The following is a 227,484-nucleotide window of genomic DNA, read 5'->3' on the forward strand; positions in this document are numbered from 1 at the left end:
CTGGCCACCAGGTGGACAATTGCGCTGACCTGCTGCGGGTCGAGGTAGCGGCCCGGATACAGGCTCAGGACGACCGAGGCGGTCGGCTTCTGCTGGTCGCGCACGAACACCGAAGCCTTGGGCAAGGCCAGGTGGACGCGGGCGGTCTGGACGGACGCCAGGGAGCCCACGGAGCGCGCCAGCTCGCCTTCCAGGGCGCGCTGGAAATTGACCTGTTCCAGGAACTGGGAAATGCCCAGCTTCTGGTTCTCCATCAGCTCGAAGCCGACGTTGCCGCCCTTGGGCAGGCCCTGCGCCGCCAGTTTCAGGCGGGCGTCATGCACCATGTTCTCGGGCACCAGGATGGCCGTGCCGCCATCGGAATACTTGTAGGGCACGTTCATCTGCTGCAGCGACGCCACGATGGCGCCGCCGTCGCGGTCATTGAAATTGGAGAAGAGGACGCGGTACTCGACCTTCTGGCTCCACAGCCAGATGCCGGCCATCACCGCCAGGGTGGCGGCGGCGGCGATGATGAGCAGGATGCGCTTGCCCTGCGGCGAGCGGGCGTAACCCATCATGCCGTTCTGGGCAGGCTGAGATCCGGGCATGGCCTCGTTAGTGCCGAGCTCGCCCGTATTGTTGGTGTCGCCGGTCATTGTGCCATCGGCTGCTACCGCCATGATTTCCCCTCTGGCGACCCCTTGATTGCCAGCTTGATAAAGACTTGGTCCACTGCTTACCTTTGTGAGGTTTTTTGCTCAGTGTGGATTGTCCGTTCGTGGCGGGAATTTGATCGCCCGAACAGAATGGCAAATTCCCCGCTTATCGGTTCGATTTGTCAATGCAATGATGTTAATGTGCTCGTGTACAAGGCCGCAGTGCGTGTCAGCATGTGGCAGGAATGCAAAAGATCAAACCAAGAGGTGGGAAATGGCGATCGAAAGTGTGATTGATACCAGCAAGATCGAAGCGATGGTGGCCCAGCTGAAAGCTGCCGCTGCACGCGCCCAGGGCGTGTCGGAACCGGCCCAGATCGGCCTGAAGGTCGAGAAGGCCGCGCCGCGCGTGGACTTTTCGGAGGTGCTCAAGGGCGCCATCGACCAGGTCAATGATTCGCAGCAGAAGGCTTCCAAGATGTCGCAGGCTTTCGCCATGGGCGATGATAATGTGAACTTGTCCGATGTGATGATTGCGTCGCAGAAGGCCAGCATTTCCTTCCAGACCAGCATTCAGGTGCGCAACAAGCTGGTGTCGGCTTACCGTGACATCATGACGATGCAGGTGTGAGATATCGGCTGTTTCCCGGCGTCTGCAGGGCAGGCGCCGGGTGGCAGGGCAAAAAAACACCCCAGCAGCCGGTGGTCCGGTTGCTGGGGTGTTTTTTTGCGATCTCCGGTCTTGGCGGGCTTACATCATCCCCGAGGCCTTGGCGTTCTGCTCGCGTTCCAGCTTGGTGATGAAGCGCTGGATCGCGGCCAGGACGGTGCGCGGGATATCGATGAACTGGCAGCCGAAACGGTTGACGATCTTGCCATTGGTCATCTTGAATTCCTTGCAGTCACGTACCTGCAGCTTGACTGAGACCAGGGTGTTGTCGCCCAGCTCCAGTTGGCAGTCTTCATAGATCACGCCGGGCGTGGTGGAGAGCAGCTTCTTTTCATCGGTGATGCCCACGCCGCCGGCGCTGATGTTGTTGAGCATCGTGACCACGGTGACAAACGAGCCATCCGACTGGGTGATGCGGAAAGTACAGCGCAGCGGCTTGGCAATGGGCGTGGGGATGCGGAAGAACTCGCGTCGCTGCAGGCGCACCAGGCTTTCCGGGATGTCGACCTGCAGCGCAGGGCGGCCCTGGTATTCGATCTGGCGCGCACCCTCGACGGCGAAGGTGATGCGGATGCTGTTGTAGATCGCCTCGAAGTCGATCTGCTTGCTGGAGACGATGCTCTCATTGAGCATCGCACTGGGCGCGGCGTCCAGGGTGATCGCATCTTCATCTGCATCGACCTCCAGGATGGAGGTGATCACTGACTCGGAGCCGCCCTTGATCATCAGGCTCAGCAGCTGATTCTTTTCCATCATGCTGGTGAGCAGGGAAATGATCTCCCTCCGGGAGCGGACCCGGTAAGGACTGTCGTCGTCGATCTCGTCTTGGTTGGCCATCTGTGCGTCGATACGTCTGAATTCAGCGAGTGGGATCGCTTTCCCCTGGGGAATTATTGGAATAATTTAGTCCCGTATCATACATCACCGATGAATTTAATTGCATATTTTCAATACGATATAGCCAGGCTAGCAACTCGGCGACGGTGCGGTACAGGGCAGGGGGGATCTGCTGGTCCAGTTCCACCTGCATCAGCAGGGAAACGAGTTCCTTGGATTCGTGAACATAGACGCCGCTTTCGCGGGCGCGCGCGATGATGGCCTCGGCCACCAGGCCGCGGCCCTTGGCCACGACCTGGGGTGCTGCCTGACTGGCGTTATAGGCCAGCGCGACGGCATTCTGCAGGGGAATGTTAGGTTTCTCCATGGCTTTGCTTGACGATCAGGGAATCCAGCGACGTTCCGGCCGCTGCCATGGCGTCGGCAAAGAGGCTGCTGTTGCCGCGCAGGGCGGCGGCGGTGCTTTCATTGTCGGCCTTGACCTGGACGTGGATCTGCTGGCCGATCAGGCGGATCGACGCCGACACACCGCCCAGGTGCGCGAAGTCGAAGCGCACCACGCTGTGCCAACTGGGCGGCGCTTCATCGTCCGCCTGCGCGTTGGACTCTTGCTGGCCATGTTCCTGGCTGATTTCCCAGTCCATCTTCTGGCCCGGCCACACTTCGCCGTGCCACAGCACGCGTTGCTGCTCCAGTGCATTGAGCTGGAGGTTGATGATCTGGCCAAGCTGGTTCTGGGCTGGATCGTTCTGGCTCAGCAGATTGATTTCGCCGCCATGTTTGGCCGCCACCTGGGCCTGGGGTTCGCGTAGCAATTCCTCGGCCGGACGCTGGCCGGCGGCCCAGGCCGAGACATGGGATTCGTAGAACACGCCGCTGTAGGCGATGGCGTCCTTGAGCGCCCCGGCCATCTGCTCCGGCGGCAGTCCGGCGCGAGGCAGCAGCGGAGCGGGGGCGCTGACGTGGTCGGCCATGTCGCCCTGCTGGGAGGCGTGCAAGAGGCTGTCGATGAGTCTGGCTGCGTTGCTCAGGGTCGTGGTGGTGCTGGCGGGCGCGCCGGTCTGTCCCGGGCGTGCGCCCTTGGCCTGGGCATCGGCGGCGATGTCCTCGTTCTGGGCGATCTGGCCGGCGCCGGCGTCATCCCGGGTGACGAATTGCAGGGACTTGAGGTCTTTCTGCATGGCGCGCCCGGCATTGCTGAGGGCCACCGAGGCGCTTTCTTCGTCGGGACGGATGCTGCCTTCGTTGACCGAGAAGGTCGGGCGAGGATCCTTGGACACCAGGGTCAGCACCAGCGCATCACCGACCTTGGCATTGTTGGGCAGCACCATGCGCGCTGCCGTATTGGCGATGCGCACCAGGAAGGTGCCGTCACTGAAGTTGGAGAGGATGCGCCCTGACATCTGCTGGCCCACTGCAATCTGGGCCAGGCGGCTGAAGGCTTCCTGCCGGGTGTCGGCGACCGAGACGACGGCCGTGGCGGGTTCCACGGCGTTGACGGGATGGACGGCGCTGGCGATGTCGGCCCGCGGCAACATGGTCAACTACCCATGCCGTAGGTATTGAGCAGCTTCTGTTCGGTCTGGTTGCTTTGGATGAGGGCAGACAGCTTGCGCAATCCCGGTTCGGTCAGGTTGCGGATGTCGCGGTCGTCTTCCAGGATCTTCTTGATGATGTCGACCTTGCGGCTGCGCAGCTCATCGGACAGCGAGATGCTCTCCTCGCAATTGCGCAGGTTGCTGATGTGCTTGCCGCACTGGGTCTCCAGCGTGGCCAACAGTTCCCAGTCGGCAGCGCGGGCGGCTGCCAGCATTTCATCAGTCAATCGGGAGATCGACTCGTAGATGGCGATGACCTCGTCACCATTCATGTCAGTCAAGCCTTTGCGAAGCTGGGTTGGGAAAATGCAGCGGTCGGGGCAGGAGCAGCCTGCATCGAGGCCGGCTGGCCATTGGGGCCGATCTGTTCCCAGGCCGAGCGGATGTCTTCGAGCAGGCTGTGCACTTCATCCAGGATGGCGGGATTGTTGGTGGCGTTGGCCTCGAACAGGCGGCGGCTCATGTACTCGTACAGCGAATCCAGGTTGAGCGCCAGTTCACCGCCGACTTCCTTGTTCAGGCTGGCGCGCAGGCCGTTGTCCACGATCAGGATGGCCTTGGTGATCGATTCACCCTTGTCCTTGATGTTGCCTTCGGCCATGTACTTCTTGCCCAGCGCGATAGCCACCAGGGCGCCATCGAACAGCATGGTGATGAGCTTGTGCGGGCTGGCGGCGAGGACGCCGGTTTCCACCCCGATATTGGCGTAGGCGTTGGCCCCGCGTTTCATGGTTCCGAACATGACTTTCTCCTATGTTCGCGGATTCAGCTCAACCGCTGCTCTTGGCCAGGTTGGCCAGTTGCTGGGTCAGGTAGCTCTGGGTCGACTGCATGCTGGAGAGCGTGAGATTGAGCTGGTTGAACTGGTTGGTGTAGGCATCTTTCAGGTTGGACAAGCGGCTCTGCACCGCCGTCTGGCGGTCCTGATTGATCTTCAGGCTGGCTTGCAGGCCGCTGGTCTTGGTGGCGATGATGCCGTTGTCGCTGAGCAGACTGGTCATCAAGGTCTGCAACTTGGTGACAATACCATTTTTGGACGAAGTGGTGTTGGTCGGATCAGGGTCTGTACCAGCGAACAGATTGGCGATGCCAGCGAAATTGTTGGTCGCGGCCGTCGACAATTTGGTCGAATCCAGCGCCAGCGTGCCGTCCTTCTGGAACGAAATGCCGATGTCGGACAGGGTGTTGATGCCATTGCCGCCATCCACCGTGCTGAACAGCGTATTGCGCAGCTGGCTCATGATGGTCTGCACCGAGGACTCGCTGGCCAGCGGCGCCGAGGTGTTGGCCTGGCCCAGGGTGGTCGAAGGCGTCTGCGCGGTCATGCCGGCCACTGCCTTGGCCAGCGTGTTGTAGGCTGTCACAAAGGAGTTGGCCGCAGTGGTGATGCCCGAGGTGTCGTTGCTGATGTTGAGGGTGAAGTTGTCTGCCGAGGTGGTGACCTTGGACAGGTTCAGCGTCACGCCCGAAATCACGTTCTCGACCTTGTTGGTCGGGCTGGTCACGTTCACGCCGTCGATGGACAGCTTGGCGTCCTGCGCCTTGAGCAACTGGCCCATGCCGCTCATGCTCAGGCCGGCATAGTCGCTGGTGCCGGTCAGCGAGACGGCTGCAGTGGCGCTGGACCCGGTTGGCGTGAGCACCAGGTGGTCGTTGCTGCCGTCATTGGTGATGGAGGCGGTGACACCGGCGTTGGCGTTGTTGATAGCCAGCTTCACCTGGGTCAGGTCGATATTGCCGCTGCCGTTGGCCACGGGAGCGATATTGAAGCTGCTGTCGCCCACCTTCAGGGTCAGGTTGCCGGCACTGTAGGTCTGGCCGCTGGCGACATTGGGCGAAGTCACCGTGCCGCTGGGGTCCGAGTTGAAGACGGCGAAGTTCTCGGTGCCGGTGATCTTGATGGTGTTGGTCGAACCACTGTTCTTGGCGGTGACGACCAGGTGGTCATTGGTGCCGTCGCTGACGATGGTGGCATTGACGCCGGCATCGCTGCTGTTGATGGCGTCACGCACGCCGGCCAGGGTGTTGGTGGTCGGCTTGATGATGGTGGTGCTGCCGCTGCCGGTCTTGATGGCCAGCAGGCCGTTGTCGAAGGTGCTGCCCGGGGCGATGCTGGCCGAGCTCAGCTTCTCGGCCTGCGCCAGCTGGGACACCGCAACGGCGTAGTTGCCCGAGGCCGCCTTGGTGGCGTCGCGCGGGGCCTGCGTCTGCGTCATGGTGCTGGGCGTGGAGCTGGACGGATCGTAGAAGAAGCCGGACAGGCTGTTGTTGGCCGTGACCTTGATGGTATTGGCGGTGCCGCCGGTATTGGATTCCAGCACCAGGTGGTCGCCCGCGCCATCGGTGACGATGGAAGCCGTCGCGCCGGTCTTGCCGGCGTTGATGGCGTCACGCACGCCGGCCAGGGTGGAATTGGCCTGCAGGGTGACGAAGACGGGGGAATTGGTGCCGATCTTGATGGCGATGGAGTCGCCCGCATTGAAGGTGGTGCCGCTGCTGATGCCGGCAGACTGGATCTTTTGCGCCAGGATCTTGGTGGAGTCATCGCCGTTGATGTCGGCCGAGAACGGATCGGTGGTCAGGTTGCTGCCGGTGCCGGCGTTGCTGACCGAGCTTTTCTGGGCGCTGAAGCTGGCGGAGGTCATCGCCTTGATGGCCGACTGATAGGTCGACATGGCGCTCTTCAAGCTGCCGTAGGCCGAGATCAGCGTGTTGTAGCTGCTGGCCTGGGTGGTCAGGGGAGTGAGTTGCGACTGGCTTTCGGCCGAAATCAGCTGGCTGACCAGGGTGGCGACGTCGAGTGGGCCTGCTGAAGTGGAAATGGTGCCGGTGGATGTAGCCATGCTTCAACTCCTCAATCTTTGCTGGGGCACAGCGCCATGCGGGCGGCGGCGCGGTCAAGAGGAGAGTGGCTCTCAAGTACGGCGTCGGTGCAGGAGGGACGCTGTGCGGATGTCTAGGTGAATCCGTTATGAACTGGGGTAGTCGAATCCATCATGCGCAATGATGGTCCATTGGCGCATGACGTCATTCGAGCCACTGCAGTTCGTAGCAGACTCGAGGTATAACTCAAGCCTTGTGGTTGATCAGCAAGCCTTGCATCTTGTCGATCGATTTTGCGATGGCAATCGCTTCTTCGCTGGGGATCTGACGGATCACCGTGTCGGTGGCGGTGTCCATGACCTTGACGATGGTCTTGCCAGTGTCTTCATCTTTCGAGAAGTTCAGTGCTGCGGCATTGCTGGCGGCGAAATCATTGAGCTTGCTGACGGCGTCGTTGACTTCGCTATCGGTAGCGCGACGGGCGTCCGGAGCGGCTACTGGTGCGACGGTCGATACCACGGGGTCAGGCTTGGCTGCGGTCTTCGGCAGTGCGTAAGCGGTGCCGGAGTCAGCCGCGGATGCGATATTGAGTGGGGCAATCGACATGGTGCTACTCCCTTCCTTAAAGGAACGTGCGGAGAATATGGACTATCCCCCGCACGTCATCCTACCTAGCTATCAGGCTTATTTCAACAGCGAGAGGACCTGCTGCGGAGCCGAGTTCGCCTGCGACAGCATCGCGTTACCAGCTTGTTGCAGGATCTGCGCACGGGTCAGGTTCGCGGTTTCCTGCGCGTAGTCGGTATCCATGATACGGCTGCGCGACGAGGTGATGTTCTCGCTCGACACTTGCAGGTTGCTGATGACGGCGCTGAAGCGGTTCTGCACGGCACCGAACTCTGCACGCTTGGACGAGATCAGGCTGATGGCCTTGTCCAGGTTCTGGATCGCCTTCTGTGCATCGCTTTGAGCCGACGGGGCGGCAACAGCTTGGTCCAGAGCCAGCTTGGCGCTGTCAACGGTAGCTTGCAGGGTCACAGCCGAGGAAGCCAGGGCCGACGAGGACAGCGAGGAACCGGTAGCGAACAGGTTGTCCAGGGCAGCCTTGGCCGAGGTGTAGGTCGCTTGCGCGGTGCTCACGCCGGAGGTGTTGCCCAGACCGATCAGGCCCTTGGCGCTGGTGCCGATGACGTTGGCCATCGTGCCGTTGTTCGACAGGTCATCCAGGGTGATGGTGATCTGGTCGTTCAGCTTGTTGTCCGACACGTTGGCGCCGACCTGGAAGGACAGGGTCAGGGAAGCCGACACGTTGGCCGAATCAGAGCCGGTGCCAGCCGAAGCGCCTTGGCCGGTACCGGTGAACAGGTTCTGGCCGTTGAAGCTGGTGCCGTTCAGGACGCGGAACACTTCCTGGGACAGCTGGGTGTATTCGTCGTTGAGGGTCTTGCGGTCTTGTGCGCTGTTGGTGCCGTTGGCAGCCTGGACAGCCAGTTCACGCATACGTTGCAGGTTGTCGCCGACGGTCGACAGAGCGCCTTCAGCGGTTTGCGCCATCGAGATACCGTCGTTGGCGTTACGTTGTGCAACTGCCAGACCCTTGACCTGGGAGTTCATGCGGTCGGCGATGGCCAGGCCGGCGGCGTCGTCCTTGGCGCTGTTGACGCGCAGACCGGAGGACAGACGTTGAATCGAGGTGTTCAGGGACGATTGCGACGCATTCAGGTTCCGTTGCGTATTGAGCGACGGGATGTTGGTATTGATGACTGATGCCATGTTAATTCTCCTAAGATTTGAGACCGATGATCCGAGTTTCAGTGCTTAACTTTGGTCTTCTACCCATGAGCCCCAGGCGTTTCAACCTCTGTTGATTGCTTTATCGGGCAGTCTTGGAAAAAGTTTAGGGTTTTACGCAAAAAAATCTTTTTCAAGACTTTCCGAACTAAAACTGCGTGCTTTGAAACTCCAAGCAAATCCTTTTTCGACGGCAATCTGAAAAACTTTAGGAAAATATCTGTTGTGGTAAAGAAATTTCTCAGAAACGACAAGGCCGCCCTAGTGGGCGGCCTTTTTTGTGGTGTCAATCTGATAATTGTTGGAGGGAAACCTTCATCTTCCGGCTTTCTTCTGCTGCAGCGCGACCAGTTCCTGGCCCACCTTGGTCAGTACGGACTCCCAGTCGCTCAGTGCCGGTTGACGGAACAGCCGCATGCCCGGGTACCAGGGCGAGTCCTCGCGGTCCTGCAGCCAGCGCCAGTCCGGCACATGGGGCAGCAGTACCCAGGTGGGGTGTCCCAGGGCGCCGGCGAGGTGGACCACCGAGGTGTCCACGCTGACCACCAGGTCCAGGTTGGCGATGGCCGCGGCCGTGTCCGCGAAGTCTTGGCAGTCATCGCCCAGGTTGAAGATCGGCAGGCCCGGGGGCAGGGCCTTGAAGGCATCCAGGGGCTTGCCTTTCTGCAACGAGTAGAACTCGATATTGGGCAGTTGGAACAGAGTGGCGAACTTGTCCATGGCAATGGAGCGGTGGCGGTCGTTGCCGTGTTCCGGGTTGCCACCCCAGACCACACCCACGCGCAGCTTCTCGGGGGACTGGCTCAACTGCCGGATCTTCTCGCCCCAGCTGCTCTTGAGGATGGGATCGGCTGACAGGTAGCCGCCGGGCACGCTGGGGATGTCGTCCACGGTATCGGTGCCCATGGCGTAGGGTAGGCTCATGAGCACGTAGGCGCAGTCGCAGGGCGGCAGCGGATCGCTTTCGCGGACCAGCGTCACCTCTGGGGAATAGGACTGGAACAGGCGGTACAGCGGATTCTTGACGTGCAGCGCCACGCGTGCGCCCTGGTCCAGCACCATGCGCACGTAGCGCAGGAACTGGATGCTGTCGCCGAAACCTTGTTCGTGCATCAGCAGGATGTACTTGCCCGCCAGGGAGGACTTGCCGTCCCACTTCGGGATCAAGTCGAACAATTTATGGATCAGGCGGTAGACGTGCGAGCGTTCGCGCGTCACCAGGCGGCTCTCATGGCACTCCCAGCCTTCCTTGAGGTGACCCTGCAGCAGCAGGCTCAGGGCGATATTGTGCCTGGCTGTGGGATAGTTGGGGCGCAGTTCCAGTGCCTTGCGGAAGTTGCCGATGGCGTCTTCGAGGTCACCGTGATCGTGCTGGATGGCGCCGATGTTGTTGTAGGTGAGGGCGTGTTTGGAATCCACCTCCAGCGCCTTGTTGAACATGCGCATGGCATCGTCAAAACGGTCACTGGTGGAGAAATAGCTCGATCCCAGCTTGACGTAGGCATTGGGATCCTTGGGGGCGATTTCGATGACGCGCAACAGGTGTTCGTGGGCCTCGTCGATCCGGTTCAGCTTCAGGTAGGAATCGGCAATCTTGTTGTGCGCATAGGTATCCTGCGGATCGAGCAGGATGGCCGTCTTGTGGGACTCGATGGCTTCCTTGTACATCTCCATGGCATGGAAGGCCTCGCCCAGGGCGGTATGGGACGGCGCGAAACTGATCTGCAGTTCCAGCGACTTCAGGATCACAGCCACGGCTTCGTTGTAGCGTTTGCATTCGATCAGGGCGCGGCCGAGGTGGGAGAGGGGGCCGGGCGCATTGGGTTCGCGCTTGACGGCGTCCTCGAAGTAGGCGACCGAGGCTTCCGGGTCGTTCTTCTCGTGCAGCGCATTGGCCAGGCCTATGCGCGAGGCGCGGTGGTCCCGGTCGATGCGGATGGCGTGTTCGTAGAGGGCGATGGCTTCGTCGATGCGATCCTGGCTCAGCACCGTGCCGGCCAGGTTGCTCATGTATTCGGCGTTTTCCGGATCGGCTTCGATGGCCTTGCGCAGATAGGCTTCGGCGTCGGCGAACTTGCCTTCGTGCATGGCCACCAGTCCGCGCGCATGATTGGCGAACACCAGCGTGGGATTGCGCGACAGGACCGCCATGCATAACGCCTTGGCTTCGTCGGTCTTGCGGCTATCCAGCAGGTCAAGCGCCTTGCGCACGTCGAGCAGGTCTTGCAGGGGATGCTTGGGCGGCGGGGTGGCCGGCTTGCCGTGCTTGTTGCTGTTCTTGCGCGTCGACATCGAAGGGGGTCCTTGTGGTTGGGTGCTGTAGTTGCACCGGATATAGCTTTCCAGCAGGGATGATATGCGCGCCGAAGTCCAGGCGAAGAGGAAAACAGAAAGCAAAAAACCTTCGTTTTAGACGAAGGTTTTGCATGAACGGGTGCTTCCGGGCCGCAGTGCAGAGCTTTCTGCGGCGCGGTGGCGGCCCCTGGCGCCTAGTTCCAGCTGCGCATGAGCCCTACGGCCAGGCCTTCCAGGGCGAACTGTTCTTCGTTGGGCTTGACGATGATGGGTTTGAAGTCGGGATTTTCGGGGAAGAGGGTGATCACCGAGCCGGTCTTCTGGTAGCGCTTGACCGTGACTTCGTCAGCCAGCCGGGCCACGACGATCTGGCCATTGCGGGCCTGGTCGGTCTTGCGCACGGCCAGCAGGTCGCCATCGAGGATGCCGGCGTCGCGCATGGACATGCCGCGTACCTTGAGCAGATAGTCCGGCTTGCCGGAGAACATGGCTGGGTCGACCTGGTAGGTCTTTTCCACGTGTTCCTGTGCCAGGATGGGGGAGCCTGCGGCCACGCGCCCGATCAGCGGCAGGCTCAGTTGCATCAGGGCCGGGTGGGGCAGCGCCATCTGGCGGCTGGCAGCCTGGCCGCCCGGTTCGCGCAGGCGGATGCCGCGCGAGGTGCCGGGCGAGATCTCGATGGCGCCCTTGCGCGCCAGGGCCTGCAGGTGCTCTTCGGCAGCATTGGCAGAGCGAAAGCCCAGCTCTGCGGCAATCTCGGCGCGCGTGGGAGGGAAGCCGGTGTTCTCGATGGCGTTCTTGATCAGGTTCAGGATTTGTTCCTGGCGCGCGGTCAGTTTGAGCATGGAAGGGCCTTTCTCTCGGGGAAGGCTGTGTGGATGAACAGTCTGTATTTTTATACAGGTGCAATCCTTGTGTCAACGGCAACATGCATTTCCAGCGGTCGAAAAAGCGGCTTTTGCGGTTTTTCTTCACTTATGTTCACTTATGGATAGATGGGCAGCTGGCCCTCTATATATAGAGGGGTTGAAAATGGTGAGGGGATCGCTCTCTTCCTGCGCCCAGCGCCTTCCTGCGTCTTCTTGTCCTTCAATGAAGGTGATTTGTCTCTGCCAGGCGTCGGTCGGACCTGCCGATGATTGCTGTTCTATCCAAAAGCTTGTATGATCTTGGGTTTTCCTCTTCCCACACCCGTCTTGACGCCGGGGTGGGCGTCTTCAATAAGTCCATAAGGAGTCTACATGCGTCATTATGAAATCGTATTTATCGTCCACCCGGACCAAAGCGAGCAAGTGCCGGCGATGATCGAGCGTTACAAGGGCATCGTCACCACCCGCGGCGGCAAGGTCCACCGTGTCGAAGATTGGGGTCGTCGTCAACTGGCCTACCAGATCCAGAAGCTGGCCAAGGCTCACTACGTCTGCCTGAACATCGAAGTCGACAGCGAAACGCTGGCTGAAATCGAAACCGGCTTCAAGTTCAACGACGCCGTCCTGCGCCACCTGACCGTCAAGATGAAGAAGGCCGAAACCGGTCCTTCCCCCATCCTGAAGGCAGTGCAGAAGGAAGACGCGGCCAAGAGCCGTACCGAAGCTCCGGCAGCTTAAGCGCTGCGAACATCGCGGAGAGTGAACCAGTTTCAAGTCATCGCCAGCCTGGCCGAACGTGATGTCCTACGTTATACGCCGGCCGGTATACCGATTGTCACTGCCAGGTTGCAGCATCAGTCGGAACAGGTGGAAGCTGGCATGAAGCGTCAGGTCGAATTCGAGATCGCGGCGCTGGCAGCGGGGGAAATCTCGGGTGCGCTCAACAGGGCGGCACTGGGTGAAATCTTCCGGTTCACCGGCTTTCTGGCCCGCAGGAATCGCAACAGCAAGAGCGTCGTGTTTCATATCGTTGATTTTGGCCCGGTCGCGCCGGATTGAGCGGCGCAAGGTAGCCAAACAGACCTTACCCAATTTTTAGATACAGGAGCCAACCATGGCATTCGGTAAAAAGTTCGATAAAAGCAAGCTGAAAAACAAGCGTCAACAGCAAAACCCGCTGTTCAAGCGCAAGAAATTCTGCCGTTTCACCGCCGCTGGCGTTGAACAGGTCGATTACAAGGACGTGGACACCCTGAAGGACTTCGTCCAGGAAAACGGCAAGATCATGCCGGCACGCCTGACCGGTACCAAGGCCCACTACCAGCGTCAAGTTGACACCGCCATCAAGCGCGCGCGTTACCTGGCCCTGCTGCCGTACACCGATCTGCACAACGCGTAATCTGCGCCGAGAAATAGGAGAAAAACATGCAAGTCATTCTGTTGGAAAAAATCGTGAATCTCGGCGGTCTGGGTGATGTCGTGCGCGTCAAGGACGGTTTCGCACGCAACTTCCTGATCCCGCAACGCAAGGCCCGCCGCGCTACCGATGCAGCCATCGCTGAATTCGAAGCCAAGCGCGCTGAACTGGAAAAGGCTGCTGCCGAGAAGCTGGCCGCTGCCCAAGCCCAAGGCGAAAAGCTGGCCGGCGCTACCGTTGAAGTTTCGCAGAAGGCCGGCGTTGACGGTCGTCTGTTCGGTTCGGTGACCAACTTCGACATCGCTGAAGCCCTGGGCAAGAAGGGCTTCGCCGTGGAAAAGGCGCAAGTGCGTCTGCCCAACGGCCCGCTGAAGATCGTTGGCGAACACCCCGTGTCGGTGGCTCTGCACACCGACGTGGTGGTCGATGTCACCATCGCAGTCAAGGGCGAGCAAGCGTAATACGCCTGTTTGCTGCAATTCGTTTTGCAATAGAAAAGCCGGGTTCGCCTGGCTTTTTTATTGTCAGTTTGATCAAGATATCCCGCTTCTGGCGGCCGCATTGGCCGGGGCGGCGGATGTCTTGATGTTGCATTCGTTCGCACGCAGCATCGGGGTGTGCAAAAACGTCCGCCCTGACCAACGGCTTCACATCAGCAGGTTATAATGCGCGCCATGAAAGAATCGTCCCGCGGCAATCCAGAATTTTTCCGTGGCCAGAAGGAGTCCTCCGATCCCCAGATCGACGCGCTCCGCGTGCCGCCACACTCCATCGAGGCCGAGCAGTCGGTGCTGGGCGGCCTGCTGCTGGATAACGCGGCCTGGGACCGCATCGCCGACTTCGTCAGCGCCGAGGACTTCTACCGCTACGATCACCGCATCATCTTCGAGCACATCGTCAAGCTCATCAACAGCACCAAGCCGGCTGACGTCATCACCGTCTACGAGGCCATGTCCACCAGCGGCAAGGCCGAAGAGGTGGGCGGCCTGGTGTACCTGAACGCGCTGGCGCAAAATACGCCTTCAGCGGCCAACATCCGCCGCTATGCCGAGATCGTCCGTGATCGCGGCATCCTGCGCAAGCTCATCACGGTGGCCGACGAAATCTCCGGCAATGCCTTCAATCCGCAGGGCAAGGATGTGAAGTCCATGCTGGATGAGGCCGAATCCAAGATCTTCGCCATTGCTGAAGAAGGTTCGCGCGGCTCGCAGGGCTTCATGGAAATCCAGCCGCTGTTGACGCAAGTGGTCGAGCGCATCGATGAGCTCTACAACCGCGACAGCTCCAGCGATATCACCGGTGTGCCCACCGGCTTCATGGACCTGGACAAGATGACTTCCGGCCTGCAGCCAGGCGACCTGATCATCGTGGCCGGTCGTCCCTCCATGGGCAAGACCGCGTTCTCGATCAACATTGGCGAACACGTCGCCATCGAATCGGGCCTGCCTGTAGCGGTGTTTTCGATGGAAATGGGCGGCGCCCAGCTGGCCATGCGTATGCTGGGCTCGGTCGGCCGCCTGGACCAGCACCGCCTGCGTACCGGTCGCCTGCTCGATGAGGACTGGCCGCGCCTGACGCACGCCATCCAGAAGATGAACGATGCCCAGTTCTACATCGACGAAACGCCGGCCCTGTCGCCCATCGAATTGCGCGCACGCTCGCGCCGCCTGGCCCGCCAATGCGGCAAGCTGGGCCTGATCATCATCGACTACCTGCAGCTGATGTCGGGCAACGGCGGCAGCTCTTCCGAAAACCGCGCCTCTGAAATCTCGGAAATCTCGCGGAGCTTGAAGGGCCTGGCCAAGGAGCTCAATTGCCCGGTCATTGCCCTGTCGCAGCTGAACCGCTCGCTGGAACAACGCCCCAACAAGCGCCCCGTGATGTCCGACTTGCGCGAATCGGGCGCCATCGAGCAGGATGCTGACGTTATTTTGTTCATCTACCGTGATGAAGTTTACAATCCTGACTCTCCCGACAAGGGGACGGCGGAAATCATCATCGGCAAGCAGCGTAATGGTCCGATTGGCAGCATTCGCCTCTCGTTTCTGGGGATGTATACCAAGTACGACAACTACATCGGTAATCTGGCGCAACCCTACGGCGGCGACTGATCGATTTCCGGCGGCGCGGCAGATGCGCGCCGTCGAACAAGGATCACGGGAGGCTTGTCGCCGCCCGTGTCATGCAAGACGGAGGGCTCCCGAGGCCCTCCGTGCAGTACCGGCAGGGCGGGGATTCCGGCTTTTAAGGGGCCATACCGCAGGCCGGTTCGAGACGGCGCCCGAGACGGGCGCTAACCATTGATGAGAGAGAAAAATGTTTGGACGATTGATGCCGACGGAAGGCAAATTCTTTGACCTTTTCAATCAGCATGCAGAGCTGGCGGTCAAGTGTGCGAAAGAGATGGTAGCGCTGATGACCAATTTCGATGACCTCGAAATCCGTGTGCATGCCATTGAAGCCGTCGAGAAAGAAGCCGACAAGGTCACGCACAATGCCATCGAACTGCTGCACAAGACCTTCATCACCCCGCTGGACCGCGACGACATCCACCAGTTGATCACCCGCATGGATGACATCCTGGACCTGCTCGAAGACGCCGCCCAGACCATCTCCCTCTACGACATCAAGGCCATCACCCCCGAAGCCAAGCGCCTGGCCGAGCTGTGCCTGTCCTGTGCGGAGAAGGTGCAATCGGCAGTGGGTCTGCTGTCGAACATGGACAATTCGCGCCAGATCCTGGCCATCTGCCAGGAGATCGACCGCCTGGAGTCCGACGCCGACCATGTCATGCGCGCGGCCATGTCCAAGCTGTTCCGCGATGAACCGGATGTGCGCACGCTCATCAAGCTCAAGGCCATCTACGAAATCCTGGAAACCGTCACCGACCGCTGCGAAGACGTAGCCAACATCATCGAAGGCATCATCGTCGAAAACGCCTGATCCCCCGGCGTAGCGGCGATTCCTCAGGGGGACGCCGCTGGCTTCACACAACGGTTTCCCCATGCAAACAATCCAAATCAGCTTACATATCCTCGCGTTGTTGATCGTCCTGGCGCTGCTGTTCGACTTCATGAACGGCTTCCACGACGCCGCCAATGCAATCGCCACCGTGGTCTCCACGGGCGTGCTGCGCCCGCAGACGGCCGTGGCCATGGCCGCCTTCTTCAACCTGGCCGCCGTGTTCGTCTTCCACCAGCTGCACGTGGCGGCCTCGGTCGGCAAGGGCACCATCGAGCCGGCCATCGTTGACCAGTACGTCATCTTCGGGGCCCTGATCGGCGCCATTTTCTGGAACCTGGTGACCTGGTACTACGGTATCCCGTCCTCGTCCTCGCACGCGCTCATCGGCGGCCTGGTCGGCTCGGCTGTGGCCAAGGCCGGCACTGGCGCGCTGATCTCGGCGGGCCTGTTGAAGACGATCCTCTTCATCGTGCTCTCGCCCTTGCTGGGCCTGGTGTTCGGCTCCTTGATGATGCTCGTGGTGTCATGGATATTCTTCCGCTCCACGCCGCGCAAGATCGATGGCTGGTTCCGCCGCCTGCAACTGCTGTCGGCCTCCATGTACAGCCTGGGTCACGGCGGCAATGACGCGCAGAAGACCATCGGCATCATCTGGATGCTGCTGATCGCCTCCGGCTATTCCTCGCCGGAAGCGCCGCCGATGTGGGTGATCATTTCCTGCTACTGCGCCATCAGCCTGGGCACGCTCTTTGGCGGCTGGCGCATCGTCAAGACCATGGGCCAGAAGATCACCAAGTTGAAGCCGGTCGGCGGATTCTGCGCCGAAACCGGTGGTGCGATCACCTTGTTCATCGCCACCGCCCTGGGTATCCCGGTCTCGACCACCCACACCATCACCGGCGCCATCGTCGGCGTGGGCGCGGCGCAGAAGATGTCGGCCGTACGCTGGGGCGTGGCCAGCAACATCGTCTGGGCCTGGATCTTCACCATCCCGGCCTCGGCCTTCGTGGCGGCGATCGCCTGGTGGATCGGCGTGCACGTGCTGTAAGCCAGCCGTTGCAGCCGCTGCGTGTGCAGCGGTCGCCCAAAAGCAAAAAGCCACGTTTTCACGTGGCTTTTTGCTTTGCTGCTCAAGAAAACTACATCTACGTCCTTACAGCACGTCGCTGGCGTGATCCGCCAGGCGCGAGCGTTCGCCGCGCGCCAGGGTGACATGCCCGCTGTGCGCCCAGCCCTTGAAGCGGTCGACCACATAGGTCAGGCCGCTGGAGCCTTCGGTCAGGTAGGGCGTGTCGATCTGGGCGATGTTGCCCAGACAGACGATCTTGGTGCCAGGACCGGCGCGCGTGACCAGGGTCTTCATCTGCTTGGGCGTCAAGTTCTGGGCCTCGTCGATGATCAAGAACTTGTTCACGAAGGTACGGCCACGCATGAAGTTGAGCGACTTGATCTTGATGCGCGAACGGATCAGGTCCTGGGTCGCTGCGCGGCCCCATTCCCCCGCATCACCATCGGACTTGTTGAGCACTTCGAGGTTGTCATCGAAGGCGCCCATCCAGGGGCCCATCTTCTCTTCTTCGGTACCCGGCAGGAAACCGATGTCTTCGCCGACCGGCACCGTCACGCGGGTGACGATGATTTCGTTGTAGAGCTTGGTTTCCAGTACCTGGGCCAGGCCCGAGGCCAGCGCCAGCAGGGTCTTGCCGGTACCGGCCTGGCCCAGCAGGGTGACGAAGTCGCACTCCGGGTTCATCAGCAGGTTCAGGGCGAAGTTCTGCTCGCGGTTGCGCGCGGTGATGCCCCAGACACTGTTCTTGGCATGGCCGAAGTCGCGCAGGGTCTGCAGTACGGCGGTCTTGCCATTGATCTGGGTGACCTGGCCGTAGAAGGCCGGCTCGCCATTCTTGGGCTCGATGAAGACGAACTGGTTGACCAGCAGCGAAGGCACGTAGGGGCCGGTGACACGGTAGTAGGTATAGCTGCTGCCGTGGCGGCTTTCTTGCCAGGACTCCATGCCCTTGCCATGCTTGTTCCAGAAGTCATCCGGCAGTTGCTGGATGCCCGAATACAGCAGGTCGGTATCTTCCAGCACATGGTCGTTGAAGTAGTCTTCGGCGGGCAGGCCGATGGCGCGCGCCTTCAGGCGCATGTTGATGTCCTTGGACACCAGCACCACCGGACGCTCCGGATACTGCTGGTCCAGCGCGCGCACTACACCCAGGATCTGGTTGTCGGCCTTGCCCTCGGGCAGGCCTTCGGGCAGGGCGGCGTTCTGCAGCTTGGTCTGGAAGTACAGGCGGCCCTTGGCGTCCTTGTTGCCCAGCTTGGCCAGGGGGATGCCCAGGTCGATCGAATCCTCGGCCACGTCCGACACCAGCGCATCCAGCGAGCGCGAGATCTGGCGGGCGTTGCGGGCCACTTCGGACATGCCCTTCTTGTGGTTGTCCAGCTCTTCCAGCGTGACCATGGGCAGATAGATGTCATGCTCCTCGAAGCGGAACAGCGAGGTCGGATCATGCATCAGCACGTTGGTATCCAGCACGAAGAGCTTGGATTTGCCCAGCTTGTCGGCCACCCGGCTGGTGGGGGACTTGGGGCGGATTTCAGCGCTCTTGGGCGCGGTCTTGGGTTTTTCGGCGACCGTGGTGGTCTTGCCGGTGATGCGGGCGCGCGGTGCGGCGGCCTTGGCTTCCACGGCGGGGGCAACGGCGGCTACGGGTGAGGCAACGGCAGGTGCAGGTGTTGTTTCTACGAGAGTAATGTTCGGTTTGACAGGCTTGCTGCGATCGGCCTTGGGATAGTCCTCGGGAGACAGCATCGAAGCTGGTTTGCTCGGCATTTTGGGCAGGGGCATCAGGACCTCGGAAGTGGATGAAGAAAACTCCGCTTTGTCAGAGCGAACAGGTGAAGCAGAACTGCATACAGCAAAGGGAAGCAGGACAAAGCTGCGGGGCCGCGAAGTCTAATGAAACCCTTGCCCGGCGGTTGAAGGGAGGCAAAGGCGAGGGCTTGATTAGAGGGAGTGGCAAATCGAAAAGTAAAAAAGCCGTTTCGGCAGGCCTTGGGCCTTAACCTGAAACGGCTCCCAGCAAACGTTTTTCTGTTTGAATTCAATGGCTTGTATCGTTTGACCGCATTTTTGTTGAACGCGTCGGAAACGCTTGCCAGACGAATCCTCCGCGGCCTGGCCCCGCAGCTTCGTGGGCCGTTGCGATGGCGCCTGGGGCGTTTCGCAATAGGGTGAGGGTCAGGCCAGAGTTTGGATGAAGGCCAGCACCTCGTCGACGTGTGCAGGAACCTTCACTCCACGCCATTCTTTCACCACTTTGCCTGCGCCGTCAATCACAAACGTGCTGCGCTCCACGCCGCGCACCTGCTTGCCATACATGTTTTTCATCTTCATGACATCGAACATGGTGCACAGGGTTTCGTCGGGGTCCGAGATCAGCTCGAAGGGCATGCCCAGCTTGGCCTTGAAGTTCTCATGCGATTTCAGGCTGTCGCGGCTGACGCCAAAGATTTCCGTATTGGCCGCCTGGAACTGCGCGTGCAGGTCGCGGAACTGCATGCCCTCGGTGGTACAGCCCGGGGTGTTGTCCTTGGGATAGAAATACAGCACCAGGTTCTTGCCCTGGTAGTCGGCCAGCTGGAAAGTCTTGCCGCTGGTCATGGCGGCCGAGAAGTCTGGAACGGTCTTGTTGAGGAGGGATGGTCGGTCTGTCAAAGTGGCGCCCCGGTAGGTGATGTCGTATTGGATGAAGTCAGGTGGCCTTACATGGCCTGCAGGATCATGTCGCCGGAACGGCCGGGCAATTCGCCCCAACTGATGGGCAGGATGGGCAGGACGTCGTTCTGGATGCTCTGGTAGTAGTCGCCCATGGAGACCAGTTCATAGCCCTGGGCGCGCCAGCCCGCCAGCAGCCGCTCGAAGATGGGGGCGAGTTTCTGCCCTTCAAGTTCGGCATGCAGGGTAAAGACGTGGTCACGCGGCGTCTTGGTCAACTCCAGCAGCAGCTCTGCGGCATTGCCTGCATCGATGAGCTTGCCGCGGATGGTTCGGCCCAGGATCTCGTCGAGCGTGGGCAAGGTGGTGGGCAACTGGACGCAGGACAGGGGCTTGCCGAACACCGAGAGTCGATGCGGACCGGCGTCCTGGTCGGCCAGGCTGCCGTCTTCGCGCAATTGCGAGCGGCCATCGGAGGAGTAGGCGATGCCGAACTGGTCCAGCTGCACGAAGGCATGGTCATTCATCTGCCAGCCGGCTGCGCCGTGGGTGCGCGGGGCATGACCGAAGATGTCGTGATAGCGGCCATAGGCCTGCTGCATGGTCTCGGTGGTCCATTGGGCGTCAGCGGTGCGCACATTGTCTTGCCAGACCCGGTGGTCCCAGGTGTGGATGCCGCATTCGAAGCCGGCTGCATGGGCCTGGCGCATGAAATCGGCGCAGGTCTTGCCGATGTCGGGGGCCGGCAGCAGGGTGCCGTACATCAGTGTCTTGATGCCATAGTGTTCCACCACCGAGGTGCGCGAGACCTTGCTGAAGAAACCGGGACGGAAGATCTGCTTCAGGGCCCAGCCGGTATGGTCGGGGCCGAGCGAGAACAGGAAGGTGGCGCCGGCGCCGTGGCGGCGCAGCTGGCTGATCAGGTTAGGGACGCCCACGCGGGTGCCGCGGTAGGTGTCAGCGTCGATCTTGAGTGTGAGTTTGGGCAATTCGCTGGGCCGGATGAGGATGAGGGTGAGGGCGGTGGTCCGTCCTGTTGTAGGCAGGCCCGGACAACGTCCAGCCCTGCCGATAAGTTGCGAGACTAGCATCCTGCGTCGGATAGAACAATATGCAGCAACGCAGCATACAGCGTCAAACAGACGCCAGCGGCCCATCTGTTGCTTGACGAAACGACAATGCTGCGAGCGCAGCAGCAGGGCGGCGGTGACTGCAACAGCGGGCGGCGGAAAAACAAAACCGCGCCGAAAGCGCGGTTTTGCTGGCCGTTGAAGGACGGAAATCAGTCCATCAGGGCGCGCGCTTCGGCCACCTGGCTGCGGTAGGCGTCGAAGATGTTGCGCAGGGTATCGGCCATGGTGGTCGTGGGCGCCCAGTTCAGTTCTTCGCAGGTGTTGGTGATCTTGGGCACGCGATTCTGTACGTCCTGGTAGCCCTTGCCGTAGTAGGCGGCCGAGGTGGTCTCGACCAGCTTGACCTGCTTGGCGGTCTCGGCGTACTCCGGATACTCGGCGGCCAGTTTCAGCATCATGTCGGCCAGTTCCTTGATGGAGTAGTTGTTGACCGGGTTGCCGATGTTGTAGATCTTGCCGGAGGCCACGCCGCCTTCGTTGGCGATGATCTTCATCAGCGCATCGATACCGTCATCGATGTAGGTGAAGGCGCGCTTCTGCAGGCCGCCGTCGACCAGGGAGATGTTCTCGCCACGGACGATGTGACCGAAGAACTGGGTCACCACGCGGGAAGAGCCTTCCTTGGGGGTGTGGATCGAGTCCAGGCCGGCGCCGATCCAGTTGAACGGACGGAACAGGGTGAAGTTCAGGCCGGCTTCCATGCCGTAGCCCCAGATCACGCGGTCCATCAGCTGCTTGGCGCAGGAGTAGATCCAGCGCGGCTTGTTGATGGGGCCGCAGATCAGTTCGGATTCTTCCGGATCGAATTCCTCGTCATGGCACATGCCATAGACTTCCGAGGTCGAGGGGAAGACCAGGTGCTTCTTGTACTTGGCGGCCGAACGCACGATCGGCAGGTTGGCTTCGAAGTCCAGCTCGAACACGCGCAGCGGCGCGTTCACGTAGGTCGACGGGGTGGCGATGGCGACCAGGGGCAGGATCACGTCGCACTTCTTGACGTGGTATTCCACCCATTCCTGGTTGATGGTGATGTCGCCCTCGAAGAAGTGCATGCGCGACTTGTAGGCCTCGTTTTCCAGAATGTCGGTGATACGGTCGGTCATCATGTCCATGCCGTAGACGTGCCAGTCCGTGGTTTCCAGGATGCGCTTGGACAGGTGATGGCCGATGAAGCCGTTGACGCCGAGAATGAGGACTTTTTTCATAGTAGTGAGAGCTAGTGGATGGCCGGACTTCAGGAGGCCATGTATTTCAGGTAATTGTTGAGTGAAGCATCCTGATCATTGATCTGGATGCCCAGGATCTGGAGGAAGTTGCCATCGCCACAACGTGCGTACAACTTGCCGCCTTCGAAGAACTTGTCTTGCATGCCATGGGCGCGCTGCAGGGCAGGGTGAGCCGATGGCGGAACCAGCCGGGTTCTCGTGACCGTAATTTTATCATCCGCGATTTCCTCGAAGGCGCCTGGATACGGCGGGGCCACCGCGCGCACCAGATTGTGGACCTCGCGGGCGGTCCGGCGCCAGTCGATGCGGCCGTCTTCGGGCTTGCGTCCGCCATAGTAGCTGCCCTTGGACAAGTCATTGGGCATGCTGGGCGTGCGGCCGGAAAGCATGGCCGGCAGCACGTTCCAGAGCGTCAGCTCAGCCGCCACCACAACCTTGCCGAAGACTTCATGGGCAGTGTCATCGGGCAGGATGGGCACCGAGGTCTGCGCCACGATGGCGCCGGCGTCCGGCTTGACGGTCATCTCGTGCAGGGTGGCGCCGGTTTCGGTTTCGCCGTGCAGCACCGCCCAGTTGATGGGAACGCGGCCGCGATACTTGGGCAGCAGCGAACCATGCATGTTGTAGGCGCCCCGCTTGGCCGCGGCCAGCACTTCGACGGGCAGCATATGGCGGTAGTAGAAGCTGAAGATGAAATCCGGCTGGGCCGCCTGCACCTGGGCCAGCAGCTGAGGCGACTTGGGGTCGGCAGGCGTGATGCAGGCAATGCCATGCTCGCGGCAGACCCCGGCCACGGAGCCGAACCAGATGTTCTCGGTGGCGCTGTCTTCATGCGTGACTACCAGGGAAACCTGCACGCCACGGGCGAGCAAGACCTTCAGGCAGCGCACACCCACATCATGGTAGGCGAATACGACGGCGTTCATGTGGATTGATTGTCTTCTGCAGAGGATTGTTCGAGGATGGCCTGCACCACGTAGCGCGGGCGTGCCCGCACCTGCATGTAGATGCGGCCGATGTATTCACCCAAGAGGCCGATGGAGAACAGGATCACCCCCATCAGGAAGAAGGTGATGGCGAAGAGGGTGAAGACACCGCCCACTTCGGCGCCGATCAGCAGGCGGCGCAGCACGATCAGGATGAACAGCGCCGCCGAGGCGAAGGACAGGCCGATGCCCAAGAGCGAGAAGAACTGCAGCGGCACCAGCGAGAAACCGGTCACCAGGTCGAAATTCAGGCGGATGAGGCTATAGAGCGAATACTTGGATTCGCCGGCCGAGCGCTCCTCGTGCTCGACCACGATCTCGGTTGGGTTGCGCGAGAAGGTGTAGGCCAATGCAGGCACGAAGGTATTGATTTCGCGGCATTTGTTGACCAGATCGATGACGTTGCGGCCATAGGCGCGCAGCATGTTGCCCTGGTCGGTCATCTTGATGCGGGTGATCTTTTCGCGCAGGCGATTCATGGCCTTGGAGGCATAGGTGCGCCAGGCCGAATCCTGGCGCTTGCGGCGGATCGAGCCGACGTAGTCGTAGCCCTCGCGCATCTTGGCCACCAGGTTGCCGATTTCTTCGGGCGGGTTCTGCAGGTCGGCGTCGAGGGTGACGACGATGTCGCCCCGGGTTGCCTCGAAGCCTGCCATGATGGCCATGTGCTGGCCGTAGTTGCCATTGAACAGGACCACCCGCGTCACGTCCGGACGCAGGCGATACTGCTCGGCCAGGATGCCGGCGGAGCGGTCGCGGCTGCCATCGTTGACGAAGATGACTTCATAGCTGTAGCCCAAGGCGTCCAGCGCCGGGTAGAGGCGCTCGAACAGTTTGGAGAGCCCCGATTCCTCGTTGTAAACCGGGATGACGACGGACAGTTCTGGTTTCATCAAATCTCTAGTGCTGGAAATGCTGGTACTGAAATAAATCAAAGGCCCGAGGCACCACGACGCAGGTCGGTCGCGGCGGTCAGGCCAGCTGGTCAGGCAAGGTGAGGCGGGTTGCGCAAATGCAATTTCGGGCGGCGGATGCGCGTTTTACCGATTGATGCCGAATTATGCCGAATTTCTTTGCAATTCGGCAAAAATCAGCCAAGCACGGATTTTACTGTCTCTACCGAACGGACAACGTCATCTTTACTCATTGTATTGAACATGGGCAGGGAGACGATGCGCTGGCCCACGCGCTCGGCCACCGGGAACATGCCTTCGCCGAAGCCGCGCTCGCGGTAGAGCTTGAGCAGGTGGATGGCCGGATAGTGGTAGCCGATGCCGATCTGCTTTTCCATCATCTTTTCCATGAAGGCCGCGCGGGTGATGCGCTCGGGCAGCACCAGCTGGAACATGTGCCAGTTGGAATTCTCGAAGTCGGCCACCGGCAGTTGGGCGCCATAACGGCTCTCGAAATCGCTGCCGAAGCAGGCAAAGTAGTGGCGCGCCAGTTCCTTGCGATGGGCGGTGATGGCGTCGATATGGGCAAACTGGCCCAGGCCGATGGCGGCCGCCACGTCGGTCATGTTGAACTTGCCGCCCAGCACGTCCACTTCGAGACCGTCGAAACCACTGCGGGTGACGCCTTGCAGACGGTATTTCTCGGCCAGGCGCGCTTCCTCGGCGTTGTTCAGGACCAGGAAGCCGCCTTCGGAACTGGTGATGTTCTTGTTGGCCTGCAGGCTGAAGGAAACGAAATCGCCAAAGGCGCCGATGCGCTTGCCGTTCCAGGTCGAGCCCAGCGCCTGGGCAGCGTCTTCCACCACGCGCAGCTTGTGCTTGGCGGCAATGGCGTAGAGGCGGTCCATATCCACGGGCAGACCCGACAGGTAGACCGGGATCACCGCCTTGGTGCGCGGGGTGATGGCGGCCTCCAGCTTGTCCAGGTCGATGTTGCGGGTGATCGGGTCGATGTCGGCAAAGACCGGCGTGGCGCCGGTTTCCAGGATCACGTTGGCGGTGGCCACCCAGGAGATCGGCGTCGTGATGACTTCGTCGCCCGGACCTACGCCAGCGATGCGCAGGGCGATCTCCATCGTGCAGGTGCCCGAATTGAAGGTGCGCACGATGCGCCCGCCCAGGTAGTCGGACAAGGCCTTTTCGAATGCCTGCACCTTGGGGCCGCTGGTGATCCAGCCCGAGCGCAGCACTTCGCCGACGGCGGCGATGGTGGGCTCATCGATGGTGGGTTTGGCAAAGGGGAGGAAAGGCAGGCTCATGTTGTATTCCGGTCAGACGATATTCGGGAAGGAGGCGGCAGCCGCAAGCGCGGCAGCCGCCCGGGCGCACCGGCAGGCCGGGCGCGGCAAGGCGCTATTGTAAATCAGCTTCGGGTCAGCAAGACCACGCCGACGATGATCACGCCGATGGCCAGGAGGCGCTGCAGCGAGACCGCTTCGCCCAGGAAGTACCAGGCGCCCACGGCGTTGATGATGTAGCCCAGCGAGAGCATGGGGTAGGCCACGGTCACGTCGACCCGCGACAGGCCGATGATCCAGACCACCACCGAGATCACGTAGCAGGACAGGCCGCCGATGATGGGCAGTTGCATGGCCAGTTTCAGCCCGGTCGAGAACCAGTTCTCGGCCGTCAGGTGGATCGCGCCCACGGCGTTGGTCCCGGCCTTGAGCAGCAACTGGGCCACGGCATTGAGGCAGATCCCGGCAAAGATGAAGCCAAAGGTGGTCAGGTTCATTTCGCCGCCTTCTTTTCTGCAGCGTCAGGCGCGGGGTCGTTGGCCACGATGACGCGGCGCGGGTCCTGGCCGATCAGACGCATGGGCAGCTTGCGCTCCAGCAGTTGCTGGTAGATGGTGGGGTTGATGATGGCGATATCCTTCTTGCCGGCGGCGTGGTCGGCCACCCATTGCGCCACGAAGGCATCCACCGTCGGCAGCCACAGCTGCGGCTCCTGCTTCAGGCCGAAGGCCATTTCATCGGCATGCTGCACCAGGGTCATGGTGCGGCGCAGGTAGAAGGGCAGCGACTGCTCATAGCGACCCACCAGGTAGATCGGGGTTTCAGGCTTGAGCTCGGCCTGCAGCGCCGGCACATAGTCCACGCCAGCCGAATAGCGGCCCTGTGGTTCGTGGCCCAGGATCAGCAGCTGGCCCGCCAGGAAGGCTGTGGCCGCCAGGGCGGTGACAGCGCCGTCCTTGTTCTGGCGCGCCAGACGGATGGCGGCGATGCCGCCGATGAAGAAGATCAGCGCGCCGGCATACAGGTAGGGCATGTGCGCCTGCACCAGCGGCAGCGAGTAGGCATCCTTGGCCAGTTCGGGAACGCGCGGAATGAAGGCCAGCGCCACCGCCGAGGGCAGCGCCACCAGCGAGCCGGCCCAGGCCAGGGCCTTGTGGTCGGCTTCTTCCAGGTAGCAGGCGATCAGCAGGGCCAGCGCCGGGAAGATCGGCAGCACGTAGGAGGGCAGCTTGGAGTCCGAGATGCTGAAGAACACGAAGATGAACACCGCCCACACCAGCAACAGCCGCTTGGGCTGGAAACGCCCGCCGTTCAGGCTGTTGTAGCCGGCGGTGTCGCGCTGTTCGCGGGTGCCTTTCCAGAGGCTCTGGAAGAACACGCCCAGCCAGGGAATGATGCCCAGCAGCAGGATGGGAATGAAGTAATACCACGGGCCGGTGCGGCTATGGATCTTGGTGGTAAAGCGCTGGAAATGCTCGTGGATGAAGAAGAACTGCGGGAATTCCGGGTTGCGCAGCGACACCGCCACGAACCAGGGCGTGCAGATCGCAAAGAACAGCAACAGGCCCTTGACCAGGTGCAGCCGCTTCCAGATCGCCCAGTCACGCGCAAAGAGGGTGTAGAGCACCAGCACCGCACCCGGCAGCACGATGCCGATCAGCCCCTTGGAGAGCACGGCCAGCGCCATGCCGGCCCAGCACAGCAGCATCCAGTTGCGCTGGCCCTCGCGGGAAGCGCCGTCGCGCTGCGCCATGAGCAGGGCGCACAGGGCGATGGTCATCATGCCTGACAGGCCCATGTCCAGCGTATTGATGTGGCCCATGCCGGCCCAGAAGAAGCTCGACGCCAGCACCAGCGCCGCATAGTAGCCCACGCGGGCGCTGAAGACGCGCTTGCCGGTGTAGGCCGCCAGGCCAATGCCCAGCAGGCCGCACAGGCCCGTCCACAGCCGCGCCTGCCATTCGCCCAGGCCGAACAGCTCGAAGGTGATGGCGTTCATCCAGGTCTGCAGCGGCGGCTTTTCGAAATACTTGATGCCGTTCAGGCGGGTGGTGATCCAGTCCTGCGTGGCCACCATTTCGCGCGCCATCTCGGCGTAGCGGCCTTCATCGGTGGGGACCAGGACGCGTGCGCCCAGCATCCAGAACCAGACCAGCAGGAAGAGAATGAGGAGCGTCCAGACGAACGCCTTGGATTTGTACAGTTCGCGCATTGACAGCGGTTCCTTGTGCGGGTTCTTCGGTTTTTTGTCGCTGCAAAGAGCGGATCAGGCCTGGGGCGGGATGATCAGGGCCAGCGCCACCTTGCGGCCTTCGGCCATGAGGATGTTGTAGGTCCGGCAGGCGGCCTGGTTGTCCATGCATTCCACGCCGATGCGGCGCGCGGTCAGCACCGTGGTCAGCTTGGGGTGGACGAAGCGCTGGCGTTCGCCGGTGCCCAGGATCACCACGTCGGGCAGGGTGGCGTCGATCTGCTCGAAGTGCGCTGCGGTGAGCGCCTCGAAGCTGTCCACCGGCCACGGTACCGGCTCGCTTTCGGGCAGCACCAGGAGGCTGTTGGTGAAGCGGATCGCATTGAGCTCGACCCCCTCTTCATCGTAGGCGGTGACGGTCTGGTATTGCTTGGTTTCGGTTGAATGGAGCTTCATCGCAGGATGGGCTGCAGCGCAGCCGTGGCCGGGTTACGTTGGAGGCGTGGCGAGGCGACGGCGCCGGGATGTCATTCCGACATGCATCGCAGCAACAGGGTCGTAAAGTGCAGCATTGTAGCCGTTTCCTACCCTGGCGCACGCCTATTTGATTGATAAAATGCTTAGCTTTGGGCAAAATGGCCGGTTCCCGGCTTGCCCTGCGGGCTGCGTCCGGGGCGGCTTTGCAGCGCTTGAGCCTGGTCTTGCTTGCGCCGCAGCACAACTGGTGCACCATCAGCGACCATGGCAATGCGTCGTGATGGAGGCGCCAGGCGTGAAAAGGTTCCTGGGGCTGGCCGACAATGGCGATCCGTCCGGGTCGTCTGACAATGAGTAGAAGTTGAGGAAGAGGAAGAGCTGTGCGACCGATTCAGAAATCCAAGAAACTGGCAGATGTGTGCTACGACATTCGGGGTCCCGTGCTGGAGAAGGCGCGCCAGATGGAGGAAGAGGGCCACAAGATCATCAAGCTCAACATCGGCAACCTGGCCGCCTTCGGCTTCGACGCGCCCGACGAGATCGTGCAGGACATGATCCGCAACATGGGCAACGCCTCCGGCTACACCGATTCCAAGGGCCTGTTCGCCCCGCGCAAGTCGGTCATGCATTACACCCAGCAGAAGAAGATCGAGGGTGTCACCATCGATGACATCTACCTGGGCAATGGCGCCTCCGAACTGATCGTCATGAGCGTGAATGCGCTGCTCAACACCGGTGACGAAGTGCTGGTCCCTTCGCCCGACTATCCGCTGTGGACCGCCGCCGTGAGCCTGTCCGGCGGCACCCCGGTGCATTATGTCTGCGACGAGCAGCAAGGCTGGCAGCCCGACATCGCCGACATCAAGAAGAAGATCACTCCCAACACCAAGGCCATCGTCGTCATCAACCCCAACAACCCCACCGGGGCGCTGTATTCGGTGGAGGTGTTGAAGGAAATCATCGAGCTGGCGCGCCAGCACCAGCTGATCATCCTGGCCGACGAGATCTACGACAAGGTGCTCTACGACGGCAACACCCACACCTCGCTGGCTTCGCTGGCCGACGATGTGCTGTTCATCACCTTCAACGGCCTGTCCAAGAACTATCGTTCCTGCGGCTACCGCGCCGGCTGGATGGTGGTCTCGGGCGAGAAGAAGCATGCCCGCGACTACATCGAGGGCCTCAACATGCTGGCCTCGATGCGCCTGTGCGCCAATGCACCCGGCCAGTTCGCCATCCAGACCGCGCTGGGCGGCTACCAGAGCATCAACGATCTGGTCGGCCCGCAAGGCCGCCTGACCAAGCAACGTGACCTGGCCCATCAGCTGCTGACCGATATTCCGGGCGTGAGCTGCGTCAAGCCCAAGTCGGCGCTGTACATGTTCCCGCGCCTGGATCCGGAGATCTATCCGATCAAGGACGACCAGGAATTCGCCTACGAGCTGCTGGCCGAGGAAAAGGTGCTGATCGTCCAGGGCACGGGCTTCAACTGCCCCACGCCGGACCACTTCCGTGTGGTGTTCCTGCCCAATACCGACGACCTGACCGAGTCCATGGGCCGCATCGCGCATTTCCTGGAAGGCTATCGCCGCCGCCACGGCACGGCCTGACCGCTTCAGCAGTCCCCGTCACGCCCGCGCGGGCAGGTGTGGCGGTCATTTTTCACCAACCACGAAGACAATATGAAATCCATCAAAGTAGGTTTGCTCGGCATCGGCACCGTGGGTTCCGGTACTTTCAATGTTCTCAAGCGCAACCAGGAAGAGATTGCGCGCCGTGCTGGCCGAGGCATTGAAATTACCATGGTGGCCGATCTCAACACCGAGCGCGCCACCGAACTGACCAATGGAGAAGTCAAGGTTGTCAACGACGCCAACCTGGTGGTGAGCAATCCCGACATCGACATCGTCATCGAGCTGATCGGCGGCTATGGCATCGCCAAGGACCTCGTCCTCAAGGCCATCGCCAACGGCAAGCACGTGGTCACGGCCAACAAGGCCCTGATCGCCACGCATGGCAACGAGATCTTCAAGGCGGCCCAGGAAAAGGGCGTCATGGTGGCCTTCGAGGCGGCCGTGGCCGGTGGCATCCCCATCATCAAGGCGCTGCGCGAAGGCCTGACCGCCAACCGCATCCAGTGGATCGCCGGCATCATCAACGGCACCACCAACTTCATCCTCTCCGAGATGCGCGACAAGGGCCTGGACTTCGACGTCGTGCTCAAGGAAGCGCAGCGCCTGGGCTACGCCGAAGCCGACCCGACCTTCGACATCGAAGGTGTGGACGCGGCCCACAAGCTGACCATCATGGCCTCGATCGCCTTCGGCATCCCGGTGCAGTTCGACAAGGCCCACGTGGAAGGCATCACCAAGCTGCAGGCCAGCGACATCACCTATGCCGAGCAGCTGGGCTACCGCATCAAGCTCTTGGGCATCACCCGCCAGACCGCCAAGGGCATCGAGTTGCGCGTGCATCCCACGCTGATCCCGGCTGCGCGCCTGATCGCCAATGTCGAAGGCGCGATGAACGCCGTGGTGGTGCGCGGCGACGCCGTCGGCGAGACCCTGTACTACGGCAAGGGCGCCGGTTCCGAGCCGACCGCCTCGGCAGTCATCGCCGACCTGGTCGATATCACCCGCCTGGCCACCGCCGATCCGGAACATCGCGTGCCTTACCTGGCCTTCCAGCCCAACGCCATGGCCGATACTCCGGTGCTGCCGATGTCGGAGGTCTCCACCAGCTACTACCTGCGCATGCGCGTGGCCGACCAGGCCGGCGTGCTGGCCGATGTCACCCGCATCCTGGCCGATTCGACCATCTCCATCGACGCCATGCTGCAGAAGGAGCCGGCCGAAGGTGAACAGCAGACCGACATCATCATGCTGACCCACCAGACCCAGGAAAAGAACATCGAGGCCGCCATCGCCAAGATCGAGGCGCTGACCACCGTGATGGGGACGGTCACCAAGATCCGCCTGGAAGAGCTGGCCTGATCGCAGTCCTGAGCCTTGCTGCAACGAAAAACGGAGCCCTCGGGCTCCGTTTTTTGTTCCTATGCGAACCTCGGGGCTGGCTTACTTCTTCAGCTCAAAGGTGCAGACCGCCTGCAACATGGCGTCGCCCACCGACATCGGCTTGGGTTTGATGAATTCCATGCCCTTGAGGGCGTCGGAGTGATCGCGCTTGTCGCCCTTGCCATCGTTCTCGGCGAAGATGATTTCGCGCACCAGCTTCATGGTCCCGGCCTTGCAGTTGTATTGATGCAGGTCCTTGTAGGACTTCAGGGTGGGGAAGCTCTTGTCGCCATTGTTGGGGCGCGCCTCCTTGAAGTTCCACAGCGACCAGGCTTCGCGCACGCCGCCGGATTCGACGATGGAATCGGTATCGATCAGCAGTTCAGCCTGGTCGGTGCCGCCCAGGGATTGCCAGTTCTCGGCGTGGGCCGGCAGGCTTGCCAGCACCGCGCCAAACAGGCCGGCCGTGGCCAGCAGGGTCTTGATCTTGATGTTCATGCCGTTTCCATCCTTGTTGAGTTTGAATAGCGTCTTTGAGGGAGCCTGCGTGCAAACATTCCCGGCCAGTAGAGAGACCGGGCGGCACAGCAAGAAGTGGCGCAGCATAGCCCGGCCATGGCCGTGTTTCAAGCCTGGTAACGTTTTATTTCAGCTTGATGATCCACGGCAAGTGGCTGCCGGGGCAGCGCCGGGGCGGTTTTTGCGGCAAATCCCCGGCTGCGCTTTTGTGCAGCGCCCTCAGGCCGTATAATCGTGGACTTTCTTCCCACTTCACGCTCCAGCCGCCTACGGCGCATCCAACCGACATGCAATACGTCTCCACCCGCGGTCACGCTGCAACACCTTCCTTCTCCGAAATCCTGCTGGGTGGCCTGGCCCCGGACGGTGGCCTGTACCTGCCGGCGCAGTACCCCCAGGTCAGCGGCGCCGAACTGGACCAGTGGCGCAAGCTGTCCTATGCCGACCTGGCCTTCGAGGTGCTGCGCAAGTTCGCCACCGACATCCCCGAGGCCGACCTCAAGGCGCTGGCGCACAAGACCTATACCGCCGACGTCTATCGCAATACCCGCGCCGGCGAACATGCGGCCGAGATCACGCCGCTGCGCACGCTGGAAGAGCAGGGTGGCAAGAAGCTGGTGCTGCAGAGCCTGTCCAACGGCCCCACGCTGGCCTTCAAGGACATGGCCATGCAACTGCTGGGCAACCTGTTCGAATACGCGCTGGCCAAGCAGGGCGCGGAATTGAATATCGTCGGCGCCACCTCCGGCGACACCGGCAGCGCCGCTGAATACGCCATGCGCGGCAAGAAGGGCATCCGCGTCTTCATGCTGTCGCCACACAAGAAGATGAGCGCCTTCCAGACCGCGCAGATGTTCAGCCTGCAAGACCCCAACATCTTCAACCTGGCCATCGAAGGCGTCTTCGATGACTGCCAGGACATCGTCAAGGCCATCTCCAACGACCTGGAGTACAAGGCCGCCAAGAAGATCGGCACCGTCAACTCGATCAATTGGGCGCGCGTGGTGGCCCAGGTGGTGTACTACTTCCGTGGCTACCTGGCCGCGACCACCAGCAATGAACAGAAGGTGTCCTTCACCGTCCCCTCGGGCAACTTCGGCAACATCTGCGCCGGCCACATCGCCCGCATGATGGGCCTGCCCATCGACAAGCTGGTGGTGGCCACCAACGAGAACGACGTGCTCGACGAATTCTTCCGCACCGGCATCTACCGCGTGCGCAAGTCGGCCGAGACCTACCACACCAGCAGCCCCAGCATGGACATCAGCAAGGCCTCCAACTTCGAGCGCTTCGTCTATGACCTGCTGGGCCGCGACAGCGCCCGCGTCAAGGACCTGTTCCACAAGGTCGAGACCGCAGGCGGCTTCGACCTGAGCGGCCAGGCCGGCAGCGACGGCAACGAATTCACCAGCGTGATCCAGTATGGCTTTGCCTCGGGCAGGTCCACCCACGCCGACCGCCTGGAGACCATCCGCTTCGCTGAAAAGACCTACGGCATCACGGTCGATACCCACACCGCCGACGGCATCAAGGTGGCGCGCGAGCATCTCACGCCGGGCGTGACCATGATCGTGCTGGAAACGGCCTTGCCGGCCAAGTTCAACGAAACCATCCGCGAAGCCCTGGGCCGCGATGCCGACCGTCCGGCCGGTTTCGAGAACATCGAGGCGCTGCCCCAGCGCTTCGAAGTGATGCCGGCCGATGCGGCGCGGGTGAAGGCCTACGTGGCGCAGCACACCGGCCTGTAAGCCGCCTGGCTGAGCGTTCAACGCCGCCCGCGCCACTGGCCCGGGCGGCGTTTTTCATGCGGCGCGCAAGGGCGTCGATTGCATTAGAATGTCGGGTCGCTGTATCGACCAGAAAACAACGCTGACCCGTTGCCCGATCTTCTTCGCAGGCCTGCCATGTCTTCCACGCCCAATTCTTCCACCCCCCCGTCTTCGGCCAAGCCGGCACGCGCGCCCATGCAAAGCGTCAGCCAGGCGCTGGAGACCCTGCTGTCTGCGGCCGTACCGGTCGCACAGCGCGAGATCATCGATACCCTGGACGCCTGCGAGCGCGTGCTCGCCGAGCCGGTGACGGCGTCCATCGACGTGCCGGGGATGGACAATTCGCAGATGGATGGCTATGCCGTGCGCGCCGCCGATTGCGCCTCGGGCCAAGCGCGCCTGCGCGTTTCCCAGCGCATCCCGGCCGGCCACGTCGGCCAGCCGCTGGAGCCCGGCACGGCGGCCCGCATCTTCACCGGCGCCATGATGCCGGCGGGCGCCGACGCCGTGGTCATGCAGGAAGCCTGCGAGGCCGATGGCGAGCATGTGGTGATCCGCCACGTGCCCGCAGCGGGCGAATGGGTGCGCACCATCGGCGAAGATATCCGCCAGGGCAGCACCATCCTCGCCGCTGGTACCCGCCTGCGCCCGCAGGAACTGGGGCTGGCTGCCTCCATCGGCCAGGCACAGTTGCAGGTGCTGCGTCGCGTGCGGGTGGCGGTCTTCTTCACCGGTGACGAGCTGACCATGCCGGGCCAGCCGTTGAAGCCGGGCGGCATCTACAATTCCAACCGCTTCCTGCTGCGTGGGCTGTTGCAGAAACTGGGTTGCCAGGTCAGTGACTTCGGCATCGTCCCGGACAGCCTGCAGGCCACCCGCGAGACCTTGCGCGAAGCCGCCCGCGAGCATGACCTCATCATCACCAGCGGTGGCGTCTCCGTGGGTGAGGAAGACCATGTAAAGCCGGCGGTAGAAGCCGAAGGCCGCATCAACATGTGGCAGATCGCCATGAAGCCCGGCAAGCCGCTGGCCTTTGGCCAGGTGCGGCGCGGGGAGGGCACCGGTGAAGCCTTCTTCATGGGCTTGCCGGGCAATCCGGTCTCGTCCTTCGTTACTTTCCTGCTGTTTGTGCGCCCCTTCCTGCTGCGCCTGCAAGGTTTGCCCCGCGAGGCCGTGCTGCCCCAGGCGGTCGCCCTGCGCGCCGATTTCGACTGGCCCCGCGCCGACCGCCGCCAGGAATTCCTGCGCGTGCGTCGCAATGCGCAAGGCGGACTGGACCTTTTCCCCAGCCAGGGTTCGGCTGTGCTGACCTCGACCGCCTGGGCCGACGGCCTGATCGACAATCCGCCTGGACAGACCATCGCCGCTGGCGACATGGTGCAGTTCCTGGCGTTCGATCATCTGCTGAACTGAACTCATCAAGGACATCCCATGAAAATCGAACTGCGTTTCTTCGCCAGCGTGCGCGAAGCCCTCAAGACCTCGCAAGAAGTGATCGAGCTGCCGGCCAGCGTGAAGACGGTGGGCGACGTGCGCGCCTTCCTGATGGGGCGGGGCGGCATCTGGGCCGAGGTGCTGGGGCCGGAAAAGAACCTGCGCATGGCCTACGACCACGAGATGACCGAGGCCGATACCGAAATCGCCGACGGTGGCGAAGTGGCCTTCTTCCCGCCCGTCACCGGTGGCTGAGATGAGCACCCGCCGCGATCCTGCCGCCGCTACGCTGGAGCATTACAGCAGCCATGCCGAAAGCTTTCGCGAGGGCACCTGGGATCATGACGTCAGTCAGAACATGGCGGCGCTGCTGGACGCCCTGAGCGCCAGGCCAGGTGCTGCCGGACAGGGACCGTTCACGATCCTCGACTTCGGCTGCGGTCCTGGACGCGACCTGATCGAATTCACCCGGCGCGGTCATGTGGCGGTGGGCCTGGACGGTACCGCCGAATTCGTCGAGATGGCGCGTGCGGCCAGCGGTTGCGAGGTCTTGCATCAGGATTTCCTGAAGCTGGAGCTGCCGCAGCAGCACTTCGACGGCATCTTCGCCAATGCCTCCTTGTTCCATGTGCCGTCAGCGGAGCTGCCGCGTGTACTGGGGCAATTGCGCGCCAGCCTCAAGCCCGGCGGCATCCTCTTCAGCTCCAATCCGCGGGGTGGCGATCTGGAGGGCTGGAGCGGTCCGCGCTATGGCGTCTGGCATAGCCTGGAAGGCTGGCGCGGTTACCTGGAGCCAGCAGGATTCATTGAATTGCGGCATTATTACCGCCCCGACGGGTTGCCGCGCGAGCAGCAGCCGTGGCTGGCCAGCGTCTGGCAAAAGACGGAAGACCCGCGCCAAGCGGGCTGAACCAAACATTCGGAAATCCGGATTCTTTGGGAGGAGACACGGCCTGCGCCAAACAGGCCGGCGGAGGGGGTGCACAAGACATCGTTCAATGAAGCGATGCGCATTCATCCACACCTGAAGAAGGAACCATCTTGATTTCGACTCATCTGGCCGCCTGGGCGGCCCAGGACACCCAGTTGCTGCTGGTGACGCTGACCGCACTGGTCACCATCGTGGTGCTGATCAGTTTCCTGTCCATCGCACCTTTCCTCTCCATCCTCATCGGCACCTTCGTGGCTGGCATCGGCGCCGGCCTGCCGCTGGAAGACATCGCCAAGGCCTTCAGCAAGGGCGCCGGCAGCCTGCTCGGCGAAGCCGGCATCATCATCGCCCTGGGCGCCATGCTGGGTGCGCTCATGGCCGAATCCGGCGCGGCCGACCGCATCGTCAACACCCTGCTGCGTTATGCGCGCGGCAGCTTCATCCCCTGGATGATGGCGCTGGTGGCGCTGGTGGTGGGTCTGCCGCTGTTCTTCGAGGTCGGGCTGGTGATGATGGCGCCGATCATCTTCGTCATGGCGCGCCGCTCGGAACTGCCCATCATGCGCGTGGCCATTCCGGCGCTGGCGGGCATGACGACCCTGCACGCATTGCTGCCGCCGCATCCGGGCCCGCTGATCGCCGTCTCGGCCTTGCATGCGGATCTGGGGACGACCATGCTGCTGGGCTTCATCGTGGCCATTCCTGCGGTGATCATCGCCGGTCCCCTGTATGGCAACTTCATCGCGCCGCGCCTGAATCTGGCCGAGCCAGACCAGATCGGCAAACTGTTCAGCGCACGTGAAGGGCAGTCGCAACCCAGCTTCCTGGTGGCGCTGGTGACCATCCTGCTGCCGGTGGTGCTGATGCTGGGCCGCACCGTGGCGCGCATCTGGGTCACGCCCAAGACCGAGCTCTTCGAGATGCTCAATTTCTTTGGCGAACCCATCATCGCGCTGACCGTGACGGTGCTCTTCGCCGTGGTCGTGCTGGGCTGGGGCCAGGGCAGCAGCCGCTTCGAGGTCGGCGCGACGCTGCGCCGCGCCTTGCCGCCGATCGCCGGCCTGCTGCTGACCATCGGCGCCGGTGGCGGCCTGAAGCAGACCCTGCTGTCAGCCGGCATCAGCGACACCATCACCAAGATCGCCGATGGCACCCACATGCCGCTGATCCTGCTGGCCTGGATCATCGCCGTGGCGCTGCGCCAGGCCACCGGTTCGGCCACCGTCGCCACCACGGCCACTGCGGGCATCGTCGCGCCCCTGGTGGCGGGTTTGTCGGCCACGCACAATTCCTTGATGGCGCTGGCCATCGGTGCGGGTTCGGTGTTCTTCTGCCACGTCAATGACGCCGGCTTCTGGATGGTCAAGGAATACTTCGGGCTGAACCTGAAGCAGACGCTGGCCACCTGGTCGGTCATCCAGACCCTGGTGTCGGTGATCGGCCTGGGCATGACGCTGGTGCTATGGGGGCTGCTGGTCTGATCCTGGCCTGCTCGCGGGCAGGCCTGCGCTGGTAGAATCGCAGCCTGCATTTCTTTTTCTGACCAGCCATGCCCGTCCGCGTCCAGACTGCCGATTTCGATCTTTCCACTGAAGTGGCGCAGTTGCGCCTGTCCAATCCGCGGGTCGGAGCGGTGGTCAGTTTCGTCGGGACCGTACGCGATCTCAACGAGGGGGCAGCGGTTTCCGAGATGGAGCTGGAACATTACCCGGCCATGACCGAACGCGCCCTGGAGCAGATCGTCGCGCAGGCCAAGGCGCGCTGGCCCATCTTCGATGCGCTGGTGATCCATCGCGTCGGCCCCTTGCTGCCGCGCGAGCAGATCGTGCTGGTGGCGGTGACCTCGCCCCATCGCGGCGAAGCCTTTGCGGCCTGCGAGTTCATCATGGATTACCTCAAGACCCAGGCGCCGTTCTGGAAGAAAGAGCAGACGCCGCAAGGCGAGCGCTGGGTCGACGCCCGCGAGAGCGACGACACTGCGCTGGCCAAGTGGTCACAATAAGGCGCGGCCGCCCGGGACGCTGATCGGGCGCACCGCCATCAACGGCACACAAGGGGAGCTCGTCTTGCCATTCACTTTCCGTTTTCCCCGCATCCCGGGTTTGCCCACCACGGCCACGGCGCCGTTCTGTCCTTCCGAAGTCGCCGGCACGGTCCAGGTGCCGCGTGGCGCGTCGGTCTGGCAGAAGCTGCGCATCTATGTCGGCCCGGGGCTGCTGGTCTCGATCGGTTACATGGACCCCGGCAACTGGGCCACCTCCATCCAGGCCGGCGCGCAGTTCGGTTACCAGTTGCTGTTCGTGGTGATGCTCTCCAGCCTGGCGGCCATCGTGCTGCAATGCCTATGCGCCCGGCTGGGCATCGCTACCGGCAAGGACCTGGCGGTGCATTCGCGCGAGCATTATCCGCCGGCGGTGGGCAAGGGCATGTGGGTGCTGGCCGAACTCTCTATCATCGCCTGCGACCTGGCTGAGGTGCTGGGCTGTGCGCTGGCCTTCAATCTGCTGCTGGGCGTGTCGTTGCCGGTGGGGGTGTTGCTGACTGCGCTCGATACCCTGATCGTGCTGGGTTTGAAGGGCAGGGGATTCCGCCAGGTCGAGGCCATCATACTGGGGCTGGTCATCACCATCGCCGCCTGTCTGCTGGCGCAACTGGCCTTCGTCAAGGCGGACTGGCACGAAGTGATGCAGGGCTTCGTTCCCTCCCTGCAGGCCATCTCCAGCCGTGAGCCGCTGTACCTGGCCATCGGCATCATCGGCGCCACCGTGATGCCGCACAACCTCTACCTGCATTCCTCCATCGTCCAGACCCGCAGCGTGCAGCGCGATCCGGCGTCGTTGCTGGAGGCAGTGCGCTATACGCGGGTCGATACCACGGTGTCGCTCTTGATCGCCATGGTCATCAACGCCACCATCCTGATCCTGGCCGCTGCGGCCTTCCACAAGAGCGGCAATACCCAGGTGGCCGAGCTGGATGAGGCCTACCACCTGCTGGACCCCATCACCGGCTCAGCCATGGCGGCCATCCTCTTTGGCGTGGGTCTGTTTGCGTCGGGGCAGAGTTCGACCTTCACCGGCACCATTGCCGGACAGGTCATCATGGAAGGCTTCCTCAAGCTGAAGATTCCCTGCTGGCAGCGTCGCGTCATCACGCGTGCACTCGCTTTGGTGCCGGCGCTGATCGGCGTGCTCACGCTGGGGCCGCACTCGGTGGGCAAGCTGCTGGTGGCCAGTCAGGTGGTCCTGTCGCTGCAATTGCCCTTTGCCATGTATCCGCTGATCCGTCTGACCAGCCGCCGCGATCTGATGGGCGATCTGGTCAATCGCTGGTGGGTCAGCGGCTTGGCGTGGGTGCTGTTCGCGGCCATTTCAGCGGCCAATGTGTGGCTGGTCTGGCAGGTGTTTGCAGACTAGCGCCTGCATTACTTTCACATCAAACTATCATTATTGATCTGGATTTTGCCGGTAATAATGATAGTATGGTGTGTATATGAAGACCTCCTGCACACTTGAAGTTCATATCGACGGTGCCTGGCGCCAGGCTGGCGGCTTGGCGCTGACCGCAGCTGTCGAGCAGGGCATGGCAGCATCGACTTTCTTCGCCTATGAAACCGTACATGCCATCGATTACCTGGGCCGGCGGGATGCTGCTGCCTTGTCGGTGAACCTGCCGGTGGCGCTGGACAACCTGAGCGAACCGCGCTGGCCGGCCTTCCTGATCGACCTCTTGCCTCAGGGGTATGGCCGCGCCGAGCTGTTGCGGCAGCTGGGTCTGGATGAACGGACCGAAGCCAGCGCCGATTGGCCGCTGCTGTGTGCCGGCGCGGGCAACCCCATCGGCAATATCCGCGTGCTGGAAGCCTGGGAATGGGTGCAGGCGCGCAGTGCGCCGCAGTTGCGTGGCTTCGCCATGGAAGAGATCGCTGCGCGTTCGGAAGACTTCAACGAATATCTGGCGCAGCACGGCCTGTTCCTGGCGGGGTCGTCGGGGGTACAGGGCGAGTGGCCCAAGATCCTGCTGACCCGCGCCCGTGACGGCTTGTTCTACCTGGACCACGCCTTGCCCGATGAACTGGCCGAACGCCATTACATCGTCAAGTTCGGGCGCGGGCCCGATCCCGACCTGGCCGACATTCTGCGCTTGGAGGCTCCCTACATGCAGATGGCTGCTCGTCTGGGCCTGCACGTCCACGCGCCGCTGGAACTGCACGGCAAGGCCTTGTTCATTCCCCGTTTTGACCGTGAAGTGCGGGGCACGCAGGTGCTACGCCATGCGCAGGAAAGCATCGCCTCCCTGTGCGGCGTCACCGGCTTTGCGGCCATGCCCACCCACAATGCCGTCTGTGCACGGCTAGGGGAGGTCGCCACCGATCCGGTGACGGAGATCATCGAATACCTGAAGCGCGACATCGCCAACATTGTCCTGCGCAACAAGGACAATCACGCCCGCAACACTGCGATCCGGCGCGATGCACAGGGGCGTGTCGGTCTGACGCCACTGTTCGACTTTGCGCCCATGTGGCTGCATCCGGACGGTATTGCACGCCGCATGCGCTGGGAGCGCGATGACGGCGGTTCCCCGCAATGGGCCAGCGCCATCGCGCAGGCATGCGAGGCAGCGCAGATCGACCCGGGACCGGTGAAGTCGGCCGTGCGCGAGATGGCATTGCCATTGGCCGATCTGTTGGACTATGGCCGCAGCCTGGGAATCGAATCCAACTTCCTTGACCCGTTGGCGGCCACCGTGGCGCAGGTACGGGCGCAGCTGGAGGCGCTCTGAATGGACAAGCGCTTCAAGCCCCTGAGCGCCATCGAGCAAATGGAAGAGCGGCGCGCGCTCTTCGATGAGCTGGCGGCCCATCCGACCTTGCCGGTCCCGGCCGTGGTCCGCAAGATCCGCACCACCTTGCGCCTGACCATCGCCGAATACGCCAAGCTGTGCGGCGTCTCGGCCCGCACGCTGCAAGACATCGAACGGGGTGAATCCAGCCCTACGCTGGCCACCGCCGACAAGCTGCTCAAGCCGGTGGGCATGAGCGTGGGCGCCGTGGTACGCAAGCGCCCATGAAAAAGGCGACCTGCTGCCAGGTCGCCTCATTTCTCCATCTCATCCTTCAGAGCATCAGTTCTTGGCCACCGCCGGCTGCTTGCCGCTACCCGGTTCCAACACCACCGTGCAAGTCAGCCCCGAGGCCAGCAGCACGTTCTCCGGCACCTTGTCGAGCTGGATGCGCACCGGGATGCGCTGGGCCAGGCGCACCCAGTTGAAGGTCGGGTTCACATCGGCAGTCAACTCGCGGCTTTGCGGATTGTCGCGGTCGTAGATGCCGCGGGCGATGCTGTCGACGTGGCCTTCCATGGAAGCGCCGTTGATCAGCTGGATCCTGGCCCGGTCGCCGATGGACAACAACGGCAGCTTGGTCTCTTCGAAGTAGGCATAGACCCAGAAGGAGTGGCTGTCGATCACCGCGATCTTGGCCGCGCCGGCTGCCGCATAGTCGCCACGGCGCACGTTCAGGTTGGTGATGTAGCCATCCACCGGCGAGAAGACCTTGGTGCGCTCCAGGTTCAGCCTGGCGGTATCGCGCTGCGACAGGGCGGCCTGGTATTGCGCCTGGGCGCCTTGCAGCTGGGCCTGGGCGGCTTCCAGTTGGGCTTGCGAGGCGGTGACCTGGCTGCCGGCGTCTTCACGGGCTTCGCGCGAGACCACCAGCGCATCGACATCAGCACGGCGGCGGGCCTGGGCGCGGCGCATGTTCAGGTCGGCGCGACGGGCTTCCACTTCAGCGCGGCGCACGTCCAGCTCGGCCTTGCGGGCGGTGACGGCGGCTTCTGCCTGCTGCAGCGCCAGCGTGTAGCGGGCCGGGTCGATTTCCATGAGCAGGTCGCCTTTCTTGACCAGCTGGTTGTCGCGCACCGGCAGGGCTACGACCTGGCCTGAGACGTCGGGAGCGATGTTGACCACTTCGGCACGTACGCGGCCGTCGCGGGTCCAGGGCGAATGCATGTAGTGCTGCCACAGGCTCCAGGCCAGCAGGATGGCCAGCAGGAAGATGGCCGTGGTGATGAGAACGCGGAAGATCGATTTGACCGACATGATGAACTACTCCTGAATGTTGCTTTATCTTTTCGTAAGGGATGGGTGCGCAAGGGCCCCGCAGGCTAGCGATACACCGCCAGGCCCAGCAAGGCCGCCAGGCAGACGAACAGGCTGACCCGGAACAGCGCCGGATGCCAGGTCAGCGCGTAGAAGCCCAGGCGCACCAGCACCCGGTCTGCCAGCATGGCCAGCACGGCAGCCACCACCGCCAGCAGCAGGACGGTCGGAATATAGGCGTCGAAGAAGGAAATCTCACGTGGCATGGCGCTCTCCCGTTGTGTTGTTGGTCGCCCCGGCGCGCATGGTGTGCAGCGGTGATTGTTCATCGAGCAGGGCGGTACGGATGAAATGCAGATAGCTCAAGGTGCGTTGCAGGCGATGGCGTTCGCTGCGTTCGCGGTAATGCGGGCCGATGGCGGTCTGGACCTCGGCGATGGTGGCGTCATTGGCCGCCAGGGCGCTGGCCAGGGTCGTTGCCGAGGGCTGCGCGAACAGCGCCGGGATGGCTTCGCGCAGGCGGTTCAGGGCGGCATAGGCGGAGGCCGGCAGCAGATCCGGTGCCTCGGTGCGGATGCCATGCAGCTCGTTGCGCAGCTCGATGATGGCGTGACCTACTTCCAGGGTGGCGAACATCCAGCCCAGCGCCTTCTGGCGCAGCAGCGGGCGGCTGGTGGTGAACATCGTGATCTGGTGCATCAGGTCGCGGGTGCCGCTCTCGAACTTCAGCGCGAGATGGGCCAGCTTGCCGAAACAGGCGTCGACCACCTGCTTGCGCAACTGCTTTTCCAGCACTCGCACGGTCCAGTCGGTGGTGGGCGGCAGCAGCACCATGAAGGCCACGGCGGTGACCAGCAGCGACACCACCAGGGCCACCGATTCGTTCAGATAGCCGGCTGCGTTGAAATGCGCAAAGTTGTCGGGCACCGCCAGGAAGGGGAAGAAGATACAGATCCCCAGGCCATAGCCGGCCCACTTGGGCTTGGTGGTCAGGTAGACCGCCAGCATCAGCACCGGCATGAGCGCGCTGGCCAGCATCCAGTAGCCATCCAGGCGCGGCAGGATGTGGAAGGTGTAGACGTAGCCGGCCACGGCGGCGAAGAGCACGCCGATGGCGACCGTGCGGGTGGCCTTGGCGGGATCGGGCGCGGCCGAGGTGATGGCGCAGAAGGCGGCGGCGTTGAGTACGGCCACGTCGCCGCTGGGCCAGCCGCTGGCGATCCAGAAGCCGGCCAGGCACAGCATCACGACGGCCGCGCGGGCGCCGGCGATGAGGGCGGTGGTCATGCTGGTCTTGGGCGCATAGGAATGCTCCCATTGCTCGCGCTCATGGTGGCGTTGGGTCATCGACGCATAGGTGAGGGTGTAGGCGTGCAGTTCCTCGATGACGCGATAGAGCAGTTCGGAGGCCGTATCGAAGTCCAGCATGGCGCTGTCGCTCTGGCATTGCCCGGCCAGCGTGCTGCGGGTGGCGCGCACACGGCGCGGCAGTTCGCGCTTGTAGGCGTCCAGCTTCAGGGCGGCGTCGGCGGCATCCAGTGCGCTCATGACCGGCTCGCCGCTGGCGCGGGTGAGCAGGGGTTGCACTTCGCGGAAGTAGGGCGAGATGGCGTCGATGACCACCTGTGCGCTGGCAGCCGGGTTGGCGTGCAGACGGTTCATCAGCTGGTGCAGCGCGTGCATGCGGGTGGACAGGGCCATGAACTCGCTGTTCATGCGGGTCAGCCGGCCGCTGCGCAGGCGCACTTCGGGGTCTTCGAAGATGGCCGCGCTGCGCATGGCTTCCAGGCCGATGATGTCGCCCACGAAGCGGGCATTGGTGGCTTCGAGCTGCTTGCGATCGGCGCTGCCGCCCAGGGTGGCGCTGATCAGGTCGACGAAGGCGGTGAAGCGGCCACGGATGATGCGCACCAATCCCGGGGCGCTGGCCTGCGGAAACACCAGCGCGCTGACCAGGCCGACGCAGACGATGCCGACCATGATCTCGGTGACCCGCGTCATCACCGAATCAAAGGTGATGGCCGGATGCAGCGCCGCCGGCAGGCCGATGAGCGCGACCGTATAGCCCGACAGCACGAAGCCATAGGAGCGGAAATTGCGGTTGTGCGCCGAGCCTACCGTACACAGTCCGATCCACAGGGCCGAGGCCAGCAGGAACAGCTCGGGCGTCTGCGCAAACAGGCCCACGAAGACCACGATGGCCATGGAGCCCACCAGGGTGCCGATGACGCGATAGAAGCTCTTGGCCAGGATCATGCCGCTTTGCGGCTGCATCACGATGAAGACCGTGATGAGCGCCGAGCGCGGCGATTCCAGGTCCAGGCCATAGCCGATGCCCAGCGCCAGCAGGCCGGCCAGGACCATCTTGAAGACATAGACCCAGGTCGGCGCATCGCTGCGCCACCAGTCGGCGGCGGCCTCGCGCAGCTTTGCCTTGAAGGGCAGGGCAGGGTTGCTCATCGTGCCGCCACCTTGGCCGGTGCGGCCTCCTCGATGCCGCCGCCCAGCGCGGTCTGCAGGGCCGCATAGGCCGCCAGCCGCTGCGCCTGCAACTGCTGCACGATCTGCTGCTGGCGCAGCCATTGGGTCTGCGCGTGCAGGACATTGAGATAGTCGGTCAGGCCGCGCTGGTAGGCGCGGGTGGCGATGTCGACGTTCTTTTGCGCGGCTTGCACCGACTGCTGCGCCTGCTCTTGCTGGCGCGCTACCGACTGCAGGGTCACGACCTGGTCCGAGATGCCCTTGAGGGCCTGCGAGAGCAGGGCGTTGTAGTGCTCCACTTCGATGTCATAACCGGCGCTGGCCGCCCCCAGTTGACCGCGCAGTCTCCCACCCTCGAAGATCGGCAGCGAGATCGCCGGGCCGTAGGTGGTCTGCAGGTTGGGTGCGGAGAGGAAGGAGAACAGGCCGCCGCCAGCGGCCGCCGGGCCGATGCCGGCCAGCAGGTTGATATTGGGATAGAAGGCCGCCTTGGCCACCGAGATCCCCTTGGCAGCCGCTTCCACGCGCCAGCGCGCGGCGCTGATGTCAGGACGGCGGCCCACCAGGTCGGCAGGCAGCGCGCTGGGCAGGCCCAGGCTGGTCTGCAGTTGCATGCCCGGTCGCGTGACGCCATCGGCCGCGCCAGGGCCGGCGCCCAGCAGCGCGGCCAGCTGGTTGCGGATGAGGGCGATGTTTTCGTGCAGGGCTTCGATCTGGCGGCGAGTCTCGGGCAAGGGGGATTCGGCCTGGGTAATTTCCAGTTGCGTGCCGAGGCCACCCTTGAAGCGGCGATGGGCCAGATCGAGGATCTTCTGTTCTTCCTTCAGCAGGGCTTCGGTGTTGTCCAGCAGGCCATATTGCAGCGCCAGTTGCACGTAGGTGCGCACCACATTGCCTTCCAGGTCCAGCTGGGCGGCGCGGGCGTCCGCGGCCACTGCGTGCATTTCGTCCTGGGCGCGCAGGGTGGCGTTCTTGTTGCGGTCCCACAGGTCGACGTTATAGGACAGCCCCAGCGTGGCGGTGTTGTTCCAGGTCAGCTTGTTGCGGAAGGCAGCGCCGTAATAGACGTTGTCGGACCAGTCCTTGCGGCCTACCGACACATCCAGCTGGGCGCTGGGCAATTCGCCGGCATGCGCCACCACGGCCATCGACTGCGCCTGGCGCACCCGGGCGGCGGCCACCGCCATGCTGGGGTTGCCGGCCACGGCGCGGGTCACCAGTTGATCCAGCTGCGCATCGCCATAGGCCTGCCACCAGGCGCGCTGTGGCCAGCCCGCTTCGCTGGCGGCCTGGCGGATGGCCTGTCCGGCATCCAGCACGGCCACGTCGCGGACCTGGGCTTGCGGCTGGATGCCGCCCTGGTCGGCGCAGCCGGCCATTGTCAGCGAGAGCGCAATGACGGTCAGGACGGGCAGCTTGGAGAATGCGATACGTGTCATGGAATTACCCGAAAATATGCAAATATCTGAAGATATGTATTCTATTTTGTAATTATTTTTGGAAAAATCTGCTATTTGGCAATTGTTTATCTCAGAAGTGGCAATAATGATTGCTCCGATCTGGGTAACAATGCTGTCATCCGGAGGTGCGCCCGGCATCGCTGCTGCAGCCGTCTACGCGCCGTACCCCCGTGTACCGTGAAGGAAAATGATGGATACCCTGCAAAACATGCGCGTCTTCGCGCGTGTGGTCGAGGCCGGCAGCTTTACGCAGGCGGCCCAGCAGATGGGCTTGACCACCGCGCATGTCTCGCGCGCCGTGGCTGATCTGGAGCGCCATCTGCGCACGCGTCTGATGAACCGTACCACGCGCCGCATCGCCTTGACCGAAGCGGGCGAACGTTATTTGCTGCGTTGCCAGCAGATCATGTCCTATGTCGATGAAGCCGAGGCCGAGGCCAGCGCCGCCTACGTCAAGCCCTCCGGGCGCCTGCGCATCCACGCCATGACCAGCTTTGGCCAGCGCTACGTGATCCCGTCGATCTCCGGCTACCACAAGCGCTATCCGGATGTGGCGGTCGAGCTGACCTTGGCCCAGCGCATTCCCGACATGCTGGAAGAAGGCTATGACGTCTCCCTGGTGCTGGCGCGCGAACTGCCGGATTCGGGCCTGATCTACCGCCAGCTCGGCTCTACCTTCAGCATGCTGTGCGCCTCGCCCGCCTATCTGGACAAATACGGTGCGCCCCAGCAGCCGGCCGACCTGCTCAACCATGCCTGCCTGCAACTGGTCAGCCCCATTTCGCCGCTGGATGAGTGGATACTGGAAGGGCCGGAAGGCGGGACGGTCGTCGCCGTCAAGAGCAATTTCCAGGTCAACGTGGCCGAGGCCATGCTCACCGCCATCCGCGAGGGCATGGGCATCGGCGTGCTGCCGATCTATTCGGCCGTGGACGCGCTGCGCGCCGGCACCATCGTACGCGTGCTGCCCCAGCATCGCCTGCAGAACATGGGCGTGTATGCACTGTATCCTTCCCGTCAGTACCTGGACGCCAAGATCAGCACCTGGGTAGACTGGATGCACGAAACGGTGGACCGGACCCTGCAGGAAGACCACCAGGCGCTGGAGCGCCTGGGCAGCCTGCGCGAGGAAATGCAGGGCCTGGCCACACGCAGCGGGCCGCAGGCCTGATCAATCAAGGGGGAATGTCATGGGATGGCTGGCAGTAGGGATGGGAGCGACCTTGGGCGCCTGGCTGCGCTGGCGCATCTCGGTGGTGTGGAACGTGTCGGGCCACTTCGTGCCGCTGGGCACGCTGGCGGCCAACTGGATCGGCGCCTACGTGATCGGTTTCCTGGTGGCGTATTTCGAGCAGCATCCGGGACTGCCGCCGGAGTGGCGGCTCTTTGCGGTGACCGGTTTCCTGGGCGGGCTGACCACCTTCTCCACCTTCTCGGCCGAAGCCATGATCCTGTTGCAGCGGGGCGATTACCTCTGGGCCATCGGCCACTCCGGCTTGCATCTGCTGGGCTCCATCGTGCTGTGTGTTGCCGGGTTTGCAAGCTATCGCGCCCTCGCTGGATGAGCACTCCGCGTGACCTGATGCAGATCAAAACAGACGGCACGATCATTGCTTGAAAATCGCAGGCGCAGGCCCAACTTTCATCTTATTGAAAAATTGGAGCGAACCATGCGTCTCGACAAACTCACCACCAAATTGCAGGAAGCGCTGGCCGATGCGCAATCCCAGGCCGTCGGCCACGACAATCAATACATCGAACCCGTCCACCTCATCCTGGCGCTGCTGAACCAGGAGGACGGCGGCGCTCGCTCGCTGCTGCAGCGCGCCGGCGTGAACGTCAATGGTCTGTCTGCCGCCTTGCAGGCGGCCGTCAAGCGCCTGCCGCAGGTCTCCGGCAATGGCGGCGAAGTGCAGGTCGGCCGCGAGCTGGTGGCCCTGCTGAACCTGGCCGACAAGGAAGCGCAAAAGCATGGCGACCAGTTCGTCGCCAGCGAAATGGTGCTGCTGGGCCTGGTGGACGACAAGTCCGACGCCGGCCGCGCCGCGCGCGAAAACGGTCTGACCCGCAAGTCGCTGGAAGCGGCCATCACCGCCGTGCGCGGTGGCGCGTCCGTGTCCTCGCAGCAAGATGAAGGCCAGCGCGAAGCCCTGAAGAAATACACCCTGGACCTGACCGAGCGTGCCCGCGCCGGCAAGCTCGACCCGGTGATCGGCCGCGACGATGAAATCCGCCGCGCCATCCAGGTGCTGCAACGGCGCAGCAAGAACAACCCGGTCCTGATCGGGGAGCCGGGCGTGGGCAAGACCGCCATCGTCGAAGGCCTGGCCCAGCGCATCGTCAATGGCGAAGTGCCGGACAGCCTCAAGTCCAAGCGCGTGCTGTCGCTGGACATGGCGGCCCTGCTGGCGGGCGCCAAGTATCGCGGCGAATTCGAGGAACGCCTGAAAGCGGTCTTGAAGGAAATCGCCCAGGACGAAGGCCAGACCATCGTCTTCATCGATGAGTTGCATACCATGGTCGGCGCCGGCAAGGCCGAGGGCGCCATGGACGCCGGCAACATGTTGAAGCCGGCCCTGGCGCGCGGCGAACTGCACTGCGTGGGCGCCACCACCCTGGATGAATACCGCCAGTACATCGAGAAAGATGCCGCGCTGGAACGCCGCTTCCAGAAGATCCTGGTGGATGAGCCCAGCGTGGAAGCCACCATCGCCATCCTGCGCGGTCTGCAGGAAAAGTACGAGGTGCACCACGGCGTGGACATCACCGACCCGGCCATCGTGGCTGCGGCCGAGCTGTCGCATCGCTATATCACCGACCGCTTCCTGCCGGACAAGGCCATCGACCTGATCGACGAAGCGGCTTCCAAGATCAAGATCGAAATCGATTCCAAGCCGGAAGTGATGGACAAGCTCGACCGTCGCCTGATCCAGTTGAAGATCGAGCGCGAAGCCGTCAAGCGCGAGAAGGACGAAGCCTCGCAGAAGCGCCTGCAGCTGATCGAGGAAGAAATCGAGAAGCTCGAGCGCGAATACGCCGACCTGGAAGAAATCTGGAAGGCCGAGAAGTCGAGCGCCCAGGGCGGCCAGCAATTGAAGGAAGAAATCGAGAAGGTGCGCCTGCAGATGGAAGAGGCCACCCGCAAGAGCGACTGGCAGAAGGTCTCGGAACTGAAGTACGGCAAGCTGGCCGAGCTGGAAGCCGCGCTGGAAGTGCAGAACAAGAAGGATGCGGCGGGCGTCAAGACCGAGAAGCCCAAGCTGGTGCGCACGCAGGTGGGCGCTGAGGAAATCGCCGAGATCGTCGCGCGCGCCACTGGCATTCCGGTCTCGCGGATGATGCAGGGCGAACGCGAAAAACTGCTGCACATGGAAGACGTGCTGCATGAACGCGTGGTCGGCCAGGACGAAGCCATCGTGGCCGTCTCCGACGCCATCCGCCGTTCCCGTGCCGGCCTGGGCGATCCCAGCAAGCCCTATGGTTCCTTCATGTTCCTGGGCCCCACCGGGGTGGGCAAGACCGAGCTGTGCAAGGCGCTGGCCTCCTATCTCTTCGATACCGAGGAAGCCATGATCCGCATCGACATGAGCGAATTCATGGAGAAGCATTCCGTGGCCCGCCTGATCGGCGCGCCGCCGGGCTATGTCGGCTATGAAGAGGGCGGTTACCTGACCGAAGCGGTGCGTCGCAAGCCCTACAGCGTGATCCTGCTCGACGAAATCGAGAAGGCCCACCCGGATGTCTTCAACGTGCTGCTGCAGGTGCTGGACGATGGCCGCATGACCGATGGCCAGGGCCGTACCGTGGACTTCAAGAACACCGTGATCGTGATGACTTCCAACCTGGGTTCGCACAAGATCCAGAGCATGGAAGACAGCGATCCGGCCCTGGTGAAGCTGGCCGTGATGGCCGAGGTGCGCACCCACTTCCGTCCGGAATTCATCAACCGGGTGGATGAGATCGTGGTCTTCCACGCGCTGGACGCCAAGAACATCGGCGCCATCGCCAAGATCCAGCTGCGCATCCTGGAGCAACGCCTGGCCAAGCTGGAGATCGGCCTGGAGATCAGCGAGGCCGGTTTGCAGAAGATCGCCGAGGCTGGTTTCGATCCGGTCTATGGCGCTCGTCCGCTCAAGCGCGCCATCCAGCAGGAGATCGAGAACCCGCTGTCCAAGCAGATCCTGGCAGGCAAGTTCGGTCCCAAGGATGTGGTGCGGGTGGACGTGGACCATGGCCAGTTGAGTTTCAGCAAGTAATTCAGCAGGTAGTTCTGCAGGTATTTCTGCAAATAAGCCCGTCCGGCCCGCCCCTTTGCTTCAGGGCAAGGCGGGCGGCGATCAAGGCAGCCGCATGAAGATGCGGCTGCCTTTTTCTTTGCAGGACGGCAAAAATCTCACTTTTGTAAACGACAAGTGAACAACTGTTCAGAAAACTTGTGCAACTGCTAATCAGCAGGGCTGGATTTGCATTCTTCACGCCCAGCGCGGCTCTTGAAGGGGCAAGTCGACGGATTTCTTTGGCAAAAGTGCAAAAAATCTATGCACAATGCAGGATTAATGTGATTTACTTTCTTCGGGGGACGCGCCAGATGAGCATGCCGGCGCGCCGTCAATCGAGGCCAAGGCGTGGGCAGCCATCGCCAGATAGTGACAATATTGCCTTCGAGCAAACAATACATGGTCTTAACGGGAATTCGCAGCGACATCGGTACTGATATCCAACGGGGGCGATTCTGAAGCAATCGTCCCTGCAGCGGCTATTCATCCTGCCTTTCGTTTTCCTGATGGTCTGCCTGGTGCTGACCATCGGGTGGTTCCTCTATCGCGCCGGTGACGACGCCACCGAGGTGCTGGCCCGCAATGCCCTCACCGAATTGATCGGCCGTGTCAGCCAGGCCATCGACCGTCAGACCATGGGAGCGCGCGAAAGCCTGAATGTGGTGGCGCCGCCGGCCGTGCGCACTGCCGCCCCGGGGCAACCTCCCGCCATGCTGCCTTTCCCGGTTCACAGCAAGGAGCTGGAAGAGCGGCTCTGGCTGGCCAACCTGATGTTCGAGGATCCCAGCTATGTCTATTTCGGCGGCGCCGATGGCAGCTTCCTGGGCATCAAGCAGGAGGAGGGTAGCCAGTTCACCTACAGCGTGCGCGAACCCGATGGCAAGAACTACGTGTACCAGCTGCGCGGTCCCGGTACGCCCATGGAACTGGTGGCGGCCCAGGAATATGAACCGCGCAAGCGCCCCTGGTATGTGCAGGCGGTGCAACGCGGGCGCGAGACCTGGTCTTCGGTATATGCCGACTACCGCCAGAAGCACCTGGGCATCAACCTTTCCAAGCCCATCTTCGACGCCGACGGCAAGCTGCTCGGCGTAGCCAACAGCAGTATCGGCCTGTTGCGTCTGACCACGCTGCTGCGCGCGCTGCCGCTGGGGGCGCATGGCGTGGCCTTTGTCACCGAACTCAACGGCGACATGATTGCCGATTCCGTCAATGAGCCCCTGCACCAGATCCGCGACCAGGACCCCGACCTGCGCCGCCTCAACGCCAGCCAGAGCAGTTCGCCCCTGGTGCGCCAGGCCTATGAGGAAGTGCGCCGCTATCTGGCCCGCCAGCCCGCCCAGTCCGGTAAGCTCATGCTGCTGAGTTCGCGCACCGAAGGCGGCAAGATCGAAGTGGCGTTCCGGCTGCACCATGACGCCGCCGGACTGGACTGGCTGGCCATCAGTGCGGCGCCGCGCTCGGACTTCCTCGGTTCGGTCACCAGCGGCGTCTACCAGACGCTGATGCTGGGTCTCATGGCGGTGTGCCTGACCTTTGTGATCGGCTTCCTGTTGCTGCGCTGGGTCTTGCGCGACATCCGCAGGCTGACCCAGGCGGCCAAGAGCATCGGCAATGGCAGTCCTTTCCCGGATCTCAATATCAATCGCAATGACGAGATCGGCCAGCTGGCGCAAAGCTTCGTGGAGATGGAGCGCAACCTGCGCACCGACCGCCTCACCAATGTGCTCAACCGCGATTCGCTGATTGCCCAGATTGATTTCCGCCGCAGCAACTGCGTCGATGGCAGTCCCTTGCATTTCGGCTTGCTGTTCATTGACCTGGACCGCTTCAAGGCGGTCAATGACGAATACGGCCATGACGAAGGCGACAAGGTGCTGGTGACCATCGCCCAGCGTCTGCAACATACCCTGCGCCATGATGATTCGGTCGCCCGCTTCGGCGGCGACGAGTTCGTGGTCTACCTGCACGGGGTGAGCGATATGGAAGTGGCCCGCAGCATTGCCGACAAGATCCGGCACGCCGTCAACAAGCCTATCCCCGGACGGGAGGGCCAGCAGTATGTGGTCGATGCCTCGGTCGGCGTCTCGCTCTATCCGGACGACGGCCTGGACGTGGAAACCTTGCTGCGTGTGGCCGATTCCCGTATGTTCGACCAGAAGCGCCTGCATCGCATCCTGTCGGTATAGGCTGTCCCTACCCAGACTACGGAGGAGTTCCCATGACTTTCGCCACCTGCGACCTGTGCGACGCCCATGAAGACAAGCTCGCCGCCGGCACATTGCACGTGTTGCCGCCGATCTTTGCCTCGTTCGGCCGCAAGCAGTCCTTCTGCGGCCCGGCCCGCACGCTCAAGGTGTTCGAGGACAATGTGCTGGTGCGCGCCACGCTGGAGACGCCGGGCCAGGGTCATGTACTGGTGGTCGACGGCGGCGGCAGCCTGCGCTGCGCCCTGGTGGGCGGCAACCTGGCGCAACTGGCGCAGGACAATGGCTGGGCCGGCATCCTGGTCAATGGCTGTGTGCGCGATGCGGCTGAACTCAATGCCTGCGAGGTCGGCATCCGCGCCCTGGCCACTCATCCCCAGCGTAGCTTCCGCAAGGGCGCCGGGGATGCGGATATCAAGGTGGGCATTGCCGGTGTGGCGGTCTATCCGGGCGACTGGATCTATGCCGATGTCGATGGCGTGCTAGTCTCGCGCAGCGCGCTCTGAGCCGCCGCTGTGTTCCCCTGGGGCCCGCCTTGCGCGGGCCTCAGTCTTTGCGGGTGCGCAGGATCTGGTCGATGGCCGCGGTCTGCACGACGATTTCCTTGAGATCCTGGTTCAGCAGGCTGGTGCGCCGGCGTAGGTTGTCCCAGCCGGACCAGGCGCTGGCTTCGGCCGGCACGGGTTCGGGCGGCAGCGGGCCGATCAGTTCGATCTTGCCTGACAGCGCCTTGTCTTGCGGCGCTTGCGGCGAGACCGTCACGGCGCCGCCGCGCTTTCTCGGCTGGGGCGCCAGCAGGCGCTGGGCTTCGGCCAGATGTTGGCTGGCTTCCAGGTAGGTTTCCTCGATCAGGCGGCTGACCTGGGCTTGCGGCAGGTTTTCCTGATGCCGGCGCAGCATCAGGCGCAGCGCCGCAATGTGGGCCGCCACCAGGTAATTCTGCACGATGAAGCGGTTCAGCTCGCGCACCGCGCGCTGCTTGGTAGCCGGTTCGTCCATCATCCGCACCAGCGCCGAGATGAGCGCCGCCAGGCTGTCCATGAAGCCCTTGCGGCAGACCCGATAGAAGAAGTCGTCCTGCACCTTGCCCTCGAGCATGTCGCGGCTGGCCGTCAGGTAGCGCTGGCTGGACTTGAGTACGTTGCGCAGCAGCTTGGGCAGGTCACGGTATTCCCAGGCCGGCAGCACATAGGAAAAGACCGTGGCGATGACCACGCCGATGATGGTGTCGATGAGGCGCTCGCCAATGACGCCCTGATGACCGGCAGGCACCAGCAGGTTCAGCAGCATCAGGATCTGCACCGAGGCGGCAATGGCGGTGTAGCGGTACTTGATGTAGGTGAAGGCGGGCGCGGCCACGCTGGCGGCGAACAGCACGGCCAGCTGGCCCAGCGGATTGTGGACGAAGCGCAGGATCAGCATGGTGATCAGGCAGCCGATGACGGTGCCGATGAGGCGGTCGGCCATGCGCTGCTTGGTGGCGCTGAAATTGGGCTTGAGGATGATGACGATGGTCAGCACGATCCAGTAGCCGTGCGACATGTAGGGCAACTGGTTGGCGATCCACAGGCCCGTGGTCACTGCCAGCGCCACCCGGATGGCGAAACGGAAGATCGGCGACTGCCAGCGCAGGTTCACCAGCAGCATGTTGAACTTGAACTTCTGTTGGGTCAGGAACGGAGTCATGTCCGAGCCCGGCAGGATGGGGATGGGATCGACCGGGTTCTGCGTGGCCTGGTGGACCTGGCTGATCAGTTCGATGATGTCGCGGATCTTGTTATAGGTCACCCGCAGGATGGTCAGTGCTTCTTCGGAGGCCTGGCGCGGGCCGGGCTGGGCCAGTTCGTGCATCTCGAACTGCACCGCGCGCAGCTCGGCCTTGTAGTTCACGGTGGGCTCGGAAGCCTTGTTGCGGGTGATGGCGTAGGCGATCGATTCGATATCCTGGGCGGCCTTGTTGGCCAGGTCGCGCAGGAACACCATCACATCGGCGTCGCCGAAGTGCTGGCGCAGGAAGGCGTAGTCGGCATGGGTGGAGAGTACCTGCTCGTAGAGCTCCAGCATGGACAGGTGCACCTGCACCAGCAGACCGTCCTGTTTGGTATAGAGATCACGCAGGATCAGGTCGCGCGAGGCCTGCTGCTTGTCGGCTACCACGATCTGCTGGCGCACCAGCTGGTTGAACTGGCCCGCCAGGTCATGCCTGACGTCATAGAACTCGGCCTTGATGCGCAGATAGCGCGCCAGTTCGAAGAGCGCCTCGGCCAGCACCTGCTGCTTGATGCGCCGGCGCAGGAACCACGACACCGCCATGGAATAGGCCAGGTAGCCCAGCCCGCCGCCCAGGAACAGGGCTGCGTGCAGGAAGGCGTCGGCAATGGGCACCTGGTTTTCCATGGACAGGGTCATCACCATGAGCGCGGCGAACTGCAGCGGCATGGTCTTCTTGCCATAGACCACCATCATGCTGGCAAAGAAGCTCACCACCACCATCATGGCGCTGACCAGCCAGGGGATGGGCGCGCACAGGCTGATGAGCAGCATGACCACGGTACAGAGCAAGACGCCCGCCAGCATCTCGTTGAACTTGTGGCGCAGCGGGCTGGGCAGGTCCATCAGGCTGGTGCAGAGTGCACCGAGGAACACCGTCATCGTGGTGGGCATGTCGGCCACGTTGAACACCAGCAGGGTCAGGCCGACCACCCCGATTGCGATCCGCACTCCTGTATAGAAATAATGACTGAAAAGGAAAGTGCGGATGTCCAGGGCGTAATGCATGAAGACGGTTCGGCGTTGGATCGCCGTTAAATGAGTTAGGCGCTTATTCTCTGCCTTCTTGTGTGTTTAAACAACCCGATGGCCGTCGCGCAGGCAGAGTGAGTATGAATGGCTGGCGTGCAAGAGGTTTCATCTGGGCTGATTTTTACGATACGAAATCTTCATTCCGCAATGTGAAAACGGCGAGTGCGCTGCATCAAAAACCTTTTTCATTCTCTGGATTTTTGTTTCGTATCGCAAAAACGAAGACGTAAGGTATTGATTTTATTCGTATAAAAATTTTACAGATATCTTATATAAGACATTGTTGCTCCGCTCCCGCAGGCCTACTATGAAGTCATGGAATCAACGATTTCATCCGGTTTCAAGCCACTTTCAAGCCACTTCATCATTGAGCAAAAAGGAGATCCACATGAGCACACGTGAACAGCAAATCCAGGCCCTGGAACGCGACTGGGCAGAGAACCCCCGCTGGAAGGGCATCAAGCGCAACTACAGCGCTGCCGACGTGGTCCGCCTGCGCGGCTCGCTGCAGATCGAGCACACCATCGCCAAGCGCGGCGCCGACAAGCTCTGGAACCTGGTCAACAACGAACCCTTCGTCAACGCTCTGGGCGCACTGACCGGCAACCAGGCCATGCAGCAGGTCAAGGCTGGCCTGAAGGCCATCTACCTGTCCGGCTGGCAAGTGGCGGGCGACGCCAACCTGGCCGGTGAAATGTATCCCGACCAGTCGCTGTACCCGGCCAACTCGGTGCCGATGGTGGTCAAGCGCATCAACAACACCTTCGCCCGCGCTGACCAGATCCAGTGGTCGGAAGGCAAGGATGACATCGACTTCTTCGCCCCTATCGTGGCCGATGCCGAAGCCGGTTTCGGCGGCGTGCTCAACGCCTTCGAACTGATGAAGTCGATGATCGAAGCCGGCGCCGCTGGCGTGCACTTCGAAGACCAGCTGGCGTCGGTGAAGAAGTGTGGCCACATGGGCGGCAAGGTGCTGGTGCCGACCCGCGAAGCCGTCGAGAAGCTCAACGCCGCCCGCCTGGCCGCTGACGTCATGGGCACCAAGACCCTGGTGATCGCCCGTACCGACGCCGAGGCCGCCGACCTGCTGACCTCCGACGTGGATGCCAACGACAAGCCCTTCCTGTCCGGCGAGCGCACTGTCGAAGGCTTCTTCAAGACCCATCCGGGCATCGACCAGGCGATTTCGCGTGGCCTGGCCTATGCCGAGTATGCGGACATGGTCTGGTGTGAAACCGGCAAGCCCGACCTGGCCTTCGCCAAGACCTTCGCCGAAGCCATCCATGCCAAGTTCCCGGGCAAGCTCTTGGCCTACAACTGCTCGCCGTCCTTCAACTGGAAGAAGAACCTGGACGACGCCACCATCGCCAAGTTCCAGCGTGAACTGGGCGCCATGGGCTACAAGTTCCAGTTCATCACGCTGGCTGGCTTCCATGCGCTGAACTATTCCATGTTCAACCTGGCCCACGGCTATGCCCGCAACCAGATGTCGGCCTTCGTGGAACTGCAGGAAGCCGAATTCGCCGCCGCCACCAAGGGCTTCACGGCGGTCAAGCACCAGCGCGAAGTGGGCACCGGCTATTTCGACGCCGTGACCCAGGCGATCCAGCAGGGCCAGTCCTCGACCACGGCGCTGCACGGTTCGACCGAGGATGAACAGTTCTTCGATGACAAGGCCAAGAAGGCGGCCTGATTGACCTAAGATGCGATGATCCGAGTCTTGAGTGAATGTGTGTGATGTACGCCGGCCCGCTTCCTTGCGCGGGCCGGCGGGGTGATCCCCGAACTTGATGCCGTACTCCACAAGAGTGCGGCATTTTTTTTCGTCGGTCGGCGTCAGGCATCAGCCCTGATGCAGGCGGCCGTCGCGCAGTTCGAAGACAGTCTGCCCGAGCGCTTCCACGTCGGCCGGGTCATGGGTGATGAGCAGCATGGGAACTTGCAGCTGGGCCTGCAGTTCGGCCAGTTCAGCGCGCATGCGTTCGCGCAAGCTCAGGTCCAGCGCCGAGAAGGGCTCATCGAGCAAGAGGATGTCAGGCTCGGCCACCAGCGCCCGCGCCAGCGCAACCCGCTGCCGCTGGCCGCCGGAAATCTGCGCTGGACGGCTATGGGCGATGTCGTCCAGCTCGAAGGCGCGCAGCCACTTTGCTACCGCCGGATGCTGCGCCGGCCGGCGCAGGTTGAAGCAGCCACGCGCCAGGCCAAAGGCGATATTCTGCGCCACCGACAGATGCGGGAAGAGGGCGTAGTCCTGGAACAGGTAGGCGACGTTGCGCCCCTGCACCGGCAGGTCGATGCCCTCGTTGCTGTTGAACAGGGTGCGGCCATTGAGCCTGATACGGCCGCTGTCGGGCCGCATCAACCCGGCGATGGCCTTGAGCGTGAGGCTCTTGCCCGCGCCCGAGGGGCCGTAGAGTACGATGCGCTGGCTCGCACTGACCAGGCTGAGGTCAAGCGCGAAGCGGCGATCACTGGCGTGCAGCTGTTTCTGGATCTGGAGGTCGAGGCTCACGGGCAGGTCAATGAGATAAACGATTTAGCGGAGTTGTTGCTGCGCCCGGTCCGGGGTCAGGCGTCCGGCCACCATCAGCAGCACGATACAGGTGATCGAGGTGATCACCACCAGCAGGGTGGCGGAGCCATCGTCACCTGCCTGCACCGCTTCATAGATGGCCACTGACAGGGTCTGCGTGCGTCCCGGCAGGTTGCCCGCCACCATCAGCGTCGCGCCGAACTCGCCCAGCGCACGGGCAAAGGCCAGCAGCACGCCCGCCATGATGCCGCGCATGGCCAGTGGCAGGCTGACGCGGAAGAAGACACCGGCCTCCGATACGCCCAGTACCCGCGCCGCATCTTCCATCTGGTGATCCACGCTCTCGAAGGCCGCCCGCGCCGACTTGAGCACCAGCGGAAAGGCCACCACGGTGGAGGCCAGCACCGCGCCTTGCCAGGTGAAGACCAGTTCGATACCCATGCGCTCCAGCCATGCGCCCAACGCACCGCGACGGCCGAACAGCACCAGCAGGTAATAGCCCAGCACGGTCGGCGGCAGCACCAGCGGCAAGGTCAGCACCGAATCGATGAAGTCACGCAGCGCCGAGCGCCAGCGTGATAGCCCATAGGCCGCCGCCACGCCCAGCACCAGGTTGAGCAGCGTGGCCAGGCCGGCGACCTTCAGTGATAGCAGCAGGGGAGTCCAGACGGGATGCATGCTTGAGCCCACGGGCGCGGTTCAGGGCTTGAGGAAGCCGTAGCGCGCCAGCACCGCCTGGCCGGTCGGCGAGAGCACGTAGGCCACGAATTGCGCGGCCAGGGCCGGCTGCCTGCTGCCCGCCGTGACGGCGATGGGGTAGGTGGCAGGCTGATCGGAGGGCAGGCGCAGGGCGACCTTGACCTTCTCCGGCATGATGGCCGCATCGGTGGCGAAGACGAAGCCGGCGTCGGCCTCACCGCGCGCCACATAGTCCAGGCTGGTGCGCACGTTCTCGGCCATGACGCCCTTGGCCTGCACCTGGGACCACAGGCCGGCCTGTTCCAGCGCCGTCCTGGTATAGCGTCCGAAGGGAACCGAGGCCGGATTGCCCAGCGCAATGCGCTTGTAGTCGGGCTGGGTCAGGTCGGCCAGCGATGTGGGCGCAAGGCGTGAGCCTTGCGTCACGATGAGCACGATCTGGTTGGCGGCGAAGTTCTTGCGGGTAGCCGGATCGACGGCTTTTTCGGCCACCGCCTTGTCCATGGCGGTCTGGTCGGCCGAGGCGAACACATCGGCCGGCGCGCCGCGCACGATCTGCCGCATCAGGATGTCGGAGGCGCCGAAGTTGCTCACCACCTTCACACCGGGATGCTGCTGTTCGAAGGACTGGGCCAGCTCCTTGAAGGCATTGGTGAGGCTAGCCGCTGCCGAGACCACCAGATCGGCGGCCTGGGCGGCGCCAGCGGCCAGCATCAGGGTAGCGGCGCAGGCTGCGCCAAGCGCGGTGTTGAGGCGGGATCTGGTTGACATCAGGCGTCCTGGACAGGAAAGGCCAAGCACGAACAGCGCGTGGCGGCGTGTAGTGGTGTGGTGGTGTGTGGCGAAATATACGCAAGGATATAACGAACGTCAATTCTTGGCGCCGCCCTGGCCGCTGCCGGGGCGCCCTTGTACAATCACGCGCATGAATGATTCCAAGACCTTACGCGTGCGTGTGATGCAGGGCGAGACCATCGCCTTCGGCCCCGGCAAGGCCGATCTCTTGCAGGCCATCGGCCGGACCGGATCGATTTCCGGCGCGGCGCGCGAGATGGAGATGTCGTATCGGCGCGCCTGGCTGCTGGTCGAGGAGATGAACCGCTGTTTCGCCAGCCCGCTGGTGACCACCGCCACCGGCGGCTCGCGCGGGGGCGGTGCGGCCGTCACGGCGCTGGGCCAGGAGGTGTTGACACGCTATCGGCGCATGCAGAAGAAGGCGGCCGCCAGCATCGCTGCCGACTTGCGGCACCTGCATACGCTGATGAACGCCCCCCAGCCGGACGACGGCGATGCGTGAGTTCTGGATCAAATACCGGCTGCGCCTGCTCAACGCCTGCCGCGTCTCGGAAAGTCATTCCATGCTGTTGTGGGGCGCGCTGGCCGGCTTTGTCGGCGCGCTGGCCACGATCGCCTTCCGCGAATGCATCGCGCTCTTGCAGATCTGGATGACGGGTCACGATGGCAGCTTCGTCGATATCGCCAAGGGCCTGCCGTGGTATACCCGCGTGCTCCTGCCGACCTGCGGCGGCGTGGTGGCGGGACTGTTCCTGGTCTGGGCCAAGCGCACCCCGGCCGGCAATGGCGGCGACTACATGGAAGCCGTGGCCATCGGCGATGGCGCCATTCCGGTGCGCAACACCCTCTTGCGCAGCATCTCTTCGCTGGCCTCGATTGCATCCGGCGGCTCCATCGGGCGCGAAGGTCCGATGGTGCAACTCTCCGCACTGTGCGCCTCGCTGGTGGGCAAGTTCTCGCACTTTCCTTCTTCCCGCTTGCGCCTCTTGGTGGCCTGCGGAGCCGCAGCCGGCATTACCTCGGCCTACAACGCGCCTATCGCCGGGGCCTTTTTCATCACCGAGATCGTGCTGGGTTCGCTGGTGATGGAAAGCTTCGGGCCGGTGGTGGTGGCTTCGGTGGTGGCCAATATCACCATGCGCGAGCTGCCGGGCTATCGCGCGGCCTATGAGATGCCGTATTTCCCCGAGATCGGTGGCTGGGAAGTGATGCTTTTCCTGGTGCTGGGGGTGCTGGCCGGTGTGCTGGCGCCGCAGTTTTTACGCGTGCTGGAACTGGGCAAGCACGGCTTCGGCAAGCTGCGCCTGCCGCTGCCGGTGCGCCTGGGTGTGGGCGGCCTGCTGGTCGGCCTGATCTCGGTGCAGGTCCCGGAGGTCTGGGGCAATGGCTACAGCCTGGTCAATTCGCTGCTGCATACCAGCTGGGTCTGGCAGGCGGTGCTGATGGTGCTGGTGGTGAAAGTGCTGGCGACCTCCATCACCGTAGGTTCCGGGGCGGTGGGCGGTATCTTCACTCCGACGCTGTTCGTCGGCGCGGCAGTGGGCTATCTGTTCGGGGACGCCGCCCAGGCCTTGCTGCCGGTGCACATCTCGCAACCCTTCGCCTATGCCATGGTGGGCATGGGCGCCTTCCTGGCGGCCGCCTCCTATGCGCCCTTGATGGCCATCCTGATGATCTTCGAGATGACCCTGAGCTACCAGGTGGTGTTGCCCCTGATGCTGTCCTGCGTGGTCGCCTATGTGGTGGCGCGCAGCGTGGACGGCCGCTCCATGTACGAGATCACCTTGAAGCGCCACCGCGACAACGAAGAGCGCCTGCGCTTGCGCGGCACCCACATGAGCGAGCTGATCCGGCCCGCCGAGACGGTCTTGCATGAAGAGGCCAGCCTGGAAGAGATCAGTGCGCTGTTCCTCAAGTATCCGGTCAAGTATGTCTACATCGTGGACGGGCGCCAGCGTTATCTGGGCGTGGTGGCGCTGCAGGACATCACTTCCTGGCTGCTGGACAAGAAGGAAGCAGCAGGGCGGGTGGCTCGCGATTTCCTGCGGCCGCATTTCCTGCACGAGGTGACGCCGGACATGTCGCTGGGCGAAGCGCTGCAATTGTTCCTCGACCATCAGGGTGAACGTCTGCCAGTGATTGCCAGTGCGGACGATCCTCAGCTGCTGGGAGTGGTGTTCAAGACCTCGCTGCTGGATGCCTACTTCCGCCTGGATCGCGCCGGGAACTGAAAGCCGAGCCGGGCGACATCGTCGGGCTCGCATCTGGGGATGAGTCATGATCACGATGCAAGCCGCGCCCATGGGGCACACAGCGCTGTATCTTTGTAACAATGGCGGATTAGTCCGACAACTGCTCACGTATCCTTGTTAGAATGTCACACGTCATGATCTCTTCGATGCTGAGCGTCTGCGCTGTTGTCGATTTGTCCAGTCATCCTATTTCCAACCCCATCCTAGAAGTGAATTTTCCATGCTGAGTTATCGCCACGCTTTTCATGCCGGCAATCATGCCGATGTCCTGAAGCATATGGTGATCATCCAGTTGATGCGCTATCTCGGGCAGAAAGACACTGCCTACATGGTCATCGACACCCATGCCGGCGCCGGCGTCTATGCGCTCGATGGGGACTACGCCAGCAAGAACGCCGAATACGACACCGGCATCGCCAAGCTGTGGGACCGCAAGGACCTGCCGCCGGCCCTGAAGGAATACGTGGACCTGGTCAGGTCGCTCAATCCCAGCGGCAAGATGCGTTATTACCCCGGCTCGCCCTACTGTGCCGAAAAGGTCATGCGCGAGCAGGATCGCCTGCGCCTGTTCGAATTGCATCCCACCGAAGTGAAGGTGCTGGAAGAAAACTTCCGCAAGCTCGAGGCCCACGCGGCGGCCCAGGGCCAGCGCCCGGCTGCGCGCGGCAAGCGCGTGATGGTCCATCGCGGCGATGGCTTCCAGGGGCTCAAGGCGCTGCTGCCGCCGCCGTCGCGGCGGGCGCTGGTGCTGATCGATCCGCCTTACGAAGACAAGCGCGACTATACCCATGTCGCACAGGTGCTGGCCGATGCGCTCACGCGCTTCCCGACCGGCATGTACGCAGTGTGGTATCCCGCCCTGCAACGCAATGAATCGCGCCAGTTGCCCGAGCGTCTCAAGCGCCTGGGCGCCAAGAGCTGGCTCAATGTCTCGCTGGCCATCCATGGCCCGGCGCCGGATGGGTTCGGACTGCACAATAGCGGCATGTTCATCCTCAATCCGCCGTGGACGCTGGAGCCGATGCTGCGCGAGCTGATGCCTTACCTGGTCGATGTGCTGGGGGTGGATGACAGCGCCGAATTCGTCCTGGAATCGGGTGAGACGTAATGGAAAATAACGCCTCCGTTGTGATTATTTGTGAATTTTTGAGTCCGGCCGCTGTCGTTTCCTGGCAAAGTCATGCCAAGTCGGCATACAATAGCGTGCTTTCCTTGAGGCAACATTTAACGCAACGCTTGAGGTAGCTAAAACAACAACTATGTCTGATCAGTCATCCGACCAATCCACCTCGACTCATCAAGCGCTCGATTTCTACCTGGCGCGCCAGCCCATTCTCAGCCGTGAGCAGCACCTGATCGGCTACGAACTGCTGTTTCGCAGCGCCGCGTTCGGGCCGGCCAATGTGAAGGATGACGTGACGGCTACGGCCGCCGTCATTGCCCACGCCTCGGAATTGGGCTTGTCCAATGTGATCGGCAATCTGCAGGGCTTCATCAATGTCGATGCGGCCGTGCTGATGAGCGATTTCATCTATTTCCTGCCCAACGACAAGGTGGTGCTGGAAATCCTGGAAACCGTCCGCGTCACCCCCGAGCTGGTGGTGCGCGTGCGCGAGCTGGTCAAGGCAGGCTACGTGTTCGCGCTGGATGATGTGGTGGCCGAGTCGCAGGAGATCGAAGAGCTGCTGCCGCTGGTGAAGATCATCAAGATCGACGTGATGGAAGTCGATCCCAGCAAGCTGCTCAAGCTGTCGGTGCATTTCAAGCGCGCACAGAAGGAATTGCTGGCCGAGAAGGTCGAGACCCTGCAACAGTTCAATGACTGCGTCACCTTCGGTTTCGACTATTTCCAGGGCTATTACTTCGCCAAACCGATGATCCTCCAGGGCAAGAAGCTGGAAGCGTCCAAGATGGTCATCATGCACCTGCTCACCCTGCTGGTGCGCAATGTGGACAACGGCGAGATCGTGCGCTTCATCAAGCGCGACGTGGCGCTGAGCCTGACCTTGCTGCGCCTGGTCAATACCCCGGTCTACGGTTTCCAGAAGTTCATCGATTCGCTGGGCCAGGCCCTGATCGTGCTGGGCCGGCGACAGTTGAAGCGCTGGCTGCAGATCCTGCTGTTTGCCAATACCGACAAGGAGCAGGCGCATACGATGTCGCCCTTGATGATCCTGGCGGCCACGCGCGGCAAGATGCTGGAGCTGATCACCACCAGGATCCGGCCGGGTCGCCGCAAGATGTCGGAGATGGCCTTCACGGTGGGCATCATGTCGCTGGTCGATGCGCTCTTCGGGATGAGCATGGAAACGGTGCTGCGCCAGATCACGGTGAGCACCGAGATCCGCGAGGCGCTGCTGCGCCGCACCGGCTTCTACGGCGTGGCCTTGCGGCTGGTCGAGTGTACCGAGCAGCGCGACCAGGACCAGGCCGAGATGCAGCGCCTGCTCGATGAACTGCAGCTATCGGCGGATGACTTCTTCGAAGCCGAGAAACATGCCTTCGAGTGGGGCAACAGCATCTCCAACAACAACATCGGCGCGCAGGCGAGCATGCACATGTCGCCCCCGCCCGAGGGCTTCATCGATGATGACGACGATGATTGAGAGTGAGAACCTCGTTCAGGTCGATTGCCCATGAAAAAAAGCTGCCTCCAAGGGCAGCTTTTTTTCATGGGCGTGCAGCATCCACTTCGTCAGCGCCTGCGCATGCGCGCGACCAGCCGCCGCACCAACCGCAGTATGCGCGCCAAGGGCGAGGAGGGCGTGGCCGCCAGGCGCAAACGCAGTCTCAGCATGCCTTCGCGCAGCGACTGCCGCAGCCGTTGCAACTGCCGCCAACCGGCGCTGGCATGCAGTTGGGCCAACAGCCGGGCTTTGATTTCCATCAGCTTGTCGTGATAGCGCTGGAACCAGGCCAGCGACAGCAGGCTGCGCCGGGTCAGCGCATAGATGCGCGCCACCAGTGCGGTGCCCAGCACCTTGGCGATGAGCACGATGCATAGCCCCAGCGTGGGATGGCCGTGGGTGATCGACAGCAGGGCCAGGATCTTCACCGGTAACAGCAGCAGGGTGGGGGCCAGGAAGATCAGCAGCGCCGCATAGGGCGAGAGCCGCTCCACCCAGCGTTGCAGACGCACCAGCAGGGGCCAGGCGGGAATGCGCGCCAGCACGGCCTGGCTGGCGTCCCAGAGCCATTCTTCCAGCATCAGCAGGAGCGCCGCCGTGTAGATCAGCGGCGCCAGCAGGCGGCGACGCCAATAGCGCGGACGGCGTGGGGCAGGAGAAGGTGAACTCATCCGGGCGTCACTGGGCGCGCTGACCGATCAGCGTGAGCCAGCGATCGCCCCATTTGACGTCACTCATGCAGGAAGCGTAAGCCGTGACCGTGCGCGCAGCGCGCTCCAGCAGCTGGATGTCGGCTTCGTGCTGGCGCGCCACGTGCGGGTCTTCCAGGAACAGCACGCGGCGGCACTGCTGTTCCAGGATCAGTTCGGCAATCTGCGCGTCGCCGCCCAAAGGGCCGGAGAGGAAGGGCTTGACCCAGTGGCGGCCAGCCTCGCCCTTGATCTTCATGGCCAACTGGTTGAGCAGGCCGCCAGTGGTGCCGGTGGCGCAGCGGAAGGCGAACTGGTCCAGCACGGCGAAGTGTTTTTCGGCCAGCTCCAGCATGCGTGACTTCATGGCGTCGTGGGCGATCAGGGCGATGCCTTCCTGGCCCAGCCGGAAACGGTCATCCAGCGATGCATCGGGCGCCGCGCCATTGGCCAGGGCTTCCAGTTCGAACCACTCCTGGGCGCCGGCCAGGGTCGACAGGAAGGGCTTGCCATGGATGACGCACTGGCGCTTGAGCGCCACTGCTTCCGGGAAGGTGGAAGAGGGATCGACCGGATCGATCAGGTAGATCACCGCATCCAGGGTCCGCTCGGGATCTTCGTCCACGGTGCGCGAGACCAGCTTCATCAGCCCGCCGTGCCGGCCATAGGGAAAGCGCACCAGATGCTCATAGCCCGGCAGCAGGTTCATCTGGCCGATGGCGTCGAGTGTACGGCCGACCACGATCAGTTCAGGTTGCAGGCTTTCGATGCGATGCCGCGAGCCGGTCAGCAGCTGGACCAGGGCGGAGTCGGGCGCGTCCTGGTGGGCGCGGTTGGCGATGAGACCGATGCGGTAGCGGGGAGCGATGGAAGACATGGGCGTGTCGTGGGTGCGTGGTGGTGATCAAGCCTGCGCGCAGGCGGGAAAGCAGATTATCGCCGAGTGCGCGGCAAAGGGCGAGCCTTGATCGCCAGCACAGCAGCGCCGCCATTAATCGCCGCAACTGTACCGTTGCAGCGCCCTGCATGCAGCTACAATAGGGCGACCACGCAACAGGCCGCACGGCGGCCAGCACACCGGACCGTATCCAGCATGAACAAGGCTTTTGTCAAAGAATCCGACGGCGACGATGACGATGAGGACATCGCGCTGCCCTCCGTCCCCGCCGGCAGCAAGAACTACATGACCCCGCAGGGCCACCAGCGCATCAAGGATGAACTCTTGCACCTGATCGATGAAGAGCGTCCGGAAGTGGTGCGGGTGGTGTCCTGGGCAGCCTCCAACGGCGATCGTTCCGAGAACGGCGACTATCTCTACGGCAAGAAGCGCCTGCGCGAGATCGACCGGCGTATCCGCTTCCTGACCAAGCGTCTGGACAATGCGGAGGTGGTCGATCCTTCGGTGCATCACGGCAGCGACCAGATCTTTTTCGGTGCGACCGTCACCTATGAGAACCAGCGCGGTGAAGCCCATACCGTGACCATCGTCGGCATCGATGAGCTCGACCCGCTCAAGGGCCGCATCAGCTGGATTTCACCGGTGGCGCGGGCGCTGACCAAGGCGCGCGAGGGCGACGAAGTCGTGCTGCAGACGCCGGCCGGGCTGGAACAGCTGACCATTCTTGAAGTGAGCTATCCAGCGCCGCAGTAGGCCTCTGCTTTTTTTACCCCGGCCGGCATGCATTTCGCATGCGGGCCTGTCATGGACGCCGGCGCCGTCAAGAGTGCTGCGTCCCGGTGCAAGACCGTATTCCCATCCTCCACGAGAAAGTCCCATGTCCATCGTTTTTGCCAGCCTGAACCATCCGCAGCGCGTTGTCCTGGCGGCCGAGGTGCATTCGCGCCCCTTCCTCCAGCTCACGCGCTCGGAGACGCTCACGCACCTGGCCGTCTACGTCCGCGAAGATGGCAACGGCAGCCGCCACGCCAGCGCCCAGCACGCCTTGCTGGACGACCTGTGCGCCCATTTCGGCGTGGTAGCGCCGGGTGGCGAGGCCAAGCACTTCTATCACGACTTCGGCCGCTTCCGGCTGAAGTGGGAGTGCCATACCGAGTTCGCCACCTACACCTTCGCCCAGGCGCATGAGGAAGCCATCTCGACCGACGATGCCTTTGCCCGCGCGCCGCTGGCGCATATTCCGCAGCAATGGCTGATCTCGCTCAAGGGCAAGCTGATGGTGGCCGCGCACGTGGTGGTGGAGCCCGGCGACGACGATCCAGCCGACACGGCGCGCCAGATGCAGCGCATCTTCGAAGGCAAGCTGATGAGTTCGAGCAAGGTCTTGCAGGGCGGCGAGATCTGGACTGATTTCAAGATCCAGTCGGACGGTTTCTCGCGCTTCATCGTGCGCGACATCGGCCTGCGTGAACTGCAGGGCGGCCGGCTGGCGCAGCGCATCCTGGAGATCGAGACCTACCGCATGATGGCGCTGCTGGGCCTGCCCCATGCCCAGCAATCCGGCCCGCTGCTCAATGAGATCGAAGGCGATCTGGCGGCGCTGACGGCGGCCATGGTGCAGTCCGAGCAATCCACCGGCGGCACCCCGGAAGAGCAGGCTGAAGACGAGCGGGTGCTGCGCAAGATCACCGGGCTGGCCGCCCGCATCGAGAAGCTGTCACTGGAGAACAGTTACCGGTTCTCGGCCTCGCAAGCCTATTTCCGCTTGGTGCAGGCGCGTATCGAGGAGTTGCGCGAGCAGCGCATCGAGGGTGTGCCGACCATCGGCGAGTTCATGGAACGCCGCCTGGCCCCAGCGATGAACACCTGCCAGGCCATCGCCCGGCGCCAGGAAGCACTGGCCGAACGCATCGCCCATACCAACGATCTGCTGCGCACCCGCATCGGCATCGTGCAGGAGCAGCAGAACCGCCAGATCCTGGAGTCGATGAACGCCCGCGCCGCCCAGCAGCTCAAGCTGCAGCAGGCAGTGGAGGGCTTGTCGGTGGCAGCCATCTCCTACTACGTGATCGGGTTGATCGGCTATGCCGGCAAGGCCGCCAAGGCGGCGGGCCTGCCCATCAATCCCGACCTGGCCACTGGCCTGGTGGTGCCGGTGGTGGCGGCCTGCGTCTGGCTGGGCCTGCGCCGCATGCACAAGGGGCTGGGCAACCACTGATCCGGCATCCGTCATCGTTAACGCACAACGGGGTGCGCCGCTCTTGCCGGCGCACCCCGTCATGGTTAAGGCTTGATGTCGAATGCTTGACGCCGCCGTGATCAGACGCTGGCGTTGATCTTGGCTTCGGCGCTGGCCACGGCCTGCTTGGCGGCTTCCTCGCCCATGGACACGCCTTCGGCCACCACCAGTTCGACATCGGTGATGCCGATGAAGCCCAGGGCGCTCTTGAGGTACTTGCCCTGGAAGTCCAGCGCTTCCATCGGGCCTTCGGAATACATGCCGCCGCGCGAGAGGATGATGACGGCCTTCTTGCCGGTCACCAGGCCGACGGGGCCGGTCTCGGTGTACTTGAAGGTGCGGCCGGCGCGGAAGACGTGATCGATCCAGGCCTTCAGAGTGGAGGGCGGCGCGAAGTTGTACATCGGCACGCCGATGACGATGGTGTCGGCGGCCAGCAGTTCGTCCACCAGGGCGTCGGATTGCTTGATCACTTCAGCCTGCTCAGCGCTGCGGGCGTCGGCCGGGGTGAAGTAGGCGCCCAGCATGGATTCGCTCAGGTGCGGCAGGGCGTTGGCGGCGAGGTCGCGATGCACCACCTTGCCACCCGGGTTCTTGGCTTGCCACTGGCTGACGAAGGAAGCGGTCAGCTGGCGCGAGATGGAACCGCCGCTGCGGGCGCTGGAGTCGATATGCAGGAGGGTGCTCATGGTGATCCTTTCAATTGTCCGAGGGGCAGCGTGCTCATTGGGCGTCAGCTTTGGGAGGTGAAATCTGAAGCGCTGAGAACGTCTGCATTGATACGAACAATACCTAGTTTTCATTTCTTCCAATAGATGCGAGAATCGCATTTCACCAGTCCATTTTTGGAAGTAATTAGAAAAATCGGAACAATCGGAAGAATCGACCCATGCTTGACCTCAACGATATCTGGCTTTTCGTTCATGTGGTGCGCGCCGGCAGCTTTGCCGCGGCGGGGCGCAGGCTGTCGATGCCGCCCAATACCATCAGCCGCCGCCTGCAATCGCTGGAGGCGGCCATGGGTGTGCGCCTGTTGCAGCGCTCCACGCGCCAGCTCAACATGACCGCCGCCGGGCGCGAATTCTTCGAGCGTTGCGCCCCGGGGCTGGAAGATATCGAACACGCCAGCGCCAGCCTCACCGAAAGCCAGGGCGAACCCGCCGGCAGTCTGCGGGTGGCCGCGCCGGTGGACTTTTTCGACAATTTCTCCATCGAGTGGATGCATGAATTCATGCATCTCTATCCCAAGGTGCAACTGGAGTTCGTGCTCAACGATGGCCGCGCCGACCTGATCGCCGAAGGTATCGATCTGGCGTTTCGCGGCGGTGTGCTGCCCGATTCCAGCCTGGTGGCCAGGAAGCTGGTGCAAAGCCACCTGGCCCTGATCGCCAGTCCGCGCTACCTGGAGCGCCAGGGAACCCCGCAGAGCCTGACCGACCTCACGGCCCATGCCTGCCTGGCCACCTCGCAGGCGCCCCAGCATACGGTGTGGAAGCTGGAAGGTCCGCACGGTCCGGAAAGCGTCAAGGTCACGCCGCGCCTGTGCGTCAATACTGCCCAGGGCCAGTTGCGGGCGGCCCGGGCCGGACTGGGGATTGCGCTGCTGCCGACCATGCTGGCCTCGGAAGACCTGCGCAATGGCACCCTGGTCAACATCCTGCCCGATTACCAGCGCGACACCATGGGCTTCTATGCGGTCTATGTGCACCGCCGCCAGCTGCCCAGCGCGGTGAGCGCCTTGATCGAATTCTTTGCCGACAAGCTGGAGCGGGGGATTGCAGACAAGGGGGCGCAGGCTTGCGAGAAGCATCTGGAGGGGGAATCCGGGCTGGTAGTATCGTCAAGCGAAAAAGCCTTCGCCTGAGTACTGATCCCGGCCGCCGTTGCACCGGCCGGCCCGTAGTTGGACAAACGCCCGCAATTGCGGGCGTTTGTCATTCCGGAAGGATCGGCCAGCTTCCCGCGATCAGCATTCAGCCGCGTTCACGCAGGATACGCGCCACGCTGTCGATACGCCGTATGCCCCGCATGGTGCGCGCCAGGTGGACCCGGTCTTCGACCTGGATGGTGAAGCGCAGGTACTTCATCGAGGCATTGCCGCCTTCGTCGTCCATGGCCACCGAGACGATGTTGGCGTCCGATTCGCCGATCTCGGCCGCAATGCGCGCCAGCGTACCGCGTTCATTGTGGATCAGGATGGTGATGCGGCAGTCGAAGCGGCGGTTCAGGTCCTGCCCCCAGACCAGTTCGATCCAGCGGTCGGGCTCCTTCTCGTGCAGGCGCTTGGCGGTGTCGCACTCCTGAGTGTGGACGATCAGGGTCTGGTCGGCCTTGAGATAGCCGGTCAGGCGGTCGCCAGGAATGGGCATGCAACAGGAGGACAACTGCGCCGACGCCCCTTCGCTGCCGGTGATGACCACCGGGTCGGGCTTGTTGGGCAGCATGTGGCCTTCCGGATCGAGCTGCGGCACGCTCACGCCGGTGTCCATCATGGTCATGATGTGGCGCGCCACCAGCGGGGCCATGCGGGTGCCGATGCCGATCTCGGCATACAGGTCATCCATGGTCTTGGCGCTGGATTCGTTGAGCAGGCGCTCGACGATATGGGACGGCAGTTCCGGTTCGATGCCCAGGGTATGCAGCGCATTGCCCAGGAGACGACGACCCACGGCCTGCGACTCGACCTGGTTGGCGGTGCGCAGGCGATGGCGGATCGCCGAGCGCGCCTTGCCGGTGCGCACATAGCCCAGCCAGTTGGGGCTGGGGCGCGAGGTCGGCGAGGTGATGATCTCGACGATGTCGCCGTTGTGCAGCTCGGCGCGCAGGGGGGCGGGCTCGTGGTTGATGATGGCCGAGGTGGTCTGGTCGCCGATGTCGGTGTGGATGCTGTAGGCGAAATCGAGCGCCGTCGCGCCACGGGGCAGGGCGATGATCTTGGACTTGGGCGTGAAGACGTAGACCGAGTCGGGGAACAGGTCGACCTTGACGTGCTCCAGGAACTCGGCCGAATCGCCGGTCTGTTTCTGGATGTCCAGAAGCGACTGCAGCCAGGCATGGGTACGCTGCTGCAGGTCGGTCAGGCTGCCTTCGTCATCCTTGTACAGCCAGTGTGCGGCCACGCCCGACTCGGCCACGCGATGCATTTCGCTGGTGCGGATCTGGAATTCCACCGGCGTGCCATAGGGGCCGATCAAGGTGGTGTGCAGCGACTGGTACCCATTGAGCTTGGGGATGGCGATGTAGTCCTTGAACTTGCCCGGCATGGGCTTGAACAGCGAATGCAGGGTGCCCAGCGCCACATAGCAGTTGGCGAAGCTGTCCACCACCACGCGGAAGCCATACACATCCAGCACCTGCGAGAAGCTCAGGTGCTTGTTGCGCATCTTGCGATAGATACCGTAGAGGGTCTTTTCGCGGCCATCGACCTGGGCCGGGATGCCGGCGGCGATCAAGGTGCTGGTGACCGATTCCATGATCTTGGTCACCACTTCGCGGCGGTTGCCGCGTGCCGCTTTCACGGCCTTGGAGAGGGTGCGGTGGCGCAGCGGATGCAGGTGCGCGAAGGACAGCTCCTGCAATTCGCGATAGATGTTGTTCAGGCCCAGGCGGTGCGCGATGGGCACATAGACTTCCATGGTCTCGCGCGAGATGCGGCGCTTCTTCTCGGGCGGCATGGAGCCCAGCGTGCGCATGTTGTGCAGGCGGTCGGCCAGCTTGACCAGGATCACCCGCACATCGCGGGCCATGGCCAGCAGCATCTTGCGGAAATTCTCTGCCTGCGCCTCGACCTGGCTCTGGAATTCGATCTTGTCCAGCTTGGACAGGCCATCCACCAGCGACGCCACGGAGGCGCCGAAGCGTTCGATCAGCTCTTCCTTCTTGACGCCCTGGTCTTCCATCACATCGTGCAGGAAGGCGGCCATCATGGCCTGGGCGTCCAGCTTCCACTCGGCGCAGATCTCGGCCACCGCCAGCGGGTGCGAGATGTAGGGTTCGCCGGACTTGCGCATCTGGCCCAGGTGCATCTCGTCGGCGAAGCGATAGGCTTCCTTGACCTTCTTCAGTTCGGAAGGGGTCAGATATTCTTCGAGCTTGGGGATCAGATGCGCGAAAGTCGCCACGCCGCTGTGGGCGGCCGGGGCGACTTCGGTGGGAGCTGCGGTGCGGCCGGAACCGGCGGCACGTTTGGGGCTAGGTGTGGCTGATAAGGTGGAGTCGGTAGTGGTCAGGCTCATACTTGTCCGTTATCAGCTTCATGGACGAGCCAGGATCAGGCCGGAACCTTCTTCAGCATTTCCACGCCGACCTTGCCAGCGGCGATTTCGCGCAGGGCGGTCACGGTGGGCTTGTCCTTGGCGTCGACCTTGGGAGTATGGCCTTGCAGCAGCTGGCGGGCGCGGTAGGTGGCCGACAGGGTCAACTGGAAACGGTTGGGGATCTGCTTGAGGCAATCTTCGATGGTGATGCGGGCCATGAGTAACTCCTGAATGACGGTCTTGCGTGTGGTTGGATCGGTCCGGCGCCCTGGCAGGCTCAGCTCGCGTGGATGCCCAACTGGGTGAACAGGTAGGCGTTGCGGGCGGCTTGTTGCGGGAATCGGCAGCGGGCTGCCTGGACAATGGCCGTCAGCTCCGATAAAGCGACGGCAAACTCTTGATTGATAATAACATATTCGAACTCCGGAGAGTGCGCGATTTCGCCGCCCGCGGCCAGGATGCGGCGGGTGATGACGTGCGGCTCGTCCTGGCCGCGCTTTTTCAGACGCTCTTCCAGGGCGGCAATGGAGGGCGGCAGGATGAAGATGCCGATGGCGTTGGGAAACTGCTTCTTGACCTGCTGCGCGCCTTGCCAGTCGATTTCCAGCAGCACATCGGTGCCGTTGGCGATCTGGTCGGCGATCATCAGACGCGACGTGCCGTAGTAGTTGCCATGGACTTCGGCCCATTCGAGGAATTCGCCTTCAGCCTGGCGCTTCAGGAAATCTTCCGGATCAGTGAAATAGTATTCACGGCCATGTTCTTCGCCCGGACGCGGTGCGCGGGTGGTGAAGGAGATCGACAGCTTGATGGCCGGCTCCTGCTTGAGCAGGGCGTTGACCAGGGTCGATTTGCCGGCGCCGGAGGGGGCGACCACCATGAAGAGGCTGCCGGAAGTGGGTTTTTGGACGGGCATGATGTCCTCGCTGAAAAATGTCTTTTGGCTAATGTTGTCGGGTAGTAAAGGGCGGTGCTTGCGCCGCCGGGAGTTCGCCCTTAGGTCACTCCAGATTCTGTACCTGCTCGCGCATCTGGTCGATCAGCAGTTTCAGTTCCATGGAAGCGTCGGCCAGCTCCTTGACGGCGGCCTTGGAGCCGACGGTATTGGCTTCGCGGTTGAGCTCTTGCATCATGAAATCCAGGCGCTTGCCGACCTGGCCACCCTTCTTGAGGATGTGGCGGGTCTCGGCCAGGTGCGCCGTCAGGCGCGCCAGTTCTTCGGCGATATCGATGCGGATGCCGTAGAGGGTGACTTCCTGGCGGATGCGCTCCAGCGATTCCTCGCGGGTAGCGACCGGCGCCGCGCCATTCTGCGTCTGCAGGGCCAGGCCCAGGGCTTCGGTCATGCGGTCGGTGGCCTTCTGCTGGAACTGCTCCACCAGTTGCGGCACCATCGGCGTGATGCGCGCGACAATCGCTTCCATCGCATCCACGCGCGCCAGGATCACGGCCTGCAAGGCCGCGCCTTCACGGGCGCGGGTGTCGACGAAGGCGTCCAGGGTCTGCTGCAGGGTGGCCAGGATGTCTGCCTGCAGGGTTTCCTGGCTGATCTCGGCTTCTTCCATCACGCCGGGCCAGCGCAGCAATTCGTTGACCGACAGCGGCGCCGCGTCGGGGAACTGGGCGCGCAACTGGTCCTGCAGGGTGGCCAGTTGCGCCACCACGTTGCTGTTGAGCGCCTGGCTGTTGGCGCTGGCGACCTTGCGGCCGAAGGACAGGCGGCATTCCACCTTGCCCCGGACCAGGCGCCCCATGATGGCTTCGCGCAGCAGCGGTTCGACCGCACGCAGGTCATCGTTGATGCGGAATTGCAGGTCCAGGAAGCGCGAGTTCACGCTCTTCATTTCCAGGGTGACCGTGCCGGCGCTGGTTTCACGGGTGGTGACGGCATAGCCGGTCATGCTGTAGATGGTCAAATCGAGGCTCCGTAGCGCGGGGCGGCATGCATGGCGCAACCGCGCTGTCAGGTTGGATGGGCTTGCGGGCGTGGCCGGGCAGGTCGGGATGAGGCATCACGCGGCGCGACGGCGGGCGGGTCATCCTTTACAATGCCGGACTTGAACGTTGCGGCGGCCGCCTGTGCGGTCTGGCCGGAACGAACGATGCCCGCTCGGAGCCCGCATTTTAAAGAAGATTGGCCGCCGCGCGCCATCAAAAGATCAAAAACGGCGGTTTTTCAACCTTATCGTTCATCCCGGCCGCCGTTTTCCAGCATTTTCGTACTCAATACAAGGATTCCCATGACAGCATCCCATCGCCCCAGCGGCCGCAGCCCCGAGCAATTGCGCGAGGTGCGCCTGACCCGTCAATACACCAAGCATGCCGAGGGTTCGGTGCTGGTCGAGTTCGGCGATACCCGGGTGCTCTGCACCGCCTCCATCGAGGAGAAGGTGCCCGGCTTCCTCAAGGGCAAAGGCCAGGGCTGGCTGACCGCCGAGTACGGCATGCTGCCGCGCTCCACCCACACCCGCATGGACCGCGAAGCCGCCAAGGGCAAGCAGTCCGGCCGCACCCAGGAAATCCAGCGCCTGATCGGCCGCGCCTTGCGCGCCGCCTTCGACCTGGAAGCCTTCGGCGAGCGCACGCTGCAGCTGGACTGCGACGTCCTGCAGGCCGATGGCGGCACCCGCACGGCGGCTATCACCGGCGCCATGGTGGCGGCGTATGACGCCTTCGCTGGCCTCAAGAGCCAGGGCTTGATCGAGGCTATTCCGGTCAAGCACTTCGTGGCGGCGATCTCGGTAGGCGTGTTCAAGGGCGTGCCGGTGCTGGACCTGGATTACCCGGAAGACTCGGACTGCGATACCGACATGAACGTGGTCATGACCGACGCCGGCCATTTCGTGGAAGTGCAGGGCACCGCTGAAGGCGCCGCGTTCGACCGCGCCACGCTCAATGCCCTGCTGGATCTGGCCCAGCAAGGTATCGCCACCCTCAACGGCTTGCAGAGGCAGGCATTGGGGCTGTAAAGGCGGGCAGGGTGTGCGTCGGCGCGCCGACGCGAATACCCTTACAATGCCGCTATCGAGGACGCCATGTTGCCACAGGACATGGCGTTTTTCATTGCGCCGCGGCGCTTTCGCCCAGGCGCAGCGCACCTGGCAACAAATGAGCAGACAAGCATGGATACCAAGCAAAAGATCGTGATGGCGTCGAACAACGCCGGCAAACTCAAGGAATTCGCCAGCCTGCTGGGCGGCATCGGGCTGGATGTGCGGCCACAGGGCGAGTTCGACGTGCCCGAGGCCGAAGAGCCATTCGCCACCTTCGTCGAGAATGCCCTGGCCAAGGCGCGTCACGCGGCACGCCTGACCGGCCTGCCAGCGCTGGCCGACGATTCCGGCGTCTGCGTCAATGCGCTGGGCGGCGCGCCTGGGGTGTATTCGGCGCGCTACGCTGGCGAGCCCAAGTCCGACGCCGCCAACAACGCCAAGCTGATCCGCGAACTCGCTGCCCATGCCGACAAGTCGGCCTATTACTACTGCGTGCTGGTCTATGTGCGTCACGCCGATGATCCGCAGCCGGTCATCGCCGACGGCGTCTGGAAGGGTGAGATCGTCGAGCAGGCGCGCGGCGAGGGCGGTTTTGGCTATGACCCGTATTTCCTGCTGCCCGCACTGGGCAAGACTGCCGCCGAACTGAGCGCGGCCGAGAAGAACGCCGTGTCGCATCGTGGCCAGGCCCTGCGCGCGCTGGTCGAGAAGCTGAAATGATCTCCATCAAACCGGTTCCCGTCACCGCTGTGGCCGGGCAGGGCGCTAGCGGGCCGGCCCAGGCGGCGCTGGCCTTTCTCAAGCCTGGCAGCCTGCAGTTGACGGCCTTGCCGCCCTTGTCGCTGTACGTGCATTTCCCCTGGTGCGTGCGCAAGTGTCCTTACTGCGATTTCAATTCGCACGAGGTCAAGGACGGGTTTCCCGAACAGGAATACCTGGACGCCTTGCGGCTGGACCTGGAACAGGCGCTGCCCCTGATCTGGGGCCGCAAGATCTATTCCATCTTCATCGGCGGCGGCACTCCCAGCCTGCTCTCGGCGGCAGGGCTGGATCGCCTGCTCTCGGACCTGCGCACGCTACTGCCGCTGGACGCCGACATCGAGATCACCATGGAGGCCAATCCCGGTACCTTCGAGGCCGACAAGTTCCGGTCCTACCGGGACAGCGGGATCAATCGCCTTTCCATCGGCATCCAGAGCTTCAACAGCGCCCACCTGCAGGCGCTGGGCCGTATCCATGATGGCGGCCAGGCGCACCAGGCGGTGGAGATCGCCCATGCCAATTTCGACAACTTCAACCTCGACCTGATGTACGCGCTGCCGCAGCAAACGCTGGAGCAAGCCCGCACCGACATCCAGACTGCCATCGACTTTGCGCCGCCGCACCTGTCGTTGTACCACCTGACGCTGGAGCCCAACACGCTCTTCGCCAAGTTCCCGCCAGCGGTGCCGGATGAGGATACCAGTGCCGACATGCAGGACATGATCGGCGAACTGACTACCCAGGCCGGCTACGGCAATTATGAAGTGTCTGCCTATGCCCAGCCGGGCCGGCGTGCGCGCCACAACCTGAACTACTGGCAGTTCGGCGATTACCTGGGCATCGGCGCGGGTGCGCATTCCAAGCTGTCTTTCCCGCACCGCATCGTGCGGCAGATGCGCTACAAGCACCCGCAGGCCTATCTGCAGCACATCAAGGCCGGCACTCACATTCAGGAAGAGGCCGAGATCGGTCGCGACGCCCTGGGCTTCGAATTCATGCTCAACGCCTTGCGTCTGACCGAAGGCTTCCCCCCCAATCTGTTTGCCGAGCGCACCGGCCTGGCGCTGAACCAGATCGGCAAGCAGCTCGACCTGGCCGAGCGCAAGGGCATGTTGTACCGCGATCATGCCCTGATCCGTCCGACCCCGCTGGGACGGCGCTTTCTCAATGACCTGCAGGAAATTTTCCTGTCGGGATAAAGCACTGTTGCAAGGCGGGCTTTATCAGGTATATTTAGCAAAAATTTAATTTTAATTAAGTATTCTGCTGGGAAACTTTTCTGGGGTTTTTCACCATGTCAGGGCGCCTCGGCAGGCTAACGCGGCGCGCCAAGCTAAAAATATGGCCTTACAGGACAAAAGCCTTCCCTTTCCACTCGTGTTCTTGCAGCCCGTTGCCGACGTGCATCACGTCTGGACCGCGCTGTCCCTGCATATTTCGCCAGCGGTGGAAGATGGCAGCGCCCTGTTGGCGAGACTGTTCAACGAATTCGAGCTGCATGACGCCCTCGGCGGCCTGAACTGCATCATCCCCGTGAGCGACCCGGCCAGCTTTGCGCCGGAATTCCGCGAGCAATTCCCGCAAGGCCAGCTGGCTCTGCGGGTGCCGGTGGAGCATTGTGTCGATCCGGCCCGCATCGATGCGCTGGACTGGCTTTACAGCCGCGGCTTCTCCATCCTCGCCGACGGTCTGCCTGCGCAGGGGGCGAGCGTCTTCCCCTTCGTCGAATCGATCGTCCTGGACGCCAGCATCGGCAAGCTGCCTGAGACTGCGCAGTGGCTGCATGGCCTGCGCGGCCCGCATCTGGCCGAGAACGTCGCCGATGCGGTGCAGTTCGATGCTTGCCGGGTGCAAGGCTTCCGTTGGTTCTCGGGCGACTATGCGCTGCATCCCGACAGCCGTCTGTCGCAGAAGAATTCGATCTCGCGGGCGCGGCTGCTCAAGCTGCTGGAGCTGGTGGCGCGCGACGCCGACGCCAATGAGCTGGAGTCGCTGCTCAAGCAGGATCCGGCCTTGTCCTACCAGCTGTTCAAGCTGGTCAGCTCGGCCGCCTTCGGCTTCTCGGCGCACATCACCAATTTCACCCAGGCCATCAACCTGCTGGGCCGCCGCCAGCTGCAGCGCTGGCTGCAACTGCTGCTGTATGCCCGTTTCCCCGGCGACGAGTCGGCCAATCCGCTGCTGCCCCGCGCCGCCGCGCGCGCGGCGATGATGGAGGCGATGGCGCAGTGTATCGACTGCACCCAGGAAGAGCTGGACCGCGCCTTCATCACCGGCATGTTCTCCCTGCTCGACATCCTGCTGGGAATGCCGCTCAACGACATCATCGAACCCCTCAAGCTGCCTGTCGACATCGTCAACGCCCTGGTGCGCCGCAGCGGCCGCCTGGGCAAGCTGCTCGACGTGGTCGAACGCTCCGAGGATGGCCGCATCCCCTTGCGCCATTCCGATCTGGATGCGGCCGGCCTGGATGCCGAGGTGTACTGCCGCTGTCTCATCCAGGCCTTCAACTGGGCCACACGCGTCAGCACCGAGGCGTGATCACGATGCTTTCCTCCGTTGGCACCGACGATCTGGCATGCTGCTCGGCATTGCTGGAGGCCATGCAGAACCTGCACGGCATGGCGCTGCATGCGGCGCTGGGAGGGATTGCATCGGGCTTGCTCAAGCGTCCGGGCGGGCGTTATGTGATCGGTGCGAGCGCACCGGTCGAAGGCGGCCTGTGCCAGCCGGTGCAATGCGAGGGCGCCTTGTTCGGTCACTTCGTCTTCCCGCCCTTGACCCGTCCGTATTCCGATCAGGAGCGCCAGCGCCTGGCCATGCTGGCCGCCTTCCTGGGGCGCTTGATGCAGGGGCGTGCCGACACCGAACAGCGCGTGCGCGCGCTGGACCAGATCGAAGCCAAGCTGGAACAGCAGGCCCAGATTCTGAACCAGATGCACGAGTCGGTGATCACGATGGATCCGGCCGGCTTCATCACCAGCTGGAACCGCGGCGCCGAGCAATTGTTCGGCTATTCGGCCATGGAAGCGATCGGCCGCAATGTCTTGTTCCTCTACGAGAACGAAGACGAGGAAGATTCGCTGCACGACCTGTTCCTGGAACACGGCGGACGCGAAATGGAAGTGCGCCGGCGCAAGAAGTCGGGCGAAGTCTTCTGGGCCAGCCTGTCCTTGTCGGTCATGCGCGACCAGAACGGTCATCCCATTGGCTTGATCGGCTATCTCAACGACATCACCGAGCGCAAGAATGCCGAGAAGCTGATCCATCACCTGGCCTACTACGATGCCTTGACCGGGCTGCCCAACCGCACCTTGCTCACCCGCACGGTAGATCAGGCGCTGGAGGAGGCGCGGCACGAGAACCTGCATGGCTGCGTGATGTTCATCGACCTCAACCGCTTCAAGCCCATCAACGATACCCTGGGTCACGTCGCCGGCGACATGCTGCTGGTGGAAGTGGCCATGCGCTTGCGCCGTGCCTTGCGCGAGCAGGATGTGGTCGCCCGCCTGGGCGCTGACGAGTTTGCCGTGGCGCTGTTCGGGATCGACAAGGATTCTCCGGCTTACGTCGCCCAGAAGCTGCTGGCCTTGTTCGACGATCCCTTCTTCATCGATGGCCACGAGCTGCGCGTAGGCGCCAGCATCGGCGTGAGCCTTTACCCGGAAAACGCCACCGATACCGAAACCCTGCTGCGGCTGGCCGATATCGCCATGTACCGCGCCAAGCAGGGCGGCGAGAACAATGAAGGCGGCTACGCCTGCTACAGCGAAGAGATGAACCGCAACACGCTGGACCTGTTGCGCATCGAAACCGGACTGCTGCACGCCTTCGAATACAACGAACTGCTGCTGTACTACCAGCCCAAGGTCGACATGCAGACCCTGGCCATCACCGGCGCCGAAGCGCTGGTGCGCTGGCAGCATCCGGAGCGCGGCTTGCTGTTGCCGGGCGAGTTCATTCCCATTGCGGAAGAGACCGGCCTGATCGTCCAGCTGAGCGACTGGGTGCTGGACGCAGTGTGCCGCCAGGCGCGGGCCTGGAAGGATGCGGGGCTGCCGCCTATCCGCATCGCCTTGAATGTCACCGCGCGTGAATTCACCCGCTCGCTGCCCGATCGCGTGGGCGCGGCGCTGGAGCGGCACATGCTCAGCGGTGAATGGCTGGAGCTGGAGATCACCGAGAGCATGCTCATGCACAGCACCGACCGGGTCATCTCCATCATGGAAAAGATCTGCGGCCTGGGCATCACCGTTTCCCTGGATGACTTCGGCACGGGCTATTCCAGCCTGTCTTACCTCAAGCGTTTCCCCATCAATACCCTCAAGATCGACCGATCCTTCACCATGGGCATTCCCGACGATACCAATGATTGCGCCATCGCCAGCGCCATCATCGGCATCGCCAAGCAGCTGCGCCACAAGGTCATCGCCGAGGGCGTGGAAGATGAAAAGCAGTTCAATTTCCTGCGCGAGGCCGGCTGCAACGAGCTGCAGGGCTATATCTTCTCCCGCCCGGTGCCGGCGCCGGACTTCCATGCCATGTTGCTGGAAGGGCGCAAGCTGGCGCTGGAGTCCGCGTCCGCCAGTCAGGCCTAGTCAGCTTGCTGACCTGATGCGCCAAGGGCGCATTTCGCATTCGCATTTCATGTTTCCCCATTGTCCATCGTCGTGGCCGGCCCTATGCTGGGAGGGGCGCGCAGACGTCCGACCCAGGTATTCGTCTCGAATACTGCCCAGCTTGGGCGACGCTTTTGGGCTTTCATCGGCACTCGGACCCGTAATGCGTCTAATGTTGAACGCTTTACCAACCATAGGAAGAGACCATGAAACACATCATTGCAATGGCCGCCCTGGTGGCTGCCACCTCAGCGTGGGCGGCGGACGAGCCTCCCATCAAGGTAGCCATCCATCTTGTGAATGCCCAGGGACTGGCCGCGCCTGCGGGCGAGGTGAGCATCCGGCAGACGCCGTATGGCTTGCTGTTCCAGCCGGCGCTGTCGGGGTTGCCGGCGGGTCTTCACGGATTCCACGTACATCAGAACCCGTCTTGCGAGCCGCTCAGCAAGGACGGCAAGATGGAACCGGCCATGGCAGCCGGCGGACATTGGGATCCGGACAAGACCGGCAAGCATGAGGGACCGTTCGGCCAGGGCCATCTGGGCGACTTGCCGGCAATCTATGTGGGCGCAGATGGTCGCGCCGACTACCCGGTGCTGGCGCCACGTATCAAGACGCTCGACGAAGTGCGGGGCCATACCTTGATGGTGCATTTCGGTGGTGACAATCACTCTGACCACCCGGTGACCCTGGGTGGCGGCGGGGCGCGCGTGGCGTGCGGCATCATTCAGTGATCAATGGGGCCGGGATGGCCCCTTTTCATGCAGAGGGTGGAGAGTATCCATGAACAAAGGTTTGCGCTTGTCGGAAAAGTGGTTTCGTTTTGGGTTGTGGCTGGTAGCGCTGGTGTTTGCCGGATTCCTGATCGGGCTGGGTGGGACCGTGGTGGACAATCTGCCGCGCGTCGAACGCACCCACCAGATCGACGAATTCATCGATGCTGAATCAGCAGCGCCGCTGCGGCAGGTGATCACGAAATCCAGCGCCGATCTGCGCGTCCTCGATGAGACCTACCGACAGGCCGAGCTCAGGCATGCCCAGGCCAGGGCCACCACCATGGCGGCGCAGCAGACCTTTTCCAACTGGCTGGCCGCCCGCGACGTGACGCGCCGGTCTGACCAGGATGCCGAGGTGATCCGTCGTACCGCCAAGCTGGACGAGCTCAAGGAGGATGAGCAAAAAGCGCTGCAGGAGCTGCAGCAGTTGCGGCAGCGGCGATTGTCGCTGGAGCAGGCGGAGCGGGGTGCGCAGCGGGAGCTGGATGGATTGCGCGAATCAGCGAGGCACAAGCTCGAACAGGTCGCGCGGCAGCAGGAGCTGCGGGTCTTCTTGTACCGCCTTGCCCTGACCTTGCCGCTATTGGGCGTGGCCGGATGGCTGTTTGTGCGCAAGCGCCAGAGCATGTACTGGCCTTTCGTCTGGGGATTCATCCTGTTTGCGCTGTTCGCCTTTTTCGTCGAGCTGGTGCCGTATCTGCCCAGTTATGGCGGTTTCGTGCGCTATCTGGTGGGCATCGTGGTGACCATCGTGGTGGGCCGCCAGGCGATCCTGGGACTGACCCGCTACCTCGAGCGGCAGAAGCAGGCTGAAGCATTGCCCGATGTCGAGCGCCGCAAGGAGCTGAGCTACGACATTGCGTTGACCCGGCTGGGCCGCAAGGTGTGTCCGGGATGTGAACGCGCCGTCAATCTCGACGATGCCGCTACCGATTATTGCCCGCATTGCGGCATCTGCCTGTACAACCGCTGTGAGGGCTGCAGCACACGCAAGAACGCTTTTTCGCGGTTTTGTTTTTCCTGTGGGCGGCAGGCTGCTGGGATAGCCTAGCGGGGGGCAGCTGCAAGGGCTGCTGCGGCTGAATTGTGATTGTGGCGAACGCGGCAGCCCAGGAAGGACGGCAACGTCGAGCAAGCAATAAAAAAGCCCCTGTAAAAACAGGGGCTTTCATATTTCTGGCGGAGACGGAGGGATTCGAACCCTCGATACAGGTTTAAGCCCGTATGCTTCCTTAGCAGGGAAGTGCCTTCGACCACTCGGCCACGTCTCCACACTGAAGGCTGTTATCGCATTGCTGCGTTGCCTCAGCGAAGACCGAGATAATATCGTCTCATTTGCATCCGGTCAACAGTCGTCTTGCAAATAAACACTGTTTTTTCACCGGTGCGGTCTTCGCCTTGAACGGTGCGTGATTTACTTGGCGCTGTCCAGGTCAAACGCCTTGTGCAGGGCGCGCACGGCCAGTTCCATGTACTTCTCGTCGATCAGCACCGAGATCTTGATTTCCGAGGTGGAGATCATCTGGATGTTGACGCCTTCTTCGGACAGGGTGCGGAACATCTGCGAGGCGATGCCCACGTGGCTGCGCATGCCTACGCCCACCACCGAGACCTTGGAGACCTTGGTGTCGCCGTTGATGGCGGCGGCGCCGATGTGCGCCTTGACGCTGTTGTTCAGCACTTCCACAGCCTTGGCGTATTCGCCGCGCGGCACCGTGAAGGTGAAGTCGGTCTTGCCTTCCACCGACTGGTTCTGGATGATCATGTCCACTTCGATGTTGGCGTCAGCCACCGGGCCCAGGATCTGGTAGGCGATGCCCGGACGGTCAGGCACGCCCAGCACGGTGATCTTGGCTTCGTCGCGGCTGAAGGCGATGCCGGTGATGGTTGCTTGTTCCATGTTCTTGTCTTCCTCAAACGAAATCAGGGTGCCGGAGGCGGCTTCTTCGGCCAGCGGCGTGAGCGGGTCGGTCAGCGAGGACAACACGCGGGTCGGCATCTTGTAGTTGCCGGCGAACTCGACCGAGCGGATCTGCAGGACCTTGGAGCCCAGGGAGGCCATTTCCAGCATCTCCTCGAAGGTCACGGTCTTGAGGCGACGGGCTTCGCTGACCACGCGCGGGTCGGTGGTGTAGACGCCATCGACGTCGGTGTAGATCAGGCATTCAGCGGCCTTGATGGCCGCTGCCACGGCCACGGCCGAGGTGTCGGAGCCGCCACGGCCCAGGGTGGTGATGTTGCCGTCGGCGTCCACGCCCTGGAAGCCGGTGATGATGACGATCTTGCCAGCGTTGAGATCCTTGCGGACCTTGGCGTCGTCGATGGAGCGGATGCGCGCCTTGGTGAAGGCCGAATCGGTCTTGATGGGGACTTGCCAGCCGGCGTAGGAGACGGCCTGCTTGCCCAGCGCCTGCAGGGCGATGGCCAACAGCGCTACCGAGACCTGTTCGCCCGTGGAAGCCAGCATGTCCAGTTCGCGGCCGTCAGGCTGGGCCATGATTTCCTTGGCCATGCCCAGCAGGCGGTTGGTTTCACCAGACATCGCCGAAGGCACGACGACGATCTGATGGCCTGCGTCGTGCCATTTGGCAACGCGCTTCGCGACATTCTGGATGCGCTCGATCGAGCCCATCGAGGTGCCGCCGTATTTGTGAACGTATAAAGCCATAGGGGATAAAAATAGGTGGCCCGACTTTGACAAGAAAACCCTTAGCTAGGCCGGAAGGAACAAACCCTTGACTTTACATGCGGTGCGCCAAAATCTCAAGGAAAAGCTGGGCAGGATGGGCGTTCGCGCGCGATTTTTGCATGTGGCGATGCAGCATTGCAGTGAGCGAAGGCGGCCAGGTTTGCGCGTTTTGCCGAACGGGCTAACGGACCATGCAAATTTGATGCAGGAAAGAACGCTCAGGCGGGAGGAAGATGCTGCGCGCGGAAGGAGGAAGAGGAGGGCGGGGCACCAGCTGTCATGCGCCGGCAATGAGAGAGGGCGACATGGCAGTTGGTGCTGCGGTACGGAGTGCTGCGGTACTGCGGTAAGGCATGGGCTTGCCGGGCTGGACGGTTCAGACGCGGTCAGCGGAACGCATCAGCTGTGCAAGCTAACGGACACGCTGCGATCAGGCGCCGCTATAGAGGTCTTGCTGGGCGGTGCTGCTGGCCTGGCGCAGTTGGTTCTGCACGTCCTGGCGGCTCAGGGTGGAGGGCGCCTGGTGAACGATCGGGTACTCATTGCGCACGGCGATTTCACCGTTGGCGCGGGCGCGGACCAGTTCGGCCTGCACGTCAGCACGGGTCTTGGTGGAGTGGAAGGCGGTTTCCGGCGGATACGGAGCCTCGGCCATGGCAGCGCCAGCGGCAGCCAGCAAGGAAGCGGCAACGACGATATTCTTGATGTTCATGATCTTGTCCTCTGTGTGGGGTGAGTAGGGAAAGCTCCGCAGACGCCCTTTGCGGGAGGGGTGCTCTCCTTATGGGAAAGCCCGCTACAGGCATCTGGCGGAACCGGCCAGTGCTTGTTGCAATGCGCTAACCGATGTCTGAAGTGTAAATATTGCCAACGCAAAGAAAAATAGGTCTAATCGGAATTGACTATTTCTCTTTCTGGAACAATCTGGGGCTTGAAAAATGGATAGGCTGCAATCAATGCGGGTGTTCGCCAAGGTCGTCGAGCAGGGCAGTTTCGTGCGTGCGGCCGAGCTTCTGGACATTTCCAATGCGGTGGCGACGCGCTTCATCGCCGACCTGGAGGCACATCTGGGAACGCGCCTGCTGAACCGCTCCACCCGTCGCCTGTCCCTGACGGAGGCCGGACAGGCATATCTGGAGCGGGTCCGGATGATCCTGGCCGAGGTCGACGATGCCGAGGCGCTGGTGTCTCTGGAGACCAAACGGCCCGCCGGCACCCTGGCCATCTATTGCAATGCCGGTTTTGGCCAGTCGCAGCTGGGCGAGATGCTGTCGGCCTACTCGCAGGCCTACCCCGAGGTGGCGCTGGATATCAGCCTGTCAGAGCGATCCATTGACCTGGTGGAAGAGGGCATCGATATCGGCTTCTTCAGCAGCATGCAGAAATTCGACGCCAGCATGATCGTGCGCCAGCTGGGGGTGGCGCGGGTCATCCTGTGCACCTCGCCGGCGTATATTGCGCGGCAGGGCGCGCCGGAGCAGCCAGAGGACTTGTCGCGCCACAACTGCCTCAATTTCTCGCACGAGTATCTGCGGCATCACTGGCACGTCAATACCAACGGCGGCGTGCTGGATGTGCCTATCGTCAGCAAGGTCGTCTCCAATAGCGGGGTGCTGTTGCGCGATCTGGCGCTGGCGGGGATGGGGATCGTGCTGCGGCCTTCGTATTCGCTGGGGGATGACCTGCGCAGCGGCCGGCTGGTCCAGGTCTTGCCAGGGTTTGACATGGGCCAGGTGATCATGTCCATGGTCTACCCGAGCCGGCGCCTGCTGTCGGCCAAGGTGCGCAGTTTTGCCGAATTCATCAGCGCGCGCTTTCCGCATCCGGAAAATGATCCCTGGCTGAGTTGAACTGGGCCGGGACGCGCATCGTTCAGCCGATCACATCGGCCAGCTTGTCCAGCAGGCTGCAATCCTGCTGCCAGCTACGGCGCTCGGCCGAGCTGATGGCTTCGCGCTGCAGCTCGGCGTCGCTCTTTTCCATCTGCGCCAGCAGCAGGCGCTCGGCCAGGCGGGTATCGGGTTCCATCGGCCCGAAGAAGGCCACGGTCGCGCCGCGTTCCATGAGCAGGGTGGGGAAGTTGTCGATGTCGAGCTCGCCGACCAGGTCGGCCTGGTCTTCGATATCGATCCAGACAAAATGATGCTGGGGATAGCGCTCGGCCCAGGCGCGGAAGGCCGCGTCATATTCGCGGCAGCTGCCGCACCAGTTGGCGCACAGGCAGGCAACGACCCAAGTGTCGTTGCGAAGCGCCTCGGCGAGTTGGCGGCGGTTGGTCTGGTCTAGGATCTGGTAAGACATGGCCCGCGTATTTTAACCGCTTCGGCAGCAGCCGGTTTGCGCTGGCGCACACTACGTCATCCTTCACGCAGGCAAGCCGAAGAATGCTGCGCGCACGGTAAAATAGCGGGATGACCACGATTCTTGCCATTGAAACTTCGACCGAGCTCGCCTCTGCAGCCTTGCTGTACCAGGGCAAGCTGCTGTCGCGGCAGTCGGCTGGCGCCCAGACGCACTCCGACGCCATTCTCCCCATGATCCAGCAACTGCTGGCCGAAGCCGGCCTGGCGCTGGCGCAATGCGATGCGCTGGCCTTTGGCGTCGGTCCGGGTTCCTTCACCGGCGTGCGCACGGCCTGCGGCGTGGTCCAGGGCCTGGCCTTCGGCGTCGACCGTCCGGTGGTGCCGGTGGTCACGCTGGAAGCGGCGGCCCAGGCCTGCCGCGTGCATGATGCGCAGGCCGCCGAGGTGCTGGCCATCCTCGACGCCCGCATGGGCGAGGTCTATTGGGCGCGCTACCGCGCCCGCAGCGGGGGCGGCTGGGATGTGCTGGCCGAGCCGGCCCTGTCGGCGGCCGCTGACGTGAATACGCAAGGACGTCCATATGCCTGTGGCAACGGGCTGTCGGCCTATGCCGAGCATTTCTCGCCGGACTTCTGCGGCCGCCAGTTTGCGGCCGCCTATGCCTCATGCATGCCGCATGCGCAGCACGTCGCCACGCTGGGGCAGCATCATTTCGACCAGGGACGCGGTGTGCCGGCGCAAGAGGCCCAGCCGTTCTACCTGCGCAACAAGGTGGCGCTGACCACGGCCGAGCGCGAGCTGCGCGATGCCGCCAAGGGAGTGGCATGAACAGCGTGGCCACCTTGCCCGTGGCTGTCGTGCATGAGAAATACGGCAGTCTGCAATTTGCGCCCATGAGTAGCGAGGATCTGGACGCAGTCGTCGAGATCGAGCAGGCCGTCTATTCGCATCCCTGGACGCGGGGCAATTTCCAGGATTCGCTGTACAGCGGTTACCAGGCACAGACCCTGCGTGATAGCGCGGGGCAATTGCTGGGCTATTTCCTGGTCATGCTGGCGGTAGAAGAGGCGCATCTGCTCAACATCAGCGTGGCCGCCGCGCATCAGCACCAGGGCCTGGGCCGCTTGCTGCTGGACCGGGCCACGGCCCTGGCGCGCCAGCATGGCATGCACATCATGCTGCTGGAGGTGCGTGAATCCAATCTCCATGCGGCCAAGGTCTACCGGCATTACGGATTTGCCGAGATTGGCCGACGCAAGAACTACTATCCGGCCGCCAACCAGTCCCGCGAAGGGGCCATCGTCATGAGCCTGCCGCTATGAGTGAACAAATGAATCAGGAAAACGGCTTCGGCTCCTCGCTGGCGCTGCTCGATGCCTTGGGCATCGGGCCGGTGTGGGTGCGGCGCGAGCTGGCCGTGGAAGAAGTCCAGGAACAGGCGCAGCAGCCAGCCAGCGCCACGCCGATAGCCGCCCCTGTCGAGGCCGTCGGGGCCGTCGAGCAGCCGTCCCGGGCGCCGGTGGAGCCCGCGCGCGAACCGACCCCCGTGGCCGAGCGGCCAGCGGTGCAAGCGCCGCCAGCTGGCGCCCCCAAGGCGCCTGCCGCACCGGTGCCGCGCAGCGCGCCGGTGCAAGAAGAGGGCGGACCGCCGGCCTGGCTGGACGAAATGGATTTTGCCGCCTCGCTGGAGCCCGTGCTGATCCCGGAGGGCGAAGACGACGAGCCGATGCCTGCAGTCGATCCCGTGATCGCCAGGATCAAGCAGATGGACTGGCCGCAACTGAAGGAACAGGTGGCGGACTGCCGCCGTTGCGGCCTGTGCCAGGGGCGCAAGAAGACGGTCTTCGGCGTCGGCGATGAAAAGGCCAAGTGGCTCTTCATCGGTGAAGGTCCGGGACGTAATGAGGATATCCAGGGCGAGCCCTTCGTCGGCCCGGCCGGCAAGCTGCTGGACAATATGCTGGTGTCCATGGGTGTCAAGCGCGGCGACAACGCCTATATCGCCAATATCGTCAAATGCCGTCCCACCGACGAGAACGGTCGCGACCGGCCGCCTTCGCCGCAGGAGGTGGCGTCCTGCCTGCCTTATCTGCAGCGCCAGATCGAGCTGATCCAGCCCACCGTGCTGGTCGCGCTGGGCAAGACGGCCGCCATCTCGCTGCTGGGTCTGGATCCGACCACCCCGGTGGCGCGCTTGCGCGGTACGGTTCATCGCTATCAGGAGTTGCCGCTGGTGGTGACCTATCACCCGGCCTATCTGCTGCGTTCGCTACAGGACAAGAGCAAGACCTGGGCCGACCTGTGCCTGGCCATGAGCACTTATCAGGCGCAGGCGCGCTAAGGTGATGGACGCTTTGACCGCTCGGGCGGCGACGAGCTTGTCCAGCCACCAGGTGCGCTTCCACCAGCGCTGGCCTGAACTGCGCGATCCGCATGTGCGTGCGTTGGCCTGGTTGCTCTATGCGCCCGACTTGCTAGCGCAGGACGCGCCTTGCTGGGAGTGTCGTATCGCCACGCTGGGACCGGTCGCGCCCGAGGTGGCGGGCTGGCTGCATGATCTGGAACATGATCCTGGCCTCAACGCCGCCTTGCACGCCCACCTGGCGCGCCAGCCTACTGCCCGCCTGGGGCGTTATGCCGAGCAATTGCTGACGTTCTATCTGCAGCAGCAGGATTGGCTGGTGGCCGCCAACCTGCAGGTGCGCCAGCAGGGGCCGACGCATGAAACGCTGGGCGAATTCGATTTCCTCGTCCGTCCGCCAGGCGACGACGAGTTGGGTCTGATCCACTGGGAATTCGCCACCAAGTTCTACCTGCTCGCACCCCAGTCGGCCGCTGATGCCAAGGCGAACGCCGGGGCCTTCGTCGGCCCCAACCTGGCCGATACCCTGGGCAAGAAGATGCGCAAGATCATGCAGCAGCAACTGATGCTGTCGGCGCATCCTGCTGCGGCGTCGGTGCTGCCGGCGCCCGTGGTGGCAGCGCGCGCGCTGGTCAAGGGCTGGCTGTTCTATCGCCATGGCGAGGCCGTCGAGCTGCCCGCGTCCCTGGGCGTGGCGGCGGATCATTGCCGTGGCTTCTGGTGCGATCTGCCGCGACTGGCGGCACAGCACCAGCCTGACGATCTCTACCTGATCCTGCCCCGGCTGGCCTGGCTGGCGCCAGCGCGTGCGCCGCTGGCGCAGGGATTGTCGCTGCCGGCGTTGCAGGCTGCCCTGGAAACGGCTTTCCTGGCCGACCAGAGTCCGGTGATGGTGGCGCAATGCCGCATCGCCAAGGGCGCAGAACCTGAGTTGCTGGAGCTTGCCCGCGGCTTTATCGTGCCGCCGGGCTGGGAGCAGCGTGCCGCCGATACGGCGCGGCACGCGCTGGTGCGAATCTGAAGCGCATCTGAATCAGATCCTGGGAGGCAGGAGCTTGAGGGCCGCGTTCAGTGGTGGCCGTGCTTGTCCTCGCCGATCAGCGCCAGCGAATCATGTTCGCGCTGGTTGGCGGCATGACGGCGCATGATCAGGTACATGATCCCGGCTACGAAGGAGCCGAAGATGATGATGACGGTGTTCACATCCAGGTTCATGCGCACCATGAAGGCATACAGCACCAGCATGGTCAGCACCGAGAGGTTTTCATTGAAGTTCTGCACGGCGATGGAGTGGCCCGCGCTCATGAGCACGTGGCCGCGATGCTGCAGCAGGGCGTTCATCGGCACCACGAAATAGCCAGACAGCGCACCCACAATCACCAGCAGCGGATAGGCCACCCAGACCGAGGTGGTGGTGGTCATCAGCATTACCACGATGCCCATGACGATGCCCAGCGGCATGACCGTCAAGGATTTCTTCAGCGGCACGAAGCGGGCGGCGGCCATCGCCCCCAGCGCTACGCCCACGGCGACGATGCCTTGCAGGATGGCCGCCTTGTCCAGCGGCATATGCAAGGACTTCTCGGCCCACTTCAGCACGATGAACTGCAGCGTCGCGCCCGCCCCCCAGAAGAGCGTGGTCACCGCCAGCGAGATCTGGCCCAGCTTGTCTTTCCAGAGGGTGGTGAAGCAACCGGCGAAGTCGACGATGAGGCGGATGGGGTTGCGTTCCTGGTGTTCGTAGCGGGCGCCGGTGTCGGGGATATTGAAGTTGAAGAGCGCGGCGATCACGTAAATCAGGGAGATGATGCAGAGTGCGGCTTCGGTGGGGGTGTCGATGGGCAGATCGACCAGCGGGAAATCGAAGGAGAGGATCACCGAGGAAATCTTGGGATTGACCAGCGCACCGCCCAGCACCGTTCCCATGATGATGGAGCCCACCGTCAGCCCCTCGATCCAGCCATTGGCCGCCACCAGTTTCTCCGGCGGCAGCAGTTCGGTGAGGATGCCGTACTTGGCCGGTGAATAGGCCGCCGCGCCGAAGCCGACCACCGCGTAGGCCAGCAGCGGGTGGACTGTGAAGAACATGAGGGAACAGCCGACGATCTTGATCATGTTGGTGATCAACATGACCTTGCCCTTGGGGAAAGCGTCAGCGAAGGCGCCCACGAAAGCCGCCAGGAGCACATAGGAAAGCACGAAGAACAGCTTCAGCAGCGGGGTCATCCACGCTGGCGAATGCATTTCGGCAAGTAGGGCGATGGCGGCGATCAGCAGCGCGTTATCGGCGAGCGACGAAAAGAACTGCGCCGCCATGATGGTATAGAAACCGCGATTCATCCCTGTCCAAGATGTATAACAAATGATGTCCGGCTAGCTTTATACCATGAAACCATGCGCACTCCGTCATAAGTCAAACCAGAAAGATGTTCGTCCGGTAAAATGCCCGCTTGTTCCCCGCTGGGCAAAAACTTCCGGGCGGACCGCGACAGCCAGGCCGGGCGGCATGACTGCTCAAGGTGCGCATTGCCTGCGTCTTGATTGTCATTTGCCCAACGCCGCCACAGGACATCATGCCAAGACCGATCGTCGCCTCCATCAGCATTTCCGCACTTCAACACAATCTCGCCGTCGCCCGCGCCCATGCCCCTGGCGCTCGCGTCTGGGGGGTACTCAAGGCCAATGGCTACGGGCACGGCCTGGAGCGCGCCATGCGCGGTTTCGCCGCCGCCGACGGCCTGGCCCTGATCGAGCCGGATTACGCGGTGCGCCTGCGCGAACTGGGCTGGACCAAGCCCATCCTGTTGCTGGAAGGCTTCTTCGACGCCGACGACCTGCCGGTGCTGGCGCAGCACGACATCCAGTTCGCGGTGCACTGCGAAGAGCAGATCGCGCAGCTGGAAGCCTTTACCGCTGCCGCCAGCCTGCACGCCCACCTGAAGATGAACAGCGGCATGAACCGCCTGGGTTTCAAGCCCGAGACCTACCGCGCCGCCTACGCGCGGCTGCAGAAGATTCCCAGCGTGGCCAGCATTACCCTCATGACCCATTTCGCCAATGCCGACGACGCCGGCAACCCGCTCTTGCCGCTGGCCGAGCAGGTGCGCCGCTTCCAGGCCGGTTCCGAAGGGCTGGACGGTCCTCGTAGCCTGTGCAACTCGGCGGCCGACCTGATGCATGCCGAACTGGCCAATGACTGGGTGCGCCCTGGCGTGATGCTCTATGGCGGCACGCCCGGTGGTGGCTCGGCCGCCGATTTCGGGCTGCGCGCGGCGATGACGCTGGAGAGCCGCATCATCGGCATACAGCAGGTCCCGGCGGGTGAGGCCATCGGCTATGGCAGCCGCTTCGTGGCCGACAAGCCCATGAAGATCGGCGTGGTGGCCTGCGGCTATGCCGACGGCTACCCGCGCCATGCGCCCAACGGCACGCCGGTATTGGTCGATGGCGTCAAGACTGGCACCGTGGGCCGGGTCTCCATGGACATGCTCACCGTGGACCTCACCCACATCCCCGACGCCGATGTGGGCAGCCAGGTCGAACTGTGGGGCAGCAAGCTGCCCATCGACGAGGTCGCCTATGCCGCCGGCACCATCGGCTATGAACTCATGTGCGCGCTGGCGCCCCGCGTGGCCGTGCGGGAAGTGGACTAGCGGCGCAAACAGGCAGGGTGCGGGTAGCACCGCAGCAGCATTGAACAAGCAAGACGACAAGGAAGCGCAAGGCAACGATGGCCAAGGTCAAGACCAATTACACCTGCACCGAATGCGGTGGCGTCAGCAACAAATGGGCCGGTCAGTGCCCGGCCTGCGGGCAGTGGAATACCCTGGTCGAGACCCTGGTGGAGCCGGCGGGCGGCAACCGTTATTCCAATTCGCCGCAAAGCCTGGCGCAGACTGCACCGGTGCTGAGCCTGGCCGACATCGAGGCCATCGATGTGCCGCGCTTTGGCACCGGCATCGAGGAATTCGACCGGGTACTGGGCGGCGGCCTGGTGCCGGGTGGTGTGGCGCTGATCGGGGGGGATCCCGGCATCGGCAAGTCGACCCTGCTGCTGCAGGCGCTGGCCAATATCTCCCGGCTCAAGAAGGTGCTCTACGTCAGCGGCGAAGAATCGGGCGCACAGATCGCCCTGCGCGCCAAACGGTTGGCGGTGGATGCGCGCGAGCTGCAGCTGCAGGCCGAGATCCAGCTGGAAAAGATCCTCGCCACCCTGGCCGAGCACAAGCCCGAAGTGGCCGTGATCGATTCCATCCAGACCCTCTATTCCGATGCGCTGACCTCGGCTCCCGGTTCGGTGGCCCAGGTGCGCGAATGCGCCGCCCAACTTACCCGCGTGGCCAAGACCTCGGGCATCACCATCATCATGGTCGGCCACGTCACCAAGGAAGGCGCGCTGGCCGGGCCGCGCGTGCTGGAGCATATCGTCGATACGGTGCTCTACTTCGAGGGCGATACCCATTCCAGCTTCCGCCTGGTGCGGGCCTTCAAGAACCGCTTTGGCGCGGTCAATGAGCTGGGCGTGTTTGCCATGACCGAGAAGGGCTTGAAGGGCGTTTCCAATCCCTCGGCCCTGTTCCTCTCGCAACACGAAAACCAGGTCCCTGGTTCCTGCGTGATGGTGACCCAGGAGGGGACCCGTCCGCTGCTGGTGGAAATCCAGGCGCTGGTGGACAGTTCGCACGTACCCAACGCCCGCCGCCTCTCGGTGGGGCTGGAGCAGAACCGCCTGGCCATGCTGCTGGCGGTGCTGCACCGGCATGCGGGAGTGGCCGCCTTCGATCAGGACGTCTTCATCAATGCGGTGGGCGGCGTCAAGATCACCGAACCGGCGGCTGACCTGGCGGTACTGCTGGCCATCAATTCTTCCATGCGCAACAAGCCCTTGCCGCGCGGCTTGGTGGTGTTCGGCGAAGTCGGCCTGGCCGGTGAGATTCGCCCCGCCCCCCGGGGGCAAGAGCGTTTGCGCGAAGCAGCCAAGCTGGGTTTCTCGATTGCCGTGATTCCCAAGGCCAATGCGCCCAAGCAGGCCATCGAAGGCTTGAAGGTGATCGCCGTGGAGCGTATCGACGACGCCTTGCAGAAAGCCCGCGAGATCGATGATCACGCCAGCTGAGGCCAGCGTGCCGGGCTATCCGGGAATGTTGTAGGTGACGATGACCTGGTTGATCTCGCCCTTGATGGGCGCTTCACCCACGGCGGCGCGGGCGCGCACCCGATAGTAGAGCTGGAAGGGCTTGCTGGCGTCGCGGCCATTGAAGAAGTCGGTGCTGCCGGTATTGGCGTCGGTGACATGCCAGCAGCTGCCCGCGTCCTGCCAGCACAGCAAGGCTTCGAAGCCAGGCGGCTTGTGCGACACCGTGTAGCGCCAGCTGACCTTGCTGATCGTCGACCCGGGCGGCACCGTGCCTACCACCCTGAATTGCGTCACGTAGTCGGCATTGCGGGCGCGGATATCCGGCCCGGCGGCCTCGGACGCGTAGGAGCCCACCGGTCCGTTGGTGGGCGTGGCCGCAGGGACGGCCGCCGGCGCTGCTGGCACGATGGGCGAGAGGATGACGATGGGCCGACGTCCTTCATTGCCTCCCTGGGGCAGGCTGAGGTTGCGGTCGGCATAGCTTTGCGCCGTGGCCAGGGCGGGCAGCAGGGTGGCGGCGCCCAGCAGGAGCAGCAGGATAGCCCGGTCAGGCATGGCGCCGATGTCCTTGCAGCGGCAGGGTGATCTGTACCAGCAGGCCACTGCGGGTCTCTTCATGTCCCTTCAGGAGCAGCTTGCCATTGTGCTTGAGCACGATGCGATTGACGATGGCCAATCCGAGGCCGGAGCCATTGGCCTGGCCGCGCGCCGTGTCCAGCCGGGTGAAGGGGCGCAGCAGCCGTTCGCATTCGTTGACGGGCACGCCGGGGCCGTGGTCCGCCACTTCCACCACCACCTGATGACCCTCGATGCGGCTGCGGATGTCGATCTCGGCGCAATCGGTGCCTTCGGTCTTGCCGTAGCGGCGGGCATTTTCCACCAGGTTGCTGAACACGCGGGCCAGTTCCGTGCCATTGCCGGCGACTTGCGTGTCGGGGGTGATCTGGGTATGGACCCGGATATCGGACAGGCGCGACGCATTGCCGGCCACATCCTGCAAGACGTCGGCCAGGTCGATGGTTTCCAGGCTGCTGGTATCGAAGGGTTTGGCGTAATCGAGGAACTGGCCGATGATGCTGTCCATCTGCGCCAGGTCCGAATGCATGCCATCACGCGCTTCGTCGGACAGGTTGGCCATCTCGACCTCCAGCTGCATGCGCGCCAGCGGCGTGCGCAGGTCGTGCGAGATGCCGGCCAGGATCAGGGCGCGGTCCGATTCGATACGGTTCAGGTCGGCCACCATCTGGTTGAAGCTGCGATTGGCTTCCTCGATCTCGGTGGGGCCCGATTCGGGCAGCGGCTCGGGCTGGCGGCCCTTGGCGATGGCGCGGGCGGCAGCCGTCAGGCGCGCCAGCGGCTGGTTGATCAGGGTGGAGATGAAGACTGCGCCGATCAGCGACAGGAACAGGGCAATCGAACCCCAGCCCAGCCATTGCAGGCTGGAGGTGCGGTCCAGGCGGCCCCGGTCCAGCATCAGCCAGTACTTGTCGTCATCGATGTTGAAACTGATCCAGAAGCCTTCGACGTCGTTGACGCTGGAGGCAAACAAGGTGTTCTCGTCCAGCGACTGGCGCACGTAATACTCCAGCTCCGGGACGATGGGAGAATCCTCCGGCGGCACGATGCGGTCGCTCTTTTCCAGCGGATAGATGCGGATACCTTCGTTGCTGGCCAGGTCGAACAGCAATTCGCGGCGCATCTCCGGGGCCGAGTGGGTCAGGGCGGCGCGGGTGATGGTGACCACCGAGACGATCTGCGCGGCCAACTGCTCCGCACGCGGGCCACGTTCGACCATGCGAAAGCTGGCCACCCAGGCCACCATGCTGGCGGTGATCAGGAAGGTCAGGAGGAAGAAGGTGCGCCAGAACAGGCCGTTGCTGAACCATCCTGATTGGGTACGGACTTTCATCGGCAAACGGCCTGCAGGTCAGGGGTGAAACGGACGATCAGCGCGGTTTCCCTTCGGGAATGAAGACATAGCCCAGGCCCCAGACGGTCTGGATGTACAGCGGATTGGCCGGATCGGGCTCGATCAGCTTGCGCAGGCGCGAGATCTGCACGTCCAGGCTGCGGTCGAAGACTTCATATTCGCGACCGCGCGCCATTTCCATCAGCTTTTCCCGCGACAGCGGTTGGCGGGCATTGCGGGCAAATACCTTGAGGACCGAGAATTCGCCGGTCGTCAGGGAAATGGTGTCGCCGTTCTTCTTCAGCGTGCGGGTGCCCAAGTCCAGGATGAAATCGCCGAACTCGAAGGTTTCCGGCGTTTCCGACGGCGCGCCCGGCAGTTCGTCCGGTCCCTTGCGGCGCAAGACCGCATTGATGCGGGCCACCAGTTCACGCGGATTGAAGGGTTTGGGCAGGTAATCGTCCGCGCCCATTTCCAGGCCGATGATGCGATCCACATCCTCGCCCTTGGCGGTGAGCATGATGATGGGCGTCTGGTCGCCCGCGCCCCGCAGGCGGCGGCAGATCGCCAGCCCGTCTTCGCCGGGCAGCATCAGGTCCAGCACCAGCAGGTCGTAGCGCTCGCGGATCCAGAGCTTGTTCATGGCCTGGGCGTTTTCCGCCGTGACCACGTTGAAACCCTGCTCGGTCAGATAGCGGCGCAGCAGGTCGCGCAGACGGATGTCGTCGTCCACCACCAACACTTTGAATTGATTGGCGGATGTTGTCGTATTACTATTGTTGCCGTTGGTCGTATTCATGTTGCCTATGGTAGCGTCTTGGCGATTTTGAGCAAGTCAGGCTTGTCCATCCATTACAAACTGTTACATCCCTTACCTTAATCATCTTATACCATCGCGGCCTGCGGCCTAAACTGGAATCACGTAGGGAAAGCGACGTCGGCATTGTCATTGTCTCGCTGCTGATGGCTTCATAGTCGCTTCCTGGTTCTGATTCTCTGTATCTGGAAAATACGCGTTATGAAGATTGCAGTCGTCAACAAGCTATGTCTGGCCGCGGTGGTGACGCTCGGCGTGGGAGCTGCCGCGATGGCGGGCCCACCCCAGGGTGGACGTCCGATGCCTGGCCAGCCGGGTGACTTCAGGCAGCACGCGGGCGACTTCAACCCGCAGGATCACCGCAACCAGATGGCCAGCGACCAGGAACAGCGCCGCAACGGTAAACTCAGCGCAGACGAGCGGCGCGAACTGCGCCGCCAGATCAACGAAGTCGGCCAGGACATCTATCGCGTCAAGCGCTGATCTGCATGGATGTCATCGGGCGGAAAAGATTCCGCTCCATCAAGCAGAAGCCCGGAAAACATGGTTCCGGGCTTTTTTTATGGGCGCGGACAAGCCGGCCCCAGGTCTCTCAGGTCCCAGGTCTATATCTGGTGAGCCTTGCCCAGCTTCTTCTCCAGGCGGTGTTGCAGGGCCTCGAAACACAGGCTCAGCATCCAGTAGATGGCCGCCGCCGCCACATACAAGGGGAGCGGACGGAAGGTCACGGCAATGACCTCCTTGGTCGCCAGCATCAGCTCGGTCACCGTGATGACCGACACCAGCGAGGTATCCTTGATCAGGCTGATGAGGGTATTGCTCATCGACGGCACGGCAATGCGCACGGCTTGTGGCACGATGATGTAGCGCAGCGTCTGGAAGTAGGTCAGCCCGACGCTGAAGGCCGCATTCCACTGACCGCGTGTGACGCCCAGGATGGCGCCGCGCAGGCTTTCCGACAGGTAGGCGCTGGCGTTCAGGCTCAGGGTCAGCACCCCGGCCGTGAGCGGGGAGAATTCGATGCCCATGCCCGGCAAGCCGTAATAGACCACGAAGATCTGCACCAGCAGCGGCGTGCCGCGCATCATGCTCACGTAGATGGCGGCGGGCCAGTGGATCGGCCGCCACGGCACGATGCGCGCCACTGCCAGCACGAATCCCAGCACCAGGCCACCCAGCATCGAGGCCAGCGCGAAGAGCAGGGTGTAGCCCACCCCCTTGGCCAGCGTCGGGGCGGCTTGCTGCAGCAGTTCGAGGATTTCCATAAGCATTCGATATAAAAAATTATCCCCGCAATGCGGGGATAGATCGTTCCGTCCGGCAATAGCCGGACGGCAAGGCGGGCCGTGAACGCGCCTTATTGTGCTTTCGGCGGCTGGCTCACGTCAATGCCGAACCACTTCTCGGAAGCGGCCTTGAAGCTGCCATCAGCCTTGATGTCGGCCAGGGCCTTGTTCAGGGCGGCCTTGAATTCCGGATTGCCCTTGCGGAAGGGGATGCCGATCTTGTCGACCGCGCCAATCGGGCTGCCCGCCTTCAGCGGCAGGTTGGTCGACTTCAGGATGTAGCCCACCAGCAGGCTGTCGTTCAAGGCGGCGTCGATACGGCCAGCCGCCAGGTCAGCCAGGTATTCGGGCGAGCCTGGATAGGTGCGCACGTCGATGCCCGGCACGGCCTTGGCCTTCTGTTCGAAGTTGGTGCCCTGACCCAGGCCGAGCTTCTTGCCCTTCAGGTCTTCCAGGCTCTTGAATTCGCGCTTTTCATCCTTGCGCACGATCAGCTGGGCGCTGGAGAGGGTGTACGGATCGGAGAAATCGAAGGCCTTCTGGCGCTCGTCGGTGATGCCGACCTGGTTGATGATGACGTCATACTTGCCCGCGCCCAGACCGGCCAGGATGCCGCTCCACTCGGTGGTGGTGAAGACTGGCTTCACGCCCAGCTTGGCGGCCAGCAGCTTGGCGACATCGACCTCGAAGCCGGTCAGTTCGCCGGTCTTGGGATCCTTGAAGTTGAACGGCGGGTAGTTGCCTTCCAGCGCCACCTTCAGCGTGCCGCTGCTCTTGACCGATTGCAGCAGGTCCGCTGCCGAGACGCTCAGGGAAGAGGCCAGCAGCGCCGCGCCCACACCGGCCAGCAGCCATTGCTTGATGTTCTTGTTCATATCTCGATGTCCTTATAAAAACTTTCGCCGCAAACATTGCAGCCAGGCCGCCATGATGCCTTCGTTTTGCCGAACTGCAAGGGCTGGCTTAATACTTTGATGTAGAAAGCTTATGCCAGCGCCGGTTCCCGTGTGCCTCAGGCCTGCAATTGCTCCAGCGCTTCCTGCTGTTCCAGCCATTCGTTTTCCAGCTGTTCGAGCTCCTTGCTGCAGTAGGCCTGGTCGGTGATGAGGGTCTTCAGTTCTTCCTTGTTGGCGGCGTCGTAGATGTCCGGGCTGGCCAGGCGGGCGTCGATCTCTGCCTTGCGGACGTTGAGCTTGGCGATCTGTTCATCGAGACGTTTGATGCGCGCCTCGATGGGCTTTTTCAGGGCCGACATCTTCTGGCGCTGTTCGGCCTCCAGGCGCTTCTGTTCCTTGCGGTCCACCAGCGCGGCGGGCGCGCTCTCCACCGGCTGGCTGGCCGTAGGCAGGGGCGCGGCGGCGGCGGCGTCATTGCGAGCGGCCAGCTTGGTCTTGAAGAGCCAGTCCTTGTAATCGTCCAGGTCGCCATCGAAGGGCTGCAGCTTGCCCTCGGCCACGATCAGGAACTGGTCGGTGGTGGCGCGCAGCAGGTGGCGATCGTGCGAGACCAGTACCAGCGTGCCCTCGAACTGCGCCAGCGCCATGGTCAGGGCTTCGCGGGTTTCCAGGTCGAGGTGGTTGGTCGGTTCGTCCAGCAGCAACAGGTTGGGGCGCTGCCAGACAATCAGGGCCAGCGCCAGGCGCGCCTTTTCCCCGCCCGAGAAGGGCGCGATGGAGGAGGTCGCCATGGTGCCGTTGAAGTTGAAGCTGCCCAGGAAATTGCGCAGCTCCTGCTCGCGCACATCCGGTGCCAGCCGGGTCAGGTGCCACAGCGGCGATTCGTCATGGCGCAGCATCTCCACCTGGTGCTGGGCGAAGTAGCCGATCACCAGTCCCTTGCCCAGGCGGGCAGTGCCGGAGAGTGGATCGATCTCGCCGGCCACGGTCTTGATGAGCGTCGATTTGCCCGCGCCGTTGACCCCCAACAGGCCAATGCGCTGGCCATTCTGCAGCGAGAAATCGATGCCATGCACGATGATCTTGTCTTCATCGGGCGCGCCGTTCTTGCCCTCGATGTGATAGCCGGCGTTGACCTTTTCCATCACCAGCAAGGGATTGGGGGCCGACAAGGGCTCGCGGAATTCGAACGAGAATTCCGCCGCCGCCCGCAGCGGCGCCAGCTCTTCCATCTTGGACAGGGCCTTCATGCGGCTCTGCGCCTGGCGCGCCTTGGTGGCCTTGGCCTTGAAGCGGTCGATGAAGGATTGCAGGTGCGCGCGTTGGCGCTGCTGCTTCTCGATCATGCCGGCCATCAGTTCCAGTTGAGCCGAACGCTGGCGCTCGAAGGCGCTGTAGTTGCCGGAATACCGCTTCAGTTTGCGATCGTCGATATGAACGATCACATTCACCACGCCATCCAGGAAATCGCGGTCGTGGGAAATGATGAGCAGGGTGCCCTCGTAGCGCTTCAACCAGTCTTCCAGCCAGATGATGGCGTCCAGGTCCAGGTGGTTGGTCGGTTCGTCCAGCAGCAGCAGGTCGGACGGGCACATCAGCGCCTGCGCCAGGTTCAGGCGCATGCGCCAGCCGCCGGAGAAGCTGGCCACGGGGCGTTCCATCTGTTCCAGCGAGAAACCCAGGCCCAGCAGCAATTGCTCGGCGCGCGAGCGCACGGTATAGGCATCGGCATCGGCCAGGGCGGTATGCAGTTCGGCGATATGATTGCCGTCGTGCTTGTCATCGGGCTGCGCTTCGGCGCGGGCCAGCTCGGCTTCCAGCTGGCGCAGATGGGCGTCGCCATCGATGGCGTACTCGATGGCGGGGCGATCCAGTGCCGGGGTTTCCTGCGCCACGTAGGCCATGCGCCAGCGCGCCGGGAAATCGATATTGCCTTGGTCGGCATGCAGCTCGCCACGCAGCATGGCAAACAGGCTGGACTTGCCAGCGCCATTGGCGCCGATCAGGCCGATCTTGTCGCCCGGGTTGAGCGTCAGGTCGACATTCTCCAGCAGCGGCTTGACGCCCCGCTGGAGGGAAACTTGCTGGAAACGGATCATCAGTGATTCACAATCGTTGGGACGCGGTGCAAGAGCGAGCGTTCAGGCTCAGGCCAGTTGCAGCTGTTCAGCCGTGACCAGGAAGACCATGTCGTCCCCGGCGCTGGTGGTCAGCCAGGTCAGTTCCAGTTCCGGGAAGGCGGCTTCGGCAAAGGCGCGCTCATTGCCGATCTCGACCACCAACACACCTTCGGGCGTGAGGCGCTCGGCAGCGCCAGCGACGATCTTGCGCACCAGGTCCATGCCATCCTCACCCCCGGCCAGCGCCAGTTGCGGCTCGCGCAGGTATTCCTGGGGCAGCTTGGCCATGGAGCCGGAATTCACATAGGGCGGATTGCTGATGATCAGATCGTACTTGCGCAGCGGCAGCTGCGTGTACAGGTCGGATTCGACCAGGTTGATGCGCTCTTGCAACTGGTATTCATCCACGTTCTTGCGGGCCACGGCCAGGGCGTCGGCGGAGATATCGACGGCGTCGATCTGCGCGTTCGGGAAGGCATCAGCCAGCAGGATGGGCAGGCAACCGGAGCCGGTGCAGAGATCCAGCGCATTCTCGATGGCTTCCGGGTCCTGGATCCACGGCGAGAAATGCTGCGGAATCAGTTCGGCGATGAAGGAACGCGGCACGATCACGCGCTCATCCACATAGAAGCGGTAAGCGCCCAGCCAGGCTTCATGGGTGATGTAGGCGGCCGGCACGCGGTCCTTGCTGCGGCGTTCGATGACGCGCATGACCGCGGCGATTTCGTCGGGCAAGAGGCGGGCGTCGAGGAAGGGATCGAGCTGGTCCAGCGGCAGCTTGAGCGTATGCAGGATCAGGTAGGCCGCTTCATCCAGCGCATTGCTGCTGCCGTGGCCGAAGAACAGTTGTTCGGTGTTGAAGCGGGTCACGGCGTAGCGCAGCAGATCGCGCACGGTGGAGAAATTGTTGGGAGTCATGAGGTTCTCTTCGATGCAATGCCGCCGGCTCAGGCCAGCAGGTTTTCCAGCGTCTTGCGGTAGATGTTCTTCAAGGGATCGATGTAGCGCACTTCGATGTGCTCATCGATCTTGTGGATGCTGTCATTGGGTGGGCCGAACTCGATCACCTGCGGGCAGATCTGGGCGATGAAGCGTCCATCGGAAGTGCCGCCGGTGGTGGACAGCTCGGTGTCCAGCCCGGTCTCGTCCTTGATCGCCTTGGACAGGGCATCCGACAGATCGCCGCGCGGGGTCAGGAAGGGCAGGCCGCCGACGGTCCACTTCAGGTCATATTCCAGGCCATGCTTGTCGAGGATGGCATGCACGCGCTGCTGCAGGCCCTCCACGGTACTGGCGGTGGAGAAACGGAAGTTGAAGTCGATCATCACCTCACCCGGGATCACGTTGGATGCACCCGTGCCGCCATGGATGTTGGAGATCTGCCAGGACGTCGGCAGGTAGTATTCATTGCCCGCATCCCACTGTTCGGCCACCAGTTCAGCCAGTGCCGGCGCCGCCTGGTGGATGGGGTTGCGCGCCAGTTGCGGATAGGCGATATGGCCCTGGATGCCCTTGACGGTCAGCTTGCCCGACATGGTGCCGCGGCGGCCGTTCTTGATCATGTCGCCCAGGGTCTTGGCCGAGGTCGGTTCACCGACGATGCAGTAATCCAGTTGTTCGCCGCGTGCCTTGAGGGCATTGCAGACCACCACGGTGCCGTCGATGGCCGGGCCCTCTTCATCGCTGGTGATGAGGAAGCCGATGGAACCCTTGTGATCGGGATGGGCCGCCGTGAACTCTTCGCAAGCCACCACCATGGCGGCAATCGAGGTCTTCATGTCGGAGGCGCCCCGACCGTACAGGCGGCCCTCGCGCAGGGTCGGCTGGAAGGGATGCGACTGCCATTTCTCCAGCGGACCGGTCGGCACCACGTCGGTGTGGCCGGCAAAGACCACCAACGGCTGCGCCGTACCCTTGCGCGCCCACAGGTTGGTCACCTCGCCGGACTGGATGGTCTCGCAGACGAAGCCCAGCGGCGTGAGCAATTCCGCCAGCCTGGCCTGGCAGCCTTTGTCTTCGGGGGTGACGGAAGAAAGGGACATCAATTCCTGGGTCAGGGCCAGCGTCTTGCTCATGATCATTTCTCGAAAATGTGTTGATACTGATCGGCCTTGAAGCCGACGTGATGCTGCTTGCCATCGAAGAGCACCGGGCGCTTCACCACCGAGGGGTTTTCCACCATCAGGGCCACCGCTGCGGCGTCATCGGTGATGGCGGCCTTGCGCTCATCGGGCAGGGCGCGCCAGGTCGTTCCTTTGCGATTGACCAGCACGTCGCGCTGCACATCCTTCAACCAGGCTTGCGCTTGCGCGGCGGTCAGGCCGGCCTTCTTGAAATCGTGGAAGTGATAGGCGATGCCTTGCTCGTCCAGCCACACGCGGGCCTTCTTGACGGTGTCGCAATTGGGGATGCCGTAGAGGGTGATCTTGTCGCTCATGCTTGTTCTCGCGCTTGTTCTCGCCATCGAGGTCACTAGAACACGACGCCGCGCCGGTGTACGAGACGACCGGCGCGGCGCGTGGGTGCTTCAGGACTTCAGGTAAGCCGCTGGTGCGGAATTACTCGCCGCGCAGCAGTTCGTTGATGGAAGTCTTGGAGCGGGTCTGGGCATCGACCTTCTTGACGATGATCGCAGCGTACAGGCTGTACTTGCCATCCTTGGAGGGCAGGTTGCCCGGCACCACCACCGAACCTGCCGGCACGCGGCCATAGTGGACTTCGCCGGTTTCGCGGTCATAGATCTTGGTCGATTGGCCGATGTACACGCCCATGGACAGCACCGAGTTCTCTTCGATGATGACGCCTTCGACGACTTCCGAGCGGGCGCCGATGAAGCAGTTGTCTTCGATGATGACGGGGCCGGCCTGCACCGGTTCCAGTACGCCGCCGATGCCCACGCCACCGGACAGGTGAACGTTCTTGCCGATCTGGGCAGCCGAACCGACGGTGGCCCAGGTGTCGACCATCGTGCCTTCATCGACATAGGCGCCGATGTTGACGTAGGAGGGCATCAGCACCACGTTGCGGCCGATGAAGGAACCATGACGGGCCACGGCAGGCGGCACCACGCGGAAGCCACCCTTGGCGAAATCTTCAGCGGTGTAGTTGGCGAACTTGGTGGGCACCTTGTCGTAGAACTGCGGGTAGCCGGTACCGGCCGACATCGGCACGTTGTCTTCCAGGCGGAAGGACAGCAGGATGGCCTTCTTCACCCATTGGTTGACTTCCCACTGGCCGACGCCTTGACGGTTGGCGACGCGCAGGGTGCCATCGTTCAGGCCTGCGATCACTTCGGCCACCGCATTGCGGATGTCGGCCGGAGCGCTCTTGGGGGACAGGCTGGCGCGGTCTTCCCACGCCTGATCGATGATTTGCTGAATGGACTGTGTCATGTTGATATCTATGAACGGTTGGGTGAAAGGGGGTAAGTCTGGCTTCTCGGCCGGGCCTCAGGCCTGGCCGGCCAGTTTCCTGGTGAAGGCGACGATGCGTTGCGCCGCCTCCAGGCATTCTTCGACTTCGGCCACCAGCGCCATGCGGATGCGGCCGGCGCCCGGATTGACGCCATGCGCCTCGCGCGCCAGGTAGCTGCCGGGCAGCACCGTGACATTATATTCGGCGTACAGGCGTTGGGCGAATTCGGTGTCGCTGATGTTGACCAGCTTGTCGACCTTGGCCCACAGGTAGAAGGCCGCATCGGGCAAGGCCACCTCCAGCACTTCCTGCAGCAGCGGAGTGACCTGGGAGAACTTGGTGACGTACTTGGCGATGTTGCCCTGCACGTGGGTCTCGTCCTGCCAGGCCAGCACGGAAGCGGCCTGGATCACCGGGCTCATGGCTGCGCCGTGGTAGGTGCGGTAGAGCAGGAATTTCTTCAGGATGGCCGCATCGCCGGCCACGAAGCCCGATCGCATGCCCGGCACGTTGGAGCGCTTGGACAGGCTGGAGAAGGAAATCAGCCTGCGGTAGTCGCGGCCCAAGAGGCGCGCAGCCTGCATGCCGCCCAGCGGCGGGTCCTCGTTGAAGTAGATTTCCGAATAGCACTCGTCGGAGGCGATCACGAAGCCATAGCGGTCCGACAGGGCGAACAGTTCCTTCCAGTCTTCCAGCGTCAGCACCGCGCCCGTCGGGTTGCCCGGCGAGCAGACGAACAGCAGCTGCACGCGCTCCCACACGTCCTGCGGCACTTGGCTGAAGTCGGGGGCGAAATTGCGCTTGGGGTCGGAGTTGACGAAGTAGGGTTGGGCGCCGGCCAGGTAGGCCGAGCCTTCATAGATCTGGTAGAACGGATTGGGACACATCACCAGCGCGCCCGGCCGGGTCGGATCGACCACGGTCTGGGTCAGCGAGAACAGCGCCTCGCGCGAACCATTGACCGGCAGGATCTCGGTAGCCGGGTCAGGACGCGGGATGTCATAACGTTTCTGCAGCCAGTCTGCAATCGCACCGCGCAGGGCGTCGCTGCCCAGGGTGGCCGGGTAGGAGGCCAGGCCGGCCAGGTTGTCGATCAGCGCCTGCTGGATGAAGGCCGGAGTCGGATGCTTGGGCTCGCCGATGCCCAGGCTGATCGGGCGGTAGGCAGGATCGGGCGTGATGCCGGCGAAGAGCTTCTTGAGCTTTTCGAAAGGATACGGCTGCAGTTGGTCGAGTAAGGGATTCACGGCGCTGGACTGGAGTAAAGCTTCGCGGGCCAGCGCACATGCGGCTTGCATGCGGTCGGCCAGGGCAAAGGGCTGGGAAAGCTTGCGATTATACCGTCATTGCCGGGCTGATGGTCCCTCGCCCTGTTGATCGCCAGACATGATGGCTTGTCGGGTGACATCCGTGCTCGTGAATGAAAAGTAAGCTGTACAACGTGCAATCTGAACAATCGGGCTCATGGAGCCGGTGTATTCAGTGGATTGTCAGGAAGCTTTCAGGGGTATCGTGCGGGTTCGCCAAACCTGGCCGACCCGCGAGGACGGCCATCGAACCCGGAGAAGAGAATAATGAAAAGCCTCAAGGCACAGCTGCTGTCGGCGCTGGTGGTGATGTGGGCGGGCTTGTTGCTGCTGGCCGCCTGGTCGGCCTTCAGCGCCCGTGAAAACATGATCGATGAACGCAAGGACGGCTTGCGGCGCGTGGTCGAAGCCGCCAATGGGGTGGTCAAGAGCTATGTGGCCGATGTCGCTGCCGGCCGTGTTTCCAAGGAAGAGGCCCAGAAGAACGCGCTGGAGCGCATTGCCGCCATGCGCTACGACGGCGACAACTACCTGTTCATCTTCGATTCCCGCCCGGTGGTACTGATGCTGCCGTCCAACAAGGCCATGGTGGGCAAGAACGTGGCTGACCGCAAGGACTCGGAAGGCAAGGCCTACTACGTCGAGATGATGAAGGTGGGCCAGGAGAAGCAGCATGGCTTCGTCCAGTACATGGGACGCCTGCCGGGTACCGATGACAGCAACCGCACGCCCAAGATGAGCTATGTGGTGCATAACCAGGACTGGGACTGGTTCATCGTCACCGGCGTCTTCCTCAGCGACGTGCAGGCGCAGTTCCGTGCTGACCTGTTCCGCCTCCTGGGGATCCTGCTGGTGGTGGGGGTGGTGGTGTCGGTGATGATGCTGGCCATCATCCGCCGCATCACCGGCAGCCTGGGCGGCGAGCCGGCCTATGCGGTCGATATCGCCACCCGCATTGCCAATGGCGACCTGACCGTGCAGGTGCAGACGCGCCCCGGGGATACCCGCAGCCTGCTCTACGCGATGGCCACCATGCGCGAACGTCTGGCCGGGGTCATCAAGGGCATCCGCCAGGGTACCGACGCCATCGACATCGGCGCTCGCGAGATCGCCGCCGGCAACCTCGACCTGTCCAGTCGCACCGAAGAACAGGCAGGCTCGCTGGCGACAACCGCCTCGAACATGGATGGACTGACCGCCACCGTCAAGCAGAACGCCGACAACGCCCGCCAGGCTGGCCAGTTGGCCCATAGCGCCTCCGACATCGCGACCCGTGGGGGTGAGGTGGTGGGGCAGGTGGTGCAGACCATGGAGGGCATCACCGGCAGCTCGCGCAAGATCGCCGACATCATCGGCGTCATTGACGGCATTGCCTTCCAGACCAACATCCTGGCCCTCAATGCCGCGGTGGAAGCGGCCCGGGCGGGCGAGCAGGGGCGCGGTTTCGCCGTGGTGGCGTCGGAAGTGCGTTCGCTGGCCCAGCGCAGCGCCCAGGCGGCCAAGGAAATCAAGGCCCTCATCGAGGATTCGGTGCAGCGCGTGGGCAGCGGTTCGGACCAGGTGGCGCGGGCTGGCCAGACCATGGGCGAGGTGGTGGCGGCGGTGCGCAGCCTCACCGATATCGTCGGGGAAATCTCGGCGGCGTCCGAAGAGCAGCGCAACGGCATCGAGCAGGTCAATCTGGCCATCGGTGAAATGGATCAGGTGACCCAGCAGAATGCGGCCCTGGTCGAGCAGGCCGCTGCGGCCGCCGGTTCGCTGGAAGAACAGGCGCGCCGCCTGAAGGCGGCAGTATCGACGTTCCGCGTCGATGGTGAAGAAAACCTCAGCGCCCCGGTGGCGTCGTCGCTGGCCACTGCCACTGCCACTGCAACTCCCACCGCCGTGCGCAAAGCGCCTGCCGCAGCCGCTATCCCCGTTGCATCGGCCAAGCCACTGGCCGGCAAGCCCTTGACCAAGCCTGCGGGCGGGGCGGCGCCCTTGCCAGCGCCCGCCAAGGCCGCGCCAGCCGCCGCCAAGCCGGCCTCTGCCGCCAAGGCCTTGCCGGCTGGCGATGACGGCGACTGGGAGACCTTCTGATTCCAGCGCTGGTGCAGTCCGGGACTGGGCGCGCCTGCTAGCCAAGTCAAGACGCTGTGCTGATGCGAGTCGGTGCAGCGTCTTTTTCTTGCCCGCCGGGATAGGCCGGCCCCCTGTGCTGCTGCTTAAGGTGCAGGCCAGGAGCCGTTTTTGGTCTGGTACGGCGCTTGCGATGTTATGATACCGGCCTTTCCGGAAGCAAAATTCCTGCTTTCTCTTAATTGTATTAATTTGTCGATAACGTGCGTCTAACTTCCATCAAATTATCTGGATTCAAGTCCTTCGTCGAGCCTACGCATTTCCAGGTTCCGGGGCAGCTGGTAGGCGTGGTCGGACCGAACGGCTGCGGCAAATCCAACATCATCGACGCCGTGCGCTGGGTCCTGGGCGAATCCAAGGCTTCCGAGCTGCGCGGCGAGTCGATGCAGGACGTCATCTTCAACGGCTCCACCCACCGCAAGCCGGCCGGGCGCGCCTCGGTCGAGCTGGTGTTCGACAACTCTGCCGGCAAGGCCGCCGGCCAGTGGGGCCAGTACGCTGAAATCGCCGTCAAGCGCACGCTGACCCGCGACGGTACGTCCTCCTACTACATCAACAACCAGTCGGTGCGCCGACGCGACATCCAGGACATCTTCCTCGGTACCGGCCTGGGCCCGCGCGCCTACGCCATCATCGGCCAGGGCATGATCTCGCGCATCATCGAGGCGCGTCCTGAAGAGCTGCGCATCTTCCTGGAAGAAGCCGCTGGTGTGTCGAAGTACAAGGAACGCCGTCGCGAGACCGAGAATCGCCTGCACGACACCACCGAAAACCTGACGCGCCTGGAAGACATCTTGCGCGAACTGAACACCAACCTGGAAAAGCTGGAAGCGCAAGCCGCCGTGGCCAAGAAATTCCACGAGCTGCAGAACGATCAAGAAGAAAAGCAGAAGCTGCTCTGGCTGTTGCGCAAGAACGAAGCCAAGGCGGAGCAGGAACGCTTCTTCAAGGAAATCGAACGCGCCCAGATCGACCTGGAAGAGCAGACCGCCAAGCTGCGCCACGTCGAGACCGAGCTGGAGCACATGCGCCAGGCGCACTACGCCGCAGGCGACCGCCTGCACCAGGCGCAGGGTCACCTGTACCAGACCAATTCCGAGATCGGCAGCCTGGAAGCGCAGATCAAGTTCGTCATCGAATCGCGCAATCGCCTGCAAGCCCAGTTGAACTCCCTGGGCGCGCAGCGCGACCAGTGGCAGCGCCAGGGCACCCAGCAGCAGGAAGAACTGGCCGAGGCCGAGATCCAGCTGGAAGAATTCGGCATGCGCGTGGAGCAGGCCCAGCACGCCGTGCAGGACACCAGCGACCGCCTGCCTTCGCTGGAAGCAGCCTGGCGCGAGTCGCAGGTCAAGACCACCGAATCACGCGGCAAGATCATGCAGGTGCAGCAGCAGATCGAACTGCAATCGACGCACCAGCGCAATGCCTCCAACATCCTCTCCGGCCTGGCCGCACGGCGCGAACGCCTGATGCAGGAAAAGAACGGCATGGCCATGCCCGACGAGGTCCACCTGTCCAACCTGCGCATGCAGCTGGAAGAAAAGCAGGCCTCGCTGGAAGAGGCCAGCATGTACCTGGAAGAGGCGCAGGAGCAGTTGCCGCGCCTGGAAGAAGAGCGCCGCACTGCCCAGGAACTGGTCAGCAAGGAAACCTCGGCCAACGCCCAGCTGGAAGCGCGCCTGACGGCCCTGAAGCAATTGCAGGAAAGCGTGCAGGCCCAGGGCAAGGTGCAACCCTGGCTGGAAAAGCACGGCCTGGCCGAGCTGCCGCGCCTATGGCAGAAGCTGCACATCGAATCCGGCTGGGAAACCGCGCTGGAAGCGGTGCTGCGCGAGCGCATGTCGGCCCTGGAAATGTCCAACCTGGACTGGGCCAAGGCCTTCTTCAGCGATGCGCCGCCGGCCAAGCTGGCGCTGTACGCACCCAATGCCGGGCTGGCCCAGCCGGAAGCCCAGCCGGTGGCGGGCCTGAAGCCCTTCGTGACGCTGCTGCAACTGAACGATCCGGGCCTGCGCGCCCTGATGAACGACTGGCTCAACCACATCTACATCGCCGACGACACCGCCACCGCCTTTGCCGAGCGCGCCAAGCTGCCGCTGGGTGGCCTGTTCGTGACCCGCCAGGGTCATGTGGTGAGCAATTCCAGCGTGCGTTTCTATGCCTCCGATTCGGAGCAGGACGGCATGTTGGCGCGCCAGCAGGAAATCGAGAACATCACCAAGCAGCAACGTGCGCAAGCGATGCTGGCCGAAGAAGCCAAGGGCCGCGCCGTGCGCGCCGAGGCGGCCCTGTTGGCGGCCTCGCAGCGCCTGCAGGAACTGCGCCAGCGCGTCAACTCGCTGACCCAGTCGGCGCACAGCTTGCAGATCGAGGTGATGAAGCTGGCCGAGGTGCAGGAACGCTTCAACCAGCGCAGCACCCAGATCGCTACCGACCTGGAAGAAATCTCCATGCAGGAAGCCGAGCAGCAGCAGGTGCAGGCCGAATCCGAGGCCCGCTTCGAAGAGTTGGACATCGAACTGGCCGAGCTGCAGGAGCAGCACGAGAACGGCCAGACCGATTACCTCAACAAGGAACAGCAGCTCAACGACGCCCGCACCCGCCTGCGCGAGCTGGAACGCGCCGCCCAGGAAACCGAGTTCGCCGAAAAGTCGCATCGCAACAAGATCGAGGAATTGAAGCGCGGTATCGCTACCGCGCTGGAACAGGCCGCGCAACTGTTCGCCAGCATGCAGCAGGGCTCGCTGGAACTGGAAAGCCTGGACGACCAGGCTGCCCAGGCCGGCCTGCAGGAATTGCTGGACCGCCGCAGCGAGCAGGAACGCGCGCTGGCCGACGCCCGCCACGAACTGGACCAGCTGTCGCAGCAATTGCGCTCCCATGAAGAATCGCGCATGCAGGCAGAACGCAGCCTGCAGCCCCAGCGTGACCGCATCACCGAACTGCAGCTGAAGGAACAGGCCGCACGCCTGAACCAGGAGCAGTTCTCCGAAGCGCTGGCGCAGACCCAGGCCGACGAGGCCGCGCTGTCCGAAAAGCTGACCAGCGACATGCGCCCGTCCTACCTGCAAGGCGAAGTGACCCGCCTGACCAACGCCATTGCGGCGCTGGGGGCGGTCAACCTGGCTGCGCTGGACGAACTGGCCACCGCCTCCGAGCGCAAGCACTTCCTCGATGCCCAGCACGCCGACCTGAACGAAGCCATCACCACGCTGCAGGATGCGATCCACAAGATCGACATGGAAACCCGCGACCTGCTGCAGGACACCTTCGACAAGGTCAATCGCCACTTCTCGGAACTGTTCCCGGTGCTCTTCGGCGGCGGCCAGGCCAAGCTCATCATGACCGGCGACGAGATCCTGGACTCCGGCGTGCAGGTGATGGCGCAGCCGCCGGGCAAGAAGAACGCCACCATCCACCTGCTTTCCGGTGGCGAAAAGGCGCTGACCGCCACCGCGCTGGTGTTCTCCATGTTCCAGCTCAATCCCGCGCCGTTCTGCTTGCTCGACGAGGTGGACGCGCCGCTGGACGATGCCAACACCGAACGCTTCGCCAACATGGTCAAGCGCATGTCGGACCATACCCAGTTCCTCTTCATCTCGCACAACAAGATCGCCATGGAAATGGCGCAGCAACTGATCGGGGTGACCATGCAGGAGCAGGGCGTGTCGCGTATCGTTGCCGTGGACATGGAATCGGCGGCCAACTTCTCCAGCGCGGAGCAGGCAGCCTGACGGCCAGCGCGGTCGTTCCCCCGGCCTTTGTCGGCTTGACAAGGCGGGGGTGTGACCGTACCCTGAAAACCTTGTCGTCCAGCCCGGAGCAGGCGCTAGCCCCGCTGGAACAGCATTGATTGGGCCCCGACGGGCCATGGAAAAATAACAATATCTTGACCGCGAACCTGCCGTTTCTTCTTCGCCGGATGCGCCCGATTTCTCCCCTGGCTGGCTTGCACCAGTCCAGCCGGGCCGCATCGACGAAGCCCCGAACCGGCCGCAGCCGCGGTCCAGGCCTTATTGGATTGATAGGATTCGGACTTCTTCGATGAGCAGCTTTTCCCAGCCGACCAAGCCACGCGGCGCCGTTGACGGCGTCTTTCCGCCCGCCAGCCTGAAAGGTCGTGCAGCATGATGATGGATCTCCAGACCAGCCTGATCATTCTCGGCGGCGTCTTCGTCGCCGGTGTCATTTCCTACAACAAGTGGCAGGAACACAAGGCGCGCAAGACGGTAGAGCGCGCCTTTTCGTCGTCCCACGATGACGTGCTGATGTCGCCCGACGAGGATGCCCCCCTGGTCGAGCCCACGCTGGCGCCAGCTGCCGCCCCGGTGGCCGAACCTCGTGTCGAGCCGGCCGAAGCCGCGGTGACCGGCGAGCGCGCCGAGCCCTCGTTCTATGATGCGCCGGAACGCAAGCCGGTGTCGGCTCCCGTGAAGGCCTACCTTGATCAGGCTGAGTTTGAGCCGCGCGAACCCTTCCTCGGTGATGCACCGATGGCGGCCCCGACCCAGCCAGGCGATGCTGCCCTGACAGACGAGGTCCTGGCGCAAGCGCCGCAATCGACCGTGGCCCAGGTCATCGCCGGTGCGCAAGATCCGGTCGAGACTGCGCCGGCCTTTGCGCCCCCGCCTGAAATGCAGGCGCGCCTGGCCCCCAAGCGCGAGCTGCCGGTCGATGAACTGATCGACTGCAATATCCCCATCGCCCTGGACAACCCGCTGCGCGGCGACAAGCTGCTGCCGCTGCTGCAGAACCTGCGCCACGTTGGCAACAAGCCGGTGCATTTCATCGGCCGCACCCTCGAGGGCCAGTGGGAAGCCATCGCCCATGGCGGCGTCTACAACGCCTTGCTGGCCGGGGCGCAACTGGCCAACCGCAGCAATGCCCTCAACGAGATCGAGTATTCCGAGCTGGTCATGCGTCTGCGCGACCTGACCGATTCGCTCTCGGGCGAGCCAGAACTGCCGGACATGCCCGACGTCATCCGCACCGCCCAGGCGCTGCACCAGTTCATTGCCGACCACGATGCGCAACTGTCGGTGAACGTGCGCTCGCAAGGCGCGCCGTGGAGCCTGGCCACCCTGTTGGCCGCATTGACCCGGCAAGGCTTCGACCGCCGCACCGAGGGCTACCTGGTGATGCAGGATGGCGAAGGCGAGGTGCTCTTTGCGCTCTCTACCAACGCCACCCCCACCGACGAGACCACCGACCGCCTGACCCTGCTGCTGGACGTGCCGCGCGTGTCGCCGGCCCGCGATGGCTATGGCGCACTGGTGGCCTGCGCCCGCTCCCTGGCCCAGCGCCTGGGCGGGGTGATCGTCGACGACAGCGACCAGCCGCTCTCCGATGAGGCCTTGTCCGATATCGCCGAGCAGGTCGCGGCCTTCTACAGCGCCATGGAATCGGCCGAGATTCCGGCCGGTTCCACGCGCGCCCTGCGCCTGTTCAGCTAAGGCGCGTTTTTACCTCCTCCACGATGCCAGCAGACTTGTTTTCCGCCGGACGGCCCCCGCAAGGGGCGCCGGACTGGCTGGTGCGCGCCTTCGCGCTGCGCGCCGACCTGAATCGCCACAACTACAGCTACTACGTGCTGGACCAGCCCAGCATTCCGGATGCCGAATACGACCGGCTGTTCCAGGAATTGCAGGCGCTGGAAACCGCTCATCCCGAGCTGCTCACCCCGGACTCGCCGACCCAGCGCGTGGGCGCCGGCCCTTTGCCGCAGTTCGAGCCGGTCCGGCACGACATTCCCATGCTCTCGCTGGGCAATGGTTTCTCTGACGACGATATCGAAGCCTTCGACAAGCGCGTGCGCGATGGCCTGGAAACCCTGCAGGAAGTGCGCTACGCCACCGAGCTGAAGTTCGACGGCCTGGCCATCAGCCTGCGCTATGAAAACGGCGTGCTGGTGCAAGCCGCCACGCGCGGCGACGGCACCACCGGTGAGAACGTCACGGCCAATATCCGCACGGTACGCGCCATCCCGCTGCGCCTGCATGGCGAGGCCATCCCGCAGCTGCTCGATGTGCGTGGCGAAGTGCTGATGTACAAGGACGATTTCGCGCGCCTGAACCAGCGCCAGCGCGACGCCGGCCAGAAGGAGTTCGCCAACCCCCGCAATGCCGCTGCCGGCAGCCTGCGCCAACTGGATTCGCGCATCACGGCGCAGCGCACGCTGCGCTTCTTTGCCTATGGCATCGGCGTGCTGGAAGGGGCCGACATGCCGTCTTCGCACTCGGCTTTGCTGGACTGGTACCAGCAACTGGGCTTGCCCGTCTGCAAGGAGCGCGCCGTGGTCACGGGCGCGACCGGCTTGCTCGAATTCTTCCGTGGCATCGGCGCCAAGCGCGAGAGCCTGCCCTACGAGATCGACGGCGTGGTCTACAAGGTGGACCGGCTGGACCAGCAAAAGCAATTGGGCTTCGTCTCGCGCGCGCCGCGCTTTGCGCTGGCGCACAAGTTCCCGGCCCAGGAAGCCCTGACCGTGGTGCAGGACATCGAGGTGCAGGTGGGCCGTACGGGTGCGATCACCCCGGTGGCGCGCTTGAATCCAGTCTTCGTGGGCGGGGTCACCGTCACCAACGCCACCTTGCACAATGAAGACGAGGTGCGCCGCAAGGACATCCAGATCGGCGATACCGTCATCGTGCGGCGCGCCGGTGACGTCATTCCCGAGGTGGTGGCCTATGTGCCGGAGAAGCGTCCGGCCGATGCCCGCGCCTTCGTCATGCCGGCGGCTTGCCCGGTCTGCGGCTCGCCCATCGTGCGCGCCGAGGATGAGGCGGTAGCGCGCTGTTCGGGCGGCTGGCTGAAGTGCTCGGCCCAACGCAAGGGCGGATTGCAGCATTTTGCTTCACGTCGGGCCATGGATATTGAAGGCCTGGGTGAACAACTGGTCGAGCAACTAGTCGACAGGAAGGTGGTCAATACACCGGCTGACCTGTATCGCCTGGGCTTGTCGGCCCTGGCCGAACTGGACCGCATGGCCGAGAAGTCGGCACAGAACGTGCTTGATGCCTTGCAGAAGTCCAAGTCCACCACGCTGGCCCGTTTCATCTATGCGCTGGGCATCCGGCACGTCGGCGAGGCGACCGCCAAGGAACTGGCGCGGCACTTTGGCGGCCTCGACAAGATCCTGGCGGCAAGTGAAGCGCAGTTGCTGGAAGTGGCGGACGTGGGCCCGGTGGTGGCCACATCGATTCGCAGCTTCTTCGACGATGCCCTCAATGTCGAGCTGGTCGAGCAGCTGCGCGCAGTGGGCGTACACTGGCCGGAAAGCGCCGGTGTGGAGGCGGCGGCCAAGCACCTGGCTGGCAAGACCTTCGTGCTCACCGGCACCTTGCCCAACCTGTCGCGCGATGAGGCGTCCCAGCTCATCGAGGCGGCCGGCGGCAAGGTCACAGGTTCGGTATCCAAGAAGACCACCTATGTGGTCGCAGGCGCCGAGGCCGGCAGCAAGCTGGCCAAGGCGGAAGAGCTGGGCATCGCCATCCTGGACGAGGATGGGCTCAAGGCCCTGTGCGCCGAGCCGGTGGCGGACTAGGTTTACAATGCGTCCGGAAGCCACTTCCGGCAAGCCGGGCGCAGCAACAGATAATTTTCCCTCGGAGTCATGATGATCAAGAAGATCAAGAAAGCCGTTTTCCCCGTCGCCGGTCTCGGCAGCCGCTTCCTGCCGGCCACCAAGGCCCAGCCCAAGGAAATGCTGCCCATCGTTGATAAGCCGCTGATCCACTACGCGGTCGAAGAAGCGGTTGCTGCCGGCATCACCGAAATGGTGTTCATCACCGGTCGCAACAAGCGCGCCATCGAAGACCACTTCGACAAGGCCTACGAGCTGGAAAGCGAACTGGAAGCGGCGGGCAAGAAGAAGCTGCTGGAAATCGTCCAGAACGTGGTGCCCAAGAGCGTCAACTGCATCTTCATCCGCCAGTCCGTGCCGCTGGGCCTGGGCCACGCCGTGCTGTGCGCGCGTCCGGTGGTAGGTGAGGAGCCCTTTGCCGTGCTGCTGGCCGACGACTTCATGGATACCGACGCTGGCGTCAAGCCGGTGCTGGCGCAGATGACCGAGATCTACGAGCGCGAAGGCATGAGCATGCTGGCCGTGCAGGAAGTGCCGCAGAGCGATACCAAGCAATACGGCATCGTCAGCGCCACGCCTTACCAGCCCAACCTGGAGCGGGTCAACGCCATCGTCGAGAAGCCGGCGCCGGAAGAGGCCCCGTCCACGCTGGCCGTGGTGGGCCGCTATGTGCTCAACAACCGCATCTTCGACTACCTGGAAAACATCGGTCGCGGCGCTGGCGGCGAGATCCAGCTCACCGACGGTATCGCCAAGCTGATGCAGGCGGAATCGGTGCTGGCCTATCGCTACCAGGGCCAGCGTTATGACTGTGGTTCCAAGCTGGGTTATCTGAAAGCCACGGTCGCCATGGGCATGAAGCACCCCGAGACCGGCGCGGCCTTCAGCGAGTTCCTCAAGGATGTGGCCGGCAAGCAGGCCTGAGCCTGTTGAGCCTGTTGGCGCTGTGGTCCCTTCACAGCAGTGACGCCCGGCCGGTCCGGGCGTCTTTCATTGGAGTGCAATCATGGCAATACGCGAGATTCTGAAGATGGGTGATCCGCGCCTGCTGCGCCAGGCGCAGCCGGTGACGGAGTTCGGCACGCCGGAACTGGCGCGCCTGGTCGATGACATGTTCCAGACCATGCGTGCGGTCAATGGCGCTGGCCTGGCCGCGCCGCAGATCGGCGTGGACCTGCAGCTGGTGATCTTCGGCTTCGGCCAGAACCAGCGCTACCCGGACGCGCCGCCCGTGCCGGAAACCGTGCTGATCAACCCGGTCCTTACACCCTTGTCGGAGCAGGAAGAAGAGGGCTGGGAAGGTTGCCTGTCGGTACCCGGCATGCGCGGTGTGGTGCCGCGCTGGAGCCGCCTGCGCTACCAGGGCGTTGACCAGAACGGCGAGCCCATCGATCGTAGCGTGGAGGGCTTCCATGCCCGTGTGGTCCAGCATGAGTGCGACCATCTGCAGGGCATCCTGTATCCGATGCGCATCCGTGACTTCCGCCGGTTCGGCTTTACCGAGGTGTTGTTCCCGGAGCTTGACCCCAGTCAGGACGACTGAGTTCGCGCTACCGCCATGCAAAAAGGGCATCCCCGCCGCAAGACGGGGATGCCCTTTTTCACATGACGCGGCAGGCTCAGCTGCTTTCCTTGACGCGCGTGTCGATGTGGGCCAGTGCTTCTTCGACCTGGTCGATCAGGATCAGGCACAGGTCGCCCGGCTGCAGGGAACCGAGGGCCGTATCGATGGCCAGGAATTCGCCATTGATTTCCTTCACGTCGCTGGTGCGCGAAGCCTTGGACAGGCCCTGGCGCAGCAGCGCGATCACTTCGCCGTCTTCCCGGCCACGCTGGCACTGGTCCTGGTAGAGCACCACTTCGTCGAAGGCGTCGCCCAGCAGTTCGGTCTGGCGGGTGATGTCGACATCGCGGCGGTCGCCCGCACCGCTGATGACCACCGAGCGACGCTTGGCAGGCATGCTGTCGACGGCCTTGATGAGGGCCTGGATGGCGTCGGGGTTGTGGCCGTAGTCGGCGATCAGGGTCGCGCCCTTGTAGTCGAACAGGTTGAAGCGGCCCGGCGCGGTGCCGCTGTCGCTGATGAAGCTGGCCAGGGCGCCGGTGATCTGCTCCCAGTCCAGGTTCAGCGCCCAGGCCGCGCCCACGGAGGCCATCACGTTCTCGACCTGGAAGCCGATGGCGCCGGCGCGGGTCAGGGGGATGCCGGAGAGCTTCAGGCGTTTTTCGAAGCTGCCTTGCGCCGCCACGATGGCGTCGCCGTCGCGGTAGACGATGCGATGGCCTTGCGCGCGGTGCGTGGCCATGATGGGGTGGGTCGGGTCCAGCGCGAAGAAGGTCACCGCGCCAGGGCAGGAGGCGGCCATCTTGGCGACCATGGGGTCGGCTGCGTTGAGGACGGCGGTGCCGGTGGGCGCGACGTTCTCGACGATGACGCGCTTGACCACGGCCAGGTCTTCCACGGTGCTGATGTAGGACAGGCCCAGGTGGTCGCCCATGCCGATGTTGGTGACCACCGCCACGGCGCAGCGGTCAAAGCCCAGGCCTTCGCGCAGCACGCCGCCACGGGCGGTTTCCAGCACGGCGGCATCCACATCGGGGTGGAACAGGACGTTGCGGGCGCTGCGCGGGCCGCTGCAGTCGCCGGTATCGGTGCGCTGGCCGTCGATATAGACGCCATCGGTATTGGTCATGCCCACGCGCAGGCCGGTCTTGGCCAGCAGGTGGGTGATCAGGCGCACGGTGGTGGTCTTGCCGTTGGTGCCGGCTACGGCCACGACCGGGATGCGGCCATCGTCGCCATCCTCGTACATGGTCGAGACGATGGCTTCGCCGACATCGCGCGCCTTGCCGTACGAGGGCGAGAGGTGCATGCGCAGGCCGGGCGCGGCGTTGACTTCGACGATGCCGCCGCCTTGTTCTTCCAGCGACATGTGGACCGAGTTGCAGACCACGTCCACGCCGCAGATGTCCAGGCCCACCATTTGCGCTGCCGCGATGGCGCGGGCGGCCACATCCGGATGCACGTCATCGGTGACATCGGTGGCGGTGCCGCCGGTGGAGAGGTTGGCATTGTTGCGCAGGACCACGCGCACGCCCTGGGCGGGAATGGCTTCGGGGTCCAGGTTCTGGCCGGACAGCACCGACAGGGCGATGTCGTCCAGGCGGATCTTGGTCAGCGAGGTGGCGTGGCCGTCGCCGCGCAGCGGGTCGGCGTTGACCTGGTCGATCAACTGGCGGATGGTATGCACGCCGTCGCCGATGACTTGCGGCGGATCGCGGCGGGCGGCGGCCACCAGGGTCTTGCCGATCACCAGCAGGCGGAAGTCATGGCCGGGCAGGTAGCGCTCGACGATGACTTCATCGCTGATCAGGGCGGCGTTGTTGAAGGCGCGGGTGATCTGTTCCGGAGTGCTGATGTTGACTGCCACACCCTTGCCCTGGTTGCCGTCCAGCGGCTTGATGACCACCGCCGAGCCGATCTCTTCGGCGGCCTTGAGGGCGTCTTCCACGGTCTCGACCACGCGGCCGTTGGGCACCGGCACGCCGGCGGCGTGCAGCAGCATCTTGGTCAGGTCCTTGTCCTGGGCGATGGATTCGGCAATCGCGCTGGTGTTGCTGGTTTCGGCGGCCTGGATGCGCTTCTGGCGGCTGCCCCAGCCGAACTGCACCATGCTGCCCTGGGTCAGGCGGCGGAAGGGAATGCCGCGTTTGATGGCGGCATTGACGATGGAGCCAGTGGAGGGGCCCAGGCGCACGTCTTCATCCAGCTCGCGGATGCGGGTGAGGGTGGCGGTCAGGTCGAAGGGGGCGTCGGCCTGGGCGGCGCGCACCAGTTCCAGCGCCAGATCGAAGGCCAGGCGGCCGACTTCTTCTTCGCTGTATTCCACCACGACCTGGTAGATGCCGGTCTCGACGGTGGACACGGTGCGGCTGAAGGTGACCGGGCAGCCCGCCTGCGATTGCAGGCCCAGGGCGGCTGCGGCCAGCGCGTGGGCCAGCGAGACGACCTGCTTGCCGCCATCGGGTTCGAGGAAGCCGATCTGCGGGAAGCGGGCGCGCAGGCGCAGCTCGAAGCCGGGCATGTTGTCGATGACACGTTCGTCCTCCGGGCAGGAAACGATGGCCTCGATGGCAGTGTGTCTGCTCCAGAGATTGGGGCCGCGCAGGGCGCGAATGCGGGATACGTCCATGGACAAGTTTTCCTAGGTGTCTCTTGATCTTGATTCAGTCTGTGTTGCAATACCGGCCGGCGCGGCGGCTCAGGCGGCCTGGTTCTTGAACTTCAGGCCTTGCTCTTCGGCCCGCTCGGTGCCGAACAGCTCGATGCCGGCGCGGATCACCTCGGGGCTGATGCCCAGCGCCCAGGCGGCGCCGACGGCGGCCAGCACGTTCTCGACCTGGTAGGCCACGGCGCCGTTTTCGGTCAGCGGGATGGCGTCCACCGAGCTGACCTTGCACTGGCGTTCGCCTTCGGCCTGGATCAGGTCGCCACCGCGCAGGAACACGGCGCGGCCGCCTTCCTTCAGGTGGCTTGCCACCAGTTCCGAGGCCGGGTCGGTGCTGAAGAAGATGACTTCGCCATCGCACAGCTGGGCCATGTCGGCCACCAGCGGATCATCGGCGTTGAGCACGGCCGCGCCGTCCGGCAGCACCAGGTCGACCTGGGTGCGCTTGACCTTGGTGGCGATCTGTTCGGCGTTTTCGATGTAGAACTCGGGCAGGCTGTCGTTGGGGTCGATGTTGGCGACCACGCCGACCAGGCAGCGGTCATAGGCCAGGCCTTCGGCCAGGATGGCGGCGCTGCCGTTCTCGAACACGGCGGCTTCGACGGCGCGGTTCAGCAGCACCCGATGGGCAGCGTCCCAGTTGGCGCGGTTGCCGCGCTCGATCTGGCGTTCGCCGAAGTACAGGCCTTCACCGCAGGCCAGGCCGACGTGCTTGCCCGACAGGTGCACGATGCGTGCGATCAGGCGCGCGATGGTGGTCTTGCCGTGGGTGCCGGTGACACCGACGATGGGAATGCGGCCGTTTTCTTCCGGGCCGAACAGGTTGTCGATGATGGCTTCGCCGACCGGACGCGGCTTGCCGTCCGAGGGCTTGAGGTGCATCAGCAGGCCGGGGCCGGCGTTGACCTCGACGATGGCGCCGCCCTGGTCTTGCAGGGGGCGGGAGATGTCCTCGGCGACGATGTCCACGCCGGCGATGTCCAGGCCGACGATGCGCGCGGCCAGCGAGGCAGCGGCGGCCACGCTGGGGTGGACCAGGTCGGTGATGTCGGAGGAAACGTTGCCATTGCGCAGCAGCAGGATGCGGCGACCAGCAGCAGGGACTGACTCGGTGGTCAGGTTCTGGCGCTGCAGTTCCAGGACCGCCGCCGGTTCACGTTCCAGCAGCACCGGGTCCAGCAGGTGTTCTTCCAGCAGGCCGCGGCGCGGATCGCGGTTCAGTTCGTCCAGCAGGTCCTGCACGGTGGACTTGCCATCGCCGACGATGAAGATGGGCTCGCCACGGGCGGCGGCGGCCAGCTTGCCACCGACGATGAGCAGGCGGTGTTCCAGGCCCGGCACGAAGCGTTCGACCAGCACGCCGCTGCCTTCTTCCAGGGCGACCTTGTAGGCGGTCTCGATTTCCTCGCGGGTATTCAGGTCGATGAAGACGCCGCGGCCATGGTTGGCGTCGCAGGGCTTGACCACCACTGGCAGGCCGATGTCCTGGGCGGCTTCCCAGGCGTCTTCAGGGCTTTCCACCAGGCGGCCTTCGGGGACGGGCACGCCGCAGGTTTCCAGCAGCGACTTGGTCAGGTCCTTGTCGCGCGAGATGCCTTCGGCAATCGCGCTGGTCTGGTCGGATTCGGCCGTCCAGATGCGGCGCGACTTGCAGCCGTGGCCCAGCTGCACCAGGTTGCCTTCGGAGAGGCGGATGGTGGGGATGCGGCGCTCGTCGGCGGCGTCCACGATACAGGCCGTGCTGGGACCCAGGCAGAGGCGGTCGACCATGCGGCGCAGCTTGGAGAGGGTGGCGTCGAGGTCGTAGGGACGGTCTTCGATGGCGGCCATCACCAGGTCGCGGGCGGCATAGAGGGCGGCGCGGGTGACCGTTTCATGGCGGGCGCGCACCACCACCTTGTAGACGCCGCGCACATTGGTCTCGCGCGCCTTGCCGAAGCCGCCGGGCAGGCCGGCCAGGTTCTGCAGTTCCAGCGTCACGTGTTCCAGGATGTGGCCGGGCCAGGTGCCTTCGTGCAGGCGGCGCACGAAACCGCCGCGCTCTTCATAGCTGCAACGGTGCTCGATCAGGGTGGGCAGCCAGGTGGTCAGGCGGTCCGGGAAGCCCGGGATGGTGTTGGAGGGAAAGTCCTCCAGTTCGCCGATGTCGATCCACACTTCGAGGGCGGAGCGGTAGGTCCAGATGTTGGGACCCTTCAGGTTCAGGAAACGGAGGAATTCGATGTTTTTCATGTGTGGTGTGTGCCGCTTTAATGTGCTGCTAACAGTGCCGCTGGTATCGCTAATGCCGCTAATGCCGCTCAATCTGCCTGGGGCCGAGGGCCCGGCCCCCGCAAGCCGTCTCGCCGATGCCGCCGTCTTCCCTGGGACATCGCGCCAGCCAGAGGCTGTCCAACCCCGGGTTGGTCAGCACTCTGTCAGAATAGCGCATGGAACACTAACGCGCAGGACGGCGTTTGGTTTACTGGAAGTGACAGGCAGGCCATCAATTCTTTTGCTGGCAGGAAATCAGCGCCTGTGCCCGCGGCCTGACGTAGGACTGATCGGATCGATAGAATCGATAGGATCAGCTTGGCGGGGGCAGGGGGCGTAGGTCATGGGAAGGATGTGGGGATGGACGTGAACGTTATTGTCGCAGACTGTCCCGCACTCTGGGCAGTCCGGGCGCAAAAAACATGGGCGGCGCGCCTTTCCCGGGTCCGCAGGATGAGGAAAAGTGCGCTTGCGCTGGCGTCCAGGTGCACCATTTCGCAGGTTCTCGCGTTATCGGAGGAGCCGTGCAGGTGGGCAGTGCTGCGCTATAATCGCGCGCTGCCCGCTGGCGCAGGCAACAGGTCCGCAGAGACCTGCTCATCCATTACCTCTAGCCTCACCGCTCACATCGGGCCCAACGTTGCCGTTACATGACTACTGACTCACTTCCTTCCGCCCATACCAGCCTGCCCGAGCGCTGGCAGACGGAAATCGCCGCCCGCCTGGCTGCTGGCGAAACCGTGCTGGCCTGGCTGGAGCTGGATCTCGACGCCCAGCTGCAATTCAACCGTTCGCTGGTGCTGGCCACCGACCGCCGCCTGCTGGCCAGCCCGCCTGCGGGACAGGCGTGGCAGGAATGGGCTTATCGCCCCGATCTGCAACTGAAGCACCATGACCATGCCGGCGTCGGCACCCTGGAGCTCTGCGATGGCGCGGGACGGCTGGCGGCCTGGCGCTATACCTTGTCGCAGAATCCGCAGGCGCTGCGCCTGATCAAGTTGTTCGAGCAGCAACGTGACTTGCTGGCCTCGGGCGTGCAGGCCGAGGAAGAGGGCGATGTCTGCCCCAACTGCAAGGCCGTGCTGCCGGAAGGGCAGGAAACCTGTGCCATCTGTCCCGAGACCAAGGAAGCCCCGCCGTCCACCTGGGCGCTGTTCCGCCTGTCGCGCTTTGCCAAGCCCTACAAGGGCTCGCTGCTGCTGGGCTTCCTGCTGACGCTGGCCTCCACCGCCGCCACGCTGGTGCCGCCCTACATGACCATGCCACTGATGGACAATGTGTTGATTCCATTCCAGAACGGCGCACCCATCGATACCCACCTGGCCACGCTCTACCTGTCGGGCCTGCTGGGTGCGGCGGTGCTGGCCTGGGGGCTGGGCTGGGCGCGTACCTACATCTTGGCGCTGGTGTCCGAACGCATCGGCGCGGACCTGCGCACTACCACCTATTCCCACCTGCTGCGGCTGTCGCAGGAATATTTCGGCGGCAAGCGCACCGGCGACCTGATGGCGCGCATCGGCTCGGAAACCGACCGCATCTGCGTCTTCCTGTCGCTGCACCTGCTGGATTTCGCCATCGATGTGCTGATGATCATCATGACCGCAGCCATCCTGATCTCCATCAATCCCTGGCTGGCGCTGGTGACCTTGCTGCCGCTGCCCTTCATCGCCTGGATGATCCACGTGGTGCGCGACCGCCTGCGCCACGGTTTCGAAAAGATCGACCGCATCTGGTCGGAAGTGACCAACGTGCTGGCCGATACCATCCCCGGCATCCGCGTGGTCAAGGCCTTTGCCCAGGAAAAGCGCGAAGTGGCGCGTTTCCGCGAAGCCAACCGCCATAACCTGATGGTCAACGACCGGGTCAACAAGATCTGGTCGCTGTTCACGCCGACGGTGACCTTCCTGACCGAAGTGGGTCTGCTGGTGGTATGGGTGTTCGGCATCTGGCAGGTCTCCAGCAACCAGATCACGGTGGGCGTGCTGACGGCCTTCCTGGCCTATATCAGCCGCTTCTATACCCGCCTGGACTCGATGAGCCGCATCGTCTCGGTGACCCAGAAGGCGGCGGCGGGGGCCAAGCGCATCTTCGATATCCTGGACCACGTCTCCAGCGTGCCGGAGCCGGCCAATCCGGTGCACCTGGAAAAGGTGCAGGGCGCCATCGAGGTGCGCAACATCGGCTTCCGCTATGGCAATCGCGCGGTGATCCGCAACATGAGCCTGTCGATTGCACCGGGCGAGATGATCGGCCTGGTCGGCCACAGCGGTTCGGGCAAGTCCACCATGGTCAACCTGATCTGCCGCTTCTACGATGTCTCCGAAGGCGCGATCCGCATCGATGGCGTGGATATCCGCTCGTTGCCGATCTCCGAATACCGCCGCAACATCGGCCTGGTCTTGCAGGAACCTTTCCTGTTCTTCGGCACGATTGCCGAGAACATCGCCTACGGCAAGCCGGAAGCCACCCGCGAGGAAATCATCGCCGCCGCCCGTGCGGCCCATGCGCATGAATTCATCCTGCGCCTGCCGCAGGGCTATGACTCGCTGGTGGGTGAGCGCGGCCAGGCCTTGTCGGGTGGCGAGCGCCAGCGCATCTCGATTGCGCGCGCGCTGCTGATCGATCCGCGCATCCTGATCCTGGATGAGGCGACTTCCTCGGTCGATACGACTACCGAAAAGGAAATCCAGAAGGCGCTGGACAACCTGGTGCAAGGCCGTACCACGATTGCCATTGCGCACCGCCTGTCCACGCTGCGCAAGGCGGACCGTCTGGTGGTGCTGGACCGTGGCCAGGTGGTCGAGGTCGGCAACCATGAAGAACTGATGGCCCGCGAAGGGCATTACTACAAGCTCTACCAGGCCCAGGCGCGCAATCCTGAGGGCGAGGCCGAGGTCTCGGTGAGCGAAGAAGAGAAGGGCGAGTAAGACCATGAACACCCCAATGAACGCCCCCCAGTCCTTCACCCTGCAACGCAACAGTTTCGGCCGCCTGGTGCTGACCGATGCCGCGGGTGTGGCCCATGACAACGTGATCCCGGTGCGTGCATTCCCCATCACCTCGCCTGATCGGGGCATGTCCCTGGTCAGCAGCGACGGCCATGAGCTGGCCTGGATCGATACCCTGGATCAGCTCGACGCGCCCACGCGCGCGCTGGTAGAGCAGGAGCTGGCCAGCCGCGAATTCATGCCGGAGATCCAGCGCATCGTCAGCGTCTCCACCTTCGCCACGCCCAGCGACTGGACCGTGCAGACCACGCGTGGCACCACAACCTTCACGCTCAAGGGCGAGGAAGACATCCGCCGCCTGGCGGCGCCGGCGCTGCTCATTGCCGACAGTCACGGCATCCAGTTCCTGATCCGCGACCAGAAGGCGCTGGACAAGCACAGCCGCAAGATCCTGGATCGCTTCCTCTGATCCTTTTCGCACGCTGCAAAAGACAACGGCCCTGATGTGAATCAGGGCCGTTTCTTCATTCAGGCGAACGCGATCAGAATTTTTCGTCCGGCCGCAGATAGCGCCACTGTCCGGTCGGCAGTTCTCCGAGCTTGACGCCGCCGATACGCACGCGCTTCAAGCCGATCACCTTCAATCCGACCATGTCGCACATGCGGCGGATCTGGCGCTTCTTGCCTTCGCGCAGGGTGAAGCGCAACTGATCCTCGTTCTGCCACACCACCTTGGCCGGGCGCAGCGGCTTGCCATCCATGATGAGGCCGTGGTTCAGCCGCTTGAGATCGGATTCGGGCAGCTTGCCGGGGCGGGTGTATTGCACGCGCACCAGGTATTCCTTGTCGACCGCCGAATCCTCGCCGATCAACTGCTTGGCGATGCGGCCATCCTGGGTCAGCACCAAGAGGCCGACCGAATCGATGTCCAGCCGTCCGGCCGGCACCAGGCTCTTCAACTGGCGTGGGTGGAAGCGCATCTCGGTCTGGTCTTCGGCCCAGCGCGACTGTTCGTTGACCAGCACCACGGCGGGCTTGTAACCGTCTTCGGCCTGGCCGCTGACGTAGCCCATGGGCTTGTTGAGCAGGATGGTCACGCGCTGCGCCTGTTCGGCGCTGGCCTGGCGCTCCACCGTAACCTTCTGGTGCGGCAGCACCTTGCTGCCCAGGACCGACACCACGACGCCATCCACGCGCACCCAGCCTTTCTCGATCCACTCGTCGGCTTCGCGGCGCGAGCACAGGCCGAGTTCGGACATGCGTTTGGAAAGTCGTACGGGTTCAGTCATGGGGATTGCCTTGCGAAAAACGGAAGCCGGCCAGCGGCGAGGGTGAGATTGTACGGCCAAGCGGGGCCGCCGCGCCACCGCAGCAGCGGCCCCGCCGGCGTGGATCAGATGCGCAGGGTCTTGAGCAGATCGGTTTCCAGCAGGATCTGGTTGCGCGGCTGCGACAGGCCCGGACCATCGATGAGGAAGACGTCTTCCACCCGCTCGCCCAGGGTCATCACCTTGGCGGTATGCAGGTTGATCTTGTACTTGGCCAGCACGTTGGAGATCGAATAGAGCAGGCCGGCGCGGTCATTGGCCGAGATCGACAGCAGGTAGTACTGGCCGCGCTCGTCGGGGCGCAGGTCCACCGCCGGATTGACCGGGAAGGTGCGCGACAGGCGCGACAGTCGGGCCTTGGAGGGTGCCGGCAAGGGCTCTTCGGATTGCAGCAGCGCGCCCAGCTCGTGCTCGATCAGGTTGATGATGTCGCGGTAGTTCTTGGCGAAGACCGGGGCATTGATCAGGAAGGCGTCCAGCGCGTAATTGTTGCGGGTGGTGTGGATCTTGGCGTCGAAGATGCTGAAGCTCTTTTCGTCGAAGTAGCTGCAGATGCGGGCGAAGAGGTCTTGCCGGTCCGGCGTGTAGACCGCCACCTGCACCCCCTCGCCGATGGGCGCGAGGCGGCAGCGCACCAGCGGCACGGCGGTATCGACCTTGTCGAAGAAGCAGCGCGTCTGCCAGGCAATGTCGGAGGCGTCGTGGCGCAGGAAATAGGCTACGTCGAGCTGCTTCCACAGCTGTTCGTGGGCATCGGCCGGCAGGCCGTACAGGCGCAGGGTCTTGATGGCTTCCTGCTGGGTATTCTTGAGTTCGCGGTCGGCCGAAGGTTCTTCGCCGCCCAGCACGCGCAGGGTCATGCGGTAGAGATCTTCCAGCAGCTTGCCCTTCCAGGCGTTCCAGACCTTGGGGCTGGTGCCGCGAATATCGGCCACCGTCAGCAGGTAGAGCGCTGTGAGATGGCGCTCGTCCTTGACCAACTGGGCGAAGGCGGTGATGACGTCGGGGTCGGACATGTCCTGCTTCTGCGCCACATGCGACATGGCCAGGTGCTGCTCCACCAGGAAGACGATGAGATCGGTGTTTTCCGGCGAAATGCCATGCTGGACGCAGAAGGCGCGGGCGTCAGCCATGCCCAGCTTGGAGTGGTCGCCGCCGCGGCCCTTGGCGATATCGTGGAAGAGTGCAGCCACGTAGAGCACCCAGGGCTGGGCGAAGTTGGCCATCAGTTGGCTGCAGAAGGGGTATTCGTGGGCGTGTTCGCTCATGGTGAAGCGGCGCACATTGCGCACCACCATCAGGATGTGCTGGTCCACCGTGTAGACGTGGAACAGGTCGTGCTGCATTTGGCCGACGATCTGGCGGAAGTTGGGCAGGTAGCGTCCCAGCACGCTGGTGGCGTTCATGCGGCGCAGCGCGTGGGTGATGCCGCGCTTGCTTTGCAGGATCTGCATGAACAGCCGGTGGTTCTCGGGATTGTTGCGGAAGGCGTTGTCGATCTTGAAGCGGGCATGCCAGAGCGCGCGCATGGTGCGGGCCGACATGTCCTTGAGCTCGGCATGCTGGGACAGCACCAGAAACACTTCCAGCATGGCCGAGGGCGTCTCTTCGAAGACATGGTCGTGGGCGATATCGACAAAACCGTTGACCTCATTGAAGCGCTCGTTGATCTGGCGCGGCACGGCTTGCTGCGGGAAGAGGTGCGCCTCGATGTTCTGCAGCAGGATGGTGTTGAGTTGGGTGACTGCCTTGGCGGCCCAGTAGTAGCGCTGCATCAGGTATTCGCTGGCGCGCCGGGTGTCGGTGGTCTTGAAGCCGAAGGTTTCGGCGATCTGCGTCTGGATGTCGAACACCAGGCGGTCTTCGCGGCGATCGGTGAGGATGTGCAGGCGGATGCGGATGTCCTTGAAGGCGCGTTCCTTCTGGCGCAGCTGGCGCGCTTCGGTGGAAGTGAGCATGCCGTGTTCGGCCAGTTCGCTCCAGGAGTGGCCCAGGCCGGCCGCCTTGGCCACCCACAGGATCACCTGCAGGTCACGCAGGCCGCCGGGGCTTTCCTTGCAGTTGGGTTCCAGGCTGTAGGGCGTGTCTTCATATTTCACATGACGCTGGCGCATCTCCAGCGTCTTGGCCTGGAAGAAGGCCAGCGGGTCCAGGGCGGCCTGGTAGCGTTCCTGCAGCTGCTTGAACAGGGCGCGGCTGCCGGTCACCAGGCGCGCTTCCAGCAGGCTGGTCTGTACCGTGATGTCGGCGGCGGACTCGTCCAGGCATTCATCGATGGTGCGGATGCTGTGGCCGATCTCCAGGCCGATGTCCCAGAACAGCTGCACCAGCGATTCCAGCTTCTCTTTCTTGCCGGCGTCCGGCGCCTTGTCCAGCAGGATCAGCACGTCCACGTCGGAATGCGGGAACAGTTCGCCGCGGCCATAGCCGCCCACGGCCACCAGTGCGGCGTTGCCGGACATGCCCAGGGCCTCCCAGGCCTGGGTGAGGGCCTCATCGACGGTGCGGCGCAACTGCGCCAGCAACTGCTCGGTCTTGTGGTTGGACTGGAACACCTCGATGGCCTGCTGGCGCGCAGCCTTGAGTTGTTTCTTGAGCGTGATGGCGAGAGTGGGCATCGTTGGAATCGATCAATGAAGGCAGGGCCGGGCGGGGCCGCTGGAAATGAACAGGGCCGCATCCCCATGCGGCCCCATGCCCTTAGCAGGTTTCATGCCGGAAGCCGTGTGCAGGGTCGCCGGCGTCACGGTCTTGCTGCGCCAGTCCGGTTCAGGCTGCGGCGGTGGCCTGGTTCTGGATGAAGGCCGGCGGCGCCGGCATGCCTGGTGAGACGGTCAGCACTTCGAAGCCGGTTTCGGTGACCAGCACCGTATGTTCCCACTGCGCCGAGAGGCTGCGATCCTTGGTCTTGATGGTCCAGCCGTCGCCCATTTCGCGGATTTCGCGACGGCCGGCGTTGATCATGGGTTCGACCGTGAAGATCATGCCGGCTTCCAGCTTTTCCAGCGTGCCGGGGCGGCCGTAATGCAGCACCTGCGGTTCTTCGTGGAAGACCTTGCCGATGCCATGGCCGCAGAATTCGCGCACGACGCTGTAGCCGGCCTTTTCCGCGTGCTGCTGGATGACATGGCCGATATCGCCCAGGTGTGCGCCCGGCTTGATCTTGGAAATGCCCAGCCACATGCATTCGTAGGTGATCTCGGTGAGGCGGCGCGCCAGGATGGAAGGTTCGCCCAGGAAGAACATGCGGCTGGTGTCGCCGTGGTAGCCATCCTTGATGATGGTGACGTCGATGTTGAGCACGTCGCCGTTCTTCATCACCTTGTCGCCCGGGATGCCGTGGCAGATCACATCGTTCAGGGAGGTGCAGATGGCCTTGGGGTAGGGCGTGTAGCCGGGCGGGCAGTAGTTCAGCGGCGCCGGGATGCTGCCTTGCACATTGGTCATGTACTCGTGGCAGAGGCGGTCGATCTCGCCGGTGGTCACGCCCGGTTTCACGAAGGGGGTGATGTAGTCCAGCACCTCGGCGGCCAGGCGGCCGGCTACGCGCATGCCTTCGATGTCTTCGGCGGTCTTGATGGTGATGTTGCCCATGATGAATCGCAATTCGCTAGAAAATCGTCAAGACGAGATTATAGACGACGGGGTTGGTTTCTGTTTTGCCGTCTCCGGCCCGCGCGGTCAGGCTTGTGAAGGGTTTCGCCATCCGGGTTCATGTGCTACTTGAACAAAGTGACGGGGTCGAGTAGAATGCCGGGCTGATCTGAAAACCACAGGTCAGACGCCGAAATCAGGTATGCGGAATGTATGCGAATGATTCTTCATGTCTTTTTGGCAATGTTTGTAGAAAATATCTTTTGAAACGCGAATCCGTTCGCTAAAAGGGTGTCTGGCTGCATGAGCCGGATGACCGAGCGGATTCCAGACCTAACCCTGGAGAAATTCATGTCCGTTACCATGCGCGAAATGCTGGAAGCCGGTGTCCACTTCGGTCACCAAACCCGCTTCTGGAACCCCAAGATGGCCCCCTTCATTTTCGGTCATCGCAACAAGATTCACATCGTCAACCTGGAAAAGACCCTGGGCATGTACCAGGAGGCGCAGAAGTACGTGCGTCAACTGTCGGCCAACCGCGGCACCATCCTGTTCGTCGGCACCAAGCGTCAAGCCCGCGAAATCCTGGCTGCTGAAGCACAGCGCGCTGGCGTTCCCTACGTTGACCAGCGCTGGCTGGGCGGCATGCTGACCAACTTCAAGACCATCAAGACCTCGATCAAGCGCCTGAAGGACATGGAAGCTGCTGTCGAAGACGGTTCGGTCGAGAAGCTGTCCAAGAAGGAAGCCCTGCTGTTCAGCCGTGAGCAGGAAAAGCTGCAAAAGGCCATCGGCGGCATCAAGGACATGGGCGGCATTCCTGACGCCATCTTCGTCATCGACGTCGGCTACCACAAGGGCGCCATCACCGAAGCCGCCAAGCTGGGCATCCCGGTCATCGGCGTGGTCGATACCAACCACTCGCCCGAAGGCGTCACCTACGTGATCCCGGGTAACGACGACTCCGCCAAGGCGATCGCTCTGTACGCTCGCGGCATGGCTGACGCAGTCCTGGAAGGTCGCGCCAACGCCGTCAACGACGTGGTTGAAGCAGTCAAGGGCGACGAATTCGTCGAGGTCGAGCAGGCTTGATTCTGCTCTTCCGGTAGTACGGTAGTAGAAAAAGGGGTGACAGCGGGTAGTGACGCAGTGGCCCCTTTTTTTTGATTCAATTTTCGAGTTTCAGGCATGCCGCCACAGGCGGGATGCCCCCAAGTCAGGAGAAAAGTATGGCGGCAATTACCGCAGCAATGGTGGGCGATCTGCGCGCGAAGACCGACGCGCCGATGATGGAATGCAAGAAGGCGCTGACCGAAGCCGATGGCGACATGGCCAAGGCCGAAGAGATCCTGCGCGTCAAGCTGGGCAGCAAGGCTTCCAAGGCCTCTTCCCGCATCACCGCAGAAGGCGTGATCTCGACCTACATCGCCGGCAACGTCGGCGCGCTGGTCGAAGTGAACTGCGAAACCGACTTCGTGACCAAGAACGACGAGTTCATCGGTCTGGTCGAAGCCGCCGCCAAGCTGGTGGTCGAGCAGAATCCCGCTGACGTGGCTGCCCTGGGCGCCTGCAAGCTGCCCGACGGCAAGACCCTGGAAGAGCTGCGCACCGAACTGATCGGCCGCATCGGCGAGAACATGTCCTTCCGCCGCTTCCAGCGCTTCGAAACCTCGGCCAAGCTGGCTTCCTACCTGCACGGCACCCGTATCGGCGTGATCGTCGAATTCGACGGCGCCGACGAGCAAGTGGGCAAGGACGTGGCCATGCACATCGCCGCCATGAAGCCGGTCGCCCTGTCGGCCGAGCAAGTGCCGGCCGACCTGATCGAGAAGGAACGCTCGGTCGCCGCCCTGAAGGCTGCTGAATCCGGCAAGCCTGCCGACATCGTCGCCAAGATGGTGGACGGCTCGGTGCAGAAGTACCTGAAGGAAGTGTCGCTGTTCAACCAGGCTTTCGTGAAGAACGACAAGCAAAGCGTCGAACAGATGCTCAAGGCTGCCAACAGCACCGTCAAGTCGTTCGCCATGTACGTGGTGGGCGAAGGCATCGAGAAGAAGCAAGACGACTTCGCTGCTGAAGTGGCAGCGCAAGTGGCTGCAGCAAAACAAGCTCAGTAAGCGTCGCAAGAAAAACGGGCCGAGAGGCCCGTTTTTTTAAGCTGGTCCCGGAACTTTCCCGGGCGCTCGCATCTACAGTCAAGGTCGTGCTCCAGCCTCTGGCTTGTGGCAGGCAGATCAAGGCGGCAGGTGTGAAGGTGCAGCAAATGCAGCAAGTGCAATAACAATCGGGCGCAGCAGTACCCATCTCATGTGTCCAGGCATCCTCCCGGCGACGAAAGCGCGCCGTTTCGTCATGACGGGAGTGCGTGCGGATGCGTCAACAAGCAATTCAGAATCGGAAAGAAAACGGAGCCCTGCAATGACAACACCTGCTTATAAGCGCGTACTCCTCAAACTCTCCGGCGAAGCACTGATGGGCGACGACGCCTACGGTATCAATCGCGCGACCATCGAACGCATGGTCGCGGATGTAGCAGAAATCAGCAAACTGGGCGTGGAACTGGCTATCGTGATCGGTGGCGGCAACATCTTCCGCGGCGTGGCGCCGGGCGCCCAGGGCATGGATCGTGCGACCGCCGACTACATGGGCATGCTGGCCACCGTGATGAACTCGCTGGCCCTGGCTGACGCCATGCGCCAGGCCGGCCTGACGGCCCGCGTGATGTCGGCCATCGGCATCGAACAGGTGGTCGAGCCCTACGTGCGCCCCAAGGCGCTGCAATACCTGGAAGAGGGCAAGATCGTGGTCTTCGCCGCCGGTACCGGCAATCCCTTCTTCACCACCGACACCGCTGCGGCCCTGCGTGGCTCGGAAATCGGCGCCCAGATCGTGTTGAAGGCCACCAAGGTCGACGGTGTCTACACCGCCGACCCCAAGAAGGACCCGTCGGCCACCCGCTACCAGTCGATTTCCTTCGACGAAGCCATCGCCAAGCACCTGCAGGTGATGGATGCGACCGCCTTTGCGCTGTGCCGCGACCAGAAGCTGCCGATCAAGGTGTTTTCCATCGTCAAGCCAGGCGCTTTGAAGAGCGTGGTCATGGGGGATGACGAGGGAACGCTGGTCCACGTCTGAGCATCGTTGCTGCGCAGAAACCGGCCTCAGGCCGGCCATTCCCGTTTACAATGCCGGTCTTTCAGGCATTTGCCATCAAGACAAGCCAAGTTATTGCATCAAGTTAGGAGAGCAGCATGAGTGTCGCTGACGTCAAGAAGAATAGTGAACAAAAGATGGCCAAGTCCATCGAGACCCTGAAGGCCAACCTGGCCAAGGTCCGCACCGGCCGCGCCCATACCGGCCTGCTGGACCAGGTGATGGTGGACTACTACGGCTCGCCGACCGGCCTGTCGCAGGTCGCCAACCTGACCCTGATCGATGCCCGCACCATTGGTGTGCAGCCCTACGAGAAGAAGATGGTGGCCGTGGTCGAGAAGGCCATCCGTGAAGCTGACCTGGGTCTGAACCCGGCCACCCACGGTGAGCTCATCCGCGTGCCGATGCCGCCGCTGACCGAAGAACGCCGCAAGGAAATGGTCAAGCTGGTCAAGGGCGAGGCGGAAGACGCCAAGATCGCGGTGCGCAACATCCGTCGCGAAGGCAATGAAAGCCTCAAGAAGCTGGTCAAGGACAAGGTGGCCTCGGAAGACGACGAGCGCCGTGGCCAGGACGAGATCCAGAAGCTGACCGACAAGTTCGTCGCCGAGATCGACAAGCTGGTCTCGGACAAGGAAAAGGAAGTGATGACGGTGTAAGCCGTTGGCAGCTCCTGCGCGGTCCCTGGCGGGCCGCGCCGCCCAGGCATATACGACAAGAAAAAGTGCAGTGGGGAAAGAAAAGACGGGGCAGGGAGGATATACCGGCCAGTCTGTTTGTCAAAGCCGGTCTGGCCCGTTAACATGGCCCGGCGACCTCAATGCACCGAATGCAAAAATAATTTCATGAAGCATCAAAGCTCAACTCTGGCGGTTCCGGAGACGTCCGCAGTTCCGCGCCATGTTGCCATCATCATGGACGGCAATGGCCGTTGGGCGACCAAGCGCTTCCTGCCCCGTGTGGCAGGGCATGCCAAGGGCGTGGACGCGGTGCGTTCCATCGTCGAGGCCTGCGCCGAGCGCGGTATCGAATTCCTTACCCTGTTTGCCTTCAGCTCCGAGAACTGGCGTCGCCCGGCCGATGAGGTCTCGGTGCTCATGCGCCTGTTCATGACGGTGCTGGAGCGCGAAGTAGGGAAGATGGCTGCCAACGGCATACGCCTGAAGATCGTCGGCGATATGAGCCGTTTTGACCCCAAATTGCAGGAAATGGCTGCCAAGGCCGAGGCCCAGACCGCTGCCAACAGCCGTCTGACCCTGACCGTCTGCGCCAACTATGGCGGACGATGGGACGTCATGCAGGCGGTCTCGAAGATGATCAAGGACAAGCCGGGTCACGCCGATTTCACCGAAGAGGAGCTGGCTCCCTACCTGGCCATGGCCTATGCGCCCGAGCCGGACCTGTTCATCCGCACCGGCGGCGAGCAGCGCATCTCCAATTTCCTGCTGTGGCAACTGGCCTATAGCGAACTGTATTTCACCGAGACCTTCTGGCCCGATTTCGACGCCAAGGCCCTGGACCTGGCTATAGCCTCCTATCAACAACGCGAGCGCCGCTTCGGGCGCACCAGCGCCCAGGTGCTGGACCAGAAAAAGGCTTCCTGATGCTCAAGACGCGTGTCATCACGGCGTTGATCCTGCTGGCGATCCTGTTGCCCATCCTGTATTTCGGCTACTTCCCGGCCTTTGCGATGGCTGCGCTGGTGTTTTTCGCAGCGGGCGCCTGGGAGTGTTTCCGCCTGTTCAAGAGCCCGCGTCCCACCTTGTGGGCGGCGCTCTGGACGCTGGCCTTCTGCGTCATCCTGTTCTTTACCGGCATGCCCAGCGTAAGGCCGCTGTACGTGCTCTGCGTACTGCTCTGGGCGGTGCGCTTCGTGCCCGCGCTGGGCCTGGGCCTGCCGCCCGTGGAGTCGTTCGCCAACCGCTTGCTCAACGCCACCTACATGCTCTCCATCCTGGGTTGCTTCGTGGCCATCGTCGACCTGTTCCAGCGTGCGCCGCTGTACCTGCTGTCGGTCATGGCGGTGGTGTGGGTGGCCGACATCGGCGCCTATTTCTCGGGCAAGGGGTTCGGACGTCACAAGCTGGCGCCCACGATCTCGCCCGGCAAGTCCTGGGAAGGCGCCGTCGGCGGCTGGCTGGCCGTGCTGGTGATCTCGGCGGCGGTGGCCATGTCCATGGGCGCGGGAGAGACCTTCCAGTATCACCTCTACAGCCGTTGGGGCTGGCTGGGCTTCGTGGGCGTGCTGACCGTGATGGTCGCCGCCAGCGTGGTGGGCGACCTGTTCGAGTCGCAGCTCAAGCGTCGCGCCGGCATGAAGGACAGCAGCAACCTGCTGCCGGGCCATGGCGGCGTGCTTGACCGCATCGATGCTCTCATTCCCGTGCTGCCACTGGCGGCGCTGGTCGATCTCTGGCTGGCCGCCGCGTAAGCGGTCGCCTTGCTACTGCAGTTACTGGAATTTCCATGCAGTCCATCAGTATTCTTGGCTCTACCGGCTCCATCGGAGTGTCTACGCTGGATGTGGTGGCGCGCCATCCTGACCGTTATCGCGTCTATGCCCTGAGCGCCCACTCCCGCGTGGCCGAGCTGGCGCAGCAGTGTGCGCAATTCCGCCCGCAGGTGGCCGTGGTGGGGACGGCTGCGGCCGCTGCCGAGCTGCAGTTCCTGCTGGCTGCGCGCGCCATCAAGACCGAGGTGGCGTATGGCCCGCAGGCGCTGTGCGACATTGCTTCAGCCAATGGCTGCGACATGGTCATGGCCGCCATCGTCGGCGCTGCCGGCCTGGCCTCGACGCTGGCGGCGGCCCGCGCCGGCAAGAAGATCCTGCTGGCCAACAAGGAAGCCTTGGTCATTTCCGGACAGTTGCTCATGGATGCCGTGGCTGCCCATGGCGCCAGCCTCTTGCCGATCGACAGCGAGCACAATGCCATCTTCCAGTGCCTGCCGCCGGGCTATACGCGCTCCATGAGCGCCCACGGCGTCGAGAAGATCCTCTTGACCGCCTCTGGCGGCCCCTTCCTGACACGCGATGTAGGCACCCTTGATACCGTCACGGTGGAAGAGGCGGTGGCTCATCCCAAATGGGTGATGGGACGCAAGATTTCGGTGGATTCGGCCACCATGATGAACAAGGGCCTGGAAGTGATCGAAGCGCATTGGCTCTTCGGTGCGCCGGCTGACAAGATCGAGGTGGTGATCCATCCGCAGAGCGTGATCCATTCCATGGTGTCCTATGCGGATGGTTCGGTGCTGGCGCAGCTGGGCAATCCCGATATGCGCACGCCCATTGCCAACGCACTGGCCTATCCGGAGCGCATCGCCTCGGGCGTGGCGCCGCTGGATCTGGCGCAGATTGCGCAATTGTCCTTCAGTGAGCCGGATTTCCAGCGCTTTCCCTGCCTGAAACTGGCGTATGATGCCCTGCGTGCCGGTGGCACCCTGGCGGCCATCCTCAATGCCGCCAATGAAGTGGCCGTACAGGCCTTCCTGGGTCGCCGTATCGGCTTCGGGAAGATCGCCCCCCTGATTGACGAGGTCATGTCCGCCATCCCCAACCGGCAAGCCGATGATATCGATGCGCTGCTGGAGCAGGACCGGCAGGCGCGCTCTCATGCCGAACACCTGATTTCACGATGACGCTGCTGCATACCCTGATCGCTTTCTTCGTCGCCCTCGGCACCCTGGTGGTGGTGCATGAACTGGGTCATTACCTGGTGGCGCGCTGGTGCGGAGTCAAGGTATTGCGTTTCTCGGTGGGCATGGGCCGGGTGATCTGGTCGCGCCGCTTCGGCCGCGACCAGACCGAATGGGCCTTGTCCATCCTGCCCCTGGGTGGCTACGTGAAGATGCTCGATGCCCGCGAGCAAGACCTGCAAGACATCTCCGAGGCTGATCTCAAGCGCGAATTCACGCGCCAGTCGGTCTGGCGCCGCATCGCCATCGTGGCCGCCGGCCCCATCGCCAACTTCCTGCTGGCGATCCTGCTCTTCGCCGGCCTCTACATGCATGGCGTGCCGGAGCCGGTGCCCGTGCTGCGCGCGGCGGCCACCCAGAGCGTCGCCTACCAGTCCGGCCTGCGCGCCGGTGATCGCATCACCGCCATCAATGGCGCGCCGGTCCATGTCTGGTCCGAGGTGCGCTGGAAGCTCATGCAACTGGTGCTGGAAAAGGCCGATGCCCGGCTCGATGTGGAGCGTCCCAATCCCAATGGCAGCGGCAAGCTGCTCAATACGGTCAGCTTGCCTTTGGGCAGCATTGCCGCCGATGACCTGGAGGGCGACTTCCTGGCCAAGCTGGGTCTGTCGCTGGCGCGTCCGCCTGCGGTGCTGGGCAAGATCATGGACGGACCCGCCAAGACCGCCGGCCTGCAGACTGGCGACCGCATCACCGCCATCGATGGCGCCCCGGTCCAGGATGGCCTGGCTTTCGTCGAAACGGTGCGCGAATCGGGCGGCAAGCCGCTGACGCTGGAAGCTGTGCGCGGGAACGCGCCCTTCACCGTGCGGGTGACGCCTGAGAGTGTGGACGAGGAGGGCAGCGGCAAGCGTATCGGTCGCATCAAGGTCGAAGTGCCGCTGGCGCCGGAAATGGCCACCGTCAGCGACGACATCTTCACCGCGCTGGCCAAGGGCGTCCGTCGCACCTGGGATACCAGCGTGATGAGCATCAAGATGATCGGCAAGATGGTGATCGGCCAGGTCTCGCTGAAGAACATCACCGGTCCCATCACCATTGCCGACTATGCTGGACAGACCGCGCGGGTGGGCTTGGTCAGCTATCTGAGCTTCCTGGCCTTCATCAGTATCAGCCTCGGGGTGATGAATCTCTTGCCAATCCCGGTTTTAGATGGCGGTCATTTGCTGTATTATGCGCTGGAGATTTTGACAGGGCGGCCCGTTTCCGAGCGGTTTGGGGAAATCGCGCAGCGTGCCGGCCTGGGAATCCTGATGGCGCTGATGCTCGTTGCCGCATTCAACGATATCGTGCGACTGATGTTCCAAGGATGAATCCGGCCTGAAAAAGACCGGATTTTTTATATTTGCCGGCCTATCCCCGAAGGCAGTTGTTAAGCAATTGGCAATGGATCGCGAATCCGTTCTCAATTTCTTACCAGCATCTTGTCGGGCGCAGCCACGGCAAAAATACTGTTGATGAACAATAGATGAAATTACACCCTGCGCAACATCCCATCCCGACCTTTTCCCGTCGCCTGATCGCAGCCGCCGCCTTTGCTCTGTGCTCCAGCCAGGCCATGGCGGTCACGCCTTTCGTGGTCAAGGATATCCGCGTCGAAGGCATCCAGCGTACCGAGGCCGGCACCGTCTTCAGCTACCTGCCGGTGCGCGTGGGTGATACCTTCACCGATGAGAAGGGCACTGCGGCCATCAAGGCGCTGTATGCCACCGGCTTCTTCCGTGACGTGCGCATCGAGTCCGAGGGCGACGTGCTGGTGGTGCAGGTGGTGGAGCGTCCAGCCATCGCCAGCGTCGATTTCTCCGGCATCAAGGAATTCGACAAGGAACAGCTGACCAAGGCGTTGAAGGAAATCGGCGTGGCCGAGTCGCGTATCTTCGACCGCTCGCAGGTCGACCGCGCAGAGCAGGAATTGAAGCGCCAGTACCTCTCGCGTGGCCTGTACGGCGCCAAGGTCTCGACCACCGTCACACCGGTGGAGCGCAATCGCGTGGCCATCACCTTCTCGGTGGACGAAGGCGATGTGTCGCGGATCAAGCAGATCAACTTCGTGGGCAACAAGGTCTTCTCCGACAGCACGCTGCGCGACCAGATCAAGCTGACCACCCCGGGCTGGTTCACCTGGTACACCAAGGCCGACCAGTATTCGAAGGAAAAGCTGCAGGGCGACATCGAGACCCTGCGTTCCTACTACCTGGATCGCGGCTACCTGGAAATGCAGGTCGAATCGACCCAGGTGTCGATCACGCCCGACAAGAAGGACATCTACATCACCGTCAACATCAAGGAAGGCGAGAAGTACACCGTCTCCGGCGTCAAGCTGGAAGGCGAGATGTTCGGCATGGAGCCGGAACTGGCCAAGCTGGTGCAGTTGAAGGCGGGCGACGTCTATTCCGGCGCCAAGCTCACCGACAGCACCAAGAAGATCGGCGAGCGCCTGGGCAATTTCGGCTACGCCTTTGCCAACGTCAACGCCAACCCCAATGTCGATCGCGAGAAGAAGGAAGTCGCCTTCACCATCATGATCGATCCGGGCAAGCGCGTGTATGTCCGTCACATCAACATCGCCGGCAATACCAAGACCCGCGACGAGGTGATCCGCCGCGAATTCCGCCAGTTCGAGGATTCCTGGTATGACGGCGAGAAGATCAAGCTCTCGCGCGACCGCGTCGACCGTCTGGGCTACTTCAAGGAAGTCACGCTGGACACGCCCGAAGTGCCAGGCACCAGCGACCAGGTGGACGTGAACATGAAGGTCGAGGAAAAGCCGACCGGCAACATCATGGTCGGCGCCGGCTTCTCGCAATCGGACAAGCTCAGCCTGACCGGCTCGATCTCGCAGGAAAACGCCTTCGGCAGCGGCAATACGGTGGGCATCGACATCAATACCAGCTCGCGCTACCGCACGGTCTCAGTGTCGACCACCAACCCGTACTTCACCGATGACGGCATCAGCCGCACCTATGAAGTCTATCTGCGTACGGTGCGCCCGTCGGTCTATGCCACCGGTGACTACCGCGTCAAGACCCTGGGCGGCAGCATCAAGTTCGGCGTGCCGTTCTCGGAACTGGATCGCGTCTTCTTCGGCGTGGGCCTGGAAAACACCGACGTCAGCACCGATACCACCAGTCCAACGCTGTATCGCCAGTACGTGCGTGACTTCGGCGGCGCCGGCGTGGCGGGTTGCGATGTGACCAGCAGCGGCAATGGTTGCGGCATCGGCAGCGCCCGGACCACCAGCATCCCGCTGACGGTGGCGTGGCAGCGCGACGGTCGCGACAGCGCCCTGGTCCCCACTACCGGCCGCTACCAGCGCGCCAACCTGGAAGTCTCCTACCTGGGTACGCTAAAGTATTACCGCGCCAGCTACCAGCACCAGTATTTCCAACCGTTCTTCAGCAAGGCCGTGACGCTGGCCCTCAATGGCGAAGTGGACTATGGCCGCGGTATCGGTAGCAAGCCCTATCCCGTGTTCAAGAACTACTATGCCGGCGGTATCGGCACCGTGCGCGGCTATGAAGCCTCGTCGCTGGGTAGCCTCAAGGACCAATACGGCGACTCCATGGGCGGCGCCTCTCGTCTGTACGGCAACGTGGAGTTACAATTCCCGTTCCCAGGCTCCGGCCAGGACCGCACACTGCGCTGGTTCACCTTCTTCGATGGCGGCAACGTCTTCGCCGATGGTCAGAACATCAAGTTCAACGATCTGCGTTATTCGGCCGGTGTGGGTATCAGCTGGGTGTCGCCGATCGGCCCGCTCAAGCTCAGCTTCGGCAAGCCGTTGAACCTGAAGACTGGCGACAAGTCTCAAACCTTCCAGTTCCAACTGGGTACCGGCTTCTAAAGCGGTCATCATTGATTCGTAATACGGAGAGTAATCTTGAAGTTCATGACCAAATCGTTCCTGTCCCTGCAGACCGTCGTGATGGCTGCTTGCCTGTTCAGCCTTGCTCCTGCCCACGCGCAGGAAAGCTCGAAAATCGCCTTCGTCAGCACCGAACGCATCTTCCGCGAAGCCGCCCCGGCCAAGGCCGCCCAGTCCAAGCTGGAAGCCGAGTTCGCCAAGCGTGACCGCGACCTGCAAGACATGGCCGCGCGCCTGAAGACCCAGTCCGACAAGCTCGACAAGGACGCCGCCGTGCTGTCGGATTCGGATCGCGCCAAGCGTCAGCGTGACCTGTCGGACCTGGACAAGGAATTCCAGCGCAAGCAGCGCGAGTTCCGTGAAGACCTGAACCAGCGCCGCAACGAAGAGCTGGCCGTAGTGCTGGAGCGTACCAACAAGGTGATCCGTCAGATCGCCGAAGCCGAGAAGTACGACATCGTCTTCCAGGAAGCGGTCTACGCCAGCAAGCGTATCGACATCACCGACAAGGTGCTCAAGGAACTGGCCAAGTAAGTCCGTCCTGACCGTGCGGGCGCGAGGCGGCAACGCCTTGGCGCCCGCATGTCGCTTGAGGGCCGCCGGATTGTCCGTCAGGGCAGTGCAGGCGGCCTCGTTTCAGACGCAACGCAACTCATTCGGAAAGCCAAGATGACTATTCGGCTGCAGCAATTGGTCGAGCGCCTGGGCGGGGAGCTGAAGGGCGATGCACAGATCGCCGTCCAGGGCATCGCGCCGCTGGACGCGGCGGGTTCCAGTCACATCACCTTCCTCTCCAACCCCAAGTTCCGCGCCCAGGCCGACCAGACCCAGGCGGCGGCGCTGATCCTGTCCGAGGCCGATGACGCCCAGGTGCAGGCCTATGCCGGCGCACGCATCGTCACTCGCAACCCCTACGCCTATTTCGCCCGCGCAGCGCAACTGTTCCAGGCCATGGCCGAGATCGTGCCGCCTGCGGGCATCCACGCCAGCGCGGTGGTCGATCCAAGCGCCAGCGTGGCCGCGGACGCCGTGATCGGCCCGCTGGTGGTGATCGAGGCAGGCGCCGTCATCGGCGCCCGTGCCCGCATCGATGCAGGCAGCTTCATTGGTCGCCACGCCAAGGTGGGCGAGGATACGCATTTCCATGCCCGCGTGACCTTGCATCATGCCTGCGAGATCGGTGCACGCGGCATCGTCCACTCCGGCGCCGTGATCGGGGCCGATGGCTTCGGGTTCGCCAACGAGGCCGGGCAGTGGATCAAGATTCCACAAGTGGGCCGCGTGATGATCGGTGATGACGTCGAAATCGGCGCCAATACCACCATCGATCGTGGCGCCCTGGCCGATACCGTGATCGAAGAGGGCGTCAAGCTGGACAACCAGATCCAGATCGCCCACAACTGCCACATCGGCGCGCATACCGCCATTGCCGCCTGTGCCGGCATCGCCGGCAGCGCCAAGATCGGCAAGTATTGCTCCATCGGTGGCGCCGCCATGATCCATGGCCATATCACCATCGTGGACAAGGTTCATGTCTCGGCGGGCACGCTGGCCCTGCGCTCCATCCTTGAGCCGGGTCAATACACTGGCTTCTACCCCATCACCGAACACCGTGACTGGGAAAAATCGGCGGCATTAGTGCGCAATCTGGGCACGATGCGTGAGAAAATCCGGGCGTTGGAAAAATCGCTCAAAACGTTGACACAAGAACAAGCAGGCCAAGCCCCGCTTTCAGAGAATCAAGAAGAGAATGAATAGCCTCGACATCAATCAAATCAAACAGTACCTGCCGCACCGTTACCCGCTGCTGCTGGTGGACCGCGTGCTGAACTGGGAGAGTGGCAAGACCATCACCGCCATCAAGAATGTGACCGTCAATGAAGAGTTCTTCAATGGTCACTTCCCGCACAAGCCGGTCATGCCGGGTGTGCTGATGATCGAGGCGCTGGCCCAGACCGCCGCGCTGCTGTCCTTCCTCACCGAAGGTCGCAAGCCCGATGAAAACACCGTGGTCTACTTCGTCGGCATCGACAATGCGCGCTTCAAGCGCCCCGTCGAGCCGGGCGACCAGCTGAAGATGGAAGTAGAGATCACCCGCCGCGCCCGTGGCATCTGGAAGTACCGCGCCGTGGCCACCGTGGACGGCCAGGTGGCCGTGGAAGGCGATCTGATGTGCACCATGCGCAGCGCCGCCGACGCCAGCCAGAGCGCCTGATTTCCCAACCGGCCCACGCAGGCTGCAAGGCAGGCCCGGTGGCGACTGGCAAGGTCGCGCCGGGCCTGATTCATTGAAACATCGCATTGTTGCAATTGTTGCAATTGGTGCAGTTGGTGCAGTTGGTGCAGTGGGTGCAATCAGCGCCCTCGTTGCAACCCTTGTAGAAGTTGCGATTGTTTCATCCAGCGAACCCTATCGAAGCACAGGCTATGTCCAAGATCCATCCCAGCGCCATCATCGCCCCCGGTGCGCAGATCGACGAATCGGTCGAGATCGGCGCCTACGCCGTCATCGGAGCGGACGTGCGCATCGGTGCGGGCACCCGCATCGGCCCTCATGTCGTCATCGAAGGCCATACCCGCATCGGCCGCGACAACGAGATTTTCCAGTTCGCCTCCATCGGCGCCGCGCCGCAGGACAAGAAGTACGCCGGCGAGCCGACCACCATGGAGATCGGCGACCGCAATACCATCCGCGAATTCGTCACCTTCAACCGCGGCACCGTACAGGACGCCGGCGCCACCCGCATCGGCAATGACAACTGGATCATGGCCTATGTCCACCTGGCGCATGACTGCCAGCTGGGCAACAACATCATCCTGGCCAACAACGCCACCCTGGCCGGCCACGTCCACCTGGGCGACCACGTCTTCCTGGGCGGATTTACCACCGTGCACCAGTTCTGCCATATCGGCGCGCATGCGATGACCGCCTTTACTGCAGCGGTCAGCCAGGATGTGCCGCCCTTCGTCACAGCGGCGGGCAACCGTGCAGTGCCGGCGGGCATCAATAGCGAAGGACTCAAGCGGCGTGGCTTCACCAGCGAGCAGATCATGGAGATCAAGCGCGCCTACAAGGTGATCTACCGCGCCGGCCTGCCGCTGGAAGAGGCCAAGCAGGAGCTGGCGCAGATGGAAGCCAGCTCGGCCAATTCGGCGCAGTACATTCGCCTGTTCCGCGAATTCATCGAGGCTTCGGCCCGTGGCATCATCCGCTGACATCACACGCCGCCAGTCCATTGCGCTGGTGGCGGGAGAAAGCTCAGGCGACCTGCTGGGCAGCCGCCTGCTGGCCGGCGTGCGCGAGCGCCTGCCCGAGGTGCGGCTGCACGGTATCGGCGGCGAGCATATGATGGCCCAAGGCTTCGCCAGCGACTGGCCGATGGACAAGCTGACCGTGCGCGGCCTGTTCGAAGTGATCCCGCGCTACCGCGAGATCAAGGGCATCCAGGATGCCCTGCGCGACAAGCTGCTGGCAGACCGGCCGGATGTCTTCGTGGGCGTCGATTACCCGGGCTTCAACCTGGGGCTGGAAGAACAGCTCAAGAAGGCCGGCATTCCCACCATCCACTTCATCGGCCCGCAGATCTGGGCCTGGCGCGGCTGGCGCATCAAGAAGATCCAGCGGGCGGTGTCGCACATGCTGGTGATCTTCCCCTTCGAGGAAAGCATCTACCGCCAGGCCGGCGTGCCGGTCACCTATGTCGGCCATCCACTGGCCGAGGTGATTCCGCTGCAGCCCGATACCAGGGGTGCACGTCAGCGCCTGGACCTCAACGGGCCGGGCAGGGTGGTGGCCATCCTGCCGGGCAGCCGCATGAGCGAGCTCAAGCAGAATGGCGCTGGCTTCCTGGCGGCGGCACGGCTCTTGAAGCAACGCGATGCGCAATTGCAGTTCGTCACCCCGATGGCCGGTGATCGGCAGATGGCGGCGTTCCAGGAACAGATTCGCCAGGGCGGTTACGAAGACCTGGATATCAGCGTCATCCGGGGACAGTCGCACAGCGCCATGGAAGCCGCGGACGCTGTGCTGGTCGCCTCCGGCACGGCCTCGCTGGAGGTGGCGCTGTACAAGAAGCCGATGGTGATCTCCTACAAGGTCAACTGGGCCTCCTACCAGATCATGCGGCACATGGCTTACCAGCCGTGGGTGGGCCTGCCCAATATCCTGGCGCGCGAGTTCCTGGTGCCCGAACTGCTGCAGCACCAGGCCACGCCCGAGGCGCTGGCCGACGCCATGTGGTTCCAGCTGGAGGATCACGCGCACCAGCAGCGCCTGGCGCGGCGCTTTGCCGACATGCATCAGTCCCTGCTGCGTGACACCAGCCGGGAAAGCGCCAATGCCGTATGTGAAGTCATCGGCGCGCGCCGCCGCTGACGCATCAGCAGGATAAGCAAGAAGATCGCCATGGCGATCGGTTCGATAGTTTGATCAAGGAAAACCCTATGCCCAAGGCGGCGCCCCAGACCCTGGCTTTGTTTGACGACTACACCGGCGAGATCATCTGCGGGGTCGATGAGGCCGGCCGTGGTCCGCTGGCCGGTCCTGTGTTCGCGGCGGCGGTGATTCTCGATCCGGCCCGACCGGTCAAGGGCCTGCGCGATTCCAAGAAGCTCACCGAAGCCGCCCGCGACAGCCTGGCGCTGGAGATCAAGGCGTCGGCCCTGGCCTGGGCGGTCGCCTCCTGCAACGAGCAGGAGATCGATGAACTCAACATCCTGCACGCCAGCATGCTGGCCATGCGACGCGCCGTGGAGGCGCTCTCGACGCTGCCCACGCTGGCGCTCATCGATGGCAATCGCTGCCCGGTCATGAGCATCCGCTCCGAAGCCATCGTCAAGGGCGACGACAAGGTGCCGGCCATCTCGGCCGCCTCCATCCTCGCCAAGACTGCCCGTGACGCAGCGCTGATGGTCTTGCATGACACTTATCCGCACTATGGCTTCGACCGCCACAAGGGCTATCCGACGCCGCTGCACCTGGAGATGCTGCGTCTGCATGGCGTCTCGCCGGTGCATCGCCGTTCCTATGCGCCGGTCAAGGCCTTGCTGACTGCCCAGCCGGGCCTGGCGGCCTAAGAGAGTGGGCATGAAGCTGATCACCTCCAAAGACAATCCGCTCTTCAAGGAGCTCAAGCAACTGGCCAGCAGCAGCCAGGCCCGTCGCCGTGCTGGCCAGAGCCTGCTCGATGGCGTGCATCTGGCGCAAGCCTGGCTGCAGCATCGCGGCGCGCCACAGTTGTGCGTGGTGGCTGAAAGCGCCCAATATCATCCGGAAGTCGCCCCCATCCTGGCGCAATGCGAAGCCCTGCAGGCCCAGTGCCTGGTGTTGGCCGACAAGCTCTACGACGCCGTCAGTACGGTAGATAACGGCGTGGGCCTGTTCCTGCTGGTGGCCACGCCCGTGGCCAGCGCGCCCAAGGCCCTGACGGAATCGGCGGTGCTGCTCGATGGCCTGCAGGATCCCGGCAATCTCGGCTCCATCCTGCGCAGCGCTGCGGCGGCGGGCGTCAGGCAAGTGTTCTGCTCTCCCGGTACGGTCGCAGCGTGGTCGCCCAAGGTCTTGCGCGCCGGCATGGGGGCGCATTTCGTGCTGGATATCGTTGAAGATGCCGACCTGGTGGCGTTGTGCGCGGCCAGCCGCATCCCCTTGCTGGCCACCAGTTCCCATGCGGCCCAGACCATCTACGATTGCGATCTCTCCGGGCCGGTGGCCTGGCTGCTGGGTCATGAAGGACAGGGGGTCTCGGCAGCCTTGCAGGAGGCCGCGACCCAGGAGGTGGTGATCCCGCACCTGGGCCAGATGGAATCGCTCAATGTGGCGGCAGCGGCCGCTGTCTGCCTGTTCGAACAGCTGCGCCAGCGTACCGCTGGTCGTTGAGGCGGCGGACGTGGCTGCCTTTCTCATGGCCGACATGGCCGCGCTGGCGTCCTGCTTGCAGGGGCAATGGCAGTTCAGCCGCATCATCTGGGAAGGCGGCGAAGCGCCTCAGGCCAGCGCCAGCGGCGAGATGAGCTTTGCGCCGACCGAACAGCCCGCCCAGTGGCTCTACCGCGAACGCGGCCAGTTGCGCATGCTGTCCCATGGGCAAGGCCGGCCCATCCTTTTCTCTCGCCTGTTCGACTATCGTTTTGGCCAGGACCGGCTCGATGTCCTGTTTGCCGATGGCGAGCGGGTAGGGCAGCCCTACCAGAGCTATCTGCTGCGCGGGAATATGCTGGTGCCCGCCGCCGATCATCTGTGCGGCCCCGACTGCTATAACGCTGCGTACACGTTCGACAGTGAAGATGCGTTCAGCATGGAGACCTTCATCAACGGCCCGCGCAAACGCACCCGGGTCCTGACCACCTACCGCCGCTGTGGCGACGGTGACAGCGGCGGAACGGAGTAGACTGGCGTCAGCGCGGCTCCGGCTTGATTTCCTGCAGGATGGTCGCCGCGATTTCCTCGATGGACTTGGCGGTGGAAGACATCCAGCGAATCCCTTCACGCCGCATCATCTTCTCGGCTTCATTGATTTCATAGCGGCAATTTTCCAGCGAGGCGTACTTGCTGCCGGGGCGGCGTTCATTGCGCACCTCGGAGAGGCGCTCGGCGGCGATGGTCAGGCCAAAAATCTTCTTCTTGTGCATCACCAGGCCGCTGGGCAGCTTGTCGCGTTCGAAATCTTCCGGGATCAAGGGGTAGTTGGCGGCCTTGATGCCGAACTGCATGGCCAGATAGAGGCTGGTCGGGGTCTTGCCCGAACGCGAGACGCCCACCAGGATCACGTCGGCTTCCGACAGGTTCTTGTTGGACTGGCCATCATCGTGCGCCAGCGAGAAGTTGATGGCCTCGATGCGGTTGCGGTATTCCTCGGAGTCAGCCGTATTGTGGCTGCGGCCGATGGTGTGGGTGGACTTCATCTCCAGCTCCTGCTCCAGCGGCTCCACGAAGGTCTGGAACAGGTCCATATGCATGGCCTTGGCCTGGCGGATCACCGAAGACAGCTCGGACTTGACCAGGGTGGAGAAGACAATGGGCAGCTTGCCATCGACCTGATAGGCTTCATTGATCTTGCGGGTGGCGTCATGGGCCTTGTCGAGCGTATCGATGAAGGGCAGGCGGACCTGCTTGAAACGCAGCTCGAACTGGCTCAGCACGGAATGCCCGAAGGTCTCGGCAGTGATCCCGGTGCCGTCGGAGACGAAGAATACCGTGCGGTTGGCGGCCAGGACAGGAGAGGGGTGCGGGATCGGCATGGGGTCGAGCATGGTGGAGATTATTGTCTTTTGGAAAAATTGAAAAAAAGTTTGGTGCAACGAACAAAAATGATTTCACGCGGTACAATGCCTAGCAACTTTTCGAGTAGCCCATCCTGATGACCGTCATTCGCCTGCGCAATTTGACCGAGTTCCTGATGATGTTTGCCCTGGCAAACGTCCTCGGCGCCTGCGCGCGTCTGTTGATGTCTCTGGGCACTTCCTCGAAGCCGCACCTGCCGCCGCACCCGTCGCAGAATAACAAAAATATGCCGACCCATGCCGCGCCCGCGAAGATTTCTTATCATCAAGCTAGGGGTAGTCATGTCCAACGCAGCAAACACCCAGGGGGCGGTATACGTAGCCTCCTTTGAAACTCTTCGCATGACGGACGTCGAGTCCGTCGGTGGCAAAAACGCATCGCTGGGAGAGATGATTTCCCAGTTGGCCGGCGCGGGCGTGCGCGTGCCGGGCGGCTTTGCCACGACTGCGCAAGCTTTCCGCGATTTCCTGGAGCACAGCGCCGATGGCGGCCCGACCCTGGCCGCCCGCATTGCCAAGCGCCTCGAAGGCCTGGATATCGATGACGTGCGTTCGCTGGCGCAAGCCGGCGCCGAGATCCGTCAATGGATCATCGATACTCCGTTCCAGCCGCGCCTGGACCAGGAGATCCGTGCCTTCTACGACAAGCTGGTGGCCGATTCGACCGCCGAGATGTCCTTCGCCGTGCGCTCTTCCGCGACCGCAGAAGACCTGCCCGATGCATCCTTTGCTGGTCAGCAGGAAACCTTCCTGAACGTGGTCGGCATCGACAACGTGCTCGAAGCGATGAAGCACGTCTTCGCCTCGCTCTACAACGACCGCGCCATCTCCTATCGCGTCCACAAAGGCTTCACCCACGCTGAAGTGGCCCTGTCGGCCGGCGTGCAGCGCATGGTGCGCTCCGACGTCGGTGCGGCTGGCGTGATGTTCACCATCGATACCGAATCCGGCTTCAAGGATGTGGTTTTCATCACCTCCAGCTATGGCCTGGGTGAAACCGTGGTGCAGGGCGCCGTCAACCCGGACGAATACTACGTCCACAAGCCCATGCTGGAACTGGGCAAGCAACCGGTGATCCGCCGCAACCTGGGTTCCAAGCTGATCAAGATGGAATTTACTGGCGAAGCCAAGGCGGGCCGCTCGGTCAAGACCGTGGACGTGCCGGTGGAACTGCGCAACCGTTATTCCCTGACCGACGCCGAAGTGGTGGAACTGGCCAAGTACGCCACCATCATCGAGAAGCACTACCAGCGTCCGATGGACATCGAATGGGGCAAGGACGGCCGCGACGGCAAGCTCTACATCCTGCAGGCCCGTCCGGAAACCGTGAAGTCGCAGCAGAAGGCGACCGACGCCCAGCAACGCTTCAAGCTCAAGAGCTCCGGCACCGTGCTGGCCACCGGCCGCGCCATCGGCCAGAAGATCGGCGCCGGCCCGGTGCGCGTGATCACTGATCCGGCCGAAATGGAACGTGTGCAGCCCGGCGACGTGCTGGTAGCTGACATGACCGATCCCAACTGGGAGCCGGTGATGAAGCGCGCCTCGGCCATCGTCACCAATCGTGGCGGTCGTACCTGCCACGCCGCCATCATCGCCCGTGAACTGGGTGTGCCGGCGGTGGTCGGCTGCGGCGACGCTACCGATGTGTTGAAGGATGGCACGCTGGTGACCGTGTCCTGCGCCGAAGGCGATGAAGGCAAGATCTATGACGGCCTGCTGGAAACCGAAGTGACCGAAGTGGCCCGTGGCGAACTGCCCCCGATCCCGCTGAAGGTGATGATGAACGTGGGTAACCCGCAACTGGCCTTCGACTTCCAGTCGATTCCCAATGGCGGTGTCGGCCTGGCGCGTCTGGAATTCATCATCAACAACAACATCGGCGTGCACCCCAAGGCCATCCTGGAATACCCGAACATCGACGCCGACCTGAAGAAGGCCGTCGAATCGGTGGCCCGCGGCCATGCCTCGCCCAAGGCCTTCTACGTCGACAAGTTGGCCGAAGGCATCGCCACCATCGCCGCCGCCTTCTGGCCCAAGCCGGTGATCGTGCGCCTGTCGGACTTCAAGTCCAACGAGTACAAGAAGCTGATCGGCGGTTCGCGCTACGAGCCGGACGAAGAAAACCCGATGCTGGGCTTCCGTGGCGCCGCGCGCTACCTGGCCGACGACTTCGCCGAAGCCTTCCAGATGGAATGCCAGGCCATGAAGCGCGTGCGGGAAGACATGGGCCTGACCAACGTCGAGGTGATGGTGCCCTTCGTGCGTACCCTGGGCCAGGCCGAGAAGGTCATCGGGCTCCTGGGCAAGTATGGTCTCAAGCGCGGCGAGAACGGTCTGCGCGTCATCATGATGTGCGAAGTGCCTTCCAACGCCATCCTGGCCGAGCAGTTCCTGGAGCACTTCGACGGCTTCTCCATCGGTTCCAACGACCTGACCCAGCTGACCCTGGGCCTGGACCGCGATTCCGGCATGGAGCTGCTGGCGGCCGACTTCGACGAGCGCGATCCGGCGCTGCAGGCCTTGCTGTCCAAGGTCATCGCCACCTGCCGCGAAAAGGGCAAGTACGTCGGTATCTGCGGCCAGGGTCCCTCGGATCACCCGGACTTCGCCGAATGGCTGATGGAGCAGGGCATCGAGTCGATCTCGCTGAACCCTGATACGGTCATCGACACCTGGCAGCAACTGGCCAAGAAGTGAGGGTGAGGTAAGCCTTACTCTCAACGAGTAAAACCGTCAAAAGAAGTCGAAGGCGCGGGCAGAAATGTCCGCGCCTTTGTTTTTGCCTCCCTCAGCTGCGGTAGACTGATGCCGTTTGCAGCTTTCTTCATGGGGAATCAATGATGACGGACTGGGCTATCTGGCTGGTGCTGGCCGGCGGCTTGCTGGGTGCCGAACTCTTCACCGGCACTTTTTACCTGCTCATGATCGCGCTGGGCCTGGTGGCCGGCGCCGTGGCGGCGTGGTGCGGGCTGGTGCTGGAGTGGCAGTTGCTGGTGGCCGCCGTGGTCGGTGTGGCCGCCGTGCTGGGCTTGCGCAGCAGTCCCTATGGCCGCCTGCGCCAGAGCAACTCCAACGACGACCCCAGTCTCTTGCTGGATATCGGCCAGAGCATCGAGGTGACGGCCTGGCAAGCCCATGGCACGCAATACCTCGCCCGCGTGCCGTATCGCGGCGCGCAATGGGATGTCGAGCTGCTGCCGGGACATCACGCGCTACCCGGCAGCTACGTCATCCGCGAAATACGCGGCAGCCGCCTGCTGGTGGCGCCGCGCTGATTCGCACCGTCCTTGTCCTTGTTCTCTTCCCCCCTCTCGTTTTCAGGAGCATTCCATGCTGGGTAGCGTTACTCTGGTCATTTTCTTCCTCGCCATCGTCTTCGTCGTGCAGACGGTCAAGGTGGTCCCGCAACAGCATGCCTGGGTGGTGGAGCGCCTGGGCAAGTACCACGCCACACTGGCGCCGGGCTTGAACATCGTGGTTCCCTTCATCGATCGCGTGGCCTACAAGCACATCCTCAAGGAAATCCCGCTGGACGTGCCCCCGCAGGTCTGCATCACCAAGGACAATACGCAGTTGCAGGTGGACGGCATCCTCTATTTCCAGATCACCGATCCGATGCGCGCCTCCTACGGTTCTTCCAACTACATCGCTGCCATCACCCAGCTGGCCCAGACCACGCTGCGCTCGGTGATCGGCAAGATGGAACTGGACAAGACCTTCGAGGAACGCGACCACATCAACACCGCCATCGTCAGCGCCATCGACGAGTCGGCCGAGAACTGGGGCGTGAAGGTGCTGCGCTACGAGATCAAGGACCTGACGCCGCCCAAGGAAATCCTGCACGCCATGCAGGCCCAGATTACCGCCGAGCGTGAGAAGCGCGCCCTCATCGCCGCCTCCGAAGGCCGCAAGCAGGAACAGATCAATATCGCCACCGGTGAGCGCGAAGCCGCCATCGCCCGCTCCGAGGGTGAGAAGCAGGCCTCCATCAATGGCGCCGAAGGTCAGGCTGCCGCCATCCTCGCCATCGCCGAGGCCAGCGCCGAAGCCATCCGCAAGACCGCTGCCGCCATCCAGCAACCGGGCGGGGAGGACGCGGTCAACCTGAAGGTGGCCGAGCAGTATGTGGATGCATTCGGCAAGCTGGCCAAGACCAACAACTCCATCATCGTCCCGGCCAATCTCTCGGACATGAGCGGATTGATCGCCTCGGCCCTGCAAGTGATCAAGCAACAGAAGTAAGACAGGATGCAGCGCTTTCCTTATGCTGCGGCGCCGGTCGCTGCGCGCCGCCGTTCCCTGCTGGCGGCCGCGCTGGCAGCCGTCATGCTGCTACCGGGTTGCCCCACACGGGCCCAGGAAACGGCCCCGTCTCCCCTGCAGGGGCTGGAAGCCCGCGTCGATGCACAGATGGGACGCCTGCTGGCCGCCTACCCGATACCCGGCGCCAGCATCGCGATTGCCTACCAGGGGCGCCTGGTCTACCAGCGTGGTTATGGCATGGCGGTTACCGAAACGCAGACGCCGGTGACGCCGCAGACGCGGTTCCGTATCGGCAGCATTTCCAAGTCCGTGACGGCCATGGCGATGCTCAAGCTGTTCGAGGGTGAATTGCCAGAGGCGCTGGAGCGCAGGGTGTTTGGTCCAGACGGTCTGTTGCCGGACACAGCCTATCCGGATTTTGCCCAGCCGCTTGACCGGCGCGCGCTGAAGATCACCCTGCGCGACCTGTTGCAACATACCGCCGGCTGGGGCGACAGTGACTACGAGCCGCTTGACGACCTGCGCCATATCGCCGAGGTGATGAAGGTCAAGTCGCCGGCGTCGGCAAAGGATGTGATTGCCTACGTGCTCAAGCAACGTTTGCTGGATGCCGCGCCTGGTACCGAATTCTTCTACGACAATTTTGCCTATGTCGTGTTGGGCCGCATCATCGAGCAGCGTTCCGGTCTGCCGTATGCGCAAGCCGTACAGGCGCTGGTCTGGCATCCTGCTGGCGTCAGCGATGCCGCCATCGCAGCCGACGGTCGTGCCGGACGGGCCGCCGGGGAGGCGGTCTACTATGACGATGCGCGCTGGCCAACGGTCCCTGTTGGCGAAGGCGAGGGCGCTGCCGCCCCTCAATCCTATGGCGTCCATCATTTCTCCAGCATGGACGCAACGGCCGGCTGGATCGCCAGCGCCGCCGATCTGGTGCAGTTCGTCGATGCGGCGCAGGGGCGCAACCGGCCCGGTTTGCTCCAGCCGCAGACCGTGGCGTTGATGAAGCAGCGTCATCCACGCATGCCTGATAACCCTTATGGATTGGGGTGGGTGCTGACCCGAACCGGCGGCGTAGACATCATCTCGCACAGCGGTGCGCTGCCCGCCGGCAGTTATGCTTACCTGCAATCGCGCGCCGATGGCTGGTCCTGGGCGGTATTGTTCAACCGCATGCCCGTGGCCTATCCGCCCGAGCAGGATGTGGAGGGGCTGCAGGCCTTTCAGGCTGCGGTGCAGCGCGGCCTGATGGCGGCCATCGTGCAGCCGCCGGCAGTGCCGGTCGAGCCTGCTCCTGATGCTGATTCTGCTCCTGCTCCTGACCCTACTCCTGGTCCCGGATAGCGCCTTTGGCTTTGGTCTGTCGTCACAACAAGCCCCGTCCTGCCTGCTGCAGCACGGGGCTTGTTGATGGTGGCGTCGCCTTACTGGCAGTGGAGGATCAGCTCTCTACGGTATCTCCCCGCGCAGGTTCATCCGCCATGAAGGGCAAGGTGATGTCGACCCGCAAGCCGCCATTGCTGCGGTTGGCCGCCTGGATGAAACCCTGGTGGGCTTCGACGATGCGCCGGGCGATCGACAGTCCCAGCCCGTGACCGGAGCTGTTGCTCTTGGTGCGACTGCTGCGGAAGAACAGTTCGAAGATACTGTTCATCTCTTCTTCCGGCACGCCCGGCCCCCGGTCGAGAATGGACAGGTGCAGCAGCTTGTTGATCTCGTCGAGCTGGGTGTGGATCTGTACCGTGGTCCCCGGCGCGGTGTGCTTGATGGCGTTGCGCAGCACGTTTTCGATGGCGCGGTAGAGCAGCTCCGGATTGCCCTTGACCTGCACCCTGCAGTCGAGTTGATCGTCCACATGCTTGCCGATGGCCTCGGCTTCGAAGCTGGCGTCGTTGATCATGTCGCCCAGCATGGCTTCGATGGCGATCGGTTCTTCCATCGAGCCTGGCACGTTGGCTTCCAGGCGCGAGAGCGTCAGCAGTTCGCCGACCAGCTTGTCCATGCGCACGCTTTCGCGCTCGATGCGTTCCAGGGTCAGGTCCAGCTTGTCCTTGTCCTGTACCCGCGCCAGCCCGATGGCCACCTGCAGGCGTGCAATCGGCGAGCGCAGTTCGTGGGAGACATCGTGCAGCAGCCGCCGTTGGCTTTCCATCAGGGTGCGCAGCTTGGCCGTCATGACGTCGAAGTCACGGCCCAGGTCGGCCAGTTCATCGTTGCGCGCGCTCATGACCGGCTCCAGCTCCAGGTCAAGGTTGCCATTGGCAGCCTGGTTGAAGGCATTCTTGAGATGGCCGATGGGGTGCGAGAAATACCACGCCAGCAGCAAGGCAAACACCAGGCTGGCCAATAGCGCGACGACGATGGGCATGGTCGGGAAGAACATGGACTTGGGTCCGCGCTCACCGATCCGGTGGGGTTCTCGCGCACCTCCGGGAGGACCGCCCGGGCCGAACTCGTCATTGGGCGCGGGGATGAACATCAGGTAACTGTGGCCATTGGGGGCCTTGACCCGTTCCACCACCCGGCGCTCGCGCTCGGTAGCCAGGATGTGCTTGGCTTGTTCCACCAGTTTTGGCGACACCTCGCGGCCCATCAGGTCCTTGTTGTCTTCGTCTAGGGCATAGAGCTGCAGCCGATGCGGCCGACCCTCGTTGATCAGGCTGCGCAGCGCTTCGGTGCCGCCGAACTGCAGGGTGGCGGCCGCCGAGCGGATCATGAAGGAGGCTGGCGGGCTGAGGTCGATTTCCGAGTTGCGATTGCTGCGTTCGAGGTTTTCGACCCAGAACAGCACGCCCACGCCAAAGGTGGCGGTGATCTGGGCGATGGCGATAAAGAAGAAGAACTTCCAGAATAACCGGCCCACTTTATTCCTTGATGAACTGGTAGCCGAGTCGGTAGACGGTCTGGATGCAGCTCTTGTCGCTGCCCAGGGCGGCGATCTTCTGGCGGATGCTGGAGAGGTGGACGTCGATGTTGCGGTCAAAGCGCGCCAGCGGCCGGCCCAGGCCCTGTTCGGACAGGTGTTGCTTGCTGACCGGCTTGCCGGCATTGCGCGCCAGCACCTCCAGCAGGTTGAATTCGCTGCTGGTCAGTTCCAGCGGCTTGCCATTCCAGGTGGCGCGGCGCTGTTCCGGCCACATCGACAGTGCGCCTACGGCCAGCGGCGAGTAGGGCGATTGCTCGTTATTCTCGGCCGAGGCGCGGCGCAGGATGGCGCGGATGCGCGCAGCGATCTCGCGCGGCGAGCAGGGCTTGGGAACATAATCGTCAGCGCCCAGTTCAAGGCCAATGATACGGTCGGTGTCATCGCCCTTGGCCGTCAGCATCACCACCGGCATACTGCTCTTGGCGCGGATGCGGCGCAGGGTGTCGACACCGTTCAGGCGCGGCATCATCACGTCCAGCACGGCGATGGCGTATTGGCCGGTCAGCGCTTCGGCGGCGCCTGCTTCGCCATCGTAGGCGACATTGACTTCGAATTTTTCCTGCTCCAGGTATTCCTTGAGCATGTCGACGAGTTCCACATCATCATCGATCAAAAGCACTTTAGACATTGCTGCATTCCATTCTCGAATTGCCCCGCACACATGCCGCCGGGCGTCGGCAGCCGGTAATATGCCGTAAAAGGATTTGCAGAAGTGTTGCCAAGCTTCTTTACAATTGCATCTTTACAATCATTTACTGCGGGGCCGCAGAACAGCCAGGCCCTTGCCAGTGTCCTGCACGGCAGGATTCCAAGCCACGTTGGCAAGAGCGCCTTTGCAGAACTTTACTCCCCTTTGCCAGCCGCGCGTCAACTTAACACGGAACGGCCATCCCGGCGCCGGCGCAGAGCAGGGCGCTACCGGTAGCCCATGTTAAGCTGCCGGCCATGAATTCCCCCGATCCTGCCACCTTGGCCCGTCTGATGGGCCTGATGTGCGACGCCATCGCGCTGCGCGGCGCCCAGCAAGCCGAGGCCGCCCTGGCGGCGCTGGACCAGGCTCTGGCCCTGGACCCGTCATTTCTTCCCTTGTACATGCAGCGTGCGGACCTGCTGCAGGAAATGGGCGCCTTGCCCGAGGCCATTGCCGCCTGCGCTGCCTGTCTGGACCTGGCGCCGGACTATGACGAGGCGAGGGCGCTGCATCGCAGCCTGCTGCAGCGCTGGGCGACCCAGTGCGAATTGCAGACGGCGGACGAGGGGGCGTCAGGCAGCGCGGCGCTCATCGACCTGGCGCGCGCCCGTCTGCAACTGGATCAGCCCCTGCCAGCCTTGGCGGCAGTGGAGCGCGCGCTGGCATCGGGCCAGGCCGGCCTGGCGCTGCACGCCTTGCATGCCGACATCCTGTTGCGGCTCAATCGTCATGAGGAGGCGCTGGAATGCTATCCCCCAGCCGCTGACGAGGACCAGGCCCGCGCCCTGCACGCCTTCAACATGGCCGACATCCTGCGCCGCATGGGACGCATCGAGCAGGCCCAGGCAGCCTTTGAGCAAGCCTTGCGATGGCATCCTGATTTCCCCGAGGCTGAGGTGGGCCGCGCCCACATGCTGCTGAGCCAGCAACACTACGCAGAGGGGTGGCGCGCCCACGAAGCGCGTTTCGGCATCGCCGAACTGGCCCGGCGTGGCATCGACAGCCCGCGTCCACGCTGGCGGGCCGGGGAGCCGGTGCGCGGCAAGCGCGTCCTGCTCTGGGCCGAGCAAGGGCAGGGCGATACCCTGCAGTTTGCCCGCTATATCCCGCTGGTGGCGCAGCAGGCGGCCGAGGTGAGCCTGTGCGCCCCGGCGTCCTTGCTGGCCGTGCTGGCGCCTTGCTTGCCCCAGGTGCGATGCATGGCCAATCCCGGCGAAGCGCCGGACCATGACCTGCACGCTTCCCTGTTGAGCCTGCCCTTGCTGCTGGGCCTGCCCGATCCACGTCAGGGACCACCATCGCCCTATCTGGCAGCCCAGCCGCAGCGGGTACAGCAGTGGCAGGCCTATCTGTCGGCCTTGTGGCCAGCCATGCCGCGCCGTCCGCGGCTCGGGATTGCCTGGGCTGGCCGGCAGTACGCCACGGTGCATCACAGTCGCGATATCCCGCTCGATGCACTCGCGCCGCTTTGGACGCTGCCCGCTGACTTCGTCAGCCTGCAGGTCGAGGTGCCTGCCGGTGACCAGGCCGCTCATGCGACCTTGGCGCAGCGCTTGCATACGCCGACGCTGGTCGACTGGGCCGATACGGCGGCCTTGCTCTGCGCGCTGGACCTGGTGATCAGCGTGGATACCGCTGTCGTGCATCTGGCCGGCGCGCTGGGCGTGCCTTGCCTCTTGCCCTTGCGGTATGACGGAGAGTGGCGCTGGGGTGTCAAAGGCAGCCAGACGCCCTGGTATCCCTCGCTGCAACTGCTGCGTCAGCGGGAGCGGGGCCAGTGGGGTCCGGTCGTTGAAGAGATGCTTGCCGTCTGCACCCAGCGATTGCTGCAGCCGAAATGAAAACGGCTGCCAGTGGCAGCCGTGGTGGGGGGGCAGGGCGGGTGACGGGGCGTCAGCGGCGATGCTGCTTCATCGCCGTCTGGATCTCGCGCTGGCTGTCGCGCTGCTTTTCGGTCTCGCGCTTGTCGTGCTGTTTCTTGCCCTTGGCCAGACCGATATCGCACTTGATGCGGCCCTTGTTGTAATGCAGGTTCAGCGGCACCAGCGTATAGCCGGAGCGCTCGACCTTGCCGATCAGCTTGCTGATTTCGGCAGCATTCAGGAGCAGCTTGCGGGTGCGGGTGGTTTCGGGGTGGACGTGCGTGGAGGTGCTGGTCAGCGCACTGATGTGGCAGCCGAACAGATAGACTTCGCCATTGCGCACGATCACATAGGCTTCCTTCAATTGCACGCGGCCAGCGCGGATCGACTTGACTTCCCAACCTTGCAAGACGAGGCCGGCTTCGAATCGCTCTTCGATGAAGTAATCGAAAAAGGCCTTTTTGTTATCAATAATGCTCATCTAAATAAAAATTCGTCTCGTCGGTTAAAATTGTGCCTTTGCGATTTTATCAAACGGATCACCCTCGATGGCAGTCGTTCACAAAACCGTCCTGATCAACTATAGCGCGGAGCAGATGTTCAACCTGGTCGACAAGGTTGAGGATTATCCTGAATTCCTGCCCTGGTGCGGCGGTGTCGAGGTCTCCGAGCGCAGCGATGAGAGCCTGACGGCCAAGATCAAGATCAACTACCACGGCCTGAAGCAATCCTTCAGCACCCAGAACACCAATGTGCGTCCCACCAGCATGACCATGCGCCTGGTGGAAGGGCCGTTCAAGCATTTCGAAGGGCGCTGGACCTTCAAGCCTTTGCGCGAGGATGCCTGCAAGATCGAATTCGACATGGAATATGAATTTTCCAGCCGCATTCTTGAAGGCGTCATCGGACCGGTCTTCAGCATGATCGCCAACAGCTTCGTCGATTCCTTCTGCAAGCGCGCCGAACAGATATATGGCTGATGTGTCTGTTTTGCAAGTGCAGCTGTGCTACGCAGCGCCCGGCCTGCAGATACTGCGCGACCTGGAAGTCCAGTCGGGCTGCACCATCCAGCAGGCCATCCTGGACAGCGGCCTGCTGCGCCAGCATCCTGCCATCGATTTGTCGGCCTGCAAGGTCGGCATCTTCGGCAAGGTCAAGCCGCTCGAGACCCCCTTGCGCCAGCGCGACCGTATCGAAATCTACCGCCCCCTGATCGCCGATCCCAAACAATCGCGCCGTCGTCGCGCCCAGGGGAAGGAGCCGACCACTCAATCTTGAGTGGGGCGGGGCTTGTCGCGATTTCAATCCATCCAGCGTTTTTGCCACGCCTGGATGGATAAACGCAAGCAGGGCAAGACGCAAGTTCAAGTTTTCTGTATAATTCGCTTTTGCGCCTATAGGAAATACTATGCGTCTTCTCCAAAAAGCACTCACGTTCGATGATGTGCTGCTCGTTCCGGCCTTCTCGGACATCCTCCCCAAAGATACTTCCCTGACCACGCGCCTGACGCGCAACATCTCGCTGAACATTCCGCTGGTCTCGGCGGCGATGGACACCGTGACTGAAGCCCGCCTGGCCATTGCCATGGCGCAAGAAGGCGGCATCGGCATCATCCACAAGAACCTGACGCCCAAGGAACAGGCGCGCGAGGTTTCCAAGGTCAAACGTTTCGAGTCCGGCGTGGTCCGCGACCCGATCACCATCCCCCCCACCATGAAGATCCGTGATGTCATCGCGCTGTCCAAGCAGCATGGCATTTCCGGCTTCCCGGTGGTTGAAGGCAAGGCGCTGGTGGGCATCATCACCAACCGCGACCTGCGCTTCGAAGAAGAACTGGACGCAGAAGTCCGCGCCAAGATGACCCCGCGCGAGAAGCTGGTCTACGTCAAGGAAAACGGCTCCAGCGCCGATCCCGAAGAAGCCAAGCGCCTGATGAACAAGCACCGCTTGGAGCGCGTGATGGTCGTCAACGATGCGTTTGAGCTGCGCGGCCTGATCACCGTCAAGGATATCGAGAAATCCACCGAACACCCCTTCGCCTGCAAGGACGTGCACGGCAAGCTGCGCGTGGGCGCGGCCGTCGGCGTCGGCCCGGACAATGACGAACGCATCGAGCTGCTGGTCGCCGCTGGCGTGGACGTGATCGTGGTCGACACCGCCCATGGCCACTCCGCTGGCGTGCTCAACCGCGTCAAGTGGGTCAAGACCAAGTATCCGCACGTCGAAGTCATCGGCGGCAATATCGCTACCGCCGCAGCCGCCAAGGCACTGGTCGAGCATGGCGCCGATGCGGTCAAGGTCGGTATCGGCCCTGGCTCCATCTGCACCACCCGTATCGTCGCCGGCGTAGGCGTGCCGCAGATCTCGGCCATCGCCAACGTCGCCGAAGCCCTGAAGGGTACCGGCGTGCCAGTGATTGCCGATGGCGGTATCCGTTTCTCGGGCGACGTCGCCAAGGCGCTGGCCGCCGGCGCCTCGGCCGTGATGATGGGCAGCATGTTCGCCGGCACCGAAGAAGCGCCGGGCGAAGTGATCCTGTACCAGGGCCGCAGCTACAAGTCCTATCGCGGCATGGGTTCGCTGGGTGCGATGGCGGACGGTTCGGCCGACCGCTACTTCCAGGACGGCGACAACACCGCTGACAAGTTCGTGCCGGAAGGCATTGAAGGCCGCGTCGCTTACAAGGGCTCGGTAGTGGCGATCCTGTACCAGCTGGTGGGCGGCGTGCGCTCCTCCATGGGTTACTGCGGTTGCGCCTCCATCGACGACTTCCGCGAGCGCGCCGAGTTCGTCGAGATCACCGCGGCCGGCATGCGTGAATCGCATGTCCACGACGTGCAGATCACCAAGGAAGCCCCGAACTACCGCGCCGACTGATCCTCGATGCGCCACAGCCCGACAGTCCATCGGCGTCATGCCAGGCTGTCGGGCTGTTGATCTTTTCAGAAGTCCATTTTCAACGTAGCTAACGTAGCCAGACCTCACTGCCCATGTCCACGCATTCGCATTCGAAAATCCTGATCCTCGACTTCGGTTCCCAGGTGACCCAGCTCATCGCTCGCCGCGTGCGCGAAGCCGGTGTGTTTTCCGAGGTATTCCCGCATGATGTGACCGACGAATTCGTGCGCAACTATGGCGCAGCTGGCGTCATCCTCTCCGGCGGCCCCAACAGCGTCACCGAAGGCGACACCCCGCGCGCTCCGCAAGCGGTCTTCGAACTGGGCGTGCCGGTGCTGGGCATCTGCTACGGCATGCAGACCATGGCTGAGCAACTGGGAGGCAAGGTCGACAACGGCCACCTGCGCGAATTCGGCTACGCCGAAGTGCGCGCCCACGGTCACACCAAGCTGCTGGACAACATCAGCGACTTCACCAACGCCCAAGGCCACGGCATGCTGAAGGTCTGGATGAGCCACGGCGACAAGGTCAACGAAATGCCCGCCGGCTTCAAGCTGATGGCCTCCACCGGCAACTGTCCGATCGCCGGCATGGCCGACGAAGAGCGTCGTTTCTATGGCGTGCAATTCCACCCCGAAGTGACCCATACCGTGCAAGGCAAGGCCATGCTGGGCCGCTTCGTGCACGAGATCTGCGGTTGCCAGTCGGACTGGAACATGCCGGACTACATCGCCGAAGCCGTCGAGATGATCCGCCAGCAAGTGGGCAGCGATGAAGTCATCCTTGGCCTGTCGGGCGGTGTGGACAGCAGCGTGGCAGCGGCCCTGATCCACCGCGCCATCGGTGACCAACTGACCTGCGTGTTCGTCGACCACGGCCTGCTGCGCCTGGATGAAGGCAAGATGGTCATGGAGATGTTTGCCAAGAACCTGGGCGTGAAGGTGATCCACGTGGACGCCACCGCGCAGTTCATGGGCCACCTGGCTGGCGTGACCGATCCGGAAGCCAAGCGCAAGATCATCGGCCGCGAGTTCGTCGAAGTGTTCCAGGCCGAATCAGCCAAGCTGACCAGCGCCAAGTGGCTGGCCCAGGGCACCATCTATCCGGACGTGATCGAAAGCGCCGGCAAGGGCAAGAAGACCGCGCACACCATCAAGAGCCACCACAACGTCGGCGGCCTGCCGGAAACGCTGAACCTGAAGCTCTTGGAGCCGCTGCGCGAACTGTTCAAGGACGAGGTGCGCGAATTGGGTGTGGCGCTGGGCCTGCCGCCGGAAATGGTCTACCGTCATCCGTTCCCGGGTCCGGGCCTGGGTGTGCGCATCCTCGGTGAAGTGAAGAAGGAATACGCCGACCTGTTGCGTCGTGCGGATGCGATCTTCATCGAAGAACTGCGCAATACCAAGGATGAAGATGGCCAGACCTGGTACGAAAAGACCAGCCAGGCGTTTGCCGTGTTCCTGCCGGTGAAGTCGGTGGGCGTCATGGGCGACGGCCGCACCTACGAATACGTGGTGGCGCTGCGTGCGGTGCAGACCCAGGACTTCATGACGGCGCATTGGGCGCATCTGCCGCATGAGCTGCTGGGGCGGGTGTCCAACCGCATCATCAATGAGGTGCGGGGCTTGAACCGGGTGGTGTATGACATTTCGGGGAAGCCGCCGGCGACCATCGAGTGGGAATGATCGCGCCTGTGTGACCGATAGCGGATGGCGAGAAAGCGCCTAAGATTCGCATGATGTAACTGCACCCCAAACCGTTGGATTCCGATCCGACTTTTGGGGTGTTTTGTAATGCTCAAGCAGACCCTACTGGGTTAAGCAACGGGGACTTCTCGGTCAGTGTTCTTGTATTGATCAGAAATGATGGCGTAAATAACTAATGCCACGTAAGAAATTCATCTATAAAGCTTGCCCTATATCTTACATACTGCGGACGCAAATGAGATCTATCTTTGTAGATGGGTTCACCTTCATCATCCAAGCTCGAACATTTGGTAGCGTTGCATAAAAAGTCCATAGGATTTACCACGTCCGCTCCAGCGGCCCGCGCGATCTGCTCTAAATCCTTTTGTATTTTTCCATATCTTTCATCAATATCTTTTCTATTCAATCCTCTCTCTTTCAGATTAATTACATGTGGGAAATGCTTGAGGTTGCGCGTAATCATAAATTTGGGATCAAGTTCATCTCCGATTGGGATGTTTAAAATGAAATAAACTTTTTTCCCTAAATACTTTAGTTCTCTTATATATCTGGCCAAGCGGTTTAAGGCTGCGGAATAGTCCTTGCCTGCAGTTCCAAAACTTCCTCTTAATCCATATCCGTCTGATAAATAGCTATTCCATTGGGCGCCTATAACGACGCTTGCTACGCTTGCATTAGTTTTGGCATAGTTGAGCGCGGTTTCCATTAAGTTGGCACAACTCATATGAGCCTCGTCATATGGAGAGCCAGGAATGGCAAGGCAGCCACCTCCAGTTGCAAAAACTACGCTATTGCTGTTGTTCGGCTTGGTCGAAATTAACTCATCGGTGCGGACGTAGTATTGCTCAATATTCGAATCGCCGATAAACAATGTGATTTCATCCATGTTCGAATTTTGGCGGTAGAAGGTTCTGTTTTCAAAATTGAAAGCGGTTAGTTTTCCGGGATACTGCCACTCACCGGCTGCCCTGGAAATTCTGGTGATATCTGGGGACATTCTGGACTCCCATCCATTAGCCGCAAATGTCCTGTAGCCGACAGCCCCCACGAGGGCCATCAGGCCTATAAGCGCAGTTACTGTGATTTTTGTGTTGGCGTTATTTCCTGTGCGTATAGGGCGCTCAACAATCTCATACGTAAGCCAGGCGAGAATGATAGCAAGGGCTATCGCTCCTACGCGCAATGGATAGCTTGGCAATTCATTCTCGACTATCCTTGCAAAAGAAAGTACAGGCCAATGCCACAGGTAAAGTGGGAAGCTAATCAGTCCAAACCACACCAGAATTTTGTTGGAAAGCAAGGTGCGATTAACCCAGGCTGCCGGCCCGGCGGCAATAATTAATATGGTGCCTAGAATGGGAACCAATGCCCACACCCCAGGGAACGCCAGTTCTTTATTGATTCGCCAGAAGCCGTACAGCACTATGCACAAGCCAGTGATGGACGAGACGTCGATTAAAAATTTTCCGTCAGACTTCCGCTTTTCGCTATATATAAGCTGAAGTATCCACGTACCTAATCTGGGCCTAAGTTCGATTGTTGTGTGTTGCTTATAAAGCGTGAACCATGCCAACAAGGTGCCGCTTAGCAGTTCCCAAAATCGTGACTGGGGTAGATAAAAAGCGGCTGTCGCATCTTTATTAATTCCTTTAATATTTGCAGCAAAAGAAGCTAAGGCGACAATAATGGTGATTGTTAAGAGGTTGAATTTCCGTCGCCAGGAAAAAAATAATAACATCGGCCATAAAATATAAAATTGTTCCTCAATACCTAAACTCCACAAGTGTAACAAGGGCTTGGTTTCAGCGCTATTGTCGAAATAGCCGGACTCATCTCTCAAAAGAAAGTTCGAAACAAAGCCGGCGCCACCTGCAATATGTTTGCCTAGCTGCTTATATTCGTCCGTTAGCAGAACGAACCAACCCACAACAAAGCATGTGCTTAATACGAGAAGAAGGGCAGGAAAAATGCGTCTTACGCGGCGAGCGTAGAATTCCGTAAAAGTAAAGGTGCCTCTGTCCAGATTCTCAAAAATGATGGTTGAGATAAGGTATCCGGAGATAACAAAGAAAACATCTACTCCGATAAATCCACCTCTAACGAAATTGGGGAAGCCGTGAAAGCTCACTACTGCTAACACCGCGATAGCCCTTAAACCATCAATGTCTGAGCGATATTTCGAGTGTGAAAGTGCGGGGCGTTGAAGGATGCTCATAAATTGTAAATACGTTTTTAGCCTAGAACAGGGTCACATATGCGCAATGATCACACCTAAGGCATATTTTAATTACGCGAAATTATATAGTTGCCGGAATTGTCCGGCAACGCAGTGCCACCTCAGCTGATTGGACTTGAAAGGACTGGTCTGATGACTGATTCATCGGACTTGGATGTCTTGCGCTTCGCCGAAGGTTGATATTTCCTCTATTCGCGGTCAGCACGATCGGTTTGGTTCGATGAGATTTTCCCCGTGACAATCACGTAGTGCTTTCGTAACGCCTCCACCACCTCGAACACCCCCTTGAACCCAGCCGGAATCACCATCGCATCGCCTGGTCCCGCCTCGGCCGCATGGCCTTGCTCATCAATGACCCGGCAACGGCCTTCCAGCACATAGAAATACTCATCCTTGTTCTGCGCGAAGGCAATGCGCCAGCTGCCTCTTTCGCAGGCCCAGATACCGGCGCTGACTTCGCCGCTGGCGCTGGTGAAGTGGTTCCAGGTAGTGCGCAGGGGATTGCCGTCCAGCCGACGCTCTTCACGCGGATGGTCGAATTCGGGCGTGGGCGAGCTGAGACGGAATTGGGTAATGGCATGCGTAGTGGTCATGGCGGCAAGGCAGGGTGGAACGGTCGTTTTTAAGGGCAGCAGTGTAACAGTTGCCGCGTCGCTGCTGTCGCGCTGGCTGGCACCAAGCAGGCTGCCTTCAGTCACACACAAATGTGTGTGAACAAGGAGACAGGCATGGGCAAGATCTGGATCGGCATTTCGGGCTGGCGCTACGCCCCTTGGCGCGGCAGTTTCTACCCCAAGGGCTTGCGCCAGGATGATGAGCTGCACTATGCGTCAAGGGTACTGCCCAGCATCGAGCTCAACGGTTCCTTCTACGCCTTGCAACGCCCCGAAAGCTATCAGCGCTGGTATGAGCAGACGCCACCCGGCTTTCTCTTCAGCCACAAGGGCAATCGCTTCATCACCCACACCCGGCGCCTGCAGGACATCGATGGCGCCCTGGCCAACGTGTTCGCCTCCGGTGTATTCAATCTGAAGGAAAAACTCGGGCCTTTCCTGTGGCAGTTCCCGCCCAGCTTCCGCTATGAGCCGGAGTCGCTGGAACACTTCCTGAGCCTGCTACCGCACGATACCGAAGCGGCCATGGCCCTGGCGCAAGGGCACGAGCCGCGCATGCAGGGCAGGGTGGCGCTGGAGGTCGACAAGAAGCGCAAGCTGCGCCACGCCATGGAAATCCGCCATGACAGTTTCGTGGACGAGTCTTTCATCCAGCTGCTGCGCAAGTACCAGGTGGCCTTGGTGATCGCGGATGCGCCCAAGAAATGGCCTTACCAGGAAGACGTCACGGCCGATTTCATGTACCTGCGCCTGCACGGCGACAAGCGCCTGTACCAGAGCGGCTACAGCGATGAGGCCATCGACGCCTGGGCCGAGCGCATCCGCGCCTGGGCCGCAGGCGGTCAGCCGGAGCAGGGGCCGCGCATTTCGGCGGCCGCCCCGCGCAAGCGCGCCAGCCGGGATGTGTACTGCTATTTTGATAATGATATGAAGGTCAAGGCCCCCTTCGACGCCCGCCGGCTGATCGAGCGCCTGGGATTGAAGCTGGAGCTGCCGCCGCCGGGCTTGATGCTCGATGAGGATCAATGAGCTCATGATCGGCCCCGACCGGCTATAATACGCCCCCTGGACGCCAGCGAAATCGGCTGCAATATCAGTGACTTAGTCATGGATTCACGCTGGCGTTGTCCGACCCCTTCTGTTTGTGGCTGCCCGGCCGGCCATTCCTTATCGTGACTTACAGCATCAAAGAAATCTTCTATACCTTGCAGGGCGAGGGCGCTCATGCCGGTCGTCCGGCAGTGTTTTGCCGTTTTTCGGGCTGCAACCTGTGGACCGGACGCGAGGAAGACCGCGTACGCGCCATCTGCCAGTTCTGCGACACCGACTTTGTCGGGACCGATGGCGAAAACGGCGGCAAATTCAAGTCTCCCGCCGAACTGGCCGCCAAGATCGACAGCCTCTGGCCCGCCCGCTATGCGCCCAGCAAGTATGTGGTCTTCACCGGCGGCGAACCTTTGCTGCAACTGGATGCCGCCTTGATCGAGGCAATGCACGCGGTGGGCTTTGAAATCGCCATCGAGACCAACGGCACCATCGACGTGCCGGATGGCGTGGACTGGATCTGTGTGAGCCCCAAGATGGGCTCGGAACTGAAGGTCCGGCGCGGCAGTGAACTCAAAGTCGTGGTGCCGCAGCCCGGCCAGCCGCTGGATGAGTATGAAAAGCTGGACTTCCAGCACTTCCTGCTGCAACCCATGGACGGCTTGCAGGCGGCTGCCAATACCCGTCTGGCCATCGAGATGGTCAAGAACAATCCCAAGTGGAAGCTGAGCATCCAGACCCACAAGCTGCTCAATATCCCCTGAATTTTCCTTCATGCGGCCATCTGCCGTGTGATTACAATAGCCTCACCCGCCCGCTGCACAGCTGATGCAGCGGGCTTCTCTGAAGAAACATCCATGCTGACCATCACCCGCAAACTCGAATTCGACGCCGGCCACCGTATCCCTGACCACAAGAGCCAGTGCCGCAACCTGCACGGCCACCGCTATACGCTGGAAATCACCCTGACCGGCGCGGTCATCGACATCGAGGGCAATTCCGACAATGGCATGATCATGGATTTCTCCGACATCAAGGCGCTGGCCAAGGAGCACCTGGTCGATGTCTGGGACCACGCCTTCCTGGTCTATGAAAAGGACACGCCCGTGCGCGACTTCCTGGCCAGCCTGCCGGGCCACAAGACGGTCATCATCGGCAGCATCCCGACCGTGGAAAACCTGGCCCGCGAAGCTTTCGCCATCCTCAAGGCGGCCTACAAGGACCGCTATGGCACCGGCCTGCACCTGCAAAAGCTGGTGCTGCATGAAACGCCCAATTGCTGGGCCGAGATCACGGCAGACTGATGGACGCGCCTTGCACTGTGCCATCCGCATCATCGGCGGCTGGCGAGGCCGATCTGCTGCACATGCGCGCCGCGCTGGAGCAGGCCCGGCATGCCTGGGCGCTGGGCGAGGTGCCGGTGGGGGCGGTGGTGGTCAAGGATGGCGTCGTCATCGCCACCGGCTTCAACCAGCCCATCGGCAAGCATGACCCCACCGCGCATGCCGAGATCATGGCCTTGCGCCGCGCAGCGGAAATCCTGGGCAACTATCGCTTGCCGGGTTGTGAACTGTATGTGACGCTGGAGCCTTGCGTGATGTGTTCCGGCGCCATGATGCATGCGCGCCTGGCGCGGGTGGTGTTTGGCGCCGCCGATCCCAAGACCGGCGCCTGCGGTTCGGTGCTCAACCTGTTCGAGCAGGACCAGTTGAATCATCACACGGCCCTGCTGGGCGGCGTCATGGCCGAGGAGTGCGGACAATTGTTGAAGGATTTCTTTGCCATGCGGCGCGAGCAGCTCAAGCAGCAACGTCTGCAAGCTGCCGCCGGCGAGGGCAGTCAGGAAAATGGAGCAGCATGATGACAGCAGGTCGTGAACTTCTGGATGGTCTGGTTCCGCCCGGCACCGGCGTAGCCATCGTGGCGCCCTGCGGTCACGCCGGCGTTGACCCCGAGCGGGTGCCGCGCGGCGTGGCGCTGCTGGAGTCGCTGGGTTGCCGGGTGCGCAACTTCTATGATCATCAGCAGCGCTACCAGCGCTTCGGCGCGACCGATGAGCAGCGCGCTGCACAGTTGATGGAAGCCGCCGCCGATCCAGACGTGGAGGTGATCCTCGGCCTGCGCGGCTCCTACGGCATGAGCCGCATCCTTCCCACGCTGGATATCCCCGCCCTGGCGGCCAGCGGCAAGCTGCTGGTGGGGTATAGCGACTTTACCGCCCTGCAATGCGCCTTGCTGGCGCATGGCGGCCAGGGTGGTTTCCAGGGGCCGATGCTGTGCGGAGACTTCGGTGCGGAAACGCCGGATTGGCAGGCCCTGGCCTGCTTCTGGAAGACGTTGACCTCGCCCCAGGTGACGGTGCGCAACTACAGTGGGCCGGATGGCATGGACCGCGCCCCCATCGGCGACCGTCGTACCGATCCGGCCAGCCCCGTGGTGCGCTGCGAGGGCAAGCTGTGGGGCGGCAACCTGGCGATGATGGCGCACATGGTGGGCCATCCGCAGTTTGCCCCGGTCGAGGGCGGCATCCTGTTCCTGGAAGATGTGAACGAGCATCCCTTCCGGGTCGAGCGCATGATCTTGCAATTGCATCAGGCAGGTGTACTGGCCAGGCAGCGCGCCATCTTGCTGGGCGACTTCTCGGGCTATCGCCTGGCCGAGATCGACAACGGCTACGATTTCACCCAGATGCTGGCCTTCCTGCGCCAGCACATCGCCACGCCCATCGTCACCGGCCTGCCGTTCGGCCACGTGCGCGACCTGGTCACCTTGCCCATCGGCGCACATGCAGTGCTGGATGCGCAGGGCGCGGATGGCTTTACGCTGACCCTGTCGGATTATCCGACCCTGACCCGCCGCTGAACCGGACGAGGGCCAGGACGGTCATTTTTCCTTGATCTCGACCTTCACCGCATCCTGCTCGACGGTGATCTTGCCCGGTTCGAAGCGCTTGCCGTTCATCTGCAGCTGTTCCGGCTTGAAGGTATAGAGCGCATAGTCGCGCAGGAACTGGTCAGCTGCCGCGTTGCCCAAGGCGGTCAGTTGCTGTGCGTACTGTGGCGGCAGGTCGCTGCTGTCGACCTTGTCCACCTTGGGCGCATCCAGTCGCAGCGAACGTGTGGCCGGGTCGTATTTGAAAGCGCTGCTCAGCGTCAGCACGGCATTGACCGGACGCTGCAACAGCAAGGGATTGGCGATCTGCGCATCGACCACCGTATTCATGCGATTGTCGGCAGGCAGCATGCCCAGGCGCGGATTGCTCAGTGTGACGTCGAAGATGTCCATGTAGCGCAGCTTGCGCGGGAACTGCGGCGCAATGGCGCTCTGCAGTTGCTGCCTGGACACGGTGTATTCGTTGGTCCAGATGTTGTAGCCGCTGTCGGCGGCCTGGCCCAGGGCGGGGATCAGGGCGACGCCGGAGAGGCAGAGCGCGACAGGGAAGAGGGCTCGCTTCATGCTTGCAGTGTCCAGAGTGTCAAAGTGGATAGGAGCCCCGGCCGGGGCGAAAAATCCCGGGCAATTGTAAGCGCCAGCCGCGCCGGCAGCACAGCCGGCATGGGTTATTGACAAGTTTTAGCGGCCTGCCGACGGCGCAAAGCGAGCCGTGGCGGGCTCGGAGTGGTAAAATCCGCCGTTTCGCGTGCCACGGCATCGGCTTCGTTCTGCGCACGCAAGTTACATTTTTGAAAAGGTTTTCGCAGTGCTATCCACCGCAAACATCACCATGCAGTTCGGCGCCAAGCCGTTGTTCGAGAACATTTCCGTCAAGTTCGGCGATGGCAATCGCTACGGCCTGATCGGCGCCAATGGCTGCGGCAAGTCCACCTTCATGAAGATCCTCGGCGGCGACCTCGAGCCCTCGGCTGGCAACGTCAGCCTGGACGTGAACGAGCGTCTGGGTAAATTGCGCCAGGACCAGTTCGCCTATGAAGAAATGCGCGTGCTGGATGTGGTCATGATGGGTCACGTCGAGATGTGGGCCGCCATGTCCGAGCGCGACGCCATCTACGCCAATCCCGACGCCACCGACGACGACTACATGAAGGCGGCCGACCTGGAAGCCAAGTTCGCCGAATACGACGGCTACACCGCCGAGGCACGTGCCGGCGAACTGCTGCTGGGCGTAGGCGTGCCCATCGAACAGCACAATGGTCCCATGAGCAATGTCGCGCCCGGCTGGAAGCTGCGCGTGCTGCTGGCGCAGGCGCTGTTCTCCAACCCGGACATCCTGCTGCTGGACGAACCGACCAACAACCTGGACATCAACACCATCCGCTGGCTGGAAGAAGTGCTCAACGAGCGCAATTCCACCATGATCATCATTTCCCACGATCGCCACTTCCTGAACCAGGTCTGCACCCACATGGCCGACATGGATTACGGCACGCTGAAGATCTATCCGGGCAACTACGACGACTACATGCTGGCCTCTTCGCAAGCGCGCGCCCAGCAGCTGGCCGCCAATGCCAAGGCCAAGGAAAAGGTCGCCGAACTGCAGGACTTCGTGCGCCGCTTCTCGGCCAACAAGTCCAAGGCCCGCCAGGCCACTTCGCGCGCCAAGCAGATCGACAAGATCAAGGTCGAGGACATCAAGCCGTCTTCCCGCGTGAATCCCTTCATCCGCTTCGAAGGTGAGAAGAAGCTGCACCGCCTGGCCGTGGAAACCCAGGGCATCACCAAGACCTACGACCGCGACATCTTCAAGAACTTCAGCATCATGGTCGAAGCCGGCGAGAAGATCGCCATCATCGGCGCCAACGGCGCCGGTAAGACCACCTTGCTGCGCAGCATCGGCGGCGACGTCACCGGCTTGCATCCCGATGGCGGTCTGGTGAAGTGGGCCGAAAACGCCAACGTCGGCTACATGCCGCAGGATCCGACCGAAGAATTCGCTGGCGGCGAAACCCTGACCGACTGGATGGGCAAGTGGACCCAGGAAGGCGACGATGACCAGGCCGTGCGCGGCATCCTGGGCCGTCTGCTGTTCTCGGGCGATGATGTGAAGAAGTCGGTGAAGGTGCTCTCCGGTGGCGAAAAGGGCCGCATGATGTACGGCAAGCTGATGCTGGGCCGCCACAACGTGCTGCTGATGGATGAACCGACCAACCACATGGACATGGAATCCATCGAGTCGCTCAACATCGCGCTGGAAAAGTACGCCGGCACCCTGATCTTCGTCTCGCACGACCGTGAATTCGTGTCTTCGCTGGCCACCCGCATCCTCGAAGTGAAGGATGGTCAAGTGATCGACTTCCAGGGCGGCTATGAAGACTACCTGGCCAGCCAGGGCATCGAATAATCCCGCTAACCGCATCAGCACAGCATTGTTGACCGCCATGCAAGCAACAGCAACCAAGGTCGTCGAATTCGAGCGACCGCAAATGGAGACCGGCGGCAGTTGTACCGCCAATGCGTGGGCCAAGGTACCGGCCACGCCCAGCCCCGAGGAACGCGCGCAGTTGAAGGCGCGCATCCGCCAACTGCTCAAGGAAAAGCAGGCGGTGCTGGTGGCGCACTACTACGTCGATGGAGATCTGCAGGACCTGGCCGAGGAAACCGGCGGCTGTGTCTCCGATTCGCTGGAAATGGCCCGCTTCGGCCGTGACCACGCCGCCCAGACCCTGGTGGTGGCCGGTGTGCGCTTCATGGGCGAGACCGCCAAGATCCTGAGCCCCGAAAAGCGCATCCTCATGCCCGACCTGGAGGCGACCTGTTCGCTCGACCTGGGATGCCCGGCAGACGAATTCGCCGCCTTCTGCGACCAGCATCCGGACCGCACCGTGGTGGTCTACGCCAACACCAGCGCCGCCGTGAAGGCGCGCGCCGACTGGATGGTGACCTCTGGCATCGGCCTGGAGATCGTCCAGCACCTGCATGCCCAGGGCAAGAAGATCCTGTGGGCGCCCGACAAGCACCTGGGCAGCTACATCCAGAAGCAGACCGGGGCCGATATGCTGCTGTGGCAGGGTTCCTGCCTGGTGCATGACGAGTTCAAGGGCGTGGAACTGGAACTGATGCGCGCCGAGCATCCGGACGCACTGGTGCTGGTGCACCCGGAGTCGCCCGAGGCGGTAGTGGCCCAGGCCGACGTGATCGGTTCGACTTCCCAGCTGATCGCCGCCGTGCAGGCCTCCGACGCCCCGGCCTTCATCGTCGCCACCGACAACGGCATCCTGCACAAGATGCGTGCCGCCGCACCTGGCAAGCGCTTCATCGATGCCCCGACTGCCGGCAACAGCGCCACCTGCAAGAGCTGCGCCCATTGCCCGTGGATGGCCATGAACGGCCTGCAGAATCTCTTGCACGTGCTGGAGACCGGCGCCAATGAGATCCATGTCGATCCCGCAGTCGGCAAGCAGGCGGTGGTCTGCATCGATCGCATGCTGGACTTCGCCGCCCAGCGCAAGGCCAAGGTCCGCCCCTCGGCGCGCCTTGAAGACGAACAGCAACTGTTTGCAGGAATCGGTCCCGCATGACGCTCCACGCCCTCAAATCCGCCTCGACCATTGCCGCCAGCAATCTGCGCAATCCTTTCGGGCCTTTCGATGCCGCTCTGCATGCGGCCTTCGACGCCAACGTCAACCAGGCCATCGCCGAAGACGTGGGCGACTGCGACTACACCGGCCTGCTGGTTCCCGAGAGTGAATTCGTCAAGGCCCGCGTGATCGTGCGCGAAGCCGCCGTGCTGTGTGGCGCGCCCTGGTTCGAGGCGGTCATGACCCGTCTCGATCCGCGCCTGCAGGTCAGCTGGCGTTACGCTGAAGGCGAACGCATGGCCGCCGATAGCGAGGTCTGCACCATCGAGGGCCCGGCTCGCGCCTTGTTGACCGCTGAACGCGGGGCCCTCAATTTCCTGCAATTGCTTTCTGGCGTGGCCAGCGCCACCCGCCGTTACGTGGACGTGGTGCAGGGCACCCGCGCCTCCATCCTCGATACCCGCAAGACCTTGCCCGGCCTGCGCCTGGCGCAGAAGTATGCGGTCCGGGTGGGCGGAGGCGTCAACCAGCGCCTGGCGCTGTACGATGGCATCCTGATCAAGGAAAACCACATTGCCGCCGCTGGCGGTATCACCGCCGCCGTGGCGGCCGCCCTCAAGCTCAACGCCGGTGTCAGCATCCAGGTCGAGGTGGAGAGCATCGACGAACTCAAGGAAGCCTTGCAGGCCGGCGCGCGTTCCATCCTGCTGGACAATTTCTCGCTGGAGATGATGCGTGAAGCCGTCACCGTCAACGCCGGCCGCGCCTTGCTGGAAGCCTCCGGCGGGATCAACATGCAGACCGTGCGCGCCATTGCCGAGACCGGCGTGGACCGTATCTCCATCGGCAGCCTGACCAAGGACGTCCAGGCCACCGACTTTTCGCTGCGCGTGGTCGGCTAAGGCTTCCTGCTGCGGCGCTGCGCCTGAAGCCCGGCCTGTTTTGCAGGACGGGCTTTGCTTTATGGCCTGCTAGAATGTCGCCCAATCCTTCCTCCTACCCAACCGGCAATCAATCGCATCGTGCAATCCAATGAACTGGCGGCCCCGCTGGCGTGGGCGGCGGCGTATTTCCTGGCGGGCCTGGCCTGCCTGCACCTGCATGGGGCGATCTTCGCCGGAGGTCATGTCTGGCTGCCGGCAGGGATTACCGTGGCGGCGCTTTGGCTGACTCCGTTGCCGCGCTGGTTTGCGCTTCTGGTGCTGATCATTGCGGCCCAGGTCGGCCTGGGTGCGCTGGAGCAGCGCGAACTGTGGCGCGTGCTGCTGCTGGCGTTCAATGAAACGGGCGTGGCCGCCGTGGCGGTCGCATTGCTGCATCGTCGCCCGCGGCCCTTGTCGGGGCTGGCTTTCGTGCGTGCGCTCTTGCTGGTCGCGGGTGGCGCCAGCGTGGCCAGCGCCTTGCTGGGAGCCGGCTGGCAACAGGTCACGCAGGGCTTGCCCTTCGCTTCCAGCCTGCGCCTATGGATTTTCTCGGAACTGGTCGGCATCCTGCTGGTAACGCCCGCGCTGCTCCTGTGCGTACCAGGCGCGCGCGCCCATCCGCGCGGCCTCGCCCGTGGCGAATTCCTGATCGGCCTGGCTTGCCTGGCCGGCATGCTGGCGACGACCTACCTGAGCTTCAACAGCGATCTGGACCGCCGCTTGCTGGACGTCGAATTCGCCACCAGCTATCTCCCGCTATTGCTGCTGGCCGTGCTCACCCTGGCCTGGGGAGCGCGCAGCGGCGCCTGGGCGGCGCTGCTGTTGGCGCTGCTGGCCATGGTCTATGACGCGCGTGGCGGTGGACCTTTCGTCAAGCTGGTGCAGCTGCACGCCAGCAATGCCTTGCTGGAGCTGCAGGTCTACCTGGGGGTGGCGGCGCTGCTGGCGTTGTTCGTCGGGGCCTTCAAGACGCGACGCGGACAACAGTTGGACGAGGCCGAGCGCAGCCGGCGCGAACTGCATCTGGCGCTGGCGGCCAGCCGCCAGGTCGCCTATGTGTTCGATGTACAGACCCGCTGCTTCACCTGGCAAGGCGATGTGGCGGGCGTACTGGGCGTGCCGACGGCAGCGGCGCAGACGCTGGATCAGGTGCTGGCGCTGGTGTCGCCGCTGGACCAGGCGCGCCTGCGGCAACGTTGGCTGGATGGGGAAGATCCGGCGCGGGTGGTGCAGATGCCGGTGCGTCTGCAGGATGGCAGCGCCGTGCTCGACCGCAGCCGCCCCTTGCCGCGCAGTCGCGACGCCGGCCCTAGGGTGGGCGGCGTCTGGCTCATCGATCCGGCCGACTGAGCGCAAGGCTCAGAACACCCGACCCAGCTGGAGATAGAGATTCCAGACCCCTTGCTGGCCCAGCGCCACGCCGAAGTACAGCGGCCCCACCGGGCTGCTGCCTCCCAGGAACAGGCTCAGGCTCTTCTTGTAAGGTCCATCACCGAAGGCATCGCGGTTCTGCCAGACATTGCCCGCTTCCAGGCTCGCCCCCAGCACCGGATTGCGCAGGCCCGGCAGGCTGGTGTCGACGAGGTCGCGCAGCCAGCTCAGGCGGCCATACAGCAGGTAGTTGCCAAAGAACTGGTCGGGCGCATAGGCCGAGAGGTGCTGGAATCCGCCCAGCGTAAAACCGATCCCAGCACTGTTCGCCGACAGGCTGCTGGCCCCCTCCAACGCCACGTTCAAGGTATTGCGCTCGCGGCTGACGGCCCATAGGGTGCGTGCCTGCACGTTGGAGAAGCGGTGCTCGTCGCTGCCCAGGCCGCGGTTGGCTTCGGCCGAGAGGTAATAGCCCTTGCGCGGGAAGAGCGCGTCATCGAGCTGGTCGATGGTCAGGCGCAGGCGCGCCACGGGCTGGCTGGTCTGGACGCTCTCAAAGAGCAGGCCGCCGCCAGCCGGCAGGTTGTAGGTGGGAGAGTAGTTGACGTGCTGATAGCTCAACCCCAGCCGCAGCTCGCCCAGGCGAGACAAGGGCAGGCCCAGGTCCAGGCCGCCCTGGGCCGAATCGATGCGATATTCGTTGATCGGCGAAGCCTTCACGTCGCTGCCGTCGGGATACAGGTCGACGTAGCGCCGGCTCACTTCCAGATAGGGCGACAGGTAGGCGCCGGTACTGCCCCAGATCGGCTGGCGCAGCTCGGTCTGCAGGCTGGCGCGCTTGGCGCCGAGCACCAGGTCGTTGCGCCACTCCAGGCCGCTCTGGTTCATCCACGGATAGCGGTGGCCCAGCTGCAGGTTGAAGCCGCCTCGTCCATTGAAGCTGTTGGACACGCCCAGCCCGAAGAGCAGGTACTGCGGTCCCCAGGATTTTTCTTCGGCATCGATGAGCAGCACGTGTCGGCCATCCTCGCGGCTTACCAGTTCCTGGGTGACATTGTTGAAGTCGCCGTTGGTCGAGAGTTGCGACAGCTGCTGGTTGATGCGCTGGCCATCGTAGACATCGCCTTCCTTGACCGCCAGCCGGCTGCGCACATAGCTGGCCGGAATGCGGCTGCCGCTGCGGATCTCGATGGCGTCGATACGGGTGCCCGCGGCCAGCGCCATGCCGTCGTGCGCGCGGCGATCCAGATAGGCTTGCCATTGCGTCGGTGTCAGCGACAGCTGGAGCAGCCGGGCCTGCTGGCGCTGGGCCGCCTCCCAGCCGGCGTTGACGCCGTCCTTGCCGCGTGCGAAGTCGGTGAAGGACATGCCCTCCATCTGCGGTTCGATCAGGATGTCTTGCGCCCCCAGCAAGGCCTTCTGCGCCTTGACGTTCTGCTGGATCAGGATGCCCACCATCTGCTGCGCCACTGCCGTGGGCGATTGCAGCTGTGCGGCGTCTTGCAGCGGCGTGGCGATGTTGACGGCAATGACGACGTCAGCGCCCATGTCACGCGCAGTCTGGACCGGCAGGTTGCTCACCAGTCCGCCATCGACCAGGGTGCGCTGGTCGATGCGAAACGGCGCGAACAGGCCCGGCACTGCCATGCTGGCGCGCATGGCGCGCGGCAGGGAGCCATGGTCCAGCACCACTTCGCTGCCCAGGCTCAGATCCGTGGCAACGGCGCGAAAGGGGATGGGCAGGCGGGCAAAGTCGATGTTGGCAGGCAACTGGGCCGTCCAGTTCTGCAGCAAGGCCAGCAGCTTGTTGCCCTGGACCAGGCCAGAGGCCAGCTTGAGCTTGCTGCCGTCCAGGCCGGCCGAGATCGAGATCGGATACTGGAACTCATCCTCGCGCTGCGCTTGCGGCAGGCGCGAGCGTTCATTGCGGTCGAAGGCGATGTCGGACAGATTGGTGGCCGCCAGCCGCCGCTCCAGCTCCCCGGCATCCAGCCCGCTGGCGTAGAGCCCACCGATGAGCGCTCCCATGCTGGTGCCGGCGATGCAATCGATGGGGATATGCAGCTGCTCCAGGTATTGCAGTACGCCCAGGTGGGCGTAGCCGCGCGCGCCGCCGCCGGAGAGCACCAGGCACACGCGCGGACGCGGCTGTGTGGCGGCGGGGGCGGCGGTGCTGCTGGTCTCGGCCGCCGCAGGGCCGCCCAGGCTGACGCTGGCCAGCGCCAGGAGGAGGGGGCGCAGCAGCGCCTTGCAAGGTGCGCGCATCGCTTCAGCTGCGGCCCGGCAGGATCGTGGGGGTGGCGCGTGGCAGGGTACGTGGATAGTCCTGGCTGAAATGCAGGCCCCGGCTTTCCTTGCGCATCAGTGCGCTGGAGACGATCAATTGCGCTACATCGACCAGGTTGCGCAGTTCCAGCAGGTCGCGCGAGATGCGGAAGTTGGCGTAGTACTCGTCGATTTCTTCCTTGAGCAGGCGGATGCGGTGCTGGGCGCGTTCCAGGCGTTTGTCGGTGCGCACGATGCTGACGTAGTTCCACATGAAGCGGCGCAACTCGTCCCAGTTGTGGGCGATCACCACTTCTTCATCGGCATCGGTGACGCGGCTTTCATCCCAGGCCGGCACCTCGTCCACGCGCCAGCTGCCGGCGGCCAGTTCATGCTCGATATCGGCGGCGGCGGCGCGGCCCAGCACCAGGCATTCCAGCAGGGAATTGCTGGCCAGGCGATTGGCGCCGTGCAAGCCGGTATAGGCAGTCTCGCCCACGGCGTACAGGCCCGGCAGGTCAGTGCGGCCGGCCATGTCGGTGACCACGCCGCCACAGGTGTAATGCGCTGCCGGCACCACCGGAATCGGCTGGCGCGTGATATCGATGCCGAATTCCAGGCAACGCGCCTGGATGGTAGGGAAATGCTCGGCGATGAAGGCCGGGCTCTGGTGGCTGATGTCCAGGTCCACATGGTCCAGGCCGCGCTTTTTCATCTCGAAGTCGATGGCGCGTGCTACCACATCGCGCGGCGCCAGTTCGGCGCGCTCATCATGTTCCGGCATGAAGCGCTGTCCGGCTGCTGCACCGGCCGACAGCGGCAGCTTCAGCAGGGCGCCTTCGCCACGCAGCGCCTCGCTGATCAGGAAGGACTTGGCGTAAGGGTGGTACAGGCAGGTCGGGTGGAACTGGATGAATTCCATGTTGGCCACCCGGCAGCCAGCGCGCCAGGCCATGGCAATGCCGTCGCCGGTGGCCGAATCGGGATTGGAGGTGTACAGGTAGACCTTGCCGGCGCCGCCGGTGGCCAGCACGGTGCGGGCCGCGGCAATGGCCAGCACCTTGCCGCTGGCGGTGTCCTGCACATGCACGCCCAGGCAGCGCGGCTCGGCTTTGGCATCGAGCTTGCGGGCGTGGATCAGGTCGATGGCGCAGTGATGTTCCAGCAGGGTGATGTTGGGATGGGCGCGCACGCGCTGCTCCAGCGTCACCTGCACTGCGTGACCGGTGGCGTCGGCGGCGTGGATGATGCGGCGCTGGCTGTGGCCGCCTTCGCGGGTCAGGTGATAGCCCAGTTCGGCGCTGTCGTCGCGGGTGAAGGGCACGCCCTGTTCGATCAGCCATTCGATGGCTTCGCGGCCCTGTTCGACGATGGTGCGGGTGGCGCTCTCATCGCACAGACCAGCGCCGGCTACCAGCGTGTCAGCGATGTGCTGGGCATGGCTGTCGTGGGAATCGAGCACGGCGGCAATCCCGCCTTGCGCCCAGTTGCTGGCGCCGTCCAGCAGTTCGCCCTTGGAGACGACCACCACCTGATACTTCTCGGCCAGATGGAGAGCTACGGAAAGACCGGCCAGACCGCTGCCGAGGATGGCGACATCGCACTTCATGATCGTAAGCAAAGCTGCTGTAGTGGAGGGAGGCGACGATTATAACCAGTCGCGGCCAGGATATTGTTTATATCGTTTTCCCGTCCCGGCGCAGCCGGCCCGGGTAAAAGCAAAACGGGCTCCGATGAAGCATCGGAGCCCGTCAGTACGCCGATGACGTGCAGCCTTATTCCGGGATCACCGGCTTGACCTTGGCCGCAGCCTGCTTGGCGCGGATGCGGGCGGTCTCGACGTTGTCGGCGCTGGCCAGGGCCACGCCCATGCGGCGGCGGGCAAAGGATTCAGGCTTGCCGAACAGGCGGATCTCGGCGCCGGGAATGCGCAGCGCCTCAGCCACGCCATCGAAGGCGATGCCGCGGGCTTCATGCTGGCCATAGATGACAGCCGAAGCGCCGGGTGTGCGCAGCGCCGTGTTGACGGGCAGCCCCAGGATCGCCTTGGCATGCAGTTCGAATTCGCTCTGCACCTGACTGACCATGGTGACCATGCCGGTGTCATGCGGACGCGGGCTGACTTCGGAGAACCAGACCATGTCGCCCTTGACGAACAATTCCACCCCGAACAGGCCCAGGCCGCCGAGGTTTTCAGTGACCTTGCGGGCGATGTCGCGGGCCTTTTCCAGCGCCGCGCCGGGCATGGGGTGCGGTTGCCAGGATTCGACATAGTCGCCCTTGACCTGCACGTGGCCGATGGGATCGCAGAAGCTGGTGACGGTGTCGCCGTTCTCGTTGAGCGAGCGCACCGTCAGCAGGGTGATTTCATAATCGAAGTCGATGAAGCCTTCGACGATCACGCGGCCTGCATCGACGCGGCCGCCGGCGGCAGCGTAGTTCCAGGCGCTCTCGATCTCGTCGGGGCCGTCGATCTTGGATTGGCCCTTGCCGGAGGAGGACATGACCGGCTTGATCACGCAGGGGTAGCCGATCTGGTCGATGGCGGCCTTGAGTTCTTCCAGGCTGTCGGCGAAGCGGTACGGCGAAGTGGCCAGGCCCAGGGTTTCGCCGGCCAGGCGGCGGATGCCTTCGCGGTTCATGGTCAGCCAGGCGGCGCGCGCGGTCGGAATGACGCGGGCGAGGCCGGCTTCTTCCAGCTTGACCAGGGTTTCAGTGGCGATGGCCTCGATCTCGGGCACGATCAGGTCCGGCTTTTCCTGTTCAATCAGGGCGGCCAGGGCAGCGCCGTCGGTCATGTTGATGACGTGGGCGCGATGCGCGACCTGGTGGCCGGGCGCGTTTTCATAGCGGTCAACAGCAATGACCTCAACGCCCAGGCGTTGCAGGGCAATGATGACTTCCTTGCCCAGCTCACCTGAGCCCAGCAGCATGACCTTGGTAGCGGAGGAGGAAAGCGGGGTGCCGAGTCGAGTTGGTTTTTTCATATCGGAGGAGGGAGAGTCAGCGGGGGGCGCTGATGCAGTGCGAGAAATCAATCACGGGCGGACGATACCAAATCTTGCACTGTTTGGACAGTCGCAATGTAGGTAGTTTCAGTCACAAAAATTGGCGAAAATTTGCCTATTTTTCCATGTGGAAAGTTATTGAGGGTTCGGTGTTGGATGTTCTCGAATAACGTCGGTCTTCCTCTTCTTTCTAAGGGTAAATCAGCCCAAAACTCCCGCGATCCTGTGTATTGAGAACCTTGCTGACGAAGATGCAGGAATGAGCGACGCACCGCACATAAATTACGCTAGAAAGGAGAGCTTCAAATGTCTAGAATGAATGCATTGCTATCATCTAGGAGTAGTGCTGTCATGGCCACCCTCACAGTCCGGAACCTCCCCGACGAGGTCCATCGCGCCCTGCGCGTGCGCGCGGCCCAGCATGGCCGCAGCACCGAGGCGGAAATCCGCGAGATTCTCACCCTGGCAGTCAGGCCTGCCGGACAACTGCGCCTGGGAGACGCCCTGGCGGCAATGAGCCGAGAGCTGGGTCTGAGCAATGAAGATGTCGAAGCCCTGCAGCAGACCCGCGAACGTGCGCCAGCCCAACCGATGAGTTTCGAATGATCGTCCTGGATACCAACGTGGTGTCCGAGGCCATGAAGCCTGCCCCGGACGCCGCCGTACAGGCCTGGTTCAATGACCAGGCACCCGACACGCTCTACCTGACCAGCATTACGGTGGCCGAGATCGGCTTCGGCATAGCCTGCCTGTCTGCTGGCCGTCGCCAGGATTTGCTGGCGCGTCGCTTCGAGGGCTTGCTGCGCATGTTCAAGGACCGCATCCTGCCCTTCGATATGGACGCCGCACGCTCGCATGCCGAGCTGGCCGCCATGGCCAGGCGTGCAGGCCGGGGATTTCCCACGCCGGATGGCTACATAGCCGCCATTGCCGCTTCCTGCGGATTCCTCGTGGCGTCGCGCGATGTCACCCCTTATCTGGCCGCAGAGCTGACGGTCATCAATCCCTGGCAAGCCTGATCCAGGCGTGCCAGAGGCTCTCCCTCACGCCAACTCCAGGTCCAGCATCACGCCCGACAAGGACTTGCCATGCGCGTCCAGCGCCAGTGAGCGCGTCACGCCGCCACCCAGCGCCCGTTGCATGACGAAGTTGAGCGCGCCCAGATGTGGCAGCGCATGGCGCACTACTTCACCATGCACCACGCCGGCAAAATGTGCGCGCACCCGTTCAGCGGTCAGTTCACGCTCCAGCAGCGGGTAGTCTTCCTGCCGATAGGCGATCACCGAGATGTTGGAAATGTCGCCCTTGTCCCCGGCGCGCGAATGGGCGATTTCTCTGAGCAACATGTCAGGCCTCCTCGATATGAACGGATGGATGGACCAGGCTGCGCGGCAGCAGCAGCGACAGCACGGCAATGACCTCGCGGGCCGACTTGGTGGCGCCACCGCCACCGGCCGGTCCATTGGTGTAGAGGGTTTCCACTTCATTGCCGATGCGCACGGCTTGCTGCATGCTGGCCGTGCGGCCGCTCACGCGCAAGCGTACCTCGTAGGGTTCCGGCGCGCCAGCCGACATCTGCGGGCCCGCGATGGCGTTCATGCCGATCAGGTCCAGGCGCAACTCATCGGTCTCGACACCGGTCAGCGCCAGCCGTTCGCGCACGATCTCGGCCGCCAGTTGCGCGCGCGCCTGCGCGCCCGGCCCGGCATAGGAAATCTGGCCTTCACCGATGAAGCTGTCGCGGTAACCCAGCGTGGTCTTGAGCGTAGCCGGACGCGCCCGGCCACGCCCGCCGCTCACCGCCACGCGGTCAGGGCCGATCTCGGTGATCTGCACCTGTGAGAAATCGGCGACCACATCGGGCGTGTAATAGGCGCTAGGATCGTGGATCTCGTAGAGCAGTTGTTCCTTGCAGGTCTGCGCCGTGACCTGGCCGCCGGAGCCGGCCACCTTGGTGATGACGGCGCTGCCATCGGCGCTGACTTCGCCGATGGGGAAGCCCAGCCGCGCCAACCCCGCCACATCCTTCTTGCCTGGATCGGCAAAGTAGCCGCCGGTGATCTGGCCGGCGCATTCGAGCAGGTGACCGACCAGCGTGCCCTGGCCGAGCTTGTCCCAGTCATCGGCGGCCCAGCCGAACTCATGCACCAGAGGCGCCAGCACCAGAGCCGGATCGGCCACGCGACCGGTGATGATCACGTCGGCGCCTGCTTGCAAGGCTTCCAAGATAGGGGCCACGCCCAGGTAGGCATTGGCCGAGATGAGGCGCTCGCCCAGCGAGCTCACCGGCTGGCCATTGTCTTCAATGCGGAAGTCGCCTTCCTGCACGGCTTGCAGCACGTCGTCGCCGGTCACGGCGGCTACCTTCAGGTGCGCCAGGCCCAGAGTGCGGGCGATCTCGCGCACGCGCTGCGCCGCTGCCGCGGGGTTGGCCGCGCCCATGTTGGTGATGATGCGGACGCCCTTGTCGGCGCAGGTCTTGAGCACTGCGTGCATGCGTTCGGCCAGCAAGGGATCATAGCCCTTGGTCGGATCGGCCAGGCGCGCCTGCTGCCCGATGGCGATGGTGCGCTCGGCCAGGCATTCGAAGATCAGGTAATCCAGCTCACCCCGTTCGGCCAGTTCGGCGGCCGGCTCGATGCGGTCGCCCGAGTAGCCGGCGCCAGCGCCGATGCGCACCTTGCGTTGCGGATCGTGGGTCATGCGATTCTCCAAAACGTATCTGTGTTCATCTGGTCAAGTTCCTCAGAACAGCGGGAACAGTCCCAGCACCACGCAGGCGATGGTCATCACCAGCGAAGCGCCGAAGAGGAAGGGGATGGTGTATTTCTGGTGATCGGCCAGTTCGATGCCGGCCAGGCCGCACACCAGGAAGGTGGCGGGTGTGAGCGGACTGACCGGGAAGCCCGTGGTCATCTGGCCCAACAGCGCCGCCTGCGCCACCTGGATGGTCGGTACGCCCAGCATGTGGCTCACTTCGGCGATCACCGGCAGCACGCCGAAGTAGAAGGAATCCGGATCGAACAGCAGCGACAGCGGCATCGACAGCACCCCCAGCACCACCGGAATGTGGCTGGCCATCTCCGGCGGCACCAGGCCCACGGCCGTCTTGGCCATGGCCGAGAGCATGCCGGACTTGGTCATGATGCCGGTAAACACACCCGCCGCAAACAGGATGCTGGCCATCAGCAGCGCCGCTTTGGCATGCGCATCGATACGTTCGCGCTGCATGGTCACGTCGCGGTAGTTGATCATCAGCGCCAGCACCACGCCGATCATGAACATCACCACCGGATCGACCTTGCCGCTGATCATCACACCCAGCACGAAGATGGTCAGCACGATGTTGGCCCAGAAGTTCTGCGGACGGCGGATCTTCAGCTGCGCTTCGCTCAGTTCATGCTGCTGCACGAAGTCCACCGTGGCGCCCTTGCCCAGGCCCAGGCGGCGTTCTTCCTTCAGGCCCAGCAGGTAGGAGGCGATGAAGACGAAGGTCAACCCCACCAGTTGCACCGGGATCAGCGGCGTGAAGATGTCTGAGACCGGAATGTGCAAGGCCGCCGAGGCGCGGATCATCGGCCCGGTCCAGGGCAGGAAGTTCACGCCAGCGGCCATCGAGGCCACGCAGGCCAGGATGCGCTTGTCGATGCCCAGGCGGGTGTACAGCGGCAGCATGGCTGGAATGGTGATCAGGAAGGTCACCGCACCCGAGCCATCCAGGTGGATCAGCAGCGCCAGCAGGGCCGTGCCGGGCACGATGCGGGTGGGGCGGCTGCCGACGGTCTTCAGGATACGGCTGATGATGGGGTCCAGCATGCCGGCGTCCGTCACGATGCCGAAGAACAGAATGGCAAAGACGAACATGCCCGCCACCGGTGCAATGGCAGTGACGCCCTGGACGATGAACTTCGAGGTCTGCAAGCCGAAGCCGCCCAGCAGCGCGGCGACGATGGGAATGGCGATCAGCGCCACCAAGGGCGACATCTTCTTGGTGAGGATGGCCGTGAACAAGGATACGATCGTGACAAAGCCGAGCAGGGCTAACATGCGTGTCTCCGTTTTTTTGGTTTGATGTTCTTGTCATCGCATCCATCGCGCCCGCTCATTGTTCTGTAGTGGGGCTGCGGGATGGGATCAGGGCCGAGTGTAGGTGGCGGTCGATTTTGTTGTAAAGTCGCTTTTTTCGATTGATTGATCGACTTTTTCGCATAATCCCAGGCCGCTCGCCCTCATGCAAACCAACATCTCCACGCGTCTGCTGCAAGCCTTCCTGGCCCTGGCCGATTGCCGCCATTTCGGCCATGCAGCGCAGCGCTGCCATGTCTCGCAATCGGCCTTCAGCGCCATGATCCAGAAGATCGAAGCGGCCGCCGGTGCGCGCCTGTTCGAGCGCGACACCCGCAACGTCACGCTCACCCCCGAAGGGGAGTTGTTCGTGCAGGTAGCGCGCCAGCTGGTCTCAGACATCGAAGCGGCATTTTCCGACATGAGCGACTACGTGGCGCGCCGCAAGGGCAGGGTGGCCATTGCGGCCTTGCCCTCGCTGGCAGCGGGCTGGCTGCCGCCGGTGCTGGCCGACTACCGGCAGCGCTATCCGGGCGTGACGGTGGAATTGTTCGACGCCATCTCCGACCAGTGCCTGGACCTGCTGCGCCATGGCAAGGTGGATATCGCCCTGACCGCACCGGGGCCGAACCTGCTGGAGTTCGACACCCGGCCACTGTGCTCGGATCCGTTCTACCTGGTCTGCCGCAAGGACCACAAGCTGGCCAGCAAGCGCCGCATCAAGGTGCCCCAGCTGGCGGGATGCGAGATGATCCACCTGGCCCGCTCCACCAGCGTGCGCCAGCATCTGGACGCGGTGCTGCGTCCCGGGGGCGTGATCCATACCGGGCTGGAAGTGGAACACCTGGCCACGGTCGCGGCCTTGATCGAAAGCGGCCTGGGCGTGAGCGTGGTCCCGGAACTGACACTGTTCCAGTTCCGTCTGCCCAACCTGGTGGCGATCCCGCTGGATGCGCCCGAGTTGAAGCGCCCCCTGTTGATCGTCACACCCAAGGAGCGCAGCCTTTCCGTGGCGGCGCAGGGCTTGCTGGAGCTGGTGGAAGGGAAGGCCAAGGCCGAGACCGAGACCGAAGCGGCCGTGGCAGGAAAACGCCAGGAAAGCGGCAGGAGAGCGTCGTCGCCAAAGACCAAAGAAAAAGCCCCGCGACAAGGCGCGGGGCGAGGTAGAAGCTGATGCTGATCGAGGATCAGTCGTGGATGTTGTTACGCACGGTTTCCTTGACGAACAGCATGCCGATCACGAAGGTAATCATGGCGATCACGATCGGATACCACAGGCCGTAGTAGATGTCGCCCTTGAAGGCCACCAGCGCGAAGGAGGTCGTCGGCAGCAGACCGCCGAACCAGCCATTGCCGATGTGGTAGGGCATGGACATGGAGGTGTAGCGGATGCGGGTCGGGAACATTTCCACCAGGCAGGCAGCGATCGGGCCGTACACCATGGTCACGTAGATCACCAGGATGAACAGCAGCAGCAGGACCATGGGCTTGTTCATCTGTTCCGGATCAGCCTTGCTGGGATAGCCGGCAGCCTTGATGTCATCAGCCAGGTCCTTGGACAGTTGCTTGTCCTTGGCGGCCGCATCTTCCTTGGACAGGCCAGCGGCGTCATAGGAGGTGATGATGCGGTCGCCGATCTTCACGGTCGCCACCGAACCCGGAGCGCCAGCCACGTTCTGGTAGTTCACCGAAGCAGCCGACAGCTTGGCCTTGACGATGTCGCAGGACGAGGTGAACTTCTTGGTGCCGGTCGGGTTGAACTGGAACTGGCAGCTGGCCGGATCAGCGGTGACGATCACCGGCGACTTTTGCAGGGCCGCTTCCAGCGCCGGGTTGGCGAAGTGGGTCAGGCCGCTGAAGATCGGGAAGTAGGTCACGGCGGCGATCAGGCAGCCACCCAGGATGATGGGCTTGCGGCCGATCTTGTCCGACAGCGAACCGAAGAACAGGAAGAAGGGCGTGGCCAGCAGCAGGGCCGCCGCGATCAGGATGTTGGCGGTGGGGCCATCGACCTTGAGCGTCTGGGTCAGGAAGAACAGCGCGTAGAACTGGCCGGTGTACCACACCACGGCTTGACCTGCGGTCAGGCCGACCAGCGCCAGGATGACCAGCTTCAGGTTCTTCCACTGGCCGAAGGCTTCGGTCAGCGGGGCCTTGGAGGTCTTGCCCTCAGCCTTCATCTTCAGGAAGGCCGGGGACTCGTTCATGGACATGCGGATCCACACCGAGATGGCCAAGAGCAGGATGGAGACCAGGAAGGGAATGCGCCAGCCCCAGTCGGCGAAGGCTGCTTCACCCACGGCCGTACGCACGCCCAGGATCACCAGCAGCGACAGGAACAGGCCCATCGTGGCGGTGGTCTGGATCCAGGCGGTGAAGGAGCCGCGACGGCCTTCCGGTGCGTGTTCGGCCACGTAGGTAGCCGCGCCACCGTATTCGCCGCCCAGCGCCAGGCCCTGCAGGATGCGCAGGATGATCAGGATGATCGGGGCGGTGATGCCGATGGAGTTGTAGTTGGGCAGCACACCGACGATGAAGGTCGAGGCGCCCATGATCAGGATGGTGACCAGGAAGGTGTATTTGCGGCCCACCAGATCGCCCAGGCGGCCAAACACCAGCGCACCGAAGGGACGCACGATGAAACCGGCGGCAAAGGCCAGCAGGGCGAAGATGAAGGCGGTGTTGGGATCGGTGCCGGCAAAGAATTGCTTGGCGATGATGGCCGCGAGCGAGCCGTAGAGGTAGAAGTCATACCATTCGAAAACGGTGCCTAGCGACGAGGCGAAGATGACTTTCTTTTCCTCCGGTGTGATGCCGCGCGCAGTCGTGTTGACTGATGCTGTGGTCATGCTGGTCTCCTTGGTTTTAATTGATCTTGCTACTGCACTGGTGCAACAGATGCAACGGGTGCAACAGATGGTCGAATGGGGCGTTATGCAAGAACGCACCGGAGACAGCATCAAGGATCACACCCCGCGCCTCCCCGTCAGACACAAACCGCGATATTGGCTTCGCATTGCTTGCGTAAGGACCCACTTGTCCATGGCGCGAGTGTGCGACGCCAAACTTACGCAGGACTTGCTGCAAACTTACACAAGCTTACAGCCGGGGACGTCCAAACCTGGTTGCGGTGCAACAGGAAAAACGCCCGCCCCGCGCGGTGTTGCGGGATGCGGGCGCTATTGCGATGCAATGAGGCGTCGGGCGGTGAGGCAGACTGCCCGAAGGAACAGCAAAAGATTTTCTGACCGCTGCCGCCACAGCATCGGCCAGTCACCGGAGGAGATGGACTCAGGCCAGTGCGGTCACCGCAACAGGCACGGCGGTCGGGGAGGGCAGTTCAGCACCTTCCAGCAGCGCCTTGACCACCCGTTCCCCCAGTCCCAGCCCCACGCTCATGCCGATGCCGGTATGCATCAGCACTACCGAGGTCTGCGCGTCGATGGCCAGGGCCGAGAAGGGGCCGGGTCCCTTGCTGCCATAGACGCCTTGCCAGCGTTCGATCACTTTCACCCGGGTCGCCAGCGTGTGTTCTACCAGGCCCAGCAGCAGCTCGTCGATTTCTTCGCTGTTGAAGGGCGGCGCATCGGTGCCGTAGTGGTGCGAATCGCCCACGATCAGTTCCTGGTAGGGCGTGGGGCTGACCAGCAGGTGGATGCCATGCTTGTTGAGCAGGGGAGTGTTGGCCTCGATCTCGGCGTGTACCGCGCGCGCCGTCGGCAAGTCCGAAAAAGCGCCATAGTGGGTGCAGGACAGGCCGGTCAGCACCGCATGGGTCAGCGGCAGGGTTTCTTCGCTCTTCAGGCGCAGCATCTGCAGGCGGCACTGCTTCAGGTTCATCGGCTGCAGGCGGTCGGCAAACAGGGTCAGGTAATCGTGGCCCGAGCAGACCACCACGCGCTCGGCGCGGAATTCGCCCGCCGTGGTCGAGAGGCGGCCATCGCCGGCGCCATGCACCAGCGTATTGAAGCGGAAATGCACGCCCTGCGAATGCAGGTAGGCCACCAGCGCCGGCATGGCTTCGCGCGAATACAGTTGCAGGTCTTCGGTGCCATGCAGGACTGAACGGTGGTGGCGGAAGCGGCCATTGTAGAGGGTGTTGAGCTTGTCGCCTTCCAGCAGCGAGGCGCGGTAATCGTACTGGCGTGCTCGCACCATCATGAATTCCTGCAGCACATCATGTTCGGCCTCGCTGCGGGCAAACAGCAGGGTGCCGGCCTCACGGGCGCTGAAGTGGGCGCGTGCGGCCAGGTGCAGCCAGATGGCGCGGCTTTCACGCGCCAGGTCCAGCATGATCCCGGGCGGCTGGCCGGTCACCAGGCCCATGCCGAAATTGCGCACGGATGCGCCCAGTGGCGTGCCAGTGCGTTCGAAGACGGCGACCTTGAGGCCGCGTTTGACGGCGGCGTAGGCGTGGGCCAGGCCCAGGATGCCTGAGCCGACCACGGCCAGGTCGAAGTGCTGTGGATCGTGTTCTGAGAGGGAATTGCTCATGGGAGATGCTCCATCGGAGTCAGTTGCGAGATGTCGTGTGGCTGCTTGTACGGGGACGCTCTGGCGGCGTCCTGCGGTCCTCTCCGTGCGCTGTCGCAGGCTGGGCTGCGACAGCGTTTGGGGCTGTCAGCGCTGTCGCGCCCGGACTACCGTTCGTCCTGAGTAGCGGCAAAGCCGCGTATCGAAGGATCACCGTCGGTGCGCCCCTTCGACAAGCTCAGGACAGGCTTCGATACGGCCCTAATCGGGCCGACTCAGGTCGAACGGTATCAGGGGTATTTTCTGACCGACAGCCTTATTCCGTCTTACTGCTTCTTCTCTGACTTGCTTTCGTAACGCTTGCTCCACTCGGTGAGGATGCGGTCGCGGTTGGTGCTGGCCCAGGTGAAGTCATTCTTGATCAGGCGCTTCTCGTAGTCGGCCGACAGCAGTTCATCCGGCTTGGCCACGCCAGGAATGGCGACCACGGCGAAGTTCTTTTCATACAAGGCCATGGCTTCCTTGCTGGCGGAGAAATCGGCCAGCTTCTTGGCTGCTTCCAGATGCTTGCTGCCCTTGACGATAGCAGTGGCTTCGATGTCCCAGCCCAGGCCTTCGGAGGGCAGGATCACATCGATGGGCGCGCCTTCCTTCTTGGTCTTCACGGCGCGGTACTCAAAGGCGATGCCGATCGGGAACTCACCCGTGGCGGCCTGCTTGCAGGGCTTGGAGCCGGAGTGGGTGTACTGGCCGATGTTCTTGTGCAGGGCGTCCATGTAGGCCCAGCCCTTGTCCTCGCCCATCATCTGCAGCCAGGCCGACACGTCCAGGTAGCCGGTGCCGGAAGAGGCCGGGTTGGGCATGACGATCTTGCCGGCATAGACCGGCTTGGTCAGGTCGGCCCAGGAGGTCGGCTTGGGCAGGCCCTGCTTTTGCGCTTCCACGGTGTTGAAGCAAATGGCCGAGGCCCACACATCCATGCCCACCCAGGCCGGCGGATTGGCGGCGCTGCGGTACTTGGCATCGATGGCCGAGAGGCCTTGCGGGGCGTAGGGCATGAGCATGCCTTCCTTGTCCAGCAGGGCCAGGCTGGTGGCGGCCAGGCCCCAGATCACGTCAGCTTGCGGATTGGCTTTCTCGGCCAGCAGCTTGGCGGTGACGATGCCGGTGGAGTCGCGCACCCACTTGATTTCGATGTCCGGATTGGCCTTGTGGAAGGCGGCCTGGTAGGCCTTGATCTGATCGGCTTCCAGGGCGGTGTAGACGGTCAGCGTGGTGGCCGCGTGGGCTTGGGCCGAGAACAGCATGCCGGCGCCGATCACCGATGCGAACAGGGAAAACAGCTTGGTTTTTTTCATGATGGCCTTCGTCTGTGAATGGCTGGGTTGAAAACGCGTCGAGGACGCAAGGTGGAGAAATCGTCTGCCTGACCGGCCCGCTCAGTGCGCCCGTCCCCGGCGCCAGGCCTGGGCGCGCGCCAGCCAGCGGCGGCCACCCAGATGCATGAGCAACGAGGCTGCCGCCGAGGTCAGCAGGATCAGCGTGGACATGGCCGCGGCCGGGCCGACGTCGCCGGCGTCATCCATGTTCAGTACCGCCACCGAGGCCAGCACCGTATCGGGCCGGTACAGGAAGATCACTGCCGAGACCGTCGTCATCGAGGAGACGAACAGGTAACGGAAGATCTCCAGCAACTGCGGCAGGCACAGCGGCACGGTGACCCGGATGAAGGTCTTCAGCAACGGCACCTTCAGCGACAGCGAGGCGGCCTCGAATTCGGGATCGAGCTGTTTCAGGGCCGTCACTGCGGTGAGCTGCGCGGTGGTGTAGAAGTGCACGACGCAGCACAGCACCAGGAGCGTCATCGTCCCGTAGAGGAAGTTGAAGGGATTGGCCGGATGGTTGAAGAACAGCAGGCTGCCCAGCCCCAGCACCAGTCCCGGCACCGCCATGGGGAGGAAGCACAGCATGCGCAGCAGGGTCGACAGCCAGGCCTGGCCACGGGTCTTTTCCATCAGCCAGGCGCCGCAGAAGATCAACAGGGTGCCCGCCACGCTGGTGCCACAGGCCAGCCTGAGGCTGTTCCAGTAGGCCAGCCAGCCGCCACCATCCATGTTGTCGAAGTCGTAGTGCTGCAGCGTCAACTGCAGGTTGTAGGGCCACAGTTTGACCAGCGATGCTCCCATGGCCACCACGATCATCATCAGGATGGCGCTGGCGATGAGCGCCACCGCCAGGAGGTTGGCGCCATCGCGCCGCCAGTCGGGCTGCGGCACATAGGTTTCGGAGCGGCTGCTCATGCTGGCGCGCTGGCGGCGCTGCAGCCAGGCGTCCAGGGTGAAGGTCAGCAGCGCCGGCACCAGCAGCAACAGGCCAATGAGCGCGCCGCGTCCGAACTGCTGCTGTCCGACCACGGCCTTGTAGGCTTCCACGGCCAGCACACTGTAGGCCCCGCCGGTGATCTTGGGCACGCCGAAGTCGGTGATGGTGAGCGTGAAGACCAGGCATAGCGCGCCAAAGATGCCATAGCGCGTGGCCGGCAGCGTCACCGTAGTGAAGATGCGCCAGCGCGATGCGCCCATGGCCTGGGCGGCGTCATAGAGACGGCCATCGGCCTGCGATAGCGCCGACAGCAGGATCATCAGTGCATGCGGGAAGGTGTAGAACACTTCACCCAGCAAGATGCCCCAGAAGCCATAGATGCTGCCATCCATCCATTCCTTGAACAGTCCCTGGTTGCCGAACAGGTAGATCAGCGCAATGCCCGGCAACAGCGAGGGCGCCAGCAGCGGCAGCAGGCCGATGCCGCGCCACAAACCCTTGCCGGGGATGCAGGTGCGTTGCAGCGCATAGGCGAAGACGTAGGCCAGCGGCACCGTGACCACCGCCGTCATGGCCGACACCCAGAGGCTGCGGCCCAGCATCGGCAGGAAGTTGATGTTGGCAAACAGCTGTGCGAAGGGGCGCGACCCGGCCCACTCGCCAGCGGGCGTGAGCACCGCCTGCGCCAGGATGAACAGCAGGGGACCGACCAGTCCCAGCGCCAGCAGCATCAGCAGCAGCCATTTGAGCAGGGCCGGCAGCCATTGGCTGCGATCCGGCACGGACGCGGGCCGGGTGGAGGTGCTGGTTTCAGCACTGAGGGTGGGCAGGGGCGCAGACACGGTAGCAGGCATGGTCATCTCGGCGCGCATCAGGCAAACACTTGCAGGCTCTGGCGCGGCAGCGTCACCCACAGCCCGTCCTGGGTGTCCAGGCTGGCCACACGTTCGTGCGCCTGGCTGCTGACATCGGCCAGCAGGGTCTGGCCCGGCAGGGCGTCGGCGGCCAGCGCCAGGCGGTAGCGGTCGCCCAGGTAGATGCGGTCCACCACCCGCGCCAGGAAGCGGTTGGCGCAGCTCTCGTCGGAAAACAGTTGCACTGCCTCGGGCCGGCAGAACAGGCGGCCGCTGGCGCGGTCGCTCTCGTCGGGCTGGATTTCCAGATGCAGGCCACCCACCGCCACCTGCGAGCCGGACAGCCGGGTGAAGGGCAGCCAGTTGGCCTGGCCGATGAAGTCGGCCACGAAGGGCGTGGCCGGGCGGCGATAGATCTGCTCGGGCGTGCCGAACTGTTCGATGCGACCATGCTGCATGACGGCGATGCGGTCTGCCATCACCATGGCTTCTTCCTGGTCGTGGGTCACCATCAGGGTGGTGATGCGGAATTGCTTTTGCAGCCGGCGGATTTCCAGCTGCAGATGCTCGCGTACCTGTGCATCCAGCGCCGAGAGCGGTTCGTCCAGCAGCAACAGGGAAGGCGAGGGCGCCAGCGCCCGGGCCAGCGCCACGCGCTGCTGCTGGCCGCCGGACAACTGGCCGGGGTATTTGTCCTGGCTGCCGTCCAGGCCCACCATCGAGAGCATCTCAGTGACCCGCTCGCGCTTTTGCTGGCGGCTCATGCGGCCCAAGCCATAGGCCACATTGTCCGCCACGCTCAGGTTGGGAAACAGCGCATAGGACTGGAACAGGATGCCGTAGTCGCGCGCCTGCGGCGGCAGTTGCGAAATGTCGCGGCCATCGGCATGCAGGCGGCCGCTGTCCTGGCGTTCCAGCCCGGCAATGGTGCGCAGCAGGGTGGTCTTGCCGCAGCCGGAAGGGCCCAGCAGGCAGACCATCTCGCCACGGCGCACTTCCAGCGACACGCGGTCCAGCGCCGTGAAGCTCCCGAAGCGCTTTTCCACCTCGCGTACCGACAGGAACACGGCGGCATCCTCCTCCGTGGCGGCAGTCATGAACGGAGCGGCGGTGGGAGTGTGCATCATCGTGGCGTGTGTCCGGCTAGGTCGCGTATTGCCCGAAGGCAGCGCCCATGCGTGTTTGCGGGGCGTGCCTGGGTTCGGAAAGCAAGCGGATGGTACGGACCTAATATGACTGCTGGATGACACCCCCTGCTGTGATAGCGGCCCGGTATCCGTGCTATAGCTTGAAGTTATGGATGAGCCGGAATGCTCCCGCGCCAGGGGAATCCTGGTCCTCTGATATGGTCATAAAAGGACGTTGACGAGGCCTTCCTGGTGAAGGAATATCATTCACCTATTTAGGAGTTCATATGACCAGATTTAGCGGATTGGGCAGATCCAAAGGGGCCAGGCGGCTGCTGGCCTCCGGGATTGGCGTGGCGGCGCTGCTGGCAGCCTGTTCTTCACCGGAAAGCAGCAAGGAGGACCGCGACGCCCTGGCGCGGCAGCTGATCGAGCAGAAAAAGACCACCTCCGACGGCACCTCCACCGCCACCACCGTGGATGGCTACAAGGTCGACCTGGCCAAGCGCATCTCCCAGGTCAATTTCACCAGCGTCTATGTGGAGCGGCCCCAGGCCTTGCTGCGCTCGGTCATCGTCATCAAGTATGTGGTCGATGCCGACGGCAACCTGGTCACCAGCGAGATCCTGCGCAGCAACCGCGACAGGCACGCTGAAGCCAGCGCCATGGGCAGCCTGAAATCGGCGGCGCCTTTCCCCAAGCCGCCAGCGGCGCTGCTCAAGCACAACCGCATCGAATTGTCGGAAAGTTGGCTTTTCAATAACGACGGACGCTTCCAGCTGCGCAGCGTGGCCCTGGCGCAGATGGGCGAGTAAGCTCTTGTCAAGGTGTTCTGCGGCATTGGCATGTGTATAATGTCGCGCGTGCACGACGGTATGCGTTGTGCGTCCCAGGTCCAAGGGACCTGCGCCGGAACCAGGCGAACGCGAGTTCGCCTTTTTTATTATCCGCGGACGCCGCCATGGCAGCCCTTGTCCATCTTCATTGACCAGATCGTTTATTGATTGGCTATACATGTTTGATTTCATTCGTACCCACCAGCGCCTGATGCAGTTCCTGCTGCTGCTGTTCATCTTCCCGTCGTTCGCCTTTTTCGGCCTGGAAGGCTACAGCCGACTGACCGACGACAACGGCGTGGCCAAGGTGGCCGGTCAGACCATCACCAAGGAAGAATGGGACGCAGCCCACCGTCAGCAGCTCGAACGCATGCGCCAGGTGTACGGCAACCAGTTCGACAGCAAGATCTTCGACAGTCCCCAGGCGCGCCGCGCCATCCTGGACAACCTGATCGCCCAGCGCGCCCTGGGTGCGGAAGTGGTGGCCAGCAAGCTGGTGGTGCCAGACCAGGTGCTGCAACAGAGCATCCTGCAGATTCCCGGCCTGACCAAGGCCGACGGCAAGTTCGACAACGAGCAGTACCGCGTGCTGCTGGCGGCCCAGGGCATGACGCCCAAGTCCTATGAAGCCGGCCTGCGCCGCGAGATGGCCGTGCAGCAATTGAACGCCGCCATCCAGACCACCGCCTTTGCGCCCAAGACCGTGGCCGAGAACCTGTCGGCCCTGAACGACCAGGAACGCACGGTGCAGATGCTCAACTTCAAGCCCGACAGCTACGCGTCCCAGGTCAAGCTGAGCGATGAGATGCTCAAGGACTACTACGACAAGAACAGCGCCCGCTTCGAGACCCCGGAGCAGGCCGACATCGAGTACGTGGTGCTGGACGCCGCCGCCGTGGCCGCCCAGGCGGCGGTGACCGATGACGACATCAAGGCCTACTACGAGCAGAACAAGAAGCTCTACGCCACCGAAGAGCAGCGTCGCGCCAGCCACATCCTGATCGCCGTGAAGAAGGATGCGTCCGCGGCCGACCAGGCTGCCGCCAAGAGCAAGGCCGAAGGCCTGGTGGCGCAGTTGCGCAAGAATCCTGGCGAATTCGCCAAGCTGGCCAAGGCCAATTCGCAAGACCCCGGCTCGGCCGAGAATGGCGGCGACCTCGGTTACTTCGGCAAGGGCGCCATGGTCAAGCCCTTCGAAGACGCGGCCTTCAGCCTGAAGCAGGGCGAGATCAGCGATCCGGTGCAGTCCGACTTCGGCTACCACATCATCGAAGTGACCGGCATCAAGCCGGCGGCGGTCAAGCCGCTGGAGTCGGTCAAGGCCGAGATCGGCAGCGAGATCAAGAAGCAGATCGCCGCCAAGAAGTATTCCGAGATGGCTGACCAGTTCAACAACCTGGTCTATGAAAACGGCGACAGCCTCAAGGCCGTTTCCGACAAGCTCAAGCTGAAGATCCAGACCGCCACCGGCGTGACCCGCACGCCCAACCCGGCGGCTGGCCCGCTGCCTTACAACAACGCCAAGTTCCTGACCGCGCTCTTCACCGATGACGTGATCAAGGCCAAGCACAACACCGAAGCCGTGCAGACCGCACCCAACACCCTCGTGGCAGGCCGCGTCACCAGCTACAAGCCGGTGACCAAGCGCCCGTTCGACGAGGTCAAGGCCGACGTGCAGAAGGCTGTGCTGGCGCAGCAAGAGCAACTGCTGGCCGTCAAGGCGGGCCAGGAACGCCTGGCGCAGTTGCAGGCCAAGGATGACGCCGCCGGCTTCAGCGAGGCCAAGGTGGTCTCGCGCGTGAAGGCCGATGGCTGGACCCAGGAAGCCTTCAATGCCGTCATGAAGGCCGATACCGCCAAGCTGCCCGCCTATGTCGGCGCCGAGACCCCGGGCATGGGCTACCAGATCTACCGCATCAGCAAGGTGGAACAGCCCAAGACCGTCGATGCCGCCCGCCGCCAGGCCGAACGCGAGCAGATCGCCAGCGCCTTGTCGCAGCAGGAAGCCCTGTCCTATCTGGACTACCTGCGCGAGAAGGCCAAGACCAAGCTGCTCAAGGGTGCGGCAGCCGTCAGCGCCGACGATGCCGCCAAGTAAGCCGCGATGCGTGCGGCAGGATGGCGCAATCGCGCACCGCAATCGTGAATCGGTGCGCGACTGCGCCCCATGCCGGCGCATCGTCGGCATGAGCGCCACAAATTGCTAAAAAATTTCCTCAGGCCGCTTTTCCAGCGGCCTTTTTTGTTTCATCATGGAACCCGGCGCTGCATTCAGGCGGGATGCACAAGGGGCCGGCAGTGGGGAATCCGCTTCACTTCTTCCAGTTGTTCATTGATGCCGGGCCACTGTTGCAGGCGGTGAGAACATTCACTGTTTCCTGATCCGAGATGAAATTCCCTGTCATCCGCATGAAGGTGTGCGCCGTTCCGGAAAGGGAGGGCTGCAGCAGCGTTGTCGTCGACGGCACAGAGCAGTCCGATCCGGAAGGCGTTGCCCGGCCAGGTGGCCTGCCGACGCTGCGTGCCGTGTTGCCCTGACTATCAACCACGTTTTTATGCCTGCCCCAGTTCTCATCATCCAGACCGGCGATGCCAATCCCACCCTCAAGGACAGTTATGGCGGCTATGCGCAGCAGATCGGCTGCGCGGCCGGGTTGTGCCAGAGCGAACTGCAGGTCGTGACCGTCTACGAGGGCCAGCGCCCATCCTGCCCGCGCAGCTACCGGGCGGTCTTCATCACCGGGTCGCCGGCCATGGTGACCGACAAGGAAGACTGGAGCGAACGCACCGCCGAATGGCTGCGCGAAGCGGCCGAGCTGGATACGCCGATGTTCGGCATCTGCTACGGCCACCAGCTGCTCACCCACGCCTTCGGCGGCGAAGTCGGCTACAACCCGGCAGGACGGGCCGCCGGCACCATGCACGTCAAGACCCTGGAATGCTGCCGCGAGGATGAACTGCTGGGCGTGCTGCCCCCCGAGTTCCCGGCCCACATGCTGCACATGCAGTCGGTCTTGCGCCCGCCGCCGGACGCCATCGTCATGGCGCGCTCGCCGATGGACCCGCACCATGTGATCAAGCACAAGCACAACGTCTATTCGACCCAGTTCCACCCGGAATTCTCGCCCGAATTCGTGCGCGCCCACCTGCATTACTACGCCGACATCTATCGCGGCTGCGGCATCGATGCCCAGGCGCTGTGCGAGAAGGTCAGCGACACGCCCCAGTCCACCGGACTGCTGCGGCGTTTCCTGGCCTTGCATGCGCGTCACTGAAGGCGCTCTCCCATGACCAACAGCCCTCGTCGCCAGACCTGGCGCACGGGGGCTGTCTGTTATTGGTATTGGTTCTTGCTGGTATGGGCGAGGACTTACTTCAGGCCCAGCAGCGGCTTCAGCGCCGGCCAGACATTGTCCAGCAGGCGTGGCTGGGCCTGTTCATTGGGATGGATGCGGTCGGCCTGGAACAGCGACAAGTCCGCCGCGATGCCTTCCATGAAGAAGGGTACCAGCGCCACCTTGTTGCTCTTGGCCAGATCCTGGTACATGGCGCTGAAGCGGCGCGTGTAGTCCGGCCCGTAGTTGGGCGGGATCTGCATGCCTACCAGCAGCACCTTGGCCTGCTGCTGTCGCGCCAGGGTGATCATGGCCTGCAGGTTGTCCTGGCTGGTCTTCAGCGGCAGGCCGCGCAGGGCGTCGTTGCTGCCCAGTTCGATCACCAGCACGTCGGGCTTGTGCTGACTCATCAGGGCCGGCAAGCGGTTCTTGCCGCCGATGGTGGTGTCGCCGCTGATGCTGGCGTTGACCACGGTGGTGGCCAGCTTGTGTTGCTGCAAGCGTTGCTGCAGCAGCGCAGTCCAACCCGTGCCGCGCTCCAGGCCATACTCGGCCGAGAGGCTGTCACCGAGCACGAGCAGGGTTTTTGGGGCAGAATAAGCGCTCGTCGCCGCCAGCACCAGGGCGACGCCCGCCAGCAGCCGCCACAGCCACATCGCCACAGTATGGCGCACTGCACCCGTTGCTGACCCTCTTGCCCGATTGCCCTGCATGCCTGTTTCCGCTACCGCTGTTGCCGCCGCCATTCCAGCCATTGAAGTCCTTCAGTTGTCCAAACACGTTGCCGATGCATCGGCCCCAGCGGGCCGTCTGACCATCCTCGATGGCATCGATTTTACCGTGGCCGCTGGCACCACGCTGGCCATCGTCGGCGCGTCCGGTTCCGGCAAATCGACGCTGCTGGGTCTGCTGGCAGGACTGGATACGCCCAGCGAAGGTTCCGTGCGGCTTGATGGGGAAGATATCTATGCGCTTGACGAGGATGGCCGCGCGCTGCTGCGCAAGCGCAAGCTGGGTTTCGTCTTCCAGTCCTTCCAGTTGCTGGGGCATCTGAATGCGCTGGAAAACGTCATGCTGCCGCTGGAGCTGCGCGGCGACGCCCGCGCCCGTGAGAAGGCCACGGAGATGCTGGGCCGGGTCGGCCTGGGCAGCCGTCTGAAGCATTCCCCCAAATACCTTTCCGGCGGCGAGCAGCAGCGCGTGGCGCTGGCGCGCGCCTTCGTCACCGAACCGCCGCTGCTGCTGGCCGACGAGCCGACCGGCAGCCTGGACGCCGCCACCGGCGAGGCGGTCATCGAGCTGATGTTTGAACTGAACCGCGAGCGCGGCTCCACCCTGGTGCTGGTCACCCACGACAATGCCATGGCGGCGCGCTGCCAGCGCACCATCACCATCGCCGCTGGCCGGCTGGCCTAGCTGGCCAGCGCCGGGCTCAGACCGATTCCATCGGATCGGCCGGCGGCAGCGGGTGAGCGCGCTTGTGCTCGATGTAGGCAATGCCGATGCCGCTGGCGCAGATGATGGCGATGCCCAGCACCGTGACGCGGTCGGGGAATTGCCCGAACACCAGCCAGCCCATGCCGCAGGCCGAGATGATCTGGGCATAGAAGAAGGGCGTCAGCACCGAGGCTTCGGCGTGCCGGTAGGCGCTGTTCTGCAGGAAGTGGCCGATGGTGCTGGTGATGCCGGTGGAGACCAGGATCGCCAGTTCCACCATCGTCGGGGTATGGCTGGTCCAGAAGAAGGGCACCAGGAGCGTAGAGACGACGCTACCCACCAGGGCGCCGTAGAACAGCGTCACCATGGGATTGTCGGCCTGGCTGGCCTTGCGGTTGAGGATGGAGAGCAGGGCCTGGGTCAAGGCCGAGATCAGCCCGAGCGCCACGCCGTAGGGCGGGATGTCGCCACTCGGACGGATCACGATGAGCATGCCCGTAAAACCCACCAGCACGGCGATCCAGCGTGACAGATAGCTGCGCTCGCCCAGCAGCCAGGGCGAGATCGCCAGCACGATCAGCGGCGCGCAGAAATTCATGGCCGTGCCCTCGGCCAGCGGCACGATCTTCAACACCGAAAAGAAAATCAGCGTCGAGCCCAGCAGCAAGGCGCCGCGCCCCAGTTGCAGCCCGAGCCGGTTCGACTGCAGGATGCTGCGTCCATGGCGGCGCCGGTACAGCGGCGCCAGGGTGGCGGCCATGAAGAACAGGTTGATGGTGTAGCGCATCCAGGCAATCATGACCACGTGATAACCGGCCAGGGCCAGCAGCTTGCCGGCGGTATCCAGCAGCGACAGGGTCCAGAGCCCCGAGATCAGGAACAGGATGCCCAGCTTATGGGTGCGGGCGATGGGCAGTTGCGACAGGACGGCGCTGGACATGGTCTCGGATGATCTGGTTGAACACGGCGCGAATGGCCGGGATGAATTCGCTGGCGGTCAGGCCTACCGGGCCCAGGCCGCTGGCCACCAGCTGGTCGGCCGCAGCCCCGTGTATCCAGGTAGCGGCCAGGGCGGCGGCGCGGGCCGGCCAGCCTTGCGCCAGCAACGCCCCGCATAGCCCGGAGAGCACATCGCCGGTACCGGCGGTGGACAGGGCAGGGTTGCCGCTGGGATTGATGGCGATCTCGCCATCGGGGAAGGCGATGACCGTTCCCGCGCCCTTGAGCACGGTGATGGCGTTGAACTGCCGAGCCAGCTGGCGCGCTGCGTGCGGGCGGTCCTGCTGGACTTGCTGGGTGGTGCTGTCGAGCAGCCGCGCCGCTTCCAGGGGATGCGGGGTGATGATGGTCTTGGCCGCCGCGCCAGCCTGGCTGCGCCGGTGCAGCTTGTGCTGCAGGGCGGGTTCGGCCGAGATCAGGTTCAGGGCGTCGGCATCGACCACGATCTCGGCTTCGCTGTCCAGGGCGCGCGCCAGGATGTCATGCGCATGGCGCGAGGTGCCCATGCCGGGGCCGACCACCAGCGCCGCGCTGGCGGCGAATTCGACCCGGTCGGCCAGCCGGAACATCAGTTCGGGGTGCTTGTCGTCATAGGCCAGGCCATCGTCGACAAAGGCCACATAGACGCGTCCGGCCCCGCCGAAGGCCGCCGTACGGGCCGCCAGCACCGGCGCGCCGGCCATGCCGCGCGCCCCGCCCACCACGATGACGTCGCCATAGCTGCCCTTGTGGCTGTTGTTGGCGCGTGGCTTGAGGGCCGTGGCAAAGCTCTGCGGCCCATTGAGGAAAGCCCGCGTGGGCAAGAAACGCTCGGCGGCGATCTCCAGCGTATCGACCACGATCTGGCCGCTGTGGTCGCTGCCATCGCAGGTGTGCAGGCCAGGCTTGTCGCCGATGAAAGTGAGGGTATGGGTGGCCTGCACGGCCGCGCCGTCACGCCCGCCGACGATGCTGCCGGTATCGGCATCCAGGCCGCTGGGGACATCGATGGACAGCACCGGGCAGCGCAGGCTGTTGATGTAGTCGATGATCAGGCGCAGGCGCGGGCCGGGCGGACGGGCCAGGCCGATGCCGAACAGGCCGTCGATGACCAGGGCCCAGGCCTGCTGGCGCAGCAGGGCGTCGCCGTGGTCTTCGATGAACTGGATCTCGGCTTCACGCGCGCGCGCCAGGGCGCGGCGCGCATCGGGCGGCTGGCGGCTTTCGTCGGCATGCAACTGGACGGTGACTTCGATGCCGGCTTCTTCCAGCAGGCAGGCCGCTTCCAGGGCATCGCCGCCATTGTTGCCGGGGCCTGCCAGCACCAGCACCGAGGGCGAGGAGGCCGTGCTGGAGCACAGCATCTGCTGCGCCAGCTCGGCAATGGCCGCGCCGGCGCGCTGCATGAGCGTGTAGGGCGGCAGGGCCGCCAAGGCCTCTTGTTCGATGCGGCGGATCTCGGCAACGGTATGGAGCGCGCTCATGATCGTGATCGCTGATGCGTTAGTGTTGCGTGGATGAAGTGAAGCTCAGGCGGGGCAGTGCGTACGCAAGAGCCGTAATTTTAAGTGAAATAGGCCATCTACGCAGGCCCGGTCCGCATGAAAATCAGGCCGCCGCCATGGAGCCGGGCCTCAGCCCAGGACGTCGCGCGGCAGCAGCCCGGCGGTGGCGATCTCGGTCTCTTCGCCGGCCATCATGTCGCTCAGCAGGCGCGCCGATCCTACGCTGGCGGCCCAGCCGGTGACGCCATGGCCGACGTTGACGAAGATGTTGCCCTGGCGCGTCGGGCCCACGACGGGCAGGCCGGTGGGCATCATGGCGATGCTGTTGCTCCAGAAGTGGGCCTGGTTGTAGTTGGCCGCGTTGGGGTAGTAGTCGCCGGCGATCTTGAGCAGGTTGCGCAAGGCCTTCGGCGGCAGGGTCTGCGAAGCCGGCACGAAGCCCAGCAGGCCGCTGATGCGGATGCGGCTGCCCAGGCGCGTCATGGCGACCTTGTAGCTGTCGTCGTAGAGCGCCATGGTGGGGGCGTCGTCGGGATTCTTGACCGGCACCAGGGCCGAGTAGCTCTGCAAGGCGCGCAGCGGCAGGCTGGTATCGAGCGGCTGCAACAGCGCGGCGCTGGCCATGCCGGCGGCCACCACGACGGCGTCCATGGTCAGGTGCGAGGCCAGGTGGGGCGACTGCACCTCCAGCGTGACGCGGCCGCCGAATTCGCTGCGGATGCTGCTCACGGTCGAGTTGAAATGGAAACTGACCCCCAATGCCTGCGCGGCATTGCGCATCTGCTTGGCAAACAGCACGCTGTTGCCGGCAATGTCATCGGGGTAGTAGAGCGCGCCAGCCAGCGCCGCTTCGGAAGAGAAGGCCGGCTCCAGGGCGCGAATCCCCGCCGCATCCAGCGTCAGCTGTTTGTACTCGCATTGGCTGGCGGCTTCCTGCAGGGCGGGCAGGCGCGCCGCCTCGGCGCTCTGCCGGAACAGGTGGAACACGCCGGCGCTGTTCTCGTGTTCCATGTTGTAGTGGGCCTGCAGTTGCTGGGTCAGATCCTGGCCATAGGCGGACAGGCGCGAGAGGATCAGCTTGTGTTGGGCAAAATGATGTTGCTGGGCAGCGCGCGTAGCGCGCATCCAGCGGCGGCGGCCGAAGTCGGCGCCGGAGGCCAGCAGCACACGGGGCTCGTCCTGGAAGCGGCAGGCAAAGGTCGCCAGCGCGCCTGGCAGGGTCAGCGGCATGGCCGTACCTGGGGCCAGCAGCCCGGAGTCGCCGAAGGTGGCTTCCTCGGCCACATGCGCGCGGCGCTCGATCACCGCTACTTCATAGCCCTTGGTGGCCAGGAAGTAGGCGCTGCAAATCCCTGAAAGTCCCCCGCCGATGACGGCGATCTGTCGATGTGTGCTGTTCACTCTGTTCGTCTTGGAAGCGGCGCGGCCGCTGTGGTCATGGTCATCGCTGCCCCACAAGGCTGGCTGCCGCAGCGCCAGCCGGGTTTTTCGATGCGGGCCGAATGATACCGCGAAATTCTGTTGTCGTTGCGCTATTGCCGCAGCAGCGCCGCCGGGCTTGCCGTGCAGGCTGCCTGCCTAAATTGACGTCTAGGAGTGACAACGTCTGGCGCAGCGTCCCCGATGACAGCCCCTTTGGGTGGGGCCGCCGGCGGCAGCGCGGAAAGCTCGCTTTGGGCGGGACGTCGGGGCGGGACCACGGTATAATGCGCGCTTTGCCAGCTGACGCGCGCACGATCCATCATTCCGACGACCCCCGGCCTGCACGGTTTTTCCCTTGTGCAATGCGCCATGACGGGTTGGCCGGTGCCGGTGGACCGATCCCTGCTGCGCTGCTGCGACGGTTTTCCCGATTCAAGCTAACTGCCTCGACTCCGCCATGCTGATCCTGCCGGGCTCCAATGCCCTTTCCGCTTTCCGTACCCAACGTCTCCTGACCCAATTGCAAGCTGTGGACGCCGCCATCACCGGCGTGTCCGGCCGCTACCTGCATTTCGTCGATGCCGCCCAGGCCCTGACCCAGGAGGACGAGGCGCGCCTGAATGGCCTCTTGACTTACGGTGACCCCTTCAATGGCAGCGACGACGGCGAGACCTTCGTCGTCATCCCGCGCCTGGGCACCATTTCGCCCTGGGCCAGCAAGGCCACCGACATCGTGCGCAACTGCGGCATGGCGCACATCCATCGCGTCGAACGCGGCATCATCTTCCGCGTGCAGGTCAAGACGGGCCTCCTGGGCGGCGCCAAGAAGCTCAATGAAGCCAGCCTCCCCGGCGTGGCTGCACTGTTGCATGACCGCATGACCGAAACCGTGCTGCGCGATCCCCAGCAAGCCTCGGCCCTGTTCTCCGAACTGCAGGCCAAGCCGCTGGAGTCCGTGGACGTGCTCGGCGGCAGCCGCGCCGCGCTGGAACGCGCCAACACCGAGCTGGGCCTGGCCCTGTCGGATGACGAGATCGATTATCTGGTGGAAGCCTTCACCAAGGCCCAGCGCAACCCCACCGACGTCGAACTGATGATGTTCGCCCAGGCCAACAGCGAACACTGCCGCCACAAGATCTTCAACGCCGACTGGACCATCGATGGCCAGAAGCAGGACAAGTCGCTGTTCGGCATGATCAAGAACACCCACCAGCTCGCCCCCAAGGGCACCGTGGTGGCCTATTCGGACAACTCCTCCATCATCGAAGGCGCTACCGTCTCGCGCTTTTACCAGCGCGGCGCCATCAAGGGCAACGTGTATGAAGCCTCGGAAGAGCTGACCCACATCCTGATGAAGGTGGAGACGCACAACCACCCGACCGCCATTTCCCCGTTCCCGGGCGCTTCCACCGGCGCCGGCGGCGAGATCCGCGACGAAGGTGCGACCGGCCGCGGCTCCAAGCCCAAGGCCGGCCTGACCGGCTTTACCGTCTCCAACCTGATGGTCACCCACGCCGTGCAACCTTGGGAAAACGCCCGCGACGTGGCCCAGCCGGTCGCCGAGCGCGACGCCCACGCCCAGGGCGGCATCTACGGCAAGCCCGAGCGCATCGCGTCGCCGCTGCAGATCATGATCGACGGCCCCCTGGGTGGCGCCGCCTTCAACAATGAATTCGGCCGTCCCAACCTGGGCGGTTACTTCCGTACCTACGAGCAGAACGTGGGCGGGCAGGTCATGGGCTATCACAAGCCCATCATGATCGCTGGCGGCATGGGCAACATCTCGGCCAAGCACACCAAGAAGAACGACCTGCCGGTCGGTAGCCTCTTGATCCAGCTGGGCGGCCCCGGCATGCGCATCGGCATGGGCGGCGGCGCGGCCTCGTCGATGGCCACCGGCGTGAACGCGGCCGACCTGGACTTCGATTCGGTGCAGCGTGGCAACCCGGAAATGGAACGCCGCGCCCAGGAAGTCATCAACGCCTGCTGGGCGCTGGGTGACGACAACCCCATCCAGTCCATCCACGACGTGGGTGCGGGCGGCCTGTCCAACGCCTTCCCGGAAATCACCAACGACGCCAAGCGCGGCGCCATCTTCGATCTGCGTAAAGTGCCCCTGGAAGAAAGCGGCCTGGCCCCGCGCGAGATCTGGAGCAATGAATCCCAGGAACGCTATGTGCTGGCCATCCTGCCGGAACACCTGGAGCTGTTCAAATACCTGTGCGAGCGCGAGCGCGCGCCCTTCGCCGTGGTCGGTACCGCCACCGAAGAACGCCAGTTGAAGGTGATCGACCCCGAACACAACAACAGCCCGGTGGACATGCCCATGGACGTGCTGCTGGGCAAGCCGCCCAAGATGCACCGCGATGTGACCCATGTCGAGAAGCAGTTGCCCCCGGTTGACCTGACCGGCATGGACCTGGTGGAGGTGGCCCAGCGCGTGTTGCGTCTGCCGGCCGTGGCCGACAAGTCCTTCCTGATCACCATCGGCGACCGTAGCGTGGGCGCCATGACCGTGCGCGACCAGATGGTCGGTCCCTGGCAGGTGCCGGTGGCCGATGTGGCCGTGACCGCCATGGGCCTGGAAGGCTATCGCGGCGAAGCCATGGCCATGGGCGAGCGTACCCCGCTGGCCGTGATCGACGCCCCGGCTTCGGGCCGCATGGCTGTCGGTGAAGCCATCACCAACATCGCCGCCGCACCGATCGCCGAGATCGGCGACATCAAGCTCTCGGCCAACTGGATGGCGGCGTGCGGCCAGCCCGGCCAGGACGCCGCGCTGTTCGATACCGTCAAGGCCGTGGGCATGGAACTGTGCCCGGCGCTGGGCGTGTCCATCCCGGTGGGCAAGGATTCGCTGTCCATGCGCAGCACCTGGAGCGATGAAGAGGGCGCCAAGTCGGTGACCTCGCCGGTGTCGCTGATCGTTTCCGGCTTTGCGCCAGTGACCGACGTGCGCCGCGTGCTGACCCCGCAACTGCGCAAGGACAAGGGCGAGACCGTCCTGATCCTGATCGACCTGGGCCGTGGCAAGAACCGCATAGGCGCTTCGGCGCTCACGCAGGTGATGCAGCAGATCGGCAACGAGACCCCGGACGTGGATAGCGCTGACGACCTGAAGGCCTTCTTCAACGCTATCCAGCAACTGAACACCGAAGACCGTCTGCTGGCCTACCACGACCGTTCCGACGGTGGCCTGTATGCGACCCTGGCCGAAATGGCCTTTGCCGGCCATACCGGCATCTCGGTCAACCTCGACATCCTCACCATGGAAGGCGAGCACGCCGCCGACTGGGGCGATTCCAAGAACTGGACCACGCAAGTGGCCGAGCGCCGCAACGAACTGACCCTGCGCGCGCTGTTCAGCGAAGAGCTGGGCGCCGTGATCCAGGTCCCGGCCGAGCAGAAGTCGGACGTCATGAACGTGCTGCGCAGCTACAACCTGGGCGCGTGCAGTCACATCATCGGCAAGCCCAATGACCGCGACGTGATCGAATTCATGCGCGACGCCAAGAACATCTACAGCCAGCCGCGCGCCGAGCTGCATCGTGTCTGGAGCGAAACCAGCTGGCGCATCGCCCGCCTGCGCGACAACCCGGCCTGCGCCGATGCCGAATACGATCGCCTGCTGGACGCGACCGATCCCGGCATGACGCCCAAGCTGAGCTTCGACCCGCAGGAAGACATCGCCGCGCCTTACCTGTCGCTGGGCGCAGCGGCCCGTCCCAAGGTGGCGATCCTGCGCGAGCAGGGCGTCAATTCGCACATCGAGACCGCCTATGCCATGCACAAGGCCGGCTTCACCGCGGTGGACGTGCACATGAGCGACCTCATCGCCAATCGCGCCAAGCTGGACGACTTCAAGGGCTTCATCGCCGTGGGCGGCTTCTCCTACGGTGACGTGCTGGGCGCGGGCGAAGGCTGGGCCAAGACGATCCTGTTCAATGCGCAACTGGCCGAGCAGTTCTCGCGCTTCTTCCAGCGCCAGGACACCTTCTCGCTGGGTATCTGCAATGGTTGCCAGATGATGAGCAACCTGAAGTCCATGATCCCCGGCGCCGAAGCCTGGCCCAAGTTCACCCGTAACAAGTCCGAGCAGTTCGAGGCGCGTTTCGTGATGGTGGAAGTGGCCGATTCGCCGTCCATCTTCATGCAGGGCATGGCCGGCACGCAGGCGCCGATCGCTACCGCCCACGGTGAAGGTTTCGCCGACTTCTCGCAGACTGGTGATATCGACAAGGCCATCGTCGCCATGCGTTACGTCGATCATCGTGGCGCGGCCACCGAAGCCTATCCGTTCAACCCGAACGGCTCGCCGCAAGGTATCACCTCGGTGACCACGCCGGACGGCCGCTTCACGGTCCTGATGCCGCACGCCGAGCGCGTGTTCCGCACCGTGACGCAGTCCTGGCATCCCGAGTCCTGGGGCGAGGATTCGCCGTGGATGCGCATGTTCCGTAATGCCCGCAAGTGGGTGGGTTGATCCTGCGCCGGTAGCTTGCGTGGTGCGATGCTTGCCCGGTTCGCCGGGCGATCATCGCGGCAAACATTCATGCATTCATGCGAAAAAAAACGCAGTTCCGAATAGGAACTGCGTTTTTTGTTTCTGAATGCCTTAACAGCAGAGACACGCTCCCGGAAGAGCGCGCCTCATTCAGGCAGATCAGAAGATGTGACGGATGCCCACGCCGACGGTGGTCAGGCTGTTCTTGCCATTGGCCGAGTTGGTCAACTCGTAGACGGCAGCGTCCTTGGCCTTGTTGTAGTCGATGGTGGTGTACAGCTGGGTGCGCTTGGACAGGGCATAGTCAGCCCAGCCGACCAGGGTGTAACGCTTGCCGTCGCCGACGTTGCCGGTGCTCACATAAGAGACATTCTTGCTGCGGTCATAGTAGAACGCGCCAGTCAGCGTCAGAGCGTTGGTGGCCTTGTAGCTGGAGCCCAGGAAGAAACCATTGTCCTTGCGCTTGACGCCAGTGCTGCCGTTGTTTGCAGCTCCGGCAGTCGTCCATCCATTGCTGACATCGCCGTCGGCAGCCATCACCGAGCCGGTCAGGCCGCTGTCGTCCTTGATGTTGAGCCAGCCGCCGAAGACCTTGGCGACGCCGAAATCATAAGAGGCCGACAAGTTCCAGGTGGTGTGCTTGAGGCTGGAATTAGTGCTGCTCACAGTCTGTTGGTAACCGCCGCCGAGCGCCAGCGGACCTGCGGTGTAACGCAGGGCGCTGCTGAACTGGCTGCCAGTGCGGACCGAGCCAGCTTTTTCGCCGAAGGCCCAGCTGGCCGAAGCTGCGACCGGACCGAAATCGCCGTCGTAACGCAGCATGTTGGGGCTACGCACCAAAGAGGCAGCGGCAGGCAGCCAGGAGTTGCTGGCGTAGTTGCCCACGGTCAGCGGGTCAAAGTGGTCTGCCAGCAGGTCGAACAGAGGGGTGTTCTGGCGACCCACGCGAACCTTGCCAAAGCCGCCTTGCAGGCCAACCCAGGATTGACGGCCGAACAGCGAGCCGCCTTGTTGCATGGCGCCGGTGTCGCTGCTGAAACCGTTTTCCAGCTGGAACATGGCCTTCAGGCCACCGCCCAGGTCTTCCGTACCCTTGAAGCCGATGCGGCTGTTGGCGATAGCGCCGTTATCCATGCGCACATTGCTGTTGCCCTGGGCATTGGCGTTGCTCAGGTAATGGATGCTGGTATCGACGATGCCGTAGATGGTGACGTTGGATTGGGCAAATGCCGCACCGCCGCTGGTCAAGCCAGCTGCCAGCAGCAGCAGGGAACTCTTCTTCATAGGTATTTCTCCTGAAACCACGATGTTGTGTTTGTCATGACGCCATGGAGCGACCTTGTGTGCCCCTCCCCGTCACGTCTTATATGGCTGCACTCCCTTGTTGTTGGATCTGATGGGAAATGCAACCTGTCCCTATTTGGAACAGGGATGAAGAATATCAGAACGACGGTTCGCAAAATGCGCGATTTGGTGCAGAGAAATTCTTTTTTTTATAATTATTTATAGAATAAATTCTCAGCGGGAAAAATCAGCCGGTCTATTTTTTATAAAGAAAAATTCTCTCTATGGCCTGTGGCGCGGCTTTCCAGCCGCCCGGCGCTGGCGCTCCGAGGCGTCTCGAGGCGGTTTTTGGGCCCTTTTCAGCGATTTTCTTCATCTCCCATCGACAGGAAGCGTAGCTAAAATGCAACATGCCCGGCAGGCAGGACCTGGCCGGGCATGGAAGGTGAAGCTTGCAGCAGGGAAGGCGAGGGCCTTCCCTCATGCCAAGGGCTTATTGCACCTTGGCCTTGGCGCGCAGTTGTTCCTGGTAAGCCTGCAGCTTCTTCTGTTGCAGGGCTTCAGCGATCTGCGGCTTGACTTCGTCCAGGGTCGGGACCTTGGCCGGACGCACGTCTTCCAGCTTGATCACGTGCCAGCCGAACTGGGTCTGCACCGGAGTCGGGGTGACTTCACCCTTCTTCAGGGCGACCATGGCGTCGGAGAAAGGCTTGACGAACGAGGCCGGGGTTGCCCAGTCCAGGTCGCCGCCATTGGCTGCCGAACCGGTGTCCTTGGACTGCTTGGCCAGGTCTTCGAACTTGGTGCCAGCCTTGAGCTTGGCGATGATGGCTTCGGCGTCTTCCTTCTTGTCCACCAGGATGTGGCGGGCGTGGTATTCCTTGTCGCCGGCCTGGGCCTTGAACTTGTCGTATTCAGCCTTGATGTCGGCGTCCGAGACCGGGTTCTTCTTCAGGTAGTCAGCGATCAGGGCGCGGATGACGATGGACTGGCGGGCCAGTTCCAGCTGGTTCTTGACGTCGGTGCTGTTGGCCAGGCCTTGCTTGTCGGCTTCCTGCATCAGGATTTCGCGGTTGATCAGCTCTTCCTTGATGGCGCCGCGCAGCTGCGGGCTGTCAGGCTGGCCTTGTGCAGTCATCTGCTTGACCATCAGTTCGGCGCGGGAGGAGGGAATCGCCTTGCCGTTGACCACGGCCAGGTTCTGAGCGAAGGCCGGGATGGAAGCGATTGCGAACAGCAGCACCAGCAGACGAGCAGGTTTGAATGTCATTGTTGAATCCTAGAAAAGAAAGGAATGAATCAAAACGGAGAAGAAAAACAGGAGGGGCTTGATAAGCAGGCGTCGGTCTTTGTTCTTGGTCTCAGTTCGTTGCCTCTGACGGCGAGAGCGCCACTATGGCCAGCGCGTGGATCTCCTGCTGCATCAGGTCGGACAGGCAATCATACACCAGCCGATGGCGGTTCAACCGATTTTTGCCCTCGAACAAGTCGGAAACCAGGCGGATCCTGTAATGTCCTCCGCCAGAGGCTGCACCGGCATGACCGGCATGCTGGGCAGACTCATCCTCGACCAGACAGACCTGCGGCGAGAAAGTTGCAGTCAGGCGCTCGGTAATGCGTTGCACCCGGGTATCCGCAGCGCTCATTGCTCATCCTTCATGTACTTGGACAGGAACAGGCTCTGGCCGATGATGAAGGCGAACATCAGCCCCATGCTGCCGAACATCTTGAAGTTGACCCAGGTGTCGAGCGGGTAGTTGAAGGCGATGTAGAGATTGAGCACGCCCATGACCGCAAAGAAGACGATCCAGGCCAGATTCAGACGTGGCCAGACCGGTTCGGGCAGGCTGACCTGCTTTTCCATCATCACGCGGATCAGGTTCTTCTTCATGAACAGCTGCGACACCAGCAGGGCCAGGCCGAAGGCCCAGTAGAGAATGGTGGGCTTCCACTTGATGAAGGTGTCATCACGGAAATAGATGGTGGCGCCGCCAAAGACCACGATGATGGCCAGCGAGACCCACAACATCGCGTCGACCTTGCGCCGGCGCAACAGCAGCCAGGCGATCTGGCCCAGCGAAGCAACGATGGCTACCGCCGTGGAGAGCAGGATAGGCGCTTGCGCAGCCGTGACGGCGCCGGCCGACATGGCCCCGCCCAGGTATTGCATGACCAGGTCCTGGGCGGCCGAGGGATGGCCCTCGGCCCATTTGAAGACGCCGAAAAACAGGATGACGGGGAACAGGTCGAACAGGAACTTCATCGGTTGGGCTTCTTCAGTGAGTCAATAAAAATAGTGCGGAGGGTCGGCTCACGCCGGGTCGAAACGCAGCGAAGCCGAATTGATGCAGTAGCGCAGTCCGGTCGGCGGCGGGCCGTCGGGGAAGACGTGGCCCAGGTGGGCGTCGCAGACGTTGCAGATGATCTCGGTGCGAATCATGCCATAACTGCGGTCCACTTTCTCGCGTACGTTGGCCGGGTCGATGGGTTCGAAGTAGCTGGGCCAGCCGCAGCCGGAATCGAACTTGGCGTCCGAGGTGAAGAGCGGGGTGTCGCAGCACACGCAGGTGTAGGTGCCGGCCTCGTGGTGGTCCCAGTAGCGGCCGGTGAAGGCGCGCTCGGTGGCGGCTTCGCGGGTGACCTGGTATTCCAGCGGGTCCAGTTGTTCGCGCCACTGGGCTTCGGTCTTTTCTACGCGTTTGGTCATGCTTGGCTCCTTGTTGATGAGGGCAATGTGGGGCGATGTGGGCGGCTCAGGAAGAACAGCTCACTTCCAGATGGCTGGCCCAGTCGGGCGGCAGGTCGGCGTACTTGTCGTGTTCGGGCTGCTCATCGAAGGGGTGGCGCAGGATGGACTGCAGGCGCGCCACCTCGCTGAAATCCTTCTGTTGCGCGCGCTCGATGGCGACCTGGGCGAGGTAATTGCGTAGCACGTATTTGGGGTTGACCGCATGCATTGCAAGCCGGCGCGCCTGGTCGTCGCTGTCTTCGGCGCGCAGGCGGGCGCGGTATTGCGTGGCCCAGGCGTCGAAGGCGGGGCGGTCCAGGATGAGGTCGCGCAGGCCTTCGTCATGGGCGGCATTGCCGATCTGCAAGTCGCCCAGGCGACGGAAGAACAGCGTGAAATCGACGTGGTTGGCCTGCAGGATGGCAAACATGGCCTCGATCAGTTGCTCGTCCTCAGGCTGGCGCGTGCGCAGGCCGAGCTTGGCCCGCAACAGGGCCTCGTGCTGCGCCTGGAAGATGGCTTCGTAATCGGCCAGCGCGGCCTCGGTCTCTTCCACCGTGCCGATCAGCGGCAGCATGGCCTGGCCCAGCGCAAAGCAGTTCCACTGGCCGATGCGCGGCTGCATCTGGTAGCTGTAGCGGCCCTGGCTGTCGGTGTGGTTGCAGATGTGGCGCGCATCGAAGGCTTCCATGAAGCCGAAGGGGCCGTAGTCCAGCGTCAGGCCCAGGATGGACATGTTGTCCGTATTCATCACCCCATGCATGAAGCCCACCGCCTGCCATTGCGCCATCAGCGTGGCGGTGCGGCGGGTGACTTCCTTGAGCAGGGCGGCATAGGGGTTGCCTGCCTGCAGCAGTTCGGGATAGAACTGTTCCAGCACCGTATCGGCCAGCAGCTTCAGGTCGTCGAAGCGCTGGTTGTAGTACCAGTGTTCGAAGGAGCCGAAGCGGATGAAGCTGGGCGCCATGCGGGTGACCACGGCGGCGGTCTCGGCAGTCTCGCGCAGCACGCGCTGGTCCGAGCCGATCACGGTCAGCGCCCGGGTGGTGGGGATGCCGAGGGCGGCCATGGCTTCCGAGCAGAGGAATTCACGGATCGAGGAGCGCAGCACGGCGCGGCCATCGCCCATGCGCGAATAGGGGGTCGGGCCTGCGCCCTTGAGCTGCAGCTCGATGCGGCCTGCACCATCGGCGGCGGGCAGGTCGCCCAGCGTGATGGCGCGGCCATCGCCCAGCTGGCCGGCCCAGACGCCGAACTGGTGGCCCGAATACACCGCCGAAAGCGGTGTGGAGCCCGGCGCGATGCGGTTGCCGGCAAAGATATCGAGGAAATCGCCATCATCGGCCTGCGGGCGCGGCAAGGCAATGCTGGCGGCGGCGTCTTCGCTGAAGCCGACCAGATAGGGCGCGGGCAGGGGCGTAGGTTGCAGCCGGGTATGGAAAGCCGGGGGCAGCTCGGCAAAGCGGTTGCCGAACGGGGGCAGCGGATAGGGACGAGGGGAGGGAAGAGTCATGGGCAGCCAGTGGAGCCCGAAGCCGGGCGCAATGCGCTATTTTGACAGAGAAGCGCGAATCCCATAGGATCGCTCCACTTTTCATCCCGGCCGCCTCTGGCCGGACTTCTCGCGGCAAGGCTGGCAATTTGGAATTCGCGCTGATCACCTTCCTCAATGGCCTGGGCTACGGCTTCCTGCTGTTCCTGCTGTCATCGGGCCTGACGCTCATCTACAGCATGATGGGCGTGCCCAACTTCGCCCATGCCAGTTTCTACATGCTGGGGGCCTATGTCGCCTATGCGATTGCCGGTGTACTGGGCTTCTGGCCGGCGCTGCTGATCGCGCCGCTGGTGGTGGGCGTGGCCGGCGCGCTGGTGGAGCATTACGGCCTGCGCATCGTGCATCGCTATGGCCATGTGCCGGAGCTGCTCTTCACCTTTGGGCTGTCCTATCTGGTGGTGGAGCTGGTGCAACTGGTCTGGGGCCGCTCACCGGTGCCTTACCGCATCCCGCCTGCACTGGATGGCACGCTCTTCACGCTCTATACGACGGCCTTCCCGGTCTATCGCGGCTTCATGCTGCTGGTGGCGGCCTTGATGCTGCTGGCCCTGTGGCTGCTGCTGCGGCATACCCGCATCGGCCTGGTGATCCAGGCGGCGCTGACCCATCCGCAGATGGTCGAGGCGCTTGGCCACAACGTACCACGCGTGTTCATGCTGGTCTTTGGCGGCGGCTGCGCGTTGGCGGCGCTGGCTGGCGTGATCGGCGGCAATGCCTTCGTCACCGAGCCGGGCATGGCCGCCGCCGTGGGCAGCATCATCTTCGTGGTGGTGGTGGTAGGCGGCCTGGGTTCGCTGGCCGGGGCCTTCATCACTTCGCTCTTGATCGGCATGATGCAGACCTTCGCGGTGGCGCTGGATGTCTCGCTGGCCAGCCTTGGCCTGAGTGTGGCCCCGGACAGCGCGCTGGCGCCGCTGCTGCGCCTGACGCTGGCCCAGGTCGCGCCGGTGCTGCCCTACCTGTTGCTGGTGGTGATGCTGATTGTGCGGCCCAAGGGGCTCATGGGCCAGCGGGAGGGATGAGGATGAAGCGTCTCCTGCTGCCCTGGCTGGGCTTTGCGCTGGTGCTGCTGGCCGCACCGCTGGTCTTCCCGCAGAGTGCGGCCTTGTCGCTGCTCTCGCAGATGGGGACGATGGTCTTGCTCTGCCTGTCCTACAACATGCTGCTGGGCGAGGGCGGCATGCTCTCCTTTGGGCATGCCGTCTATTCGGGCCTGGGCGCCTTCGGGGCCATCCACTTGATGAACCGCATGGCTGAGGGCGCGCTGGCCTTTCCCATGACCCTGGTGCCGCTGGCCGGCGGGCTCACCGGCGCGCTGTGCGGCGTGCTGCTGGGCTACCTGACCACGCGCCGGGCCGGGACCACCTTCGCCATGATCACGCTGGGGCTGGTGGAGCTGGTGTCGGCCTGCGTGCTGATGTTTCCCGAGGTGTTCGGCGGTGAGGGCGGCATTTCCGGCAACCGCGTCATCGGCGAGCCGGTGCTGGGCATCAGCTATGGGCCGCAGATCCAGGTCTATTACCTCATTGCCGGCTGGCTGCTGGTGTGCGCCATCGCCATCTGGGCGCTGCGCGCTACGCCACTGGGCCGCATCCTCAATGCCGTGCGCGACAACCCCGAACGCGCCGCCTTCATCGGCTACGATCCGCAGCGGGTGCGCTACCTGGCGCTGATCCTCTCGGCCTTCTTCGCCGGGGTCTCGGGCGGGCTGTCGGCCATCAATTTCGAGATCGTCAGCGCCGAGTACGTGGGCGCGCTGCGCTCGGGCGCGATCCTGCTCTTTACCTTCATCGGCGGCAGCGCCTACTTCTATGGCCCCATCGTCGGGGGCGTGGTGGGCGTGCTGTTCTCGTCCTGGCTGTCGGCTTATACGCAAGCCTGGCAGTTCTACCTGGGCGCCTTCTTCATCCTCATCGTCATGACCGCCCCGGGCGGGCTGGCCAGCCTGATCGACCAGGGCTGGCGCATCCTGCGCAGCGGCGCATTCGACACCCGCATGGCCGTGCGCGCCACCGCCTGGCTGGCGGCGGCGCTGCCGGTGCTGGCCGGGCTGGTGCTGGCCACCGAAATGGCCTACCAGGCCAGCCTGGGCAGCCTGGCCGAGGCGCCCCTGCGCTGGTGGGGCTGGACTGTCGATGTGCATGCGCCGCTACCCTGGATGACCGCCTTGCTGCTGATGTCGGGCGGCGTGGCGGCGCTGTGCTGCTGGCGGCGCCAGGGAGGGCGGTCATGATTGCGGCAGTCGCCCTGTCGCTGCAAGGCCTGCACAAGGCCTTCGACGGCAGCCCCATCCTGCGCGGCGTGGATCTGGAGTTGCGGGCGGGCGAGCGCTGCGCGCTGATCGGCCCCAATGGCGCCGGCAAGTCCAGTCTCTTCCATCTGGTCTCGGGGCGCTATCGCGCCGATGCCGGACGGATCACGCTGCATGGGGTGGACATCACGCGCCAGTCGCCGCAGCAGATCAACCGCCTGGGGCTGGCGCGCAGCTTCCAGATCACTAGCCTGTTCCCGCGCCTGTCGGCCTTCGAGAATGTGCGCTGCGCGCTGTTGTGGACGCTGGGCTATCGCTATGCCTTCTGGCGTCGCATGGGTGGTTCGCATGAGGCCAGCGCGCGTGCGCTGACGGTATTGCAGCAGGTCGGGCTGGCCGCCCGCGCCGATGTGGCCGCCGGTGAGCTGAGCTATGCCGAGCAGCGCGCCCTGGAACTGGCCGTCACCATCGCCGCCGACGCCTCGGTGATCCTGCTCGATGAGCCCACGGCGGGCATGAGCCGGGCCGAGAGTGCGGCCATGGTGGCGCTGATCCGCGAGGTCACCATGGGCAAGACCTTGCTGATGGTGGAGCACGACATGCAAGTCGTCTTCGACCTGGCCGACCGCATCGCGGTCATGGACAATGGCCGGGTGATCGCCTGCGACACGGCCCCACGCATCCGTGCCAATGAAGACGTGCAAGCCCTCTATCTGGATCGTCGTCGCCATGGATAAGACCAGCCTTCTGCTCTCCGTGACCGGCCTGCAGGCCGGTTATGGCCACAGCCGTGTGCTGCATGGCGTCGATCTCACCGTCCAGCGCGGCGAGATCGTCAGCATTCTCGGTCGCAACGGCGCGGGCCGTTCGACGCTGCTCAAGGCCTTGATGGGACTGTTGCCCAGCCGGGGTGATTGCCGCTTCGAGGGCCGAGACATCAGCGGGCTGCCCACCCACGCCATCGCCCGCCTTGGCATGGGCTACGTGCCTGAAAGCCGCGAAGTCTTCCCGACCCTGAGCGTGGCCCAGAACCTGTTACTGGGCCGCAAGCCTGGTCCCCAGCCGGGGCGGGGCTGGTGCGAGGACGATATCCATGCGCTGTTCCCGGCGCTCTACAAGCGCCGGCAGGTCGCCGCCGCTGCGCTCTCGGGCGGCGAGCAGCAGATGCTGGCGCTGGGCCGCGCACTGCTGGGCAATCCTTCCTTGCTGCTGGTGGACGAGCCTACCGAAGGCTTGGCGCCGCAGATGGTGGAGCAGGTGGCGCGGGCCTTGCAAGAACTGCGCACGCGCGGCGTCGCGGTGCTGCTGGTGGAACAGAAGCAGGCGCTGGCGCTGGAGCTGTCCCAGCGGGTCTATGTGATGGGACGGGGCGAGATGGTCTTTGAGGGGACGCCGACAGGCCTGAGCGCGCAGGAGACGGTACAGCGGGAGTGGCTGGCGCTCTGAGGGGCAATCGAAGGGTTTTTCTCACGCGCTGGCGATGGCGTCCACCCGCAGCGGCGCGCCAGAATCCAGCTTTCATTCCTGCGAGCTTGCCATGCTGACCTGGCTCATCCTGATCTGTCTGGCCGTCCTGGCCTGCTACGCCGCTGACCGCGCCTGGCAGCGCTACGTGGAACGCGACGACCTGCCGCTGCACGATCCCGAAGGCTATCTGGAGATGATGGCGCGGATGGTGGAACTCTGCCACGGCGATCGCGCCCGCGTGGATGCCTTGATCGCGCAGCAGCGCCAGCGTATGGGACCACAGGCGGCCCACGCCGAAGTGGTGCGGCAGGCCATGCAGGCCTTGCTGGACCCGCAGTCCGGCGCGCACCCATGAAAAAACGGCGGCCCCGTGGCGCCGCCGTCCTTCCTGCCTCATGACGCTATTGGGTCATCGATTGACCAGCTTGGCCGGCAGCGTCAGCGTGAGCAGGCCGCCGATGACCAGCGAAGCGGCCAGCACGTACATGCCGGCATTGGTGCTCTGGGTGGCGTCCTTCAACCAGCCCACCAGGAAGGGGCTGACGAAGCCGGCCAGGTTGCCCAGCGAATTGATCAGCGCGATCCCGGCTGCGGCGGCGGTGCCCGACAGGAAAGCCGTCGGCAGGCTCCAGAACAGCGGCAGGGTAGTCAGGATGCCGACGCTGGCCAGCGTCAGCGAGGCCATGGCCAGGGTGGTGTTGTGGCCATACTGGGTGGACAGCAACAGGCCGATGCAGCCGATGAAGGCCGGGATGGCCACGTGCCAGCGGCGCTCGCGGCGGGCGTCGGCGCTGCGGCCGATGAGGACCATGGCGGCCGCGGCAAAGGCGTAGGGGATGGCCGTCAACAGGCCTACGTTGAGGGGATCGCTCACGCCAGTGGCCTTGATGATGGTCGGCAGCCAGAAGCTCACGCCATACAGGCCCATCACGAAGCAGAAGTAGATCAGCGCACCCAGCCAGACCCGGCCATTGGCGAACATGGCGCCCAGCGACAGGTGTTCCTTCTGGCTTTCTTCGTGGCTGATGTTGGCTTCCAGCAGGCGTTTTTCTTCTTCGCTGAGCCAGTCGGCGTCACGGATGCGGTCCTTCATGTAGAGGATCACCATCACGCCCAGGATCAGCGAGGGAATCGCCTCCAGGATGAACATCCACTGCCAGCCGGTATGGCCCCACACGCCCGGCATGGCATGCATGATCCAGCCCGACAGCGGGCCGCCGATCACGCCCGAGAGGGCGATGCCGGTCATGAAGAGCGCCGTGATCTTGCCGCGCCGGGCGGCCGGATACCAGTAGGTCAGGTACAGGATCACGCCCGGGAAGAAGCCGGCCTCGGCCACCCCCAGCAGGAAACGCATGATGTAGAACATCTCCGGCGTGGTGACATAGGCCATGGCCCCGGAGATGATGCCCCAGGTAATCATGATGCGGGCGATCCACAGGCGCGCGCCGACCTTGTGCAGGATCATGTTGCTGGGCACTTCGAAGACGAAGTAACCCAGGAAGAAGATGCCCGCGCCCAGGCCGTAGACGGTGTCGCTGAACTTCAGGTCCTGCAGCATCTGCAGCTTGGCAAAGCCGACGTTGACCCGGTCCAGGTAGGAAGCCACATAGCACAGGAACAGCAGCGGCAACAGCCGCCAGGTGACCTTGCTGTAGGTCGCGTCTTCGAAGGATGCGCGTGCGCCGTCGGCGGCTGCGCCTGCTTGGTAGCTCATGTCTCGCTCCAGATGTTGTTTGACGTGTCGTTGTTCTGCGTTGCCGGTTCTTTGTGACCGGTTGGCGGTGCCCAGCATTGTAGTGGCGGTGAGGGCATTGTCAAATCATTATCCTCACCGCTGGCATGAAGTTTTTTACACTTCGACCCTATTGAACACAGTTAAATACGGTTAAACACAACGTCCGCCATCGACCTCGATGCACACCCCGGTAACGAACTCGGCCTCGTCCGAACCCAGGTAAAGGCAGGCATTGGCGATGTCTTCAGGGGTGGAGAAGCGACCCATGGGGATGGTGGCGACGAACTTCTTGCGGTTTTCCGGGGTGTCGGGCACGCCCATGAATTCCGAGAGCAGGCCCGTGGCCGAGATGACCGGGTTCACGCAGTTGACCCGGATCTTGTCCGGACCCAGCTCAGCGGCCATGGACTTGCTGGTGGTGATGACGGCGCCCTTGCTGCCGTTGTACCAGGTCAGGCCCGGACGCGGACGGATGCCGGCCGTGGAAGCGATGTTGATGAACGCGCCGCCGCCCACCTGGCGGAAGTAGGGCACGAAGGTCTTGGCCGAGAGGAAGATGCTTTTCACATTGACGGCATAGACGCGGTCGAATTCGTCTTCTTCTACTTCCAGCATGGGGCGGTTGCGGTGGGTGGTGCCGGCGTTGTTGACGACGATGTCGAGCTTGCCGAAGTGCTCCAGGGCGGTGGCCAGCAACTGGTCCATGTCGGCGCGCTTGGAGACGTCGGCCTTGGCAAAGACCGCACGGCCGCCGGCCGCCTTGATCTCTTCCACCACCCGCAGGCCGCCGGCCTCGCCGATATCGGCCACCACGATGGCCGCGCCTTCGCGGGCATAGGCCTTGGCGATGCCCTCACCGAAACCCGAACCGCCACCGGTGACGATGGCTACCTTGTCTTGCAAACGCATGATGTGTCTCCTTGAAAGAAAGTACGAAAGAATCTGGCGCACCGACGGCTAGCCTGCGATACGGCCCTGAAAGGGCCTGCTCAGGACGAACGGTAGGTGGGTGATGGCGCCACGGATTGCGTGTTGGGTTGAACCGATATCAGCCGTGGCGGATGGCAATGGTCTTCAAGACCGTAAAGCCATAGAGCGCCTCGAAGCCTTTCTCGCGCCCGTGGCCGCTGGCCTTCACGCCGCCGAAGGGCAGTTCCACGCCGCCGCCGGCGCCATAGTTGTTGATGAAGACCTGGCCGCTGCGGATGGCCCGCGCCAGCCGCATCTGGCGGCCACCGTCGCGGGTCCAGACGCTGGCCACCAGGCCATAGTCGGTGCCATTGGCCAGGGCGATGGCGTGGGCTTCATCCTCGAAGGGCATGGCCGCCAGCACCGGACCGAAGACTTCTTCCTGGGCCAGGCGATGGCGCGGCGGCACGTCGCGCAGCAGGGCCGGCGCCTGGTAGAAGCCGCCAGTCGGCACGCCGGCGGCGATCTTGCCCTGTGCCGCCAGTGCGATGCCATCGCGCTGCGCATCCGAGAGGAAGCCGGCCACGCGTTCCTGCTGGGTCTTGCGGATCAGCGGACCACAATCCAGGTCCATCTGCGAAGACCCGACCTGCAACTGCGAGAACAATCCCGAGAGCCGCTCCAGCACCTGTTCATAGGCCCCGCGCTGCACCAGCAGGCGGCTGCCGGCCGAACAGGTCTGGCCAGCGTTCTGCACGATGGCGTTGACCACCACTGGCAACATGGCCTCCATGTCGGCGTCCTCGAAGACGATCTGCGGCGACTTGCCGCCCAGCTCCAGCGTCACCGGCGTGTGATGCTCGGCGGCGGCGCGCACCACCAGCTTGCCGACATTGGGCGAACCGGTGAAGGAGATGTGGTTGACATCGGGATGCTTGACCAGCAGGTCACCCGCCTCGTGGCCATAGCCGGTCACGATGTTGAGTGCGCCCTCGGGGAAACCGACTTCGGCGGCCAGCTCGGCCACCCGCAGGATGGACAGGCAGGCATCCTCGGCCGGCTTGACCACGCAGGTATTGCCGGCGGCCAGGGCGCCGCCCACGCAGCGCCCGAAGATCTGCATCGGGTAGTTCCAGGGCACGATATGGCCGGTCACGCCATGCGGTTCGCGCAGGGTCAGGACCGTGTAGCCGGCCTGGTAGGGGATGGTGTCGCCATGCAGCTTGTCGGCAGCGCCGGCGTAGAACTCGAAGTAGCGCACGATGGCGGCGGCGTCGGCGCGGGCCTGCTTCATGGGCTTGCCGCAGTCGCGGCCTTCCAGCTGGGCCAGTTCTTCCTGGTGATCCTGGAGCTTGTAGGCCAGCTTCATCAGCAAGCGGCTGCGCTCGGCGGCGGAAAGCCTGCCCCAGGCGCCCTCATAGGCAAGCCGGGCGGCCCTCACGGCCTGGTCGATGTCGGTGGCGTTGCCGCGTGCGATGGCGTCGAAGGGCTGGCCGTCGGAGGGATCGAGGACGGGGATGCTTTCGCCCGAGGTGGGCGCGACCCAGCGGTTGGCGATGAAGTGCTGTTTCATGGCGGTGCGTTCCTTGGTGGCTGGAGGTGGGGACGCAACAAGAGCAGCAGGGCGGCAGGCAGGGGCGCAGAATCGCCACGGCCCGGCCACAGACGCGGGGGTCGCAGACGGTCGGCGAGGGCTTGTCTCCTGGATCTTGTTGGTTTTTCTGGGGAGTCAATCTAAGCCAGTGCAGACAAGCTGTCAATTGAATTTACTACTTTGCTGACTGCCTGCCCTGCATGACTGGCCGCTTACCCGGCAAATCCGCTACCATGCGCAACAGTACAGTAGCCACCCCGGAAAGACCGAATCGATGCCCAACACCAGCAAGCCGGCGCGCGCCGGCGCATCCAGCGACATCCTGAACCTGGCCGCAGCCGGTCTCGGGCCGGTACGTCCTGAGCGCTTTGCCGAACGAGTGTATGAAACCCTGTTCCATGCCATCGTGGAAGGCCGCATCACGGTGGGCAGCAAGCTGCCTTCGGAAAACGACCTGGCCACGCTCTTCGAGGTCTCGCGCCCGGTGGTGCGGCAGGCGCTGGACCGGCTGCGCGAAGACCAGTTGGTGGAATCGCTGCGCGGTTCCGGCACCTATGTGAAGGAAAAGCCCGGGCTGGCCCCGGCCCAGCCCGGGGCGGAACCCGAGACCCGCATCGGCCACATCATGAACGGCCTGGAACTGCGCCTGGTGATCGAGCCCGAATGCGCCGCCATGGCCGCGCTGCGCCGCAACCGCCAGGACCTGGACAGGATGGAGCGCCTCCTGGAAGGGTTCGAAGCGGCCAACCGGGTGGGCGGCATCGCCCACCATTACGATTTCGGCTTCCATGAAGCCATTGCCACGGCCACTGGCAACCTGCGCTTCGTGCAGGTGATGAAGACGCTGGAATACGATGTCAGCCATGCCGTCAACATGCTGCGCCACCTGATGCATATCGCGCCCTGGAAGCGCTCGCAGGACGCCATGGACGAGCACCGCCAGATCTTCGAGCTGATCCGCGTGCAAGACGCCGAAGGGGCGCGCCGCGCCATGCGCGGTCATATCGAGAACGCCCGCACGCGCATGTTCAATAGTCGGCCGGGATTGTAGATTGTAAATAATACTGACAACTTGCTTTACAGCGACGCCAGACACCCGATACCCGATATCACACAGGACCCGCCCGCATGGAATTACGCCAACTGCGCTACTTCGTCGCCATCGTCGATCACGGCTCGCTGTCACGGGCGGCGCGCGCCTTGCACATCGCCCAGCCGGCGCTGACCCAGCAGATCCGCCAGCTCGAAGACGAGCTGGCCGCCCAGTTGCTGCACCGCTCGGCCCAGGGCGTCATCGCCACCGACGCCGGCAAGGTGTTCTACGAGCACGCCCTGGCGATCTTGAAGCAAGTGCAGGACGCCAAGCAGGCCGTCGGCCAATCCGCCGACAAACCCTCGGGCACGGTGGCGCTGGGCATCCCGCAGAGCGTGTCCAATGCGCTGGCCTTGCCTTTGTTGAACGCGGTGCGCTCGACTTACCCGGAAATCACGCTGCAACTGACCGAGGAGTTGACCGGCAACCTGATCACCCAGCTCAAGTCCGGCCGCATCAACCTGGCTGTGCTGTTCGACGACGGCCAGCTGTCTTCCTTTGCGGCCACGCCCATGATCGAGGAAGAGATGATGTACATCACCCGCGCCAAGTCGCAATACGGCGTGGCCGGGCGCAAGAGCGTGCCGCTGGCGCGCGCCATCCAGGCGCCGCTGATCTTGCCGGGCCTGGCCCACGGGGTCAGGCCGCGCATCGAGAACCTGGTGCGCTCGCAGGGCATGAGCCTGGACAACGTCATCGAGATCAACTCGGTGGCCATCCTCAAATCGGCCATCCTGGCCGACATCGGCGCCACCATCCTGCCGGTGGCGCCCTTGCTGGCCGACATCGAACGCGGCGAGATGGTGGCCCATCGCATCGCCGGCGAGCGCATCTCCCGCACCCTGGCGCTGTGCGCCTCGCGCAATATTCCGCTGACGACGGCGGCGGCGGCGGTGGAGCAACTGGTGCTCGATGTCACCGATGAATTGTGCCGCTCGGGGCGCTGGGGGCATACCGAATTGCTCGAACGGGAGTGAGCTGAGACGCTTGCTTGCCTCCCTGCCTCCTTGTGGAGGACGATTCAGTTTTTTTGATGTTACGCGCAATTTGCGTTTTGACTACGCGCTTCGGTTACACTAGCCGGTCCTGTCCGGCATGCTGCACTGCGGTATCCGGAAGCCTGTCAGGGCGCGCGGGGGCGCGCCACGGGCGGGAAGGGTTCCGAGTCTTTGCGCCATTTTCACCTGCCCTGAGGGGGCAGCCACATTGGGATGAATGCAGCTACTGCCAGTATCGCACTGGCCCTCGTACAGTTTTGCGGCGGCCTGATCATGGCGGGCCTGTTCATGAACATGCCCAAGGAACACTGCACGCGCCTGTGGGCGCTGTCGGGCCTGTGCGGGGCGGCAGGGATCTGTCTCATGCTGGTGGGCTACAACCACATGGGCGACGTATGGAATCCGCTGGCCCTGCTGGCGGGCAATACCGGCCTGTTTTCCTGCTGCCTGCTGGCCTGGGCCGGCTTGCGCAGCTTCTACCAGCGCCGCACCGGCTGGTGGCCGTGGCTGCTGGTGGGCTTCTATGCCTTCCTTTTCTCGCTCCTGCTGCTCTACCAGGTCAGTTTCACGCAACGCAGTTATCTGGCCTTGGTCGCCCTGCAGCTGACGTTCTGGCTGGCCCTGGGCGAATTCGCGCGCGGCATGTCGGGGCCGCATGCGCAGCGCTATGCGCGCTGGAGCTTCGGGCGCTGCATCGGCATCGTCTCGCTGCTCATCTTCATCAGCACGCATGTGGCGCGCTTTGTCCTGTCGTTCTCCCATCCTGAACTGTTCATCCCGCCGGCCATGAGCAATATCGGCGTGGCGCTGATCTATCTGATTCCCCTGAGCGGCTCCTTGCTGTTCTCGGTGTCGCTGATGATGATCTATTTCGAACGCCTGCTGGCCGACAGGCAGCGCCTGGCCACCGAAGACCAGCTCACCGGTGCGCTGAACCGGCGCGAGCTGGTGCGTTGCGGCGAGTTGCTGCTGGCGCGGGCGGTGGAGCGCAAGAGCGTGCTGGCGCTGGCCTTCATCGATGTCGATCACTTCAAGCAGATCAATGATCGCCATGGCCACCTGGCGGGTGACCGCGTGCTGGCCGGCATTGGCGCCACCCTGGCCCAGAGCTGCCGCCCGGGCGATGTGTTGGGCCGGTATGGCGGCGAGGAATTCTGCGCCGTCTTTCCCGGCGTCGACCATGACCAGGCCTGCCAGATCGGCCAGCGCCTGCTGGAGTCGGTGCGCACCCAGCGCTTCGAGCATGGTCATCCGGTGACCATCAGCGTCGGCCTGGCGGTCTTGCAGCCGGGTAACCAGCGCAGCTGGGATGAACTGGTACACGAAGCCGACCTGGCCCTGTATCGCGCCAAGAACGAGGGGCGCAACGCCTACCGCATGGCCATGTCGTTCGGCCATTGAGACGCCATTCAAAAGAAATCCCGGCTGCGCGGTTGCAGTTCCCCCAGCAGATGGGTCCAGTCTTCCAGCCGGCCCGCCACCAGGTGACGCACCTCGCCGTGGCACTGCCAGCTGCCATATACCCCCAGCAGACGCGCATTCAAGACTTCGCTGCGCTGCCGTTCCAGCACCGCAGGCCAGATGATCACATTGGCCGAGCCGGTCTCGTCTTCCAGGGTCATGAAGATCACGCCCTTGGCCGTGCCGGGCCGCTGGCGCACCGTGACGATGCCGCAGCAGCAGGCGAACTGGCGGTTCTGCAGGGTGTTGAGATCTGCCACGCTCATGAAGCGCCGCCGCTGCAAGGTCGGGCGCAGCAGCGCCAGCGGATGGCGGCGCAGCGTCAGGTTCATGGCGCGGTAGTCGTCGATGATCTGGTCACCTTCGCCGGGAGCGTCCAGTTGTACGGCGTCATCGCCCCGGGGGGCGCTGCGCAGCAGATCGCGGTCGGGCACCGCGCCCACCGCATGCCAGAGCGCCTGGCGCCGGTGGCCGGCCAGTTCGCGCAAGGCATCGCCTGCCGCCAGTGCCTGCAGGGCAGGGCGGTCCAGCCCGGCGCGCCGGGCCAGGTCATCCACATCGGCAAAGGGCCGTTGGGCGCGGGCTTGTTCGATGCGCTGGGCGGCCTCGGCCGGCATGCTGCGCAGCAGGCTCAGGCCCAGCCGCACGGCGGGGCGCGCCCCTGCGGATGAGGGCAGTTCCAGCGTCGATTCCCAGCGGCTGCGCACCACATTGGCCGGCAACACCTGCACGCCGTGCCGACGCGCATCCTGGATCAGTTGCGAAGGGGAGTAGAAGCCCATGGGCTGGCTGTTGAGCAGGCCGCACAGGAAGGCTTCCGGCTCATGGCACTTGAGCCAGCTGCTGAAATAGGTCAGCAGGGCGAAGCTGGCGGCATGGCTTTCGGGGAAGCCGTATTCGCCAAAGCCCTCGATCTGCTTGAAGATGCTCTCGGCGAATTCGCGCGAATAGCCATTGTCGGTCATGCCCAGCACCAGCCGTTCATAGTGCGGCCCCATGCCGCCCTTGCGTTTCCAGGCCGCCATGGAACGGCGCAGGTCATCGGCCTCGCTGGGCGAATAGCCGGCGGCCTCGATGGCCACATCCATCACCTGTTCCTGGAAGATGGGGATGCCCAGGGTGCGCTCCAGCACCTTCTTGATCTTGCCGCTCTTGCTGGTGTTGTCCGGATAGTCGAAGCTGCCGCCCTCGCGCACCAGCTCGCGCCGTCGCAGGTAGGGATGGACCATGCCGCCCTGGATAGGACCGGGCCGCACGATGGCCACCTGCACCACCAGATCGTACTGGGTGCGCGGCTGCATGCGCGGCAGCATGCTCATCTGCGCCCGGCTTTCGATCTGGAACACGCCGATGGTGTCGGCCTTGCAGATCATCTCGAAGGTGGCCGGGTCTTCCCGCGGGATAGCGTGCATCTGCATCACCTCGGGCAGGCCGCGCCGCAGGCTGACCAGTTCCAGCGTGCGGCGCAGGGCGGTGAGCATGCCCAGCGCCAGCACATCGACCTTGAGCAGCTTGAGCGACTCCAGGTCATCCTTGTCCCATTCGATGACGCAGCGCTCCGGCATGGCCGCATTCTGGATCGGCACCAGCCGCGACAGTTGCCCGCGTGCGATCACGAAACCGCCGGTGTGCTGCGACAGGTGGCGCGGGAAGCGCAGCAGCTTGCCGGTGATGCTGGCCCACAGGCCGATCTGCGGCAATTCTGGGTCCAGCCCGGCTTCGGCAAAGCGCGCCAGCAATTCTTCGCGGCTGTCGAACCAGTGCTGCGACTTGGCCACCGCATCGACGATGGCCGCATCCACCCCCAGCGCCTTGCCGACCTCGCGCAAGGCCCCGCGCGGGCGATAGCTGTGCACGGCGGCGGCCAGCGCGGCGCGGCGGCGGCCATATTTGCGGTAGATGTGCTGGATCACTTCTTCGCGGCGCTGGTGCTCGAAGTCCACGTCGATGTCGGGCGGTTCTTCGCGTTTTTCACTGATGAAGCGGGCAAACAGCAGGCGCGTGGAGGTGGGATCGACCTCGGTCACGCCCAGGCAATAGCACACCGCCGAATTGGCCGCCGATCCCCGCCCCTGGCAGAGGATGCCGCGTGAACGGGCGAACTGGACCAGGTCATAGACGGTGAGGAAATAGGCTTCATATTCCTTTTGGGCGATCAAGGCGAGTTCGGCCTCGATCTGTTCGCGCACGCCTCCCGGCAGCCCTTGCGGATAGCGCTTGGCGGCGCCCGCCAGGGTTTGCTGGCGCAGGTAGTCGGCCGCGCTCATGCCCAGCGGCACCAGTTCATCCGGATATTCATAGCGCAGCTCGGCCAGGCTGAAGCGGCAATCGGCGGCGATGGCCAGGGTCTGGGCCAGCGTGGCCGGCGTATGCACCATGCCCAGCCGCACCCGCGAACGCAGATGCTGCTCGGCATTGGGCGCCAGCGCATGGCCGCATTCCTGCACCGGCTGGCCCAGGCGGATGGCGGTCACCACATCCTGCAGGTACTTGCGCGAGCGCTGGTGCATCTGCACGTCGCCCACGGCGGCCAGGGGCAAGCCATGGCGGCGCGTGGCGGCCTCCAGCGCGGCCCGGTGCAGGTCATCCAGCGGGCGGTACAGGCGTGTGATGCCCACCCAGGAGCGGCCCGGCGCCAGCGGCGCGAACCAGCGCAACTGGGCGTCGAGGGTCTCTTCATCGGCGGGATAGTCCGGCACCAGGATCAACTGGCAGTCCGGCAGGGCGCGCAGGTGCGACAAGGCCGGTGGCGGGCCGCTCAGGTCTTCCGGATGGAGCAGGTAACTGCCTTTGGCGGCGCGGGTGCGGGCCAGGGTGATCAGCTCGGAGAGGTTGCCATAGCCCTCGCGGTTCCTGGCCAGCGCGACCAAGGTCAGGGCTGCCAGCGGATGGGCGGGCTCATCCTCGAGCCCGGTGAAGCGGAAGCAACTGCCGATGATCAGCTTGAAGTCTTGCGTGCGGCCTTTGTCGAACTGTTCCTTCCAGGCGGCGTAGGCCCGCACCACGCCGGCCAGGGTGCATTCATCGGTGATGGCCAGGGCGCGGTAGTCCAGCGCGATGGCGCGTTGCACCAGTTCATGGGCGTGCGAGGCCCCTTGCAGGAAGCTGAAGTTGCTGCGGCAATACAGCTCGGCATACTCTGGCAGGGTCGTTGACATGTGCTGCTCCTAGCCGAACAGCCCGTGCAGGAACCACTGCGGTTCTTCTTCCGGGCATTCCCCGCCATGCCACTGGCGGAAGATCCAGTAATAGGCATGCTGCGCATCGCGCACGGTGAAGTAATCGCGGGTGGAGGGCCGGCCTTCCCACCAGCCGGCTTCGATGCGTTCGGGTGGTGAAGTGAATTCCAGCGGCGTGCGATAGAAGGGCTTGTGCTGCAGCACCCGCAGCGGCACAGGCTCATCCAGCAGCCACAGCGGACGCGGCGGCAAGCGCGCCGCATCGGTGGAGAGCGGCGCGGGCAGGCTGGCAGCCGGCTGCATCACGCTGCACCAGCGGTTGGCCAGCTCCGGCCGATAGTCGGCGCGGGGCGCAGCCTGGCGCACCTTGTCTGCGCCCAGCCGGGCCACCAGCAGTTCCAGCAGGCGCTGGTGGTCTTCGGCGCTGCCGCCCGGTTCGGGGAAGAGCATGTCGCTGGCCGGCTGCCGGCGTTCCAGCTCTTCGGCAGCCAGGCCCAGGGCGATGGCCGGGGCGGGCAGGGTGGAGCGGGCCAGCTTTTCCTTGACCAGGCTGTAGAGGTGGTCTTCCTGCCAGGCCGGCGCCGACAGGGCAATGCGCAAGTCGGTCGGGGCGACGGCCTGGCGGCCGCGCTCATGCTCCAGCCATAGCCGCAACTGCTTCACGGCCAGCTGGCGCGCCGTCAGCCAGCCGGCCAGTTGGGTCAGCAGGGCCTGGGCATAGGCGGTCAGGATGTCGGTCTGCTCTATCCGGTCGGGCAGCTCCACGCGGGCCTGGAAGACCGGCGGGGCCACTACCCAGTCATGCACTTCGGGTGCTTCGCCATAGGCGTGCTCCAGCATGTC

At 63.3% G+C, this 227,484-nt stretch carries 197 protein-coding genes and 1 tRNA gene (2 of these 198 only partly in view); 107 read left to right on the plus strand and 91 right to left on the minus strand.

The genetic code is table 11. The annotated features are described in order from the left end of the window. Positions 1-662 carry the 5' end (the start) of a flagellar basal-body MS-ring/collar protein FliF gene (fliF, locus tag ACP92_RS10275; protein WP_041310586.1) on the minus strand. The gene continues 1,120 nt to the left of window position 1, outside the view, so the window shows 662 of its 1,782 coding nt (coding positions 1-662); its start codon is at positions 660-662; its stop codon lies off the left edge, out of view. A gap of 250 nt (positions 663-912) precedes the next feature. Between fliF and fliE the strand changes: the two genes are divergently transcribed. Next, positions 913-1,269 (plus strand): flagellar hook-basal body complex protein FliE, encoded by a 357-nt coding sequence (gene fliE, locus ACP92_RS10280; protein ID WP_013234046.1) that lies wholly within the window; start codon positions 913-915, stop codon positions 1,267-1,269. Positions 1,270-1,389: 120 nt separating this feature from the next. Here fliE and ACP92_RS10285 read toward each other — a convergent pair whose 3' ends face one another. The 10 genes from ACP92_RS10285 to lexA all read right to left on the minus strand — a co-directional run bounded on the left by ACP92_RS10285 (position 1,390) and on the right by lexA (position 11,497). Further along, a complete protein-coding gene (locus ACP92_RS10285; RefSeq protein ID WP_013234047.1) occupies positions 1,390-2,145 on the minus strand; it encodes a flagellar brake protein in 756 nt (251 codons plus the stop codon). A gap of 22 nt (positions 2,146-2,167) precedes the next feature. After that, the gene (locus ACP92_RS10290; protein WP_013234048.1) at positions 2,168-2,512 is read right to left on the minus strand and encodes an EscU/YscU/HrcU family type III secretion system export apparatus switch protein; all 345 of its coding nucleotides are present in this window, start codon (positions 2,510-2,512) and stop codon (positions 2,168-2,170) included. Then, entirely contained in the window at positions 2,499-3,683 is a 1,185-nt protein-coding gene (gene fliK, locus ACP92_RS10295) for a flagellar hook-length control protein FliK (RefSeq protein WP_041310589.1), read from the minus strand. Before fliK ends, ACP92_RS10290 begins: the two co-directional genes overlap by 14 nt. Positions 3,684-3,685: 2 nt before the next feature. Then, the gene (locus ACP92_RS10300; RefSeq protein ID WP_013234050.1) at positions 3,686-4,015 is read right to left on the minus strand and encodes a flagellar protein FliT; all 330 of its coding nucleotides are present in this window, start codon (positions 4,013-4,015) and stop codon (positions 3,686-3,688) included. A 5-nt stretch (positions 4,016-4,020) separates the two neighbouring features. Next, positions 4,021-4,485 (minus strand): flagellar export chaperone FliS, encoded by a 465-nt coding sequence (gene fliS, locus ACP92_RS10305; protein WP_013234051.1) that lies wholly within the window; start codon positions 4,483-4,485, stop codon positions 4,021-4,023. A gap of 28 nt (positions 4,486-4,513) precedes the next feature. Beyond that, the gene (gene fliD / locus ACP92_RS10310) at positions 4,514-6,586 is read right to left on the minus strand and encodes a flagellar filament capping protein FliD (protein WP_013234052.1); all 2,073 of its coding nucleotides are present in this window, start codon (positions 6,584-6,586) and stop codon (positions 4,514-4,516) included. A gap of 226 nt (positions 6,587-6,812) precedes the next feature. Continuing rightward, complete coding sequence (locus ACP92_RS10315) at positions 6,813-7,172, minus strand: flagellar protein FlaG (RefSeq protein WP_013234054.1); 360 nt, start codon at positions 7,170-7,172, stop codon at positions 6,813-6,815. A gap of 78 nt (positions 7,173-7,250) precedes the next feature. Then, entirely contained in the window at positions 7,251-8,339 is a 1,089-nt protein-coding gene (locus tag ACP92_RS10320; RefSeq protein WP_013234055.1) for a flagellin N-terminal helical domain-containing protein, read from the minus strand. Positions 8,340-8,672: 333 nt separating this feature from the next. After that, positions 8,673-10,649, minus strand: coding sequence for a tetratricopeptide repeat protein (locus tag ACP92_RS10325; protein ID WP_013234057.1), 1,977 nt, complete (start codon positions 10,647-10,649; stop codon positions 8,673-8,675). A 197-nt stretch (positions 10,650-10,846) separates the two neighbouring features. Next, on the minus strand, positions 10,847-11,497 hold the full coding sequence (gene lexA, locus ACP92_RS10330) for a transcriptional repressor LexA (protein ID WP_013234058.1): 651 nt from the start codon (positions 11,495-11,497) through the stop codon (positions 10,847-10,849). A 396-nt stretch (positions 11,498-11,893) separates the two neighbouring features. Between lexA and rpsF the strand changes: the two genes are divergently transcribed. The 7 genes from rpsF (at position 11,894) to ACP92_RS10365 (ending at position 16,950) form a co-directional block, all read left to right on the plus strand. Beyond that, the gene (gene rpsF, locus ACP92_RS10335; RefSeq protein ID WP_006462645.1) at positions 11,894-12,259 is read left to right on the plus strand and encodes a 30S ribosomal protein S6; all 366 of its coding nucleotides are present in this window, start codon (positions 11,894-11,896) and stop codon (positions 12,257-12,259) included. A gap of 21 nt (positions 12,260-12,280) precedes the next feature. Beyond that, on the plus strand, positions 12,281-12,580 hold the full coding sequence (gene priB / locus ACP92_RS10340) for a primosomal replication protein N (protein WP_013234059.1): 300 nt from the start codon (positions 12,281-12,283) through the stop codon (positions 12,578-12,580). A gap of 55 nt (positions 12,581-12,635) precedes the next feature. After that, positions 12,636-12,920 (plus strand): 30S ribosomal protein S18, encoded by a 285-nt coding sequence (gene rpsR / locus ACP92_RS10345; protein WP_006462643.1) that lies wholly within the window; start codon positions 12,636-12,638, stop codon positions 12,918-12,920. 26 nt (positions 12,921-12,946) lie between these two features. Next, the gene (gene rplI / locus ACP92_RS10350; protein WP_013234060.1) at positions 12,947-13,399 is read left to right on the plus strand and encodes a 50S ribosomal protein L9; all 453 of its coding nucleotides are present in this window, start codon (positions 12,947-12,949) and stop codon (positions 13,397-13,399) included. A 204-nt stretch (positions 13,400-13,603) separates the two neighbouring features. Continuing rightward, the gene (locus ACP92_RS10355) at positions 13,604-15,049 is read left to right on the plus strand and encodes a replicative DNA helicase (protein WP_041310594.1); all 1,446 of its coding nucleotides are present in this window, start codon (positions 13,604-13,606) and stop codon (positions 15,047-15,049) included. A gap of 205 nt (positions 15,050-15,254) precedes the next feature. Continuing rightward, positions 15,255-15,881: a DUF47 domain-containing protein gene (locus tag ACP92_RS10360; RefSeq protein WP_006462640.1), complete on the plus strand. Its 627-nt coding sequence runs from the start codon at positions 15,255-15,257 to the stop codon at positions 15,879-15,881. Positions 15,882-15,942: 61 nt separating this feature from the next. Then, the gene (locus ACP92_RS10365) at positions 15,943-16,950 is read left to right on the plus strand and encodes an inorganic phosphate transporter (protein ID WP_013234063.1); all 1,008 of its coding nucleotides are present in this window, start codon (positions 15,943-15,945) and stop codon (positions 16,948-16,950) included. Between the two features lie 105 nt (positions 16,951-17,055). On the opposite strand, the gene ACP92_RS10370 is transcribed toward ACP92_RS10365, so the two are convergent. The 10 genes from ACP92_RS10370 to ACP92_RS10415 form a co-directional block, all read right to left on the minus strand. Next, a complete protein-coding gene (locus ACP92_RS10370; RefSeq protein WP_013234064.1) occupies positions 17,056-18,756 on the minus strand; it encodes a PhoH family protein in 1,701 nt (566 codons plus the stop codon). 393 nt (positions 18,757-19,149) lie between these two features. Continuing rightward, a complete protein-coding gene (locus ACP92_RS10375) occupies positions 19,150-19,626 on the minus strand; it encodes a peroxiredoxin (protein ID WP_013234065.1) in 477 nt (158 codons plus the stop codon). 47 nt (positions 19,627-19,673) lie between these two features. Then, complete coding sequence (locus ACP92_RS10380; RefSeq protein ID WP_013234066.1) at positions 19,674-20,615, minus strand: polysaccharide deacetylase family protein; 942 nt, start codon at positions 20,613-20,615, stop codon at positions 19,674-19,676. 293 nt (positions 20,616-20,908) lie between these two features. After that, complete coding sequence (locus tag ACP92_RS10385; protein WP_013234067.1) at positions 20,909-21,964, minus strand: bifunctional UDP-4-keto-pentose/UDP-xylose synthase; 1,056 nt, start codon at positions 21,962-21,964, stop codon at positions 20,909-20,911. A 29-nt stretch (positions 21,965-21,993) separates the two neighbouring features. Then, entirely contained in the window at positions 21,994-22,911 is a 918-nt protein-coding gene (locus ACP92_RS10390; RefSeq protein WP_013234068.1) for a formyltransferase, read from the minus strand. Next, a complete protein-coding gene (locus ACP92_RS10395) occupies positions 22,908-23,864 on the minus strand; it encodes a glycosyltransferase (protein WP_013234069.1) in 957 nt (318 codons plus the stop codon). The genes ACP92_RS10390 and ACP92_RS10395 overlap by 4 nt, the downstream gene beginning before the upstream one ends. Positions 23,865-24,061: 197 nt before the next feature. Beyond that, on the minus strand, positions 24,062-25,183 hold the full coding sequence (locus ACP92_RS10400; protein WP_013234070.1) for a DegT/DnrJ/EryC1/StrS family aminotransferase: 1,122 nt from the start codon (positions 25,181-25,183) through the stop codon (positions 24,062-24,064). Between the two features lie 104 nt (positions 25,184-25,287). Beyond that, complete coding sequence (locus tag ACP92_RS10405; RefSeq protein WP_013234071.1) at positions 25,288-25,659, minus strand: EamA family transporter; 372 nt, start codon at positions 25,657-25,659, stop codon at positions 25,288-25,290. After that, on the minus strand, positions 25,656-27,374 hold the full coding sequence (locus ACP92_RS10410) for a glycosyltransferase family 39 protein (RefSeq protein ID WP_013234072.1): 1,719 nt from the start codon (positions 27,372-27,374) through the stop codon (positions 25,656-25,658). The genes ACP92_RS10405 and ACP92_RS10410 overlap by 4 nt, the downstream gene beginning before the upstream one ends. Positions 27,375-27,428: 54 nt before the next feature. Further along, on the minus strand, positions 27,429-27,809 hold the full coding sequence (locus tag ACP92_RS10415; protein WP_013234073.1) for an Mth938-like domain-containing protein: 381 nt from the start codon (positions 27,807-27,809) through the stop codon (positions 27,429-27,431). Positions 27,810-28,210: 401 nt separating this feature from the next. Here ACP92_RS10415 and ACP92_RS10420 point away from each other — a divergent pair, with 401 nt between their 5' ends. Further along, a complete protein-coding gene (locus ACP92_RS10420) occupies positions 28,211-29,440 on the plus strand; it encodes a pyridoxal phosphate-dependent aminotransferase (protein WP_013234075.1) in 1,230 nt (409 codons plus the stop codon). Between the two features lie 72 nt (positions 29,441-29,512). Beyond that, positions 29,513-30,823 carry a homoserine dehydrogenase gene (locus ACP92_RS10425; protein WP_013234076.1) on the plus strand — a complete coding sequence of 437 codons (1,311 nt, stop codon included), beginning with the start codon at positions 29,513-29,515 and terminating at the stop codon, positions 30,821-30,823. An 81-nt stretch (positions 30,824-30,904) separates the two neighbouring features. Here the strand turns inward: ACP92_RS10425 and ACP92_RS10430 are convergent, their stop codons facing one another. Then, positions 30,905-31,342, minus strand: coding sequence for a surface-adhesin E family protein (locus ACP92_RS10430; protein ID WP_041310602.1), 438 nt, complete (start codon positions 31,340-31,342; stop codon positions 30,905-30,907). 308 nt (positions 31,343-31,650) lie between these two features. Here ACP92_RS10430 and thrC point away from each other — a divergent pair, with 308 nt between their 5' ends. The 9 genes from thrC (at position 31,651) to ACP92_RS10475 (ending at position 40,564) form a co-directional block, all read left to right on the plus strand. Beyond that, positions 31,651-33,111 (plus strand): threonine synthase, encoded by a 1,461-nt coding sequence (gene thrC / locus ACP92_RS10435; RefSeq protein WP_013234078.1) that lies wholly within the window; start codon positions 31,651-31,653, stop codon positions 33,109-33,111. A gap of 216 nt (positions 33,112-33,327) precedes the next feature. Then, positions 33,328-34,545 carry a molybdopterin molybdotransferase MoeA gene (locus ACP92_RS10440; protein ID WP_435528679.1) on the plus strand — a complete coding sequence of 406 codons (1,218 nt, stop codon included), beginning with the start codon at positions 33,328-33,330 and terminating at the stop codon, positions 34,543-34,545. Positions 34,546-34,563: 18 nt separating this feature from the next. Then, complete coding sequence (gene moaD / locus ACP92_RS10445; RefSeq protein ID WP_013234080.1) at positions 34,564-34,821, plus strand: molybdopterin converting factor subunit 1; 258 nt, start codon at positions 34,564-34,566, stop codon at positions 34,819-34,821. Position 34,822: 1 nt separating this feature from the next. Continuing rightward, the gene (locus ACP92_RS10450; protein WP_013234081.1) at positions 34,823-35,476 is read left to right on the plus strand and encodes a class I SAM-dependent methyltransferase; all 654 of its coding nucleotides are present in this window, start codon (positions 34,823-34,825) and stop codon (positions 35,474-35,476) included. Between the two features lie 131 nt (positions 35,477-35,607). Continuing rightward, entirely contained in the window at positions 35,608-36,978 is a 1,371-nt protein-coding gene (locus ACP92_RS10455; protein ID WP_013234082.1) for a GntT/GntP/DsdX family permease, read from the plus strand. Between the two features lie 68 nt (positions 36,979-37,046). After that, complete coding sequence (gene moaE, locus ACP92_RS10460) at positions 37,047-37,499, plus strand: molybdopterin synthase catalytic subunit MoaE (protein WP_013234083.1); 453 nt, start codon at positions 37,047-37,049, stop codon at positions 37,497-37,499. 64 nt (positions 37,500-37,563) lie between these two features. Continuing rightward, positions 37,564-38,910, plus strand: a complete 1,347-nt coding sequence (locus ACP92_RS10465) for an Nramp family divalent metal transporter (RefSeq protein WP_013234084.1) — start codon at positions 37,564-37,566, stop codon at positions 38,908-38,910. A gap of 76 nt (positions 38,911-38,986) precedes the next feature. Continuing rightward, the gene (locus ACP92_RS10470; RefSeq protein ID WP_013234085.1) at positions 38,987-40,276 is read left to right on the plus strand and encodes a type II toxin-antitoxin system HipA family toxin; all 1,290 of its coding nucleotides are present in this window, start codon (positions 38,987-38,989) and stop codon (positions 40,274-40,276) included. Continuing rightward, on the plus strand, positions 40,277-40,564 hold the full coding sequence (locus ACP92_RS10475) for a helix-turn-helix transcriptional regulator (RefSeq protein WP_013234086.1): 288 nt from the start codon (positions 40,277-40,279) through the stop codon (positions 40,562-40,564). A gap of 54 nt (positions 40,565-40,618) precedes the next feature. Here the strand turns inward: ACP92_RS10475 and ACP92_RS10480 are convergent, their stop codons facing one another. The 4 genes from ACP92_RS10480 to ACP92_RS10495 form a co-directional block, all read right to left on the minus strand. Further along, positions 40,619-41,593, minus strand: coding sequence for an efflux RND transporter periplasmic adaptor subunit (locus ACP92_RS10480; protein ID WP_013234087.1), 975 nt, complete (start codon positions 41,591-41,593; stop codon positions 40,619-40,621). Positions 41,594-41,658: 65 nt separating this feature from the next. Further along, the gene (locus ACP92_RS10485) at positions 41,659-41,859 is read right to left on the minus strand and encodes a DUF1656 domain-containing protein (protein WP_041310605.1); all 201 of its coding nucleotides are present in this window, start codon (positions 41,857-41,859) and stop codon (positions 41,659-41,661) included. Next, positions 41,849-44,053, minus strand: coding sequence for an FUSC family protein (locus ACP92_RS10490; protein WP_013234088.1), 2,205 nt, complete (start codon positions 44,051-44,053; stop codon positions 41,849-41,851). The genes ACP92_RS10485 and ACP92_RS10490 overlap by 11 nt, the downstream gene beginning before the upstream one ends. Further along, positions 44,050-45,513 carry an efflux transporter outer membrane subunit gene (locus tag ACP92_RS10495; protein ID WP_013234089.1) on the minus strand — a complete coding sequence of 488 codons (1,464 nt, stop codon included), beginning with the start codon at positions 45,511-45,513 and terminating at the stop codon, positions 44,050-44,052. Before ACP92_RS10495 ends, ACP92_RS10490 begins: the two co-directional genes overlap by 4 nt. Positions 45,514-45,724: 211 nt before the next feature. Between ACP92_RS10495 and ACP92_RS10500 the strand changes: the two genes are divergently transcribed. The 5 genes from ACP92_RS10500 (at position 45,725) to rraA (ending at position 52,524) form a co-directional block, all read left to right on the plus strand. Continuing rightward, positions 45,725-46,705, plus strand: coding sequence for a LysR family transcriptional regulator (locus ACP92_RS10500; RefSeq protein WP_041310608.1), 981 nt, complete (start codon positions 45,725-45,727; stop codon positions 46,703-46,705). Between the two features lie 19 nt (positions 46,706-46,724). Further along, a complete protein-coding gene (gene crcB, locus ACP92_RS10505; RefSeq protein WP_013234091.1) occupies positions 46,725-47,099 on the plus strand; it encodes a fluoride efflux transporter CrcB in 375 nt (124 codons plus the stop codon). A gap of 105 nt (positions 47,100-47,204) precedes the next feature. Then, on the plus strand, positions 47,205-49,790 hold the full coding sequence (clpB, locus tag ACP92_RS10510) for an ATP-dependent chaperone ClpB (RefSeq protein ID WP_013234092.1): 2,586 nt from the start codon (positions 47,205-47,207) through the stop codon (positions 49,788-49,790). A gap of 539 nt (positions 49,791-50,329) precedes the next feature. Next, entirely contained in the window at positions 50,330-52,000 is a 1,671-nt protein-coding gene (locus ACP92_RS10515; protein WP_244273918.1) for a diguanylate cyclase, read from the plus strand. A 32-nt stretch (positions 52,001-52,032) separates the two neighbouring features. Beyond that, positions 52,033-52,524: a ribonuclease E activity regulator RraA gene (gene rraA / locus ACP92_RS10520; protein ID WP_013234094.1), complete on the plus strand. Its 492-nt coding sequence runs from the start codon at positions 52,033-52,035 to the stop codon at positions 52,522-52,524. A gap of 40 nt (positions 52,525-52,564) precedes the next feature. Here the strand turns inward: rraA and ACP92_RS10525 are convergent, their stop codons facing one another. Next, on the minus strand, positions 52,565-54,796 hold the full coding sequence (locus ACP92_RS10525; protein WP_013234095.1) for an FUSC family membrane protein: 2,232 nt from the start codon (positions 54,794-54,796) through the stop codon (positions 52,565-52,567). A 412-nt stretch (positions 54,797-55,208) separates the two neighbouring features. Between ACP92_RS10525 and aceA the strand changes: the two genes are divergently transcribed. Next, complete coding sequence (aceA, locus tag ACP92_RS10530) at positions 55,209-56,513, plus strand: isocitrate lyase (RefSeq protein WP_013234096.1); 1,305 nt, start codon at positions 55,209-55,211, stop codon at positions 56,511-56,513. 150 nt (positions 56,514-56,663) lie between these two features. Here aceA and ACP92_RS10535 read toward each other — a convergent pair whose 3' ends face one another. The 3 genes from ACP92_RS10535 to modA are packed head-to-tail and all read right to left on the minus strand — an operon-like array spanning position 56,664 to position 58,823. Then, a complete protein-coding gene (locus ACP92_RS10535) occupies positions 56,664-57,332 on the minus strand; it encodes an ABC transporter ATP-binding protein (protein WP_013234097.1) in 669 nt (222 codons plus the stop codon). A 24-nt stretch (positions 57,333-57,356) separates the two neighbouring features. Beyond that, on the minus strand, positions 57,357-58,031 hold the full coding sequence (gene modB / locus ACP92_RS10540) for a molybdate ABC transporter permease subunit (protein WP_013234098.1): 675 nt from the start codon (positions 58,029-58,031) through the stop codon (positions 57,357-57,359). 21 nt (positions 58,032-58,052) lie between these two features. Next, on the minus strand, positions 58,053-58,823 hold the full coding sequence (gene modA / locus ACP92_RS10545) for a molybdate ABC transporter substrate-binding protein (protein WP_013234099.1): 771 nt from the start codon (positions 58,821-58,823) through the stop codon (positions 58,053-58,055). A 154-nt stretch (positions 58,824-58,977) separates the two neighbouring features. Here modA and ACP92_RS10550 point away from each other — a divergent pair, with 154 nt between their 5' ends. The 4 genes from ACP92_RS10550 (at position 58,978) to ACP92_RS10565 (ending at position 63,705) form a co-directional block, all read left to right on the plus strand. Continuing rightward, on the plus strand, positions 58,978-59,349 hold the full coding sequence (locus ACP92_RS10550; protein WP_013234100.1) for a winged helix-turn-helix domain-containing protein: 372 nt from the start codon (positions 58,978-58,980) through the stop codon (positions 59,347-59,349). Beyond that, positions 59,342-61,078, plus strand: coding sequence for a ClcB-like voltage-gated chloride channel protein (locus ACP92_RS10555; protein ID WP_041310615.1), 1,737 nt, complete (start codon positions 59,342-59,344; stop codon positions 61,076-61,078). The genes ACP92_RS10550 and ACP92_RS10555 overlap by 8 nt, the downstream gene beginning before the upstream one ends. Before the next feature lie 241 nt (positions 61,079-61,319). Then, positions 61,320-62,207: a 23S rRNA (adenine(2030)-N(6))-methyltransferase RlmJ gene (locus tag ACP92_RS10560; RefSeq protein WP_013234102.1), complete on the plus strand. Its 888-nt coding sequence runs from the start codon at positions 61,320-61,322 to the stop codon at positions 62,205-62,207. Between the two features lie 151 nt (positions 62,208-62,358). Then, positions 62,359-63,705, plus strand: coding sequence for an EAL and HDOD domain-containing protein (locus tag ACP92_RS10565; protein ID WP_013234103.1), 1,347 nt, complete (start codon positions 62,359-62,361; stop codon positions 63,703-63,705). Positions 63,706-63,794: 89 nt separating this feature from the next. Here ACP92_RS10565 and ACP92_RS10570 read toward each other — a convergent pair whose 3' ends face one another. Together ACP92_RS10570 and ACP92_RS10575 are read right to left on the minus strand one after the other, a co-directional pair. Then, positions 63,795-64,397, minus strand: a complete 603-nt coding sequence (locus ACP92_RS10570; RefSeq protein WP_013234104.1) for a hypothetical protein — start codon at positions 64,395-64,397, stop codon at positions 63,795-63,797. Between the two features lie 7 nt (positions 64,398-64,404). After that, positions 64,405-65,292 carry a methylglyoxal synthase gene (locus tag ACP92_RS10575; protein ID WP_013234105.1) on the minus strand — a complete coding sequence of 296 codons (888 nt, stop codon included), beginning with the start codon at positions 65,290-65,292 and terminating at the stop codon, positions 64,405-64,407. Positions 65,293-65,508: 216 nt separating this feature from the next. Here ACP92_RS10575 and greB point away from each other — a divergent pair, with 216 nt between their 5' ends. Both greB and ACP92_RS10585 read left to right on the plus strand, forming a co-directional pair. After that, on the plus strand, positions 65,509-66,066 hold the full coding sequence (greB, locus tag ACP92_RS10580; RefSeq protein WP_013234106.1) for a transcription elongation factor GreB: 558 nt from the start codon (positions 65,509-65,511) through the stop codon (positions 66,064-66,066). Positions 66,067-66,190: 124 nt separating this feature from the next. Continuing rightward, entirely contained in the window at positions 66,191-67,531 is a 1,341-nt protein-coding gene (locus ACP92_RS10585) for a DUF3422 family protein (RefSeq protein ID WP_013234107.1), read from the plus strand. 101 nt (positions 67,532-67,632) lie between these two features. Here ACP92_RS10585 and ACP92_RS10590 read toward each other — a convergent pair whose 3' ends face one another. Continuing rightward, positions 67,633-68,241 carry an FMN-dependent NADH-azoreductase gene (locus ACP92_RS10590; RefSeq protein WP_013234108.1) on the minus strand — a complete coding sequence of 203 codons (609 nt, stop codon included), beginning with the start codon at positions 68,239-68,241 and terminating at the stop codon, positions 67,633-67,635. 200 nt (positions 68,242-68,441) lie between these two features. Between ACP92_RS10590 and ACP92_RS10595 the strand changes: the two genes are divergently transcribed. Next, entirely contained in the window at positions 68,442-69,416 is a 975-nt protein-coding gene (locus ACP92_RS10595; RefSeq protein WP_013234109.1) for a LysR family transcriptional regulator, read from the plus strand. A gap of 109 nt (positions 69,417-69,525) precedes the next feature. Here ACP92_RS10595 and ACP92_RS10600 read toward each other — a convergent pair whose 3' ends face one another. The 4 genes from ACP92_RS10600 to ACP92_RS10615 form a co-directional block, all read right to left on the minus strand. Next, positions 69,526-71,787 carry a RelA/SpoT family protein gene (locus tag ACP92_RS10600; protein ID WP_013234110.1) on the minus strand — a complete coding sequence of 754 codons (2,262 nt, stop codon included), beginning with the start codon at positions 71,785-71,787 and terminating at the stop codon, positions 69,526-69,528. 35 nt (positions 71,788-71,822) lie between these two features. Next, a complete protein-coding gene (rpoZ, locus tag ACP92_RS10605) occupies positions 71,823-72,026 on the minus strand; it encodes a DNA-directed RNA polymerase subunit omega (RefSeq protein ID WP_008112385.1) in 204 nt (67 codons plus the stop codon). Positions 72,027-72,085: 59 nt separating this feature from the next. Then, positions 72,086-72,724: a guanylate kinase gene (gmk, locus tag ACP92_RS10610; protein WP_013234111.1), complete on the minus strand. Its 639-nt coding sequence runs from the start codon at positions 72,722-72,724 to the stop codon at positions 72,086-72,088. An 85-nt stretch (positions 72,725-72,809) separates the two neighbouring features. After that, positions 72,810-73,724, minus strand: a complete 915-nt coding sequence (locus ACP92_RS10615) for a YicC/YloC family endoribonuclease (protein ID WP_013234112.1) — start codon at positions 73,722-73,724, stop codon at positions 72,810-72,812. Between the two features lie 324 nt (positions 73,725-74,048). On the opposite strand from ACP92_RS10615, the gene rph reads away from it, so the two are divergent. From rph to ACP92_RS10650, 7 genes are all read left to right on the plus strand, one after another. Then, positions 74,049-74,777, plus strand: coding sequence for a ribonuclease PH (rph, locus tag ACP92_RS10620; RefSeq protein ID WP_013234114.1), 729 nt, complete (start codon positions 74,049-74,051; stop codon positions 74,775-74,777). A 153-nt stretch (positions 74,778-74,930) separates the two neighbouring features. Further along, a complete protein-coding gene (rdgB, locus tag ACP92_RS10625; protein WP_013234115.1) occupies positions 74,931-75,521 on the plus strand; it encodes an RdgB/HAM1 family non-canonical purine NTP pyrophosphatase in 591 nt (196 codons plus the stop codon). Next, the gene (gene hemW, locus ACP92_RS10630) at positions 75,518-76,762 is read left to right on the plus strand and encodes a radical SAM family heme chaperone HemW (protein ID WP_013234116.1); all 1,245 of its coding nucleotides are present in this window, start codon (positions 75,518-75,520) and stop codon (positions 76,760-76,762) included. Before rdgB ends, hemW begins: the two co-directional genes overlap by 4 nt. A gap of 142 nt (positions 76,763-76,904) precedes the next feature. Beyond that, entirely contained in the window at positions 76,905-78,104 is a 1,200-nt protein-coding gene (locus tag ACP92_RS10635; RefSeq protein ID WP_013234117.1) for an EAL and HDOD domain-containing protein, read from the plus strand. Between the two features lie 5 nt (positions 78,105-78,109). Then, on the plus strand, positions 78,110-80,161 hold the full coding sequence (locus ACP92_RS10640) for a putative bifunctional diguanylate cyclase/phosphodiesterase (RefSeq protein WP_013234118.1): 2,052 nt from the start codon (positions 78,110-78,112) through the stop codon (positions 80,159-80,161). Positions 80,162-80,388: 227 nt separating this feature from the next. Beyond that, a complete protein-coding gene (gene sodC, locus ACP92_RS10645) occupies positions 80,389-80,916 on the plus strand; it encodes a superoxide dismutase family protein (protein ID WP_013234119.1) in 528 nt (175 codons plus the stop codon). 49 nt (positions 80,917-80,965) lie between these two features. Then, positions 80,966-82,009: a zinc ribbon domain-containing protein gene (locus ACP92_RS10650; RefSeq protein ID WP_041310620.1), complete on the plus strand. Its 1,044-nt coding sequence runs from the start codon at positions 80,966-80,968 to the stop codon at positions 82,007-82,009. Between the two features lie 126 nt (positions 82,010-82,135). Here ACP92_RS10650 and ACP92_RS10655 read toward each other — a convergent pair. From ACP92_RS10655 to ACP92_RS10665, 3 genes are all read right to left on the minus strand, one after another. Further along, positions 82,136-82,229 (minus strand) — tRNA-Ser (locus tag ACP92_RS10655). 143 nt (positions 82,230-82,372) lie between these two features. After that, on the minus strand, positions 82,373-83,626 hold the full coding sequence (locus ACP92_RS10660) for an aspartate kinase (RefSeq protein WP_041310622.1): 1,254 nt from the start codon (positions 83,624-83,626) through the stop codon (positions 82,373-82,375). 451 nt (positions 83,627-84,077) lie between these two features. Further along, positions 84,078-84,359, minus strand: coding sequence for a DUF4148 domain-containing protein (locus ACP92_RS10665; RefSeq protein ID WP_013234122.1), 282 nt, complete (start codon positions 84,357-84,359; stop codon positions 84,078-84,080). 226 nt (positions 84,360-84,585) lie between these two features. Here ACP92_RS10665 and ACP92_RS10670 point away from each other — a divergent pair, with 226 nt between their 5' ends. Further along, positions 84,586-85,497 (plus strand): LysR family transcriptional regulator, encoded by a 912-nt coding sequence (locus tag ACP92_RS10670; protein WP_013234123.1) that lies wholly within the window; start codon positions 84,586-84,588, stop codon positions 85,495-85,497. 22 nt (positions 85,498-85,519) lie between these two features. On the opposite strand, the gene ACP92_RS10675 is transcribed toward ACP92_RS10670, so the two are convergent. Continuing rightward, positions 85,520-85,948 carry a thioredoxin family protein gene (locus tag ACP92_RS10675; RefSeq protein ID WP_013234124.1) on the minus strand — a complete coding sequence of 143 codons (429 nt, stop codon included), beginning with the start codon at positions 85,946-85,948 and terminating at the stop codon, positions 85,520-85,522. A gap of 110 nt (positions 85,949-86,058) precedes the next feature. On the opposite strand from ACP92_RS10675, the gene tsaB reads away from it, so the two are divergent. From tsaB to ACP92_RS10695, 4 genes are read left to right on the plus strand one after another with little or no spacing between them, the layout of a single operon-like run. Next, complete coding sequence (gene tsaB / locus ACP92_RS10680; protein ID WP_013234125.1) at positions 86,059-86,778, plus strand: tRNA (adenosine(37)-N6)-threonylcarbamoyltransferase complex dimerization subunit type 1 TsaB; 720 nt, start codon at positions 86,059-86,061, stop codon at positions 86,776-86,778. Then, the gene (gene rimI / locus ACP92_RS10685) at positions 86,775-87,272 is read left to right on the plus strand and encodes a ribosomal protein S18-alanine N-acetyltransferase (protein WP_013234126.1); all 498 of its coding nucleotides are present in this window, start codon (positions 86,775-86,777) and stop codon (positions 87,270-87,272) included. The genes tsaB and rimI overlap by 4 nt, the downstream gene beginning before the upstream one ends. Further along, a complete protein-coding gene (locus tag ACP92_RS10690; protein ID WP_013234127.1) occupies positions 87,269-88,291 on the plus strand; it encodes a uracil-DNA glycosylase in 1,023 nt (340 codons plus the stop codon). The genes rimI and ACP92_RS10690 overlap by 4 nt, the downstream gene beginning before the upstream one ends. A 4-nt stretch (positions 88,292-88,295) precedes the next feature. Beyond that, the gene (locus ACP92_RS10695; protein ID WP_013234128.1) at positions 88,296-89,333 is read left to right on the plus strand and encodes a DUF1853 family protein; all 1,038 of its coding nucleotides are present in this window, start codon (positions 88,296-88,298) and stop codon (positions 89,331-89,333) included. A 47-nt stretch (positions 89,334-89,380) separates the two neighbouring features. Here the strand turns inward: ACP92_RS10695 and lplT are convergent, their stop codons facing one another. Continuing rightward, on the minus strand, positions 89,381-90,652 hold the full coding sequence (lplT, locus tag ACP92_RS10700; RefSeq protein WP_013234129.1) for a lysophospholipid transporter LplT: 1,272 nt from the start codon (positions 90,650-90,652) through the stop codon (positions 89,381-89,383). Positions 90,653-90,885: 233 nt separating this feature from the next. On the opposite strand from lplT, the gene alr reads away from it, so the two are divergent. Further along, entirely contained in the window at positions 90,886-91,965 is a 1,080-nt protein-coding gene (gene alr / locus ACP92_RS10705) for an alanine racemase (protein WP_013234130.1), read from the plus strand. Positions 91,966-92,042: 77 nt separating this feature from the next. After that, positions 92,043-93,428, plus strand: coding sequence for a DNA repair protein RadA (radA, locus tag ACP92_RS10710; protein WP_013234131.1), 1,386 nt, complete (start codon positions 92,043-92,045; stop codon positions 93,426-93,428). A 15-nt stretch (positions 93,429-93,443) separates the two neighbouring features. On the opposite strand, the gene ACP92_RS10715 is transcribed toward radA, so the two are convergent. Genes ACP92_RS10715 through ompR form a run of 3 tightly spaced genes read right to left on the minus strand, consistent with a single transcriptional unit; the run spans position 93,444 to position 96,157 of the window. Beyond that, positions 93,444-94,004, minus strand: a complete 561-nt coding sequence (locus ACP92_RS10715; protein WP_013234132.1) for a flagellar protein FlhE — start codon at positions 94,002-94,004, stop codon at positions 93,444-93,446. Beyond that, positions 93,997-95,358, minus strand: coding sequence for a sensor histidine kinase (locus ACP92_RS10720; RefSeq protein ID WP_171941734.1), 1,362 nt, complete (start codon positions 95,356-95,358; stop codon positions 93,997-93,999). The genes ACP92_RS10715 and ACP92_RS10720 overlap by 8 nt, the downstream gene beginning before the upstream one ends. Positions 95,359-95,395: 37 nt before the next feature. Then, the gene (gene ompR / locus ACP92_RS10725) at positions 95,396-96,157 is read right to left on the minus strand and encodes an osmolarity response regulator transcription factor OmpR (RefSeq protein WP_013234134.1); all 762 of its coding nucleotides are present in this window, start codon (positions 96,155-96,157) and stop codon (positions 95,396-95,398) included. Positions 96,158-96,376: 219 nt separating this feature from the next. On the opposite strand from ompR, the gene ACP92_RS10730 reads away from it, so the two are divergent. Beyond that, complete coding sequence (locus ACP92_RS10730; RefSeq protein ID WP_041310626.1) at positions 96,377-96,658, plus strand: hypothetical protein; 282 nt, start codon at positions 96,377-96,379, stop codon at positions 96,656-96,658. Between the two features lie 122 nt (positions 96,659-96,780). Here ACP92_RS10730 and ACP92_RS10735 read toward each other — a convergent pair whose 3' ends face one another. From ACP92_RS10735 to dapC, 8 genes are all read right to left on the minus strand, one after another. Then, positions 96,781-97,440 (minus strand): amino acid ABC transporter permease, encoded by a 660-nt coding sequence (locus tag ACP92_RS10735; protein WP_171941735.1) that lies wholly within the window; start codon positions 97,438-97,440, stop codon positions 96,781-96,783. 92 nt (positions 97,441-97,532) lie between these two features. Further along, entirely contained in the window at positions 97,533-98,336 is an 804-nt protein-coding gene (locus ACP92_RS10740) for a cystine ABC transporter substrate-binding protein (protein ID WP_013234137.1), read from the minus strand. 137 nt (positions 98,337-98,473) lie between these two features. Then, entirely contained in the window at positions 98,474-100,456 is a 1,983-nt protein-coding gene (locus tag ACP92_RS10745) for an ATP-binding cassette domain-containing protein (RefSeq protein ID WP_013234138.1), read from the minus strand. A gap of 48 nt (positions 100,457-100,504) precedes the next feature. After that, positions 100,505-101,395, minus strand: coding sequence for a 50S ribosomal protein L3 N(5)-glutamine methyltransferase (gene prmB, locus ACP92_RS10750; RefSeq protein WP_013234139.1), 891 nt, complete (start codon positions 101,393-101,395; stop codon positions 100,505-100,507). Between the two features lie 29 nt (positions 101,396-101,424). Then, positions 101,425-102,552, minus strand: a complete 1,128-nt coding sequence (dapE, locus tag ACP92_RS10755) for a succinyl-diaminopimelate desuccinylase (RefSeq protein WP_041311764.1) — start codon at positions 102,550-102,552, stop codon at positions 101,425-101,427. A 2-nt stretch (positions 102,553-102,554) separates the two neighbouring features. Further along, on the minus strand, positions 102,555-102,914 hold the full coding sequence (locus ACP92_RS10760) for an ArsC family reductase (protein WP_013234141.1): 360 nt from the start codon (positions 102,912-102,914) through the stop codon (positions 102,555-102,557). 121 nt (positions 102,915-103,035) lie between these two features. Next, entirely contained in the window at positions 103,036-103,869 is an 834-nt protein-coding gene (gene dapD, locus ACP92_RS10765; RefSeq protein ID WP_006462557.1) for a 2,3,4,5-tetrahydropyridine-2,6-dicarboxylate N-succinyltransferase, read from the minus strand. Between the two features lie 57 nt (positions 103,870-103,926). Beyond that, complete coding sequence (gene dapC, locus ACP92_RS10770) at positions 103,927-105,138, minus strand: succinyldiaminopimelate transaminase (RefSeq protein ID WP_041311765.1); 1,212 nt, start codon at positions 105,136-105,138, stop codon at positions 103,927-103,929. Positions 105,139-105,465: 327 nt separating this feature from the next. On the opposite strand from dapC, the gene ACP92_RS10775 reads away from it, so the two are divergent. The 6 genes from ACP92_RS10775 to def all read left to right on the plus strand — a co-directional run bounded on the left by ACP92_RS10775 (position 105,466) and on the right by def (position 116,441). Continuing rightward, positions 105,466-107,277 carry a methyl-accepting chemotaxis protein gene (locus ACP92_RS10775; protein ID WP_013234143.1) on the plus strand — a complete coding sequence of 604 codons (1,812 nt, stop codon included), beginning with the start codon at positions 105,466-105,468 and terminating at the stop codon, positions 107,275-107,277. Positions 107,278-107,519: 242 nt separating this feature from the next. Next, positions 107,520-111,050 carry a chromosome segregation protein SMC gene (gene smc, locus ACP92_RS10780; protein WP_013234144.1) on the plus strand — a complete coding sequence of 1,177 codons (3,531 nt, stop codon included), beginning with the start codon at positions 107,520-107,522 and terminating at the stop codon, positions 111,048-111,050. 393 nt (positions 111,051-111,443) lie between these two features. Beyond that, positions 111,444-112,769, plus strand: coding sequence for a cell division protein ZipA C-terminal FtsZ-binding domain-containing protein (locus ACP92_RS10785; RefSeq protein WP_013234145.1), 1,326 nt, complete (start codon positions 111,444-111,446; stop codon positions 112,767-112,769). Between the two features lie 23 nt (positions 112,770-112,792). Next, complete coding sequence (gene ligA, locus ACP92_RS10790) at positions 112,793-114,859, plus strand: NAD-dependent DNA ligase LigA (RefSeq protein ID WP_013234146.1); 2,067 nt, start codon at positions 112,793-112,795, stop codon at positions 114,857-114,859. Between the two features lie 72 nt (positions 114,860-114,931). Further along, a complete protein-coding gene (gene galU, locus ACP92_RS10795) occupies positions 114,932-115,822 on the plus strand; it encodes a UTP--glucose-1-phosphate uridylyltransferase GalU (RefSeq protein ID WP_041311770.1) in 891 nt (296 codons plus the stop codon). A gap of 82 nt (positions 115,823-115,904) precedes the next feature. Then, a complete protein-coding gene (gene def, locus ACP92_RS10800; RefSeq protein ID WP_013234148.1) occupies positions 115,905-116,441 on the plus strand; it encodes a peptide deformylase in 537 nt (178 codons plus the stop codon). Positions 116,442-116,517: 76 nt separating this feature from the next. Here the strand turns inward: def and cphA are convergent, their stop codons facing one another. Then, complete coding sequence (gene cphA / locus ACP92_RS10805; protein ID WP_013234149.1) at positions 116,518-119,091, minus strand: cyanophycin synthetase; 2,574 nt, start codon at positions 119,089-119,091, stop codon at positions 116,518-116,520. A 69-nt stretch (positions 119,092-119,160) separates the two neighbouring features. Next, positions 119,161-121,359: a cyanophycin synthetase gene (locus tag ACP92_RS10810; protein ID WP_013234150.1), complete on the minus strand. Its 2,199-nt coding sequence runs from the start codon at positions 121,357-121,359 to the stop codon at positions 119,161-119,163. A 671-nt stretch (positions 121,360-122,030) separates the two neighbouring features. Here ACP92_RS10810 and ACP92_RS10815 point away from each other — a divergent pair. Both ACP92_RS10815 and ACP92_RS10820 read left to right on the plus strand, forming a co-directional pair. Further along, positions 122,031-124,307 (plus strand): cyanophycin metabolism-associated ABC transporter, encoded by a 2,277-nt coding sequence (locus ACP92_RS10815; protein ID WP_013234152.1) that lies wholly within the window; start codon positions 122,031-122,033, stop codon positions 124,305-124,307. 4 nt (positions 124,308-124,311) lie between these two features. Further along, entirely contained in the window at positions 124,312-124,797 is a 486-nt protein-coding gene (locus ACP92_RS10820; protein ID WP_013234153.1) for a cyanophycin metabolism-associated DUF1854 family protein, read from the plus strand. A 73-nt stretch (positions 124,798-124,870) separates the two neighbouring features. Here the strand turns inward: ACP92_RS10820 and ACP92_RS10825 are convergent, their stop codons facing one another. From ACP92_RS10825 to map, 3 genes are all read right to left on the minus strand, one after another. Next, positions 124,871-125,617 (minus strand): pseudouridine synthase, encoded by a 747-nt coding sequence (locus ACP92_RS10825; protein ID WP_013234154.1) that lies wholly within the window; start codon positions 125,615-125,617, stop codon positions 124,871-124,873. 104 nt (positions 125,618-125,721) lie between these two features. Further along, the gene (locus ACP92_RS10830) at positions 125,722-128,274 is read right to left on the minus strand and encodes a [protein-PII] uridylyltransferase (RefSeq protein WP_013234155.1); all 2,553 of its coding nucleotides are present in this window, start codon (positions 128,272-128,274) and stop codon (positions 125,722-125,724) included. A gap of 151 nt (positions 128,275-128,425) precedes the next feature. Next, a complete protein-coding gene (map, locus tag ACP92_RS10835; RefSeq protein ID WP_013234156.1) occupies positions 128,426-129,250 on the minus strand; it encodes a type I methionyl aminopeptidase in 825 nt (274 codons plus the stop codon). A gap of 351 nt (positions 129,251-129,601) precedes the next feature. Between map and rpsB the strand changes: the two genes are divergently transcribed. The 17 genes from rpsB to ACP92_RS10920 all read left to right on the plus strand — a co-directional run bounded on the left by rpsB (position 129,602) and on the right by ACP92_RS10920 (position 146,353). Then, entirely contained in the window at positions 129,602-130,342 is a 741-nt protein-coding gene (gene rpsB / locus ACP92_RS10840; protein ID WP_013234157.1) for a 30S ribosomal protein S2, read from the plus strand. A gap of 137 nt (positions 130,343-130,479) precedes the next feature. Beyond that, the gene (gene tsf, locus ACP92_RS10845) at positions 130,480-131,367 is read left to right on the plus strand and encodes a translation elongation factor Ts (RefSeq protein WP_013234158.1); all 888 of its coding nucleotides are present in this window, start codon (positions 130,480-130,482) and stop codon (positions 131,365-131,367) included. A gap of 301 nt (positions 131,368-131,668) precedes the next feature. After that, entirely contained in the window at positions 131,669-132,385 is a 717-nt protein-coding gene (gene pyrH / locus ACP92_RS10850) for a UMP kinase (protein ID WP_013234159.1), read from the plus strand. Between the two features lie 116 nt (positions 132,386-132,501). Beyond that, on the plus strand, positions 132,502-133,062 hold the full coding sequence (frr, locus tag ACP92_RS10855) for a ribosome recycling factor (protein ID WP_013234160.1): 561 nt from the start codon (positions 132,502-132,504) through the stop codon (positions 133,060-133,062). Between the two features lie 186 nt (positions 133,063-133,248). Beyond that, a complete protein-coding gene (gene uppS, locus ACP92_RS10860; protein ID WP_013234161.1) occupies positions 133,249-134,007 on the plus strand; it encodes a polyprenyl diphosphate synthase in 759 nt (252 codons plus the stop codon). Next, complete coding sequence (locus ACP92_RS10865) at positions 134,007-134,834, plus strand: phosphatidate cytidylyltransferase (RefSeq protein ID WP_013234162.1); 828 nt, start codon at positions 134,007-134,009, stop codon at positions 134,832-134,834. The genes uppS and ACP92_RS10865 overlap by 1 nt, the downstream gene beginning before the upstream one ends. Positions 134,835-134,869: 35 nt before the next feature. After that, a complete protein-coding gene (gene ispC, locus ACP92_RS10870; protein WP_013234163.1) occupies positions 134,870-136,042 on the plus strand; it encodes a 1-deoxy-D-xylulose-5-phosphate reductoisomerase in 1,173 nt (390 codons plus the stop codon). Continuing rightward, complete coding sequence (rseP, locus tag ACP92_RS10875; protein ID WP_013234164.1) at positions 136,039-137,412, plus strand: RIP metalloprotease RseP; 1,374 nt, start codon at positions 136,039-136,041, stop codon at positions 137,410-137,412. Before ispC ends, rseP begins: the two co-directional genes overlap by 4 nt. 155 nt (positions 137,413-137,567) lie before the next feature. Then, complete coding sequence (gene bamA / locus ACP92_RS10880; protein WP_013234165.1) at positions 137,568-139,943, plus strand: outer membrane protein assembly factor BamA; 2,376 nt, start codon at positions 137,568-137,570, stop codon at positions 139,941-139,943. Between the two features lie 45 nt (positions 139,944-139,988). Then, positions 139,989-140,498: an OmpH/Skp family outer membrane protein gene (locus tag ACP92_RS10885; protein WP_013234166.1), complete on the plus strand. Its 510-nt coding sequence runs from the start codon at positions 139,989-139,991 to the stop codon at positions 140,496-140,498. A 135-nt stretch (positions 140,499-140,633) separates the two neighbouring features. Beyond that, on the plus strand, positions 140,634-141,722 hold the full coding sequence (lpxD, locus tag ACP92_RS10890) for a UDP-3-O-(3-hydroxymyristoyl)glucosamine N-acyltransferase (protein WP_013234167.1): 1,089 nt from the start codon (positions 140,634-140,636) through the stop codon (positions 141,720-141,722). Continuing rightward, positions 141,715-142,179, plus strand: coding sequence for a 3-hydroxyacyl-ACP dehydratase FabZ (fabZ, locus tag ACP92_RS10895; RefSeq protein ID WP_006462531.1), 465 nt, complete (start codon positions 141,715-141,717; stop codon positions 142,177-142,179). The genes lpxD and fabZ overlap by 8 nt, the downstream gene beginning before the upstream one ends. Before the next feature lie 212 nt (positions 142,180-142,391). Continuing rightward, complete coding sequence (gene lpxA, locus ACP92_RS10900; protein WP_013234168.1) at positions 142,392-143,180, plus strand: acyl-ACP--UDP-N-acetylglucosamine O-acyltransferase; 789 nt, start codon at positions 142,392-142,394, stop codon at positions 143,178-143,180. After that, complete coding sequence (gene lpxB / locus ACP92_RS10905; protein ID WP_048348536.1) at positions 143,164-144,339, plus strand: lipid-A-disaccharide synthase; 1,176 nt, start codon at positions 143,164-143,166, stop codon at positions 144,337-144,339. Before lpxA ends, lpxB begins: the two co-directional genes overlap by 17 nt. A 68-nt stretch (positions 144,340-144,407) precedes the next feature. After that, on the plus strand, positions 144,408-145,040 hold the full coding sequence (rnhB, locus tag ACP92_RS10910) for a ribonuclease HII (protein WP_013234170.1): 633 nt from the start codon (positions 144,408-144,410) through the stop codon (positions 145,038-145,040). 10 nt (positions 145,041-145,050) lie between these two features. Beyond that, a complete protein-coding gene (locus tag ACP92_RS10915; protein WP_013234171.1) occupies positions 145,051-145,842 on the plus strand; it encodes a TrmH family RNA methyltransferase in 792 nt (263 codons plus the stop codon). Positions 145,843-145,852: 10 nt separating this feature from the next. Then, positions 145,853-146,353, plus strand: a complete 501-nt coding sequence (locus tag ACP92_RS10920) for a DUF6314 family protein (RefSeq protein WP_232284930.1) — start codon at positions 145,853-145,855, stop codon at positions 146,351-146,353. A 7-nt stretch (positions 146,354-146,360) separates the two neighbouring features. Here ACP92_RS10920 and ppsR read toward each other — a convergent pair whose 3' ends face one another. Further along, a complete protein-coding gene (gene ppsR, locus ACP92_RS10925; RefSeq protein ID WP_041310638.1) occupies positions 146,361-147,215 on the minus strand; it encodes a posphoenolpyruvate synthetase regulatory kinase/phosphorylase PpsR in 855 nt (284 codons plus the stop codon). A gap of 372 nt (positions 147,216-147,587) precedes the next feature. Between ppsR and ppsA the strand changes: the two genes are divergently transcribed. The 4 genes from ppsA (at position 147,588) to ACP92_RS10945 (ending at position 152,849) form a co-directional block, all read left to right on the plus strand. Continuing rightward, positions 147,588-149,942 carry a phosphoenolpyruvate synthase gene (gene ppsA / locus ACP92_RS10930; protein WP_048348537.1) on the plus strand — a complete coding sequence of 785 codons (2,355 nt, stop codon included), beginning with the start codon at positions 147,588-147,590 and terminating at the stop codon, positions 149,940-149,942. A 143-nt stretch (positions 149,943-150,085) separates the two neighbouring features. Beyond that, positions 150,086-150,520, plus strand: coding sequence for an NfeD family protein (locus ACP92_RS10935; RefSeq protein ID WP_041310641.1), 435 nt, complete (start codon positions 150,086-150,088; stop codon positions 150,518-150,520). Between the two features lie 55 nt (positions 150,521-150,575). Continuing rightward, a complete protein-coding gene (locus ACP92_RS10940; protein ID WP_013234175.1) occupies positions 150,576-151,487 on the plus strand; it encodes an SPFH domain-containing protein in 912 nt (303 codons plus the stop codon). A gap of 6 nt (positions 151,488-151,493) precedes the next feature. Continuing rightward, entirely contained in the window at positions 151,494-152,849 is a 1,356-nt protein-coding gene (locus ACP92_RS10945) for a serine hydrolase domain-containing protein (protein ID WP_013234176.1), read from the plus strand. A gap of 97 nt (positions 152,850-152,946) precedes the next feature. Here ACP92_RS10945 and ACP92_RS10950 read toward each other — a convergent pair whose 3' ends face one another. Then, positions 152,947-154,368 (minus strand): ATP-binding protein, encoded by a 1,422-nt coding sequence (locus ACP92_RS10950; RefSeq protein ID WP_013234177.1) that lies wholly within the window; start codon positions 154,366-154,368, stop codon positions 152,947-152,949. 1 nt (position 154,369) lies between these two features. Next, complete coding sequence (locus ACP92_RS10955; protein ID WP_013234178.1) at positions 154,370-155,059, minus strand: response regulator transcription factor; 690 nt, start codon at positions 155,057-155,059, stop codon at positions 154,370-154,372. A gap of 317 nt (positions 155,060-155,376) precedes the next feature. Between ACP92_RS10955 and ACP92_RS10960 the strand changes: the two genes are divergently transcribed. Next, a complete protein-coding gene (locus ACP92_RS10960) occupies positions 155,377-156,963 on the plus strand; it encodes a tetratricopeptide repeat protein (protein WP_013234179.1) in 1,587 nt (528 codons plus the stop codon). Positions 156,964-157,015: 52 nt separating this feature from the next. On the opposite strand, the gene smpB is transcribed toward ACP92_RS10960, so the two are convergent. After that, positions 157,016-157,465, minus strand: coding sequence for an SsrA-binding protein SmpB (gene smpB / locus ACP92_RS10965; RefSeq protein ID WP_013234180.1), 450 nt, complete (start codon positions 157,463-157,465; stop codon positions 157,016-157,018). 67 nt (positions 157,466-157,532) lie between these two features. Here smpB and ACP92_RS10970 point away from each other — a divergent pair, with 67 nt between their 5' ends. The 4 genes from ACP92_RS10970 (at position 157,533) to guaA (ending at position 161,568) form a co-directional block, all read left to right on the plus strand. Further along, complete coding sequence (locus ACP92_RS10970) at positions 157,533-157,964, plus strand: type II toxin-antitoxin system RatA family toxin (RefSeq protein WP_013234181.1); 432 nt, start codon at positions 157,533-157,535, stop codon at positions 157,962-157,964. Continuing rightward, positions 157,957-158,262 carry an RnfH family protein gene (locus tag ACP92_RS10975; RefSeq protein ID WP_013234182.1) on the plus strand — a complete coding sequence of 102 codons (306 nt, stop codon included), beginning with the start codon at positions 157,957-157,959 and terminating at the stop codon, positions 158,260-158,262. Before ACP92_RS10970 ends, ACP92_RS10975 begins: the two co-directional genes overlap by 8 nt. Before the next feature lie 130 nt (positions 158,263-158,392). Then, positions 158,393-159,862 (plus strand): IMP dehydrogenase, encoded by a 1,470-nt coding sequence (gene guaB / locus ACP92_RS10980; protein WP_013234183.1) that lies wholly within the window; start codon positions 158,393-158,395, stop codon positions 159,860-159,862. 113 nt (positions 159,863-159,975) lie between these two features. Then, positions 159,976-161,568, plus strand: a complete 1,593-nt coding sequence (gene guaA, locus ACP92_RS10985; RefSeq protein WP_013234184.1) for a glutamine-hydrolyzing GMP synthase — start codon at positions 159,976-159,978, stop codon at positions 161,566-161,568. A 193-nt stretch (positions 161,569-161,761) separates the two neighbouring features. Here guaA and ACP92_RS24265 read toward each other — a convergent pair whose 3' ends face one another. Then, entirely contained in the window at positions 161,762-163,804 is a 2,043-nt protein-coding gene (locus tag ACP92_RS24265; protein WP_013234185.1) for an acyltransferase family protein, read from the minus strand. 209 nt (positions 163,805-164,013) lie between these two features. Continuing rightward, positions 164,014-164,418 carry a cupin domain-containing protein gene (locus ACP92_RS10990; protein ID WP_013234186.1) on the minus strand — a complete coding sequence of 135 codons (405 nt, stop codon included), beginning with the start codon at positions 164,416-164,418 and terminating at the stop codon, positions 164,014-164,016. Between the two features lie 135 nt (positions 164,419-164,553). Between ACP92_RS10990 and ACP92_RS10995 the strand changes: the two genes are divergently transcribed. The 5 genes from ACP92_RS10995 to ldcA all read left to right on the plus strand — a co-directional run bounded on the left by ACP92_RS10995 (position 164,554) and on the right by ldcA (position 168,345). Further along, positions 164,554-165,468: a DUF72 domain-containing protein gene (locus ACP92_RS10995; protein WP_013234187.1), complete on the plus strand. Its 915-nt coding sequence runs from the start codon at positions 164,554-164,556 to the stop codon at positions 165,466-165,468. Between the two features lie 143 nt (positions 165,469-165,611). Next, complete coding sequence (gene queE / locus ACP92_RS11000; protein ID WP_041311775.1) at positions 165,612-166,247, plus strand: 7-carboxy-7-deazaguanine synthase; 636 nt, start codon at positions 165,612-165,614, stop codon at positions 166,245-166,247. A 93-nt stretch (positions 166,248-166,340) separates the two neighbouring features. After that, positions 166,341-166,787: a 6-carboxytetrahydropterin synthase QueD gene (gene queD / locus ACP92_RS11005; protein WP_013234189.1), complete on the plus strand. Its 447-nt coding sequence runs from the start codon at positions 166,341-166,343 to the stop codon at positions 166,785-166,787. Beyond that, positions 166,787-167,344, plus strand: a complete 558-nt coding sequence (gene tadA / locus ACP92_RS11010; RefSeq protein WP_013234190.1) for a tRNA adenosine(34) deaminase TadA — start codon at positions 166,787-166,789, stop codon at positions 167,342-167,344. The genes queD and tadA overlap by 1 nt, the downstream gene beginning before the upstream one ends. Continuing rightward, complete coding sequence (gene ldcA / locus ACP92_RS11015; RefSeq protein WP_041310644.1) at positions 167,341-168,345, plus strand: muramoyltetrapeptide carboxypeptidase; 1,005 nt, start codon at positions 167,341-167,343, stop codon at positions 168,343-168,345. Before tadA ends, ldcA begins: the two co-directional genes overlap by 4 nt. 21 nt (positions 168,346-168,366) lie before the next feature. On the opposite strand, the gene ACP92_RS11020 is transcribed toward ldcA, so the two are convergent. Further along, entirely contained in the window at positions 168,367-168,939 is a 573-nt protein-coding gene (locus ACP92_RS11020; protein WP_041310647.1) for a DUF1439 domain-containing protein, read from the minus strand. Positions 168,940-169,183: 244 nt separating this feature from the next. On the opposite strand from ACP92_RS11020, the gene ACP92_RS11025 reads away from it, so the two are divergent. The 4 genes from ACP92_RS11025 to ACP92_RS11040 all read left to right on the plus strand — a co-directional run bounded on the left by ACP92_RS11025 (position 169,184) and on the right by ACP92_RS11040 (position 174,232). Then, positions 169,184-170,782 (plus strand): ABC-F family ATPase, encoded by a 1,599-nt coding sequence (locus ACP92_RS11025; RefSeq protein WP_013234193.1) that lies wholly within the window; start codon positions 169,184-169,186, stop codon positions 170,780-170,782. A 37-nt stretch (positions 170,783-170,819) separates the two neighbouring features. After that, positions 170,820-171,959: a quinolinate synthase NadA gene (nadA, locus tag ACP92_RS11030; protein WP_013234194.1), complete on the plus strand. Its 1,140-nt coding sequence runs from the start codon at positions 170,820-170,822 to the stop codon at positions 171,957-171,959. Then, the gene (nadC, locus tag ACP92_RS11035) at positions 171,956-172,861 is read left to right on the plus strand and encodes a carboxylating nicotinate-nucleotide diphosphorylase (protein ID WP_013234195.1); all 906 of its coding nucleotides are present in this window, start codon (positions 171,956-171,958) and stop codon (positions 172,859-172,861) included. Before nadA ends, nadC begins: the two co-directional genes overlap by 4 nt. A gap of 120 nt (positions 172,862-172,981) precedes the next feature. Then, positions 172,982-174,232: an MASE1 domain-containing protein gene (locus ACP92_RS11040; RefSeq protein ID WP_041310652.1), complete on the plus strand. Its 1,251-nt coding sequence runs from the start codon at positions 172,982-172,984 to the stop codon at positions 174,230-174,232. A gap of 9 nt (positions 174,233-174,241) precedes the next feature. Here ACP92_RS11040 and ACP92_RS11045 read toward each other — a convergent pair whose 3' ends face one another. The 3 genes from ACP92_RS11045 to purT all read right to left on the minus strand — a co-directional run bounded on the left by ACP92_RS11045 (position 174,242) and on the right by purT (position 179,505). Further along, on the minus strand, positions 174,242-176,518 hold the full coding sequence (locus tag ACP92_RS11045) for a patatin-like phospholipase family protein (RefSeq protein WP_013234197.1): 2,277 nt from the start codon (positions 176,516-176,518) through the stop codon (positions 174,242-174,244). Between the two features lie 4 nt (positions 176,519-176,522). Continuing rightward, a complete protein-coding gene (gene nadB / locus ACP92_RS11050) occupies positions 176,523-178,127 on the minus strand; it encodes an L-aspartate oxidase (RefSeq protein ID WP_013234198.1) in 1,605 nt (534 codons plus the stop codon). Between the two features lie 166 nt (positions 178,128-178,293). After that, on the minus strand, positions 178,294-179,505 hold the full coding sequence (purT, locus tag ACP92_RS11055) for a formate-dependent phosphoribosylglycinamide formyltransferase (protein ID WP_013234199.1): 1,212 nt from the start codon (positions 179,503-179,505) through the stop codon (positions 178,294-178,296). Positions 179,506-179,877: 372 nt separating this feature from the next. On the opposite strand from purT, the gene ACP92_RS11060 reads away from it, so the two are divergent. Together ACP92_RS11060 and ACP92_RS11065 are read left to right on the plus strand one after the other, a co-directional pair. After that, positions 179,878-180,132 (plus strand): FitA-like ribbon-helix-helix domain-containing protein, encoded by a 255-nt coding sequence (locus ACP92_RS11060; RefSeq protein ID WP_013234200.1) that lies wholly within the window; start codon positions 179,878-179,880, stop codon positions 180,130-180,132. After that, a complete protein-coding gene (locus ACP92_RS11065; protein ID WP_013234201.1) occupies positions 180,129-180,545 on the plus strand; it encodes a type II toxin-antitoxin system VapC family toxin in 417 nt (138 codons plus the stop codon). The genes ACP92_RS11060 and ACP92_RS11065 overlap by 4 nt, the downstream gene beginning before the upstream one ends. 24 nt (positions 180,546-180,569) lie before the next feature. Here ACP92_RS11065 and ACP92_RS11070 read toward each other — a convergent pair whose 3' ends face one another. Genes ACP92_RS11070 through ACP92_RS11080 form a run of 3 tightly spaced genes read right to left on the minus strand, consistent with a single transcriptional unit; the run spans position 180,570 to position 183,573 of the window. Next, complete coding sequence (locus ACP92_RS11070) at positions 180,570-180,872, minus strand: AtuA-related protein (protein ID WP_013234202.1); 303 nt, start codon at positions 180,870-180,872, stop codon at positions 180,570-180,572. Between the two features lies 1 nt (position 180,873). Then, positions 180,874-182,229 carry an acyclic terpene utilization AtuA family protein gene (locus ACP92_RS11075; RefSeq protein WP_013234203.1) on the minus strand — a complete coding sequence of 452 codons (1,356 nt, stop codon included), beginning with the start codon at positions 182,227-182,229 and terminating at the stop codon, positions 180,874-180,876. A gap of 42 nt (positions 182,230-182,271) precedes the next feature. Next, positions 182,272-183,573 (minus strand): CitMHS family transporter, encoded by a 1,302-nt coding sequence (locus tag ACP92_RS11080; protein WP_048348538.1) that lies wholly within the window; start codon positions 183,571-183,573, stop codon positions 182,272-182,274. A gap of 184 nt (positions 183,574-183,757) precedes the next feature. On the opposite strand from ACP92_RS11080, the gene ACP92_RS11085 reads away from it, so the two are divergent. Then, positions 183,758-184,765: a LysR family transcriptional regulator gene (locus ACP92_RS11085; RefSeq protein ID WP_013234205.1), complete on the plus strand. Its 1,008-nt coding sequence runs from the start codon at positions 183,758-183,760 to the stop codon at positions 184,763-184,765. Positions 184,766-184,778: 13 nt separating this feature from the next. Here ACP92_RS11085 and ACP92_RS11090 read toward each other — a convergent pair whose 3' ends face one another. From ACP92_RS11090 to ACP92_RS11110, 5 genes are all read right to left on the minus strand, one after another. Continuing rightward, on the minus strand, positions 184,779-186,440 hold the full coding sequence (locus tag ACP92_RS11090; RefSeq protein WP_013234206.1) for an MFS transporter: 1,662 nt from the start codon (positions 186,438-186,440) through the stop codon (positions 184,779-184,781). A 442-nt stretch (positions 186,441-186,882) separates the two neighbouring features. Next, positions 186,883-188,085, minus strand: coding sequence for a TIGR03364 family FAD-dependent oxidoreductase (locus ACP92_RS11095; RefSeq protein WP_013234207.1), 1,203 nt, complete (start codon positions 188,083-188,085; stop codon positions 186,883-186,885). Positions 188,086-188,390: 305 nt separating this feature from the next. Beyond that, entirely contained in the window at positions 188,391-189,371 is a 981-nt protein-coding gene (locus ACP92_RS11100; protein WP_049788088.1) for a putative 2-aminoethylphosphonate ABC transporter substrate-binding protein, read from the minus strand. A gap of 132 nt (positions 189,372-189,503) precedes the next feature. Further along, positions 189,504-191,246, minus strand: a complete 1,743-nt coding sequence (locus ACP92_RS11105; RefSeq protein WP_041311778.1) for a putative 2-aminoethylphosphonate ABC transporter permease subunit — start codon at positions 191,244-191,246, stop codon at positions 189,504-189,506. An 11-nt stretch (positions 191,247-191,257) separates the two neighbouring features. Beyond that, positions 191,258-192,337, minus strand: coding sequence for a putative 2-aminoethylphosphonate ABC transporter ATP-binding protein (locus ACP92_RS11110; protein ID WP_013234210.1), 1,080 nt, complete (start codon positions 192,335-192,337; stop codon positions 191,258-191,260). 317 nt (positions 192,338-192,654) lie between these two features. On the opposite strand from ACP92_RS11110, the gene ACP92_RS11115 reads away from it, so the two are divergent. From ACP92_RS11115 to ACP92_RS11125, 4 genes are all read left to right on the plus strand, one after another. Next, positions 192,655-193,182: a TonB C-terminal domain-containing protein gene (locus tag ACP92_RS11115; RefSeq protein ID WP_013234211.1), complete on the plus strand. Its 528-nt coding sequence runs from the start codon at positions 192,655-192,657 to the stop codon at positions 193,180-193,182. A 199-nt stretch (positions 193,183-193,381) separates the two neighbouring features. Beyond that, a complete protein-coding gene (locus ACP92_RS11120; protein ID WP_013234212.1) occupies positions 193,382-195,301 on the plus strand; it encodes a SurA N-terminal domain-containing protein in 1,920 nt (639 codons plus the stop codon). A gap of 290 nt (positions 195,302-195,591) precedes the next feature. Further along, positions 195,592-195,741, plus strand: a complete 150-nt coding sequence (locus tag ACP92_RS24560; RefSeq protein WP_156181772.1) for a hypothetical protein — start codon at positions 195,592-195,594, stop codon at positions 195,739-195,741. 17 nt (positions 195,742-195,758) lie between these two features. Next, on the plus strand, positions 195,759-196,478 hold the full coding sequence (locus ACP92_RS11125) for a glutamine amidotransferase (protein WP_013234213.1): 720 nt from the start codon (positions 195,759-195,761) through the stop codon (positions 196,476-196,478). A 95-nt stretch (positions 196,479-196,573) separates the two neighbouring features. Here ACP92_RS11125 and ACP92_RS11130 read toward each other — a convergent pair whose 3' ends face one another. Beyond that, positions 196,574-197,194 (minus strand): arylesterase, encoded by a 621-nt coding sequence (locus ACP92_RS11130; protein ID WP_041310660.1) that lies wholly within the window; start codon positions 197,192-197,194, stop codon positions 196,574-196,576. A gap of 55 nt (positions 197,195-197,249) precedes the next feature. Between ACP92_RS11130 and ACP92_RS11135 the strand changes: the two genes are divergently transcribed. Then, on the plus strand, positions 197,250-197,954 hold the full coding sequence (locus ACP92_RS11135; RefSeq protein ID WP_013234215.1) for an ABC transporter ATP-binding protein: 705 nt from the start codon (positions 197,250-197,252) through the stop codon (positions 197,952-197,954). A gap of 16 nt (positions 197,955-197,970) precedes the next feature. Here ACP92_RS11135 and ACP92_RS11140 read toward each other — a convergent pair whose 3' ends face one another. From ACP92_RS11140 to ACP92_RS11150, 3 genes are all read right to left on the minus strand, one after another. Further along, positions 197,971-198,915, minus strand: coding sequence for a DMT family transporter (locus tag ACP92_RS11140; protein WP_013234216.1), 945 nt, complete (start codon positions 198,913-198,915; stop codon positions 197,971-197,973). Next, positions 198,869-200,437: a bifunctional ADP-dependent NAD(P)H-hydrate dehydratase/NAD(P)H-hydrate epimerase gene (locus tag ACP92_RS11145; protein WP_013234217.1), complete on the minus strand. Its 1,569-nt coding sequence runs from the start codon at positions 200,435-200,437 to the stop codon at positions 198,869-198,871. The genes ACP92_RS11140 and ACP92_RS11145 overlap by 47 nt, the downstream gene beginning before the upstream one ends. A gap of 150 nt (positions 200,438-200,587) precedes the next feature. After that, positions 200,588-201,859: an FAD-dependent oxidoreductase gene (locus ACP92_RS11150; RefSeq protein WP_013234218.1), complete on the minus strand. Its 1,272-nt coding sequence runs from the start codon at positions 201,857-201,859 to the stop codon at positions 200,588-200,590. Between the two features lie 478 nt (positions 201,860-202,337). Here ACP92_RS11150 and purL point away from each other — a divergent pair, with 478 nt between their 5' ends. After that, positions 202,338-206,363 (plus strand): phosphoribosylformylglycinamidine synthase, encoded by a 4,026-nt coding sequence (gene purL / locus ACP92_RS11155; protein ID WP_013234219.1) that lies wholly within the window; start codon positions 202,338-202,340, stop codon positions 206,361-206,363. Positions 206,364-206,543: 180 nt separating this feature from the next. Here the strand turns inward: purL and ACP92_RS11160 are convergent, their stop codons facing one another. From ACP92_RS11160 to ACP92_RS11185, 6 genes are all read right to left on the minus strand, one after another. Beyond that, entirely contained in the window at positions 206,544-207,668 is a 1,125-nt protein-coding gene (locus ACP92_RS11160; RefSeq protein ID WP_013234220.1) for a porin, read from the minus strand. A gap of 493 nt (positions 207,669-208,161) precedes the next feature. Next, on the minus strand, positions 208,162-208,938 hold the full coding sequence (locus ACP92_RS11165; RefSeq protein ID WP_013234221.1) for a peptidylprolyl isomerase: 777 nt from the start codon (positions 208,936-208,938) through the stop codon (positions 208,162-208,164). Between the two features lie 91 nt (positions 208,939-209,029). Further along, positions 209,030-209,314 (minus strand): BolA family protein, encoded by a 285-nt coding sequence (locus tag ACP92_RS11170; RefSeq protein WP_013234222.1) that lies wholly within the window; start codon positions 209,312-209,314, stop codon positions 209,030-209,032. Next, on the minus strand, positions 209,311-209,931 hold the full coding sequence (locus ACP92_RS11175) for a septation protein A (protein WP_041310663.1): 621 nt from the start codon (positions 209,929-209,931) through the stop codon (positions 209,311-209,313). Before ACP92_RS11175 ends, ACP92_RS11170 begins: the two co-directional genes overlap by 4 nt. 48 nt (positions 209,932-209,979) lie before the next feature. Continuing rightward, positions 209,980-210,375 carry a peptide-methionine (R)-S-oxide reductase MsrB gene (msrB, locus tag ACP92_RS11180; protein WP_013234224.1) on the minus strand — a complete coding sequence of 132 codons (396 nt, stop codon included), beginning with the start codon at positions 210,373-210,375 and terminating at the stop codon, positions 209,980-209,982. Between the two features lie 46 nt (positions 210,376-210,421). Beyond that, complete coding sequence (locus ACP92_RS11185) at positions 210,422-211,909, minus strand: protein adenylyltransferase SelO (protein WP_013234225.1); 1,488 nt, start codon at positions 211,907-211,909, stop codon at positions 210,422-210,424. Positions 211,910-212,037: 128 nt separating this feature from the next. Between ACP92_RS11185 and ACP92_RS11190 the strand changes: the two genes are divergently transcribed. The 5 genes from ACP92_RS11190 (at position 212,038) to ACP92_RS11210 (ending at position 216,024) form a co-directional block, all read left to right on the plus strand. Then, positions 212,038-212,973, plus strand: a complete 936-nt coding sequence (locus tag ACP92_RS11190; protein ID WP_013234226.1) for a branched-chain amino acid ABC transporter permease — start codon at positions 212,038-212,040, stop codon at positions 212,971-212,973. A 2-nt stretch (positions 212,974-212,975) separates the two neighbouring features. Then, on the plus strand, positions 212,976-214,184 hold the full coding sequence (locus tag ACP92_RS11195) for a branched-chain amino acid ABC transporter permease (RefSeq protein WP_041310667.1): 1,209 nt from the start codon (positions 212,976-212,978) through the stop codon (positions 214,182-214,184). Further along, on the plus strand, positions 214,181-214,939 hold the full coding sequence (locus ACP92_RS11200) for an ABC transporter ATP-binding protein (RefSeq protein ID WP_013234228.1): 759 nt from the start codon (positions 214,181-214,183) through the stop codon (positions 214,937-214,939). The genes ACP92_RS11195 and ACP92_RS11200 overlap by 4 nt, the downstream gene beginning before the upstream one ends. Then, positions 214,932-215,648: an ABC transporter ATP-binding protein gene (locus ACP92_RS11205; RefSeq protein WP_013234229.1), complete on the plus strand. Its 717-nt coding sequence runs from the start codon at positions 214,932-214,934 to the stop codon at positions 215,646-215,648. The genes ACP92_RS11200 and ACP92_RS11205 overlap by 8 nt, the downstream gene beginning before the upstream one ends. 91 nt (positions 215,649-215,739) lie before the next feature. Beyond that, positions 215,740-216,024 carry a hypothetical protein gene (locus tag ACP92_RS11210; protein ID WP_041311782.1) on the plus strand — a complete coding sequence of 95 codons (285 nt, stop codon included), beginning with the start codon at positions 215,740-215,742 and terminating at the stop codon, positions 216,022-216,024. A gap of 54 nt (positions 216,025-216,078) precedes the next feature. Here the strand turns inward: ACP92_RS11210 and ACP92_RS11215 are convergent, their stop codons facing one another. The 3 genes from ACP92_RS11215 to ACP92_RS11225 form a co-directional block, all read right to left on the minus strand. Continuing rightward, positions 216,079-217,386 carry an MFS transporter gene (locus tag ACP92_RS11215; protein ID WP_013234230.1) on the minus strand — a complete coding sequence of 436 codons (1,308 nt, stop codon included), beginning with the start codon at positions 217,384-217,386 and terminating at the stop codon, positions 216,079-216,081. Between the two features lie 171 nt (positions 217,387-217,557). Continuing rightward, on the minus strand, positions 217,558-218,316 hold the full coding sequence (locus tag ACP92_RS11220; protein WP_013234231.1) for an SDR family oxidoreductase: 759 nt from the start codon (positions 218,314-218,316) through the stop codon (positions 217,558-217,560). Positions 218,317-218,455: 139 nt separating this feature from the next. Further along, positions 218,456-219,889: an aldehyde dehydrogenase family protein gene (locus tag ACP92_RS11225; RefSeq protein WP_013234232.1), complete on the minus strand. Its 1,434-nt coding sequence runs from the start codon at positions 219,887-219,889 to the stop codon at positions 218,456-218,458. Between the two features lie 295 nt (positions 219,890-220,184). On the opposite strand from ACP92_RS11225, the gene ACP92_RS11230 reads away from it, so the two are divergent. The 3 genes from ACP92_RS11230 to ACP92_RS11240 all read left to right on the plus strand — a co-directional run bounded on the left by ACP92_RS11230 (position 220,185) and on the right by ACP92_RS11240 (position 223,402). After that, entirely contained in the window at positions 220,185-220,961 is a 777-nt protein-coding gene (locus tag ACP92_RS11230) for a FadR/GntR family transcriptional regulator (RefSeq protein WP_013234233.1), read from the plus strand. Between the two features lie 77 nt (positions 220,962-221,038). After that, the gene (locus ACP92_RS11235) at positions 221,039-221,980 is read left to right on the plus strand and encodes a LysR substrate-binding domain-containing protein (protein WP_013234234.1); all 942 of its coding nucleotides are present in this window, start codon (positions 221,039-221,041) and stop codon (positions 221,978-221,980) included. Positions 221,981-222,214: 234 nt separating this feature from the next. Next, positions 222,215-223,402 (plus strand): GGDEF domain-containing protein, encoded by a 1,188-nt coding sequence (locus tag ACP92_RS11240; RefSeq protein ID WP_013234235.1) that lies wholly within the window; start codon positions 222,215-222,217, stop codon positions 223,400-223,402. Positions 223,403-223,410: 8 nt separating this feature from the next. Here the strand turns inward: ACP92_RS11240 and ACP92_RS11245 are convergent, their stop codons facing one another. Further along, the gene (locus ACP92_RS11245) at positions 223,411-226,620 is read right to left on the minus strand and encodes an error-prone DNA polymerase (protein ID WP_048348540.1); all 3,210 of its coding nucleotides are present in this window, start codon (positions 226,618-226,620) and stop codon (positions 223,411-223,413) included. A 9-nt stretch (positions 226,621-226,629) separates the two neighbouring features. Continuing rightward, a protein-coding gene (locus ACP92_RS11250) for a Y-family DNA polymerase (RefSeq protein WP_041310669.1) crosses the window boundary here: on the minus strand, positions 226,630-227,484 show its 3' portion. The gene runs 630 nt beyond the window's last position; only the last 855 of its 1,485 coding nucleotides appear in the window; its start codon lies beyond the right edge, outside the window; it ends in the stop codon at positions 226,630-226,632.

It is taken from the genome of Herbaspirillum seropedicae, assembly GCF_001040945.1.
GTDB lineage: Bacteria > Pseudomonadota > Gammaproteobacteria > Burkholderiales > Burkholderiaceae_D > Herbaspirillum > Herbaspirillum seropedicae.

Excerpts from the sequence above, each read along its gene's own strand:
- fliE (WP_013234046.1), top strand. The coding sequence starts at position 913 with ATGGCGATCGAAAGTGTGATTGATACCAGCAAGATCGAAGCGATGGTG.
- ACP92_RS10285 (WP_013234047.1), bottom strand. The coding sequence starts at position 2,145 with ATGGCCAACCAAGACGAGATCGACGACGACAGTCCTTACCGGGTCCGC.
- ACP92_RS10290 (WP_013234048.1), bottom strand. The coding sequence starts at position 2,512 with ATGGAGAAACCTAACATTCCCCTGCAGAATGCCGTCGCGCTGGCCTAT.
- fliK (WP_041310589.1), bottom strand. The coding sequence starts at position 3,683 with ATGTTGCCGCGGGCCGACATCGCCAGCGCCGTCCATCCCGTCAACGCC.
- ACP92_RS10300 (WP_013234050.1), bottom strand. The coding sequence starts at position 4,015 with ATGAATGGTGACGAGGTCATCGCCATCTACGAGTCGATCTCCCGATTG.
- fliS (WP_013234051.1), bottom strand. The coding sequence starts at position 4,485 with ATGTTCGGAACCATGAAACGCGGGGCCAACGCCTACGCCAATATCGGG.
- fliD (WP_013234052.1), bottom strand. The coding sequence starts at position 6,586 with ATGGCTACATCCACCGGCACCATTTCCACTTCAGCAGGCCCACTCGAC.
- ACP92_RS10315 (WP_013234054.1), bottom strand. The coding sequence starts at position 7,172 with ATGTCGATTGCCCCACTCAATATCGCATCCGCGGCTGACTCCGGCACC.
- ACP92_RS10320 (WP_013234055.1), bottom strand. The coding sequence starts at position 8,339 with ATGGCATCAGTCATCAATACCAACATCCCGTCGCTCAATACGCAACGG.
- ACP92_RS10325 (WP_013234057.1), bottom strand. The coding sequence starts at position 10,649 with ATGTCGACGCGCAAGAACAGCAACAAGCACGGCAAGCCGGCCACCCCG.
- lexA (WP_013234058.1), bottom strand. The coding sequence starts at position 11,497 with ATGCTCAAACTGACCGCGCGCCAGGAACAAATCCTGAACCTGATCAAG.
- rpsF (WP_006462645.1), top strand. The coding sequence starts at position 11,894 with ATGCGTCATTATGAAATCGTATTTATCGTCCACCCGGACCAAAGCGAG.
- rpsR (WP_006462643.1), top strand. The coding sequence starts at position 12,636 with ATGGCATTCGGTAAAAAGTTCGATAAAAGCAAGCTGAAAAACAAGCGT.
- rplI (WP_013234060.1), top strand. The coding sequence starts at position 12,947 with ATGCAAGTCATTCTGTTGGAAAAAATCGTGAATCTCGGCGGTCTGGGT.
- ACP92_RS10355 (WP_041310594.1), top strand. The coding sequence starts at position 13,604 with ATGCGCGCCATGAAAGAATCGTCCCGCGGCAATCCAGAATTTTTCCGT.
- ACP92_RS10360 (WP_006462640.1), top strand. The coding sequence starts at position 15,255 with ATGTTTGGACGATTGATGCCGACGGAAGGCAAATTCTTTGACCTTTTC.
- ACP92_RS10365 (WP_013234063.1), top strand. The coding sequence starts at position 15,943 with ATGCAAACAATCCAAATCAGCTTACATATCCTCGCGTTGTTGATCGTC.
- ACP92_RS10370 (WP_013234064.1), bottom strand. The coding sequence starts at position 18,756 with ATGCCCCTGCCCAAAATGCCGAGCAAACCAGCTTCGATGCTGTCTCCC.
- ACP92_RS10385 (WP_013234067.1), bottom strand. The coding sequence starts at position 21,964 with ATGAAAAAAGTCCTCATTCTCGGCGTCAACGGCTTCATCGGCCATCAC.
- ACP92_RS10390 (WP_013234068.1), bottom strand. The coding sequence starts at position 22,911 with ATGAACGCCGTCGTATTCGCCTACCATGATGTGGGTGTGCGCTGCCTG.
- ACP92_RS10395 (WP_013234069.1), bottom strand. The coding sequence starts at position 23,864 with ATGAAACCAGAACTGTCCGTCGTCATCCCGGTTTACAACGAGGAATCG.
- ACP92_RS10400 (WP_013234070.1), bottom strand. The coding sequence starts at position 25,183 with ATGAGCCTGCCTTTCCTCCCCTTTGCCAAACCCACCATCGATGAGCCC.
- ACP92_RS10405 (WP_013234071.1), bottom strand. The coding sequence starts at position 25,659 with ATGAACCTGACCACCTTTGGCTTCATCTTTGCCGGGATCTGCCTCAAT.
- ACP92_RS10410 (WP_013234072.1), bottom strand. The coding sequence starts at position 27,374 with ATGCGCGAACTGTACAAATCCAAGGCGTTCGTCTGGACGCTCCTCATT.
- ACP92_RS10415 (WP_013234073.1), bottom strand. The coding sequence starts at position 27,809 with ATGAAGCTCCATTCAACCGAAACCAAGCAATACCAGACCGTCACCGCC.
- ACP92_RS10425 (WP_013234076.1), top strand. The coding sequence starts at position 29,513 with ATGAAATCCATCAAAGTAGGTTTGCTCGGCATCGGCACCGTGGGTTCC.
- ACP92_RS10430 (WP_041310602.1), bottom strand. The coding sequence starts at position 31,342 with ATGAACATCAAGATCAAGACCCTGCTGGCCACGGCCGGCCTGTTTGGC.
- thrC (WP_013234078.1), top strand. The coding sequence starts at position 31,651 with ATGCAATACGTCTCCACCCGCGGTCACGCTGCAACACCTTCCTTCTCC.
- ACP92_RS10440 (WP_435528679.1), top strand. The coding sequence starts at position 33,328 with ATGCAAAGCGTCAGCCAGGCGCTGGAGACCCTGCTGTCTGCGGCCGTA.
- moaD (WP_013234080.1), top strand. The coding sequence starts at position 34,564 with ATGAAAATCGAACTGCGTTTCTTCGCCAGCGTGCGCGAAGCCCTCAAG.
- ACP92_RS10450 (WP_013234081.1), top strand. The coding sequence starts at position 34,823 with ATGAGCACCCGCCGCGATCCTGCCGCCGCTACGCTGGAGCATTACAGC.
- moaE (WP_013234083.1), top strand. The coding sequence starts at position 37,047 with ATGCCCGTCCGCGTCCAGACTGCCGATTTCGATCTTTCCACTGAAGTG.
- ACP92_RS10470 (WP_013234085.1), top strand. The coding sequence starts at position 38,987 with ATGAAGACCTCCTGCACACTTGAAGTTCATATCGACGGTGCCTGGCGC.
- ACP92_RS10475 (WP_013234086.1), top strand. The coding sequence starts at position 40,277 with ATGGACAAGCGCTTCAAGCCCCTGAGCGCCATCGAGCAAATGGAAGAG.
- ACP92_RS10480 (WP_013234087.1), bottom strand. The coding sequence starts at position 41,593 with ATGTCGGTCAAATCGATCTTCCGCGTTCTCATCACCACGGCCATCTTC.
- ACP92_RS10485 (WP_041310605.1), bottom strand. The coding sequence starts at position 41,859 with ATGCCACGTGAGATTTCCTTCTTCGACGCCTATATTCCGACCGTCCTG.
- ACP92_RS10490 (WP_013234088.1), bottom strand. The coding sequence starts at position 44,053 with ATGAGCAACCCTGCCCTGCCCTTCAAGGCAAAGCTGCGCGAGGCCGCC.
- ACP92_RS10495 (WP_013234089.1), bottom strand. The coding sequence starts at position 45,513 with ATGACACGTATCGCATTCTCCAAGCTGCCCGTCCTGACCGTCATTGCG.
- ACP92_RS10500 (WP_041310608.1), top strand. The coding sequence starts at position 45,725 with ATGGATACCCTGCAAAACATGCGCGTCTTCGCGCGTGTGGTCGAGGCC.
- crcB (WP_013234091.1), top strand. The coding sequence starts at position 46,725 with ATGGGATGGCTGGCAGTAGGGATGGGAGCGACCTTGGGCGCCTGGCTG.
- clpB (WP_013234092.1), top strand. The coding sequence starts at position 47,205 with ATGCGTCTCGACAAACTCACCACCAAATTGCAGGAAGCGCTGGCCGAT.
- rraA (WP_013234094.1), top strand. The coding sequence starts at position 52,033 with ATGACTTTCGCCACCTGCGACCTGTGCGACGCCCATGAAGACAAGCTC.
- ACP92_RS10525 (WP_013234095.1), bottom strand. The coding sequence starts at position 54,796 with ATGCATTACGCCCTGGACATCCGCACTTTCCTTTTCAGTCATTATTTC.
- aceA (WP_013234096.1), top strand. The coding sequence starts at position 55,209 with ATGAGCACACGTGAACAGCAAATCCAGGCCCTGGAACGCGACTGGGCA.
- modB (WP_013234098.1), bottom strand. The coding sequence starts at position 58,031 with ATGCATCCCGTCTGGACTCCCCTGCTGCTATCACTGAAGGTCGCCGGC.
- modA (WP_013234099.1), bottom strand. The coding sequence starts at position 58,823 with ATGTCAACCAGATCCCGCCTCAACACCGCGCTTGGCGCAGCCTGCGCC.
- ACP92_RS10550 (WP_013234100.1), top strand. The coding sequence starts at position 58,978 with ATGAATGATTCCAAGACCTTACGCGTGCGTGTGATGCAGGGCGAGACC.
- ACP92_RS10555 (WP_041310615.1), top strand. The coding sequence starts at position 59,342 with ATGCGTGAGTTCTGGATCAAATACCGGCTGCGCCTGCTCAACGCCTGC.
- ACP92_RS10560 (WP_013234102.1), top strand. The coding sequence starts at position 61,320 with ATGCTGAGTTATCGCCACGCTTTTCATGCCGGCAATCATGCCGATGTC.
- ACP92_RS10565 (WP_013234103.1), top strand. The coding sequence starts at position 62,359 with ATGTCTGATCAGTCATCCGACCAATCCACCTCGACTCATCAAGCGCTC.
- ACP92_RS10570 (WP_013234104.1), bottom strand. The coding sequence starts at position 64,397 with ATGAGTTCACCTTCTCCTGCCCCACGCCGTCCGCGCTATTGGCGTCGC.
- ACP92_RS10575 (WP_013234105.1), bottom strand. The coding sequence starts at position 65,292 with ATGTCTTCCATCGCTCCCCGCTACCGCATCGGTCTCATCGCCAACCGC.
- greB (WP_013234106.1), top strand. The coding sequence starts at position 65,509 with ATGAACAAGGCTTTTGTCAAAGAATCCGACGGCGACGATGACGATGAG.
- ACP92_RS10585 (WP_013234107.1), top strand. The coding sequence starts at position 66,191 with ATGTCCATCGTTTTTGCCAGCCTGAACCATCCGCAGCGCGTTGTCCTG.
- ACP92_RS10590 (WP_013234108.1), bottom strand. The coding sequence starts at position 68,241 with ATGAGCACCCTCCTGCATATCGACTCCAGCGCCCGCAGCGGCGGTTCC.
- ACP92_RS10595 (WP_013234109.1), top strand. The coding sequence starts at position 68,442 with ATGCTTGACCTCAACGATATCTGGCTTTTCGTTCATGTGGTGCGCGCC.
- ACP92_RS10600 (WP_013234110.1), bottom strand. The coding sequence starts at position 71,787 with ATGAGCCTGACCACTACCGACTCCACCTTATCAGCCACACCTAGCCCC.
- rpoZ (WP_008112385.1), bottom strand. The coding sequence starts at position 72,026 with ATGGCCCGCATCACCATCGAAGATTGCCTCAAGCAGATCCCCAACCGT.
- gmk (WP_013234111.1), bottom strand. The coding sequence starts at position 72,724 with ATGCCCGTCCAAAAACCCACTTCCGGCAGCCTCTTCATGGTGGTCGCC.
- rph (WP_013234114.1), top strand. The coding sequence starts at position 74,049 with ATGACAGCATCCCATCGCCCCAGCGGCCGCAGCCCCGAGCAATTGCGC.
- rdgB (WP_013234115.1), top strand. The coding sequence starts at position 74,931 with ATGGATACCAAGCAAAAGATCGTGATGGCGTCGAACAACGCCGGCAAA.
- hemW (WP_013234116.1), top strand. The coding sequence starts at position 75,518 with ATGATCTCCATCAAACCGGTTCCCGTCACCGCTGTGGCCGGGCAGGGC.
- ACP92_RS10635 (WP_013234117.1), top strand. The coding sequence starts at position 76,905 with ATGGCCTTACAGGACAAAAGCCTTCCCTTTCCACTCGTGTTCTTGCAG.
- ACP92_RS10640 (WP_013234118.1), top strand. The coding sequence starts at position 78,110 with ATGCTTTCCTCCGTTGGCACCGACGATCTGGCATGCTGCTCGGCATTG.
- sodC (WP_013234119.1), top strand. The coding sequence starts at position 80,389 with ATGAAACACATCATTGCAATGGCCGCCCTGGTGGCTGCCACCTCAGCG.
- ACP92_RS10650 (WP_041310620.1), top strand. The coding sequence starts at position 80,966 with ATGAACAAAGGTTTGCGCTTGTCGGAAAAGTGGTTTCGTTTTGGGTTG.
- ACP92_RS10660 (WP_041310622.1), bottom strand. The coding sequence starts at position 83,626 with ATGGCTTTATACGTTCACAAATACGGCGGCACCTCGATGGGCTCGATC.
- ACP92_RS10665 (WP_013234122.1), bottom strand. The coding sequence starts at position 84,359 with ATGAACATCAAGAATATCGTCGTTGCCGCTTCCTTGCTGGCTGCCGCT.
- ACP92_RS10670 (WP_013234123.1), top strand. The coding sequence starts at position 84,586 with ATGGATAGGCTGCAATCAATGCGGGTGTTCGCCAAGGTCGTCGAGCAG.
- ACP92_RS10675 (WP_013234124.1), bottom strand. The coding sequence starts at position 85,948 with ATGTCTTACCAGATCCTAGACCAGACCAACCGCCGCCAACTCGCCGAG.
- tsaB (WP_013234125.1), top strand. The coding sequence starts at position 86,059 with ATGACCACGATTCTTGCCATTGAAACTTCGACCGAGCTCGCCTCTGCA.
- rimI (WP_013234126.1), top strand. The coding sequence starts at position 86,775 with ATGAACAGCGTGGCCACCTTGCCCGTGGCTGTCGTGCATGAGAAATAC.
- ACP92_RS10690 (WP_013234127.1), top strand. The coding sequence starts at position 87,269 with ATGAGTGAACAAATGAATCAGGAAAACGGCTTCGGCTCCTCGCTGGCG.
- ACP92_RS10695 (WP_013234128.1), top strand. The coding sequence starts at position 88,296 with ATGGACGCTTTGACCGCTCGGGCGGCGACGAGCTTGTCCAGCCACCAG.
- lplT (WP_013234129.1), bottom strand. The coding sequence starts at position 90,652 with ATGAATCGCGGTTTCTATACCATCATGGCGGCGCAGTTCTTTTCGTCG.
- alr (WP_013234130.1), top strand. The coding sequence starts at position 90,886 with ATGCCAAGACCGATCGTCGCCTCCATCAGCATTTCCGCACTTCAACAC.
- radA (WP_013234131.1), top strand. The coding sequence starts at position 92,043 with ATGGCCAAGGTCAAGACCAATTACACCTGCACCGAATGCGGTGGCGTC.
- ACP92_RS10715 (WP_013234132.1), bottom strand. The coding sequence starts at position 94,004 with ATGCCTGACCGGGCTATCCTGCTGCTCCTGCTGGGCGCCGCCACCCTG.
- ACP92_RS10720 (WP_171941734.1), bottom strand. The coding sequence starts at position 95,358 with ATGAAAGTCCGTACCCAATCAGGATGGTTCAGCAACGGCCTGTTCTGG.
- ompR (WP_013234134.1), bottom strand. The coding sequence starts at position 96,157 with ATGAATACGACCAACGGCAACAATAGTAATACGACAACATCCGCCAAT.
- ACP92_RS10730 (WP_041310626.1), top strand. The coding sequence starts at position 96,377 with ATGAAGATTGCAGTCGTCAACAAGCTATGTCTGGCCGCGGTGGTGACG.
- ACP92_RS10735 (WP_171941735.1), bottom strand. The coding sequence starts at position 97,440 with ATGGAAATCCTCGAACTGCTGCAGCAAGCCGCCCCGACGCTGGCCAAG.
- ACP92_RS10740 (WP_013234137.1), bottom strand. The coding sequence starts at position 98,336 with ATGAACAAGAACATCAAGCAATGGCTGCTGGCCGGTGTGGGCGCGGCG.
- ACP92_RS10745 (WP_013234138.1), bottom strand. The coding sequence starts at position 100,456 with ATGATCCGTTTCCAGCAAGTTTCCCTCCAGCGGGGCGTCAAGCCGCTG.
- prmB (WP_013234139.1), bottom strand. The coding sequence starts at position 101,395 with ATGACTCCCAACAATTTCTCCACCGTGCGCGATCTGCTGCGCTACGCC.
- dapE (WP_041311764.1), bottom strand. The coding sequence starts at position 102,552 with ATGAGCAAGACGCTGGCCCTGACCCAGGAATTGATGTCCCTTTCTTCC.
- ACP92_RS10760 (WP_013234141.1), bottom strand. The coding sequence starts at position 102,914 with ATGAGCGACAAGATCACCCTCTACGGCATCCCCAATTGCGACACCGTC.
- dapD (WP_006462557.1), bottom strand. The coding sequence starts at position 103,869 with ATGACACAGTCCATTCAGCAAATCATCGATCAGGCGTGGGAAGACCGC.
- ACP92_RS10775 (WP_013234143.1), top strand. The coding sequence starts at position 105,466 with ATGAAAAGCCTCAAGGCACAGCTGCTGTCGGCGCTGGTGGTGATGTGG.
- ACP92_RS10785 (WP_013234145.1), top strand. The coding sequence starts at position 111,444 with ATGATGATGGATCTCCAGACCAGCCTGATCATTCTCGGCGGCGTCTTC.
- ligA (WP_013234146.1), top strand. The coding sequence starts at position 112,793 with ATGCCAGCAGACTTGTTTTCCGCCGGACGGCCCCCGCAAGGGGCGCCG.
- galU (WP_041311770.1), top strand. The coding sequence starts at position 114,932 with ATGATCAAGAAGATCAAGAAAGCCGTTTTCCCCGTCGCCGGTCTCGGC.
- def (WP_013234148.1), top strand. The coding sequence starts at position 115,905 with ATGGCAATACGCGAGATTCTGAAGATGGGTGATCCGCGCCTGCTGCGC.
- cphA (WP_013234149.1), bottom strand. The coding sequence starts at position 119,091 with ATGGACGTATCCCGCATTCGCGCCCTGCGCGGCCCCAATCTCTGGAGC.
- ACP92_RS10810 (WP_013234150.1), bottom strand. The coding sequence starts at position 121,359 with ATGAAAAACATCGAATTCCTCCGTTTCCTGAACCTGAAGGGTCCCAAC.
- ACP92_RS10815 (WP_013234152.1), top strand. The coding sequence starts at position 122,031 with ATGACTACTGACTCACTTCCTTCCGCCCATACCAGCCTGCCCGAGCGC.
- ACP92_RS10820 (WP_013234153.1), top strand. The coding sequence starts at position 124,312 with ATGAACACCCCAATGAACGCCCCCCAGTCCTTCACCCTGCAACGCAAC.
- ACP92_RS10825 (WP_013234154.1), bottom strand. The coding sequence starts at position 125,617 with ATGACTGAACCCGTACGACTTTCCAAACGCATGTCCGAACTCGGCCTG.
- ACP92_RS10830 (WP_013234155.1), bottom strand. The coding sequence starts at position 128,274 with ATGCCCACTCTCGCCATCACGCTCAAGAAACAACTCAAGGCTGCGCGC.
- map (WP_013234156.1), bottom strand. The coding sequence starts at position 129,250 with ATGGGCAACATCACCATCAAGACCGCCGAAGACATCGAAGGCATGCGC.
- rpsB (WP_013234157.1), top strand. The coding sequence starts at position 129,602 with ATGTCCGTTACCATGCGCGAAATGCTGGAAGCCGGTGTCCACTTCGGT.
- tsf (WP_013234158.1), top strand. The coding sequence starts at position 130,480 with ATGGCGGCAATTACCGCAGCAATGGTGGGCGATCTGCGCGCGAAGACC.
- pyrH (WP_013234159.1), top strand. The coding sequence starts at position 131,669 with ATGACAACACCTGCTTATAAGCGCGTACTCCTCAAACTCTCCGGCGAA.
- frr (WP_013234160.1), top strand. The coding sequence starts at position 132,502 with ATGAGTGTCGCTGACGTCAAGAAGAATAGTGAACAAAAGATGGCCAAG.
- uppS (WP_013234161.1), top strand. The coding sequence starts at position 133,249 with ATGAAGCATCAAAGCTCAACTCTGGCGGTTCCGGAGACGTCCGCAGTT.
- ACP92_RS10865 (WP_013234162.1), top strand. The coding sequence starts at position 134,007 with ATGCTCAAGACGCGTGTCATCACGGCGTTGATCCTGCTGGCGATCCTG.
- ispC (WP_013234163.1), top strand. The coding sequence starts at position 134,870 with ATGCAGTCCATCAGTATTCTTGGCTCTACCGGCTCCATCGGAGTGTCT.
- rseP (WP_013234164.1), top strand. The coding sequence starts at position 136,039 with ATGACGCTGCTGCATACCCTGATCGCTTTCTTCGTCGCCCTCGGCACC.
- bamA (WP_013234165.1), top strand. The coding sequence starts at position 137,568 with ATGAAATTACACCCTGCGCAACATCCCATCCCGACCTTTTCCCGTCGC.
- ACP92_RS10885 (WP_013234166.1), top strand. The coding sequence starts at position 139,989 with ATGACCAAATCGTTCCTGTCCCTGCAGACCGTCGTGATGGCTGCTTGC.
- lpxD (WP_013234167.1), top strand. The coding sequence starts at position 140,634 with ATGACTATTCGGCTGCAGCAATTGGTCGAGCGCCTGGGCGGGGAGCTG.
- fabZ (WP_006462531.1), top strand. The coding sequence starts at position 141,715 with ATGAATAGCCTCGACATCAATCAAATCAAACAGTACCTGCCGCACCGT.
- lpxA (WP_013234168.1), top strand. The coding sequence starts at position 142,392 with ATGTCCAAGATCCATCCCAGCGCCATCATCGCCCCCGGTGCGCAGATC.
- rnhB (WP_013234170.1), top strand. The coding sequence starts at position 144,408 with ATGCCCAAGGCGGCGCCCCAGACCCTGGCTTTGTTTGACGACTACACC.
- ACP92_RS10915 (WP_013234171.1), top strand. The coding sequence starts at position 145,051 with ATGAAGCTGATCACCTCCAAAGACAATCCGCTCTTCAAGGAGCTCAAG.
- ppsR (WP_041310638.1), bottom strand. The coding sequence starts at position 147,215 with ATGCTCGACCCCATGCCGATCCCGCACCCCTCTCCTGTCCTGGCCGCC.
- ppsA (WP_048348537.1), top strand. The coding sequence starts at position 147,588 with ATGACGGACGTCGAGTCCGTCGGTGGCAAAAACGCATCGCTGGGAGAG.
- ACP92_RS10935 (WP_041310641.1), top strand. The coding sequence starts at position 150,086 with ATGACGGACTGGGCTATCTGGCTGGTGCTGGCCGGCGGCTTGCTGGGT.
- ACP92_RS10940 (WP_013234175.1), top strand. The coding sequence starts at position 150,576 with ATGCTGGGTAGCGTTACTCTGGTCATTTTCTTCCTCGCCATCGTCTTC.
- ACP92_RS10945 (WP_013234176.1), top strand. The coding sequence starts at position 151,494 with ATGCAGCGCTTTCCTTATGCTGCGGCGCCGGTCGCTGCGCGCCGCCGT.
- ACP92_RS10955 (WP_013234178.1), bottom strand. The coding sequence starts at position 155,059 with ATGTCTAAAGTGCTTTTGATCGATGATGATGTGGAACTCGTCGACATG.
- ACP92_RS10960 (WP_013234179.1), top strand. The coding sequence starts at position 155,377 with ATGAATTCCCCCGATCCTGCCACCTTGGCCCGTCTGATGGGCCTGATG.
- smpB (WP_013234180.1), bottom strand. The coding sequence starts at position 157,465 with ATGAGCATTATTGATAACAAAAAGGCCTTTTTCGATTACTTCATCGAA.
- ACP92_RS10970 (WP_013234181.1), top strand. The coding sequence starts at position 157,533 with ATGGCAGTCGTTCACAAAACCGTCCTGATCAACTATAGCGCGGAGCAG.
- ACP92_RS10975 (WP_013234182.1), top strand. The coding sequence starts at position 157,957 with ATGGCTGATGTGTCTGTTTTGCAAGTGCAGCTGTGCTACGCAGCGCCC.
- guaB (WP_013234183.1), top strand. The coding sequence starts at position 158,393 with ATGCGTCTTCTCCAAAAAGCACTCACGTTCGATGATGTGCTGCTCGTT.
- guaA (WP_013234184.1), top strand. The coding sequence starts at position 159,976 with ATGTCCACGCATTCGCATTCGAAAATCCTGATCCTCGACTTCGGTTCC.
- ACP92_RS24265 (WP_013234185.1), bottom strand. The coding sequence starts at position 163,804 with ATGAGCATCCTTCAACGCCCCGCACTTTCACACTCGAAATATCGCTCA.
- ACP92_RS10990 (WP_013234186.1), bottom strand. The coding sequence starts at position 164,418 with ATGACCACTACGCATGCCATTACCCAATTCCGTCTCAGCTCGCCCACG.
- ACP92_RS10995 (WP_013234187.1), top strand. The coding sequence starts at position 164,554 with ATGGGCAAGATCTGGATCGGCATTTCGGGCTGGCGCTACGCCCCTTGG.
- queD (WP_013234189.1), top strand. The coding sequence starts at position 166,341 with ATGCTGACCATCACCCGCAAACTCGAATTCGACGCCGGCCACCGTATC.
- tadA (WP_013234190.1), top strand. The coding sequence starts at position 166,787 with ATGGACGCGCCTTGCACTGTGCCATCCGCATCATCGGCGGCTGGCGAG.
- ldcA (WP_041310644.1), top strand. The coding sequence starts at position 167,341 with ATGATGACAGCAGGTCGTGAACTTCTGGATGGTCTGGTTCCGCCCGGC.
- ACP92_RS11020 (WP_041310647.1), bottom strand. The coding sequence starts at position 168,939 with ATGAAGCGAGCCCTCTTCCCTGTCGCGCTCTGCCTCTCCGGCGTCGCC.
- nadA (WP_013234194.1), top strand. The coding sequence starts at position 170,820 with ATGCAAGCAACAGCAACCAAGGTCGTCGAATTCGAGCGACCGCAAATG.
- nadC (WP_013234195.1), top strand. The coding sequence starts at position 171,956 with ATGACGCTCCACGCCCTCAAATCCGCCTCGACCATTGCCGCCAGCAAT.
- ACP92_RS11045 (WP_013234197.1), bottom strand. The coding sequence starts at position 176,518 with ATGCGCGCACCTTGCAAGGCGCTGCTGCGCCCCCTCCTCCTGGCGCTG.
- nadB (WP_013234198.1), bottom strand. The coding sequence starts at position 178,127 with ATGAAGTGCGATGTCGCCATCCTCGGCAGCGGTCTGGCCGGTCTTTCC.
- purT (WP_013234199.1), bottom strand. The coding sequence starts at position 179,505 with ATGAAAAAACCAACTCGACTCGGCACCCCGCTTTCCTCCTCCGCTACC.
- ACP92_RS11060 (WP_013234200.1), top strand. The coding sequence starts at position 179,878 with ATGGCCACCCTCACAGTCCGGAACCTCCCCGACGAGGTCCATCGCGCC.
- ACP92_RS11065 (WP_013234201.1), top strand. The coding sequence starts at position 180,129 with ATGATCGTCCTGGATACCAACGTGGTGTCCGAGGCCATGAAGCCTGCC.
- ACP92_RS11070 (WP_013234202.1), bottom strand. The coding sequence starts at position 180,872 with ATGTTGCTCAGAGAAATCGCCCATTCGCGCGCCGGGGACAAGGGCGAC.
- ACP92_RS11075 (WP_013234203.1), bottom strand. The coding sequence starts at position 182,229 with ATGACCCACGATCCGCAACGCAAGGTGCGCATCGGCGCTGGCGCCGGC.
- ACP92_RS11080 (WP_048348538.1), bottom strand. The coding sequence starts at position 183,573 with ATGTTAGCCCTGCTCGGCTTTGTCACGATCGTATCCTTGTTCACGGCC.
- ACP92_RS11085 (WP_013234205.1), top strand. The coding sequence starts at position 183,758 with ATGCAAACCAACATCTCCACGCGTCTGCTGCAAGCCTTCCTGGCCCTG.
- ACP92_RS11090 (WP_013234206.1), bottom strand. The coding sequence starts at position 186,440 with ATGACCACAGCATCAGTCAACACGACTGCGCGCGGCATCACACCGGAG.
- ACP92_RS11095 (WP_013234207.1), bottom strand. The coding sequence starts at position 188,085 with ATGAGCAATTCCCTCTCAGAACACGATCCACAGCACTTCGACCTGGCC.
- ACP92_RS11100 (WP_049788088.1), bottom strand. The coding sequence starts at position 189,371 with ATGCTGTTCTCGGCCCAAGCCCACGCGGCCACCACGCTGACCGTCTAC.
- ACP92_RS11105 (WP_041311778.1), bottom strand. The coding sequence starts at position 191,246 with ATGACCATGCCTGCTACCGTGTCTGCGCCCCTGCCCACCCTCAGTGCT.
- ACP92_RS11110 (WP_013234210.1), bottom strand. The coding sequence starts at position 192,337 with ATGACTGCCGCCACGGAGGAGGATGCCGCCGTGTTCCTGTCGGTACGC.
- ACP92_RS11115 (WP_013234211.1), top strand. The coding sequence starts at position 192,655 with ATGACCAGATTTAGCGGATTGGGCAGATCCAAAGGGGCCAGGCGGCTG.
- ACP92_RS11120 (WP_013234212.1), top strand. The coding sequence starts at position 193,382 with ATGTTTGATTTCATTCGTACCCACCAGCGCCTGATGCAGTTCCTGCTG.
- ACP92_RS24560 (WP_156181772.1), top strand. The coding sequence starts at position 195,592 with ATGAAATTCCCTGTCATCCGCATGAAGGTGTGCGCCGTTCCGGAAAGG.
- ACP92_RS11125 (WP_013234213.1), top strand. The coding sequence starts at position 195,759 with ATGCCTGCCCCAGTTCTCATCATCCAGACCGGCGATGCCAATCCCACC.
- ACP92_RS11130 (WP_041310660.1), bottom strand. The coding sequence starts at position 197,194 with ATGTGGCTGTGGCGGCTGCTGGCGGGCGTCGCCCTGGTGCTGGCGGCG.
- ACP92_RS11135 (WP_013234215.1), top strand. The coding sequence starts at position 197,250 with ATGCCTGTTTCCGCTACCGCTGTTGCCGCCGCCATTCCAGCCATTGAA.
- ACP92_RS11140 (WP_013234216.1), bottom strand. The coding sequence starts at position 198,915 with ATGTCCAGCGCCGTCCTGTCGCAACTGCCCATCGCCCGCACCCATAAG.
- ACP92_RS11145 (WP_013234217.1), bottom strand. The coding sequence starts at position 200,437 with ATGAGCGCGCTCCATACCGTTGCCGAGATCCGCCGCATCGAACAAGAG.
- purL (WP_013234219.1), top strand. The coding sequence starts at position 202,338 with ATGCTGATCCTGCCGGGCTCCAATGCCCTTTCCGCTTTCCGTACCCAA.
- ACP92_RS11160 (WP_013234220.1), bottom strand. The coding sequence starts at position 207,668 with ATGAAGAAGAGTTCCCTGCTGCTGCTGGCAGCTGGCTTGACCAGCGGC.
- ACP92_RS11165 (WP_013234221.1), bottom strand. The coding sequence starts at position 208,938 with ATGACATTCAAACCTGCTCGTCTGCTGGTGCTGCTGTTCGCAATCGCT.
- ACP92_RS11170 (WP_013234222.1), bottom strand. The coding sequence starts at position 209,314 with ATGAGCGCTGCGGATACCCGGGTGCAACGCATTACCGAGCGCCTGACT.
- ACP92_RS11175 (WP_041310663.1), bottom strand. The coding sequence starts at position 209,931 with ATGAAGTTCCTGTTCGACCTGTTCCCCGTCATCCTGTTTTTCGGCGTC.
- msrB (WP_013234224.1), bottom strand. The coding sequence starts at position 210,375 with ATGACCAAACGCGTAGAAAAGACCGAAGCCCAGTGGCGCGAACAACTG.
- ACP92_RS11185 (WP_013234225.1), bottom strand. The coding sequence starts at position 211,909 with ATGACTCTTCCCTCCCCTCGTCCCTATCCGCTGCCCCCGTTCGGCAAC.
- ACP92_RS11195 (WP_041310667.1), top strand. The coding sequence starts at position 212,976 with ATGAAGCGTCTCCTGCTGCCCTGGCTGGGCTTTGCGCTGGTGCTGCTG.
- ACP92_RS11200 (WP_013234228.1), top strand. The coding sequence starts at position 214,181 with ATGATTGCGGCAGTCGCCCTGTCGCTGCAAGGCCTGCACAAGGCCTTC.
- ACP92_RS11205 (WP_013234229.1), top strand. The coding sequence starts at position 214,932 with ATGGATAAGACCAGCCTTCTGCTCTCCGTGACCGGCCTGCAGGCCGGT.
- ACP92_RS11210 (WP_041311782.1), top strand. The coding sequence starts at position 215,740 with ATGCTGACCTGGCTCATCCTGATCTGTCTGGCCGTCCTGGCCTGCTAC.
- ACP92_RS11215 (WP_013234230.1), bottom strand. The coding sequence starts at position 217,386 with ATGAGCTACCAAGCAGGCGCAGCCGCCGACGGCGCACGCGCATCCTTC.
- ACP92_RS11220 (WP_013234231.1), bottom strand. The coding sequence starts at position 218,316 with ATGCGTTTGCAAGACAAGGTAGCCATCGTCACCGGTGGCGGTTCGGGT.
- ACP92_RS11225 (WP_013234232.1), bottom strand. The coding sequence starts at position 219,889 with ATGAAACAGCACTTCATCGCCAACCGCTGGGTCGCGCCCACCTCGGGC.
- ACP92_RS11230 (WP_013234233.1), top strand. The coding sequence starts at position 220,185 with ATGCCCAACACCAGCAAGCCGGCGCGCGCCGGCGCATCCAGCGACATC.
- ACP92_RS11235 (WP_013234234.1), top strand. The coding sequence starts at position 221,039 with ATGGAATTACGCCAACTGCGCTACTTCGTCGCCATCGTCGATCACGGC.
- ACP92_RS11240 (WP_013234235.1), top strand. The coding sequence starts at position 222,215 with ATGAATGCAGCTACTGCCAGTATCGCACTGGCCCTCGTACAGTTTTGC.
- ACP92_RS11245 (WP_048348540.1), bottom strand. The coding sequence starts at position 226,620 with ATGTCAACGACCCTGCCAGAGTATGCCGAGCTGTATTGCCGCAGCAAC.